Origin of the sequence: Vibrio algarum (assembly GCF_028204155.1) — a bacterium.
Classification (GTDB): domain Bacteria; phylum Pseudomonadota; class Gammaproteobacteria; order Enterobacterales; family Vibrionaceae; genus Vibrio; species Vibrio algarum.
Genome location: NZ_JAQLOI010000001.1, coordinates 2,478,897 through 2,709,582, shown reverse-complemented (window position 1 = coordinate 2,709,582; position 230,686 = coordinate 2,478,897). Strand labels below are relative to the sequence as shown.

Annotated in this window: 203 protein-coding genes, 1 tRNA gene, 17 pseudogenes, 1 riboswitch and 1 other annotated feature (2 of these 223 only partly in view); of the genes and pseudogenes, 133 read left to right on the top strand and 88 right to left on the bottom strand. The window is 41.1% G+C overall.

Translation table 11 applies throughout. The features are described 5' to 3' along the window. Nucleotides 1–189 carry the 3' portion of a DUF2999 family protein gene (locus tag PGX00_RS12610; protein WP_272136937.1) on the top strand. Its footprint begins 63 nt before the window's first position, so the window shows 189 of its 252 coding nt (coding positions 64–252); the start codon falls outside the window, past its left edge; it ends in the stop codon at nt 187–189. A gap of 108 nt (nt 190–297) precedes the next feature. Here the strand turns inward: PGX00_RS12610 and PGX00_RS12605 are convergent. From PGX00_RS12605 to PGX00_RS12585, 5 genes and pseudogenes are all read right to left on the bottom strand, one after another. Then, nucleotides 298–668: pseudogene (locus PGX00_RS12605) on the bottom strand (hypothetical protein). 249 nt (nt 669–917) lie between these two features. After that, nucleotides 918–3,326, bottom strand: coding sequence for a putative bifunctional diguanylate cyclase/phosphodiesterase (locus tag PGX00_RS12600; RefSeq protein ID WP_272136935.1), 2,409 nt, complete (start codon nt 3,324–3,326; stop codon nt 918–920). Between the two features lie 14 nt (nt 3,327–3,340). Then, on the bottom strand, nt 3,341–4,378 hold the full coding sequence (locus tag PGX00_RS12595) for an ABC transporter substrate-binding protein (RefSeq protein ID WP_272136933.1): 1,038 nt from the start codon (nt 4,376–4,378) through the stop codon (nt 3,341–3,343). 235 nt (nt 4,379–4,613) lie between these two features. Further along, entirely contained in the window at nt 4,614–5,702 is a 1,089-nt protein-coding gene (locus PGX00_RS12590; RefSeq protein ID WP_272136931.1) for a diguanylate cyclase domain-containing protein, read from the bottom strand. Between the two features lie 95 nt (nt 5,703–5,797). Further along, nucleotides 5,798–6,307 carry a hypothetical protein gene (locus tag PGX00_RS12585; RefSeq protein WP_272136929.1) on the bottom strand — a complete coding sequence of 170 codons (510 nt, stop codon included), beginning with the start codon at nt 6,305–6,307 and terminating at the stop codon, nt 5,798–5,800. 376 nt (nt 6,308–6,683) lie between these two features. Here PGX00_RS12585 and PGX00_RS12580 point away from each other — a divergent pair, with 376 nt between their 5' ends. From PGX00_RS12580 to PGX00_RS12565, 4 genes are all read left to right on the top strand, one after another. Beyond that, complete coding sequence (locus PGX00_RS12580; protein ID WP_272136927.1) at nt 6,684–7,460, top strand: EAL domain-containing protein; 777 nt, start codon at nt 6,684–6,686, stop codon at nt 7,458–7,460. Between the two features lie 116 nt (nt 7,461–7,576). After that, nucleotides 7,577–9,217: a methyl-accepting chemotaxis protein gene (locus tag PGX00_RS12575; protein ID WP_322107864.1), complete on the top strand. Its 1,641-nt coding sequence runs from the start codon at nt 7,577–7,579 to the stop codon at nt 9,215–9,217. 103 nt (nt 9,218–9,320) lie between these two features. Next, complete coding sequence (locus PGX00_RS12570; protein ID WP_272136925.1) at nt 9,321–9,830, top strand: AAA family ATPase; 510 nt, start codon at nt 9,321–9,323, stop codon at nt 9,828–9,830. A gap of 215 nt (nt 9,831–10,045) precedes the next feature. Beyond that, a complete protein-coding gene (locus PGX00_RS12565; RefSeq protein ID WP_272136922.1) occupies nt 10,046–10,924 on the top strand; it encodes an NAD(P)-dependent oxidoreductase in 879 nt (292 codons plus the stop codon). Nucleotides 10,925–11,214: 290 nt separating this feature from the next. Here the strand turns inward: PGX00_RS12565 and PGX00_RS12560 are convergent, their stop codons facing one another. Together PGX00_RS12560 and PGX00_RS12555 are read right to left on the bottom strand one after the other, a co-directional pair. Next, nucleotides 11,215–12,024 carry a hypothetical protein gene (locus PGX00_RS12560; protein WP_272136920.1) on the bottom strand — a complete coding sequence of 270 codons (810 nt, stop codon included), beginning with the start codon at nt 12,022–12,024 and terminating at the stop codon, nt 11,215–11,217. Between the two features lie 282 nt (nt 12,025–12,306). Beyond that, entirely contained in the window at nt 12,307–12,792 is a 486-nt protein-coding gene (locus PGX00_RS12555; RefSeq protein WP_272136919.1) for a VOC family protein, read from the bottom strand. A 308-nt stretch (nt 12,793–13,100) separates the two neighbouring features. Between PGX00_RS12555 and PGX00_RS12550 the strand changes: the two genes are divergently transcribed. Further along, nucleotides 13,101–13,496 (top strand): DUF2391 family protein, encoded by a 396-nt coding sequence (locus tag PGX00_RS12550; protein ID WP_272136917.1) that lies wholly within the window; start codon nt 13,101–13,103, stop codon nt 13,494–13,496. 141 nt (nt 13,497–13,637) lie between these two features. Here the strand turns inward: PGX00_RS12550 and PGX00_RS12545 are convergent. Together PGX00_RS12545 and PGX00_RS12540 are read right to left on the bottom strand one after the other, a co-directional pair. After that, a pseudogene (locus PGX00_RS12545) lies at nt 13,638–15,025 on the bottom strand (fructose-specific PTS transporter subunit EIIC). Between the two features lie 12 nt (nt 15,026–15,037). After that, nucleotides 15,038–15,478 (bottom strand): PTS sugar transporter subunit IIA, encoded by a 441-nt coding sequence (locus PGX00_RS12540; protein WP_272136915.1) that lies wholly within the window; start codon nt 15,476–15,478, stop codon nt 15,038–15,040. 401 nt (nt 15,479–15,879) lie between these two features. Between PGX00_RS12540 and PGX00_RS12535 the strand changes: the two genes are divergently transcribed. Beyond that, nucleotides 15,880–16,722 carry a helix-turn-helix transcriptional regulator gene (locus PGX00_RS12535; protein WP_272136913.1) on the top strand — a complete coding sequence of 281 codons (843 nt, stop codon included), beginning with the start codon at nt 15,880–15,882 and terminating at the stop codon, nt 16,720–16,722. Nucleotides 16,723–16,740: 18 nt separating this feature from the next. On the opposite strand, the gene PGX00_RS12530 is transcribed toward PGX00_RS12535, so the two are convergent. Both PGX00_RS12530 and PGX00_RS12525 read right to left on the bottom strand, forming a co-directional pair. Next, nucleotides 16,741–17,529: a PTS sugar transporter subunit IIA gene (locus tag PGX00_RS12530; protein ID WP_272136911.1), complete on the bottom strand. Its 789-nt coding sequence runs from the start codon at nt 17,527–17,529 to the stop codon at nt 16,741–16,743. 8 nt (nt 17,530–17,537) lie between these two features. Beyond that, nucleotides 17,538–17,840 (bottom strand): PTS fructose transporter subunit IIB, encoded by a 303-nt coding sequence (locus tag PGX00_RS12525; protein ID WP_272136909.1) that lies wholly within the window; start codon nt 17,838–17,840, stop codon nt 17,538–17,540. Between the two features lie 211 nt (nt 17,841–18,051). On the opposite strand from PGX00_RS12525, the gene PGX00_RS12520 reads away from it, so the two are divergent. Together PGX00_RS12520 and PGX00_RS22945 are read left to right on the top strand one after the other, a co-directional pair. After that, nucleotides 18,052–19,590, top strand: a complete 1,539-nt coding sequence (locus tag PGX00_RS12520) for a PTS fructose transporter subunit IIABC (RefSeq protein WP_407702358.1) — start codon at nt 18,052–18,054, stop codon at nt 19,588–19,590. Further along, on the top strand, nt 19,587–19,919 hold the full coding sequence (locus PGX00_RS22945) for a PTS fructose transporter subunit IIB (RefSeq protein ID WP_407702357.1): 333 nt from the start codon (nt 19,587–19,589) through the stop codon (nt 19,917–19,919). The genes PGX00_RS12520 and PGX00_RS22945 overlap by 4 nt, the downstream gene beginning before the upstream one ends. A 119-nt stretch (nt 19,920–20,038) precedes the next feature. Here the strand turns inward: PGX00_RS22945 and metG are convergent, their stop codons facing one another. Further along, complete coding sequence (metG, locus tag PGX00_RS12515; protein WP_272136907.1) at nt 20,039–22,084, bottom strand: methionine--tRNA ligase; 2,046 nt, start codon at nt 22,082–22,084, stop codon at nt 20,039–20,041. A gap of 221 nt (nt 22,085–22,305) precedes the next feature. Here metG and apbC point away from each other — a divergent pair, with 221 nt between their 5' ends. The 3 genes from apbC (at nt 22,306) to PGX00_RS12500 (ending at nt 26,504) form a co-directional block, all read left to right on the top strand. Continuing rightward, nucleotides 22,306–23,370: an iron-sulfur cluster carrier protein ApbC gene (apbC, locus tag PGX00_RS12510; RefSeq protein ID WP_272136905.1), complete on the top strand. Its 1,065-nt coding sequence runs from the start codon at nt 22,306–22,308 to the stop codon at nt 23,368–23,370. A gap of 161 nt (nt 23,371–23,531) precedes the next feature. Next, the gene (gene udk, locus PGX00_RS12505; protein WP_272136903.1) at nt 23,532–24,173 is read left to right on the top strand and encodes a uridine kinase; all 642 of its coding nucleotides are present in this window, start codon (nt 23,532–23,534) and stop codon (nt 24,171–24,173) included. Nucleotides 24,174–24,344: 171 nt separating this feature from the next. Next, the gene (locus PGX00_RS12500) at nt 24,345–26,504 is read left to right on the top strand and encodes an AsmA family protein (protein ID WP_272136901.1); all 2,160 of its coding nucleotides are present in this window, start codon (nt 24,345–24,347) and stop codon (nt 26,502–26,504) included. Between the two features lie 110 nt (nt 26,505–26,614). On the opposite strand, the gene cobO is transcribed toward PGX00_RS12500, so the two are convergent. Then, on the bottom strand, nt 26,615–27,220 hold the full coding sequence (gene cobO / locus PGX00_RS12495) for a cob(I)yrinic acid a,c-diamide adenosyltransferase (protein ID WP_272136898.1): 606 nt from the start codon (nt 27,218–27,220) through the stop codon (nt 26,615–26,617). Between the two features lie 83 nt (nt 27,221–27,303). Here cobO and PGX00_RS12490 point away from each other — a divergent pair, with 83 nt between their 5' ends. Then, complete coding sequence (locus PGX00_RS12490; protein ID WP_272136896.1) at nt 27,304–27,753, top strand: low molecular weight protein-tyrosine-phosphatase; 450 nt, start codon at nt 27,304–27,306, stop codon at nt 27,751–27,753. A 75-nt stretch (nt 27,754–27,828) separates the two neighbouring features. On the opposite strand, the gene PGX00_RS12485 is transcribed toward PGX00_RS12490, so the two are convergent. The 7 genes from PGX00_RS12485 to PGX00_RS12455 all read right to left on the bottom strand — a co-directional run bounded on the left by PGX00_RS12485 (nt 27,829) and on the right by PGX00_RS12455 (nt 34,280). Further along, the gene (locus tag PGX00_RS12485) at nt 27,829–29,388 is read right to left on the bottom strand and encodes a SulP family inorganic anion transporter (RefSeq protein ID WP_272136893.1); all 1,560 of its coding nucleotides are present in this window, start codon (nt 29,386–29,388) and stop codon (nt 27,829–27,831) included. A 325-nt stretch (nt 29,389–29,713) separates the two neighbouring features. Beyond that, nucleotides 29,714–30,484 (bottom strand): heme ABC transporter ATP-binding protein, encoded by a 771-nt coding sequence (locus PGX00_RS12480; RefSeq protein WP_272136891.1) that lies wholly within the window; start codon nt 30,482–30,484, stop codon nt 29,714–29,716. 2 nt (nt 30,485–30,486) lie between these two features. Then, the gene (locus PGX00_RS12475; protein ID WP_272136889.1) at nt 30,487–31,542 is read right to left on the bottom strand and encodes a FecCD family ABC transporter permease; all 1,056 of its coding nucleotides are present in this window, start codon (nt 31,540–31,542) and stop codon (nt 30,487–30,489) included. 25 nt (nt 31,543–31,567) lie between these two features. Beyond that, nucleotides 31,568–32,407 carry a heme/hemin ABC transporter substrate-binding protein gene (locus PGX00_RS12470; protein WP_272136887.1) on the bottom strand — a complete coding sequence of 280 codons (840 nt, stop codon included), beginning with the start codon at nt 32,405–32,407 and terminating at the stop codon, nt 31,568–31,570. Continuing rightward, complete coding sequence (locus PGX00_RS12465; RefSeq protein WP_272136885.1) at nt 32,404–32,823, bottom strand: ExbD/TolR family protein; 420 nt, start codon at nt 32,821–32,823, stop codon at nt 32,404–32,406. Before PGX00_RS12465 ends, PGX00_RS12470 begins: the two co-directional genes overlap by 4 nt. Beyond that, a complete protein-coding gene (locus PGX00_RS12460) occupies nt 32,820–33,542 on the bottom strand; it encodes a MotA/TolQ/ExbB proton channel family protein (protein WP_272136883.1) in 723 nt (240 codons plus the stop codon). The genes PGX00_RS12465 and PGX00_RS12460 overlap by 4 nt, the downstream gene beginning before the upstream one ends. Then, entirely contained in the window at nt 33,543–34,280 is a 738-nt protein-coding gene (locus PGX00_RS12455; protein WP_272136881.1) for an energy transducer TonB, read from the bottom strand. A 172-nt stretch (nt 34,281–34,452) separates the two neighbouring features. Between PGX00_RS12455 and hutW the strand changes: the two are divergent. The 5 genes and pseudogenes from hutW to PGX00_RS12430 all read left to right on the top strand — a co-directional run bounded on the left by hutW (nt 34,453) and on the right by PGX00_RS12430 (nt 40,988). Further along, nucleotides 34,453–35,804 (top strand): annotated as a pseudogene (hutW, locus tag PGX00_RS12450) (heme anaerobic degradation radical SAM methyltransferase ChuW/HutW). Nucleotides 35,805–35,821: 17 nt separating this feature from the next. Then, nucleotides 35,822–36,352, top strand: coding sequence for a heme utilization cystosolic carrier protein HutX (gene hutX / locus PGX00_RS12445; protein WP_272136879.1), 531 nt, complete (start codon nt 35,822–35,824; stop codon nt 36,350–36,352). Then, nucleotides 36,342–36,860 (top strand): heme utilization protein HutZ, encoded by a 519-nt coding sequence (gene hutZ, locus PGX00_RS12440; protein ID WP_272136877.1) that lies wholly within the window; start codon nt 36,342–36,344, stop codon nt 36,858–36,860. The genes hutX and hutZ overlap by 11 nt, the downstream gene beginning before the upstream one ends. Nucleotides 36,861–36,980: 120 nt before the next feature. Next, a complete protein-coding gene (locus tag PGX00_RS12435) occupies nt 36,981–39,119 on the top strand; it encodes a TonB-dependent hemoglobin/transferrin/lactoferrin family receptor (protein ID WP_272136875.1) in 2,139 nt (712 codons plus the stop codon). A 78-nt stretch (nt 39,120–39,197) separates the two neighbouring features. Continuing rightward, nucleotides 39,198–40,988 (top strand): ABC transporter ATP-binding protein, encoded by a 1,791-nt coding sequence (locus PGX00_RS12430; protein ID WP_272136873.1) that lies wholly within the window; start codon nt 39,198–39,200, stop codon nt 40,986–40,988. A gap of 132 nt (nt 40,989–41,120) precedes the next feature. Here PGX00_RS12430 and rne read toward each other — a convergent pair whose 3' ends face one another. Then, entirely contained in the window at nt 41,121–44,195 is a 3,075-nt protein-coding gene (gene rne / locus PGX00_RS12425) for a ribonuclease E (RefSeq protein ID WP_272136871.1), read from the bottom strand. 617 nt (nt 44,196–44,812) lie between these two features. On the opposite strand from rne, the gene rluC reads away from it, so the two are divergent. Continuing rightward, nucleotides 44,813–45,754, top strand: a complete 942-nt coding sequence (gene rluC / locus PGX00_RS12420; RefSeq protein ID WP_272138056.1) for a 23S rRNA pseudouridine(955/2504/2580) synthase RluC — start codon at nt 44,813–44,815, stop codon at nt 45,752–45,754. On the opposite strand, the gene PGX00_RS12415 is transcribed toward rluC, so the two are convergent. Continuing rightward, entirely contained in the window at nt 45,743–46,330 is a 588-nt protein-coding gene (locus PGX00_RS12415; RefSeq protein ID WP_272136869.1) for a Maf family protein, read from the bottom strand. The genes rluC and PGX00_RS12415 overlap by 12 nt on opposite strands. Before the next feature lie 115 nt (nt 46,331–46,445). On the opposite strand from PGX00_RS12415, the gene yceD reads away from it, so the two are divergent. The 15 genes from yceD to PGX00_RS12340 all read left to right on the top strand — a co-directional run bounded on the left by yceD (nt 46,446) and on the right by PGX00_RS12340 (nt 59,557). After that, complete coding sequence (gene yceD, locus PGX00_RS12410) at nt 46,446–46,970, top strand: 23S rRNA accumulation protein YceD (RefSeq protein ID WP_272136867.1); 525 nt, start codon at nt 46,446–46,448, stop codon at nt 46,968–46,970. 30 nt (nt 46,971–47,000) lie between these two features. Beyond that, a complete protein-coding gene (rpmF, locus tag PGX00_RS12405) occupies nt 47,001–47,171 on the top strand; it encodes a 50S ribosomal protein L32 (RefSeq protein WP_272136865.1) in 171 nt (56 codons plus the stop codon). A 9-nt stretch (nt 47,172–47,180) separates the two neighbouring features. Continuing rightward, a complete protein-coding gene (plsX, locus tag PGX00_RS12400; protein ID WP_272136863.1) occupies nt 47,181–48,221 on the top strand; it encodes a phosphate acyltransferase PlsX in 1,041 nt (346 codons plus the stop codon). Between the two features lie 5 nt (nt 48,222–48,226). Next, nucleotides 48,227–49,207, top strand: a complete 981-nt coding sequence (locus tag PGX00_RS12395; RefSeq protein WP_272136861.1) for a beta-ketoacyl-ACP synthase III — start codon at nt 48,227–48,229, stop codon at nt 49,205–49,207. Nucleotides 49,208–49,276: 69 nt separating this feature from the next. Beyond that, a complete protein-coding gene (gene fabD / locus PGX00_RS12390; protein WP_272136859.1) occupies nt 49,277–50,200 on the top strand; it encodes an ACP S-malonyltransferase in 924 nt (307 codons plus the stop codon). 15 nt (nt 50,201–50,215) lie between these two features. Further along, nucleotides 50,216–50,953, top strand: a complete 738-nt coding sequence (fabG, locus tag PGX00_RS12385) for a 3-oxoacyl-ACP reductase FabG (protein WP_272136857.1) — start codon at nt 50,216–50,218, stop codon at nt 50,951–50,953. Between the two features lie 167 nt (nt 50,954–51,120). Further along, nucleotides 51,121–51,354, top strand: coding sequence for an acyl carrier protein (gene acpP, locus PGX00_RS12380; RefSeq protein WP_225473360.1), 234 nt, complete (start codon nt 51,121–51,123; stop codon nt 51,352–51,354). Nucleotides 51,355–51,451: 97 nt separating this feature from the next. Then, a complete protein-coding gene (gene fabF / locus PGX00_RS12375) occupies nt 51,452–52,693 on the top strand; it encodes a beta-ketoacyl-ACP synthase II (protein ID WP_272136853.1) in 1,242 nt (413 codons plus the stop codon). An 85-nt stretch (nt 52,694–52,778) separates the two neighbouring features. Beyond that, nucleotides 52,779–53,582 (top strand): aminodeoxychorismate lyase, encoded by an 804-nt coding sequence (pabC, locus tag PGX00_RS12370; protein ID WP_272136851.1) that lies wholly within the window; start codon nt 52,779–52,781, stop codon nt 53,580–53,582. Then, complete coding sequence (gene mltG / locus PGX00_RS12365; RefSeq protein WP_272136849.1) at nt 53,579–54,592, top strand: endolytic transglycosylase MltG; 1,014 nt, start codon at nt 53,579–53,581, stop codon at nt 54,590–54,592. Before pabC ends, mltG begins: the two co-directional genes overlap by 4 nt. Next, the gene (gene tmk, locus PGX00_RS12360) at nt 54,592–55,227 is read left to right on the top strand and encodes a dTMP kinase (protein WP_272136847.1); all 636 of its coding nucleotides are present in this window, start codon (nt 54,592–54,594) and stop codon (nt 55,225–55,227) included. Before mltG ends, tmk begins: the two co-directional genes overlap by 1 nt. Nucleotides 55,228–55,231: 4 nt before the next feature. Further along, nucleotides 55,232–56,197, top strand: a complete 966-nt coding sequence (holB, locus tag PGX00_RS12355; RefSeq protein ID WP_272136845.1) for a DNA polymerase III subunit delta' — start codon at nt 55,232–55,234, stop codon at nt 56,195–56,197. Next, on the top strand, nt 56,188–56,955 hold the full coding sequence (locus PGX00_RS12350) for a TatD family hydrolase (protein ID WP_272136843.1): 768 nt from the start codon (nt 56,188–56,190) through the stop codon (nt 56,953–56,955). The genes holB and PGX00_RS12350 overlap by 10 nt, the downstream gene beginning before the upstream one ends. 557 nt (nt 56,956–57,512) lie before the next feature. Continuing rightward, nucleotides 57,513–58,946 (top strand): PTS glucose transporter subunit IIBC, encoded by a 1,434-nt coding sequence (gene ptsG / locus PGX00_RS12345; protein ID WP_272136841.1) that lies wholly within the window; start codon nt 57,513–57,515, stop codon nt 58,944–58,946. Between the two features lie 182 nt (nt 58,947–59,128). Next, the gene (locus PGX00_RS12340; protein WP_272136839.1) at nt 59,129–59,557 is read left to right on the top strand and encodes a hypothetical protein; all 429 of its coding nucleotides are present in this window, start codon (nt 59,129–59,131) and stop codon (nt 59,555–59,557) included. A gap of 69 nt (nt 59,558–59,626) precedes the next feature. Here the strand turns inward: PGX00_RS12340 and PGX00_RS12335 are convergent, their stop codons facing one another. Both PGX00_RS12335 and PGX00_RS12330 read right to left on the bottom strand, forming a co-directional pair. Next, on the bottom strand, nt 59,627–59,728 hold the full coding sequence (locus PGX00_RS12335) for a MetS family NSS transporter small subunit (protein WP_272136837.1): 102 nt from the start codon (nt 59,726–59,728) through the stop codon (nt 59,627–59,629). Beyond that, a complete protein-coding gene (locus PGX00_RS12330; protein WP_272136835.1) occupies nt 59,729–61,216 on the bottom strand; it encodes a sodium-dependent transporter in 1,488 nt (495 codons plus the stop codon). A 618-nt stretch (nt 61,217–61,834) separates the two neighbouring features. Here PGX00_RS12330 and cydH point away from each other — a divergent pair. Both cydH and PGX00_RS12320 read left to right on the top strand, forming a co-directional pair. Then, nucleotides 61,835–61,924 carry a cytochrome bd-I oxidase subunit CydH gene (gene cydH / locus PGX00_RS12325; RefSeq protein ID WP_272136833.1) on the top strand — a complete coding sequence of 30 codons (90 nt, stop codon included), beginning with the start codon at nt 61,835–61,837 and terminating at the stop codon, nt 61,922–61,924. A gap of 20 nt (nt 61,925–61,944) precedes the next feature. Continuing rightward, nucleotides 61,945–63,104 (top strand): annotated as a pseudogene (locus PGX00_RS12320) (patatin-like phospholipase family protein). An 82-nt stretch (nt 63,105–63,186) separates the two neighbouring features. On the opposite strand, the gene pyk reads toward PGX00_RS12320, so the two are convergent. Continuing rightward, nucleotides 63,187–64,632, bottom strand: coding sequence for a pyruvate kinase (gene pyk, locus PGX00_RS12315; RefSeq protein WP_272136830.1), 1,446 nt, complete (start codon nt 64,630–64,632; stop codon nt 63,187–63,189). A gap of 286 nt (nt 64,633–64,918) precedes the next feature. Here pyk and mlc point away from each other — a divergent pair, with 286 nt between their 5' ends. Next, a complete protein-coding gene (mlc, locus tag PGX00_RS12310) occupies nt 64,919–66,133 on the top strand; it encodes a sugar metabolism global transcriptional regulator Mlc (RefSeq protein WP_272136829.1) in 1,215 nt (404 codons plus the stop codon). A 169-nt stretch (nt 66,134–66,302) separates the two neighbouring features. Then, nucleotides 66,303–67,244, top strand: coding sequence for a chemotaxis protein CheV (locus PGX00_RS12305; RefSeq protein WP_272136827.1), 942 nt, complete (start codon nt 66,303–66,305; stop codon nt 67,242–67,244). Nucleotides 67,245–67,273: 29 nt separating this feature from the next. Here PGX00_RS12305 and PGX00_RS12300 read toward each other — a convergent pair. From PGX00_RS12300 to imuA, 3 genes and pseudogenes are all read right to left on the bottom strand, one after another. Beyond that, a pseudogene (locus tag PGX00_RS12300) lies at nt 67,274–70,369 on the bottom strand (error-prone DNA polymerase). Next, nucleotides 70,370–71,769, bottom strand: a pseudogene (locus PGX00_RS12295) (Y-family DNA polymerase). 2 nt (nt 71,770–71,771) lie between these two features. Then, nucleotides 71,772–72,497: a translesion DNA synthesis-associated protein ImuA gene (gene imuA, locus PGX00_RS12290; RefSeq protein ID WP_272136825.1), complete on the bottom strand. Its 726-nt coding sequence runs from the start codon at nt 72,495–72,497 to the stop codon at nt 71,772–71,774. A 172-nt stretch (nt 72,498–72,669) separates the two neighbouring features. On the opposite strand from imuA, the gene PGX00_RS12285 reads away from it, so the two are divergent. Further along, nucleotides 72,670–73,605, top strand: a complete 936-nt coding sequence (locus PGX00_RS12285; protein WP_272136823.1) for an AEC family transporter — start codon at nt 72,670–72,672, stop codon at nt 73,603–73,605. A gap of 30 nt (nt 73,606–73,635) precedes the next feature. On the opposite strand, the gene PGX00_RS12280 is transcribed toward PGX00_RS12285, so the two are convergent. Then, nucleotides 73,636–74,376, bottom strand: coding sequence for a YciK family oxidoreductase (locus PGX00_RS12280; RefSeq protein WP_272136822.1), 741 nt, complete (start codon nt 74,374–74,376; stop codon nt 73,636–73,638). Nucleotides 74,377–74,463: 87 nt separating this feature from the next. On the opposite strand from PGX00_RS12280, the gene sohB reads away from it, so the two are divergent. The 7 genes from sohB to pyrF all read left to right on the top strand — a co-directional run bounded on the left by sohB (nt 74,464) and on the right by pyrF (nt 81,064). Next, nucleotides 74,464–75,525 (top strand): protease SohB, encoded by a 1,062-nt coding sequence (gene sohB / locus PGX00_RS12275; protein WP_272136821.1) that lies wholly within the window; start codon nt 74,464–74,466, stop codon nt 75,523–75,525. 222 nt (nt 75,526–75,747) lie between these two features. Further along, nucleotides 75,748–76,425 (top strand): (d)CMP kinase, encoded by a 678-nt coding sequence (gene cmk / locus PGX00_RS12270; RefSeq protein ID WP_272136819.1) that lies wholly within the window; start codon nt 75,748–75,750, stop codon nt 76,423–76,425. Nucleotides 76,426–76,528: 103 nt separating this feature from the next. Further along, a complete protein-coding gene (gene rpsA, locus PGX00_RS12265) occupies nt 76,529–78,202 on the top strand; it encodes a 30S ribosomal protein S1 (RefSeq protein ID WP_272136816.1) in 1,674 nt (557 codons plus the stop codon). A gap of 75 nt (nt 78,203–78,277) precedes the next feature. Continuing rightward, nucleotides 78,278–78,559: an integration host factor subunit beta gene (ihfB, locus tag PGX00_RS12260; protein WP_272136814.1), complete on the top strand. Its 282-nt coding sequence runs from the start codon at nt 78,278–78,280 to the stop codon at nt 78,557–78,559. Nucleotides 78,560–78,689: 130 nt separating this feature from the next. After that, nucleotides 78,690–78,965, top strand: a complete 276-nt coding sequence (locus PGX00_RS12255) for a LapA family protein (protein WP_272136812.1) — start codon at nt 78,690–78,692, stop codon at nt 78,963–78,965. A 28-nt stretch (nt 78,966–78,993) separates the two neighbouring features. Then, nucleotides 78,994–80,163, top strand: a complete 1,170-nt coding sequence (gene lapB / locus PGX00_RS12250; RefSeq protein ID WP_272136810.1) for a lipopolysaccharide assembly protein LapB — start codon at nt 78,994–78,996, stop codon at nt 80,161–80,163. Nucleotides 80,164–80,365: 202 nt separating this feature from the next. Further along, complete coding sequence (gene pyrF, locus PGX00_RS12245) at nt 80,366–81,064, top strand: orotidine-5'-phosphate decarboxylase (protein ID WP_272136808.1); 699 nt, start codon at nt 80,366–80,368, stop codon at nt 81,062–81,064. Nucleotides 81,065–81,460: 396 nt separating this feature from the next. Here pyrF and miaE read toward each other — a convergent pair whose 3' ends face one another. Beyond that, entirely contained in the window at nt 81,461–82,243 is a 783-nt protein-coding gene (gene miaE / locus PGX00_RS12240) for a tRNA isopentenyl-2-thiomethyl-A-37 hydroxylase MiaE (RefSeq protein WP_272138054.1), read from the bottom strand. 70 nt (nt 82,244–82,313) lie between these two features. Then, on the bottom strand, nt 82,314–83,075 hold the full coding sequence (locus tag PGX00_RS12235; RefSeq protein ID WP_272136806.1) for a DNA repair protein: 762 nt from the start codon (nt 83,073–83,075) through the stop codon (nt 82,314–82,316). Between the two features lie 306 nt (nt 83,076–83,381). On the opposite strand from PGX00_RS12235, the gene cysB reads away from it, so the two are divergent. Together cysB and PGX00_RS12225 are read left to right on the top strand one after the other, a co-directional pair. Next, the gene (cysB, locus tag PGX00_RS12230; RefSeq protein ID WP_272136804.1) at nt 83,382–84,356 is read left to right on the top strand and encodes an HTH-type transcriptional regulator CysB; all 975 of its coding nucleotides are present in this window, start codon (nt 83,382–83,384) and stop codon (nt 84,354–84,356) included. Between the two features lie 56 nt (nt 84,357–84,412). Further along, a pseudogene (locus PGX00_RS12225) lies at nt 84,413–85,614 on the top strand (methyltransferase). A gap of 239 nt (nt 85,615–85,853) precedes the next feature. Here PGX00_RS12225 and ald read toward each other — a convergent pair. Next, nucleotides 85,854–86,978 (bottom strand): alanine dehydrogenase, encoded by a 1,125-nt coding sequence (ald, locus tag PGX00_RS12220; RefSeq protein WP_272136802.1) that lies wholly within the window; start codon nt 86,976–86,978, stop codon nt 85,854–85,856. A gap of 156 nt (nt 86,979–87,134) precedes the next feature. Here ald and lrp point away from each other — a divergent pair, with 156 nt between their 5' ends. From lrp to serS, 5 genes are all read left to right on the top strand, one after another. Beyond that, complete coding sequence (gene lrp, locus PGX00_RS12215) at nt 87,135–87,629, top strand: leucine-responsive transcriptional regulator Lrp (RefSeq protein WP_195702799.1); 495 nt, start codon at nt 87,135–87,137, stop codon at nt 87,627–87,629. A 164-nt stretch (nt 87,630–87,793) separates the two neighbouring features. After that, nucleotides 87,794–90,628 (top strand): DNA translocase FtsK, encoded by a 2,835-nt coding sequence (locus PGX00_RS12210; RefSeq protein WP_272136796.1) that lies wholly within the window; start codon nt 87,794–87,796, stop codon nt 90,626–90,628. A gap of 57 nt (nt 90,629–90,685) precedes the next feature. Continuing rightward, on the top strand, nt 90,686–91,285 hold the full coding sequence (gene lolA, locus PGX00_RS12205) for an outer membrane lipoprotein chaperone LolA (protein WP_272136794.1): 600 nt from the start codon (nt 90,686–90,688) through the stop codon (nt 91,283–91,285). A 44-nt stretch (nt 91,286–91,329) separates the two neighbouring features. Next, complete coding sequence (locus PGX00_RS12200; RefSeq protein WP_272136792.1) at nt 91,330–92,679, top strand: replication-associated recombination protein A; 1,350 nt, start codon at nt 91,330–91,332, stop codon at nt 92,677–92,679. A gap of 106 nt (nt 92,680–92,785) precedes the next feature. Then, complete coding sequence (serS, locus tag PGX00_RS12195) at nt 92,786–94,078, top strand: serine--tRNA ligase (protein ID WP_272136790.1); 1,293 nt, start codon at nt 92,786–92,788, stop codon at nt 94,076–94,078. A gap of 175 nt (nt 94,079–94,253) precedes the next feature. Here serS and bioA read toward each other — a convergent pair whose 3' ends face one another. Further along, nucleotides 94,254–95,531, bottom strand: a complete 1,278-nt coding sequence (gene bioA, locus PGX00_RS12190) for an adenosylmethionine--8-amino-7-oxononanoate transaminase (protein WP_272136788.1) — start codon at nt 95,529–95,531, stop codon at nt 94,254–94,256. Between the two features lie 142 nt (nt 95,532–95,673). Here bioA and bioB point away from each other — a divergent pair, with 142 nt between their 5' ends. From bioB to bioD, 4 genes are read left to right on the top strand one after another with little or no spacing between them, the layout of a single operon-like run. Beyond that, nucleotides 95,674–96,726 (top strand): biotin synthase BioB, encoded by a 1,053-nt coding sequence (bioB, locus tag PGX00_RS12185; protein WP_272136786.1) that lies wholly within the window; start codon nt 95,674–95,676, stop codon nt 96,724–96,726. A 5-nt stretch (nt 96,727–96,731) separates the two neighbouring features. Continuing rightward, nucleotides 96,732–97,886, top strand: a complete 1,155-nt coding sequence (gene bioF, locus PGX00_RS12180) for an 8-amino-7-oxononanoate synthase (protein ID WP_272136784.1) — start codon at nt 96,732–96,734, stop codon at nt 97,884–97,886. Between the two features lie 6 nt (nt 97,887–97,892). Continuing rightward, nucleotides 97,893–98,687 carry a malonyl-ACP O-methyltransferase BioC gene (gene bioC / locus PGX00_RS12175; protein ID WP_272136783.1) on the top strand — a complete coding sequence of 265 codons (795 nt, stop codon included), beginning with the start codon at nt 97,893–97,895 and terminating at the stop codon, nt 98,685–98,687. After that, entirely contained in the window at nt 98,684–99,367 is a 684-nt protein-coding gene (gene bioD / locus PGX00_RS12170; RefSeq protein ID WP_272136782.1) for a dethiobiotin synthase, read from the top strand. The genes bioC and bioD overlap by 4 nt, the downstream gene beginning before the upstream one ends. 56 nt (nt 99,368–99,423) lie before the next feature. Here the strand turns inward: bioD and PGX00_RS12165 are convergent, their stop codons facing one another. The 3 genes from PGX00_RS12165 to PGX00_RS12155 all read right to left on the bottom strand — a co-directional run bounded on the left by PGX00_RS12165 (nt 99,424) and on the right by PGX00_RS12155 (nt 103,373). Then, entirely contained in the window at nt 99,424–99,582 is a 159-nt protein-coding gene (locus PGX00_RS12165; protein WP_272136781.1) for a hypothetical protein, read from the bottom strand. Nucleotides 99,583–99,799: 217 nt separating this feature from the next. Further along, nucleotides 99,800–102,244 carry a trimethylamine-N-oxide reductase 2 gene (locus PGX00_RS12160; protein WP_272136780.1) on the bottom strand — a complete coding sequence of 815 codons (2,445 nt, stop codon included), beginning with the start codon at nt 102,242–102,244 and terminating at the stop codon, nt 99,800–99,802. A 34-nt stretch (nt 102,245–102,278) separates the two neighbouring features. Next, nucleotides 102,279–103,373 (bottom strand): NapC/NirT family cytochrome c, encoded by a 1,095-nt coding sequence (locus tag PGX00_RS12155; protein WP_272136778.1) that lies wholly within the window; start codon nt 103,371–103,373, stop codon nt 102,279–102,281. Between the two features lie 140 nt (nt 103,374–103,513). Between PGX00_RS12155 and PGX00_RS12150 the strand changes: the two are divergent. Next, a pseudogene (locus tag PGX00_RS12150) lies at nt 103,514–103,747 on the top strand (STAS domain-containing protein); the annotation flags it as partial. A 623-nt stretch (nt 103,748–104,370) separates the two neighbouring features. On the opposite strand, the gene cspE reads toward PGX00_RS12150, so the two are convergent. The 6 genes from cspE to PGX00_RS12115 all read right to left on the bottom strand — a co-directional run bounded on the left by cspE (nt 104,371) and on the right by PGX00_RS12115 (nt 109,488). Next, the gene (cspE, locus tag PGX00_RS12140) at nt 104,371–104,583 is read right to left on the bottom strand and encodes a transcription antiterminator/RNA stability regulator CspE (RefSeq protein WP_272136773.1); all 213 of its coding nucleotides are present in this window, start codon (nt 104,581–104,583) and stop codon (nt 104,371–104,373) included. Between the two features lie 362 nt (nt 104,584–104,945). Further along, nucleotides 104,946–105,452, bottom strand: coding sequence for an ankyrin repeat domain-containing protein (locus PGX00_RS12135; RefSeq protein ID WP_272136770.1), 507 nt, complete (start codon nt 105,450–105,452; stop codon nt 104,946–104,948). Between the two features lie 84 nt (nt 105,453–105,536). Next, nucleotides 105,537–106,997 (bottom strand): catalase, encoded by a 1,461-nt coding sequence (locus PGX00_RS12130; protein WP_272136768.1) that lies wholly within the window; start codon nt 106,995–106,997, stop codon nt 105,537–105,539. Nucleotides 106,998–107,524: 527 nt separating this feature from the next. Further along, nucleotides 107,525–107,998 (bottom strand): type 2 periplasmic-binding domain-containing protein, encoded by a 474-nt coding sequence (locus tag PGX00_RS12125; protein ID WP_272136766.1) that lies wholly within the window; start codon nt 107,996–107,998, stop codon nt 107,525–107,527. A gap of 59 nt (nt 107,999–108,057) precedes the next feature. Beyond that, nucleotides 108,058–108,408 carry a hypothetical protein gene (locus PGX00_RS12120; RefSeq protein WP_272136764.1) on the bottom strand — a complete coding sequence of 117 codons (351 nt, stop codon included), beginning with the start codon at nt 108,406–108,408 and terminating at the stop codon, nt 108,058–108,060. A 108-nt stretch (nt 108,409–108,516) separates the two neighbouring features. Continuing rightward, a complete protein-coding gene (locus PGX00_RS12115; RefSeq protein WP_272136762.1) occupies nt 108,517–109,488 on the bottom strand; it encodes a fimbrial protein in 972 nt (323 codons plus the stop codon). 280 nt (nt 109,489–109,768) lie between these two features. On the opposite strand from PGX00_RS12115, the gene PGX00_RS12110 reads away from it, so the two are divergent. Beyond that, entirely contained in the window at nt 109,769–110,389 is a 621-nt protein-coding gene (locus tag PGX00_RS12110; RefSeq protein WP_272136760.1) for a hypothetical protein, read from the top strand. A gap of 44 nt (nt 110,390–110,433) precedes the next feature. Here the strand turns inward: PGX00_RS12110 and PGX00_RS12105 are convergent, their stop codons facing one another. The 7 genes from PGX00_RS12105 to PGX00_RS12080 all read right to left on the bottom strand — a co-directional run bounded on the left by PGX00_RS12105 (nt 110,434) and on the right by PGX00_RS12080 (nt 117,721). Then, entirely contained in the window at nt 110,434–111,441 is a 1,008-nt protein-coding gene (locus tag PGX00_RS12105) for a fimbrial protein (RefSeq protein ID WP_272136758.1), read from the bottom strand. 39 nt (nt 111,442–111,480) lie between these two features. Further along, a complete protein-coding gene (locus PGX00_RS12100; protein ID WP_272136755.1) occupies nt 111,481–112,452 on the bottom strand; it encodes a fimbrial protein in 972 nt (323 codons plus the stop codon). A gap of 193 nt (nt 112,453–112,645) precedes the next feature. After that, nucleotides 112,646–112,990: an OmpA family protein gene (locus PGX00_RS22940; RefSeq protein WP_407702356.1), complete on the bottom strand. Its 345-nt coding sequence runs from the start codon at nt 112,988–112,990 to the stop codon at nt 112,646–112,648. Beyond that, on the bottom strand, nt 112,921–113,697 hold the full coding sequence (locus PGX00_RS12095; protein WP_272136753.1) for an outer membrane beta-barrel protein: 777 nt from the start codon (nt 113,695–113,697) through the stop codon (nt 112,921–112,923). The genes PGX00_RS22940 and PGX00_RS12095 overlap by 70 nt, the downstream gene beginning before the upstream one ends. A gap of 56 nt (nt 113,698–113,753) precedes the next feature. Beyond that, nucleotides 113,754–116,282 carry a fimbria/pilus outer membrane usher protein gene (locus PGX00_RS12090; protein ID WP_272136750.1) on the bottom strand — a complete coding sequence of 843 codons (2,529 nt, stop codon included), beginning with the start codon at nt 116,280–116,282 and terminating at the stop codon, nt 113,754–113,756. Nucleotides 116,283–116,371: 89 nt separating this feature from the next. Beyond that, complete coding sequence (locus PGX00_RS12085) at nt 116,372–117,091, bottom strand: fimbrial biogenesis chaperone (protein ID WP_272136748.1); 720 nt, start codon at nt 117,089–117,091, stop codon at nt 116,372–116,374. A gap of 72 nt (nt 117,092–117,163) precedes the next feature. Further along, complete coding sequence (locus tag PGX00_RS12080; protein WP_272136746.1) at nt 117,164–117,721, bottom strand: fimbrial protein; 558 nt, start codon at nt 117,719–117,721, stop codon at nt 117,164–117,166. A 543-nt stretch (nt 117,722–118,264) separates the two neighbouring features. On the opposite strand from PGX00_RS12080, the gene htpX reads away from it, so the two are divergent. Next, on the top strand, nt 118,265–119,128 hold the full coding sequence (gene htpX, locus PGX00_RS12075; protein ID WP_272136743.1) for a protease HtpX: 864 nt from the start codon (nt 118,265–118,267) through the stop codon (nt 119,126–119,128). Nucleotides 119,129–119,232: 104 nt separating this feature from the next. On the opposite strand, the gene PGX00_RS12070 is transcribed toward htpX, so the two are convergent. The 5 genes and pseudogenes from PGX00_RS12070 to PGX00_RS12055 all read right to left on the bottom strand — a co-directional run bounded on the left by PGX00_RS12070 (nt 119,233) and on the right by PGX00_RS12055 (nt 122,296). After that, nucleotides 119,233–119,361 carry a hypothetical protein gene (locus PGX00_RS12070; protein ID WP_272136741.1) on the bottom strand — a complete coding sequence of 43 codons (129 nt, stop codon included), beginning with the start codon at nt 119,359–119,361 and terminating at the stop codon, nt 119,233–119,235. A 291-nt stretch (nt 119,362–119,652) separates the two neighbouring features. After that, nucleotides 119,653–119,790 (bottom strand): annotated as a pseudogene (locus PGX00_RS12065) (MATE family efflux transporter); the annotation flags it as partial. Between the two features lie 155 nt (nt 119,791–119,945). Further along, the gene (locus PGX00_RS22935) at nt 119,946–121,592 is read right to left on the bottom strand and encodes a putative bifunctional diguanylate cyclase/phosphodiesterase (protein ID WP_407702390.1); all 1,647 of its coding nucleotides are present in this window, start codon (nt 121,590–121,592) and stop codon (nt 119,946–119,948) included. A 21-nt stretch (nt 121,593–121,613) separates the two neighbouring features. After that, nucleotides 121,614–121,919: pseudogene (locus tag PGX00_RS22930) on the bottom strand (cache domain-containing protein); the annotation flags it as partial. Between the two features lie 17 nt (nt 121,920–121,936). Beyond that, complete coding sequence (locus PGX00_RS12055; RefSeq protein WP_272136737.1) at nt 121,937–122,296, bottom strand: hypothetical protein; 360 nt, start codon at nt 122,294–122,296, stop codon at nt 121,937–121,939. A gap of 397 nt (nt 122,297–122,693) precedes the next feature. On the opposite strand from PGX00_RS12055, the gene cowN reads away from it, so the two are divergent. The 3 genes from cowN (at nt 122,694) to PGX00_RS12045 (ending at nt 125,624) form a co-directional block, all read left to right on the top strand. Continuing rightward, nucleotides 122,694–122,978 carry a N(2)-fixation sustaining protein CowN gene (gene cowN, locus PGX00_RS22925; protein WP_407702355.1) on the top strand — a complete coding sequence of 95 codons (285 nt, stop codon included), beginning with the start codon at nt 122,694–122,696 and terminating at the stop codon, nt 122,976–122,978. Nucleotides 122,979–123,328: 350 nt separating this feature from the next. After that, nucleotides 123,329–124,690 (top strand): patatin-like phospholipase family protein, encoded by a 1,362-nt coding sequence (locus tag PGX00_RS12050; protein ID WP_272136735.1) that lies wholly within the window; start codon nt 123,329–123,331, stop codon nt 124,688–124,690. Between the two features lie 388 nt (nt 124,691–125,078). Further along, nucleotides 125,079–125,624: a chalcone isomerase family protein gene (locus PGX00_RS12045; protein WP_272136733.1), complete on the top strand. Its 546-nt coding sequence runs from the start codon at nt 125,079–125,081 to the stop codon at nt 125,622–125,624. Nucleotides 125,625–125,643: 19 nt separating this feature from the next. Here PGX00_RS12045 and rsmS read toward each other — a convergent pair whose 3' ends face one another. The 4 genes and pseudogenes from rsmS to dinG all read right to left on the bottom strand — a co-directional run bounded on the left by rsmS (nt 125,644) and on the right by dinG (nt 129,230). Beyond that, nucleotides 125,644–125,817, bottom strand: a complete 174-nt coding sequence (gene rsmS, locus PGX00_RS12040; protein WP_272136731.1) for a pleiotropic regulatory protein RsmS — start codon at nt 125,815–125,817, stop codon at nt 125,644–125,646. Continuing rightward, nucleotides 125,818–126,342, bottom strand: coding sequence for a primosomal replication protein PriC (gene priC / locus PGX00_RS12035; protein WP_272136729.1), 525 nt, complete (start codon nt 126,340–126,342; stop codon nt 125,818–125,820). After that, complete coding sequence (locus PGX00_RS12030) at nt 126,342–127,112, bottom strand: TSUP family transporter (RefSeq protein WP_272136727.1); 771 nt, start codon at nt 127,110–127,112, stop codon at nt 126,342–126,344. Before PGX00_RS12030 ends, priC begins: the two co-directional genes overlap by 1 nt. 46 nt (nt 127,113–127,158) lie before the next feature. After that, nucleotides 127,159–129,230: pseudogene (dinG, locus tag PGX00_RS12025) on the bottom strand (ATP-dependent DNA helicase DinG). 641 nt (nt 129,231–129,871) lie between these two features. On the opposite strand from dinG, the gene PGX00_RS12020 reads away from it, so the two are divergent. Both PGX00_RS12020 and PGX00_RS12015 read left to right on the top strand, forming a co-directional pair. Then, nucleotides 129,872–130,837, top strand: coding sequence for a porin (locus PGX00_RS12020; RefSeq protein WP_272136725.1), 966 nt, complete (start codon nt 129,872–129,874; stop codon nt 130,835–130,837). An 87-nt stretch (nt 130,838–130,924) separates the two neighbouring features. Beyond that, the gene (locus PGX00_RS12015) at nt 130,925–131,620 is read left to right on the top strand and encodes a YccT family protein (protein ID WP_272136724.1); all 696 of its coding nucleotides are present in this window, start codon (nt 130,925–130,927) and stop codon (nt 131,618–131,620) included. Between the two features lie 5 nt (nt 131,621–131,625). On the opposite strand, the gene PGX00_RS12010 is transcribed toward PGX00_RS12015, so the two are convergent. Continuing rightward, entirely contained in the window at nt 131,626–131,784 is a 159-nt protein-coding gene (locus tag PGX00_RS12010; RefSeq protein WP_272136722.1) for a hypothetical protein, read from the bottom strand. Between PGX00_RS12010 and PGX00_RS12005 the strand changes: the two genes are divergently transcribed. Beyond that, nucleotides 131,783–133,087 (top strand): inosine/guanosine kinase, encoded by a 1,305-nt coding sequence (locus PGX00_RS12005; RefSeq protein ID WP_272136721.1) that lies wholly within the window; start codon nt 131,783–131,785, stop codon nt 133,085–133,087. The two genes, PGX00_RS12010 and PGX00_RS12005, sit on opposite strands and share 2 nt — an antisense overlap. Nucleotides 133,088–133,164: 77 nt before the next feature. Here the strand turns inward: PGX00_RS12005 and PGX00_RS12000 are convergent, their stop codons facing one another. Beyond that, nucleotides 133,165–133,575 carry an H-NS family histone-like protein gene (locus tag PGX00_RS12000; protein ID WP_272136719.1) on the bottom strand — a complete coding sequence of 137 codons (411 nt, stop codon included), beginning with the start codon at nt 133,573–133,575 and terminating at the stop codon, nt 133,165–133,167. Between the two features lie 365 nt (nt 133,576–133,940). Next, nucleotides 133,941–134,121, top strand: a riboswitch (Lysine riboswitch). 89 nt (nt 134,122–134,210) lie between these two features. On the opposite strand from PGX00_RS12000, the gene PGX00_RS11995 reads away from it, so the two are divergent. From PGX00_RS11995 to hisIE, 9 genes and pseudogenes are all read left to right on the top strand, one after another. Then, nucleotides 134,211–135,806 (top strand): Na+/H+ antiporter NhaC family protein, encoded by a 1,596-nt coding sequence (locus PGX00_RS11995; RefSeq protein WP_272136717.1) that lies wholly within the window; start codon nt 134,211–134,213, stop codon nt 135,804–135,806. A 97-nt stretch (nt 135,807–135,903) separates the two neighbouring features. Further along, nucleotides 135,904–136,024 (top strand) — a sequence feature (His leader region). A gap of 262 nt (nt 136,025–136,286) precedes the next feature. Beyond that, a pseudogene (hisG, locus tag PGX00_RS11990) lies at nt 136,287–137,182 on the top strand (ATP phosphoribosyltransferase). A gap of 3 nt (nt 137,183–137,185) precedes the next feature. Beyond that, nucleotides 137,186–138,481 carry a histidinol dehydrogenase gene (hisD, locus tag PGX00_RS11985; protein ID WP_272136715.1) on the top strand — a complete coding sequence of 432 codons (1,296 nt, stop codon included), beginning with the start codon at nt 137,186–137,188 and terminating at the stop codon, nt 138,479–138,481. A 3-nt stretch (nt 138,482–138,484) separates the two neighbouring features. Beyond that, a complete protein-coding gene (hisC, locus tag PGX00_RS11980) occupies nt 138,485–139,537 on the top strand; it encodes a histidinol-phosphate transaminase (RefSeq protein ID WP_272136713.1) in 1,053 nt (350 codons plus the stop codon). Nucleotides 139,538–139,547: 10 nt separating this feature from the next. Next, entirely contained in the window at nt 139,548–140,621 is a 1,074-nt protein-coding gene (hisB, locus tag PGX00_RS11975) for a bifunctional histidinol-phosphatase/imidazoleglycerol-phosphate dehydratase HisB (RefSeq protein ID WP_272136711.1), read from the top strand. 14 nt (nt 140,622–140,635) lie between these two features. After that, entirely contained in the window at nt 140,636–141,256 is a 621-nt protein-coding gene (gene hisH / locus PGX00_RS11970; protein WP_272136709.1) for an imidazole glycerol phosphate synthase subunit HisH, read from the top strand. A gap of 99 nt (nt 141,257–141,355) precedes the next feature. Further along, nucleotides 141,356–142,093: a 1-(5-phosphoribosyl)-5-[(5-phosphoribosylamino)methylideneamino]imidazole-4-carboxamide isomerase gene (hisA, locus tag PGX00_RS11965; RefSeq protein WP_272136707.1), complete on the top strand. Its 738-nt coding sequence runs from the start codon at nt 141,356–141,358 to the stop codon at nt 142,091–142,093. Next, complete coding sequence (gene hisF / locus PGX00_RS11960) at nt 142,075–142,848, top strand: imidazole glycerol phosphate synthase subunit HisF (protein WP_272136705.1); 774 nt, start codon at nt 142,075–142,077, stop codon at nt 142,846–142,848. Before hisA ends, hisF begins: the two co-directional genes overlap by 19 nt. Next, complete coding sequence (gene hisIE, locus PGX00_RS11955; RefSeq protein ID WP_272136703.1) at nt 142,845–143,483, top strand: bifunctional phosphoribosyl-AMP cyclohydrolase/phosphoribosyl-ATP diphosphatase HisIE; 639 nt, start codon at nt 142,845–142,847, stop codon at nt 143,481–143,483. The genes hisF and hisIE overlap by 4 nt, the downstream gene beginning before the upstream one ends. Before the next feature lie 77 nt (nt 143,484–143,560). Here hisIE and PGX00_RS11950 read toward each other — a convergent pair whose 3' ends face one another. The 4 genes and pseudogenes from PGX00_RS11950 to PGX00_RS11935 all read right to left on the bottom strand — a co-directional run bounded on the left by PGX00_RS11950 (nt 143,561) and on the right by PGX00_RS11935 (nt 146,685). After that, on the bottom strand, nt 143,561–144,022 hold the full coding sequence (locus PGX00_RS11950; RefSeq protein ID WP_272136701.1) for a YchJ family protein: 462 nt from the start codon (nt 144,020–144,022) through the stop codon (nt 143,561–143,563). A gap of 82 nt (nt 144,023–144,104) precedes the next feature. Continuing rightward, nucleotides 144,105–145,318: pseudogene (locus tag PGX00_RS11945) on the bottom strand (EAL and HDOD domain-containing protein). 113 nt (nt 145,319–145,431) lie between these two features. Continuing rightward, nucleotides 145,432–146,159, bottom strand: a pseudogene (gene lpxH / locus PGX00_RS11940) (UDP-2,3-diacylglucosamine diphosphatase). Nucleotides 146,160–146,190: 31 nt separating this feature from the next. Beyond that, nucleotides 146,191–146,685, bottom strand: coding sequence for a peptidylprolyl isomerase (locus PGX00_RS11935; RefSeq protein ID WP_272136699.1), 495 nt, complete (start codon nt 146,683–146,685; stop codon nt 146,191–146,193). Nucleotides 146,686–146,926: 241 nt separating this feature from the next. On the opposite strand from PGX00_RS11935, the gene cysS reads away from it, so the two are divergent. Together cysS and PGX00_RS11925 are read left to right on the top strand one after the other, a co-directional pair. Beyond that, nucleotides 146,927–148,309 carry a cysteine--tRNA ligase gene (cysS, locus tag PGX00_RS11930; protein WP_272136697.1) on the top strand — a complete coding sequence of 461 codons (1,383 nt, stop codon included), beginning with the start codon at nt 146,927–146,929 and terminating at the stop codon, nt 148,307–148,309. Between the two features lie 119 nt (nt 148,310–148,428). After that, the gene (locus tag PGX00_RS11925) at nt 148,429–149,007 is read left to right on the top strand and encodes a thymidine kinase (RefSeq protein ID WP_272136695.1); all 579 of its coding nucleotides are present in this window, start codon (nt 148,429–148,431) and stop codon (nt 149,005–149,007) included. A 178-nt stretch (nt 149,008–149,185) separates the two neighbouring features. Here the strand turns inward: PGX00_RS11925 and PGX00_RS11920 are convergent, their stop codons facing one another. The 5 genes from PGX00_RS11920 to cmoA all read right to left on the bottom strand — a co-directional run bounded on the left by PGX00_RS11920 (nt 149,186) and on the right by cmoA (nt 154,328). After that, nucleotides 149,186–150,145 carry an alpha-L-glutamate ligase-like protein gene (locus PGX00_RS11920; RefSeq protein ID WP_272136692.1) on the bottom strand — a complete coding sequence of 320 codons (960 nt, stop codon included), beginning with the start codon at nt 150,143–150,145 and terminating at the stop codon, nt 149,186–149,188. A 3-nt stretch (nt 150,146–150,148) separates the two neighbouring features. Then, nucleotides 150,149–151,657 carry an inactive transglutaminase family protein gene (locus tag PGX00_RS11915; RefSeq protein ID WP_272136690.1) on the bottom strand — a complete coding sequence of 503 codons (1,509 nt, stop codon included), beginning with the start codon at nt 151,655–151,657 and terminating at the stop codon, nt 150,149–150,151. Between the two features lie 15 nt (nt 151,658–151,672). Then, nucleotides 151,673–152,434, bottom strand: coding sequence for an ATP-dependent zinc protease family protein (locus tag PGX00_RS11910; RefSeq protein ID WP_272136688.1), 762 nt, complete (start codon nt 152,432–152,434; stop codon nt 151,673–151,675). 132 nt (nt 152,435–152,566) lie between these two features. After that, nucleotides 152,567–153,547, bottom strand: a complete 981-nt coding sequence (gene cmoB / locus PGX00_RS11905; RefSeq protein ID WP_272136686.1) for a tRNA 5-methoxyuridine(34)/uridine 5-oxyacetic acid(34) synthase CmoB — start codon at nt 153,545–153,547, stop codon at nt 152,567–152,569. 52 nt (nt 153,548–153,599) lie between these two features. Continuing rightward, nucleotides 153,600–154,328, bottom strand: coding sequence for a carboxy-S-adenosyl-L-methionine synthase CmoA (gene cmoA / locus PGX00_RS11900; protein WP_272136684.1), 729 nt, complete (start codon nt 154,326–154,328; stop codon nt 153,600–153,602). A 271-nt stretch (nt 154,329–154,599) separates the two neighbouring features. Here cmoA and aspS point away from each other — a divergent pair, with 271 nt between their 5' ends. From aspS to nadA, 17 genes and pseudogenes are all read left to right on the top strand, one after another. Beyond that, entirely contained in the window at nt 154,600–156,375 is a 1,776-nt protein-coding gene (gene aspS, locus PGX00_RS11895; RefSeq protein WP_272136682.1) for an aspartate--tRNA ligase, read from the top strand. Between the two features lie 167 nt (nt 156,376–156,542). Further along, nucleotides 156,543–157,229 carry a hypothetical protein gene (locus PGX00_RS11890; RefSeq protein ID WP_272136680.1) on the top strand — a complete coding sequence of 229 codons (687 nt, stop codon included), beginning with the start codon at nt 156,543–156,545 and terminating at the stop codon, nt 157,227–157,229. Nucleotides 157,230–157,292: 63 nt separating this feature from the next. Next, entirely contained in the window at nt 157,293–157,811 is a 519-nt protein-coding gene (gene ruvC / locus PGX00_RS11885) for a crossover junction endodeoxyribonuclease RuvC (RefSeq protein ID WP_272136678.1), read from the top strand. A gap of 228 nt (nt 157,812–158,039) precedes the next feature. Then, the gene (gene ruvA, locus PGX00_RS11880; protein WP_272136676.1) at nt 158,040–158,660 is read left to right on the top strand and encodes a Holliday junction branch migration protein RuvA; all 621 of its coding nucleotides are present in this window, start codon (nt 158,040–158,042) and stop codon (nt 158,658–158,660) included. A 78-nt stretch (nt 158,661–158,738) separates the two neighbouring features. After that, nucleotides 158,739–159,749: a Holliday junction branch migration DNA helicase RuvB gene (gene ruvB / locus PGX00_RS11875; protein ID WP_272136674.1), complete on the top strand. Its 1,011-nt coding sequence runs from the start codon at nt 158,739–158,741 to the stop codon at nt 159,747–159,749. A 465-nt stretch (nt 159,750–160,214) separates the two neighbouring features. Further along, the gene (gene cydA / locus PGX00_RS11870) at nt 160,215–161,801 is read left to right on the top strand and encodes a cytochrome ubiquinol oxidase subunit I (RefSeq protein WP_272136672.1); all 1,587 of its coding nucleotides are present in this window, start codon (nt 160,215–160,217) and stop codon (nt 161,799–161,801) included. Between the two features lie 14 nt (nt 161,802–161,815). Further along, entirely contained in the window at nt 161,816–162,952 is a 1,137-nt protein-coding gene (gene cydB / locus PGX00_RS11865) for a cytochrome d ubiquinol oxidase subunit II (protein WP_272136669.1), read from the top strand. A 12-nt stretch (nt 162,953–162,964) separates the two neighbouring features. After that, entirely contained in the window at nt 162,965–163,072 is a 108-nt protein-coding gene (gene cydX / locus PGX00_RS11860) for a cytochrome bd-I oxidase subunit CydX (protein WP_000270284.1), read from the top strand. Then, nucleotides 163,065–163,370: a cyd operon protein YbgE gene (gene ybgE, locus PGX00_RS11855; protein WP_272136508.1), complete on the top strand. Its 306-nt coding sequence runs from the start codon at nt 163,065–163,067 to the stop codon at nt 163,368–163,370. The genes cydX and ybgE overlap by 8 nt, the downstream gene beginning before the upstream one ends. A gap of 149 nt (nt 163,371–163,519) precedes the next feature. Next, the gene (ybgC, locus tag PGX00_RS11850) at nt 163,520–163,921 is read left to right on the top strand and encodes a tol-pal system-associated acyl-CoA thioesterase (RefSeq protein ID WP_407702354.1); all 402 of its coding nucleotides are present in this window, start codon (nt 163,520–163,522) and stop codon (nt 163,919–163,921) included. 1 nt (nt 163,922) lies between these two features. Then, a complete protein-coding gene (gene tolQ, locus PGX00_RS11845; protein WP_272136504.1) occupies nt 163,923–164,606 on the top strand; it encodes a protein TolQ in 684 nt (227 codons plus the stop codon). Between the two features lie 2 nt (nt 164,607–164,608). Next, a pseudogene (tolR, locus tag PGX00_RS11840) lies at nt 164,609–165,051 on the top strand (protein TolR). 12 nt (nt 165,052–165,063) lie between these two features. Then, a pseudogene (tolA, locus tag PGX00_RS11835) lies at nt 165,064–166,160 on the top strand (cell envelope integrity protein TolA). Between the two features lie 18 nt (nt 166,161–166,178). Beyond that, complete coding sequence (tolB, locus tag PGX00_RS11830) at nt 166,179–167,531, top strand: Tol-Pal system beta propeller repeat protein TolB (protein ID WP_272136502.1); 1,353 nt, start codon at nt 166,179–166,181, stop codon at nt 167,529–167,531. A 34-nt stretch (nt 167,532–167,565) separates the two neighbouring features. Then, on the top strand, nt 167,566–168,087 hold the full coding sequence (gene pal, locus PGX00_RS11825) for a peptidoglycan-associated lipoprotein Pal (RefSeq protein WP_272136499.1): 522 nt from the start codon (nt 167,566–167,568) through the stop codon (nt 168,085–168,087). Nucleotides 168,088–168,102: 15 nt separating this feature from the next. Continuing rightward, nucleotides 168,103–168,870: a tol-pal system protein YbgF gene (ybgF, locus tag PGX00_RS11820; RefSeq protein ID WP_272136497.1), complete on the top strand. Its 768-nt coding sequence runs from the start codon at nt 168,103–168,105 to the stop codon at nt 168,868–168,870. Nucleotides 168,871–169,086: 216 nt separating this feature from the next. After that, entirely contained in the window at nt 169,087–170,133 is a 1,047-nt protein-coding gene (gene nadA / locus PGX00_RS11815; protein ID WP_272136495.1) for a quinolinate synthase NadA, read from the top strand. A gap of 202 nt (nt 170,134–170,335) precedes the next feature. Here the strand turns inward: nadA and PGX00_RS11810 are convergent. Next, a pseudogene (locus tag PGX00_RS11810) lies at nt 170,336–170,943 on the bottom strand (UPF0149 family protein). A 281-nt stretch (nt 170,944–171,224) separates the two neighbouring features. On the opposite strand from PGX00_RS11810, the gene PGX00_RS11805 reads away from it, so the two are divergent. Beyond that, complete coding sequence (locus PGX00_RS11805) at nt 171,225–171,674, top strand: L-alanine exporter AlaE (RefSeq protein WP_272136493.1); 450 nt, start codon at nt 171,225–171,227, stop codon at nt 171,672–171,674. Between the two features lie 88 nt (nt 171,675–171,762). Further along, nucleotides 171,763–172,530, top strand: a complete 768-nt coding sequence (locus tag PGX00_RS11800) for a DeoR/GlpR family transcriptional regulator (RefSeq protein ID WP_272136491.1) — start codon at nt 171,763–171,765, stop codon at nt 172,528–172,530. A gap of 149 nt (nt 172,531–172,679) precedes the next feature. On the opposite strand, the gene glpT is transcribed toward PGX00_RS11800, so the two are convergent. Beyond that, nucleotides 172,680–174,059 (bottom strand): glycerol-3-phosphate transporter, encoded by a 1,380-nt coding sequence (gene glpT / locus PGX00_RS11795; RefSeq protein WP_272136489.1) that lies wholly within the window; start codon nt 174,057–174,059, stop codon nt 172,680–172,682. Between the two features lie 316 nt (nt 174,060–174,375). Between glpT and glpA the strand changes: the two genes are divergently transcribed. From glpA to PGX00_RS11735, 12 genes are all read left to right on the top strand, one after another. Next, nucleotides 174,376–176,025: an anaerobic glycerol-3-phosphate dehydrogenase subunit A gene (gene glpA, locus PGX00_RS11790; RefSeq protein ID WP_272136487.1), complete on the top strand. Its 1,650-nt coding sequence runs from the start codon at nt 174,376–174,378 to the stop codon at nt 176,023–176,025. Next, entirely contained in the window at nt 176,022–177,182 is a 1,161-nt protein-coding gene (gene glpB, locus PGX00_RS11785) for a glycerol-3-phosphate dehydrogenase subunit GlpB (protein WP_272136485.1), read from the top strand. Before glpA ends, glpB begins: the two co-directional genes overlap by 4 nt. Continuing rightward, nucleotides 177,182–177,349: a hypothetical protein gene (locus tag PGX00_RS11780; RefSeq protein WP_323131694.1), complete on the top strand. Its 168-nt coding sequence runs from the start codon at nt 177,182–177,184 to the stop codon at nt 177,347–177,349. The genes glpB and PGX00_RS11780 overlap by 1 nt, the downstream gene beginning before the upstream one ends. Next, nucleotides 177,343–178,560, top strand: a complete 1,218-nt coding sequence (glpC, locus tag PGX00_RS11775; RefSeq protein ID WP_272136481.1) for an anaerobic glycerol-3-phosphate dehydrogenase subunit GlpC — start codon at nt 177,343–177,345, stop codon at nt 178,558–178,560. The genes PGX00_RS11780 and glpC overlap by 7 nt, the downstream gene beginning before the upstream one ends. A gap of 540 nt (nt 178,561–179,100) precedes the next feature. After that, nucleotides 179,101–185,430 carry a hypothetical protein gene (locus tag PGX00_RS11770; RefSeq protein WP_272136479.1) on the top strand — a complete coding sequence of 2,110 codons (6,330 nt, stop codon included), beginning with the start codon at nt 179,101–179,103 and terminating at the stop codon, nt 185,428–185,430. A 374-nt stretch (nt 185,431–185,804) separates the two neighbouring features. Further along, nucleotides 185,805–186,824 (top strand): RHS repeat domain-containing protein, encoded by a 1,020-nt coding sequence (locus tag PGX00_RS11765; protein ID WP_272136477.1) that lies wholly within the window; start codon nt 185,805–185,807, stop codon nt 186,822–186,824. Further along, the gene (locus PGX00_RS11760) at nt 186,812–187,192 is read left to right on the top strand and encodes a hypothetical protein (protein WP_272136475.1); all 381 of its coding nucleotides are present in this window, start codon (nt 186,812–186,814) and stop codon (nt 187,190–187,192) included. Before PGX00_RS11765 ends, PGX00_RS11760 begins: the two co-directional genes overlap by 13 nt. A gap of 405 nt (nt 187,193–187,597) precedes the next feature. After that, the gene (locus PGX00_RS11755; protein WP_272136473.1) at nt 187,598–188,407 is read left to right on the top strand and encodes an RHS repeat-associated core domain-containing protein; all 810 of its coding nucleotides are present in this window, start codon (nt 187,598–187,600) and stop codon (nt 188,405–188,407) included. Further along, nucleotides 188,407–188,748 (top strand): hypothetical protein, encoded by a 342-nt coding sequence (locus PGX00_RS11750; RefSeq protein WP_272136471.1) that lies wholly within the window; start codon nt 188,407–188,409, stop codon nt 188,746–188,748. The genes PGX00_RS11755 and PGX00_RS11750 overlap by 1 nt, the downstream gene beginning before the upstream one ends. Before the next feature lie 56 nt (nt 188,749–188,804). Further along, on the top strand, nt 188,805–189,074 hold the full coding sequence (locus PGX00_RS11745) for a hypothetical protein (protein ID WP_272136469.1): 270 nt from the start codon (nt 188,805–188,807) through the stop codon (nt 189,072–189,074). Then, on the top strand, nt 189,064–189,405 hold the full coding sequence (locus PGX00_RS11740; protein WP_272136467.1) for a hypothetical protein: 342 nt from the start codon (nt 189,064–189,066) through the stop codon (nt 189,403–189,405). The genes PGX00_RS11745 and PGX00_RS11740 overlap by 11 nt, the downstream gene beginning before the upstream one ends. Before the next feature lie 10 nt (nt 189,406–189,415). Continuing rightward, nucleotides 189,416–189,811: an RHS repeat-associated core domain-containing protein gene (locus PGX00_RS11735; RefSeq protein ID WP_272136465.1), complete on the top strand. Its 396-nt coding sequence runs from the start codon at nt 189,416–189,418 to the stop codon at nt 189,809–189,811. 203 nt (nt 189,812–190,014) lie between these two features. Here the strand turns inward: PGX00_RS11735 and PGX00_RS11730 are convergent, their stop codons facing one another. The 9 genes from PGX00_RS11730 to PGX00_RS11690 all read right to left on the bottom strand — a co-directional run bounded on the left by PGX00_RS11730 (nt 190,015) and on the right by PGX00_RS11690 (nt 200,760). After that, a complete protein-coding gene (locus PGX00_RS11730; RefSeq protein WP_272136463.1) occupies nt 190,015–190,872 on the bottom strand; it encodes a hypothetical protein in 858 nt (285 codons plus the stop codon). Then, nucleotides 190,872–191,744: an ABC transporter ATP-binding protein gene (locus tag PGX00_RS11725; RefSeq protein ID WP_272136460.1), complete on the bottom strand. Its 873-nt coding sequence runs from the start codon at nt 191,742–191,744 to the stop codon at nt 190,872–190,874. The genes PGX00_RS11730 and PGX00_RS11725 overlap by 1 nt, the downstream gene beginning before the upstream one ends. Next, nucleotides 191,741–192,130 (bottom strand): GntR family transcriptional regulator, encoded by a 390-nt coding sequence (locus PGX00_RS11720; protein WP_272136459.1) that lies wholly within the window; start codon nt 192,128–192,130, stop codon nt 191,741–191,743. Before PGX00_RS11720 ends, PGX00_RS11725 begins: the two co-directional genes overlap by 4 nt. Before the next feature lie 335 nt (nt 192,131–192,465). Further along, entirely contained in the window at nt 192,466–193,521 is a 1,056-nt protein-coding gene (gene fbpC / locus PGX00_RS11715) for a ferric ABC transporter ATP-binding protein (protein ID WP_272136457.1), read from the bottom strand. An 18-nt stretch (nt 193,522–193,539) separates the two neighbouring features. Beyond that, nucleotides 193,540–195,639: an ABC transporter permease gene (locus tag PGX00_RS11710; RefSeq protein WP_272136455.1), complete on the bottom strand. Its 2,100-nt coding sequence runs from the start codon at nt 195,637–195,639 to the stop codon at nt 193,540–193,542. Between the two features lie 116 nt (nt 195,640–195,755). Next, nucleotides 195,756–196,793: an ABC transporter substrate-binding protein gene (locus tag PGX00_RS11705; RefSeq protein ID WP_272136453.1), complete on the bottom strand. Its 1,038-nt coding sequence runs from the start codon at nt 196,791–196,793 to the stop codon at nt 195,756–195,758. 377 nt (nt 196,794–197,170) lie between these two features. Continuing rightward, nucleotides 197,171–198,502 (bottom strand): MFS transporter family glucose-6-phosphate receptor UhpC, encoded by a 1,332-nt coding sequence (gene uhpC / locus PGX00_RS11700; protein ID WP_272136451.1) that lies wholly within the window; start codon nt 198,500–198,502, stop codon nt 197,171–197,173. A gap of 36 nt (nt 198,503–198,538) precedes the next feature. Continuing rightward, entirely contained in the window at nt 198,539–200,134 is a 1,596-nt protein-coding gene (gene uhpB / locus PGX00_RS11695) for a signal transduction histidine-protein kinase/phosphatase UhpB (RefSeq protein ID WP_272136449.1), read from the bottom strand. Then, entirely contained in the window at nt 200,131–200,760 is a 630-nt protein-coding gene (locus PGX00_RS11690) for a response regulator transcription factor (RefSeq protein ID WP_272136447.1), read from the bottom strand. The genes uhpB and PGX00_RS11690 overlap by 4 nt, the downstream gene beginning before the upstream one ends. 271 nt (nt 200,761–201,031) lie before the next feature. Between PGX00_RS11690 and PGX00_RS11685 the strand changes: the two genes are divergently transcribed. The 6 genes from PGX00_RS11685 to PGX00_RS11660 all read left to right on the top strand — a co-directional run bounded on the left by PGX00_RS11685 (nt 201,032) and on the right by PGX00_RS11660 (nt 205,889). Then, a tRNA-Ser gene (locus PGX00_RS11685) sits at nt 201,032–201,119 on the top strand. Nucleotides 201,120–201,443: 324 nt separating this feature from the next. Continuing rightward, nucleotides 201,444–202,658, top strand: coding sequence for a tyrosine-type recombinase/integrase (locus PGX00_RS11680; protein ID WP_272136444.1), 1,215 nt, complete (start codon nt 201,444–201,446; stop codon nt 202,656–202,658). 270 nt (nt 202,659–202,928) lie between these two features. After that, entirely contained in the window at nt 202,929–203,213 is a 285-nt protein-coding gene (locus PGX00_RS11675) for a hypothetical protein (RefSeq protein WP_272136442.1), read from the top strand. 6 nt (nt 203,214–203,219) lie between these two features. Further along, nucleotides 203,220–203,495 carry a hypothetical protein gene (locus PGX00_RS11670; protein ID WP_272136440.1) on the top strand — a complete coding sequence of 92 codons (276 nt, stop codon included), beginning with the start codon at nt 203,220–203,222 and terminating at the stop codon, nt 203,493–203,495. A gap of 99 nt (nt 203,496–203,594) precedes the next feature. Continuing rightward, entirely contained in the window at nt 203,595–203,819 is a 225-nt protein-coding gene (locus PGX00_RS11665) for a helix-turn-helix transcriptional regulator (RefSeq protein ID WP_272136438.1), read from the top strand. 294 nt (nt 203,820–204,113) lie between these two features. Then, entirely contained in the window at nt 204,114–205,889 is a 1,776-nt protein-coding gene (locus PGX00_RS11660) for a DUF5906 domain-containing protein (protein ID WP_272136436.1), read from the top strand. 669 nt (nt 205,890–206,558) lie between these two features. Here the strand turns inward: PGX00_RS11660 and PGX00_RS11655 are convergent. The 3 genes from PGX00_RS11655 to PGX00_RS11645 form a co-directional block, all read right to left on the bottom strand. Beyond that, nucleotides 206,559–206,939: a DUF4405 domain-containing protein gene (locus PGX00_RS11655; protein WP_272136434.1), complete on the bottom strand. Its 381-nt coding sequence runs from the start codon at nt 206,937–206,939 to the stop codon at nt 206,559–206,561. Nucleotides 206,940–207,076: 137 nt separating this feature from the next. Continuing rightward, nucleotides 207,077–207,634, bottom strand: coding sequence for a hypothetical protein (locus PGX00_RS11650; protein ID WP_272136432.1), 558 nt, complete (start codon nt 207,632–207,634; stop codon nt 207,077–207,079). After that, nucleotides 207,618–208,127: a hypothetical protein gene (locus PGX00_RS11645; RefSeq protein WP_272136430.1), complete on the bottom strand. Its 510-nt coding sequence runs from the start codon at nt 208,125–208,127 to the stop codon at nt 207,618–207,620. Before PGX00_RS11645 ends, PGX00_RS11650 begins: the two co-directional genes overlap by 17 nt. A gap of 229 nt (nt 208,128–208,356) precedes the next feature. Between PGX00_RS11645 and PGX00_RS11640 the strand changes: the two genes are divergently transcribed. Further along, nucleotides 208,357–209,133, top strand: coding sequence for a C-type lectin-like domain-containing protein (locus PGX00_RS11640; protein ID WP_272136428.1), 777 nt, complete (start codon nt 208,357–208,359; stop codon nt 209,131–209,133). 113 nt (nt 209,134–209,246) lie between these two features. Beyond that, nucleotides 209,247–209,696: a DoxX family protein gene (locus tag PGX00_RS11635; protein WP_272136427.1), complete on the top strand. Its 450-nt coding sequence runs from the start codon at nt 209,247–209,249 to the stop codon at nt 209,694–209,696. A gap of 204 nt (nt 209,697–209,900) precedes the next feature. Here PGX00_RS11635 and PGX00_RS11630 read toward each other — a convergent pair whose 3' ends face one another. From PGX00_RS11630 to PGX00_RS11615, 4 genes are all read right to left on the bottom strand, one after another. Then, on the bottom strand, nt 209,901–210,674 hold the full coding sequence (locus tag PGX00_RS11630; protein ID WP_272136424.1) for a C-type lectin-like domain-containing protein: 774 nt from the start codon (nt 210,672–210,674) through the stop codon (nt 209,901–209,903). A 72-nt stretch (nt 210,675–210,746) separates the two neighbouring features. After that, on the bottom strand, nt 210,747–211,514 hold the full coding sequence (locus PGX00_RS11625) for a C-type lectin-like domain-containing protein (RefSeq protein ID WP_272136422.1): 768 nt from the start codon (nt 211,512–211,514) through the stop codon (nt 210,747–210,749). Nucleotides 211,515–211,945: 431 nt separating this feature from the next. After that, nucleotides 211,946–213,157, bottom strand: coding sequence for an anaerobic sulfatase maturase (locus tag PGX00_RS11620; protein ID WP_272136421.1), 1,212 nt, complete (start codon nt 213,155–213,157; stop codon nt 211,946–211,948). 69 nt (nt 213,158–213,226) lie between these two features. Then, complete coding sequence (locus tag PGX00_RS11615; RefSeq protein ID WP_272136418.1) at nt 213,227–214,531, bottom strand: sulfatase-like hydrolase/transferase; 1,305 nt, start codon at nt 214,529–214,531, stop codon at nt 213,227–213,229. A 377-nt stretch (nt 214,532–214,908) separates the two neighbouring features. Here PGX00_RS11615 and PGX00_RS11610 point away from each other — a divergent pair, with 377 nt between their 5' ends. The 12 genes from PGX00_RS11610 (at nt 214,909) to PGX00_RS11550 (ending at nt 225,529) form a co-directional block, all read left to right on the top strand. Beyond that, nucleotides 214,909–215,925, top strand: coding sequence for an IS110 family RNA-guided transposase (locus PGX00_RS11610; protein ID WP_272136416.1), 1,017 nt, complete (start codon nt 214,909–214,911; stop codon nt 215,923–215,925). Nucleotides 215,926–216,451: 526 nt separating this feature from the next. Further along, a complete protein-coding gene (locus PGX00_RS11605) occupies nt 216,452–217,354 on the top strand; it encodes a hypothetical protein (RefSeq protein WP_272136413.1) in 903 nt (300 codons plus the stop codon). 76 nt (nt 217,355–217,430) lie between these two features. Then, nucleotides 217,431–218,936 carry an IS21 family transposase gene (istA, locus tag PGX00_RS11600; RefSeq protein ID WP_272136411.1) on the top strand — a complete coding sequence of 502 codons (1,506 nt, stop codon included), beginning with the start codon at nt 217,431–217,433 and terminating at the stop codon, nt 218,934–218,936. Beyond that, nucleotides 218,926–219,681 (top strand): IS21-like element helper ATPase IstB, encoded by a 756-nt coding sequence (istB, locus tag PGX00_RS11595; RefSeq protein ID WP_272136409.1) that lies wholly within the window; start codon nt 218,926–218,928, stop codon nt 219,679–219,681. Before istA ends, istB begins: the two co-directional genes overlap by 11 nt. A 186-nt stretch (nt 219,682–219,867) precedes the next feature. Then, nucleotides 219,868–220,731 (top strand): hypothetical protein, encoded by an 864-nt coding sequence (locus PGX00_RS11590; protein ID WP_272136407.1) that lies wholly within the window; start codon nt 219,868–219,870, stop codon nt 220,729–220,731. 142 nt (nt 220,732–220,873) lie between these two features. Then, the gene (locus tag PGX00_RS11585) at nt 220,874–221,617 is read left to right on the top strand and encodes a hypothetical protein (RefSeq protein WP_272136404.1); all 744 of its coding nucleotides are present in this window, start codon (nt 220,874–220,876) and stop codon (nt 221,615–221,617) included. A gap of 134 nt (nt 221,618–221,751) precedes the next feature. Next, entirely contained in the window at nt 221,752–222,207 is a 456-nt protein-coding gene (locus PGX00_RS11575; protein WP_272136401.1) for a hypothetical protein, read from the top strand. Nucleotides 222,208–222,266: 59 nt separating this feature from the next. Beyond that, the gene (locus tag PGX00_RS11570; RefSeq protein ID WP_272136399.1) at nt 222,267–222,992 is read left to right on the top strand and encodes a hypothetical protein; all 726 of its coding nucleotides are present in this window, start codon (nt 222,267–222,269) and stop codon (nt 222,990–222,992) included. A gap of 133 nt (nt 222,993–223,125) precedes the next feature. After that, nucleotides 223,126–223,323: a hypothetical protein gene (locus PGX00_RS11565; protein WP_272136398.1), complete on the top strand. Its 198-nt coding sequence runs from the start codon at nt 223,126–223,128 to the stop codon at nt 223,321–223,323. Between the two features lie 179 nt (nt 223,324–223,502). Then, entirely contained in the window at nt 223,503–224,201 is a 699-nt protein-coding gene (locus PGX00_RS11560) for a restriction endonuclease (protein ID WP_272136395.1), read from the top strand. A 252-nt stretch (nt 224,202–224,453) separates the two neighbouring features. After that, a complete protein-coding gene (locus tag PGX00_RS11555) occupies nt 224,454–224,876 on the top strand; it encodes a hypothetical protein (RefSeq protein WP_272136393.1) in 423 nt (140 codons plus the stop codon). 125 nt (nt 224,877–225,001) lie between these two features. Further along, complete coding sequence (locus PGX00_RS11550; protein WP_322107878.1) at nt 225,002–225,529, top strand: FRG domain-containing protein; 528 nt, start codon at nt 225,002–225,004, stop codon at nt 225,527–225,529. A gap of 197 nt (nt 225,530–225,726) precedes the next feature. Here the strand turns inward: PGX00_RS11550 and PGX00_RS11545 are convergent, their stop codons facing one another. Next, nucleotides 225,727–225,855 carry a hypothetical protein gene (locus tag PGX00_RS11545; protein ID WP_272136391.1) on the bottom strand — a complete coding sequence of 43 codons (129 nt, stop codon included), beginning with the start codon at nt 225,853–225,855 and terminating at the stop codon, nt 225,727–225,729. A gap of 1,461 nt (nt 225,856–227,316) precedes the next feature. Here PGX00_RS11545 and PGX00_RS11540 point away from each other — a divergent pair. The 5 genes from PGX00_RS11540 to PGX00_RS11520 all read left to right on the top strand — a co-directional run. After that, on the top strand, nt 227,317–228,669 hold the full coding sequence (locus PGX00_RS11540) for a TolC family protein (RefSeq protein WP_272136389.1): 1,353 nt from the start codon (nt 227,317–227,319) through the stop codon (nt 228,667–228,669). A 79-nt stretch (nt 228,670–228,748) separates the two neighbouring features. Beyond that, nucleotides 228,749–229,225, top strand: a complete 477-nt coding sequence (locus PGX00_RS11535) for an efflux RND transporter periplasmic adaptor subunit (protein WP_272136387.1) — start codon at nt 228,749–228,751, stop codon at nt 229,223–229,225. A 158-nt stretch (nt 229,226–229,383) separates the two neighbouring features. Next, nucleotides 229,384–229,620 carry an HlyD family secretion protein gene (locus tag PGX00_RS11530; protein WP_272136385.1) on the top strand — a complete coding sequence of 79 codons (237 nt, stop codon included), beginning with the start codon at nt 229,384–229,386 and terminating at the stop codon, nt 229,618–229,620. 317 nt (nt 229,621–229,937) lie between these two features. After that, nucleotides 229,938–230,471 carry a hypothetical protein gene (locus tag PGX00_RS11525; protein ID WP_272136383.1) on the top strand — a complete coding sequence of 178 codons (534 nt, stop codon included), beginning with the start codon at nt 229,938–229,940 and terminating at the stop codon, nt 230,469–230,471. Beyond that, a protein-coding gene (locus PGX00_RS11520) for a hypothetical protein (protein ID WP_272136381.1) crosses the window boundary here: on the top strand, nt 230,464–230,686 show its 5' portion. It continues 221 nt past the right edge of the window; the window shows 223 of its 444 coding nt (coding positions 1–223); the start codon lies at nt 230,464–230,466; the stop codon falls past the right edge of the window. The genes PGX00_RS11525 and PGX00_RS11520 overlap by 8 nt, the downstream gene beginning before the upstream one ends.

Genomic DNA, 230,686 nt, shown 5'->3' with positions numbered 1-230,686 from the left:
TTTGAAGTGCTAACAGAAAATCCTCTCGCCGCCATGGGTACTATCGGGCAGCTTGGTTTACCTCAAGATAAACTTCAGTTATTGATGGGGCAGGTGATGCAAAACCCTGCTTTAATTAAAGAAGCCGTTGAAGAATTAGGTTTAGATTTTTCAAAAGTGGAGTTAGCCAAGGAGCAACTCCAGAAGTAACCCTACCTACAATACTTTTTCAAAAGGGCGCCTAGCGTATAAAATGAAATATACACTAACGCCCTTTTTGGATCTCAGAAAGCTTATTCAACTAAAGCAATATTAGCGTTAGCTTTCTTTCATAGCTGAAACGACGGAAGGGTCATTTAGTAGATTAAACAAAAGGCTTTTTGCAGATGCTCTCTGAGAGTCTGATAACACTTTTGGGGATTCTCTCTGCACTGTGTAAGTATGTTTTTAACGAACTTGCTATTAGTACCAGATAGCTCATAAACAAATCGTAACGTGTCTAGCAATTCATCTTGAGGCAAACTATAAACAGCCATCTCACAGCTAAGATTATCCATGGAAAGCAAATTGTCGACTACCAACTTACACTCAGCGTTGAACTTTTCTTTAGCTTCATAGGCATCTATTAACGCCTGCACTCTATCGACTATGGCGACAGGGACTTCCATTGCTTTTGTTTCATGAGTCATTACTGATTCTCCTGTTCTAGCGGGGGCTTGCTCACGGATTCAAGTTTACGCTCTAGTTTATTTTCAGGCATTTATTTTAACACTATTTTGAAGTGATTGGTTGACCATCATGGTGTTAGCGGCAGTTATGCATGACAACATGGCGTATTATTAAATAAATATGGTGCTCAATTAGAGGATCAAGGCAAGTCTAAGTTGTAATAGAGTTAAAAAGGTAGAAGTAGAATAAGTCACTACACTTAAATGAGCTCATCCAAGATTGAATGGAACAATCCGGTTACGTTCGATGCTTTTTTTCCAACTGTCTAGAAAATCTTTTTCTTTTAATGGCTTAGATAAGAGAAAACCTTGTGCTTTTTGGCAGCCTTTAGATTGTATATAGTCAAGTTGGCTTAGGGTCTCAACACCTTCTGCAACCACATCAAGATTGTATATTTTTGCCATCTCGACGATAACATCGAATAATTGCTTGTCCGTAAACTCGGTATCAATGGCGTTGATAAATATTCTGTCTATTTTTAGTGTATTGATTGGGTAGTTAATCAGTTGACTAAATGCAGTAAAGCCAGTGCCAAAATCATCAAGTGATATTTTTACACCTAATTTATGCAAAGACTTTAGTATTCCAATATTTTTGTCATTGCCAGGTATAAAACATGTTTCTGTAATTTCCATTTCAACCTGTTGCGGCGGGATCTGGTACTTGTCAATTAACAAGGATAGGTGATTGACGAAATCAGTATTGGTAAGTTGCCATGAAGAAAAATTGATAGCTAGAGTTCCATCGAAATCAAACTGCTTGATCCAGATGGACAATTGGCGCAGTGCATTTTCAAACACCCAATAATCTATCTCTTTGATTAGACCGGATGATTCTGATACTGGTATGAATTCAGCCGGTCCATACGATGATAATTCTTCATGAGTTGTTCTAAGGAGGACCTCTGCACCTACTATCTTGCTATTTTGTGTGTCGTAAATTGGCATATAGGCTAAATAGAAATTATTGGATCTAATCGACTCCTTAATACATTCATTTATCTTTTCATGACGCTTTATTTCACGGTTTAAATCTTCAGAATAAAATTTGTAGCTATTCCTTCCGATTTCTTTTTTTGAAGAATACATTGCGGAATCAGCGTGATTGACCAATTCAGTGGCCGACAGCGCATCATGCGGATAGACGGATAATCCAATACTCACACCAATATCATAAACAGTGTCATCGATAGTAAACCCACCATCAAACAGAGAGATAATTCGATGAGTAAACAGAGTGAGGATATCTAAATTGTCGAGACCTCCAACAATGACGGCAAATTCATCACCTGACAATCGTGCAAACTCGAACTCGGAAATAGTTAATCTATCCCACTCAAAATCAACAAAACCTTCTACAAAACGTTCAGAAAAAACCTGCAGTAGTTTATCACCTACTTGATGCCCGTATTTATCATTAACGTGTTTGAAATTATCAAGATCAAGATAAATGACGGCACATTTCGTTTGTGTTTTAGCGCTTCGCTCTGTAATTCGGTCAATATCCTGATTGAACCTTTTTCGGTTTGGCAGGCCGGTTAAACTATCTCGTTTAGCCAGATCATCGAGTTCGGTGATTAAATCTATGTATTTATTTGTAAGAATAGAAACCTCATCACTGTTTCTAGACCGTTCTATATAGAGCAGGTTATTAGAATCAACTTGTTCAACTTGTTTAGTCAGCCTTTCTACTGGGTTGATTATCTGCTTTACAATAAGCCATTTAAGTAAAACAAAAGTAACGAAAGTGACCGACAAAACGATAGCGGTAAACAGAGCTTGGAATGGGCGGAATAACTTTGATAATGCCTCTTCGGTGAGCGCTAATCTTATGGTCCACAAGGTATGGTTAAGTTCGTAGCCCAATGTGTCATCAGATATCGATATATTATTAATATCAATATCACTTTGGATTGAATGAGACGCAGTGTTGGGAGTAATAGTGAGGATTGTCTCTGGACTCACTTTTGTTTTGATATTCTCGTCATACTGTGAATTATTTGAAATGCTATAACGGATAACTGCTGTGAATAACGTCTGCCCTCTAGAAAATGTTGGAGCAGTCAAACTTTGTTCAGGAGTAAATGTTCTTAATGCTAAAAGTTCGAGCTCGTCCCCTTTCTTATTGAGTTCATAGCTAGTGGCATTAAGGTGTGCGACTCCTTGGACTTGAAGTGTGTCATTTATTTGGCTTATGTGGCTGTTAATTATTGAGTTCGTTTTAAATTTTGCAAATGGGTTAGATACATTAAAGTAGATAATTTCTTGGCCGGTATTATCTAATAGTGCGAAGCTTTCAACTATTCCGTAGTTAGTTTCGAGTTGATTAATGTAATCGACAAGTTCTTTTTCTAGGTAATACCTGTCGGTGTCATTTTGTAGTTTTTCAAAGTGTTTTTGGATGTAATGACTTTCTAAACTCATTCTGGCAATAGAATCAACCTCTCGAAGAGATTCATCAAGATTATGGGAGATGTGTTCTAATTCATTATGCAGCTTATCGGACAATGACGACATAAGCTGCAGCTTTTGACTGTTATATGAAAAAAGCCCAGCAATCGAAAAAATGACGATCATTACGGGCAGCAGTATATAGTTAATTTTCGAAGATAATTTCATACGTCAATCGTCTTCTATTTATTATTTCGTAGTACGGTTAAAATCCGGCTTCTGTACTGCTCTGCTTCGATGCTAAGTTTTTTGTAAGAAAACCAAGTGTCGCTGTTTAGGGTTTTAGGAAACAATTCTTCATCGTCTAGGTAGTCTTCACTAGCAGAATCTAATACATACTTATTGGAACTAGCAAACCACATCTCTTCTGCGTTGATTATTGCGTTGTTAGGTTCGTTAATAAAGTTGAGAAAATCTATAGAAGCTTGACTGATCGGCTTTTCAATGTGAGTACTAAGGCATTCGTGCCATACTAACGTGCCTTCACTAGGTATTGTGTACGTCCAATCGTCTTGGCTCGTTTCTGATGCGATTTGCTCTGTTTCACCAGAGTAAAATACGGCCATTTCCATTTTAGAATTCGTCTTTTTGTCTAAGGCGTAACCGATACTCGTTCTTAAAACAAGAAGCTCCTTACGAACTTCCAAAAGTAATTTGTAGGCCTGTTCCAATTCGTCCTTGTTTTCGGTCATTGGGTCAAACCCCAATGCAAGTAACGCAATAGCCGTTGTATCTAGATCATCATTTGGGAGCACGACAGTTTGAGGGTTTTCCATCGCGTAAGTGAATATATCCATCCATGAATTGACTTCGCTGTCGACTTTCGATGTTCTGTATCCAATTCCCATTGTTCCATGAGAGTAGGGGATTCCGTAAGGGCTACAGGTTTGGTTCGAACTATCAGTAAAATGGGCGTTTTTTTGTTCTAGCACACTCTGCAATTTGGCAAGAAGCCCAGACTCACCCAGTTCAGTGAGAGTTTGGCCGTCTATTATGAATAAGTCATAGGCCATGGCCTTGCCAGAATACACCACCACATCACGTAACATCTCGTTTTCAAAATATATTTGAGATACGGTGTGGCCAAACTCATTTTCAAACTCTTCAATGAGGGTTTCAGAAATATAGTCTTCCCAAGTGAAAATTTTGAGTTCGTCAGCAAAGCAATGAGCACTAAAAGAAAGGAGAGCTATAGATGTGAGGGAAATTACTGGGTGCATCGAAACCTCAATGTAGTTCGCTGTATCCAGAAGTGTGTATTTACTACTCTGAATATTTTAGGTGGCGGTAATTATTATAATGTATTTGCTATATTTTGCCTCTAGGGTAGAGATAGTTATGAGGTGTATATTAGAATTTGGTCAACTAGCTTGTGAAAATTGTTTTTCTTAATAGCATTAAATGTTGAATCTTTGTTGCTTTTAGTACATGCGAATGAAAAGGGGGGATTTAAAGCTAGTTTGACTTAACCGTGGTCTTATTTCGGCCACTGTTTTTACTTTTGTATAGTGCTTCATCAGCTAACCCGATGATATTTTCGATTGTCGTGGTTTTTGTTGCATTCATAACCGCTACGCCGATACTTATCGAAACAAAATCACCCAAGTCGGAAGACTGATGCGGCAATGCTTTATCTGCAATACTTAGCCGTATAGCCTCTGCTCTTTCCTTTGCTTCATTGTGAGAAGTTTTAGGCATTATTAAGGCAAATTCTTCGCCTCCATATCGAGCGACTATCTCGGTATTTTTTTTACAGTGAGCTTTAAGGATACTAGCGACCATCTTGATGCAATCGTCACCTGCTAAATGTCCATATGTATCATTGTATCGCTTGAAATAGTCAATATCACATATCATTAAAACGAGGGTTTCCTTACTTTTCTGATGGTTCAGCAATTCTTGACTTAATACGGTATCAAAATAACGACGGTTAAATATTTGAGTAAGACCGTCTATATTTGATAGCCACTCTAGTTTTTGATTAGCCTCTTTTAATTTGATGGTTCTTTCTTTAACCTTACTCTCTAAACGTTGAGTATAATTTGCCCTCATTGAACTTTCTTTTTGTTTAGCTTTGTATAGAATGGCAAGGACTAGAATAAACAAAGAAACAAAAATATTAAGAAGAACGGATTGATACTTCTCTAGGAATTTTTCGGGGCGGTTTATTATGATACTGTCTTTTGGAAGCTCATTAATATTGACATTGTTTCTTGTCAAAAAATGATAATCAAACATGTACTCACTTGCGCCGTCTAATATTATATCAATGTTATCTATAGGCTCCCCTTTTAAAAATTGCAGAGCTTGCTTGGCTGCGGTTGCTCCTTGTAAGAAGCCTGCCGTGATCTTTCCACCTACAATACCTTTGTTGAGATAAAAATCCCAAGATCCATAAATCGGAACGTTTGTATATTTAACGATCATTTCAATTCCTTCAGTATAAGAAATGAAATTGTTATCACTATCTCTATTAAATGTGAGTATATATATCAAATCGTTTTCATTAAGTTCGCTGACCAATTTTGGAATATCTTTCAGCAAAAAATCACTCATGAAGTTGAATTGAAATATATATTTGTAATGCTTAATAACGGCATCGAATTCTTCTCGTATGATTCGACCTGTGGGGGTTCTATCTAAAATGACGGTGATGTTTTTTTGTCAGGGTGTAGTTTGTGCATTATATCTAATGTGGAAAAATGATCGGTGGTTTCTACGATACCTGTCACCTGATCTAGTTCACTGATTAAAGAATCGTCATAATTATTGATCCCGCAAAATACAATTGGTGGGCTTCCTAAAAATGTTATCTGCCTGCTGTTAAGGAGCTTAAGTGCGTTGTTGTCTACAGCAATGACTATTTCATACTTTTCCTGTGAATTTTTTGTACTAATGAACGAAGCACTTTGTTGAAGATAGGCATTTCCTGCATTTCGCTTACTATCAAGATATTCGTAATAGACTTCGTATTGAGAGCGTAATGGAGAAAAAATATCTTCTATGCCACGGCTAACATTGTCGGTCCATTCTAACCCTTGATGGTAAGAGTGTAAGACCAGTATCTTCTTTTTTCGTTCGGCTTGGCTTTTTTGTATAGAGAACAATGTAATCAGCAGTATCAATAATAGATATTTAAAGTACTTCATTTAGCAGTCCTGATAGTCTTTATTTATTAGAACAGACTCGATCTACAATTGGTCTAATTGGTTGTTTGAGATACTTAATCTTAGGACAGCATCGCTACTGTCTGTTTGATCTAGCTTGCAATAACCTAAGAAACTGAATGGAGAATTGAAGGAATGTTAGTAAAAGGATGGAGAGAGAGGACACCTCTTAGCTGAAGAGATTAAATTGAAATGCAAAATTGAGGTACATGTCCAGTGTTGCCGTGTAGCACAGATTAAGCTTGCTATTAGCTATTCGAGCTAAGACATTGATTAGGTTTCTTCACAATTCCCCCACAATAAATGCGTACACTTCTGCTCCATTTATGAGTTTTATCGTCTATTTGAAGGTGTTGTAATGAATTTGTTTGACCCGAAGGATGTACAACATCATTTGGAAATAATCGATGGTGAGTGGGTTGGGCATTACGGTGATTACATACTAAAAAGTGTGTTTCAGCCGATTTGGAATAAATCGCTGTCAGAAATTTATGGTTACGAAGGTTTAACGAGAGTATCAAAAGGTACTAAAAGCATCGATCCGACTCATTTTTTTACTTTATTTGCAGATGCTACTGAGATAACTAATGTGGGTATTATTTGCGCGAGCATACATGTAAGGAATTACAGTAATGCGTATTTAAAGAAGAAGTTGTTCATTAACGTCCATCCTACGATGTTTGCCCAAATTTCGGGTGACCAGTACTCTATATCTAAGGTGTTTGAAAGGCTCGCGTCAGTGGGAATAGATTGTAACCAAATGGTGTGGGAAATTACTGAATTCGAAGAGAACGATACTAAAAAGTTGCTCTCTGGTCTGTCTGATTTTAAAGAGTTTGGTAATCAAATTGCGGTTGATGATTTCGGTAATAAAGAATCAAATCATAAGAGAGTCAATCTACTTAATCCTGATATCGTGAAAATCGACAGAGCGTTAGTGAGAGAATATTGCCAAGGCGTCAACAGCACGTATTTACCACAGTTATTGAATAAGCTTCATCAAAACGGACGACAAACAGTATTAGAAGGAATTGAAACCGAACTTGAATATTCAATGTTGGAGTCTTTGTCATTTGATTTTATTCAAGGATATTATTCGGGTAGGCCTTATCGGTTACGTAGAGAAACCAAGTAGTGGGAAATTAAGATATAACCTTTGGAATAGGAACCATATGGTTTCTAATTAATGAATTTTTTACTGTATTTAGTGTAAATGTAATTTGGCTAAATTTTATAGGGAGCTATATAAGCATGATGCGTACTTTCAACAACCTTACAATAAGATCTAAAATGATCGTCCTGATTACCCTCCTTTTAACATTAGTTGTTGCCGTTGGTGGTTTTGGCTATAAGCAAATGCAGCAGATCAGTAACGAACTACAAAGTATCATTGATGAAGATATTCCCCTTACGGAGATCACGACAGATATTGCAAATAAACAGCTTCAGGGGGCTTTATTGCTTGAAAAATCCTTTCGCGGTGCTGGTCTCACTGGGAATCAAAGTCGTAGTGAAGTGGTCGAACTATTTTCTCAATTTAAAGCACTTAGTTTCGATATTGATAGTCAACTTATTGAGGCTGAAAAAATATTACGCGATGTGTCTTCGACAGCGAATGCCGATAACCTTGAGAATCAAACAGCTGAATTAAATCAATCCATAGTTTTGTTAAAGCGCGAACATCTAGAGTATGAAAACTTAGCACAATTATTAATCGATAATATAGAGAAAGGAGATATTAATAGCGCAGAACAAAGGTTACCCACTTTAGAGCAGCAACAAGATAGGCTTAATGGTCAGTTAAAAACCTTTTTGATGAAAATTGAAAGCTTAACGGAGCACGCATTACTCAAAACAGAGGAACATGAGGTAACGGCTATTCGTGGGATTGTGGTCATTGGTGTGATAGGTATTATTATTGGAATTTTATTAGGCGGATTTTTTACTCGAACATTAACTACTTCGTTGCGCATAGCCGTTGAAGCATCGAATCAAATGGCGGACGGAGATCTCAATATTAATTTGCATAGTAATGTAAAGGATGAAACCGGCATTTTACTTAATGCAATGAACCGCATGGCCCAAAAGCTTCAACATACGATTAATCAGGTGCTTCTTTCTTCTAATCACCTTGCGTCTGTTGCTGAAGAATTGGCAGTGGCTACTGAGCAAACTAATCAGGCCATTAATGCTCAGCAACTAGAGACCGAACATGTTGCTTCAGCAATGACAGAAATGGCGACGACAGTAGAACAAATCGCTGGAAGCGCTATCCACGCAGTATCCGTTACCAGTAACGCAAATGATCAAGTTGCCATTGGCAACCAAGTTGTAACATCGAATCAAAATGAGATCAGTACACTAGTTGAACAAATACAGACAGCGGCAACTCAAATTCAATCCGTGAGTGAAGAAAGTAACGCCATTGGTTCGTTTGTTACTAATATTACTGAAATTGCCGATCAGACGAATTTATTAGCATTGAATGCCGCAATAGAGGCTGCGCGAGCGGGTGAGCAAGGGCGAGGTTTCGCGGTGGTAGCGGATGAAGTAAGAAATCTGGCTCAACGCACTCAAGGAGCGACGTCGGAAATTCATCGATTAATAGATAAGTTACAAGCGAAAGCGTCTTACGCTGTGGATGCTATAGAACAGAGCCAAAATATGGTTATTAGCAGTGCATCGAATGCTGAAACAGCAAGTCTGTCACTTTCTGAAATTCATAATTCGGTCGAAGTGATCAGCGGTATGAATATAGAAATCGCAACAGTCTGTGAACAGCAATCAGTCGCAGCGGAAGAGATAAACCAAAGTATGAGTAATATTAGTCATGCTGGTCAGGAAGTTCTGGGGGGTCTTCGAATACGGCACGTTCTAGCGAAGAACTGGTGACTTTGGCTTCGGAGCTACGTAGACTGATGCAGCAGTTTAAGATTGCAGTGCAAGTTTAACGGCAAGCACTAATAAGTAATACTATGAGACGGGGGGTGGTATTATGAAGTCGCTAGGGAAATTATTCTTCTTTTGTGGAAAAATGGGGGCTGGGAAGTCGACGAAATCGTTAGTTACTGCGGCTGAAAATAACGCTGTATGTATTTCGGAAGATGAATGGTTGGAGGCTCACTACCCAAATCAAATAGAGACTTTCGAAGACTATTTGAGGCTATCTCGTCAAATAAAACCCTTTGTTAAGACGCATGTTCAAAACATTTTGAATTCTGGTACTAATGTTGTTATGGATTTTCCAGCTAATACAATAGGTCAAAGAGCATGGTTTATTCTGCTCTGTTCAGAGATAGGTTGTAGACATGAAGTTACTTACCTTGATGTAAATGATGAACTGTGTCTTTTTCAAATAGCTAAGCGTCGTATAGTACAGCCCGAACGTGCTCTATTTGATACCGAGGCGATGTTTACTCAAGTGACCAAGTTTTTCGAACCTCCTACCGCAGAAGAAAACCTTAATATCGTGCATATTGTAAGACATAAATATGATATTGGTTGAGTATTCTAGCTAGCCAGAAATGTGATGCCGATGTTAACTTGAATGTAATTGCGTTATGTAATCGCCCAATCTATTATGCTCCATATCGCATTTTCGAAAAAACACCTCTATAACACCCCTTATCAATCACGGAATACACCATTCAGTGGTTGCAAAATTTTTCTATGGACATATAATCATACAATAACACATTCGAACATTATTGGGAGTTGGATATGACTAAACCAGTCATTGGTTTTATTGGCCTTGGCCTTATGGGTGGCAACATGGTTGAGAACCTACAGAACAGAGGCTACGAGCTGAATGTTATGGACCTTAACAAAGAAGCTGTTGCAGCTTGTGTTGCTCGCGGTGCTAAAGAAGCAACTTCAGCAAAAGAATTGGCTGAAGCTAGCGACATCGTAATGCTTTGTCTTACCACTTCTGCTGTTGTTGAAAAGCTAATGTATTCTGAAGATGGCATCTTAGCTGGCATCAAAGAAGGCGCTGTTTTAGTTGATTTCGGTACTTCGATTCCTGCTTCTACTCGCAAAATTGGTGCAGACCTTGCTGAGAAAGGCGCTGGTATGATCGATGCTCCTCTTGGTCGTACTCCTGCTCACGCTAAAGATGGTTTGCTTAATATCATGGCAGCTGGTGACATCGAGACGTTTAACAAAGTTAAACCAGTACTTGAAGAGCAAGGCGAGAACGTATTCCACTTGGGTACACTTGGTGCAGGACACACAACTAAGCTTGTTAATAACTTCATGGGTATGACAACTGTTTGTGCTATGTCTCAAGCTTTCGCAGTAGCAGACCGTGCTGGTGTTGATCGTCAGCAACTATTCGACATCATGTCGACTGGTCCATCTAACTCGCCATTCATGCAGTTCTGTAAAAACTACACTGTTGACGGCGTGAGCGACTTGGGCTTCTCTATTGCAAACGCAAACAAAGATCTTGGATACTTCCTACAAATGGTTGAAGACCTAGGTACGCAATCTAAGATTGCTGAAGGTTCTTCTGCTAACCTACAAGCGGCACTTGATGCTGGCATGGGTAACGGTAACGTTCCAGAAATCTTCGATTACTTCCTTAAACTAGAGAAGTAATTCGAATATAACCATACTGCGTTGTTGGGCCTAATAGGCTGTTATAACGTAGTATGGTTTTTTTCTTTATAACGATATTTAATTACCTACAACAATCGTAGACAAAAGCTCTCTCACGACTTGTTCCTCTCATATGATCGTCTATCCAAATAATGCCTCCTATGTCTACGTCAATTAGTTTTGCATTTAGTACAGCTAGAGACTCATCACAGCTTAAAATATTACGCTCAATAAAGTCTGGCTCTATTTCAGGATGTTTGGCTATGAATGGTATGACATCTTTAATGGCGCTAAATAGAAAGCGCCAGTTTAGGTAAGGGGACATAGATAGATTCAGCGATATCAGAGAGCAGAAAATCGTATGTGTTGAAGATGACAAGAGAAGCATCTGTCGACATTTTATAAAGTTGTTCTCTGGTGAATTCGAGTTCGTCAGAATTGGATAAGTCTTCTAATTGCTTACAAAGTAGCGAGCAGGCGGGTGAAGCTATCGCCAAAGGACTGATCAGTGAGAGCTGATTAAGTCGAGTGATCATCGATTTAGCATGTGGTTTTAGATTCGTAAGCCCATCTTTTTCATTAACATCTTGAATGGCAATTCTAAATTTAGTCAATGATTCCAAGCTATCATTTATCTGATGCCAACTTAGATTATAGTCATCTCCCAATTCAGTTCGTTGGGATTCAACTAACCATGCTAAAACAACTTCATCAATCAGAAATACGCAATGCCTAATGATCCTACCATGACTCATTTGATTCTGGCTGATGGTCATATGTTCCCATTCGTTAATCAATTTGGATAATTTTGAAAATAGTATTCGATAGATCGGCTTATTATCAAAATGTGCTTTGCCAATAAGTATCTTCATCGTTGTATACATTTTTTCTTCTAGTATAAGAATTTCATGACTTTTAGGGTTGCCATAGTAAAGAAGATAATGGCTTGCACTGCGATGTTGTCGACATAAAGTGACTAGGTTTCTTAAATCAGTAACGAGGTCATATTTTTGCTGGAAACTCGCTTTACGCTTAGAAGACGCGTAAAGCATGATGAAACAGACAGCAAGCGATAATAGAATAGCGATGAATACAAACATATAGACTCCTTACTTTATTCTAGCTATTAAATCGTTAGCAGGGATAATGCCATTTATTAAACCCATTAAATTCAAATGGTTAATTATTGTTTTTTCAGGCATTAAGAATAAAGTGGTGCGAGACGCACCTAGATGGTGAGACAAGGTCTGAGCGTGTACAGATAAGGCTTGTACCGTTTAGCCAGCTAGCTTTTAGCCTTTTTAATGTTCTACGATCTGAATAGCCTCCAACAAGGAGGCTATTTTTATAAACGATAACAAAACGATTTGTTATCTATTTTCTTATTCATACTCAGAAGAATACGTTTCTGAATAGGAATGTGAATAAAGCTCAAAAAGGTTTCCAAATGGGTCTTCTAAATAAACCATTTTGTAAGGTCGGTTAGCATCTTCAGGGTGGTATCTCATGATATCCATTCTGACTTTTCCGCCATATTGTTCAACCTTCTCAATAACCCCTTCGAAGTCATCAGTTTCTAAACAGTAGTGGAAAATGCCAATTTTAGTAAAGTCGACATTGTGTCTGTCTTCTCTGTCTTTCATTTCAAACAGTTCGAAACCGATGCCATCATTTGTTACTAGGTGTGCGATGTTAAATCCTTTAAAGCCTTCTCCAAATACGGCAATACACATTGCTCCGATTGCGGTTTCTTTTTCTTCAATAACTTCAGACTTACCCATTACGATTTCAAGGCCTAATGCTTTAGTATAAAACTCAACAGCTTTATCCATTTCGCCAACCATAATTCCTACATGACTCATCTTCATATTGTTCTCACTTGTTCTATTGTTAGTTGCTTGTCTGTTTCGATGTGGGAAGTATATGACCGGACTGAGATTAGGTAAAATTATCATAAATTATATAAATAATAATATTTTGTAATGATACGTATGAGTTAAAGGTAATAACCTTTTTTAGTTGAATAGTAGGGGAGTAAGCCCAGACATAGAGGGTAAGAGCGAAGAAACGAAGTCTGATTTTTTATACTTAACAAAGAAGATGACAATTCCAATTAACTAGTACAGTAATACTGGCAATCTTTTGCTACGCTTTATCAATATCATAGGGGTTTGATATGAAATTAAGTTTTAATATTGAGGATGCAAGCCAAATATTTGTAGGTGCGTTTGCACTAGCAGTACCTATATCATTTTCAGAAGAAGCATGGCGATTAGGTGAGACGCTTCCAGCCGTCAATTTGCTCATGCTTTTTATTCTTTCGGTCGTTTTTTTAGCGCTGTTTACGTATGAAAGCGTGTTTCAACGAAATGTAAAAACAAGACCATTTATTTTCATATCTCGTATTTTTATCGCTTATTTGATTACCGCCATGGTAGTTGCACTTGTTCTTTTTTGTTTAAATAAGTTACCATTTCTCCTTGAACCAATAGTGGCCATTAAAAGAATTATCGTTATTACCATGCCAGCATCAATGGGAGCAATTGTCGTCGATAGTTTCGACAAAGAATGAAGCCGTTTAAAGCATACAACACTAGGAAACGATAAAAGGTTAGTCTGCGAGTAATAAAAAACGAACCATTTCTAGTTCGTTTTATTATGTTTAGTTGTCAGATAGCTAAAGGCTATTGCTGAATACCTTGCGGTGTTAACTTTATACAATCATGCTAGCGGCATTGCGCATAGCTTCTTTGGTTGAGCATTCCACGACATTTGCATTCGCGAATCTCTGCGAATCTTTGACTTGAATATCGTGGGCAAGAATAACCAGTTTGGCATTCGCCACATCCAGTGGGGTAATACGATTCTGGATGCCATTTTGACCTTGTGTTTCTACTTTGATTTTAATTCCTGCTGCTGCTCCTGCTTTCTCAAGCGCCTTCGCTGCCATGAAAGTATGAGCAACACCTGAAGGGCAACAAGTTACGGCAACTACATCATATTCGCCTTCACCTGCAGCGGGTACTGATATTGGTGCTGCTTGTTGTGATTCATCTTCTTCTGTTTCTGTTGCAACCGGTTTCCATAGACCGACTATAATAGCGGTAGTTAATGAACCTAACGCAATACCTACAACGTACATTGGAATGTTACTTGATACTGGTGCAGTGATTAACCCGCCCCATGGTGCATGTAGTAATACGTCGGTTAGGAAGCCGAAGGTACAGCCAACGATACCACCAATTACAATTGAAGGCAGAACGCGTAATGGATCGTTCGCAGCAAATGGAATCGCACCTTCAGAGATACCGATAGAGCCCATTATCGCAGCTGCTTTCCCTGCTTCTCGTTCTTGTTTTGAGAATTTTTTCTTGAACAAGAATGTTGCTAGTGCCATACCTAATGGTGGTGTACAAATTGCAATACCAACGCCGCCCATTAGCCAAGGTTGTGTGTCTACTTGAGTTTGTGCGAACAAGGTGGCTACTTTATTGATCGGTCCACCCATATCGAACGCTGTCATACCGCCTAGGATAGCACCAAGAACCATTTTAGAAGCGCCAGCCATAGAGGCGAGAAACTCATTCATTGAAGCCATGAAAAACTTAATTGGCTCACCGATGCCCCAAAGAACAATCCCTGCCGATACTAACGTACCGATTAATGGATAAATAAAGTAGGCACCGAGCGCAGTCATGTTTTCTGAAAGGGGAATTTTCTTAAGTTGGAATACAACACCACCTGCTATGAAACCAGCAACAATACAGCCGAGAAACCCCCGCCCATATCAGACATTATACCAGAGGCGATCATCGCTGGCGCAAGAGCGGGTTTATCTGCGATAGAGTATCCGATAAAGCCACCAAGTATGATTGGGAATAGAACAAGGCCTTTTATACCAATGTTAGAAATGTCAGCGAGTAAGCCGTCTGCAGGAACAGCGCCTTTGCCCGATGCCATCACGGCTAGAGCAAGTAAGACCCCACCAGCAACAATGAACGGTAACATGTGAGAGGTACCGAATAGTAAGTGACCCTTTAAGGTCCCCAGTATTTTTTTAAAGTCACTACTGTTAGTAGCTTGAGCTGCTATTGTACTCATAATTATTACACCTTATGAATTGGTTAGAATATTTAGAATGTGTTGTTCATCTTTTGCGTTATGAATTTGTTCAATAAATTCTTCGCCGAACTTTCCGAATAGCTCTTGAAGAACATAAATGTGGTGGTCGGCATTGTTGTCTGGTGATGCGATCATGAAAAACAGAGTTGGTTTGATACCGTCTTCGTCACCGTATTCAATACCTTCGCGTTTAACCCCAATGGCGATTGCCGGTTCTTTTACCGCTTTGCTTTTTGCATGCGGGTAAGCAATACCATCTGTTGAAGTAACGCTTACAAGTTCACGCGCTTCAATGTCTGTTAAAAAGATATCTGTGCTAGTAATTCGGGAGTCTTCGAATAGCATGTTTGCCAACTCTATAAATACATCCTCTTTAGTTGTTGCTTTTAGGTTGTTTGTAATTAGCTTTGTGTTTATTAAATCGATAATCATTTTTTAACTCATTCTGTATTGAGGTCTTAAATTAAATTAGTTCATTCAGGTGGGAACAAAAATAGGAAAAAAAGCCCAGAACTGTATTTTTGTATCGTTGAAACTTAAGTGTGATGAATGTCAATAAAATAGAACTTATGCCTAAATTTCAGATTTCTTAGCCAATGTTCGGTATGTTGAGGGGTGACGCTCCTAATTTTCATATTGATAACAGGTGGTTAATAAAACTTGTCATCGTTTTCTTTAAATAGCGGGGTTGTTCTAATACTAGATAATCCAGTCTTTAACTGGATTTTTGTAACCTTAATGATGGATTGTGATCTGGATGGGTAGAGAAATAATACGGCCTGATGTATACCTGTAATCTCTGCCGTTGTTTATATGGCTTAGGAGTGTGTAACGTGGTTTTTGAGCGTCTTATTTCATCGATTCTTAGTGAACGTGAACCATCGAATAATATTTGGTTTGCGGGTGATTTTCATACCCCGCCAGTATTTAGCTATCAAGTTAACTTTCCTCGATTAGAACTTGTGCTTGATGGCGAATATATTAATGAAATGGAAAATCACGATCGAAAGATAACAAGGGTAACCGCAAGGAAGGGAGATGCGATATTTATTCCAACCAACAGCTGGAATAAACCGGATTGGGATTGCGGGTGTTCGGTATTAAGTATCCTTTTCGGTCGAAGCCAATTAGGCCTTAGTTTTGTAAGTAAGCGTCGAGGTGAAGTCGACTTTGATGATATTCAAAAATACAGTATCCAAACTCGTTCAGGTTTCGCTATAGATAATATCCTTGAAGCGTTGAATTCTCTGGCTCGTGAAAGCAATAAAAAACCGATGGATGAATTATTGCTACAAGCGCTACTCCAATATAGTAAAACTATGTTAGATACACCAGTGGAAGAGCAGATTAACAACCGCGTTAAAGACCTTTATCAAGGGATTTGTATCCATATCCAAGAAAACTTTCACAACCCACTTCATCGTGATTGTATAGCAGAAAAATTTTGTATTTCATCAAATCACCTATCTCGTTTATTTCGACAACAGGGCCACATGACGTTAGCAGAATACATAACGAGAGTGCGTGTTGATAGAGCTAAATTTATACTGAAAAAATACAATTTCAAATTAAGTGAAGTCTCGATGCGTTGTGGTTTCAAAGATGTAAATTATTTTTGTCGCGTATTTAAAAGCCGCACAGGGCGAACGCCAACAGAGTATCGTGGTACTAGTTAACATCCGATATAAGCTAGTCTAGCTTAGATTGTATGGAAGTAGTCTTGAGGATAAGTACATAAGCAGGGCTTGCAAGTCGACACTATTTCGAGTCTGTCGCAGTCGTTCTGTTACCTGTCCATTAAGCAGGTTTCGAGTTAAGTTAGTAGCTGAAACGATTTGGTCTTTAGAAGGCGTTTTGGGGAGTATTAGTGCGATGGCAAGTCTAACACTCCCTATTGTAGAAGACCAATCAATAGGAAGATCTGTAGCGATGACGGCAATAGACATGAGTTCAATATCATTAAACATTACATGTGGTAAAGCGATACCAGGAGATACACATGTGGACGACTGCTCTTCTCGCTTGATTAAGGAGTGTAACAACTCTTCAGAGTTTTGTGGATGAATGAGTTGCGCAAGTCCCTTTAAGCATTCGAGTTTGTTGAGATCAGTTTGTGCCTTCGCATAAAACCACTTGATCTCACAGGGTGGAGAAATCTGCGGCAAGCGACGAACCAAATGAGTTGAAAATTCTTCGTTGATATGTGAACCAATTAAGGCGTAGTGCTCTGCAATAATGTCTTTTATGACGAAACAGGTCAACTCGGCATCAATGCCGATGGCCGTTATTTGGCATAAATCCCCTTTTAATAAACCGACTTGAAGAACCGCTACAGACATTGACAAATCAGCACTGCGGTTTTGCGTAATGTTCACAATTCGAACTGTACTTTTGAACGTTTTGGCTAATCGGCTTAATGGCAGTACAACATGAGCATTACCAGTTGTGTCGTTAACGAAAAAAGTGATTTGGTACTCGTTCATATCGTCGATCAGTTTCGGCAATGGATAATAAAAACTTTTTGTACGTTAAGCAGTACGTCTTCTATAGGGACTTGTATGGTTTCACGTCCTTTGAAGCGAACAGATTGTTCAATCTCAATGTCAGAAACAATAAGAATCTTATCTGCTTGAGCAATATCATGAGGCGTCAGTAGATTCTCAATACCCATAGCGCCTTGGGTCTCTACTTTTATTTTTACGTCGAATTTTGGTGCCTCTTTAATGAGTGCATCAGCTGCCATATAGGTATGTGCGATTCCTGTAGGGCATGCCGTTACCGCTACGATTCTCATCATGATTCCTTGTTGTTGTTTTTACATAGTTTATCACGAGAGTTGATAAAACCTTTGTTCTTGAAGTGTCGTTGGTAGGGTATGCTTCACATACTTTATTTATTGCTACAATAATCCAGTTAATGCACTTTGCGTCCTATATATAGAGTCAATTGGAATGGTTAATCTATGCTGTAGGCGGAGCATTTCAACGTAGATAAGAGCAAAAAATATGGATATTACTGATTTTGTGGAGCCAAGACTCATCTGTTTAAATCTGAAAGGACAGACAAAAGACGCGGTGTTTATAGAACTCGTTGAAATACTAAATTCTGCGGGAAAGCTAGACGATGATCAGCAGTTTTTAGCTGATATTTGGAAACGTGAAAAGATAGGAAATACAGGTTTTGAAGAGGGGATAGCTATTCCTCATGCTAAAAGTACTGCTGTGATACAACCTGCCGTTGTGGTTGGTATAAGTCGCAACGGAGTTGACTACGGTGCAGAAGGTGGCGAATTGTCATCGGTATTCTTTATGTTAGCTTCGCCAAATGGTGATGATTATCAACATATCGAAGTCCTTGCACAAGTGTCTACTAAACTTATTGAAGATGGATTTGTCGCTGAACTAAAAGCGGTTAAAACCGCAGAACAAGCGTACGCCTTACTGACAGACATCCAACCTCACTCCACACAACAACCTATCTCTTCGCTACCTTCGTTTCAGCCTGAACTATTGAGTCCTTGGCAAAAAAAGTTAGCGCGTTTAAAAGAGCATCTTCTGTTTGGAACATCTCACATGATTCCTTTCATCGTTGCGGGTGGGGTATTGCTTTCACTATCTGTTATGTTCTCGGGTCAGGGAGCGGTTCCAAATGATGGTGCGCTGGCCGATATTGCAAAAATGGGTATAGCTGGGTTGACCCTTTTTACGACAGTATTAGGTGGATACATCGCATATTCCATTGCCGACAAGCCGGGTTTAGCCCCTGGGATGATTGGTTCTTGGATAGCCGTGAGTCAATACGGTACGGGTTTTTTAGGTGCCATTGTCGTTGGTTTTTTCTCTGGTTTTGTTATTTATATGCTAAAAAAAATACGTTTACCAGATAGCATGAGTTCATTAGGTAGTATCTTTATCTACCCCTTAGTAGGAACTTTTGTTACTTGTGCTGTTGTCATGTGGGTTGTTGGTGCTCCTATAGCCAATGCAATGATGACAATGAACGAGTGGTTAGCTGGAATTGCAGGTTCAGGTAAGGTATTGCTGGGTGCTGTATTGGGTGCAATGACGGCATTTGATATGGGTGGACCAATTAATAAAGTAGCCACTTTGTTTGCTCAAACGCAGGTAAATACTCAACCTTGGTTGATGGGTGGGGTAGGTATCGCTATATGCACGCCTCCACTTGGAATGGCACTTGCGACCTTTATTTCCCCAAAGAAATTTAAAAGGGATGAGCGCGAAGCGGGGAAAGCTGCGGGAATCATGGGGATGATTGGCATCAGCGAGGGTGCTATTCCTTTCGCTGCTTCGGATCCTGCTAGAGTACTTCCAGCGGTTATCGCAGGTGGTATCGTAGGAAATGTGATCGGTTTTGTGTTTCATACAATTAATCATGCCCCGTGGGGAGGTTTGATTGTACTTCCTGTTGTGGACGGAAAACTTGGCTATATTGTCGGGATAATTGCAGGTGCTATGACAACGGCGCTTGTTGTTTTACTACTAAAAAAAGAGTTACGGAAGATAACGATGAAACACAGTGGTTGACGACTTATCAACCTGTTGAAGGAGAAGGAGAAGCAGATATATTGGCGGTGACATCGTGTCCTTCAGGTGTCGCTCATACCTTTTTGGCTGCCAAGTCATTAGAGAAAGCCGCTCATAGTCTGGGTGTTAAAATTAAGATCGAAACACAGGGAGCCAACGGAATTATCGATAGAATTACGCCAAAAGACATTGAGAAAGCAAAGTTTGTTATCTTTGCCCATGATGTTGCAATTAAAGACCCTGAACGATTTAATAACATTAAGTGCCTTGATGTAGGAACAAAAGATGCGATGTATAATGCTGAGGCACTAATTCAGTGGCAGCCATAGTTATCGATTAACTGAGCAGTTATCTAATAGAGTCATAAAATTCTTTTTGACAAACAATGTGGTCAAAAAAAGAGGCATGCCAGAAAAGGCTGCCTCTTTATTATGAGCTGCTGGTTGCGTTACATTACGCGCATACCCGGTTGAGCACCTTCATGTGGTTCTAATATCCACAGGTCTTTTCCACCAGGTCCTGCTGCTAAAACCATACCCTCGGACATACCAAATTTCATTTTACGAGGTTTTAAGTTCGCCACCATAACGGTGTGCTTCCCGATGAGTTCTTCAGGTTTATAGGCAGACTTGATTCCAGCAAATACCTGACGTGTTTCGCCACCAATATCAAGTACCAGCTTAAGCAATTTGTTTGCTTTAGGTACTTCTTCACACGAAACTATCTTGGCGATTCGTAGGTCAACTTTCGCAAAGTCGTCAAATTCAATTTCATCGGCGACTGGATCTTTGCTGAGTTCGGTTTCAGTTGCCACGGCTTTCTCTTTAGCTGCTTGGTCGGCTGCTGCGTCTTCTTTTGATGCTTCAATCATAGCCTCAACTTTTTTAGGGTCGATACGACTGAACAGAGCTTTAAATTTTGTAATGTCATGGTTAACAAGAGGTTCTGCAATAGCATCCCAAGTCAGTTCTTGGTTTAAGAATGCTTCGGTTCTTGCTGCTAGATCTGGCATCACAGGTTTAAGGTACGTTATAAGTACACGGAATAGGTTGATACCAACAGAGCAAATATCTTGCAGTTCTTGGTCTTGGCCTTCTGTTTTAGCCACAACCCAAGGTGCTTTTTCATCGACGTATTGGTTGGCTTTATCTGCTAGCGCCGTAATTTCACGAATAGCTCGACTAAACTCGCGAGACTCATATAGTTCTGCGATTTTTTCTGCTGCGTTTGCAAATTCCGCATACAATTCAGGTTCTGCGAACTGAGCGGATAGTTTTCCGCCAAAACGTTTGGTGATAAAACCGGCATTTCGTGAAGCTAGGTTGACTATCTTATTGACGACATCAGCGTTTACTCGTTGAGTAAAATCTTCCAAGTTTAGGTCAAGATCATCGATGCGGTTATTTAGTTTGGCAGCGTAGTAGTAACGCAAGCATTCAGGGTCTAAGTGATCAAGGTAGGTTGCTGCTTTTATAAATGTCCCTTTAGATTTAGACATTTTCGCGCCGTTAACCGTCACATAACCGTGGACGAATACATTGTTCGGCTTACGGAAGCCTGCGCCGTCGAGCACTGCTGGCCAGAACAAACTATGGAAATAAACAATGTCTTTGCCAATAAAATGATAAAGTTCGGTTGTGCTATCTTTTGCCCAATACTCATCAAAGTTTAAGTCATCTCGTTTATCACATAGGTTTTTAAATGACCCCATGTAACCGATTGGAGCGTCAAGCCAAACATAGAAAAACTTGTTCTTTTCACCCGGTATCTCAAAACCAAAATAAGGCGCGTCGCGGGAGATATCCCACTGTTTTAGCCCTGACTCAAACCATTCTTGCATCTTGTTTGCCGTTTCAGCTTGAAGGGACCCTGAACGAGTCCAAGCTTTCAGCATGCTTTCAAATTGTGGTAAGTCAAAGAAGAAGTGTTCTGAATCTTTCATCACTGGTGTCGCACCAGAAACCGCTGATTTCGGATCTATTAAATCTGTTGGGCTGTAGGTTTCACCACAGTTATCACAGTTATCACCGTATTGGTCTTCAGATTTGCACTTTGGACATGTCCCTTTTACGAAGCGATCCGGCAGAAACATCTCTTTTTCAGGATCAAACAATTGAGAAATAGTTCGGCTTGAAATGAAACCATTTTCTTTAAGGCGAAGATAAATCAAACTCGCTAATTCGCGGTTCTCATCGCTATGTGTGCTGTGGTAATTGTCAAAGCTAATATCGAAGCCAGCAAAATCTTTTTGATGTTCTTCACTTACAGCAGCGATCATTTCTTCTGGTGATATTCCCATCTGCTGCGCTTTAAGCATTATTGGTGTGCCGTGAGCATCGTCTGCACAGATGAAGTTTACTGTGTTGCCACGTAGCCTTTGGTATCGAACCCAGATATCAGCTTGGATATGCTCAAGCATATGGCCAAGGTGTATTGAACCGTTAGCGTACGGAAGGGCACAAGTTACCAAAAGTTTTCTTGGATCAGTTGCCATACTTAATAATTCACTTTAATTAGGAGGTAAAAATTAGTAGGTAATACTACCTTATGCCGGGCCTGACTCCAACAATGGAAACATTTATTCCATTAAATTTTTAGGGTTTAGCTAGCACGGCTGGAGTGTTAGCATACAAGGCACTAATGAAATTCACTTTACAATCTTATTAAGCAAACAATTTCATTCCCGAGTACATGAGTATCCGTAGGAGCAAATGCATGTCTATTTTCGATTCTAAAGAAGCACTGGTTAGCTGGCTAAATCAGTTTCAACACCCATTACTCATTGAGGGTTGGGCTGGGGCTTCAACTATTGTAAAACGTCTAAATAATGGTTGCGTGAAAATACAGCTACCCTTCTATTCTGCGGACTTACAAAGTTCGTTAGCGCGCTGGATTGAAGGGCAAGATATCGATGCGAATAAAGTGTCAATTTCTGTTAGTGTCGCCGCTTTAGAAACGGTGGTGACGGCAGAATTACCTAATGTAAAAAATATTATTGCGGTCACGTCAGCAAAAGGTGGGGTAGGTAAATCGACTACTGCAGTGAATTTGGCATTGGCATTAAGTACTCAAGGTGCGCAAGTTGGTCTGCTTGATGCGGATATTTACGGTCCATCTGTTCCCATGATGCTTGGGAAAGAAGATGAGTCTCCAGATGTGCGTGATGGGCAATTTATGATACCTATTGAATCATTTGGTATTTATACCAATTCGATAGGCTATTTGGTTGATAAATCTGAAGCGGCAATCTGGCGTGGCCCAATGGCGTCTAAGGCGTTGGGGCAACTTTTAAATGAGACAGATTGGCCATCTTTAGATTATTTAGTTATCGATATGCCTCCAGGTACAGGTGATGTACAACTGACTCTTTCACAAAATATTCCAGTAACGACGGCTGTGATTGTTACCACACCACAAGATCTCGCTTTAGCGGATGTCCGTAAAGGACTAGCTATGTTTGAAAAGGTGGCTGTTCCCGTGGTAGGCGTAGTTGAAAATATGAGCTATCACATCTGTAGCCACTGTGGTGAAAAAGAACACATATTTGGTCACAATGGAGCGATGAAAGTGGCTCAGGAATTTGGTGCTAATTTATTAGCACAGGTACCACTTGATATTACTATGCGTGAAGATATTGATGCAGGTAAACCCACAGTGGTGGCTCGACCAGATAGCGAACATACTCAGATTTACCTGCATCTGGCGGAAAAAATCACAAGTAGCATGTATTGGTTGGGTAAAGCTAAAGCAGAAAGTATCCCCTTTACTAATCTTAGCTAAAGTGGTGGTTGATAATACGATTGACGGTTTTTTAACAGGCAGCTATCCGATTTGGCATGTTTTTTTCAGATAGCTGTATTTCTCTTGATACAAAACCTAGTATCTAGCTTGAGTAAACTCTATAATTATACGGTTTATTCCATTGCCCCCAAGTGTTGATCATGTCTGAAAATAATAATTGCGTCATTGTAGGTATTGCTGGTGCATCTGCCTCCGGAAAGAGTTTAATCGCTAGTACAATTTATAATGAGTTGAAAGCCAAGGTCGGTGATCACCAAATCGGTGTTATAACTGAAGATTGCTACTATAAAGATCAAAGTGATTTGAGTATGGAGGATCGAGTTAAAACAAACTATGACCATCCTAATGCCTTGGATCATGACTTGTTGTGCGATCACTTAGAGCAGTTGATGAAAGGTGACACGGTTGATATTCCAGAGTATAGCTATACCGAGCATACTCGTGTAAAGGAAACGACAGAGTTCACACCGAAAAAGGTCATTATTTTGGAAGGCATTTTACTATTAACCGACCCAAGGTTACGTGGTTTGATGCACGCGTCTATTTTCATGGATACGCCGCTCGACATCTGTTTATTACGAAGAGTTACTCGCGATGTACAAGAGCGCGGTAGAACGATGGAATCCGTACTGAAACAATATCAGAAGACGGTTCGACCAATGTTTATGCAGTTTATCGAACCATCTAAACAGTATGCCGATATTATTGTCCCTCGTGGTGGTAAAAACAGAATCGCTATCGATGTTTTGAAGGCTCATATTGCTAAATTACTGAATTCTTAACTATAAGATTTCCAACTGTTAGCAAAATCATTTCAATTAATTGACAGTATGTAGTTTAAAAGTGGCACTTTATGTGCCATTTTTTGTCTTATGAAAAACACAATTATTCGTGTCTATATTCTATTATTGCTAAGGCAAAGACGTTGCCTTATTTTCGCAAAGGGAAAGTGAATGAAAAAAATTCTATTAATTATCGGCATTCCGGTTGTAGTCATTGTATTGGCGATAGCAGCCTTACTTTTATTTGTGAACCCTAATCAATTTAAGCCACTGATTGTTGAACAGACAAAAAAACAGACAGGTATGGATCTTATTATTGATGGGGATATTAGTTGGCAGTTTTTTCCATCTTTAGGGTTGAGTTTAGGTAAGACTGAACTTAAGAACCCAGCAGGATTCAAAAACGAAAATTTGTTGAAAATTGAAGGCATTGGCGTTGATGTTTCGGTTATGCCTATGTTCAGCAAAGAGCTATATATTGGGAATGTTTCTTTAGATGGTGCAGAAATCTATCTGGAAACTAAAAAAGACGGTTCTAGTAATCTTGATGCGTTAACACAGACAAATAAAGCCGAACCGACGGAATCAACAGACTCATCCAAAACGGCATCGCCTAATCCTCCAACCTCTGAGCCAGCCCCTTCAGAGGCACAAAATTCATGGACAATTAATCTTGCTGGTGTCTCGGTAACAAATGCGTCTCTCGAAATCCAAGATGATTCAACAGGCTCTTATACCAAGCTTTATGATGTTGGTTTAACGGTATCTGAATTCGCTTTTGCTCAGTGGACAACGGTGACATTCGCCGCTAAAGGTAAAAACAATCAACAAAATTTCGCGACAGAAGGTCAAGCTGAACTAAAGCTTATGCAAGATCTTGCGACATATGAATTACGTAACATTGTTCTTGATTCGAGTTTTAGCGACCCTAGTACGAAAATTTCAAGCGCTAAAGTTGAACTCAATACGTTTGCTTTTGATACCGATAACTCTCTGTCGGTAAGCGTGAAAGGTCGATCTGCTGATTTGGATATTGACCTGAAATTAACCTCAGATCTGATGGTAGACAAGGAAATTAGTCAAATACGTCTTAAAAATATGGATTTGAACTCGACTTTTGTCGGCGATAGCTTACCTCAATCACCAATGAAAATTACTGCAAAATCCGATTTCGGTTTCGATATTAAGCAGTCTCTGATCTCTCTTGACCTCGAAAAGTTGAACTTAAATGCGCTTCAGTTCGATGGTAATAGCACCGTCAAACTATCCGATATTCCACAAATTCGTTTTGATCTACATAGCCCCAATATCGATTTAGATGAATTCTTAGGATTAAATAAATCACAACCGGCTGAAGATAAATCAACTAAAGAATCAGAGGCTTCAACAGCATCGACATCGAATGGCGCGAAACCGCAAAAAGAGGTAGAACCAGATTTAAGTGCGCTTAATAATTTGGATGTGAAAGGCAAAATTACTATCGATAATTTTAAAGCAAGTAACGCCAAGATGCAGGCGGTTGTGACAAGCTTTACGGTTAACCGCGGCGTTGCTGATCTTAATTCATTTAGCTCGAAATTATATCAAGGTTCAATAAATGCGTCCGCGCAGTTAGATGCACGAAAAAGCCCAGCAAGCTATTGGGCTAAGAAGCAGATCAAAGGCGTTAAAGTGCAACCACTACTTAAAGATGTTGCTGAAAACGATATGCTAGAAGGCACAGGTAATATTGATGTAAACGTTAAGGGTAAAAGTTTAACGCCAACAGGTATCAAACAAAACCTAGCGGGTACGATAAAGATTAACTTTGCCGATGGTGCAGTGAACGGAATAAACGTTGCTCAACTAATTCGAGTTAACTATGCCAAAATTAAAGGCCAAAAAGTGGATGAGTCAGAGGAGGAAGAAAAGAAAACTGACTTTAGCGCAATGAAAGCGACATTGAACCTAAATAAAGGTGTGATGACGACTAACGATCTAACAATTTCATCGCCATTACTGCGAATTCGTGGTGAAGGGAACGCAAATTATATCAATGAAACAATGGATTTATTACTCGACACTTCCATTGTTGGTTCTTTGAAAGGACAGGGTGGCAAGGATATTAATGACCTGAAAGATATCACTATACCTGTTCGTGTTTACAATAAGTGGGCTGAACCTAAGTATAAAATTGAGTTCGACCAATTATGGAAACAGCTAGAATCTCAGAAAAAGAAAGAGCTTGAGGAAAAAGCCGAGAAGGAACTAAACCGCGTTCTTGGTGATAAAGTCAAAGATGGTAAGACAAAAGAGCTGGCTGACAAGTTACTTAAAGGGTTGTTTAACTAATTTTCGGCCTGCTACTAAGGCTAATTATTGAAAGTAAAAACGTGTCATCCCCACAAAAGTGGGGATGACGGATTTGGTGGATTCATTTATCAATATAGGTTTTTCATTTTTTACCAATCTACACCACGTAAAGCTTTTACACCCGATTCAAAGGCGTGTTTGACATTTTTAACTTCAGAAACTGTATCGGCAATCTCTATCAAGGAACGATGAGCAGCACGGCCAGTGATCACAACTGACTGCATTTTAGGTCTATTTTGAAGAGCTTCTATAACCTCATCCAAATCAATATAGCCATAGGTCACCATATAAGTAAGCTCATCAAATAAAACCACATCGATAGATTCATCTTTAAGCATACGTTTACACTCTTGCCAAACCTTTTGAGCTGCTATTGTGTCGGACTCTTTGTCTTGGGTATTCCACGTGAATCCCGTCGCCATCACTTGAAACTCTACACCGAGTTTTTCTAATAAGTTTTTCTCGCCGTTATCCCAAGTCCCTTTGATGAATTGAGCCACAGAACACGTTAAGTCGTGCCCTACTGCGCGAGCAATAGTACCAAAGCCAGCTGTACTTTTGCCTTTACCGTTTCCGGTAATGACGAGCAATAATCCTTTTTCAATTTGAGCTGATTCTATCTTTTCGTCGATGTTCCTTTTCACCTTTTCTTGGCGTGCTTTGTATCGATCATCTTTTGATTGATTAGAACTCATGGTAATCCTTTTAATAATGCTGAGTTAACGACTATGATAAAGGAATAAGGTTAATGGAAAAACCTTAAATTTTGGAGGGTAGTATGAAGAAGATTCTCGTGGTTTGCATGGGTAATATATGTCGCTCCCCTACAGGCGAAGCCGTTTTGCGCGCTACGGCTAAAAAAATGAATCTACCTATCGAAGTAGATTCTGCTGGAACGCTCGATTTTCATTCTGGAAATGAACCCGATTTTCGAGCAAGAACGGCAGGCGAGTATAGAGGATATTCGTTTGATGGTATTGTTGCTCGCCAAGTTTCACCAAAAGATTTTGAGTATTTTGATATTATTTTGGCGGCAGATAGAGACAACATGAGTGAGTTACTCGGTATGTGTCCAATAGAACATACTCATAAAATCAGCTTGTTTCTTCGCCATTCGAAATCTGGATATAATGAGATTCCCGATCCCTATTACGGTGGTGATAATGGGTTTGAGTTGGTATTAGATTTAATCGAAGAAGCGAGCATCGAGTTACTTAAAAAACTGTAATTTTCCGGCGACAGATACAATGAAGCCCAACGTTTGCTCGTTGGGCTTCATCTGTTTAACCAGTGGGTAATAAAGTTATCCAGCCAGTAAATCCGTTGCTACTTTGTAGCTTGGGTCTTCTTTAACATTTATTTCAACAAGACTACCTGCGTTCTCAAGTAGAGTGCGGCAATCTGGGCTCAAGTGACGTAAGTGAAGCGTCTTACCTACTGCGGTATAGCGCTCTGCAATAGTTTCAATTGCTTCGATAGCAGAATGGTCTGCCACACGTGAATTTGCAAAATCAACAATAACATCAACTGGGTCATTTTTAGCGTCAAACAGTTCTAAGAAGTTTGCTGCTGAACCAAAGAAAATTGGGCCATTAATATGGTATTCCTTTGAACCTTCAGCGTTTAATTTGCTGCTAGCATAAATATGCTTCGCGTGTTGCCATGCAAACATAAGTGCTGAGGCGATAACACCAACGGCAACCGCGACCGCCAAGTCAGTCATTACTGTCACAATGGTTACTAGTACAATAACGAAGAAATCTTGTTTTGGTACGCGACGTGCAAGTTTAAACGTTGCCCATTCAAATGTGCCGATGACCACCATAAACATAACACCAACGAGTGCTGATAATGGAATCATTTCAATTAATGCAGACGCGAACAAAATAAAGAACAACAGAGCTAGAGCTGCTGTGATGCCTGAAAGTCTGCCACGACCACCTGAGTTAACGTTGATCATAGATTGACCAATCATTGCGCAACCACCCATTGCACCAAAGACAGAACAAGTCATATTTGCAATGCCTTGTCCTACACACTCACGGTTAGCTTGACCACGCGTGTTGGTCATTTCGTCGATCACCGTAAGTGTTAATAGAGATTCTATTAAGCCTATTGCAGCAAGAATTATTGCGTAAGGAAGAATGATTTGTAGTGTTTCTAAGTTAAACGGAACCATTGGAACAGAAAATGTCGGCAAGCTACCGGCCAGTGTCGCGGCTTCATCACCTGACATCGTTCTTAGGAAATCAACAACAGTACGAGTATCGAGCCCAAGAAGTTGAACGATTAGCGTCACAGAAACAATCGCCACCAAAGACGAAGGCACTGCCGTGGTAAACTTAGGCAAAAAATGAATAATAGCCATCGTCAGCAAAATCAAACCAATCATGACCGCCATTTGATCGGTTGGAAGCCACGAGATCACGCCATTTATATCAGGAGCTTTGAACTGACCAAGTTGCGCTAGGAAAATAACGATAGCGAGACCGTTGACGAAACCAATCATCACCGGATGTGGCACCATACGAATAAATTTACCTAAACGGAAAATACCAGCCGAGACCTGTAACGCGCCTGCGAGTAAAATTGCAGCGAATAGATATTGCACACCGTGGGTAGCGACAAGGCTAACCATAACGACGGCCATTGCACCAGTGGCACCAGAAATCATACCAGGTCGGCCACCAAAGATAGAGGTGATGATACCAACGATAAATGCTGCGTAAAGGCCAACCATTGGGTCAACACCTGCAACAAAGGCGAACGCAACTGCTTCTGGCACAAGTGCTAAGGCAACAGTAAGCCCGGAGAGCACATCATTTTTAACTGATTGCCCTGAAAACTGTGGAAATTCAAACATTTTAGCTCAGTATATTTATGGATAAATAAATTTGTTCCAATCGATATTACTACTAAAGCTAAACTGAATAGCAAAGAGACTGCTTTAAAGCAATTGTGATCGGATTCTAATTAGACTGGCGAATCGTACAGAATAGTGTGATTGACTTCAAGAATAAATGCTATTTCGAGCCCCGAAATTAATAACTTATTAACAATTTTGGGGCTGATTATATTATAAATACATATCATTTCTAATTTGGTGGGAAACGCAATTATGCCTTTTAGCGCGCTAGAGTATGAAGCGGCATGTTCTCGTTATTCATCGTTAAATGGAGTCCCTCTAATTATGTCAATATGATCGGGTGCCCACGTTCAGGGTGTGGAACAACCTGCACTGGCCAGTGATAAACATCGGCAATATTTTCTTTGGTTAATGTGTCCCACGGAGTTCCGTCTGCGACTAATTTACCTTCATTTAGTATCAATATCCTATCGGCATATTGCGCAGCCAGATTGAGATCGTGAATGACAGTGATGACAGACGCACCTTGCTCGGTCAATGCCTTTGCTAGTTGTAGTGTTTTATGTTGGTGGGATAAATCCAGTGCTGATGTTGGTTCATCCAGAAGTAACACTTTTTTGTCTTCACTCTGTGCTAATTGGGTTAAAACTCTGGCTAAATGAACTCTCTGTTTTTCACCACCGGATAGACTAGGGTAAAGACGTCCAGCCAAATGAATGACATCGGTTTGTCGCATATATTCTTCGGCGATTGAAGCGATCTCTTTTTGTGATGCACGTAGAGTTAACCCTCCTAATTCGATAACTTCTCTAACCGAAAAATTGAAGGAAAGTGTACTGGATTGAGGTAGAACACCCATATGCTTGGCTAACGTTGATGGTTTCCAATTGTCAGAGTCAGTATTGAAATAACGTACCATGCCATTATGGGGCCATTCTTTGGTTATGAGCTTCAAAAGGCTGCTTTTACCTGTTCCGTTAGGACCCAATAGTATGGTTAATTCAGAAGCATGAAAATCAACGGAAATATTATCCAAAATGGTCTTTCCGCCAAGTTTAAGGTGTAAATTTTTAAGAGAGACTGCGCTTGTCATGACTATATACGCCCTTTTTGCTTAACTAATAACCAGATAAAGAAAGGAGAACCGATTAGCGCTGTCACAATGCCAACGGGCATGTCTAATGGAGCGACAACCGTTCTGGCAATCATATCGGCAATAAGCAGTAATAAAGCACCAATTATCATAGATAAAGGGAGTAGAGTGCGGTGGTTGGGCCCCGAGAGCATCCGACCCAAATGAGGCACAATTAATCCGATAAAACCAATCATGCCTGCAAGAGAAACAGTGACACCGACACCCGCCGCAGTCAGCAAAATTAGTCGACGTTTCAATGCTTGAACTTCTATGCCCATATGTTTGGCTTCTGGCTCCCCTAGCAATAAGACATTGAGCTTATTTGCGTCACGATAAAAGAGGAAAAAGAGAATCAGCAAGCTTGTAAACGCCATGCTCAAACCTTGATAGTTAGCACCGGCAAGTGAGCCCATCGTCCATAAAGAAAGATCTCTAAGGGCTTGGTCATCGGCAAAGTAGTTCATCAAACCGAGACCAGCGCCAGCAAGTGCACTGATAGCCACACCCGCAAGAAGCATCATAGTAACCGATGTTCCAGTTGGAGACGTTCCGAGGCGATAGACAAGTAAAGTGGTTATGGTCCCTCCAATAAAAGAGAATAAAGGGACAGTACCAAATAATAAAAGGTGAGGATATTGCTCGGCTAGGCTACCGAAAAGAACAATCGCAATAGCTGCACCTAAAGATGCGCCCGCAGAGACACCAATGATACCGGGGTCGGCAAGAGGGTTTCGAAATAAACCCTGCATAACGGTACCACATAAAGCTAAAATAGCGCCAACCGCAACTGCTAATAAGGTTCTTGGTAATCTGATTTGTTGAACAATCAATTCCATGTATGCGGAATCAGTGTTATTTGAAGATAACTGCCCAGGAAGAATCGCGAGCATGCTGTCGATAAAAGTAATCTTCATTGGTCCAATGGACACTGAGGCAATCACCGCCATAAAGAGAAGTGATATGCCGATAGGCGTTAACAAACGGACGGAAATTCGCCCAGAGATCTTATTGTTCATTTTTTATTCTGTCGTCTCGATACGTTTATGATTCGTCTTGGTTAAACTTATCACGCAGTTTTTGTGAAAGTCGAATACTCTCTATACCAAACCCACCAATTAAAGCATGGCTTGGAATCGATAAAATTTTTCCCGGTTGGCCTGCAGGTGTTGCCGCTAACAAAGGGAAAGAGGCCATTATGCCGTCATGACCTTCAAGGCTTTTCCAAGCGCGTTCGCTCACTAATATATAGTCGGGCTGCAATGCAACAACCGCTTCCATAGAAAGTGGCTTGTAAGAGCTTACGGCTTCGTTTGCTGGGTTAGTTGCACCAGACAATGTAATAATTTTATCGACGGTTGTCTCTTTACCACCCACCGTAGCAGGTCGGCCTTTGCTTAGCATTAAAAAGATGACTTTTGGGCTACGTGTTAATTCGTATTGAGTTAAATTGTCTATATCTTGCTTTACGGTCTGCTTTAGCTCTAAGGCTTTATTTGTTGTTCCAGTGAGTTCCGCAAGGATATCTATCCTTTGATAGAGCGCTTCGGTCGAATTACCTGGTGGAACTATGAGGACATTTACATGACTTGATTTTAGATTTTCCAGAGTGGAATCGGGTCCCATTTCATTAGAGCCAACTAGGTAACTTGGGTGTAGAGCCAATAACCCTTCGGCGGATAATTGTCGGTGGTATCCTACTTGAGGGATATCTTGATTAGCGACAAGGTGTTTGCTTGTCACATCCACTGCAACAAGTTGTTGTTCTGCTCCCAGGGCATAAATAAGTTCGGTGACCACTGAGCCGGCACTAATGATTCGTTCTTTTGCGAAAGCGGATGGTTGAAATAATAGAAGGCTTAAAATAAGGGTAAATGCTCTCATGATTCTTGGTTATCCATAATGATATTGGTTGCGTTGATTTGGTTTTTTTGTAGAAAGGCTAATAGCCTAAGCATGGATTGCACCGAGGCGGATTTGTCCGCGGCAATCACAAGTGATTTATTGGGTTGATTGTTGATTGTGATGACAAGAACTTCCGCGAACTGATTCCAATCGGAATAAGGGATTCCTTCGATAGCCCATAGCGAGTCCTGGGCATGTATATTAACGGTGATAACGTCTTTGTCTGGAGGACTCAACACTTCGTGGTCTTGTGTTTGAGGAATGCTGACTTCCATGCTCTTAATCTGGATATTGGCGGTTAATAATAGAAATACCAGCACAATAAAGATGAGATCCAAGAGTGGCGTTAAGTCTGGGGTTAAGAAGCTGGGTTGTTGAGGGCTAGATGTGATCATACGGTCTTAGCCTCATGCGCTTGAGTGACTTCTATACTGTCGCTAATGTCTGTTGAAGGTTGGCGATGGATAACCTCATTCGTTACTTTCTCTAGGGAAATACCTTCAAGGTAAAGGTTACAGTGATTTAGCGCATGTTCTATTTTAGCAATGGAACGCTCAGCCCATAATTGAAGGATCTGACTACCAAATATAGCAGGGACGGCAATTATCAAACCTGCCGCGGTTGTAGACATAGCAAGACCTAGGCCCTTAGCAAGGTCCGATGGCGCAATGGCCCCTGTTGTTGTTCCTAGGTCTTTAAACATTTCGATTAATCCTAGCACCGTTCCAAGCAAGCCAATTAAAGGGCTAATGGCACCTATGACGGAAAGGAAACGTAACCCAGAAGTGTATTGTTGACGATTTCTTGCTAACCAAATACTAACGGTTTGTTCTCTTAGTGGTTTAGCAAAATTTTTGTGAGCAAGAAGCAGGGCTACTCCCTTGGATAGAGTGTTCTTTTTTGTGGCTTGTTCTTGAATCAGCTCGTTTAAAGCATGGGTACTGTTTACATCGATATTTCTTATTTTTCCAATAAGGTAATGGCTTGATGTTCTGCTATTTATGCTGAGAAAAATAACCCGCTCGAGTAAAAGCGTTAGAGTTAGAAGTGAAAGTAGAGTGAGTGGCAAAGCCATCAAGCCCAATTGGCTATGAATCGTTGTTAACATGTTCATTTATCTATCCAGTGTAAAGTTTACAGGTATCTGTACTCGATGAGCGATGGCATAGCCGTGCTCTGTAGAAACGTCGAACTTCCAGTTTGATATGGCGCTCAATGCGGCGCTATCTAATGTAGAAAACCCAGAAGAATCAACGATGAAGTGCTTAATTTGTTCTCCCTTATCATCAATCCAAACCTCAATAAGCACTTTGCCTTGTTGGCCTCTTCTTTTTGCTAACCTGGGGTAACTAACGGGAGTCGGTCTTGCTTTAAAAGTTGGTTTTTTTATAAGCACAGGAGTAGATGATGTTGACGCGCTCGCGACACTTTCTGTAGGCTTATCAATAGGCTTATCAATAGGTGTCAAGGTTTCTTTTGCTTCTTTAATCGGTTGTTTTTTCTCAGCGGTTACCACTGGTTTGTTTTTTTTATCGACCTTCTTCGTTACTTTTGTTGTGGTCGCTAATTGCTTTTGTATTGGTTTTTTTACTGCCATCGCTTTTTTTGGTTCAGGTACCTCGTTGACCACATCATCTTGCTTTTTTGTAATAAGCGGTTTTTCTTGTGTTTTTTGTTCTTCTTGCAAGGGAGAGGTCGCTTTTTTCGGTGTACTAACAAATTGCAAATGTAAGTTTGCTGTTGTGGAGTCCATCGAAATAATCATCTCTTTTTGTGCTGGTTGAGCTAATAGCATGAGGCTATGTAGCGCAAGAGAAACACTTCCAAATATCACATACCGCTTACTGTTCAATGTCGCCCCTTGAATGATGCCCGTTCACTTGAATAATGATTTCGGATCAAAGTGTAAATGATAATGCGAATGAGATCAATTATCATTTACAAATATAAAATTAGGCGTTAGTATTAGCCGCAATTTCAGAACTCTTTAAAAATAAGACATTTAGTAAGGTTGCTGTTCGTCCATGATTATTGATTTAAACGATGTAAATTTGGTTGGATGCCATTCTCCTGATCCGATAAGTAATGCATTTGTCAGAAAAAAAGGCGCTCATGCGGGTGGACAGGCCGTTCCCATAAGTGCAGTTAGTGTTCAATCTGAACTCACAAGAAAACTTGCGCTTACGGCAGGGAAAGAACATTCTCGCTGCTTATATGTACATATCCCATTTTGTCGAGTTCGTTGTACTTTCTGTAATTTTTTCCAGTATGCCTCTAGCAAAAAACTCATCGAAAGCTACTTTCAGGCGCTTCTGACCGAACTTGAGTGGAAGTCACAATTGAGTTGGACAAAATCAGCGCCGTTTCATGCGGTTTACATTGGAGGGGGCACTCCTACGGATTTAAGTGCAGAACAGCTGGAGTTATTGGGTAAAACCATTCGGCGTCTATTTCCATTAACCCCTGATTGCGAGATTACCCTCGAAGGTCGATTGAACGGGTTCAATGCAGAGAAATTTGAACGTGCGTTGGAAGGGGGTTTAATCGCTTTTCTTTTGGTATCCAATCCTTTAATTCAACAGTTAGACGAGCGGCAAAGCGCTTAGATGATAGAGAATATGTCTTAAATAGGACTCAAGAACTTGTGAGTTATAACGCCGCACCAGTGGTCCTTGATCTGCTTTATGGCTTGCCACATCAAACATTGGATATTTGGGAGCAAGACCTAAACGATTATCTAGAATCAGGGGCTCATGGGGTTGATCTTTATCAGTTAATTGAAATGAAAGGCTTCCCAATGGCTCAACTGGTCGAAAAAGGCAAATTACCTGCACCAGCGGATACCGCATTGAAAGCAAGAATGTATCAACGTGGCGTCCAGTTTATGGAACAGCACCATCAAAAGAGATTGAGCGTGAACCATTGGTCCTCTTCCAACAGGGAGCGAAGTATTTATAACAGCTTAGCCAAGACAACGGCAGAAGTGCTACCTGTCGGTGCAGGTGCTGGTGGAAATGTTGGTGGTATTCAAATGATGCATACACGAAATATGGATACCTACATCGAAGCAGTAGCGAATAGAACATTTCCAATAGGCATGGCGTTTAACGCCCCAGTAACTCGTAATATAAGTGCTGAAATTAAATCTGCCTTTGATAAAGGTGTATTGGCAAAACACCGTCTTGATTCAACCTATGGCAGTGAACTCTTTGAACCGCTATTACCTTTGTTTACGGCATGGCAAAGTAACGGTCTGATTCAGTTAGACAAAGAGTATCTCAGCTTGACGATAGCAGGGCAATTTTGGTCTGTTACGTTAGCTCAAAACCTAATACAAGTTGTTGAACATAATCATAAATTAATGCGTGCTGCATAGTCAGGAGAAATATAACCATGAACGTAACTTACCCAATAGGTCAGCTCAAAAAAACGGTGCAAGAACTTAATGAACAAGAACCTAATATTTCTGTTTCAGAGATGGCAAATCGTTTAGAGCGGTCAGAAGGAGAAGTGACTCTAGCACTGCCGAGCCAATATGTTTCAACTTATTCTGGTGATAAAACGCAAACTATCCTAGAGACGTTGCCTACATGGGGACGAGTCACCACTATTATCCATTCTCATGGTTCAATTTTTGAAGCAAAAGCCCCGTTTCCAAAAGGAAAGGTAGCCCATGGTTATTACAATCTGATGGGTAGAAAAGACGGTGAGTTAAATGGTCATTTAAAGATTGATTTGGTGACGGATGTTGCGTGTGTTTCTAAACCGTTTAAAGGCATGGAAAGCTATTTCATTGGTTTTTATGACCAAGCAGGAAACTGCATTTTTAAAGTTTATTTAGGTCGTGACAAAAAACGCCAGATAATTGCTGGGCAAATAGAGTTATTCAATCGCTTAAAGAAGGACTTAAGCAATGGAAAATAAACAACAGCGAATTCAAAACCGTATTGGAAGTGAAATTGTCGAATTCCGTCAGCAACAAAAAACCTTGCAAATGGCGACTCTTACTTACGATGGTTGCCCACATGTAAGCTACACGCCATTTGTTTACCTACCCGATGGCTACTATATCTTGATTAGTGATATTGCAAAGCATGGGCAGAATATAAAAAGTCATCAGAAAGTGTCAATTATGATGATAGAAGATGAGCAAGATTCGAGAAGTATCTATGCTCGCAAGCGTTTGAGTTTCGATACCACAGCCAATTTAGTTCATAGAGAATCGGATTCTTGGTGGGAAGCTATTCGCGCACTTGAACAGCGATTTGGAGAAATTGTTAGTAATTTGAGCAAACTAGGCGATTTTCATATGTATCAACTTATCCCAGAGAAAGGGCGCTTTGTTAAAGGTTTTGGTAAGGCGTTTGATGTGACGGGAAGTGATCTAGTGGATATCGTTCACCTAGATGAAGGCCATATAAAAAATAAATAAGGCCACATCGTACTTGATTTAAATATCAAATAAATAATGTAGCAAACATAAAGCACCAGATGAGATATCGAGTCTCATCTGCGGGTTTGTTCGCCTAAAAATTGGATAAAGGATAAAAAAATGCTTAGGAAAACAAGATTAGCGGTGGCTATCGGTGGTTTACTTACTTTGTCTGCAACAACCTATGCAGAAACATACTCTTTCGAAGAAGTTGTAGTGTCAGGTACACGTACCGAGCAGAGTAAAAAGGATGTGTCATCTTCAATTGATGTAATATCTTCCGATGACTTAAATAATAACTTAACCAACGAGTTGAAGGATGTCTTCCAATATACGCCCGGTGTCGATGCTCAAGGTTCCGGCCGTTTTGGTGTGTCTGGAGTCAACATTAGAGGGGTTGAAGAGAGTAGGGTTAAAATGATGGTGGACGGGGTGCAGCAACCTTCATCCTATAACCCTGGCTCTACGGAGCAACGAAAGTATCCTAATACGATTGAAGTGGATACATTACAGTCAATCGAAGTAAACAAAGGCCCTTCCTCTACCTTGTATGGCTCCGATGCTTTGGGTGGCGTAGTTTTAATGCGAACCAAAAACCCACAAGATTACTTAACGACATCCGATGACGAGCACCGCTTTGGTATAAAAAGTGGGTACGCTTCAGCAAATGATGAGTTTAAAACGACCCTGAACTGGGCGATGCGTAAAGATAAGCTCGAAACCTTATTAATGGCGACTTATGCCAACGGACACGAAACAGAGACACATGGTTCAGGTGCTGACATTGAAGGGCCAGACCGTGGTGCTGCAAATCCAGCGGATAAAGAGTTGGGTAACCTTTTAGGTAAAGCATTTTATCAAGTGAATGAAGACAATCGAGTTGGTTTGACCGTAGAGTATTATAAGCAGCAGTATGATGAAGATGAACTGAACTATAATGGCTATAGCATTATGCCTGGGTTCACCTATACGGATAACTATAACGAAGATGTTTCTGAGCGTTTGCGTGTTGGCTTTGAGCATCAAATGTTTATGGATACATTGTTAGCGGACTCATTAGATTGGTCAGTAAATTATCAAGATTCGAATTCCTTATCGGAGAATTATGATACGACACCTTTCTCTGGTCGACGCATGCGAGAGCGTGAGGCTTCAGACCGTACAATTCAGGTGGATACGCAGCTCTCTAAAATAGTGATGTTCGGCAATAATGCGCATGAATTCACCTATGGAGCGACGTTCTTAAATAATGATTTTAGTCTAGATAACACCGATCATAAATATGATTTCGGAACGGTAACACCCGGAAGCACAGGGATTCCTGACGCGAATGTTATGCAGTGGGGGTTGTTTATACAAGACCAAGCGTTCTTTATGCAAGAGCGTCTAATTGTTACTGCGGGGCTTCGTTTCGATTCCTACACTGCTGATCCGACAACGGATTCAGGTTACACGACCGACTATCCTAAAAATGAGGATAGCGCAGTGACAGGTAAGTTAGGAACCGTTTACCATTTCAATGATCAGCTCTCTGTTTTTGGGCAGGTGAGTCAAGGTTTTAAAGCACCAACCGTTTACGATTTATACTACTTTTATGACCAAGGTGCGATAATTGAGGCTAACCCAGACTTAAAGGCTGAGAGAAGTACGGCTTATGAAATGGGTCTTCGAGGTGAAAATAGTTCAGCGCGCTTTGAAGTGGCTATGTTCTATAATGATTACACCGACTTCATTACGCAAGAAGTCACTGGCGAACAAGATGGCAAAGATGTGATCACCAAAAAGAATCTTGATGAGGTTGAGATATATGGTGTTGAGTTTAGTTCGACGGTCTATCTAGATGAAATGTTTTCGGCTCCGGAAGGAATGTATAGCCGTATCAGTGTTGCCTATTTAGACGGTGAAGACAAAAAAACAGGCGATGCTTTAGATTCGGTAGCGCCATTAACTAGTGTTATTGGCTTGGGGCTTGATAGAGATTTATATGGTGCAGCGGTTAATGTGAAAATGGTTGCGGCTAAAGATGATTGGCAATCCGATGACAATGAAAATGTAGCGGGTTATACGCTGGTTGATTTCACAACATACTATCAACCAACCCAAAACTTGAGACTATCAGCTGGTCTATTTAACGCTTTAGATAAAAAGTACTGGTTATACGATGACATCGCTGGACGAACAGAAACGAATAGCTTTAATAAAGATATAAAGTCACAACCTGGCCGTAATTGGGGCGTTGCTGTGGATTATCAGTTCTAGATATTTCTTATCTTAAACTCTTTAAACCAAAAGCTGTCTTTGAGTAATAAGACAGCTTTTTTAATTTGGATACCGATAGTGTCAATTCACGCATTAAAAGAAATTAATACAAAATGGCTATACCATCATGCCAAACAACATAAGAAAAAACTGATAATTGCCAATCTCGTTGCGGTCTTGGCTGCAGTGATTAGTGTTCCTATTCCCTTATTGCTGCCATTGTTAGTTGATGAGGTGTTGTTACAACAACCAGGGGCTGGGATTGCAGTTCTTAACCGCATAATGCCAACCTTTCTATATAGTGCCGAAGGCTATATCACGGTGGTTTTGTTACTCATCGTTTTGATGCGCCTAGTGAGTCAGGGGCTAAATATTTTACAAGCTCGCCAGTTTACCCTAGTGTCTAAATCCCTTACTTGTACATTAAGAAAGGGTCTTTTAGAAAAACTCGGCAAGATAAATATGCGTCAATATGAAGAAAGGGGGTCTGGTGCATTAACATCTTATCTTGTCACGGATATCGAAACCGTTGATAAGTTTATTGGTTCAACCATGAGCCGATTCGTGGTCAGCATTTTATCGATTATCGGCATTTCTCTCGTTCTTTTTTGGTTAGACTGGAAGCTGGCTCTTTTCATTATTTTACTCAATCCAGTCATCGTATTCCTGTCCAAAAAAATGGGGCACAAAGTAAAGGAACTGAAGAAAAAAGAGAATCGTTCCTTTGAGAGGTTTCAGCAACGGCTAGTAGAAACCTTAGATGGTTTATACCAATTGAGAGCGTCTAATCGAGAGCGAGTTTATTTAGACAGATTAATGCAAGATGCCGAAGGCATTAGGCAGGATGCGGATAATTATGCTTGGCAATCAGATGCTGCAAATCGTATTTCGTTTTTACTGTTTCTTATCGGCTTTGAGATATTTCGTGCCGCTGCGATGATATTAGTTCTTATGGGCGATCTTACTGTCGGCCAAATATTCGCTATTTTTGGCTACCTCTGGTACATGTTGTCACCAATCCAAGATTTACTCAGCATTCAATACTCATGGTTTAGTGCATCAGCAGCAATGAAACGTTTAAATGGTTTACTGATGCTGGATGAACAAAAGGTGTATCCACCGAAACTCGTTCCTTTTGAGAATAACCAATCATTTGATATCGAGTTCAAAAATATTGAGTTTGCTTACGATGCAGAAAGGCGCGTCATCGATGATCTGAGCTTATGCATCCCCCGAGGCAAACGGGTCGCTTTAGTTGGAGCATCCGGCGGTGGAAAATCCACACTCATCCAATTGTTACTTGGTATCTATCAAAAAACCAAAGGAGACATACTCATTAATGGTCACCCTATTGAGGATGTCGGTTATGAAGGTTTAAGAGAAAAGCTAGCAGTTGTGTTACAGCATCCTATGATCTTCAATGATACCTTGAGAGAAAACCTGACACTGGGTGAAAAATATAGTGATGAATATATCTGGAATGCGCTTAAGGTCGCTCAGTTGTCCGACTTTGTGCTCGCATTGCCTAACCAGTTGAGTTCTGAACTAGGTCGTCAAGGGGTGAAGTTGTCGGGTGGTCAGAGGCAACGGTTAGCGATAGCAAGAATGGTGTTAGTCAATCCTGATTTAGTCATATTAGACGAAGCTACATCAGCACTAGACACTTCTACGGAATCTGCTTTGCACCAAGCATTGAATACGTTTTTAGACGGTAAAACAACACTAATAGTTGCGCATCGTTTATCCGCAGTGAAACAAGCAGATTTAATTTACGTGCTGGAGGATGGAAAGGTTATTCAATCTGGAAATCATCATGATCTAGTGCAAGAAGACGGTTTATATCAGACGCTATATGGTAGTCAGGCGTAATATCATTTTTGTTTTTTGTTCTGGTGAATAATTTTCCTGATTGATAATATAAAAAAAGGTAAGACTTCCAGAGTCTTACCTTTTTATTTATGCCGTTAACTGGGCGCTTACTGCTCAGTTATACAGAGCAAATTACATCGTCTTAGATGTACCAGAAGAGGCTTGACTAGTTGCCGATTGGCTACCAGCACCTTTCGGTGTATAACGCTCTTCTTTTAATGGTGCAGCCTTAACTTCAATCTCTTTGATCTCTTGAGGTCCAGGTGCTTTAGCCATTGCAGAACCAGCGTGAGCTTTTCGCTTCTGAGTGCCTACTTTAGGTTTGGCTACTACAGCGGCTGCTTGCTTCACTTCTACTTCAACTTGTGGAGCTACAACGTCTACAGGTGCTGTTTTCACTTCAACGATAGGCGCTTCAATTACTGGTTCAGCGACAGGTTCGTCAGCTACTTGCGCTTCAACTATTTCTGCTTCAACTATTTCTGCCTCAGCAACAGGTGCTTCCTGAACCGATGTTTCAACGATGTCTGTCTCAACAACCGATTTTTCCGCTACTTCAGCAACAGGTGTCACTTCTTTAGCTGGAGCTTGCTCGTTTTGAACTGGAGCCTCGATAGGCGCTTGCTCAATAACCGGTGCAACTTTGACTTCTGCTGTTTTCGTTTCCACGATGTCACGAAGTATGATGACTTTACCCATGGCCATTTCAGGGCATGCGAAGCCGTTCAATATGACTTGCTCAACTTCAGGCGTAATGCGTGTTCTTTCTTTACGTCTTGGTTTTGCAAGGTCGTACTTCGGTATTACTTTGCCCATTGCCATCTCAGGAGAGGCTACACCACCTTTACGTAGGCGGAATGGGTTAGGTTTACGATCGCGACCACGACGACGGCGTTGTCCACTTGCACGTAAGTGACGAGGAGTACGACGACTACGACGTTTTGGTTCTTCTTTCTGTTCGCCTTGAGCAACAACTGGCTTGTTAGTTTCAACCACTTCTTGAGCAACCTTAACGTCTTGCTCTACTTTCGCTTCAACTTGGGTCGTATTGACTTGTTGAGCGGCGGTATTTTGCTGGTCTTTTGTTCTAACTTGCTTTTTAAGCTGACGACGCTGGCGACGTTGCTTAACGGTTTGAGTTTTCTTTTCTTCTACTACTGGCGCAGAATCAACTTGTGCTTCAGCAGCGATCTGTTGACCTTGCTCAGCGACCTTAGAGTTAGACTTATTGACCTTTTTGTCTTGCTTAGGTCGACGGTTGTCACGGCGTTGATTTGGCTTGATTTCCGTTTGTTCGTCTTGTTGTTGGTCTTGTTGATCATTACGATTTGGCTTACGGCGATTCTTATTTTGATCGCGGTTACCATCTCGCGAATTACGACGACGGTTGTCATTGCGATTGTTGCGATTGTTGCGATTGTTACGATTGTTGCGATTATCCGCCACTTCTTCTTTAGGTTTCTCTTCTTTTACTTCTTCAGCAGGGCTAGAGAAGAAATTAGAGAGTGCTTTGAAAAAGCGCGAAATAACGCCAGGTTCGTTCGTTTCTGGCTTTTCAGAAACCGTTGGTGCTGGAGTCGGGGCAACAGGTTGTGGAGCCGGTGCTGCAAAGCCTTTAAGAGCAGGTTCTTCAATTTTCTTCGGAACGAGTTCTGCTTCAGAAGGTTCAGTTGCTTCAGCTTCTTTCATGGCTTCTAATTTCTTAGGCACCAAGTATGAAAGAATATCGTGTTCTTCACCGCCACGTACACGAACCACTTCAAAATGAGGGGTTTCCATGTCGGAATTTGGAACAATAATAACCTTCACATCTTGTGAAGACTCAATGATATTTACTGAGCGACGCTTTTCGTTAAGAAGATAAGAGGCGATGGCGACAGGAACGACAGCAACAACTTGTGAGCTGTTGTCTTTTAAAGCTTCTTCTTCAATAAGTCTAAGTACAGAGAGTGCAAGAGATTCATTATCACGAACGACACCAGTACCCGTACAACGAGGACAAATATGGTGGCTTGCTTCTGCTAGAGATGGGCTCAAACGTTGACGAGACATTTCTAATAGACCGAAGCGAGAAATACGGCCAATTTGAACACGCGCACGGTCTAGACGAACGGCTTCACGTAAACGATTTTCAACTTCACGCTGGTGACGAACAGGTGTCATATCAATAAAGTCGATAACCACTAAACCACCAAGGTCACGCAAACGTAATTGGCGAGCAATTTCATCTGCAGCTTCTAGGTTAGTATTTAGGGCTGTCTCTTCAATATCACTACCTTTTGTTGCTCTAGCAGAGTTGATATCAATAGAAGTTAACGCTTCAGTAGGGTCAATAACAATTGAACCACCTGACGGTAACCTTACTTCGCGTTGGAAAGCGGATTCAATCTGGCTTTCTATTTGATAGTGACTAAATAGCGGCACTTCACCATCGTATTTCTTAACGCGGTTAAGAAAGTCTGGACGGATAAGTTGAATGTGCTGTCTAGCACGTTCGTAGATTGTGCTGCTATCGATAAGGATTTCACCAATATCACGGCGCAAGTAGTCACGAATCGCTCTTACAATAACGTTACTTTCCTGATGGATTAAGAAAGGCGCTGGTGTTGTACCCGCAGCTTCAGTTATTGCATTCCAATGGTTAAGTAATACATTTAAATCCCACTCTAGCTCTTCAGCACTTTTACCAACACCAGCAGTACGAACGATTAAGCCCATACCTTGAGGAAGGTCTAACGTGCTCAATGCGGCTTTAAGTTGTGTGCGTTCATCCCCTTCGATACGACGAGAAATACCGCCAGCTCGAGGGTTATTCGGCATTAATACTAAATAGCTGCCTGCAAGAGATATAAATGTAGTAAGTGCTGCACCTTTGCTACCGCGTTCTTCTTTTTCAACTTGTACAATGACTTCTTGGCCTTCTTTAAGCACTTCTTTAATGCTTGGACGACCTTGGTATGTGTACCCTTGAGGAAAGTAATCGCGAGCAACTTCTTTAAGAGGGAGGAAACCATGTCTATCAGCACCGTAGTCAACAAATGCGGCTTCTAAACTTGGCTCTATACGTGTGATTTTACCTTTGTAGATATTTGCTTTTTTCGATTCATGGCCAGGGCTTTCGATATCTAAATCGAAAAGTCGCTGTCCATCGACCAAAGCGACACGCAACTCTTCTTTTTGAGTTGCGTTGATTAACATTCTTTTCATTTTTTATTTTCTCGTTGATGTTTCTTTATTTTAATTACACATGCCGCTTGGCTTCGATACCGATGGTGTCAGATCCCATGACTTTATAAGTGCAGCCTCACGGCTGGAAGGGATGCTCTCGGACACTCCAGTCATCAGGAACTAATTAAATAGCTCCTGATCCACAACTTTGGTGGTAAATACTCAACATCAGTGAACGATGAGTAGAGCGACAAGTAAGCTTTATTCTCAACGTCTTACGCCATACGCTGCATCGAATAATAAGGCTCTTCTACTCATTTAGCTTTTTTGCTGTTGGATAATGAGAAAAATGCGAATTGCATCCAAATTACCCATTACAGGTGTGAACTATAGCAGTGCCGTTAAAATACAGCAATCTGCTTTGTTATAAACAGGCAAAAAATTTAAAATAGTTCAAAAACAGCTAAAGCCTATCTTATTGATAAATATGACTTTAGTTTGAGTTGTATTAATTTTGTCCAATTTTAATCCCAATATTTATGCACAGGTAATAATCACAAGACTACCCCCTCGTTTTTCGTTAGATATCAGAGGTTAGATTGTAAGAAATAACTAAAGAGTGATAAAAACGTGATTTGGGTGGTAGAATGCGCGACATGAATGAGATTAAAACTAAAGTCCAATATGTCGATATCGATACCGATATGGCAGGACAACGCATAGATAACTTTATGCGGAACCAACTTAAAAATGTGCCTAAGAGTTTGATTTATCGAATCATCCGAAAGGGCGAAGTGCGCGTAAACAAAAAACGTATCAAGGCTGAGTATAAATTGCAGGCTGGTGATATTGTCCGTGTCCCACCTGTGAAGTTAGAAGAAACGGAACAAAAAGAAGTTCCTAATACTAAGCTTAATAAAGTGGCAGAGTTAGAAAGCTGCATTATTTATGAAGATGATCATATGCTCATCTTAAATAAGCCTTCGGGAACCGCTGTTCACGGGGGTAGTGGATTAAAATTTGGTGCGATAGAAGCACTAAGGGCGTTACGTCCAGAGGCCCGTTTTCTGGAATTAGTTCACAGAATAGATAGGGACACTTCTGGAATATTGCTAGTAGCTAAAAAACGTTCAGCATTGCGCCATTTGCAGGCCCAGTTCCGTGAGAAAACCGTGCAGAAATATTACTTTGCGCTTGTTTTAGGTCAATGGAAGTCAAGCTGCCGCGTAGTAAATGCCCCATTACTTAAGAATGAAGTAAATAGTATTGTGCGTGTTAATCCCAATGGTAAAGCGTCTGAAACACGTTTTAAAATAATAGAAAAATTTGTTGATGCCACTTTAATTCAAGCGAGCCCTATCACTGGGCGAACGCATCAAATACGTGTTCATACTCAATATACTGGTCACCCCATTGCATGGGACGACCGTTATGGTGATAGACGTTTCGACGCCTATACCGGAAAAGTAGGGTTAGATCGGCTATTTCTGCATGCCGCCAATATTAAGTTTGCTCATCCGGCGACAGAAGAAAAAATGGATATTTCTGCGCCGATGGAAGCCAAACTCGAAAAAGTTCTTCAGAAATTACGCACCTAAAACAGAGATGCCTTGCTTTTTAAGCATATCTATCAAGGTAATCAATGGAAGCCCGATCAAACTGTTCGGGTCTTTCCCTTCTAACCTATCAAATAACGCAATACCTAAGCCTTCACTCTTGAAACTACCAGCACAGTTTAGTGGCTGTTCTCGCTGTACATAATCTTTAATCTGACCTTGACTGAGTTTACGGAAGTGAACCTTGAATATATCTAACGCCACATCGCTGGTGTTGGTTTTAGTATTATGTATCGCTAGACCGGTATAAAAAGTGATGCACTGACCACTGGCTGCGGTAAGCTGCTCAATTGCCTTTTCGGTAGTATGGGGTTTACCTATAATTCTACCGTTTATTACACAAACCTGATCAGAGCCAATAATAAGCGCATGCCCGTTGATTTGGCAGCTTTTCGCTTTGTTTGTAGCTAACCTCATTACCAATTTTTCAGGTGTTTCATCTTCTAATGGGGTTTCATCACAATTCGGGTTCGCCTGTGTAAAAGGTAACTGAATTTTTTCTAAAATGGTTTTTCGAAACGGCGAGGTGGAGGCCAAGATCAGGTCAAATTCAGTCATAGAAAAAGTCTTGTAGAACAGAGAATAGCAACAGGATAAACGATAATTAAAAAAAGCGTAACTTTTTCACTTTTCCTTTGACTCAAGGCGATTAGAAATATATTATTCGCGCCCTATGCAAAAGGTAAAAATTCCACGCACGGTAGATCCGGCAAAAGCTGCACAGAAAAGACTAGATTACGATGGTGTCATCCAACCTAGTTTATTCAAGCGCTTAGCTGAGACGACCGCAGGCGTAAAACGCGACGCAGAAGTCTCATTGTCCTTTGAGATAGATGAACAACGATTAACCGTTATCTCTGGTAAAGCTAACGTGGAAGTCGATTTAGAGTGTCAGCGTTGTAACGAGATTTTCGCACATGAGTGCGAAGTGCAATTCACCTACACCCCTGTACGCAGTGATGAAAGTGAAGTGGACGCACCAGAAGAGTACGATTTGGTAGATCGGAACGAGTATGGTGAGGTCGATCTCATACAACTAGTTGAAGACGAGTTCATTCTTGGTTTGCCTCAAGTGGCAATGCACGATGAAGCGGATTGTAGCGTTAATTCAGATAACTTGGTGTTTGGTGAACTTCCGAAAGAAGTTGAAGAAGATAAACCGAATCCATTTGATGTTTTAAAGAGCTTAAAGCGATAAACTTTAAGTATAGACAAAGGAGTAGGGTCCATGGCCGTACAAAAGAGCAAAAAATCACGTTCAATGCGTGGCATGCGTCGTTCACACGATGCGCTAACTACAGCTGCACTTTCTGTAGACGCAACTTCAGGTGAAACTCACCTACGTCACAACGTGACTGTTGACGGTTACTACCGTGGCAAAAAGGTTATCAACAAGTAAGGTTGACCTTTGAAAGCTATTACCGTTGCACTTGATGCAATGGGCGGGGATTTTGGTCCTCGCGTAACAGTGCCTGCCGTCGTGCAGGCACTGTCGCATTTCCCAGAGCTAAAAGTGATTCTAGTCGGTGATCAACCTATGATCACATCTGAGCTATCTCGGCTTGGGTATGCATTAGAAGACCAATCAATTAATAATCGTTTAACTATTTCTCATAGTGAACGAGTTATATCTAATTCTGAAAAACCGTCCCTTGCTTTAAGAAACAGTGCTGGCACCTCGATGCGTATCGCAATCGATGCGGTTGCTGACGGCGACGCTGACGCCTGTTTAAGTGGCGGTAATACCGGTGCTTTAATGGCACTGTCTCGATTTAGACTCAAATTATTACCTGGCATTGAGAGACCGGCTTTAGTGACAGCTCTTCCAACCGCATTAGGTAACAAAACGTGGTTGTTAGACCTTGGGGCAAATGTGTCGGTTGACGCGGACACCTTGTTCCAATTTGCAGTAATGGGTGGGGCACTAGCGGAAGTGCATTTAGATAGACCACCACGAGTGGCTATACTCAATATTGGTGAAGAAGAGATTAAAGGAAATGATTTAGTTAAAAGGTGCGCTGAAATGCTTAGCCAAACTAAATCGGTTAATTTTAGCGGGTACATTGAAGGGAATCAGTTACTTCATGATGCTGCAGATGTTGTCGTGTGCGATGGATTTGTCGGTAATGTCTGTTTAAAGGCGACTGAGGGTGTTGCACATCTTTTTATTGGTAAACTTAAAGAGCACATGACAACATCAAATTTAAAGGGTTGGATTGCCAGAAAGTTATTTTCTGGACTAATAGAAGAAATAAAACAGTTGAACCCCGACCAGTATAACGGCGCAAGTTTGTTAGGATTGCGCGGTATTGTGATAAAGAGTCATGGAAGTGCTGATGTGGCTGCTATTATCAATGCAATTGGTGAAGCAGTACACGAAGTTAAGCAACAAGTACCAAGTCGTATTAGTGACCGCTTAGAAGCGGTTTTACTCGAGAGGCATTATTAGTCTATATGTACAGTAAAATATTAGGTACGGGCAGTTATCTGCCATCTGAGGTGCGCACAAACGCAGACCTAGAAAAAATGGTAAATACCAGCGATGAGTGGATCGTAACAAGAACAGGAATACGCGAACGTCGTATTTCTGCGCCAGATGAAACCGTAGCTGATATGGCAACGATAGCTTCTCAGAACGCAATCGATATGGCGGGTATAGACAAGAATGATATCGATATGATCATCGTCGCGACGACCAGTGGTTCACATGCCTTCCCATCAGCGGCGTGTCAGGTCCAAGCTAAATTAGGTATTAAACACTGCCCTGCTTTTGATATGGCAGCGGCTTGTTCAGGGTTTGTCTATGCACTCTCTGTCGCTGATCAGCATATTAAAACCGGTATGTGTAAAAACGTGTTAGTGGTTGGGGCTGATACTCTATCTAAAACATGTGATCCTTCTGACCGTGGAACCATCATTTTATTTGGTGACGCAGCTGGTGCTGTGGTGGTTGGAGCAAGCGAAGAGCAAGGAATTCTTTCTACGCATATCAATGCGGACGGGCGTTTTGGTGATTTGCTAAGCCTTAAATATCCAGGCCGAAAAAATGCGAGTGAAAGTGATTTTGTTCATACAGACGACATCAATAGCTGGCTCCATATGGCTGGTAATGAAGTGTTTAAAGTTGCGGTTACTCAACTTTCGCGTTTAGTCAAAGAGACGTTAAAGGCGAACGGTATGGATAAATCCGAGCTTGATTGGCTAGTACCTCATCAAGCAAACCTAAGAATCATATCCGCAACGGCTAAAAAACTGTCTTTGCCATTGGAGCAAGTGGTTATTACGCTTGATCGCCATGGCAATACTTCCGCTGCCACGGTACCTACGGCATTAGATGAAGCTGTACGCGATGGTCGAATTCAACGTGGGCAAGTTATCTTGCTAGAAGCGTTTGGTGGTGGTTTTACTTGGGGCTCTGCGCTCATCAAGTTTTAAATAGATTCTGTAGTTGGGAGTTGTCCCATCTATTTCAATTATTAATGCATTGCTTAAGGGAAAATAACTATGAGCAAATTTGCTATCGTATTTCCAGGTCAGGGTTCTCAAGTTGTTGGCATGTTAGCCGAGCTTGGCGAACAATTTGATGTCGTAAAACAGACATTTGCTCAGGCTTCCGAAGCCTTGGGTTATGACTTGTGGGCTTTGGTTCAATCTGGGCCTGCAGAAGACCTAAACCAGACTTTTCGTACACAACCTGCGCTACTCGCAACCTCTGTCGCTATTTGGCACGTATGGCAAGAGCAGGGCATGGAACAACCTGCTAACTTAGCAGGACACAGTTTAGGTGAGTATTCAGCACTTGTCTGCGCAGGTGTAATTGATTTTCAGCAAGCGATTAAGCTGGTTGAGCTCCGTGGTCAATTAATGCAAGAAGCCGTTCCTGCAGGTGTTGGCGCCATGTACGCGATAATTGGTCTAGATGACGAGTCGATCGCAAAAGCGTGTGAAGAAGCGGCACAAGGTGAAGTGGTTTCTCCAGTTAACTTCAACTCTCCAGGTCAGGTTGTGATTGCAGGTAATAAAGCCGCAGTCGAAAGAGCAGGTGTACTTTGTAAAGAAGCGGGCGCAAAGAGAGCATTACCACTGCCTGTTTCCGTTCCGTCTCACTGTGCATTAATGCAACCTGCAGCGGATAAGCTAGAGATAGCGTTAAAAGATATTGAATTTAATACACCAGTTATACCTGTGATTAACAATGTCGATGTTATTGCCGAGTCCGATCCAGAAAAGATCAAACAAGCACTTGTGCGTCAACTTCATAGCCCAGTTCGTTGGACTGAGTGCGTACAAAAGATGAGTGATGACGGTGTTGAAAAATTGTATGAGCTTGGCCCAGGCAAAGTTTTAACGGGCTTAACAAAAAGAATTGTAAAAACACTTACCGCAGCGGCAGTAAATGACTCTGCTTCTTTGGAAGCGGTTAAGTAATAAGAGAGATAGTAAATGAAAAACCTAGAAGGCAAAATAGCACTAGTTACTGGTGCAAGCCGTGGTATTGGACGTGCGATCGCAGAACTTCTTGTGGAGCGCGGTGCTACAGTCATTGGTACAGCAACAAGCGAAAGTGGTGCGGTTGCTATTAGTGAATACCTAGGCGAAAAGGGTAAAGGTCTTGCGCTTAATGTCACTGAACCAGATTCGGTCGTAGATGTTATCAAAACGATCACGACAGAATTTGGCAGTTTAGATATTTTAGTTAACAATGCTGGTATTACTCGTGATAATCTATTGATGCGTATGAAAGATGACGAATGGACGGATATCATGGATACTAACCTTACGTCTATTTTCAGATTGTCTAAAGCAGTATTGCGCGGCATGATGAAAAAACGTAATGGACGTATTATTAATGTTGGTTCTGTTGTCGGAACTATGGGTAACGCAGGTCAAGCTAACTATGCTGCGGCGAAAGCTGGCGTAATTGGTTTTACTAAGTCTATGGCACGTGAAGTTGGCTCACGTGGTGTAACGGTTAATACTGTTGCACCCGGTTTTATAGAAACGGACATGACAAAAGCACTGAATGATGAGCAGCGTGCTGCTACACTATCTCAGGTACCTGCGGGACGCTTAGGTGACCCACGTGAAATTGCAGCAGCGGTAGCATTTTTAGCTTCTCCAGATGCGGCATATATCACTGGTGAAACACTTCATGTGAACGGTGGAATGTACATGGTTTAAATTTTGTACTATGTTTTGTGCATGATTTAAGTCAAAAATGTATGAATTTTCGGTCAAAATCGTAAAAATTGTGGTTTGACCAGCGATCACACTCTTGCAACTTTTAAAAGTTTGAATAAACTACGGAAAACATCGCATAACGCGAAGTCTGTAAAGGAAAAGAAAAAATGAGCAACATCGAAGAACGCGTAAAGAAAATCATTATTGAACAACTAGGTGTGGACGAAGCAGAAGTTAAGAACGAAGCTTCATTTGTTGACGATCTAGGTGCTGATTCTTTGGATACAGTTGAGCTAGTAATGGCTCTAGAAGAAGAATTCGATACTGAGATTCCAGACGAAGAAGCTGAGAAAATTACTACTGTTCAAGCTGCAATCGACTACGTTAACAGCGCTCAGTAATATTCTCTCCCAGGCGGTCAACCTTGACCGCCTGAGTTTTATCTAAAAACTCTCAATTTCTCATCTATTCATTCATTCAATTCCGGAGAAAAGTATCGTGTCCAAGCGTCGTGTAGTTGTCACTGGCATGGGTATGTTGTCACCGGTAGGCAACACCGTAGAATCATCATGGAAAGCTCTGCTAGCAGGTCAAAGTGGTATCGTAGATATCGAACACTTTGATACATCCGAATTTACAACTCGTTTTGCAGGTTTAGTCAAAGACTTTAACTGCGAAGAGTATATGTCAAAAAAAGAAGCTCGTAAGATGGATTTATTCATCCAATACGGCATCGCCGCAGGTATACAAGCGCTAGATGATTCAGGTTTCACTGTTACTGAAGAAAATGCAGCACGTATTGGCGTTGCAATTGGTTCTGGTATTGGTGGGCTTGGTCTAATTGAATCTGGTCATAAGGCGCTTACTGAGCGTGGGCCTAGAAAGATTAGCCCGTTTTTTGTACCTTCGACTATCGTCAATATGATAGCAGGCAACCTCTCTATCATGAGAAGGCTTCGCGGTCCAAATATTGCTATCTCTACAGCCTGTACTACTGGCTTACATAATATTGGTCATGCCGCCCGTATGATTGCATACGGCGATGCAGAAGCAATGGTCGCAGGTGGAGCTGAAAAAGCATCGACTCCCCTCGGAATGGGTGGTTTTGGCGCAGCCAAAGCTCTCTCTACTCGTAATGATGACCCTTCTAAGGCTTCTAGACCTTGGGATAAAGACCGTGACGGTTTTGTTCTTGGTGATGGTGCAGGCATGATGGTATTAGAAGAGTACGAACACGCCAAAGCACGTGGTGCGAAAATATACTGTGAAGTGGTTGGTTTTGGTATGAGTGGCGACGCCTATCATATGACATCACCAAGTGCTGATGGATCAGGTGGTGCCCTTGCAATGGAAGCGGCCATGCGTGATGCAGGTATTACTGGCGAACAGGTCGGTTATATCAATGCTCATGGCACGTCCACACCGGCTGGTGATGTTGCTGAATTACGAGGTGTCAAACGCGCCTTGGGTGAAGCAGGGTCTAAACAAGTGTTGGTTTCATCGACAAAATCGATGACTGGCCACTTGCTTGGCGCCGCGGGTTCTGTAGAAGCGATCATCACTGCGATGGCGTTGGTCGATCAAATCGTACCGCCAACGATTAACTTAGATAATCCAGACGAAGAGTGTGATTTAGATTTAGTACCACATACCGCACGTAAAGTGGACATGGAGTATGCTCTGTGTAACTCATTTGGTTTTGGTGGAACTAACGGCTCGCTCATCTTTAAAAAGATGTAATAGTCGATTAAACTAGCTTAACGGCGGCTTAATGCTCAGCATTAAGCCGTTTTTTTTGCTGATTTTTGAATAGGTACAGTAATCGATGTTTTGGGTTAATGGACAACCAGCGTCAATGGTATCGCTTTCTGATAGGTCCTTTCAGTATGGTGATGGCTGTTTTACCACTATTCTCACTAAAAATGGTGAGATACAGCAATGGCCTTTGCATATTGAAAGAATGCAGTCTTGTTTGGATTTACTGGCGATAAAAATGCCAGACTGGGAGCAGGTTAAAGCCTGGTTGGATCAAGCGGCTCTCTTAGAGACTTTGGCAGGTTTAAAGTTGCACATTAGCAGAGGAGAAGGTGGAAGAGGTTACAGTTCTGTTGGAACCGGATCGAGTACAATAACGATCAGTTCTTTTTCCTATCCCCCTCATTATTTAGATTGGCAGAAAAAAGGTGTTGATTTAGGTGTGTGTCAACACAAGCTAGGTATAATGCCGCTACTTGCAGGGCATAAGCATAATAATCGGTTGGAACAGGTTCTTCTAAAGAGAGAGATGGATCAATCGGAATTTCAAGACGGTGTGGTGATGAATATCTATGACCATGTGGTTGAAACGACGATGGCTAATCTGTTTTGGTCTAAGAATGATGTATTGCATACCCCTAGTTTACATTTGAGTGGTGTAGCAGGCATTATTCGAAGGGTTATCTTAAACAGTGCACAAGATAGTGGTCTAGAGGTATCTATAGGTAATTTTTCACTTGCTCACCTCTTAGATGCAGATGAGATTTTTATAACTAATTCAATACTTGGTGTCGCACCGGTAACCAAAATAGATAAGTTGTTTTTTCCGATTGGAGCGATAACACGACATTTTCAGGAGAATCTACATTCGTGATTAAAAAACTGTTGGTTTTATTATTAGTGGCTATTGGAATGGCAGTTAGCGGCTATTTTTATGTTGAGAAACAGGTAAATATTTATATATATCAACCTCTTTCTATAACAGAACCAGAAATTATCACAATTGAAAGCGGTAGCAGTTTTCAGGCAGTACTGACTAAGTTAGAGTCTTTAGGCTGGGTTAACTCAAGCAGTTATTCCAAATTAGTACGAAGGTTTCATCCAGAGCTAACAAACGTAAAAGCAGGCACTTTTTTAATTCAGCCAGATATGTCTTTGAGCGATGCCGTTGTTTTTATATCCAAAGGTAAAGAGCATCAATTTACGATTACCTTTATTGAAGGAAGTCGCTTTAGTGAATGGAGAACCACACTGGCCGAAGCTAAGTCGCTAAAACATGAAATAACCGAATTGTCAGAATCGGATATTGCGACAAAACTGGGTATAGAACAGACAAAACTGGAAGGTCTTTTTCTAGCAGAAACTTACCATTACACGGCTGGTATGTCTGATCTGGATATTTTGACGCGATCGCATCAAAACCTGAACAGAGTATTAGACAAAGCGTGGGGAAATCGACCAAAAGAGATACCGCTTAAAACACCGTATGAGGCCTTGATTCTCGCCTCGATCATTGAAAAAGAAACAGCAGTAGAGAGTGAACGAACTAAAGTCGCTTCTGTATTTGTAAACCGACTTAATCGCAGAATGCGTTTACAGACCGATCCCACAGTTATTTATGGTATGGGTGACAAATATACCGGAAATATCCGTAAGAAAGATCTACAAACACCAACGCCATACAATACTTATACGATAAATGGTTTACCACCAACGCCTATTGCGATGGCAGGTAAGGCGTCTATTGAGGCCGCACTGAACCCTGATGAAACACGTTATCTCTATTTTGTCGCCAGTGGTAAAGGTGGACATGTGTTTTCTAAGAGTTTGAAAGAACACAATCGAGCAGTACAAAATTATTTAAAACAATTAAGAAAAAAATAATGACTAAAGCCAAATTTATTGTTGTTGAAGGATTAGAAGGTGCTGGTAAAAGTACCGCGATCGCCGCAATCAAAGAAGTATTAGAGCAACAAGGTATCGAACAGGTAGTGAACACCAGAGAACCTGGAGGAACGGTCCTAGCAGAAAAAATGCGAGCATTGGTAAAAGAAGAACACCAGGGCGAAGTATTACAAGATATGACCGAGTTACTTCTTATGTATGCGGCTCGGGTTCAATTAGTTGAAAACATCATTAAACCTGCATTGGAGAGCGGTAAGTGGGTTGTTGGAGACCGACATGATATGTCTTCTCAAGCATATCAAGGCGGTGGTCGTCAGATCCCCTTGGATACGATGCAGAGCCTGAAGCGGGTCACTCTTGGTGAATTTAAGCCAGATCTCACATTGTATCTGGATTTAGATCCACGTTTAGGCCTTGAAAGAGCTCGTGGCCGCGGAGAGTTAGACAGAATAGAGAAAAATGACATTAGTTTTTTTGATCGTTCACGAGAACGTTATTTGGAGCTTTCCAAAGCCGATGACTCAGTAATGATCATTGATGCTAGCCAAAATATCGAACAGGTAGCGGCGAGCATTAAACAGGTGTTGATTGATTGGTTTAAGGTGAACAGGTAGCTTTATGCCAGATATCTATCCGTGGTTACAGCCTTTATGGGGCAAATGGCAGGCGTTGAGTGAGACCCACAGAGTGTCAGGCGCAATGCTATGCAGTGCTCCTCAAGGAAGCGGAATTAAAAAATTAGCGGAGCTGTTTGTTCATACTCTGGTATGTAGTCATTCCACGGCAGAACCGTGCGGATTTTGTCATTCTTGTGAATTAGCGAAATCAGGTAACCACCCAGATATTCATTGGATCTCTCCTGAGAAAGAAGGTAAATCAATTACTGTTGATCAAATCCGTGCTTGCAATCAATGGGCGTTAGAATCATCTCAACTTGCAGGTAAGCGCGTGATTATTATTACTCCAGCCGATGCGATGAATGAATCTGCGTCGAACGCGCTGTTAAAAACACTAGAATCGCCTGCTGATAATTGTGTCTTTTTGTTGCTTGCTCATAATAGCCATAGGCTGTTACCGACAATAATTAGCCGTTGTCAAAAATGGACTATCTCTGAACCAAAACTGGAAGAGAGCTATCAATGGCTATTGTCTCAAACAAATCAGCCATGTAACTACGTTGGAATTCGTCTATGTAATGGTGCTCCATTAAAAGCGTTAGAATTTTTTGAACAGAAAACTTATCTCGATTTTAAAAAAGTAGAACTAGCTTTGCATAACCTGCTGAGTTCGCAAGGAGCAGATTACAATCAAGTCTGGTTGTCGGTTAAAGATAACCCAGTTGAAAGACTGTCGTGGCTAGCCATAATAATGAGTGATATTCAAAAGGTACATTTTGGTAGTAGTGAACTCGGTATGTGTGAAAAAAGTGCAGAGCTGGCAGATTTGGTCCACTATTCGGCGGCTTATAATGCAATGCTATCCATAAATAAAATGAAAAATCAGCTAGAACATTTTACAGGGCTTAATGCTGAATTATTGTTGACTAACTGGTTAATAGAACTTCAAGAGGAAATATGTTCGTAGATTCACATTGTCACTTAGATAAATTAGATTACGAAGAGCTACATGACGGCATCCAAGATGTCATTGATAAAGCGACTCAAGCGAAAGTAAATGAATTATTGTCGGTAGGTGTAACGTTGGACGCCTTTCCAAATATGATTGAGATGATTTCGCCTTACGATAATGTTCACGCTTCTTGTGGTGTGCATCCCCTTGATGTAGAAAGTCCTTTCACTTTAGAAAACTTAAGGCAATATGCTACTCATCCGAAAGTCGTCGCGATTGGTGAAACTGGGTTGGATTATCACTACAAACCAGAAACAGCGACTCTTCAAAGAGAGCGATTTGAGCAACAGGTTGAATTGGCTGTCGAGTTGAATAAACCTCTTATTATTCATACCAGAGATGCGCGAGAAGATACGCTTTCTATTTTAACCAACGGGCACGCTGAAAAATGTGGTGGTGTTATTCATTGCTTTACCGAAGATTTAGAATTTGCCCAGCGAGCGATGGCTCTGGGGTTCTATATTTCTATCTCTGGTATTGTTACTTTTCGACAAGCCATTGCGTTAAAAGAAGTGGTGAAACAACTACCTCTAGATAGGTTACTCATTGAAACGGATTCACCGTATCTCGCACCAGTTCCTCATCGTGGAAAACAAAATCAACCGGCTTACGTTGTGGAAGTGGCTCAATATATTGCACAGCTTAAGGCGACATCACTTACTGAAGTAGCCGAAAAAACAACGCAAAACTTTAGAGATCTTTTCCTAAGGTAACAAATTTTTATCCACTCAATAATGTCATCCGAATACCAAGTTAGATCTGCTTGTTACCGAGAAGTGTTTCCGCAGACTGCTTAATACGCTCATGTCCGCATAGTAAAGACGTTCTTTGAATAAACTAGCCCTTTGATGTCTGAACCTGACGGTTCAGACTTTTTCTGCTTTATACCTCTGTCATGTTTAGAGCCATTGATTTTCGCTTTACACATTGTGATTACAAACGTTTCTATAGGCAATATTCCGTGTATAAATAACGAATTATGTTGTTTATAACTATTTATGTTGAGCTTTTTATGTGTAAATAGCTAAAAAGCCAGGTTTCACAATCGAGAATCAGAGATAAAGGTACATTTGAGCACTCTAAAAATATATTTATTAATGCGAAGGTTGATAAAAGAAAATGATAAAAGGGAGCAAGTAAGAAAAGTGTCTCATGGGTAAGACCTCTGATGAGGTAAGCAATAATTTACCGTGTGACCTTTTCTAAGGGTACTAACATTAAAGCATGATATATCCTTAACAATTTTTACAAACTTATCAGGAGCATAAATATGTTTAAGAACCTTTTTGCCAATCTGCAAAAAGTTGGTAAGGCGCTGATGCTTCCAGTATCAGTTCTTCCGGTTGCAGGTATTTTACTGGGTGTTGGTGCGGCTAACTTTAGCTGGCTACCAGAGATTGTTTCTCATCTTATGGAGCAAGCTGGTGGTTCCGTGTTTGGCCAAATGCCATTGCTTTTTGCTGTTGGTGTTGCTCTAGGCTTTACTAATAATGATGGCGTATCAGGCCTTGCCGCGATAGTCGGTTATGGCATTATGGTTGCTACACTGTCGGTTATGGCAGGTGTTTTAGGTGTTGATAGCATCGATACTGGTGTGCTTGGTGGAATCTTAGCAGGTTCAGTTGCCGCTTGGTCATTTAACCGATTCTATACTATTAGACTGCCTGATTATCTTGGATTTTTCGCGGGTAAGCGTTTTGTACCAATTGTTACAGGTTTCTTAGCTATCGCATTAGGTGTGATACTTGCATTTATCTGGCAGCCAATTGGTTCTGGTATTGATGCGTTTTCTGATTGGGCTGCATACCAAAATCCAGTTACGGCGTTTGGCATCTATGGCGTTATTGAACGTGCTCTGATCCCATTTGGTTTACATCACATCTGGAACGTACCGTTTTTCTATGAGGCAGGTAGCTGTGTTAATGGTGCTGGAGAGCAAGCAAACGGTATTATGACTTGTTTCTTAACGGCTGATGACGCTTCACGTGCGGCAGGTAATGGTTTTGGACAATTAGCTGGTGGTTATTTATTCAAGATGTTTGGTCTACCAGCAGCAGCGCTAGCTATTGCTCATTCAGCGAAACCAGAGAATCGTGCAAAAGTAATGGGCATCATGGTGTCAGCCGCACTGACTTCGTTCTTAACTGGTATTACAGAACCGATTGAATTCTCATTCTTATTTGTTGCTCCTGTACTTTATGCTATCCACGCAGTAATGGCTGGTGCCGCTTATATGATTACAAATGGCTTAGGTGTGGTTCACGGGCATACATTCTCTAATGGGTTTATTGATTTCGTTGTTCAATCGCCTCGTGCAGAGAACATGATGTTACTGGTAGGTTTAGGCCTTGCTTACGCTGCACTTTATTATGTTGTATTCCGAGGTGTAATTAAAGCGTTGGATCTTAAAACACCGGGTAGAGAAGACGAAAGTGACGAAGTTGTTGCCGCTGTTTCAGAAAATGAGATGGCCGGTGAACTTGTTGCTGCCTTTGGTGGGAAAGAGAACATCACGGGTCTAGATGCATGTATTACTCGCCTACGTGTTTCAGTCGCTAACCAAGAAGCCGTTGATCAAGCTAAGCTTAAGCAACTCGGCGCTGCTGGTGTCGTGGTTGTTGCTGGTGGTGTTCAAGCGATATTTGGGACGAAATCAGACAACTTGAAGACCGATATGGATGTGTGGATCCGTAACCACGGTTAAACCACCGTTTCGTCTGATTTAAGGTTAATGAATAAAGGGAGGCGGATGTCTCCCTTTTTTGATCGTCTTGTAAAGCTATAAGTAAAAAAGTCGAATAGTCTGTTTCGTATTATTCTATTTAGTGTGGTTGGTATTTTCACATTCGATGCATATATATCGATGAAAGTGAACGGGTAAAAAGTATGAATAAAAAATTGGCAGTAGTAATGGCAGTTTCTTTATTGGTAGCGTCTAGTGCGCTGGCGAAGGAACCGACACCTTTGGCTGTTGGGTTTGGTTTTGAACAAGGTTTTAGTGTCCTAATTCAAGTCGATGGTAATAAGAACCTGGCTGTAGGTAATGATGGTATCGCGTTCGACTATATCTTCAGAAAAGGTGAATTTGAAGGAAGTGACTTCCCATTTACATGGTACGTAGGTGCTGGTGGCTGGGTGGGCTGGGATCATCATAGCGACGAATTTGGAGCAAGGTTACCTTTAGGCTTAGATTGGGACTTTGCTACAAATTGGGACGCTTATGCCCAGATTCATCCACAGCTAAAGCACAAGTCTAAGTCCAATGGGTTAGACTTAGGTATGGGTGCCGCAGTTGGTGTAAGATATGCTTTTTAAAGCAATAAAAAAGCCAGCAGTCGCTGGCTTTTTTTGTTCTGTCTGTTTGTCTAAACAGTGAGCAGATGGTTACTTATTGTTGTTATCCATCGCTTTTTTAATGCAGATAGCTGCTCCACCCCAGGTGATACCTAGACCGATAACCATCATAATAATTGCACCACTAGTCATTTAAGCCTCCGCTTCAACAGGTTTTTGCGGTTTGCTAACCACGTTAATGATGATACCTACAATCGCTAGTAGAGCGATTAAACCCCAACCTAGTGTCATAAGCTCAAATTGTGCATAACCACCATAACCTTCTGAGATTAGATGAGTGAACTTAGTGTATACGATAAGAGCAAGTGCTAATGGTGTGATAAAACGTAAACAGATTTCAAACCAACCACTAATAGTGAAATCAGAAACTTTGTTTACATACTCACGTACATCAGAAAGTTTAACCAACCAAGCCATAAGAACAATTTCTACTAGACAGCTAGTTAAGATACCTACGTTGTTAACGAAATGATCCACAAGGTCTAGAAGTAATAGGCCACCATCGGTAGCAAAAGCCATAGAGATAATCATGCCGGTACCGCAAACGATAGTTGCTGCTTTTTTACGTGACCAGTTTAATTTGTCAATGATTGCGGATACAACCGCTTCCATGATAGAGATTTGCGAGCTTAAACCAGCAACCACAAGCGCTAGGAAGAACAAAGGACCTAGGATATATGGAGCGGGTAGTAAGTTGATAGCAGCCGGTAGCGTTACAAATGCAAGGCCAACACCAGCACTAACAACTTCTGTTAGTGGTTTACCTTGCTCTGCAGCCATGTAACCAAGAACAGAGAAGATCATGATACCTGCAAGGATTGAGAATCCACAGTTAATCAATACCGTCATAAATGCGTTGTTATTGATGTCTGACTTTTCTGGTAGGTAGCTTGAATACGCAAGCATGATGGCAAAACCGATACTCAGAGTGAAGAAGATTTGGCCATAAGCCGCAGCCCACACCTTCATATCTGTCAACTTACTGAAGTCAGGTTCGAATAGGTAGTTAATACCGTCGATAGCACCAGGTAGGAAAATCATACGAGCAATAAGGCCTAGCACCATGATGAATAAAACAGGCATCATGATTTTTGCTGCTCGTTCGATTCCTGCTTTAACGCCACCAGCAATTGCTGCGTAAGTGATAGCCCAAGCAATCAACATTGAACCAGCAATTCCCCACTGCATTCCACCTAGGTTAGTTGGTGAATTGTCACCTAAACCTAGATATTCGCTAAAGAAGAATGCATTAGTATCTGTACCCCATTCCTGAGTAAATGACATACCTAAGTATGAAATTGCCCAGCCAATTACAGCTACATAATATACGGCAATCGTTGCTGCAACACCGATTTGGAACCAACCTAACCACTCAAATTTAGCATTTATACGTGCTAGAGTGATAGGTGCTGAACCACGGTTTCGTTGACCCATACTGAACTCTAGGATCATGAATGGGATACCTGCGGTGATCATGGCAAAAAGGTAAGGAATTAAAAAGGCGCCACCACCATTTTCATAAGCCATATAAGGAAAACGCCAGATGTTTCCTAGGCCGATAGCCGATCCAACTGCGGCAAGAATAAATCCTGCACGGGATCCCCACTGTTCACGCTTCATAGTTACTCCTTTACTACTAAACTCTAAGTTATGAAGCACTTACATTTCCCCCTGTTATACAAGGTCAACATTGATAACATTATTAACTCTATAACGTAATAATTATTGGAGTTAGTTCTGTGATCTCTGTTAGTTACTAGATTTTATCTCTAGTTTAAAAGGTAAATCTTAGAGTTTTATTCTATATTATATGATGTGTGTTTGCGAAATCTGAAATAATCAGCTGCGCATGACGTGGAGATTACAGAGATAGGTAGAGTAAAGCAATAGAAATGGATTGTTAAAAAATGTAATTTTTTTGGTGTTAAAAGTGTAAAAAATAGTCTTTATTGGGGTAAAAGTTTGTATTTTTACTCTAACCTAGGGTTTGTATCTTACATTGAGCTCAATAATAGATAATGTTACCAATTATCTCTGCAGAGTGTATGACTGAAAAATGTGCAATATGCACGATTTTATGACTACATAATTACTAGAAGCACCTATAACTCATTTAAAAACCGCAAGGTTGATGTGTGATTACAACAACATATTCTAAATTTGCCTCTGATGGCGGCTTGTGAATATTAGTTTTGTCTGTTATTTAATTAATATACTAAATAAAAAGGAGAACGTGCTATGGAATATAATTTAAAAATGGCGTTAACGATTGTTGCTGGGTCTTACGCTGTCATTCTTATTTGCAGTATTGTGGCTATTACTAACTAGCCAACTGATACAAGAAAACTATGTCTAATAAGGGTGTAATTAGCGGTGTATATTCAGATTTAGACCCAATTAAATATGGTAAATACCTAACCGGACGTAATGCTTTGGTTGCTCAAGGGGAGGCCAGAGCGGAATTTTTACGTCTGGGGTTTTAGATGCCTTTATACTTTCAAATTTTGACCCCTTTGATCTGTTTTACGGTACATCCGCAGGTGCGCTAAATATTAGTGCTTTTTTGTGTAGACAGCCAGGTATTGGCAAAGCATTTACACTGGATTTAACAACAGACGATAGATTTTTTCATCTTTTTAGCTATATGCGGCGTAAGCAAGGGATGGATCTCGATTGGGCTTTGGACAAGCTTTGTCATTACCCTTATAAGCTCGACTTGGATCTGGGGCGAAAAATTCTGAAAGATAGGTTCGCTTTTGCGGCTGTCACAGAAGTCAGCCATATAAAAGATGCTTATATTCCTTTATTAGGAGAAAACTGGTTTGATTTAATGCGAGCAACTTGCGCAATACCGGGGCTCTACTCTAGCGAAGTGATGATAGAAGGTGAGAGGTTTGTTGACGGTGGTGTGACTGCGGCTATCCCAGTTCAAGAAGCATGGCGTCAAGGGGCTCGTAACATTGTTGTTATTAGAACAGAAATTCTTGAGTCCGAAGGAAAAGAAGCGGAAGAAGTCAGTGCAAATACTCACTGGATAAAAGAGCCGATAGTTAACGTACAGGAACGCTGGGGGAAAACGGTTGAGCAGTGGAAAGTTGAATGGAGTGGTTTTTGGCAAGATCAGATAGACAAATCGAAACAGAAGAAAAAGCATCACAAGCACTTAGAAATCCTTAATGGAGGTCGATGGTTATATGGTGCAGGTGATGTATATCGTTTAAGCCACTTGCTTGGTGGGAAGTTTGATTCAGGGTTAGCCGACTTTTTTATGGTGCACTATCAGAGCCAGGCTTTAACACGAGAGTTTTTAAATAATCCGCCAGACGATTGTTTTATCGTTCAAATTGTACCCTCTGAGCCTCTTAAGTCTTCACCATTAATGAGCAAAAAAGAAGATCTTATCTATGATTATGAACTTGGTCTAAGTGCTGGTTATGAATTTATAAACCAACACGCTTTGGCACAAAAAAACTCACCTAATATGTCTGCTGCTGGATGTAAATATTAGGTGAGAGTAATAGAGGACTATTTATAAGCGCTCTAGGACGCCTAGAGTGCTTCGCAGAGTCGAATTCATTATGTAATTGGCATCATTTCACCGTCAATATGCGCATGCAGTTTGTCGAGCCGACGATATCCATAACGTCCCCTTGGGTAATAATCACAATATCACCACTGTTTACGTAGCCTTTATCTTTTAGGGTATTGATTGCCTCTTGGGCAGAAGACAATCCGGCATCTGCATAGGAATCAAAGTAGACTGGGGTAACACCGCGATAAAGTGATGACTTGTTTAATGTCGATTCATTGCGTGAAAGGGCAAAGATAGGAAGACCAGAACTCAAGCGAGACATCATGAGAGGGGTTTTTCCTGATTCCGTAAGAGAAATCATAGCTTTAACACCTTCGAGATGATTCGCGGAATACATAGTAGACATGGCAATCGCTTCTTCTGATGCCTGAAACTTCCGGTCAATACGGTAGCTTGATGTACTTAAGGATGGCATTTTTTCTGCACCAACACAGACACTCGCCATCGATTTTACCGTTTCAACTGGATAGGCACCAACGGCTGTTTCTCCGGATAACATAACCGCGTCCGTGCCATCCAATACTGCGTTGGCCACATCCATTACTTCAGCACGCGTTGGCATTGGGTTCGTAATCATTGACTCCATCATTTGAGTCGCGGTTATGACGCTTCTATTTAGACTACGGGTACGTCTGATGAGTTGTTTTTGAACTCCAATCAGTTCTGGATCACCAATTTCTACTCCAAGGTCTCCACGAGCGACCATAATGACATCGGAAGCAAGGATAATGTCATCGATACTTTCGGCATTCGCAACTGTTTCCGCTCGTTCTACTTTAGCAACTAATTTTGCTTCTAATCCGGCGTCTCTAGCCAATCGTCGGGCATATTTCATGTCTTCGCCATTTCGAGGAAAAGAGATCGCGAGGAAATCGACTTTGATTTTGGCTGCGGTCAAAATATCTTGTTTGTCTTTTTCAGTAAGGGCTTCAGCGGATAATCCACCCCCTTTTTTATTTATCCCTTTGTTATTTGAAAGGGGTCCACCAATGACAACGTCAGTAAATACCTTATTGCCCTTTACGGAGATAACTTTGAGCTGGACTCGACCATCATCTAGCAGCAACATATCACCGTTAGAGACATCTTGCGGTAGGCTTTTATAATCGAGTCCTACGGCATCTTGATCTCCCATACCTGCTTCTAATTCACTGTCTAAAGTGAACTTGCTTCCAACAGTAAGATTTACTTTTCCTTCTTTGAAAGTAGACACACGTATTTTCGGACCTTGTAGGTCGCCAAGAATTGCAATATGTTGACCTAATTTAGCGGCAATCTCTCTAACTTGTTTTGCTCGCTTGATATGATCTTCTGCGCTACCGTGTGAAAAATTCATGCGAACAACATTCGCACCAGCTTTGATTATTTCCTCTAATGCATTGTCCTTGTCTGTAGCAGGGCCAAGCGTAGTAACAATTTTTGTTCTTCTAAGCATTTTGCTCATTTTGTATCTCCGTTACTGACATTACTCTTTGAGTATATGATATGAATTTAATGTGAGAAAAATAATTATGATATTAGGTCTAGATGATGAATTGAGTTAAAGTGTTTCTCGCTGTGAAAATGCTGTCTTAGATCAATTAATTCGAAGTTTGAAATATAATTTTCTTCCTATTTATGAGCTAAATACGATTTGTGCGTGATACTGGTCACGGCAATTTACTAAGGTGCTTCACAATTACTTCGCAAAGTAAAAAAATTAGCCTACTAGTGCCATTTTGGAGTTTCAGATGTACATGGCTCAACCAGGCCATATTGATCATATTAAACAGGTCAATGCTGGTCGTGTGTATAAATTAATTGATGAGTTAGGGCCAATATCTCGTATCGACCTATCGAAAACGAGTGCGTTGGCACCTGCTAGTATTACAAAGATTACTCGCGAACTTATCGACGCACACCTTATTCATGAAACTACGGTTCAGGAAGCGACTAGCCGTGGGCGGCCCGCTGTTGGCCTACAAACTGACAATGAAGGTTGGCAGTTTCTCTCTATGAGGCTTGGACGTGGATATTTAACCATCGCACTGCATGAGCTAGGTGGCTCTGTTCTGATAGACACCAAGATAGATATTCATGAAGTTGAACAAGAGGACGTACTTGCTCGCTTATTACATGAAATTGATGAATTTTTTCAAACCTATGCTGATCAGTTAAACAGAGTGACGAGTATTGCCGTCACGTTGCCAGGGTTAGTGAATTCTGAGCAAGGCGTAGTAATACAGATGCCTCATTATAATGTGAAGAATCTTCCGTTAGGTCCTGAAATATATAAGGCGACGGGTCTGCCTGTTTTTATTGCTAATGATACTCATGCATGGGCACTCGCAGAGAAGCTGTTCGGAAATTCTCAGGTGAATGATAGTTCTGTGCTGATATCCATACATCATGGCGTTGGAGCTGGTATTGTACTAAACGGCCGGGTACTTCAAGGTAAGAATGGCAACATAGGTGAGCTTGGGCATATTCAAATTGATCCTAATGGCAAGCTTTGTGATTGTGGTAATTATGGATGTCTGGAAACAGTAGCGAGTTCTAAAGCTATTAGAGATGAAGTGACAAAGCGCTTAGAAGAGGGCGAAGAATCTTCTATTGATGTTGAAAATATTACTATTGAAGCTATCTGCTCAGCTGCAGCAATAGGTGATCCGCTTGCTGTCGAAGTTATCGAAAAGCTTGGCTATTATTTGGGTTCTGCTGTTGCCATTGTTATTAATTTGTTCAACCCTGAAAAAGTGTTGATTGGTGGTGGGATTAACCGCGCCAAATCTATTCTTTATCCAGCGATAGAGTCTTCTGTTAAAAAGCAAAGTTTAGCCGCTTATCATCAGAATGTAGATATCGTTGAGAGCCGTTTCCTGAAACAAGCAACGATGCCTGGAGCTGCCTTAATCAAGCAAGCACTGTATGACGGTGAGCTATTAATGATGGTAGTAGAAGGGTGATTGATAATACTTGATGTCCATCATGGGTTAATATCAGTTACCTGCCTATACTTTATGATAAATCTATTAATAATGGATAGGTTTAGCAGATGTTATATAGTATATATGGCTGTATCTATACTTTCGGTTTTTATGTGTAAACCCAATTTCAATCTCTGTGAGAAGTCGTATGTCTGGAGTGTTAAGTAGTGTTGATCAAAGAACAAATCTAGTTGGTGAGAACCGACTAGAATTACTGTTGTTCAAATTAAGCCATCGTCAACTCTTTGCGATAAATGTCTTTAAAGTTAAAGAAGTGCTAAAAGTTCCGATAATGACTAAAATGCCTGGCGCGAATACGAATGTCATAGGTGTTGCCTCTTTGCGTGGAGAATCTGTACCTGTTATAGACCTTCGTGCGGCCATTGGCTATCGCCCTATGCATGAGGACGAAGAGCAGAATTTGATTATTACCGAGTATAACCGAAGCGTTCAGGGTTTTTTAGTTGGGCATGTTCATAATATTGTGAACACCACCTGGACAGAGATTGCTCCCCCACCGAAAACAGCGGGAAAATCGAATTTTTTAACAGCAATTACTCATATAGAAGATGAGGGTGAGAAGAAAATTGTAGAGATAATCGATGTAGAGAAAGTACTTGCTCAGATTATTGACTATGATATTTCTATCTCAGAAGGTGTCTTAGATGAGAAACTCGCCACTCAAATGGTGGGAATGAATGTACTTGTTGTTGATGATTCCTCAACTGCGCGAGGCCAAATTAAGGGCACTCTTGAACAACTAGGCTTGAATATTATCGAATGCGGTGATGGCTTAGAAGCGTTGAACTTACTTCGAAAATGGAGTGATGAAGGCAAAGATGTCACTAAAGAGCTGATGATGATGATTACTGATGCCGAAATGCCAGAAATGGATGGGTATCGATTAACTTATGAAGTGCGTAATGATCCCAGAATGCGCGATCTCTTCATCACATTGAATACGTCATTAAGTGGTAGTTTTAATGATGCCATGGTTGAAAAAGTGGGCTGTGACCGCTTTATCTCTAAGTTCCAGCCTGACCTTTTAGTCAGTGTGGCGCAAGAAAGAATGCAGCAAATCTTAGATTAGAATTCGCGTTTTCTAATCTAAGAATCAATTTAATGAAAATCTCTCGATTGAGTACGAAACTGCGCAATAGAGTCGGTTAAGTCAATCAGTTTACCTGCGATAACATGGGTGACTTGACCGTCATGTTCTAATATCCCTTTTACTTTTAATATATTAGCGGTTAGATAAGCTTGTTTTTGGGCCTTAGCTGTTCCTGACCATACCACCACATTTACGTTGCCTGTATCATCTTCTAACGTAAAAAATGTCACTCCTGCTGCTGTTCCAGGGGATTGCCGACCTGTAACCACACCTATCACAGTAACAAGGGATTTGTGAGGAAGACTTAAGAGTTCAGTTTGCCGAGTAAACTTACCTAACACTCCTTCTTCCTCTAGCAACGCAATAGGGTGCTTGGACAATGATAGGCCCGTTGCCGCATAGTCTTCCGTTAATGTTTCAAATCTATTCTCTTTATATTGAAAATGGTTATTGTTGGTTGATTGCTGTTGAAAAAGAGGGTAATCCTGCAGAGAGTCCATTACAGCCCATCGTGTGGCGTATCGGTCACCGGAAAGTTCTTTTAAAGCATCTGCCGATGCTAAGGCTTCAATATCTTTTTTATTTAGACCGATACTTTTAAGCTGCCCGCTATGGTTATACCCTACGGTGGGACGATTTTTGATCAGTTGTTCTACGCCCTTTTTTGAAAGTCCTCGAACAAGGCGAAACCCAAGACGAAGGGCATAAGTGTCCGGGCTTGATTGGTCGTTAGCGACCATCATATGGTCGTATTCGGACTGATTTACGGAGATCGGTAACACTAAAATATTATGTCGGCGAGCGTCTTGAATCAGTTGAGAGGGACTATAAAAGCCCATTGGTAAGCTGTTTAAAATAGAAGTATAAAAGGCCTCTGGGTAGTAATATTTTAGCCATGCAGAGCAGTATGCCAATATAGCGAAAGAGGCAGAATGACTTTCAGGAAATCCGTATTCACCAAAACCACATATTTGGTCAAAAATGCGCTGTGCAAATTTAGCGTCATAACCTCTTTTTAACATGCCATTTATTAGTTTGTCTTTGAATTTAAACACGTGACCATTTTTTTCCATGCGGCCATGGCTCGTCGCAACTGATCGGCTTCTCCTCCGGTAAACCCTGCAGCGACCATGGCTAACTTAATCACCTGTTCTTGAAAAATAGGAACTCCCATTGTGCGATGTAATATGTCACGTACTTCTTCAGAAGGGTAGGTGATAGGTTCTTTGCCATCTCGCCGCTTTAGAAATGGATGAACCATATCGCCCTGAATTGGCCCGGGGCGTACAATGGCAATTTGAATAACAAGGTCATAATAGCAGTTCGGTTTTAAACGAGGCAGCATGCTCATTTGAGCTCGAGACTCGATCTGGAATACTCCGACAGTGTCCGCTTTTTGTAACATCGCGTAGACGTTTTTATCATCTTGCATACGGCTGATGTCAGCAATGGTTAATCTACGTTGTTGAACCTTTTCTACTAGGTCAAAACACTTTTTAATAGCGCTGAGCATACCGAGAGCGAGCACATCAACTTTCAATAGTTTGAGGGTTTCTAAGTCATCTTTATCCCATTGAATAACCGTTCTATCTGGCATAGAGGCATTTTCGACCGGAACCAATTCATATAGAGGGCCAGAAGAGATAACGAAACCACCAACATGTTGAGATAGATGCCGGGGAAAGCCCATTATTTCATTCACTAACTGGATAAACTGTTGGCCCTTTAAGGAATCAGGTTTAAGACCTAGCTCGGTGAGTTGGGCTTGCCAACCGAGAGAACGATCCCGTCGGTTAGTATTTTTGATAAAAAAATCTAATTGGGTTTCTGAGATCCCGAGAGCTTTGCCTACATCGCGCACTGCACTTTTGTATCGATAGCTGATCACCGTTGCAGCTAAAGCTGCCCTTTCACGGCCATATTTTTTATAGATATATTGAATAACTTCTTCGCGTCTCTCGTGCTCAAAATCCACATCGATATCTGGTGGCTCATCTCTTTCTTTGCTAATGAAACGTTCAAATAAGACAGAAATTTGCCTTGGGTCTACGGAGGTAATTTCTAAGCAGTAACAAACAACGGAGTTCGCGGCAGAGCCCCGACCTTGATATAAGATATTTTGACTTTTAGCAAACATGACGATGTCATGGATAGTTAAAAAATAGTAAGGGTATTTCAGTTCTTCAATAAGATTGAGTTCTTTGTCTATTATCTCTTGTACCGAGGTTGGAACCCCGTTGGGAAAACGTATTTTTTTACCTTTTTCGACTAAAACACGTAAATGGCTCATAGGTGTATGCCCAGTGGGAACAAGCTCTGCTGGGTATTGATAACAGAGTTCGTTCATTGTAAACGTACACTGCTGTGCCAATTTGTGTGAGGCTGCAACCATTGTGATTCAAAAATAGTGTGTAGCTTATCTATGGGGCGTAAGCTCTGCTCGGTATTACTAATTAGGTGGTGTTTAATGTCAGTAATAGCACGGCTTTCTCGTATTGCCGCTAAGGTGTGTTGAAGTGGTAAACGTGTTGCGCTATGCATTAATACCCCCCACAAGCCGTTATTGGGATATCGAATAGAAAAGATAATTTTTTACAGTGGTCGATATAGCCTTTATCAGTACTTTTTAAGTGACGTTGAAGGCCTAACCAGATTCTTGTTCTATGATGTTTGGTTAACCAATCTCCCCAATATTGGTCGCAGTGTTTGTGACGAGGTAACCAGAGGATATAGCAGTGCTTAAGGGACATAATATCCCACTCTGACAGGTTATAGGCTCCTTTCTCTGCTCGTCGTCGTGCATTGGTAATGACCCGGCATAACTCGGCATACGCTTCGCGAGTCGGGGTAAGCAAGACTATTTGGCATTCAGAATTGAGCCAAAACATACTGCCGACAATAAGCTTAATTTTAAGTCGTTTTTCTCTAATCGTTCTGAAAGCTCGAACGACACCAGCAACAGAACATTCATCCGTAATAGCAATGGCGGAATAACGAAGAAAGTCTGCTTGTAAAACCAGTTCTTCAGGATGAGAAGCACCAGTTAAAAAAGAAAAATTACTTTGACAAAATAACTCAGCGTAATTGAGCGTGTTCGATACCATTTAACTAAACACCCCATGTATAAACCATCTCTTTTTAGGGGTTTTAAATACCCATAATATCCTCCCTTGATGACTTCTGGCGATAAAATAATCTCTTGTTATCTCTCCGGCATCCCACCATCCTGTTACAAGCCTTTCTGGCCCATGGACAATAGATATTTTTTCTCGTAAAGGAATCGGTGAAGGAAATAGGATGCTGGGCCTTATCTGCCTAGTTTTGTGTTCAGTAGAATGATTGTCGAAGGGTTGACAAAGCTGCGTCGTTTTTTCTGGTCTTGGATCTGAGGTGAGTGTTATACCTCTTATGGCTTCTTTACCCAACTTAGCTTGCAAGCGAGAGATGAGCTCAAGATCAGGTATATCTCCTTTTGGGCCATCAAAGAGATCGAGTTTATCACTCTGCTGTTGGCTGACCCTCTTGGCTGAAAGTGTTATTGCTGTAACCGGCGCGTTAAGTTTAGTCGATTCTAAGGTTAGCTGGCTAAGTTCACGCCATTTATCAGCAAGGTAGTCGCCTCGTGCAGAAGTGAACATAATGGATTGCGGTTCATGGCTTTCTTCACGTTGAGAGAGTGTCAATATGAGCTCATAAGCCACTTGATCTCTTAGTTTCAGAAAACGTTCTAATTGATTAAATAACGCTTGGAGTGGTTTTTCTAACCACTGAAAATTATCGACTTCATAAAGTAATTCTAAGTATTGAGTGAATGACTCTGGTGGATAATAAAATTCGATAAGGTGTTTAAAGCGTCCCGTTAATTGACCAATATAATTAACTAGCTCGATATCAAATCGGCGAGCTATCTCTGAAATATCTAGCATGAGAAGATTACCTAAGTCGCGAACGCCTACGCGGTTAAGCTTTTCGATGGTTTTTCTTGTTAATTCTGTCGCTTCTAAAGGGTACTTTTTTAGTTGCTCTTCTATTTTTTCTTTATTTTCTGAAATGCGATTAAATTGAGCTTGAGCCAATAAACGAGCTGAGTAAGGGGAGTAACCAGTCGAAAAGTAATACTCAAGATTAAGTTTGTTTAATGGTGTTTTAACCGCTTGCCAATAGCTTTCTAGTCCATCATAAAGGGTTAACATATTTGTGACTTTAAGCAGTAAACCAGAGGGCGGTGAAATGGAGATGTCTGCTGTTATCAGATAAAGCCATTGTGCGATCTCTAATAATTTTTGTTTTTCAATATCCGGTTTATATGGGTGCACTTGTAAATTGTTACAAAGAGAGGCGGCATTACCTAACCCCATTCCTTGTTTTAGTCCAGATGTCTTCGCCATATTGTTGAGCTGTACAATATGATTTTTATGGATAACAGCAATAGGTTGCTGACTTGATTCCGAAAAAGGGTATCAAGTTGCAACTTGGGGAAATGAAGATAGAGCCAAAGGGTCACGTCTAACCTTGCTTTAATGGCGGAAAATGGGCGACATTATCGTGGTTATTAATAGGGTCTTGATGATTGAAATCGTTTGTTGTAAACGTGCTCCTTTGTTTTTGGACAAGATAAGGCCAACGATGACCCATATCGACAGAGAAGCTTGATTTTAACCATCCTCCTTTACGTTTGTGCAGAGCAACCTTAATGCCATTCTCTTCAGGTTGAAGCTGTATACTCAATGAAATAGGCAAACTAACTTGATGTTTTTGCTCTGTTTTGAATAGAAACATTAAGCATTGCCCTGTTTCACTCGCGACCTGTAATCTTCTTGCTTGATGAACTTCTAATGATGGGTGCCATAATGTAACGCTCCCGCAGCAACCGCTTTTCAAGCACTGTTCTGCTGACCAAAGAGCCTCTTTTTCTGTTTTAGGAAAGATCATGATCACTCGATGAATATCGATGTCCTGTTGAGTTAAATATTCGGAGCATAGATGCCCAGGGGAATTGATAAAGACACTAAGCCTTTGTTTGCTGTTTGTTTTTATATACGGAGTGAGTAATCGTAACTCCCCAATACCAAGATCAGATGATATCTCCACCACGCCGTGACAAGGAAGCCCACCGTCTAATTGTGTATCGAGTTCTTTATATCCTGTTGAGAGAGTCTCTACAGAATGTTGTGGTTTAGAACCTTGCCAAATCAAATGTTTACTATGTAATAAATCAATAACGGTTTGCATAATAGGCGCCAAATATACTGTGTATATATACAGTATATTTGATCGTGAGAAAGGATCAAGAAAGAAAAAGAGGACTCATCCAGGTAAATTTATTTCTATTTAAAATACAGAACCTTGTATAGTATCTAAATCAATCATTCTCACCGAGTGAGTCGTACTTAGGGGTTATTTTATGCACCAGCAACTCATTACGCTGCTCGCACTTATTATCATCAGCTTTTCTATCGGTTTATGGTTTCAGAAAAGATATTCAGAGATTAGCCAACCTTTCAGTGTGGCATTAGGAAAGTTCACCTTAACGGTGATCATACCTTACTCAATACTGACCTCTATTTGGCAACTTCCCAAAATAGAAGCACAACTTTTCTATCTCCCTCTTGTTGGGGTTGGTGTGATCTTTTTAGGCGCTTTAGTCGGTTTTGTTACCGTTAAACTAAAGAGACTTCAGCCTAAGCAAGCAGGTGCATTGGTTTCTGTCACATCATTTTATAATTTAGGTGCACTAGGTAATTTGTGTGCATTCTTTATCTTTGGTGAAAGTGGCGTCGCGATAGTTGCTCTGTATAAATTGTGTGAAGAGTTGATCTATTTTGGTGGTATCTATCCTTATGCCCGAAAATGTGGAGACCAACACTTTAAGCAGGGTAAAAGCGCTTTTTGGCGAGATCCTATATTCTTAGCTGCAATCAGTGCGATTTCTATTGGTTTACTGCTTAATATTAGTGGTTTTAACCGGCCTATGATCATTGGTGATATAAACCAATATGTGATTCCACTTGGTAGCTTAATGATGGTTTTCTCGGTGGGGCTTACTTTTAATCTAAGGGGAGGAGAGCGGTGGAAAAAATTAGCGATACAGGTTTCAGTTTTTAGAGCTTTCTTGTCTCCGGCAATTGCGATGCTTCTTATTACCGTTTTTGACTTATGGGCGGTATATGACGGGCTGGCTGCCAAAGTGTGTATTCTGTTATCGGTTATGCCAACGGGGTTTACTTCGACGATACCAACAGTGCTGTATCGTCTAGATAGCGACCTGGCTAATACCGCATGGTTTTATAGCTATCTGGCTTTCTTTATCGCTTTTCCGATAACAGTAGCGTTACTCTAAACGCTACTGTTATTTTAATTTAACCGTCGATTATTTAGGTTGAGCGTCGATACACTCGCCATTTACAGCTTTACCTTCAGGCGCCATTAAATAGAGGTATAACGGCATAATATCGAGTGGCGTTTTCAATAAATGTGAATCTTCAGCAGGATAAGCGGTTGCGCGCATACCTGTTCGTGTTGCTCCGGGATTAATAGCATTAACTTTAATTGCAGTATCTGTTAGTTCATCAGCAAGGATCTGCATCATACCTTCGGTTGCAAATTTAGAAATAGAATAACTTCCCCAAAAAGCACGACCTTTATGCCCTACAGAAGACGAAGTATAGACGATACGAGCATCATCAGATTTGTGCAAGATAGGTAACAAGGCTTGAGTCATTAAAAATTGTGCTTTTACATTGACCTGCATAACATCATCAAAGGTATCTTCACCGATTTGATCGAATGGACTGATGACTCCAAGTAAGCTCGCATTATGTAAAACACCATCTAGACGACCGAATTGTTGTTCAATCGTTTCAGCCATATCAATATAGTTTTGTTTGCTTGCACCTTTCATATCCAACGGAATGATAGCCGGTTGAACGTAACCTGCCGCTTCAATTTCGTCATAAGTTTGTTCAAGCTTTTTAACCGTACGACCTAATAGAATAACAGTCGCACCATGTTCGGCATAGCTAAGAGCCGCTTGTTTTCCTATTCCTGCGCCCGCGCCGGTGATCAAAATGATTTTATCTTTGAGTGCATCTTTTGAGACTGAATAATCCACTTCCATATCCCTATTTTTATTATTTAATGTTGGTTATCATGACAAAGTGATTACAATACACGAATTGAAATAATTGGGGATACTAGATTGGAATTTTTGTTGGACTATGGTCTATTTTTGGCCAAGATTGCGACTTTTGTGGTAGCAGTTATTGCTATTTTAGTGGTTGCAAAAGCGGTCGGTGGGAAACAAGGTGGTCCGAAAGGTGAGTTAGAGATTACCAACCTAACCGAGAGACACAAAGATAACATCGAAGTGATGGAGCATCATTTGCATGATGGGACCTTTATAAAAGAGCGTGATAAAGCGGAAAAGAAAGCGGAAAAAGAGAAAGCAAAATCACGAAATAAAGAAGTTAAAAAAGCAGTGAAAGAGGGGGCGTTGGAGACAACGCGTGAAGCCCACCTGTTTGTAGTGGACTTTAATGGCAGCATCGATGCGAAAGAAGTAGCGTCATTGCGTGAAGAAGTCACAGCGATTTTGTCTGTAGCCAGAGAAGGGGATGAAGTTTTATTACGCCTTGAATCTGGTGGTGGTATGGTGCACGGATATGGGCTTGCGTCGTCACAGCTTGATCGCATTAAAGCGGCAAATATTCCATTGACTATCTCGGTTGATAAAGTGGCTGCGAGTGGTGGTTATATGATGGCGTGCATTGGTGACAAGATTGTATCGGCTCCCTTTGCAATTGTAGGCTCAATTGGGGTTATTGCTCAATTACCAAATTTTAATAAGCTACTTAAAAAGCACGATATAGAATTTGAACAGCTTACCGCTGGTGAATACAAGCGCACATTGACAATGTTTGGCGAAAATACCGACAAAGCACGCGATAAATTTAAAGTAGAACTTGAAGAGACGCATGGACTATTCAAAGATTTCATTCATGAACGTCGTCCTGCACTCGATTTAGAAAAAGTAGCAACAGGTGAGCATTGGTTTGGTACACAGGCCCAAGCATTGGGTTTAGTGGATGAAATCAGTACATCTGATGATATTGTCGTTGCTGCATGTAAAGAGAAAACGGTACTTTCTGTTCGCTATGTACAAAAGAAAAAAATGGCAGACAAACTTGCGGGAATTGGTGGTGAAGCAGCAGACCATTTATTGATGAAATGGTTGTCTCGTGGACAAAGACCGATAGTTTAACGTTTTATAGTTTACATCGGTAAATTATAGATAAGCGTCATAGTTGATAGTGCTTATTATGTGGGTTAACAAGGCATTCGCTTGACCCACTTTTAATGAGCAAATTTTAATTTTTCTTCTTTCTTTCCTCGCTACAAGCTCCATTTCAACCTATAATATGTCGCCGATAAAAGTGGTTCTATATTGATAGAATTACGACTAACTAAAAAATTGGAGTAATGAATGTCTTCGAAGACACCGGTTGTAACTGTGGATGGACCTAGTGGTGCAGGTAAAGGCACACTATGTATGTTGCTAGCTGAAAAACTTGGATTTCATTTATTAGATTCTGGCGCAATATATCGGGTGTTAGCTCTAGCGGCTATTCACCATGGCGTTAATACGGAATCAGAAGAAGCATTAGTGCCTTTAGCAACGCATTTAGACGTACAGTTTATTGCTGAAGGTGATTTAGTTAAGGTTATTTTAGAAGGAGAGGACGTTTCCTCTGAACTTCGTAAAGAAGAGACCGGTACAGCGGCCTCAAAAGTTGCTGCATTACCACGAGTGCGTGAGGCTTTACTACGCCGACAACGCTCATTTAGCACAGAACAAGGTTTGGTGGCTGATGGACGTGATATGGGCACTGTTGTATTCCCGAATGCTGAAGTGAAAATCTTCCTTGATGCAACGGCTGAAGAAAGGGCAGACAGACGCCTTAAGCAGTTGCAAGCTAAGGGGTTAAGTGTTAAATTTGACCACCTTTTACGCGAGATTCAGGAACGTGATGACAGAGACCGCAACCGTGCGGTGGCTCCGTTACGACCTGCTGATGGCGCATTAGTGCTTGATTCTACAACACTTTCTATAGGTGAAGTGGTTAATCAGGCGCTTGAATATATCGAATCTAAATTGTCTTAATTAAGAGGCAATAGGAGGTCGGTCGCAAGGATGATGACTGACTATTTTATCAACCCCACGCGGTAGGATGCCCGTGGAAGTTTAATAATTGAAGATCAAATTAATGACTGAATCTTTCGCTCAACTCTTTGAAGAGTCTCTAAACGAACTAGAATTTCGCCCAGGTACTATTGTTAAAGGTACTGTAGTTGCTATCGAGAACGGTTTCGTTCTTGTTGATGCTGGCCTAAAATCAGAATCTGCTATCCCAGCAGAGCAATTCAAGAACGCTGCTGGCGAACTTGAAGTTGAAATTGGTACAGAAATCGACGTAGCACTTGATGCTGTTGAAGATGGCTTTGGTGAAACTCAACTTTCTCGTGAGAAAGCTAAGCGTCACGAAGCGTGGATCGTTCTTGAGAAAGCATACGAAGAAGCTGAAACTGTTATTGGTATCATTAACGGTAAAGTTAAAGGTGGTTTCACTGTAGAACTAAACGGTATCCGTGCGTTCTTACCTGGTTCACTAGTAGATGTTCGCCCAATCCGCGACACTGCTCACCTAGAGAACAAAGAGCTAGAGTTCAAAGTAATTAAGCTAGATCAAAAACGTAACAACGTTGTTGTTTCTCGCCGTGCTGTTATCGAATCTGAAAACAGTGTTGAGCGTGACGAGCTTCTTGAAACACTTCAAGAAGGTAGCGAAGTTAAAGGTATCGTTAAGAACCTTACTGACTACGGTGCATTCGTTGACCTTGGCGGCGTAGATGGCCTACTTCACATCACTGATATGGCTTGGAAGCGTGTTAAGCACCCATCTGAGATCGTAAACGTTGGTGATGAAATCCTAGTTAAAGTTCTTAAGTTCGACCGTGAGCGTACTCGCGTATCACTAGGTCTTAAGCAACTAGGCGAAGATCCATGGGTAGCAATCGCTAAGCGTTACCCTGAAGGTCACAAACTAACAGGTCGTGTTACTAATCTAACTGACTACGGTTGCTTCGTTGAAATCGAAGAAGGCGTAGAAGGTCTAGTACACGTTTCAGAAATGGATTGGACTAACAAGAACATCCACCCATCTAAAGTGGTTAACGTAGGCGATGAAGCTGAAGTTATGGTTCTTGAGATTGACGAAGAACGTCGTCGTATCTCTCTAGGTCTTAAGCAATGTAAAGCAAACCCTTGGCAGTCATTCGCTGAAGCGCAAGCTAAAGGCGATAAAGTAACTGGTAAGATCAAGTCTATCACTGACTTTGGTATCTTTATCGGTCTTGACGGCGGCATCGACGGTCTTGTTCACCTATCTGATATCTCTTGGAATGTTGCAGGAGAAGATGCGGTACGTGATTATAAGAAAGGCGATGAAATCTCTGCTGTTGTTCTTGCAGTTGATGCAGAGCGTGAACGTATTTCTCTTGGCGTTAAGCAAATGGAAAATGACCCGTTCAACGCATTCGTTGCTGATAACAAGAAAGGCATCCTAGTTAATGCTACAGTTACTGCAGTTGACGCAAAAGGTGCTACACTTGAAATTGCAGAGGGCGTTGAAGGCTACATCCGTGTTTCTGAAGTATCACGTGACCGTGTTGAAGATGCATCTCTAATCCTAAGCGTAGGCGATAGTGTTGAAGCGAAGTTCACGGGCGTTGACCGTAAGAACCGCGTAGTTAACCTTTCTGTTAAAGCGAAGGACGAAGCTGATGAGCAAGAAGCAATGGCATCAGTGAACAAGCAAGAAGATAATAGCGGGTTCACAAATGCTATGGCAGATGCTTTCAAGGCTGCTAAAGGCGAGTAATATAATCGCAATTAGGGAGCCTTTTGGCTCCCTTTTTTATGATTTGACGTTTTTGAAAATGTGATGAGGGTAAATATGACTAAGTCTGAACTAATAGAAAGACTCTGTGCTGAACAAACTCACCTTTCTGCGAAAGAGATAGAAGACGCTGTAAAGGATATCTTAGAGCATATGGCTTCTACCTTGGAAAGTGGAGATAGAATTGAGATTCGCGGCTTTGGTAGTTTCTCATTGCATTATCGTGAACCTCGTGTAGGTCGTAACCCTAAAACAGGTGATAAAGTTGAACTTGAAGGCAAATATGTCCCTCATTTCAAACCAGGTAAAGAACTGCGTGAACGCGTAGATATTAACTAGTTTTACCAGTTTAGAGTTATAAAAAAGCGGCATATTTTCATATGCCGCTTTTTTATACCTGTTTCTGATGGTTTGTGGTCTCAAATTACTGCATAATCAGAAGTTAGCGAAATATCTGGAGTAGTGAGTCATGAAAATTATAAAAACGATTCTAGTCATTGCACTTTTTCTTGTAGCATTAGCATTAGGTGCGCAAAACCAAGAAGTCGTCTCTTTTAACTATCTTTTAGCACAAGGTGAATTTCATCTATCTACATTGTTAGGTGTTGTTTTTGTTGCAGGTTTTGCACTAGCTTGGCTAATTGTAGGAAGCATGCAGTTAAAGTCCCAGTTAACTATTCGCCGCTTAAACCGAAAATTGAAAAAGTCTACAGCGAATCAGCTTCCAGTAGAGTCGAAAGCTTAGTGGCGATATAGCGTAGCGGTAAGCACCGATGCTTGAACTACTCTTCTTATTATTGCCAATTGCTGCTGCCTATGGCTGGTACATGGGTAATAGAAGTGCACGGCATGATAAGCAAGATCAATCTCATCAAATATCCCGTCAATACGTAACGGGGTTAAACTTGTTATTGTCTGATCAATCAGACAAAGCCGTAGATCACTTTATTGAACTACTTCAAGTTGATGCTGAAACGATTGATACCCACTTAGCGCTCGGTAATTTGTTCCGATCACGAGGGGAAGTAGATCGAGCAATTCGAATCCACCAAAATCTTATTTCCAGAAAAAACCTCACAATAGATCAAAAAAATCTCGCACTGCAACAGTTAGCGAAAGATTATATGGTGTCAGGTTTTTTAGACCGTGCAGAAAAAATATTTGAACAATTGGTTGAAGAGCCCTCCCATAGAGAAGCCGCATTAACTCAATTAGTGAGTATTTATCAACAGACGCGCGAGTGGGATAATGCGATCAAGTATGCAACAGCGTTAGTGAAGCTTGGACGTAAGCGTATGACGGCGAATATTGCTCATTTCTGGTGCGAACTAGCATTGCTTGAACAAGCGGAAGAAGATACATCTAAAGCCGTTCTCTATTTTAAAAGAGCGTTATCCGAAGACCCTAAGTGTGTACGAGCAAGTATTTCTTTGGGCAAACTTTATCTAGAAAATGAAGACTATAAAAGTACCATCAAGTATATGGAGATGGTGCTGGACCAAGATACGGATTTTGTCAGTGAAGTCCTTGAAACCTTAGCCGAATGCTATCACCACATTGGGCAAGAAGATAAATTGGTAGAGTTTCTTCGAAAATGCATAGAGAAGAAAGCGGGTGTTTCTGCTGAATTAATGTTGGCCCAATTGGTTGCGCATCATGAAGGTTTTGCCTCTGCACAGACCTTATTAACGCGTCAGTTAGTACGAAACCCAACCATGAAAGGCTTTCACCGTTTAATGGATTATCATCTCGCTGAGGCCGAAGAAGGACGAGCTAAAGATAGCTTAACGACGTTACGCTCACTTGTCGGTGAGCAGCTTAAAACAAAGCCGCACTATCGTTGTAGAAAATGTGGCTTTTCTACCCACGCACTTTATTGGCACTGTCCATCTTGTAAAGGGTGGGGAACCATTAAGCCAATCCGTGGGCTTGATGGAGAGTAATGAAACCGATGATTCTGATGCAGTTTTCATCATTCCTGTGAAAACGGGAATTAGTGTGAGATTAGAACCCCAGTTTCGTGAGGAAGACGAAGCATGATCCCTTAAGCGGTTTACGGAATCGAGTTCATTTTGCTCACACCATTAATGTAATTAGTATTACCTCCAAACTTGGAGGTTTTTTTGAATAATAGTAGGAGAGAAAATGCTGGATCAAAAAGTTATTGTGGCTCTGGATTATGACAATCAAGTTGATGCATTAGCCTTTATCGATAAAATCGATCCCAATTCCTGTCGTCTTAAAGTAGGCAAAGAGATGTTTACTTTATATGGACCACAGTTTGTAAAAGAATTACATAAACGTGGTTTCTCTGTGTTTCTTGATCTCAAATTTCACGATATTCCAAATACTTGTTCAAAAGCAGTAAGAGCTGCCGCAGAACTGGGTGTTTGGATGGTGAATGTGCATGCCAGTGGCGGAGAGAAAATGATGTCGGCTTCTCGTGAGATATTAGAACCTTATGGGAAAGAAAGGCCTTTATTGATAGGGGTGACTGTATTAACGAGTATGGAACGTTCTGATCTTGTTGGTATTGGTTTGGATATAGAGCCTCAGCAGCAAGTAATGCGCCTTGCTCAATTATCTCAAAATAGTGGTTTAGATGGTGTTGTATGTTCGGCACAAGAATCTTCAATGCTTAAATCTACTTTAGGCAATGAGTTTAAGTTGGTTACACCAGGTATTCGCCCAGCGGGTAGCGCTGTTGGAGATCAAAAGCGAATTATGACGCCAGCAGAGGCGGTTAAAGCTGGCTCTGACTATTTAGTTATAGGTCGACCTATTACACAAGCGAAAGACCCAGCCGCAATGCTTACAGAGATAAATAAAACGTTGATTGTTTAAGATTGATCAAAGTTCTTGAATCTTGAGCGCTTCGCTTTTTGAAAGAAATTGAATCTTGAGCGCTTCGCTTCTCGAATCTTGAAAAAACATTTGCATTGGTGTTTTTAAAAGCTATTTTTTTACTCAAGACTCAAGACTCAAGACTCAAGACTCAAGACTCAAGACTCAAGACTCAAGACTCAAGACTCAAGACTCAAGACTCAAGACTCAAGACTCAAGACTCAAGACTCAAGACTCAAGACTCAAGACTCAAGACTCAAGACTCAAGACTCAAGACTCAAGACTCAAGACTCAAGACTCAAGACTCAAGACTCAAGACTCAAGACTCAAGACTCAAGACTCAAGACTCAAGACTCAAGACTCAAGACTCAAGACTCAAGACTCAAGACTCAAGACTCAAGACTCAAGACTCACAGGCTTTCCACTATGGAACTTAAAGTCCTTGTCAGGTGAAGAGATAAGGTTCGCTTCGATAACCCCTAACGCTTTCACTCGTTCGGAAATATCTTCCTCTGCGATTTGCTCAGCTAAAGTAAGGTAATCTTGGTAATGGCGTGCTTCAGAACGTAACAAGGAGACATAAAATTGCTCTAAGTCTTTATCAAGATGAGGTGCTAGTTTAGCAAATCGTTCGCAAGAACGTGCTTCGATATAAGCGCCTATAATCAGTTTGTCGACAAGAGCATAAGGTTCGTATGTTCTTACTGCAGATAATAAGCCTTTAGCATATCGGCTAGCGCCAATCGTCTCATATTTGATGCCCCTTTTTTCCATGATTTCTAATACTTGATAAAAATGATGTAATTCTTCTTTGATCAACAAAACCATCTTATCGATGAGGTCTTGGCTATAGGGAGAGTCTGATTTGGCCATAATAGCCTTAGTGATATTACTTTGACCTTTTAGTGTGGTTGAATTACCCACCTTGCGATAGGCAAAATCTTCATAAGGTTTAAACCATTCCAGTAAAACAGACGCGCTCTGATTATCTACGGCATACTTCCTTATTAAAAACATAGCCGACTGTCCCGCTTTTAGCTCACATAGTAAGTGATCAAGTAAGATAGTTTTAAGGTTCTCAGGCTTTCTGGCAGCATCGATCCATTCTTGTGGTGTTCCGCACTGCAAAAACAGATGAATAGGGTCAAGTAGTCGCTGTATTGTCGTGTTACTATTCATGTCTTGCCATATATTTTGTATAAAAAAGGCCGCGAATGCGACCTTATAAACAGAGTCTAAAGTGACATTATTACCACTTTTTCTTCTCACCAAATAACGCTTCCATATCATTATCGCGTTCTTTTTCTTCCTGCGCGAGATTATTTGCGTTTGTGTCTTTCTTATTTTTATCTAACTTATCTAACATGCCTTGTAATTTTTCACGGGCTTGATTGGAGTATGCGTCATTTTTAGACATTAACACATCGATTGCTTTTTTTAGCAGTTGACGCGCTGTGCCTAATTGCCCACGGACAATCGCTTCGTTGGCTCGTTTGACGACATTTTCAATATTTATGCGGATTTGAATGGTTTCCAATCGAGCATTTTCAGCAACGTAGCTTTGGGTATTGAAACGGCCCTTATTATGTTCACTACGGATAGTATCTTTCAGACGCTTAACAAGTTTCAACATTATGATTGCTTGTTTATCACTTGTAGGAACCTTGAATGTCGTACTTTCTCCACCAGCGTAATTATCTCGCAGGGTTTGAATCTGATTTTTCATGTTTTCAATACGCTGAGCAAGTTGCTTGTTTTTTTGGTCAAGCATAAACATGCTTTCTAACGCATCTAAAATACGGCTATTTAAACAGATGAGTAAATCCTGACTGTAGGGTAAATGATGAGCATTACCAATAAGATCTTCGGTGGCATCTATAATGGCGAGATAGCGCGCCGATTCGACCCTTCTGGAGGATTCGATTTTTGCATTATATTGCAACATAACGTTATAACCGATCACCAGAACCAGTAATATTGCAACAAGAACAACAATTAAACCAATATTCATAAAGTTATATCTATTCGATGGAGAAATAAGCTGCAGATAGCATACACTATTCTACAGGGCGGCTATAGCCGTATTGACGGATTCCATAATTATTAACGCTATCTTACTTATTCGTAATGAAAATCGGCAACTGTCGACTAAAAGTGTGTGTTCGATTACAAAAAAGAACCAATAAGCTTTTAATCCTACGAAAGATTCTGCTTCTTGGTATGCTTTTTCGCTATCAATTTTTATGATTAAACGTTATAACTATTATTTATAACCTTTGATTATAACGTTAGATGGTAAAGGAATACAGGTAGCAAAATGAAGTTACAACAGCTGAGGTATATCGTTGAAGTAGTGAATCATAATCTGAATGTATCCGCTACAGCTGAGAGTCTCTATACTTCTCAACCAGGTATCAGCAAACAAGTACGCTTATTGGAAGACGAGTTAGGTATTCAAATATTTGAGCGTAGTGGCAAGCACTTAACTCAGGTAACAACGGCAGGTCTAGATATTGTAAGAATTTCTCGGGAAATTCTCTCACGTGTCGAAGGCATCAAATCGGTCGCAGGTGAACATACTAACCCAGAAATGGGGACGTTAAATATCTCAACGACTCATACACAAGCCCGTTATGCTTTACCTGACGTTATCAAGGGTTTTACCGCCCGGTACCCTAAAGTCTCCTTGCATATGCATCAAGGAACTCCTTCTCAGATGTCAGAAGCGGTTGCGAAAGGAACGGCGAATTTTGCTATTGCTACCGAGGCGTTACATCTATATCAAGATGCAATCATGCTGCCTTGTTATCATTGGAATCGTTCTATTGTAGTGACAAGAGACCATCCTTTAGCACAAAAAACATCGGTGTCGATTGAAGACCTCGCAGCCTATTCTTTGGTTACCTATGTGTTTGGCTTTACAGGCCGATCAGAACTGGATACCGCCTTTGATACAGCAGGTTTAACACCAAAAATTGTCTTTACAGCTACAGATGCCGACGTCATAAAAACCTATGTTCGAATGGGTATTGGTGTTGGTGTTATTGCAAGTATGGCTATCGATCAAGTTCAGGATACCGATTTAGTTGTCATAGATGCTAGTCATATATTTGGTTCTAGTACGACGAGTATAGGTTTTAGGCGTGGAACTTTTTTACGAGCCTATATGTTTGATTTTATGGAGCGTTTTGCCCCTCATCTAACACGGCCAGTTGTAGAGCAAGCCATTTCCTTAAGAAATAACGTAGAAATTGAAGAGATGTTTAGGGATATCGATCTGCCAATGCGTTAAGCATTTCTTTTTGCATGATTCACCCTACAATTCGTTTTGCAGCGATAGGGGGAATCATGCAGGCTATATTTAACCAGCTAGAGAAGACACTTCAACAAAATGAATCTCTTTGGCGATTTGAACCATTTCATCAAAGCCTACAACCTAAACTACCATGGTTTAACGACTACCCTGAATTATGCCAATGGCTTATGGAATTATCTCCTGAGCGAATTCAGCGATATAAATCTTCATTTTCAGAATTACTAAATGATATTGCACCACTATTCACTCAAGCAGAAGAGTTGCAAAGGCTTGTTTCACTACCGACGATTAATCAAGATTTGGTTTCGTTGGAAAGAGGGCTCGACTCTGGGATCCCTGGCCGAAAACTAAAACAGATCGTCTCTATGGGAAGCTTTGCGTTAGCGCATCATCAAGGCACGCAGTGGTTAGAGTGGTGCTCAGGTAAAGGATACCTGGGGCGCATATTAGCATCAAACTCTCTTCACCCGGTGGTAAGTTTTGAGTGGCAAAAATCGCTTTGTGATATAGGGCAAAAAGAAGCATTGAACAAATCACTTCCCATGACATTTATTCAAGGGGATGCTTTATCAGAAAGCGCTAAAAATGTTGTGACGTCAAAACAACATGTTGTTGCATTGCATGCATGCGGTGATCTTCACGTTAGATTGATTCAACACGCTAGTGATGTAGGTAGCCAAGCTATTTCTGTTTCTCCTTGCTGTTATCACCTGATTGAAAATGAGAGATATCAGCCACTTTCAGAGCAAGGGTTGCTATCTACACTTAATTTGAGTAAAGCAGAATTACGCATTCCTTTGCAAGAGACAGTGACGGGGGAAAAAGAGTCTCAAGGCACAGAGAGCAAGAGATGCGTTATCGATTAGGTCTGGATCTGATATTAAAGGATGTGCTTGGTATAGAAGGGTATGTTTCTATACCCAGTATTAAAAAATCGATGCTTTCAGAAGGGTTTGAGCATTTTTGCTGTTGGGCGGCTAAAGCGAAGGGCATTACCTTACCAGAGGTGAATGGTCTTTTTTGGGAAAAATGGGAAAAAGAAGCAGAAAAGAGATTTTGGCAAATGGAGCGCTTAAGTTTACTTCAACAGATATTTAGGCGTGGTATAGAACTGTGGCTTGTTTATGACAGAGCATTATATCTACAACAGAAAGGCTATCTGGTTAGCGTCGCTGAGTTTTGCGAAAGGTCTGTAACACCAAGGAATATTATTATCCACGCTGTAAAGCGGTAAGCGTACCTAGAAGGCTAGGTTTACCTCCAATTAATATTAGAATCTGGCTTTGTTGTGCAATGGTGGTGAGTCCCTTAACGCCTACTAATTCTGTCACTCGCGCCATTCCCACCAGCTGCGCCATTCCCGTGAAAGTGCGAATCTTAATTAATAGATTCCCACTTTCGTAGGTTACAGCTGACTTTCAACAGGATAGGTCATATTGAAAGCCGATGCTGAAATAAACCGAGGTTTTCAGCCTAATTAAACATTTCTATTGCAGATTTTGCATCTACATATTCTAGGTCAAAACTCTCTGCTACTTCCTTACATGTCACTTTACCATGGATAACATTAAGTCCATCCAAGAATCCTTCATCACTGAGTAGTGCTTCTCTATAACCTTTGTCTGCTAGTTTCAGGATGTAGGGTAAGGTGGCATTGTTAAGTGCGAAAGTAGACGTTCTTGCGACAGCACCGGGCATATTAGCAACACAATAGTGCACAACGTCGTCGATTATATAAGTAGGGTCTGCATGAGTGGTTGCATGAGAGGTTTCAAAGCACCCTCCTTGATCAATTGCTACGTCAACAACCGCTGCACCTGGTTTCATTTTAGAAATATGTTCTTGTGTGACGAGTTTAGGAGCCGCAGCACCAGGGATAAGGACGGCACCGATGACAAGGTCAGCTTCTAGAATATGCTTCTCTAAGGCATCAACTGTAGAATAAACAACTTTTGCACGTCCTTGGAACTCTTCATCTAATCGACGCAAAGTATCAATGTTTCTGTCTAGAATAGTTACGTCTGCACGCATACCTACAGCCATTCTAGCCGCATTCGAACCAACTACTCCGCCACCTAATATCACGACTTTTGCAGGCTCAACACCTGGAACCCCACCAAGTAAAAGGCCACGACCACCATGAGATTTTTCTAAAGTTTGTGCTCCAGCTTGAATAGACATTCGTCCTGCAACTTCAGACATTGGTGCTAATAGTGGCAGACGACCCATATAATCTGTTACAGTCTCATAGGCTATACAGACGGCTTTGCTCTTGATAAGCTCTTCTGTCTGTGGAAAATCTGGTGCAAGGTGTAAATAAGTGAACAATATTTGCCCTTCACGGAGCATTGCACGCTCCACAGATTGAGGTTCTTTTACCTTTACAATCATTTCTGCTTTAGCGAATACGTCAGAAGCAGTAGGAAGAATGGATGCGCCTACAGCGATGTAATCATCGTCTGAAAAGCCGATACCTGAACCAGCATTGGTCTCAACGTAAACTTGGTGACCATGTGAAATTAGTTCTCTCACATTTGCTGGGATCATACCCACACGATACTCGTGGTTTTTGATTTCCTTAGGTACTCCGATAATCATGCTAACTCCTTTTTGATTTGTGGTTGTAATGACTGGGTTTTTAGTAAAAGTCCAAAATATACCTCTAGTATAAAGTGTATAATATAAAATTTGATTCTGAATATTACCAAGTTGTAGTATATTTTTTTGCAGGGAAGTTAAAAGGTGGAATAAAAAATGGCAGACAACTACAAAAAGCCGTCCAAGGAACTAGATCGCATCGATCGCAATATCTTAAATGAATTGCAGAAGGATGGTCGTATTTCAAATGTAGAACTGTCTAAGCGAGTAGGTCTTTCTCCTACCCCGTGCTTGGAGCGTGTTCGTCGATTGGAACGACAAGGGTATATCATCGGTTATACCGCATTATTAAACCCACAATATTTGGATGCGTCTTTACTTGTGTTTGTAGAGATTACATTGAATCGTGGAGCACCAGATGTATTTGAACAGTTTAATACCGCCGTTCAAAAACTGGATGACATCCAAGAATGTCATCTTGTATCGGGTGATTTTGATTACCTTCTTAAAACGCGAGTATCCGATATGAGTGCATATCGTAAACTGCTCGGGGATACTCTATTACGATTACCAGGTGTCAACGACACTCGTACTTACGTTGTAATGGAAGAAGTTAAGCAATCAAATCAGTTAGTAATTCAAACTCGATAATCGTGATTTTAGAAAGCCTTAAGTCTGGATTAGTGTCAAATTAAGGCTTTCTATAGATTGGGTTTTTACTGGTGATATGATTAAATTGAGTTAATGATATCTAATCACTTATTATTCGAGCGGCTATGGCCGCTCGGGCTGTTTTATAAAGTCAGTAAAATTCTATGTTCAAAGAGCAAAAAAACAAAGTTCAAACTATCATCAAAACCGGAGATGAAAGTAATCAACGTCGTCTAAGTGGATTTCAACGTCTTAGAGAGTGTTGCTTTATTTTTGGTACTCTTACCGCTATTTTTTTAGCTATATCTCTGTATAGCTTTAACCCTGCAGATCCTTCTTGGTCCCAAACTTCATGGGGTAATGAGGTGAATAATGCTGCAGGTATGTTAGGGGCATGGTTCGCAGATACCTTGTTTTTTGCTTTTGGATCATTAGCTTATTCTTTGCCAGTTGTTATTGGTGCCTCTACATGGGGATTTTTTAGAAAACGAGATGAGAATGACCCTATCGATCTAATGCTTTGGGGGACGCGAATTCTCGGTCTAAGTTTGGTTATTCTTACCAGTTGCGGATTAGCTGATATCAACTTTGATGATATTTGGTATTTCTCATCCGGTGGGATTATTGGAGATGTTCTCACCAGCCTTTCTCTACCAACGCTCAACCTTTTAGGCACTACGATTGTCTTTCTATTTTTGTGGGGGGCAGGTCTTACACTTTTGACTGGAATCTCTTGGCTATCGGTTGTTGAAGGGTTAGGTTCTGGCTTTATAAGTGTTTTGACATGGGGTATTAATAAGCTTCGTGGCTCACCAAAAGAAACTCTGCAATCTATCAGTGAAGCTCAGGTTGAAGAATTGTCCGTTGACGAGGGGCATGAGGTCGACACTCCATTCGAGCACCGATTTATATCCGACGAGGAAAAAGAGAGTCAGCAACGCCGGTATAATATACATATTCCTAAAGAGAGCGAAGAAGTGTCACCGACGAACGAAGAGACTCAAGAGTCAAATCGTTCTCAGCTACTAAATTTGACTATTGAAGAGCTAGAACAAGAAGCGCAAGATCACAATGATCTGCCTATATTGAATCAAACTGCTCAGCCAATATCTAATGATGTTACGTTAGATACACCGAGCTCGTTTAACTCTATCGTTAATAACGTAGTTGCTGAAGAAAAAATTGAGCCCTCGATATCAAAAGAAGCACTTGATCATCTAATGGATGATGAAATAGCAGAACCGAGCTATACCCCTACAGTGACTACCACTGAACTAAGTCTATCGCAAGACGTAACAGAACCGGTTGAAGTTCAAGAAAACACACTAGCTCAAGAAAATACAGCAGAAGAAGTTGTCATTGATGAGAGCGACGATGTAGCCGCAGATGAGCTAGGAGATGTTGATGTTAAAGCGTTTCAAGACCTGGTTGCTGAAGCTCAACAAAATATGGCGGGGGAACAAAATCCATTTCTCGTTCAAAAACAGACAAATCTCCCCGTGCCTACGACACCGCTACCAACGTTAGAGCTTCTCTATCATCCAGAAAAGCGTGAGAACCACATAGACAGAGCAGCGCTGGAAGAAATAGCTCGTTTAGTTGAATCAAAACTTGAAGATTACAAAATTAAAGCCAGAGTGGTTGATATCTTCCCTGGCCCTGTTATTACTCGTTTTGAGTTAGATCTAGCCCCTGGTGTAAAAGTAAGTCGAATTTCTAGCTTATCCATGGATTTAGCGCGATCTCTTTCTGCAATGGCAGTTAGGGTTGTAGAGGTTATTCCGGGTAAGCCTTATGTAGGGCTTGAGTTACCAAATGTTACCCGCCAAACCGTTTATTTTTCTGATGTGGTAAACAGCAAAATTTTCCAAGAGTCTACTTCTCCAACTACCGTTGTAATGGGGCAGGATATAGCGGGTGAAGCGGTTATCGCTGATATCGCTAAAATGCCTCACGTACTGGTCGCCGGTACAACCGGTTCTGGTAAATCGGTAGGTGTGAATGTCATGATTTTGAGTATGCTGTATAAAGCAAAACCAGAAGATCTGCGCTTCATCATGATTGACCCTAAAATGCTGGAACTTTCAATTTACGAAGGCATTCCACATCTTCTGTCGGAAGTGGTTACCGACATGAAAGACGCTTCTAATGCACTGCGTTGGTGTGTTGGTGAAATGGAGCGTCGATATAAACTGATGTCTGCGCTAGGTGTACGTAATGTAAAAGGCTTCAACGAAAAATTAAAAATGGCAGCAGATGCAGGCCACCCGATCCATGACCCGCTGTGGCAAGCCGGAGATAGTATGGATCAAGTTCCACCACTGCTTGAGAAGCTGCCATATATAGTCGTTGTAGTAGACGAATTTGCCGACCTAATCATGGTGGTCGGTAAAAAAGTAGAAGAGTTAATCGCCCGCTTAGCTCAGAAAGCTCGAGCTGCCGGTATTCACTTAATTCTCGCCACTCAACGCCCTTCTGTGGACGTTATTACTGGCCTTATTAAAGCTAATATACCTACCCGAGTAGCGTTCACGGTTTCTACAAAAACAGATTCAAGAACCATCCTTGATCAAGGAGGGGCTGAATCTCTACTTGGTATGGGTGATATGCTCTATTTACCTCCAGGCTCCAGCCATACTACTCGTGTACATGGTGCTTTCGCTTCAGATGATGATGTGCATGCTGTCGTTAACGATTGGAAAGCAAGAGGTCAGCCTAACTATATCGAAGAAATTATAAATGGCGAGCAAACGCCAGATACCTTGCTACCCGGTGAGAGTTTGGAAAGCGATGAAGATGTAGATCCTTTGTTTGATCAGGTGGTCGAGCATGTGGTACACAGTCGTCGCGGCTCTGTTTCTGGTGTTCAACGTCGTTTCAAAATTGGATACAACCGAGCAGCACGAATTATAGAGCAGCTAGAGGCACAAGGTATAGTCAGTGCTCCAGGTCATAATGGTAACCGAGAAGTTTTGGCTCCTGCGCCACCTAAAGAATAGGAACTAAGCTCACTTAGGTGAGTCTTAAGTGGAAGATAAACAACACTAGGTTTATAAATGAATAAAATTTTAGCGATAATCTGTCTTATTAGCTTTACGGCTGTCGCCTCACCTAAAGATGAACTCAGTGAGCGCCTTTCTAAAACCAATGGTTTTAGCGCCTCATTTTCTCAAACAGTCATCAGTCCTGATAATGAAGTATTGATGGAAGGAGAAGGAACGGTAGAGATTGCTCGCCCAAGCTTGTTCCGTTGGACAACAATCATGCCTGATGAGAACGTATTGGTTTCTAATGGGGAAACGCTTTGGTACTACAGCCCATTTGTAGAGCAGGTTAGTATCTACTGGCAAGAGCAAGCGACTGCCCAAACGCCATTTGTACTTCTTACCCGAAATAGAGCAAGTGACTGGGACAACTATTTAGTATCTCAACAGGGTAATGTTTTTACATTAACACCAACAGCCATCGATTCGAATCAAGGCCAGTTTGAGGTTGATGTAGATGGTTCTGGTGTCATTAACGGCTTTAATGTTATTGAACAGGACGGACAAAAAGGTCAGTTTATTTTCAACAATTACAGTAACACGGTTCCAAATAAGGACCGATTTGTCTTTACTATTCCAGACGGTGTAGAAGTCGATGACCAAAGGAATTAATAACGTCATCATAACGAAGCTTATTGAGCGAATAGGGCGTTAACTTGAGTAATTATAGCCTAGATTTTACGGCCGATGAAGACTTTCGCCCATTAGCTGCGAGAATGCGACCAATGACCGTCGAGCAGTATATTGGTCAGCAACACATTCTTGGACAAGGCAAACCTTTACGAAGGGCTTTGGAAGCGGGGCATATACACTCAATGATTCTTTGGGGGCCTCCCGGTACCGGAAAGACAACCCTTGCAGAAGTAGCTGCAAACTATGCAAATGCTGAGGTTGAACGAGTTTCTGCCGTGACTTCCGGTGTTAAAGATATACGCATTGCTATCGAAAAGGCACGAGAAAATAAGCTAGTAGGGCACAGAACCATACTATTCGTTGATGAAGTCCATCGATTTAATAAAAGTCAGCAAGACGCGTTTTTACCGCATATCGAAGATGGGACGATCACTTTTATTGGTGCAACGACTGAAAATCCATCTTTTGAGCTAAATAACGCTTTGTTATCAAGGGCAAGAGTTTATAAATTAACCTCTTTAATTCATGAAGATATCCTTTCTGTCATTGATCAAGCTGCGCAAGATAAAGAGCGTGGCTTAGGAAAAATAGAAGCCCATTTTGCAGATAACGTGTTAGACCGATTAGCAGAGTTAGTTAATGGTGATGCACGAATGTCTCTCAATTATCTTGAATTGCTCTATGACATGGCAGAAGAAAACGAAGCGGGTATTAAACAAATCACATTGTCATTGCTAGCGGAAGTTGCTGGTGAGAAAATATCTCGTTTTGATAATAAAGGTGATATTTGGTATGACTTAATATCCGCGGTTCATAAGTCGATTCGTGGTTCAAACCCAGACGCGGCACTATATTGGTCTGCTCGAATGATGGCTGCGGGGTGCGACCCTCTTTATATCGTAAGACGGCTTCTTGCCATTGCGTCAGAAGATATTGGTAATGCTGATCCTCGGGCAATGCAAATAGCGGTATCTGCGTGGGACTGCTTTACTAGAATAGGTCCAGCTGAAGGGGAAAGAGCCATCGCCCAAGCAATTGTTTACTTGGCTTGTGCGCCTAAAAGCAACGCGGTTTATTCAGCATGGAAACAAGCGTTAAATGATGCTCATAACCAGCCTGAATATGAAGTGCCTCATCATTTACGAAATGCCCCCACCAGCTTAATGAAAGATCTGGGTTATGGGGCAGAGTATCGATATGCGCATGATGAACCCAATGCTTATGCTGCCGGAGAGAACTATTTCCCAGAAGAAATGGAAGATACTCGCTACTACTATCCGACAAATCGAGGCTTGGAAACAAAAATTGGTGAAAAGTTAGATTATCTTGCCTCTTTAGATGAAAAAAGCACACAAAAGCGCTATGAAAAGTAGTACTTTTTGGATATCTTACCCGATTAATTATTCTATAACGTGTTGATACTGATTTTGATGTCAATAATCAGCGCGTTTTTTCACAACTAAAAGCATAGGATTAGCAATGCTGGATTCTAAAATACTTCGAACTGAGCTGGATGAAACAGCTGAAAAACTAGCCCGTCGAGGCTTCACCCTCGATGTAGAGAAAATTCGTGAGCTTGAAGAACAACGTAAGTCCCTTCAAGTTAAAACTGAAGAGCTACAAGCGCTACGTAATTCCCGTTCGAAGTCCATTGGTCAAGCGAAAGCAAAAGGCGACCATGATGAAGCTGCTCGAATTCTTGCCGAAGTCGGTAACCTTGGTAGTGAGCTAGAAGAAGGGAAAAAAGCCCTTGCTGAGTTACAGGTTCAGCTTGAAAATATTACGCTTTCTATTCCAAACTTACCCGATGATTCAGTACCTAATGGTAAAGATGAATCTGAAAACGTCGAAGTTGCGCGTTGGGGTGAACCCAAAGCTTATGATTTTGAACTAAAAGATCATGTTGATTTAGGTGAAATGGCTGACGGTCTTGATTTTCAAAGTGCTGTTAAAATCTCAGGTTCTCGTTTTATCGTAATGAAAGGCCAATTTGCACGACTGCATCGTTCGATTGCTCAGTTCATGCTTGATCTTCACACTGAGCAACACGGCTATACAGAAATGTATGTACCGTATTTAGTGAATCACGATAGTCTGTATGGTACAGGTCAACTACCAAAGTTTGGTGAGGACTTATTCCACACTAAACCTGCGACTGAAGAAGGTCAGGGTATGTGTTTGATTCCAACGGCAGAAGTACCGGTTACAAATATGGTACGTGATACTATTTCTGACGAAGCCGATTTGCCACTCAAAATGACGGCACATACGCCTTGTTTCCGTTCAGAAGCCGGTTCTTATGGCCGTGATACACGTGGCCTTATTCGTATGCACCAATTTGATAAAGTAGAGCTTGTACAGATCACTAAGCCTGAAGATTCAATGAATGCATTAGAAGAACTCACTGGCCATGCAGAAAAAGTATTGCAACTGTTAGGACTTCCTTACCGCAAAGTCGTACTTTGTACTGGCGATATGGGTTTTGGTGCACGTAAAACCTACGATTTAGAAGTGTGGGTACCTGCTCAAGAAACCTACCGTGAAATATCTTCATGTTCTAACATGTGGGACTTCCAAGCACGTCGTATGCAAGCTCGTTTCCGTCGTAAAGGTGAAAAGAAACCTGAACTTGTACATACACTGAATGGTTCTGGTTTGGCTGTTGGCCGCACTATGGTGGCAATACTAGAGAACAATCAGCAGGCAGATGGACGTATTGAGATCCCTGAAGTACTACGTAAGTACATGAATGGATTAACTTATATCGGATAAGGTAAACTCCTTCGATATGTAAATGAAAGCCGACAGGATATGTCGGCTTTTTTGATCGTTTCTTCCTTCAGGTGTTTGACCACCCAAATTGGTGTCTGTCCGCCCAAATTTTAATCACAATATCATTTTCACGAAAGTAGGGATTTAATATCAGCAAAACTCCCATTTTCACATGTTATATAAAGCACGCTTCGTTCTGTAGCGCTTTTTCAATTACTTCAATGAGCTTACTTACCTGTTCGGGTTCACTAATAAATGGAGGCATAATGTAAATAAGTTTGCCGAAAGGTCGTATCCAAACACCATTATCAACAAAAAACTTTTGTATCACTTCCATATTGACCGCTTTTTTTGTTTCTATGACACCTATTGCTCCCAACCAACGTGTATCTTGAACTAATTCATATATATTTAATTCTGGCAATTTCTTAGCGAAAAGAGATTCGATCATTGCCGTTTGCTTTTGCCAGTCGCCGGTTTCAATGAGTTCCATACTAGCGTTAGCAACTGCACAGGCTAGAGGGTTCCCCATAAAGGTTGGGCCATGCATAAAGCATCCTGCATCTCCTCCGCAGACAGTATCCGCGACAACTTTCGTCGTTAAAGTAGCAGATAAAGTCATATAACCGCCAGTAATGGCTTTGCCTAAGCATAAAATATCCGGCTGAATATCGGCATGTTCGCACGCAAATAGTTTACCTGTTCGACCAAAGCCCGTTGCTATCTCATCGAGAATGAGCAAAACGTTGAATTCATCGCATAGTGCCCGGACTTGTCTAAGGAATTCTGGGTGATAGATCCGCATACCCCCTGCACCTTGAACTATAGGTTCTAATATTACCGCTGCAATCTGATTGTGGTTTTTAGTTATTTTTTTCTTAAAGTCGACAATATCTGCGTCGTCCCAGTCTTGCCAGTATCCTGTTTTTGGCGAGTCAGCAAATATATGCTCTGGAAGGAACCCTTTGTAAAGGCTATGCATAGAATTATCTGGGTCAGTGACAGACATTGCAGCAAAAGTATCACCATGATAGCCATCGCGTAAGGTAAGAAATTTAGACCTAGGCTCTCCTTTAGCGTGCCAGTATTGCAATGCCATTTTCAGGCTGACTTCAACCGCAACCGAACCTGAATCAGCAAGAAAGACATGTTGCAGACGAGTGGGTGTTAATTGAATCAATTTTTTACACAGGTCTATAGCAGGTTGATGAGTAATCCCACCAAACATGATGTGAGAAACCTTATCGATTTGAGTATGCGCGGCTTGGTTGAGGTGCGGGTGATTATAGCCGTGAATGGTAGACCACCAAGAGGACATGCCGTCAACTAAAACCTCTCCAGTTTCCAATTGTATTTCCACCCCATTTGCACTCATAACTGGGTAGCAAGTTAATGGATTAATAGTTGACGTATAAGGGTGCCAAATGTGTTTTTGATCAAATTTTAAGTCCATGCGTACTCTTGTTGTGTATTTTTTATTCGAATGTAAACTTTAGCGTATTTAGTTTTGTTGACAGTCTAAAGCTTATCAGTAGACTAGCCAAGTATTAAGAAAAATTACCAGCGACTGATAAAATTACTAAAGGAAGCATCACGTGGAAGTTCGTCATAATTGGGAAGTTGAAGAAGTTCGTACATTACTAGAAATGCCTTTTATGGACTTGTTGTTTGAAGCACAAAAGATCCATCGGCAACATCAGCAACATAACTATGTGCAAGTTAGTACTCTTCTCTCAATCAAGACAGGTGCTTGTCCTGAAGATTGTAAATATTGCCCTCAAAGTGCGCATTACCGTACCGATGTAGATCGTGAGAGGCTGATGGAAGTACAAAGTGTCCTAGATGCCGCTGAAAAAGCTAAGAATTCAGGCTCTACTCGATTCTGCATGGGAGCGGCATGGAAAAACCCAAAAGAACGCGATATGCCATATCTAAAAGATATGATTAAAGGTGTTAAAGATATGGGGTTAGAAACCTGTATGACTCTGGGTATGCTCACACCAGAACAAGCGGTTGATTTGGCAGATGCTGGACTAGATTATTACAATCATAACCTAGACACCTCGCCAGAATATTATGGAAAAATCATCACAACTCGTACCTATCAAGACCGTTTAGATACCTTATCTCATGTGCGCGATTCAGGTATGAAGATCTGTTCCGGCGGAATAATTGGGATGGGCGAGAGCGTGAATGATCGTGCCAGTCTGTTTGTTGAATTAGCGAACCTCCCTGTTCATCCTGAAAGTGTACCAATAAATATGTTGGTGAAGGTACAAGGCACACCGTTAGAAGAAGCTGAAGATGTTGAGCCGTTCGACTTTATTCGTCTTATCGCAGTTGCACGCATTATGATGCCAGAATCAGCAGTTAGGCTTTCTGCAGGCCGCGAAAGCATGAATGAACAGATGCAAGCACTCTGCTTCATGGCTGGTGCGAATTCGGTGTTTTATGGTTGTAAGTTATTAACGACGCCGAATCCAGACGAGGATAGCGATATGCAACTGTTCAAAAAATTGGGGATTAACAGTGTTGAGGTTAGCCAAAAACCGGATCAAGTTCAGGAAAGTGAGCTACTTGACCAAGTGATAGAGCGCGTTGCCGCTCGACCAACAAAAGATGACCTGTTTTATGATGCTAGTGTTTAAATCTTGTGTTTAGTCATCGAATTGATGCCGCTTTAGAAGCTAGAAAATCTGCCGCTTTAGATCGTAAATTAACGGTAATTGACGCTGGAAACCAGCCTGTTTTTAGCTTCGAAGATACGTGTTACACGAATTTTTCGAGTAATGACTATATGGGGTTGGCGAGCTCAAAAGAGCTGTCAAAAGCATGGCAAGAAGGTATTGATAAATATGGGGCAGGCAGCGGGGCATCTCCGTTAGTTACTGGTTTCTCTGCGGCTCATCGCAGGCTTGAAGATACCCTTTGCGACTGGCTTGGTTTCGATAGAGCGATTCTATTTAGTTCGGGTTTTAGTGCAAACCAAGCGGTGCTATTTTCATTATTAGAAAAACATGACGTATTGGTTCAAGATAAACTGAATCATGCGTCGTTAATGGAGGCGGGGATACTAAGCCCTGCTTCGATGAAGCGATTTAAGCACAATGATACACAGCACTTGAATGAGATATTAACCAAAGAACAGCAAAGCCTGGTAGTAACAGAAGGTGTATTTAGCATGGATGGCGATCTTGCACCTTTAAGTGGTATAGCTAAAGTGACGAGTCAAAGCGGTAATTGGTTAATGGTTGACGACGCTCATGGCGTAGGTGTGCTCGGTGAAAATGGTGCAGGGTCTTGCGATGAAGCGAATGTTAAACCTCAAATATTGGTTGTGACATTTGGTAAAGCCTTTGGGCTTTCAGGCGCAGCAGTTCTCTGCAGTGCAAGGCTAGGAGACTATTTATCGCAGTTCGCAAGACATCATGTCTATTCGACCGCGATGCCTCCAAGCCAAGCTCATGCTTTGACACATGCTTCGTTGATGCTTCAAAATCAACAATGGCGCAGAGACCAATTGATGAGTTTATATGAAACCTATAATTCGGCTTTGTCTACTGTTCCTGGATTTGTAGAGACACAAACCCCAATAAAACCATTTATCTGTGGTGATGTTAATCGAACACTTGCATTAACCAACTCGCTTAAAAAAGCTGGTCATTGGGTAACGGCGATACGGCCCCCAACGGTACCGAAACAGAGCTGCAGAATTCGCATTACCCTCACCGCTAACCATACAACTGAACAAATCAATAATTTAGTGAATAGTATCATTCATTTTTCAGAAAAAAATCATACAGGTTAGAACCCAGTGGATTGTATTGTAAGTAGAAATTCAACGCGTAAATTGGCTATTGCAGAAGCATTTAGCAAAGCCGCACGCGTTTACGATCAACATGCCCAATTTCAAAGAGATGTTGGGCTCGAGTTAATTGGTCAGCTGCCTTCAGATTTATCAGGCATGAAGGTATTAGATATTGGTTGTGGAACCGGATTCTGTTCAGAACTATTAGCCCAAAAAGGAGCAGAAATCGTGGCGGCGGATTTGTCGTCTCAAATGTTGCAACAAGCCGAAAAACGATGCAAAGAGAAGGTATCACTTTATTGCCAAGCGGATGCAGAAGCGCTTCCATTCGAGAGGGGAGAATTCGACATTGTATTTTCTAGCCTTGCGCTGCAGTGGTGTGATGATCTCGCCGACCCTCTTAGAGAGCTACAAAGAGTAACCAAAAAAGGTGGACTGATAAAGTTTTCTACTTTGATGAGTGGTTCTTTAATTGAGCTAAAGCGTTCATGGGCTGAAATTGATTCACATCAACACGTCAATAACTTTCTTAGTGATAAACAGATAAAAATTGCGTTAGCGCAAGCTGGATCACAAAATCATCATCTAGAATTACTCAAAGTTCAGCTTTGGTATACATCTGCATTTGAATTAATGCGAGATTTAAAAGGTATTGGCGCGACCCATGTTGGAGAACGTTCTCCTGGTTTGACCAAAAAAAGTACCTTAACTCGTGTTGAGACAGAGTACCAAAGATTTAAAAATGATAATGATTTGCTACCCGCAACTTATCAGGTGTGCCTAGGAACCATTTTTTTATGATTAATGCATTTTTTATTGCCGGAACAGATACCGAAGTCGGTAAGACTGTTGTGTCAAAAGCTATATTACAAGCACTAGCAGCTAAAGGTCTTTCTACTATTGGCTATAAGCCAGTCGCCGCAGGGTGTAAAGAGACGGAATTAGGTCTTAGAAATTCTGATGCGCTCCACTTGCAAGAAGCCGCTACGTTGGATATCGCCTATGATGATGTCAATCCGTATGCGCTGGAACGTCCTACATCACCACATATTGCCGCTAAATTTGATGACGTTCAGATAGAATTACCGTTGTTGAGTGATAAGTTAGCCACACATAAGCATGTTGCTGATATTGTTTTGGTTGAAGGCGCTGGTGGCTGGCGTGTTCCTATTTCAGACTCAGATTGCTTATCAACGTGGGTACAACAAGAAAAACTGCCAGTGGTACTGGTTGTGGGAATTAAACTTGGTTGCTTGAGTCATGCGATGCTTTCTGTCGAAGCGATTCAAAATGATGGTTTAGAAATTATTGGCTGGGCTGCGAATCGAATTAATCCAGGAACAGAAAACTACGCGGAGATTATCCGTATGTTGGAAGACAAAATCCCCGCGCCTAAATTAGGTGAAATTCCTTATGTGCCTAGCGTTAAAAGGAAAAACATTGGTAAATATATGAATGTAGACCCAATTATTAACGCATAAAATTTAATAAAAAAGGGTTACCAATTACTGGTAACCCTTTTTATGATTCTTTGAAATTACATGCCTTCAGAAATAGAGCGTTGGGTATCCATTATCTGTTGGTGGATTAATTCGCTTTCACCAATACCCAACTGTTCTTTGGCTTCTTCTTCGCTGATTCCTAGGTGACAACACAGTAAGTCGATTGCCATTTGAAAATTGGTATTCTCAACCATTGTCCTATTCCTTATTAAGCGAACTGCGGCTGCAATCCTATGTAGCTCCAATCTACGCTTAATTTTCTGTTTACTCAATACGACAAAAGTCTAACGATTAATAATAAACTCAGTAAGTTTTTGAACACATAATTAATGTAAATGGTATAAATTATTATGTTTTCTGCAAGTTAGAGAAAGTAGCCCCTTTTACAAGGGGCCACATTATATGGGGGAACTATCCATTTGTTACTGGTGTAAATGCCGTTAAATTAGGTACATCTCCTGTGTATTTTTCAATTTTCACTAGTGCTGAGTTACCGGCGCATCCGTTTGCCAACCGAGATGTTGGGATATCACTCGTTAATACATTGGCTCCGCCGTTTTTACATAACCCTGTTTTACGATCCAAATCAGGCCAACCACCTTCATGGATACAGACAGAACCTTGTTTTATTCCATCCGTTACCAATGCGCCAACAAGTACCTGACCACGCGCATTAAATGCACGAACGAGATCACCGTTTTTGATACCGCGGCTTTTCGCATCTTCGGTATTAATAGTAATCGGTTCACGGTTCTGCACCGCATACTCTTCACGGAGTTTGGCATAGTTAAATTGACTGTGTAAACGATGAGCTGCGTGTGCTGTCATTAACTGGAGTTCATCGTCTTTAGCGCTTCCCCGCCATTCAGTAGGCTCCAACCAAGTTGGGTGGGCGGGACAATCATCCAAGCCATATTTTTCAATCGTTTTAGAGTAGATCTCAATCTTACCTGATGGGGTTCCAAGAGGGTTCATCACAGGATCTTTACGGAAATCAGCATGGCGAACAAACTGTGCTGCTTTTTTATTGAACTTCATTTCTATTAGCTCATTGGCATCCCAAAACTGACCAAAATTAGGCATACGAACACGTGCTGAACGACCACCTTTTTGTGCTGTTTCGTAAAAGCCTTTCAGCCAGTCCATTTCGGTTTTTCCTTCGGTATAAACATCACGACCGCCCGGTTTGATCAATTCAGCCAAGTCTGCAAATACATCGAAGTCATTACGTGCTTCACCTTGCGGTGGTACAGCTTGTTTCATAGGTATGAGGTGTTGATTACTATAGTCACCTGTCATTGTCATATCGTTTCGTTCGAATGAGGTAGTGATAGGCAGAACGATATCCGCATGTTTAGCGGCCGCTGTCCAATAAATTTCAGAGATAACCACCAGCTCTGGTTTTTGCCATGCTTTGATTAAGCGGTTAGTATCTTGGTGATGGGTAAAGTTGCCACCCCCTGCCCACCAAATCATTTTGACATCTGGGAAAGTGAGTTCCTTACCGTTGTGTTGATAGGTTTGATTTGGATTTTCAAGCGCTTCAACAATACGAGCAACAGGGAAAGCATTAACCGCACCAGATACTGCCCAATCATTACCAGCAGAAGAACTGCCACCAGGCGTCGATGAAATGGCTGGTAGTACACCTGCATCACGTGTTGGATTTCCACCATTAGAATAATGATAAGAAAGCCCAAAGCCGCCGCCAGCTTGACCAATCTGGCCTAACATTGAAGCAAGCGTCGCCAACATCCAATGACGTTGCTCCCCATATTGTTGACGTTGTACACCCCAACCGCTCATTAGCATAGTCGTATTTTTGCTGAAGATATCAGCAAGGACTTCCATCTGTTTTGCAGGTACTCCGGTGATTTTTTCAGCCCATTCTGGTGTTTTCTCGATACCGTCTTCTTTACCTAAGAGGTAGGCTTCAAACTTATCGTAACCGGTGGTGTATTTTTCTAAGAAGGCTTTGTCATGTTTGTTGTTGCTGACTAATGAATGAGCGACCCCCATCATCATTGCAACATCAGTCATTGGATTGGGTGCTATCCACTGTGCTTTATCACCAAAGAACTCGATGGTTTCAGAGCGAATCGGATCAATACAGATAATGGTCTTGCCGGATTTCTTGAGTTGGTGGAAGAACTCAATACCAGATTCATCAGTAGATGACCATGCAATTTTCAATGTGTTCATTGGGTTCAATCCCCAAAGAACAACGACATTACTGTGCTCAAGAACTACTGGGTGAGTAGTTTGTTGCTCGTACACTTCAATAGACCCCATAACATGAGGCATAATTACTTGAGAGGCTCCAGTAGAGTAGTCACCCAGATGCCCTGAGTAGCCTCCAGCCATACTCATATAACGCTGAAGTAAGGTTTGCGCTTTATGGAGAACACCACTTGACCGCCAACCATAAGAGCCTGCGAAAACAGATTCAGGTCCGTTGCTTTCACGAATCCGCATATGTTGCTCATGTATTAACTTATAAGCTTCGTCCCAAGAAACACGAACATAGTCGTCATCTCCGCGCATACCTTTCGGATCTGTTGGGTTATCCAGATAGCTTTTTCGAACCATTGGGTACTTAATACGAGCGTTAGTATGTACTTGATCTGGTCCGGTAGTTTGTAGGCTATTGGGGACAGTCTTAGCTAAGGCACCTTTTGTTGAAATTAGTTTTCCATCTTTAACTTCCGCTATCATTGCGCCCATACGACCGGCGGTAAGTATTCCTGAACCTTTAGGCTTTGCCATTGCTTGCATTGGTACAATACTAGTAAATACTAGAGTACCCGCTGCCATGCTTGATCCCTTTAAGAAACCTCGACGTGATATGTTATTCATAGCCGTTATCCTTTGTTTCGTTCGTTATTGGTCGTTAGTGTCCAACCACATCTTTTGCGTGGTTTTGGAAGAATTTGGTTAAAATTTCTAAGTTTAATTCTGTAATGTCTGTTCGGTCACCCATGCTTTTAGCGACAGGGCCCCAAGCGTTCACGGTAAAGTGATTAGCGGGTATGATGGAATGACAAGCAGCACAATAAACATTGTCTAGCTCTTCAGCATAGCGCCACAAAGGTTCAATGTTTCCTAGGACGGCGGCGTCTGTTTTAGCGATAAGTTCAGCTGTTCGCCAAGCATTACCATATTCATCCTCTGCAAATTTCCCAACGTTGAGCGCTGCCTGACCTTCATCTGTTAACGTGGCAATAATGGCTCGCTGTCCTTTGCCCATATAAAGTACTTGTTCTGCGCCTTTCATCTGATAACCAGATATTTGTACTGTTCTGAAATCAGTATCGTGAGAAATTACCTTTAACTCTACGGTAGGATTTACACGACCGAAGTCGCCAATGGAAATAGTATCAATTGGATAGACTATCTCAGCGTCTGGCTTCGTTTCTTCAGTGAGTGCTAATAAGTTGTCATATGCTTCACTACTCATCTCGATTTCTGGTGGGAAGTGCGCAACACCTTTGTGGCAATCAATACAGGTTTGATTATTTTCGATGCCATATTCATGCATTTTGGTAGCATTTTCAGACTGTTCATAAGTATCCATAGCATCGAAGCTATGACAGGAACGGCAGGTTACTGAATCGTTGGCTCGCATTTGAGCCCACACGGTTTCGGCCATAGCCAAGCGATGCTCTTCGTACTTATCTTCAGTATCTATTTTCCCAGTTATAAACTCATGATAGATATCTTTAGATGCTCGAATCTTAGTAATAACATAGTCGATAGGATCAGAAGGTATATGGCAATCTGCACATTCTGCTCGGATCCCTTTCGCATTACTAAAGTGTTTAGAGCCTTGATACTCTTCATATGGGATTTGCATCGTATGGCAAGAAAGACAAAACTCAGTACTTGAGGTCATGTGCATCACAGCCGCTGACCCTCCTAAGGTTACCCACCCAATGACGATGCCAATAATGGTTAGTAAACCGATAGTGTATTTGTTTAATTTCATAGATAGTCGCGACGTTGATTAAAAAATAAGCGTATACCTATAAATGGGTATAGGTATCTAACTGAATCACACTTTTCAAAATGAATATTTAATATGGTCTTTTTGGTGGCTCAACTACTTTCATTTCAGAACCAACAGGCCCAATGATCGATGTGACGGTAGGGTTGGCTTTGGAAAACGCAATAAAGGTTGCGAAAGAAGCCAATTGTGAAGTGCTGCTGATATGCCCCAATATGCAAACTCGTCAGAAATTAGAAAAATTTCATGTCTTAGATTTGATCGCGGAGGGCAATTGTTATTTATATAGAGAGCAAGCACTACAAGCTGCGCTCACTCATGTGGAAATAGATAAACCGACGTTAGCTAAGCTTTAAATGATTCGGATTAAGCATTTATAGAAGTGGCTAATAGGGATGGAAAACGCAGTGAATGAAATCCAGAACTTGTTTGCATGTTCTGCAACATGACTGTTTTCGAGAATCTATTGGTTGAGATAGAAGTGTGATTAAGAAATGAAAAATGTGCCAATGAGTTGATTGGTACTACTTAAAATATTACCTTCACATTTTGTTTCACAGTATGAAAAATCAATATTGAAATCATCCACATTGCTATTCATTCGGATGTGTCGCAATAAAATATCACTATTTAATTGATGTATTGAAGACTCCCAAAAAACGTCACCTTTAAATATATTAAAGTTTATCCGCATTTAATTCCCTCTGGTTTGGTTTTATTATTTTCATTTCGGTATTGTTGGAACCAAAATCGTTTACGACCTATAGAACGAGCCATAGTTACCCCTTGTTTTTTTGTTTTTATTTATGAGAGTGTAACGAAGTGAATAAGAAACGTAATGACAGATGAAAAGCAAATGTTTTGAATGTTTATATTTTCGATGACACAGTATAAATTAATTTGTATTGATTGTTTTAAGTGCCGTAAAAGGTTATTAAACTATTTACGGCAACTTATAATTTTCGCTAACTTTTAAAAGTTATAGCGCTGTAACGTTCGCAGCTTGAAGACCTTTTTGGCCTTGTTCAACTTCGAAAGATACTTTTTGACCTTCAGCCAATGTTTTGAAACCGTCAGAAACGATAGCGTTAAAATGAACGAATACATCCGCTCCGCCATTGTCTTGAGTAAGAAAGCCAAAACCTTTAGATTCGTTAAACCATTTTACTAGACCAGTTGTTTTAGTAGACATATTTTGTCCCTTATTTTATTTAAATTCATATAGTTATCGCGATATTGCGATGGCGCTGAAAGCTTGAATTATTGAATGTGACGATGAAGCTAAGGGAAAAACTGAGGATAACAACAATAACGAAGAAATTCTGAGGCTTTACTTTTACTTTATGTTTCACTAATAACCCTGAACAACAGAGCGTGGTAGATAATACCTTGTTACTGGGCATTGTCAATTTATATTTTTAAATAGCTTAAATTATAAATTGATAATTAATATTTTCAGAGAGATTTACTATAGAGACAAAGGGCTGCCATAGAGTGTGAACTATTTTTTGAAATATTATTGTGATTTTATAGCTATAAAAAGGCTGTGTTTTTCTAGCCTCTGTTTTTTGTTTTTTTCTTAATCATTATAAAACTAAGTCTGATAAACCTTAGGATATTTTTTATTTTTGATGAAGCAACGACATTAGGGGTTGTATTATCTAGATATTGAACAGCTTCTGTCCGTCCAAACATTACCGCCCAGTCTCGTACATTCATATTGGCTTGGTTTTTATGGGTCGTTATTGCCCCAAATTGCAATAAAAGCTCTATGATGTCCACATTGCCTTTAAAAGCGGAGGCCATTAGTACAGTATTCCCCATTAAATCTGTGGAGTTAACGTCAGCCCCACTTCTAAGCAGCGCTTCACAAAAATCTCTATGCCCATTATAAACCGCGAGCATCAACGGAGAATAACCTCTATGGTTTTTAGCATCTAAATTGAGGTTAGAGTTCAAAGATAGTGTATCAGCAAGCCCTCTAAAATCACCAAGCCGAGCAAAATCATAGATATCCGGTTCATTCCGATACGTTTTTTTATAGTTCTTCCATTTACTCATAAAGTATCTCTGACAACGTTAATGGTTCTACTCAGTGGTGGTTATATGCAGGCCAATATATGCACCTGCATAAACTACCTTATTTTATCGTTGTATATCTTCCAATGCTATTCCTAATGCTTTTGCAACCCCCTCACCGTAGGCAGGGTCGGCCTTGTAGCAGTTAGAAATATGACGATGTTGGATTTCAATAGATGCACCACCAACACTGCGCGCCGTGTTTTCAAACAGAACGTTCTGTTGCTCTGGTGTCATCAAATTGAACAGATCTCTCGGCTGAGTAAAGTAATCACTGTCATTTTCACGGAAATCCCAGCTATAAGCATCGCCACTGAGTTGCATAGAAGGCTCTTTAGTTTCTGGCTGTTCTTGCCATAGACCTAGACTATTTGGCTCATATGCTTTAGTGCTTCCATAGTTACCGTCTACGCGCATAGCGCCATCTCGGTGGTAAGAATTAACAGGACAGCGAGCCTGGTTTACTGGGATGTGTGAATGATTCACACCCAAACGATAACGTTGTGTATCGCCATATGAGAATAATCGCCCTTGCAACATCTTATCGGGAGAGAATCCAATTCCAGGTACTAGGCTAGCCGGGTTGAATGCCGCTTGCTCTACCTCAGCAAAATAGTTATCTGGATTTCGATTCAGCTCCATAACACCAACATCAATCAGTGGGTAATCTTCGTGTGGCCAAACTTTACTTAGATCAAACGGATGGAACCGATAATCCGCCGCGTCTTTTTCAGGCATGATTTGAACTTTTAAATCCCAGCGAGGAAAATCACCATTTTCAATGGATTCGTACAGATCTTGCTGGTGGCTTTCACGATTCTTACCAACCAGTTCTTCTGCTTCTTGATCGGTAAGGTTCTCTATACCTTGTTGAGTTTCTAAATGGAACTTAACCCAAAATCGTTCGTTATCAGCGTTGATAAAGCTAAACGTGTGGCTACCAAACCCATGCATATGGCGATAAGTACGGGGAATACCACGTTCACTCATCAAAATCGTTATTTGGTGTAGCGCTTCAGGCAGCAATGTCCAGAAATCCCAGTTCGCATTTGCGCAACGCATGTTTGTGCGAGGGTCTCGTTTAACCGCATGATTAAGATCTGGAAATTTCAATGGATCGCGAAGGAAGAAGACGGGCGTATTGTTGCCGACAAGATCCCAGTTACCTTCCTCGGTGTAAAATTTGATAGCAAACCCACGAATATCACGTTCAGCATCTGCAGCACCACGCTCACCGGCAACGGTAGAAAACCGAACAAAAAGGTCGGTTTTCTTGCCTATTTCAGAGAATATGTTGGCTTTCGTATACTTAGATATATCGTGCGTAACGGTGAAAGTACCATAAGCACCAGAACCTTTGGCATGCATACGTCTTTCTGGGATAACTTCTCTATCGAAGTGGGCGAGTTTTTCAAGAAACCATGCGTCCTGTAAAAGCATTGGCCCACGAGGACCTGCAGTTTGTACATTTTGATTGTCTGCAACAGGGCAGCCATTGGACGTGGTTAGTTTTGTTTGTTTTTTCATTGTTATTTCCATATTGTCAAGAGGGTTATTTGACTGTCACTACTTTAGGTTAGCAGAGTCAGGAGATCCTTTGGTTTAGATTAAGTTTATATTTCTAAGTATGATAACTGTTTTTTTTAATGCCAATATCGAATAGATCAAATTTATACGTTAATTATCAATAACTTAAACGAATGTCTTGATTCGTTATATTTGTATGACAAATATCACTGGCAATAGTTAAATTCGTTTTTTCCTCAGATATACCCATCTTGTAATCGTCATACAACGTGGCTTTATTTAGTGTTAGCTTTTTTACAGCCAATCTTTCAGGTTGAGGGATAGCTTCAATAATGGGATATTCAAATAGTTTTTTATCAACCTTGTCGATATCTCGTCAAACCGATACCCACATAATAACTAGGCTTATTTGGTCGGTATAATCGTTTGGCTCTATTAAATTAATAGCCAAAATTTATCAACTTAATTGTTAGGAAAGCGCAGTTAATTATGTGAAGTGGATTAGATGTAGTTGATGCTTCAGATGGTCAAGGTGACCACCACAAGTCAGAGCGTTCTAAAGGCGTTAATTCTGGCAGTAACGGGTTACCTACCACAATAATACGTCTATTTTTTATATCTGCTCGCTCGATATGATGAGTGAAATATTTATCAAATATGACCTTCAGTGTTCCATTCGCTACCATTAATTCAAGTCCATCTTCAAATCGTTGAGCAAGGCGAGGGTATTTCGGTGATACGAATAGATACGTAGGTGACGGAATATATAGAACGAGTTCAGGTTCTATAACAACATTGTTTAGTTTTGATTTACGACTATCCAATTCGTTATAAATTTCATTGATGCCGCGAGGGATATAATGAAACCGTTGGCTATTTAGCATAGCGAATAGACCTTCATAGCTTTTTGACGGGACAATATCAAAGCCACGTAAAGACAGTATCTTGGTTATTGACCAGTTGTGGCGCAATCCGACCTGTAATGACATTAAATCTGACACGTCGTTAACGTTTTTTAGAAGCGGTAAGTACCGTTTATGGGTAAGCAAAAGCCGATAACTTAATAGCCCCCGGCGAAGGGGATTCGAATTGGAATAGTTTTACTTTCCCAATCTTTATTTGTTAGTGCGATAAATACATTCAGCAACTCCCCGTTTTGCAATTGTCTCATTGCTTGTAGTGAGTTCATTAGAGGCGCACTCGTTGAAATTAAATAGGGTCCATATGTGTCTTTTGTATGCTCTAAAGCTGACTGTATAACTTCAATTTTATAAGCCATACGGGCATCATTTTGGGATTGACCTGCTTCAAATTTTACGATGTCGACAGCCCACAATAATGAGCTGAAAAAGATAGAGATTATTCCAGTAAGAAGGCATGTCGCTTGAACAAAGCTAGTTATAGTATTCATCCTTACGTTAGTATTCCTACCTATTATTGGTCTTTTTAATTGTAGAACAAAATAGTGCTATTTGTTTTCAATACGCTGCCCATTGTGCCGTATTGGCATCATGTTTTTTTATTCATAAAAGAAAGATATCACAGCCTGAGCGTTCACGCTGCCTGGTGTTATTGTTGGTTCGGTTTGCACATATTTGGCCAAAAATGGAATAGTATAATTCATTGCCTCTGCGCTTTCAGAGCCAGCAATATACCATTTGTTGACGCCATATATGACGGGGTTTTCATTGTTGTTGGCAAGCACCTGAATACCTACTCCTGCTGCCGTTGAACTATCGTTCAGCGTTAGGGCGTTGCTTACATTGGCAGGTGAATTTGCATCTGTCATGTAAGCAGAAAGGGAGACTTTAGCACCACAATTCATCTTTATAAAAAATTCGCTTATAGCTATGGTTGAACCTATGCCACTAAAGTCACTAAGGGCAGCGGTTGGAAGTGCAACAACTTGATGAACACTATTACTATTAAGTGTACAAGTAGGACGAGTAATAGGAACATCAGCAAAGCCTACTTGCGCTTGTACATTTACCCCATAAGAGCTGTTTGTTCTAAAAACATCATATTGCAGATTGTGGTCAATGTGAGAGGTGCCCAAAAAGTATGAACTACCAGACACGGACACGTTGTCTACCTTTTTTACGTGAAACAACGGCCCTGATACAACACCGGACGTACTACTATTTAAAGTGGCAAATTTTACGGAATTCGTATGTGGCCCTGATGTACCTACTGAATATGGTGTCACTAGTTGTATGCCATCCAAATTTGACGCATATGTATTGCTTGATAGGTAAGATTTTTGCCCCCATGTAGCAAATAAGATAATTGTGTGGGCATCTGAGAACGTACAATCATAATTAAAAGAAACATTAATTGTCCCTAAGGTTTCACCAGTTTTGTCACTTCCAATAGGGATCGGTTCACCTACATATTGAGAGCTATAGTTTGTAATTGTGCACTGGTTTGCATGAGATTCGTCTGAGTGTAAAAAAATTAATAAGAATAATGTAAAACTTGCTAAGTATTTCATGCACTTCTCTTTCCGATTTATAGTTATTTAGGTCGGTAATTTACAAATGAGTGGTAACAGAAGCCTCAAGTAAAAGATTGCTCGTACTCAAATTTAATGTCTGGAAGCCGATCCTAATGCGATTGTTTATCTTGCTAGCGAAAATACGATATTTCTTACAGTTATGGCTCTAACGTAATAGTGTTAGCAGATTGCATGGTATTAAGATTTAGCATGCTAATGTGAGTGCTCTCTTTTAAGGCGATAATACGGGCTATTTATACTGTCTTCGGAGAAGTGAGTGTTGAAGATTTCATATTCGGTTGCGTTAATAGTGGCCTTCTTTATATTTTCTGAACCTGTACTAGCAAAAAACACTCAGGTTACCTTTGAGAAAATTTTGACCGTTTGGAATGCAGATGGGGGCCGTGAAGTCGATACCAAAGGTTGCAATGTGCACTCGTTTCAGAAGCAAGGTTTAACCCACCTGATCGTAAATAAAGAATGCAACTTACTGCATTTTTCGATGTTTGCCTTTTATAACGAATGTAAACAAAATCCTGGTCGACAAATTCGCATCGAAGGAGAGGGTGTATTCATTGATTTTGAAGCGAACAAAGTCAACTGCATCAAAGTAAATAATGAAGTATTTGAGAACAACACTCAGCAAACGGTTTCAAATGATGATACCAAAAGTAAAATGTCACAAAATAAATACGTGATACAGTTTTACTCTGGCAAATCATCACCCTCTGTCGATGATGTTCGATGTAAAACAGACAAGGTATTAATCACAAAGTTAGGTAGTATCTATTATTTGTTATCACCCGACTTTACGAAAGAAGAAGCGTTGGCTGAGTTAGAAAGGCTTAAAGCGAAATGCTCTAGTTCAGGTTGGGTTCGCTTGCACCCCATGCAGTAGCCAATGTTGCTTGTACCGTAAGGCAAAGAATAGAGCGCAATTCGTTATTGATATGAAAATGTGATAATAGATTGTGCGTTGACGGAACCTGCGCTTTTGGTCGCTGACGTTTGTACGTATCGAGTTACAAATGGAATGGTATAATTGGTCGCCGGCGAACTTGCACCGCCGCCGACTTTCCATTGGTTAGTATTGCCTTTTACCGCAGATTCTGGTCCATAGGATACTGCCGTAGAGCTATTATTAGCGAAAATCTTCAACCCGAAACCCGACGCGGTTGAGCTTTGAGAAAGAGTAAGAGTACTGCTGGTATTTGTTGGTAAATTAGCGTCTGTCATAGTGGCGTACAGCGCTATACCTGAAGGGCAATTAACTCTGATATTAAAAGATTGAGAACCGCTCATAGAACCCACACCGTTAAAATCACCTATTTTGCTACTAGGCAAGATAACGGTTTGGTTCTTATCGCCAACATTTACGGTGCATGTAGACGCAGTAACAGTAAGAGTGAAGCCTCGATAATAAAATTTTTGTTTTGTTACAGAAGACAAAGTGGCAGAACTATTGGATAACACGGCGACTCCGGCTTGCTTTCCGGTAAGGGTGTAAACACCTGCTTGTAACTTACCGAGGTTAACGAACCTTATGGTTGTCATTATATTAGTGTAAAACGATGTACCGTCGGTAAACCATGTACGGAAAGGTGTAGTCAATAGAGGGCTTCGATAGTCCTTTCTAGTTAGCACGACATAACCAATGTTGTCGTGTTCAGTTGGATATACAGGATAATCGTCAATTACTCCCACTGCTGGTTGATGACTATATACCCAGGTTGAGTAGCCATTACCAGTGCACGTACCTCGCTGAAAATACTGCGCAACCGTACTAGACCAACTCGTCAGATACGAGATACCTGCCTTACCATGGAGTGGTCCTAATTCTACAGCTGTAGAATAGGGGGACATATCTTCATTTTCACTTATAGCGCATGAATGCGCTTCTAAACTCATTAAAATAGTGATGGAAAGAAACAAGTATGAAGCAAAGCTCATGAGATAACATCCTATGTATTCAGTCTCCGAATTAGTGGTTTACTCATAAAAAAACGAGATGATTGCTTGGGCGTAGACACTTCCAGGACCAATGGTCGATTTAGTCTGCACGTATTTAGCGAGAAATGGAATGGTATAAGTAGTGGCTGCTGCACTAGCAGAACCATCTATATACCACTTGTTGACACCATAGGTGACTGGCGTCGATTTGTTGTCCAAGAATACTTGTATACCCACCCCAGACGCTGTCGAATTACTGTTTAATGTTAAAGCATCACTTACATTAGCGGTAAAGTTAGCATCGGTCATGTTTGCTGACAGGGTCACTTTTGCATCGCAATTAAGTTTAATGGAAAAATGGCTAGGACCAGTGGTTGAGCCTACGCCAGTGAAGTCTCTTGGGGCAACAGTTGGCAGTGTAACTGTTTGAGTGACATCGTTAGTATCGAATCGGCAGGTAGGACGACTTATGGAAATATCCGCAAAGCCCAAATGATCTTCTAGTACGGTCCCATAAGATGCGCCTGGTTTAAAGACGTCATATTGAAGATAGTGAGTGTCATGAGAGGTGCCTAAGTAAACGCTATCGCCAGAATAGGTCACTTTACTCACTTTATTGACATAAAATAGGGGGCCCGAGACAGTGCCAGAGGTATTACCAGAAAGACTAGCAAATATAACAGAGTTGTAATGTGGCCCTGATGTTCCTATCAGATGTGGTGTTACTAGCTGTATACCATCTAAGTTTGATTTGTAAGTTTTGCCGGATATGTAAGATTGTTGTCCCCAAGTACCAAACAATTTAATGGTATGGGCATTTGTAAACGTACACGAATAATTGAAAGAAACATTAATTTGACCTAAAGTTTCTCCTGTCTTTTCGTCCCCTACCGGAATTGAGTCACCCACATATTCGGTATTATAATTTGAAACGCTGCACTGGTTCGCTGTCGCGGTTTCTGGGTATATTAACACCCCAATTAGCAGTGTAAAATTGATCAAATATTTCATTTTTAGGCATCGATATTATCATGATTCATTTAAAATTAGCCTGTCGAAAAAACAAAAAAATGCAATTCAATTAACGTGTTAAAACGAAAATTCAGGCTCGTTAATATTAATCAACAAGTAAAAAATGAGCAGGCAACGTAACTGCTCAAAGCAATATTATTTATTTTATATATCTGAAAACTCAAAACCAATATTACTCATCTACAGTATATTGGAAAGACAGTATAATAAGTTCTACCCTACGATTTTTCGCTCGTCCGGGAGCGTACATATTGGTAGCAATGGGTTGTGATTCACCTTTTGCAATAACACTTAAACGGTTTGTATCAACGCCCTTTTTCTTCAGAATCTCTAAGACTGAAAGTGCACGTTTTTCAGACAGTTTTTTGTTGTAGTGCTTAGTGCCAATAGAGTCAGTGTGACCAACAATTTGGGCGTGGGCGTAGGGGTACTGATTTAGTAATTTTATTAGTTGGTCAAGTTTAGTCGTCGTCTCTGGCGTTTCAATAAATTTATCGCTATTAAATTCAAACGCCACATCAGATTGAATGGTGGTTTCGAATAATTTTGTAACTTTCTTTGGTTCCACTGGGGTCGGGGTAGGGGAGGCTTAACAAAGCTTTTGGCTGTTATTGGGGTAGGCTTTGCGGGTGCTTGTTTTTTACCCTTAAAGTGATAACTAATACCTGCCATCAATGTTCTAGCATCATATTGACCAGACTTTTCATTACCAACTTCATCCATATATTGATAACCAGCATTTAAATATACATTTGGAGTAACACGATAGTTGACACCAACTTCAGCTAATGGAGAAAATCCATTTTCTTTTATTGATTTTTGATATTTCTCATTTGTGTTTATGTTCCAATAGGCGATACCTAATTTACCATATACGCTAATATCGTTAGTGAAATACCAATCATGGCGTATAGCGGTATCAAAGAAGCTGATATCGGTATATTCGTTTTTTGAACTTAAATTACCATGATATTGATAACCTAAATCCCAGCTCCAGTGCTCAGTAAACTGAGTTCCGATATACGCTCCGGATACTGGCTCTTTAGGGGCGTCATTGAGCGAGGACAACTGCACTCCGCCTTCGACACCAACAAATAGGTGAGGGTAAACAATAGGTGCCGTGGTTTTCTTTTGGTTTCTTGCTTGTTGTACGATCTCATCTTGAGCGATGGTATTGGTCGAACACAATAAGCAAAGTGCAGTCATTTTTGTCCGTTTTTTCATGGTTAACATCTTCATCATTGTGGGTTTATTTCAGCTTTGTCATCGTTGTTATGGCCTTACCCTTTACAGTTTGTATTTATGGACTGTAATCGTGTTGATTTAGCCTGGTCAGGCGTAAGTGAATAAACGATATTACATTGCTCAGTGTTCGTTTCGCCCCAAGATATAAGCAACGAACCTTGTGGCTCTGCAACTCGGGCGTATATTTTTCCACCCTGACCGACATGTCCTACGGTATTACCTTGTGCGTCGTAAACTGAAGCGCCAAAAGGCACTGGTTTATCGTTGAGCGCACTATTAAAGAGCAGTGGAATACCCATTTTCGTATTGTATTTAACCAGGACTACAGCATTAGAATAAGGTGCGGTTCGTTGTGATGTGTTTGTAAACTCAACGTTCTGAGATGCGCCTTTAGGGTTGATATAGACCTCATTCATTTGATAAGGGTTTAAATTTGGTGTAAGGGCATAGCCATTGCTGTCAATTTTTATACCTTTATAGCCAGAAACAGAGGCACCTTCAGCACCTTTTGCCTCAATTAAAGCATAAGTATTGCCATTGTATGGCGACGCAGTAATACCTCCGGCATGTGCTACGAGAGAGCCAGATAAACCAACGCTTTGGCTTTTGTAGTGCTTGCCAAAACTAGCATTAGCGCTTAGTGAGCTAATAGGGCTAATATACCCAAGGTTAACGTCGGTGGTGGTGCCCGCTCCTTTATTAGCATGGGTGCTTGAAATGTTGTAATTGAATAAGTTGTCTTTACCAACACTGTCGGAAACACTTAACTGCTGACGTTCGTTACCATCATCGTCGTTGTTTAGGCGTAGACTAACGCGCGGGTTGGCACCGGTGGTCCTATCCGTTCTCCCCAATGGAAAGGAGAGATTGACCGCTAAATTGGTTTGTGTTTTTCCTTTTGCGTCCTCGTTACGACTAACACTCATACCCCACGTATAACCGTTATAATGATTGCTATATCCACCCTGATATTGGTTTAAATAACCGTCTTGATCCCAATAGTTTTCAAAAGAACCACTAAGATAGAATTGTCCCCAATTTTCGGGTAATTGTTGACTTGCAGTTACAATAAATCGGTTTTTTGAGCGATAAATGTTATTCGTGCTTCTTCCTTTTTGGATCGCGTCTCTCGTCGTCATTGCCGTTTGATAGTCCATGTAACCTTCGGTCGAAAAACGATAGGCAGCTAAGGAAAAATCACTCCCAGTAGACGTGATGTTTTTACTATATCTAACTTCGTAACTTTGCCCTTGTTGATCACTACGACCATTTAACATACGAGTAAAGGACTGCGATATATCTGCAGAAAATGAACCGATATAGGTCCCGACAGCAGCTCCAACTTGAGCTGAAAAATAGTCTTGGTTTGCTTGAATACCTGCATATCCAGTTAATGAATTGGACAAGCCTCTTTGGTAGGTGCCTTCAAATAAAGCTGGGTTAGACAGTAAGGTATCATTACGATATTGCCCAATAGCGGCGGAGAAATGCTGAGCCCCTGGTCGTATCAGCTGAACCATTGCTGCATAAGGTACCAAAAAATTTTGCTCTGAACCGTCGGCTTCAGTCACCGTCACAGCAAGGTTGCCACCAAAACCTGTTGGATATAAATCGTTAATTAAGAATTCACCAGGGCTTACGGTAGTTTCATATATAATGTCATTGTCTTGCTTAACGGTGACTCTAGCTGTTGTTCTTGCTACACCGCGAATTTCAGGTGCGTAACCACGCTGAGAAGCAGGAAGCATTTGGTTGTCCGTATTAAATTGAATACCAGTAAAAGGCACAGAATCAAAAAATTGCCCCTGTGTGTTGGTTTGCCCAACTAAGACACGGCCTTGCCAGTCTGGGATTGCTTTTTCCAGATAGGTGTTTTGAATGGTGTAATCACTACCTTCGTTTTCAGACCAGCTCAAAACGCTATTTTGACGGAAATACCATCCGCCTATATTAACGCCAGTATTGAAATAGGCAGCTAACGATTGTCCCGTTTGGTCACTGTTATAACCATTGATATTGTAAGTTAATAAAGCAGCGGGAATACCTTCATCCCATAATTCAGGGCTAACTGAATCGCGCGCGACTCGCTTCATATGAACTTGTGGAATTTGGATGTTAAGGCGTGACTCACTGCTATCAAAAACGATGCTAGAATTCGGTATGAGAGCCTCCAGATCAATACATGAGCCGCCTTTATCAAGGTTTTCTATAAACATTGCTGGGAGTCTAGAAGGCTCAAAGGCAATATGAGCGAGGATAGCTCGGGTTATACAAGGTCTAGTAGAGTTGTCTTGTTCTTCTTTTATGACGAGATTTTTACTAGTGATGTATTTATCGTTTACATATATAAAAGCTTGATAATTTCCTGGGAGTGCATTTGACCCTTTAGAAAAATAATCAAGATTGACGGCACTTTTGTCATCAACCTTTAAAAATGACGAGTTAAACTCATATTCTTCAGATGCTACAGATGAAGAGTAAGAAAGAATAGGCAATAGAAAAAAACTTAATGATGTAAGCGTTATCAATCGATGAGTTTTATTTAAATCACATTGGTTTTTCAAAATATAACCTCACCAGAAAAGAAAGTAAAAAAATATAAAAAGTTAGAATTTAAAATGGTTAATAATATATGACTGTTAGTTAAGGCTTATTATTGGGTGATACTTTCGAAACTTTTCGTTGCGCCATAGTCATCTAAATAGTTGATAATTATTTTGCTTCCAGATGGAATAGCGGGTAAGTCCGAAAAATTAAAAATCTGTGACTTGTTGGGGTAAACCATAACCGCCTCGCTATCATAAGATTTGTCGTTAATCTCGATACTCACGCGGGTCAGCGATACATGATAAGGTGTTGGATTTGTTGCTTTAAGTCCTGAGCCTATTACATCCCAAACGAGATTTTTACCGGCATCATTCGCATCACCTTGTAAATCAGATGGACGGAAAAACAGTTTTAATCGTGTTCTAAATGCCAGCTGTAATGTGTTCTTGTCTTTTAAATCACTATTTTTAGCGGGTATTTCTAATACATTTAACCAAAAAATCGATTCTTCTGTCGTCGATAGTTCCTCACCTGTATAAAAAATACGTAGTGTTTGACCTTGTTTCGAGTCTATTCGATTAATTGGTGGTGTTAAGATAAAAGGAACTTGAATAGTTGAAGGGTTTTGGTCTGGGTCCCCACTATCTATCCAACTTTGAACTAAAACAGGTTTATTGCCATTATTGTTAAGTTTGACCGATACTTCTTTACTATTATCTAGGTAAACAACACGAGTATTATTAATAACAACGCTCGCCTGAGTAGAGAAAACACTCAAAATTGAAAACGAAATAAATAACAATTGAAGAAATCGGGAAATTAACATTACACACCTATATTCAAAGATCTATGGAAATATGGCAGGCACAACCCCGCCATATTTAATTAAAAAATAAAATTACTTATACATAATGTTGTAAGTGACAGAACTTGCTACCGTACCAGCAGTAGATGCTCCACTTGCAATGTATTCAACAGCGTAAGGTAAAGACGCAGTAGCAGCGCCACTGGCACCAGCTGCTGTTGCGAAAGTATTGTTTGAAGTTTGACTTTCGCTACCAGCTTTGATTGCTGCATTCGTTGTGCCATCAGTAAGGCGTAAAGCGACTTTTGTTGCACTTCCGCTGTTAATTAAAAAGCCTGTACTTACGTCAACGGTAGAGCCCGCTTCAAAATAGGTAGAAACCTTCGTGTCTGCCGGAGTTCCCCCCAACGTACACTTGCTCATTACGATATTAAAATGTGTTTTACCTGCGGTATCACCGTCAGCTTTTAATAAATCTTTTGATACTGTAGGCAGTGTGATTGTTGCATCAGCTCCCTGACCATCAACAACGACTGTACAAGTAGAAGCGGTAATTTTGCCAGCAAATGTGATGGTACCTGAATTTGCTTGTGCCGTTAGCGCAACCATTGGTAAAGCAATGATACTGACTAAAGGGATTATTTTTTTCATTGGGTATGCCTTAATGTTATATGGAAGAAAAGTAGTTGTTTTGTTCAAATAACCAGCCAAAACAAACTCAATGTGCAGTACATTTTGTTATTAATACGGCTGAACTTTTGCAATCATACCTCTGCGATACATGTACTGGCATAGCAGAACAAAATACAAAAGTGCTCAGACATGCCAATATTAGTTAACTTATTGTAATGTAGGCTTTTAATGTGGTATTTCTTGTTTTGTATTTGAGTTTAAGATCGAGGTTTTGATGTTTGGCGCATCAGGAATAGGCGAAAACTTTTTATTAGAGTGTTCGCAGTCCAAAATGGCCAAAATTTGTGCCTATTATTTTTGGCCTTTGCTTGTTCAATAACGGATAAAAGCTAACTCAGATTTAATCAAAGTCCATTAATGACATTTTGTTTCAATTTATGTCTTAACCTTGAAATCAAAATCGGAGACTATATATAAATTAAAATATGGCGTTCTCTAATATATGAGTGCCACTATAATAAAAGGTCAACTGACCAATAAGTGTTTTACTGGAGAAAGTAAATGAAACGAATTATGTTATTTTTGGCAACCAACTTAGCCGTTGTAATGGTATTAAGCATTGTCTTAAATATTGTTTATGCAACCACGGGTATGCAACCGGGTAGCCTAAGTGGTTTGTTAGTCATGGCGGCGGTATTTGGTTTTGGTGGTTCATTAATTTCATTGCTAATGTCTAAGCGGATGGCGTTGCGTTCGGTTGGCGGTCAAATTATAGAGAGCCCAAGAAACGAAACAGAACATTGGTTGCTTAGTACGGTTGAAAGACAAGCAAAACAAGTTGGTATCGGGATGCCTACTGTGGCAATTTACGATGCGCCAGATATTAACGCCTTTGCAACGGGTGCAAAACGCAATGATTCCTTGGTTGCGGTATCAAGTGGTTTATTGCAAAACATGACACGTGATGAAGCAGAAGCAGTGTTGGCTCATGAGATTAGTCATATCTCAAATGGCGATATGGTTACCATGACTTTGATGCAAGGTGTTGTAAATACGTTTGTTATCTTCCTTTCTAGATTTGTGGCAAACATTGTTTCTTCAGGCAATAGAGACGAAGGACAAGGGAGCAACATGATGCTCTATTTTGCTGTTTCATTCTTCTTAGAGATGGTTTTAGGTTTTCTCGCTAGCTTCCTTACCATGTGGTATAGCCGTCATCGTGAATTTCATGCCGATGCAGGAGCGGCAAATTTGGTCGGTAAGCATAAGATGATTGCCGCTTTAGAACGGCTAAAAGTAAGCCACGAACCTCAGTTAGAAGGTTCAATGATGGCCTTTGGTATCAATGGTAAACAGACAATGATGCAGCTTTTGATGAGCCATCCACCGCTTGATAAACGCATAGATGCTTTGAGAAATAGTTAACAGCCTGTCTAATAAGTTTGTGATTTGTATGGCTAACCTTAGCCATACAAATCAACCTATTACTACATTAAAACAACTCAGCCCCACAAAAACCAACGTTATTCTTACGAGATAAGCGTCAGCTCCATGATCCACGCGTCAGCTCCGTGATAGTCGTCTTCGTTATCATCTATTGCCGTAGCTTTGTCTAGAGCCGGAACATCTAGCAAATTTACTTTTGGTACAGTTGTCAAATACAGCACAATACAAGGACACTCCCCTCAATAAAACGGATACGGTAGTTTTTGAGGTAAGCGCCTTGGTTACATCAGGTGCTCTGGAAATACTTTATTATGAAACAACGTTCCATTGGATTAGGCTCTTTTGAGTTTCATCACACTGTGCTAATTGTAGTGCTCTTTTTACCCATGGCCCGGCTTCTTGGGTTTCCGATACCATAGATGACATTGTAGTCGTGCTATAGCACAGAGGCCGCAACGCGATTTTGTTTTAGCTTATTGGTACGGCATTCATTGGTAGTGATGTGCGGTTCTTACTTGATCGGCCATTGTGGTATCGATAAACCCCATTGCTTGAGTCGCTATTTGAGTCAAAATAATAGGAATGGATAGGCGCATTAATGTACTCGATTCACGAGTAATAGGACGGAGTCTCGTTAGCATGGGAGTTCTAAACACCAATATATATACACCAATGATGGCAGGATAGCGGTGTGTATCTTAGGTTGTGCCCGTTAGGCCGCGGGTGTATAAACACCTTATTTTGTAGGGTCAAGTATTGGTCTTATAGAGCGGGTTTTACTGAGGTAGCAGTATGGTTACGTATTCCAATAAGAATCCAGTAGCCAGGCTTCTAAGGCCTCTTCATTTAAAGGACGGGCATATAAATAACCTTGAGCGTATTTACAACCTTTTTGCTTCAAAAGCTCGGCTTGCTCGATAACTTCGATACCCTCTGCCACCACATCAATACCTAGGCTGTTGGCCATAGCCAGAGTTGCTTCAACGAGCCTCATACTTTTCGGATCGGTAACGAGATCGTCGATAAACTCTTTATCAATCTTAATAATATCAAAAGAATAATTCCGAATATAACTTAGAGAGGAATAGCCAGTACCAAAGTCATCCATTGCTATTTTAATGCCACTAGCACAAAGTTCCTGAATAACAGCTTCACTTTTTTCTTTATTATCAATTAATACGCCTTCGGTTATCTCCAAAGTCAGACAATTTGCTGGTAACTGCAAGTCAATCAGAATCTGTATTACATGAGAAGCAAAGTGTGGGTCGTAAAACTGCTTTGGTGAGACGTTTACTGCAATCATATAGTCCTGGTTGTGGCGGTCACGCATACGGGAACAAGCCGAAAGAGACTGTTTCAATATATACGTACCTAGCTCTAAAATCGTACCATTGCGTTCAGCCAACTCAATGAACTCCCATGGAGGAACAACGCCAAGGGTTGGATTAGTCCAGCGGGCAAGGGCTTCAAATTTTCGAGGTTGTCCAGTGGCTAAATCAACAATAGGTTGATAAGCAATACTTATCTCACCGCGCTCAATGGCACCTTTAAGATTTTCTTCAAGCGTCATTTTACGCAAGGTTCTTTTATTCATATCCGTTGAAGAGAAGCTGAAGCTATTTCTGGCCGTATTTTTTGCTTCGCGTTTCGCAATAGAAGCATTTCTTAACAATTCGGTAACCTGACTGCCATCTTTGTTATAGCAGGCAACACCTATACTGGTGGTGATGTTAACTTCTTTGCCATCGAGAAGGAACGGTGCTTTTATAGTGTTCAGTAAATGTGAGCAAACCGCTTCTGCATCGTGCTTTTCACTAGAAATTTTAGTAATAACAACAAACTCATCGCCACCAAAGCGACATATAAAATCTGAAGTTCTCATTGCTGATTTCAGTCTTGAAGCGACGAGTCTTAGTAACTGATCTCCTTTGGCGAGTCCAAATCTATCGTTTTGCTTTTTAAAATCGTCGATATCAATAAATAGAATGGCAAAGCTGGATTCAGAAGACGCTTCGGCAACACGAATTTTCTGATCGAGCTCGGTAAACATCCCAGACTGATTTGGCAAGCCAGTTAAACTGTCTTTAAAAGACTCTTCAACGAGTTGATCAGTTTTAGTTTTTACTGTCTTACTGAGTGTTACATTCCAGAAGCCAATAATAAAAGTAATGATGATGACGGCTGCAAAAATAATACTAAGAAAAACGATAAAAAGGTAAAAGTAGTTGTTTAGAAGATTAATTTGTTTTTTTGCAATGGAGTCTGGAAATATAACACCTATATGCCAGTTCTGATCGATGAGTTCGTTAACGACTAGGATAGCGCGTTCTGAGCCAAGAAAGCTGGAATCGAGTTGAACAAAGGAGCTATCTGAATGGTGAACAGCTGCAACCAAAGAGGTCAGTGATGAATCTGAGTTGGCGACCTTTTCTATATTTTTCATCAGAAGGTCATAATTTCGCGGCAGTGAGGTAGCAACAAACTGTTCGTTACTATCCAGAATAAAGCTGACGATACCCGACTGTGCTTTGATCTCCATCAGAAGCTGATTCACTCCGCTAAGCTCAATATCTATTGTTGCTACGCCCCAAAAACGGCCTTCACGTTCGATTTTGACAGAGCAGGTCACCATAGGAACATTGGAATGCGGGTCAATATAGGCTTGTGACCAGATACACTGGTTAGGTGGCGAGTTTTTAGCGCTCTGATACCAGAGCTCATTCTGGTAAGGGGCGCTTTTTGGCGAATTATAACCTTCATCAAGTCGGTATTGACCGTCCTTTGTTTTTACCCAAAATAATGAGGCTTTTTTTGGTTATCAATTAACTGGTAGGGTTCGGGCCAGATACCGCCCCCAGCAATATTGGTACTGTTTTTTATTAGAATACCAATATTATCGATAAAACGATGTCGGATGAGTGGGACGCTAGAGGCAATTACTGCAAGATTTTTCGTCAGCGCTGCCTGCTCAGAGAATTTTATAGTCAGTTCTTTTTCAATCAGCTTAGCTTGAAGATTAGCTTTAGCAACACTCTCTTTTACGACAGCAGGCGCAACGATATAATGAGCAACATAGAGTTGTGCACTCATCAAGGCGATAAGTACAAAGATAGCCCCCCAAAAAAGTTTCCTTTTTTCTTTAAACACATTCCACCTAAACAAATAACGTTCTATGTTATTAGGGTTGATATCATACCGCTATATTTGATAATAACAAACCAGTCACTATAGGCAACGGTGGTCTCTGATATTTCTGGACACGAATAGTTATTTGAATGGAGGGGTAAGAGTGAACTATTCACGCTCGTTTTTGCTCAAAAAAGAACGACGATCAAATAACATGTTCATAAACAATTATTTCAAATGCTTTTTCTATGTTGCATTGCTGGTCGAAGTAAAAATTGTGAGTTTGTATTATTTACGACATTTTACTTACAATAGGTAAAATGCCGCATTAAAAATGGCTTAATAACAATGAGTTACCTTTGGCTTTCTTTTTGCTTATGAGTAAAGTTTTACTTGAATTAATTGAGCAGGGGTAACTATGTTTAAGCATGAATCTGACCGATACGTGTCATTTTGTAATATTGACTGCGATGAAAATGCTAACAAGTTGATAGAGATGCTGGTTAAGCACATAAAAGAAAGCAATGGGAATGAAAAGTGGCGACAATACTTTTCTCTTAAACGCGAAGAACAATTGCTTATGTCACATGATAATCTTCACTTCATAGGTAATCAAATTAATACGTTATATGCGTATTTCAAAGATTGTGAAGATACTATAGCTTTAAATTTATTGTATCAGCTAGAGCAAGAATGTTGTTAATAAACGAAAATGATGAATAGAACCCACACAAATATAGGTTGTTAAACGATATTTACCGGCTTGCGCATGATAAAAACAAAAGCCCTGTATGAAGAAAACAATCACCAATAAAATAAGGGGCAAAGTGGCACCCATGGTAATGTTTGTTTTTTGTATACAGCAATTCTAGAGATGGATCTCAATCTAATAACCGTAAAAAAGCGTAAATGGGCTGTTAACACATAGACGGCTTTGAGACGATGACAGTTGACCGCTAGTATCGGGTTGAATATTGCGCGATTATCTATTTTGACTTAATTATCAATCTAGGTGATACAATGAGTTTGCATTAGATGAGATAAGGAAGATAAATGAAGCGATGGATTTTAGTGATTTGGATCGCTGTAGCAACAGTTGGTTCTACTTACGCAGCAACAGTTGGTTCTACTTACGCAGCAACAATGAATAACTCTTACTCTAAAAAGAACTTAGCATCGGCGTATTCTATAAAGAACTTTGCAGAGCAAACGCCTGGTGGCGATTATACTATCGTTCTTGCACTTTCGGGTGGTGGAACTCGAGCCGCAGCGATAGCTTATGGGGTGCTAAAGGCATTGCGTGCAGAAACGTTGCCAGAAAATGACCACCAAAGCCTTCTTGATGAGGTCGATGTGATTAGCTCTGTTTCTGGTGGTAGTTTTGTTGCGGCTTACTATGGCTTGTTTGGTGAAAAGATTTTTAGTCAATTTGAGGAAGACTTTCTTTATTACGATGTCGATGGTGATCTTGTTGGGGCATTGCTTGATCCAACGAAATGGTTTTCTGATCAAAACAGGACAGATAAGGCCATAGAGTATTACCAAAATCGGTTGTTTAAAGGAGCGACGTTCGCAGACTTACAACAAGCTGGTGGTCCATTAGTCATTATCAACGCCTCTGATCTAGGGAATGGAGTGCGGTTTTCATTTTTGCAAGAGTACTTTGATCCACTCTGTTCAGAGCTTTCTAGCTACCCAGTCGCAAATGCCGTCGCCGCTTCTTCCGCAGTACCCGTAGTGTTCAATCCTGTGGTTCTTAAAAATCACGATACCTGTGATACGTCTAAGAACCGATTCCTCGAAGGTGATGTTGGAAACGTTCCGGCTATTACTCGATCCACGGTTTATGGCTTGCTAGGGTATAAAGACAAAGAAAAAAGGAAATTTGTTCATCTAATTGATGGTGGTATCACGGATAATTTAGGGCTACTTTCTCTGTATGATACCGCTAAAATTGCGGGAAGAGATTTAGAGTTTTATGAAAGCAGGCGTAAAAAACCTTCCTCCCATTACGTTATTATTTCTGTTGATGCCTCTGCAGTCCCTGAAAACTCGTTTAACCTGTCTGCAGAAGAGCCCAGTATTACAGATACAGTCAGCGCGATGTCAAACATTCAGTTTCTCCGCTATAACGCGAGTACGCGAAATACAGTAGAGGAATGGATGCAGGAGTATGTCGAAACATCGGCTGAGTATGGCAATTCAGTAAAAACCTATTTCGTTAACATAAATTTGTCACCGTCCGCTGTATTGGATGACAAAACGAGGAAGTTCTTAAACGATATTCCGACCGCGTTATCGCTTGAAAAAGAACAAGTCGACGCCGCTATCCTAGAAGGCTATAGCCAGTTGCAAAACAACCCAGACTTTGTTCGTTTCCGCCAAGATATCCGTAAAGATATGAAGAAGGACTGAAACAAAAGGCTTCCATAACTATCTTTGATAAAGGCATCCGTTTAATCATACTGGATGCCTAATGGAGCAGAAAGTCAACAAAAAACAGGTTGAGTTGCATGGGTAAACGCCGCGCCTTGAGTCGCTGAAAGACTTAGGTAAATACCGTTGTGCGCTAGATGTTATGTCTATTTTGAGCGTTAACGCAGGTGCAAATCGATCTTGTCTTGCTAATTGCATTTCTATATATAAAAATTATATTTTATCGATTCTCCCAAGCAAGAAGTCATTGTGGGGGCGGTTCATCCACGTGGGAATGAGCGTAAATCAAATTCGCTGCATTTTTCGTTCCGGAATAGTTCTTGCTTTATTTTTGTACAAAAAATAGACAGGGAAAAAAGGTGCGAAAATGAAATGGTTGCGTGTTTTATGGCTATTGCCGCTCATACAAAGTGTGGCAATGGCGAGTTCTCCTAACTGGCAAGACAATACCAAGTGGGAAAATTGGCCTACAGTAGGCAAAGCCGATCTCAGTTGGTTGTTTTTCAACATTTATAAGTCAGAGCTTAAATCACCAACGGGTCAGTATTTAGAGAGTAACGATGTCACCCCGCATCCGATGGCACTGTCTATTATCTATCAGCAAGACATTACTAAGGAACAATTGATCAATGCGACTCAAGAGCAATGGATTAACTTAGGTTATAGCCAAGAGTTGCAAGATCAGTGGTTATTGGAATTGGATTCGATCTACAAAAGTGTAAAAAAAGGTGAGCGGTTGGTTTACGTTACCGACGGCACGGCAGGGGAGTTTCGTTTCTTTGGCGAAAATAGCAAAGAGATCAAGTTGGGAGAAATAGACAGTGAACAGCTCAATGACGCTTTCCTCTCTATCTGGCTATCGCCAAGTACAGAATATCCAAAACATAGAGCTGGTCTGATAGGTATGAAATAACGACTTTTTCGTTGTGTTCTTATTTAGGTACCGTGTTGTTGACCTTTTTTTCCATATCTTGTTTGACGATATCAAGGGCATTGAGCGCGGTGACTGGATCAACATCGTTACTTTCTAACAAATAGATAAGGTCGACAGCAAGTTTAATTTCATCAGGTGCGCTATCTAGTGGACTAGGTGTTTTGTTTGTCATTTATTTCTTCCTTTCGAGCATCTGTAGTTCGATAGAAGCCTTAGACTGCTGGCATCGGCTTAAACGCTCTTTTGACGCATTGAGTATCAGTTCTGCCGCGTGTTTATCTTCTGCAATAGAGTAAGAATGTTGCTTCTCGTTGACTAATTTAATCAATCGATTTTCCCAATCTTTATGCTGGGCTAGTTGGCTTGTGAGAGATTCAATGCTTTCTTGTTTGTTCGTTATTAAATCAAAGGGGTTTAGCGCGACGAGTTCAAGAGAAATGGCGCTAATTTGATTCATCAGCTTTTCGGTTAGGTGTTCTGCAAGTGCAAGTGACAGCGTATCAGATTGTTTTTCGCGAACTATCGTCTCATACGTGGCTTTAGCTTCAAGTACGCAGGGGGTCAGTAACCGAGAACGACAACTGAATAGCTTTTCATCAAAGAGCGCCTTTCGGAGCGCACCTCTGTGCTTGTCGAGCTTTTTGGCTTTAGCAATGAGCTGATTTAAGTGGGTTTCTAATTGATTAAACTGTTTCATCAAAACCAAGCGTCGTACCCTAATTTGATGGCAAGTATGCTCACTACAGTCACAAAGACAGGGCGGATGAATTTTGAGCCAAATCGAATAGCGGAATGAGCCCCAACAAAAGCACCAACCATTAAACAGACACCCATTGTTAAGCCAAGTACCCAATTGATATGCCCCAAGAGGGCAAAAGTGACTAGAGAAGTAAGGTTACTGGTGAAGTTCATCGCTTTTGAAAGACCAGAAGAAAGCAGTATGTTCATGCGATAGATAGCCATGCTGCTTACTGTCCAAAAAGCACCAGTCCCAGGCCCAGCAACACCATCATAAAACCCAAGTGTTAACCCTTGAGCCCATTGAATTTTATTTAATTTTTTACAGGGCTTTGGTAAAACGTTTTCGTTTGCTTCGGGGGTTTTATGCCAAATAGTATAGATAGCGGTTGCCAGAATGATCACCGGCAACGCTTTTTCTAACCACTCGGTACTTAACGCATCGACCACAAGCGTGCCTATGGTTGCCCCAATTAAGGTTGCGAAAAAAGCGTGGGTCCAAAGCTCTGGAGTGAACAGTCGCTTTCGATAAAAAGTGATGGCGGCAGTGGATGAGGCAAAGGTTGCCGCTAGTTTATTCGTCCCTAACGCCACATGAGGTGGAAGCCCAATAGAGAGTAATGCAGGCACGGTTAACATTCCACCGCCTCCGGCAACCGCATCAATAAAGCCAGCAGCAAACGCGACTAAAGCCAAAATAACCAACATGGTTGGTTCTAACATTTCCATAAATTTTCCGGTACCTAGGTTTTAGTCAGATCGGTCTAAATAATCTTTATTCAATCATTCGTTTAAATGGGGGTAAAGCGTCAAGTAGCAACTTTCCGTACCGTTTACTGATGACTCTTCGATCAAGAATGACGACTCTACCAGAATCTTGTTCTTTTCGCAGTAGACGACCAACAGATTGGATCAGTTTTTTACTCGCCTCTGGCACCGAAATCTGCATAAAAGGATTGCCGCCGCGACTCTCTATATATTCGGAATGCGCCTGTTCTACCGGTGAAGTAGGGACTGCAAAAGGAATCTTAGTGATAACAAGGTTTTCAAGCAGTGCTCCGGGTAAATCAAGTCCTTCCGAAAAACTACCAGTACCAAACAAGACACTTGTTTTACCGCATTGTGTCAGCGTTTTATGTTTATTTAGAATAGCTGTGCGTGACGATTCTCCTTGAACTTGGAGAGCCCACCCATTTTTATTAAATAGAGGTCCAACGATCTCCGCTACCTGCTTCATTTGCCAATATGAAGCGAAAAGAATCAGATTCGCCTTATCTTGCATAATCAAGGGGGGAGAATCTCAGCTAGGTATTCAGTAAATTGTGGTGCCTGTGGTTCGTATTTCATTGCTGGAACCAATAACTGGGCATTATCCTGATAATTAAAAGGTGAAGCTAAAGCCAAAAATTGAACGCCATCCTCCTCTTTATGACTGACCCCCGCTTGATTGCAGAAGAATTGAAAAGAGTTTAGTGCTCGTATGGTTGCCGATGTTAATACGGCACCGACGCACCGGCTCCACAGTTTTTGGTCTAGTTCCCAGCCAACTTCCAATGGTGACACGTTGACAATCAAATCGCCCTCGCGGTCTGGGTTCAGCTCTAACCATTTAACTAGTGGTGCACCTTTTTCTTTTTTCGGTTCGGCCATTAAATGCCAAACCTTGGCGAGGTTTTCTAACCTCTGGCTATAAAAACCCATCTCGGCCAAGGCAGGTTCTGCTATTTTATTAGAAAGCTCACCATCCTTTAGCCTTTCGGCTATAAGGTCGGCTATTTTCCCTAGGGCTAGACTCGCTTTACTGGATATCAGTTTCAATTCTTGGGACTGTTTTTCAAGCCATTCAGGCAGATCACCGTGCTCGAACCGATAAGCCTTATCTTCAAATTGGGTCGCATCAAACTGCTTACTGAGTTGATTTAAAGCGGGAACCAGCTCTTGGATTGAATCTTGTAATTCATTTCGGAAACGATTGACCCGTTTCTCATCCGCAAGGCTGGCAAACTTACTTGAGCTTTGATTCAGTTTTTCTAGCCAAAGTGTTGCACCTTTAAGGCTGGCAGCGGCGGATGAATGGTCTCTTGCTACCTTGGGTAAGTGATGCGCTTCGTCGAAGATATAAATCGTATTGTCTGGCTCAGACAATATTACGCCACCACCGAGATCGATATCGGCCATAACCAAACTATGGTTTGCAATGATGACATCATTTTTATCCAGTTCAGAACGCGCTTTCTGAAATGGACAGCCTCGGTGAACGGGCAGGCTGTTATTGCAGCTGTGCTTATCACTAACGATGGTCTGCCAAAGCGCATCTGGAATTGGCTTTGGCCAGGCGTCTCTGTCGCCATCCCATTTTCCTTGAACCAGAGATCGATACATGGTTTCCAGCAGTTCGATATCTTTTTTCTTTGGTTTGGTCTCAAACATGGCGAGTTGACCGCCATCCACGCCAGAAGCGGCCGCTAGTTTTTCCGCGCAGCAATATCGCTGTCTGCCTTTAGCAAGGATAAAAGAGAAGTCTAAATCGGTAATGCGTCGAAACAGTGGTAAATCTTTATCTAAAAGCTGTTCTTGTAAAGCGACAGTGGCGGTAGAGATAACCACCTTTCGATTGTTCAACACAGCACAAGGAATGGCCCCCATTAAATAAGCCAGTGATTTACCTATCCCGGTGCCTGCTTCTGCCACAATGATTCGGTTTTTTTTGTGATAGTCACCCGATAACGTTTTAGCAATTTCAGCCACCAGATAATTTTGTGCGCGTCTAGGAACAAAATTATCTAACTGGTGCTGCAGATTCTGATAGCTATTACGAATCGATTTTTGGACTTTAGGATTAAGCATAACGGAGCCAACTTTTGATAATGGCGCAGTCTAGCACAGCAAAGACCTCCGCTCTATGGCTCAAGAATATGTGAGTGCAATCACGAAGCATATTTATATGACGGTCTGATTACGGAATTAATTTAGATAAGAATTTATTTTCGTTAGTAATTTATCGTCTTGATCTCGCGATTTGAGTCACAAATTCAGTTCTTTTCTAACTAAAATAGGATCAAGATCACAAAAAAAACTGAACCTTCCAAAATGTTACGTTAGAGGAAGTTGATATAGAATTATATTTTTAAAAAGTGTCTTTTAGTAGCTGTATTGTGCTGTTTTATTGTCTTTGTAATCGTACTTGCAGTGTTATAAGCTGTTATGTGCCGCTGCATCTATGTTTAATTTGGAGCTGTTTGATTGGTATTATGATAAGCGTGATGAATGTTTCCTGTGTTAAGTCTCTGTTTTTTATTGTTTTATGTATTTTTATTTTTATTTTTTTATGTGTTTGACATGAGGCGATTTCTTTTGCAATCTAGGTTTCGAAATTTAGTGGTGGTGACGGGTAGCCAAATTGGTAAAACGTTATCATCAATAAAATAAAAAAAGGGAACCGAAAAGGATTTCCTAAATTTTCTTAAGAAAAGGCAGTGGATATTATTATGAAAAAGACTCTATTAGCACTATCAGTACTAGTTGCATCTACAGCAGCTAACGCAGGTATTGAACTATACAACCAAGACGGCGTGTCAGTTGATCTAGGCGGTGACTTAGAAGTTGTTTATCTAAAAGATACAACTAAAGATTCAAACCCTGGTCAAGACCTTCAAGATGCTGACTTCTCTTTTGACGTTCGCTATGCAGCAACTGAAGATATCTCTGTCGGTGCGTTCTGGGAATTCTCTGGTGACGGCGGTACAGCGGACACTGGCGACGCATACTTCGGTATCTACTCTGGCATGCACACAGCTAAAGTAGGTAAAACAGCGACTATCCTAGATGACGCGGGTATCGGTTCTGACTACCAGTTCGGTGTTAGTTCAGCTTTTGATGACTTAGATTTTGGTGGTAGTGAAACTATTAAATATCAACTTGACACAGGTATGGTTTACGCTGGTATCGCATACCAAGGTAATCAAGGTGACAACGCTTATAGTGAAGAATCCGTTCTAGATACGGATAGTGAAAGCGACACTTATGGAGACATTATTACTTCAGTAACAAATTCAGGTACTGAGCTAGTTGATATGAACATCGGTGTTCGTGTTGCTGATTTTGATTTTACAGCATTCTACGGTCACTATGGTAGTGCTGAGAATGATGTGTGGGCGCTTGAAGCTCGCTTTGGCGGCATCGAAGCACTTAACCTAGAACTAGGTTATTATGAACTTGAAAAAACAGCTAACACAATTGCTTTCGCGGCTGACTATACTGTTGAAGCATGGAAATTCGCTGCAGGTGTGAGTGGTACAGACTTTGATGCTGCTGGTGAAAGTGATGTGACTACTTACTTCGTAAACGCAGGTTACGCTGTTGCACCTTCAACTACTATCTACGCTGAAATTGGTGGAACTGACGAAAGTAATACAGATACTGGTTACGCTGTAGGTATCAAATCTGAATTCTAAAATTAGTTTTTTAGATGCTTGATTTAAAACCACCCTTTCGGGTGGTTTTTTGTTATATTCGCTAAAATTCAAATAATTGAGGTGTACATGAAAAAAGTCGTATCAGTGTGTATGTTTAGTCTGTTGTTTTCAGGCGCGTCTTTAGCCGCAGAAATCATACCAACTCAAAACGTGAGGTTACTGGTTGTAAATCAAGTTGAGACTGAATCCACAGTGGAAGTAACATCGGTCAAACCAGGGTTCACGCAGATAGTGGTTCGAATGACCGCGAGACTAGGGAAAGGCTCTTCCAAACAGACGTTCGATTCCGCGCCTTATCTTCTCCAGTTTGATGCGAAAGAAGCTGATATAGAGATCGTTGCCCCTACCGTTTACAGTCATGAACAGGCGAAGAACCACTTTAAGAAAACGCCAGATTGGAAATTGATTTCTAACGGTAAAGATGTCGACTTCACAATGAATAAACTGCCACCGAAACCTGGTTTTATGCCCTATAAAGGCATAGAAAATATGGTGGTGGAATACAACCAAAGTAATGGTATTATGTTTGGCGATAACGCCACGCTTATCACCACGGCCACGGTGACCGATACTGCGGGTGTCGCAGCAGCAACGACTGCAACAGCTGCCACCGTTTCGACTGTAAATGAAGTGAAAAGCAATGGGTCAATGAGCAGTCAACCAGGAACTATTTCAAATACCGATCAACTCAAAGCTTGGTACCTAAAAGCTTCTAAAGCAGAGCGTAAAGAGTTCCGTAAATGGATGATTGACCAAGAATAATCTCTTTATTTTGTGAAAGCCGCCTTTGATTTATATTGGCGGCTTTTTGTTATCTGAATAATATTCCCGCCACGAAAACGTTTGCTTTTTACCGTCTTATTGCTGTTATAAATTACACAGGCTAGAATTACCTTTTCGCCTCTACTATCAGCAGAATCACTCATGAAATTTCCTGGTCAACGTAAATCTAAACATTACTTTCCTGTTCACGCACGTGATCCTTTGGTTACTCAAGCTCAAACCAATAAAAAGATGACGCGTACGCATATTGTTGGGATCGATCAAACGTTAGTGGATATTGAAGCGCGTGTACCTGATCATTTTATTGATAAGTATGGTCTAAGCAAAGGCCATTCATTGGTCATTGATGACGAAACGGCAGAGTCTCTCTATAAGCAACTAAAGAAAGAGGATTTGATTAGCAATGAATTTGCTGGTGGAACCATTGGTAATACGTTGCACAATTACTCTGTGCTTGCCGATGATAAGTCAACACTGCTTGGTGTAATGAGTAAAGATATTGAGATAGGCAGCTATGGCTATCGCTATTTATGTAATACCTCTAGCCGAATGGATTTAAACTACCTTCAAGCTGTTACCGGTGCGATAGGGCGTTGTTTCGCTTTGATATCCGATGATGGTGAGAGAACGTTCGCTATTAGTGAAGGTCAGATGAACCAACTTAGACCAGAGAGCATCCCAGAGTCTATTTTTAAAAATGCTTCCGCGTTGGTATTAACCGCTTATTTGGTTCGTTGTAAAAATGGTGACCCTATGCCTGACGCAACGAGGCAAGCGATAGAATACGCCAAAAAATATCAGGTACCTGTTGTTCTTACACTGGGTACAAAGTTTGTTATTCAAGACGACCCACTATTTTGGCAAGAATTTTTGAACGATCATGTGTCTGTTGTTGCAATGAACGAAGATGAAGCTGAAGCGCTTACAGGGCATCATGATCCTTTGTTAGCAGCAGACAAGACATTAGATTGGGTTGACTTAGTGTTATGCACTGCAGGGCCTGTAGGTCTATTTATGGCAGGTTATACAGAGGATGATGCTAAGAGAGCAACGTCGTTGCCACTTTTACCGGGGGCGATTGCTGAGTTTAATCAGTATGAATTCAGCCGACCTACGATTAAAGCAGCATGTGAATCGCCTATTAAGGTTTACTCCCATATTGCACCTTATATGGGCGGGCCAGAGAAAATTAAAAATACCAACGGTGCTGGTGATGCGGCTTTGTCTGCACTACTTCATGATATGGCGGCAAATAGGTACCATAAAGAAAATGTACCTAATTCAAGTAAGCACCAATACCCTTATTTAACTTATTCGTCATTTTCGCAAGTGTGTAAATATGCAAATAGAGCGAGTTACGAAGTATTAGTACAGCATTCTCCTCGGTTATCTAGGGGATTACCAGAACGCGAAGATAGCTTAGAAGAAGCGTATTGGGAAAGATAATTCAGCCTGAATTAATATAATTTAAAGATAAAAAAAGAGCGCTAAGTAGGCGCTCTTACTATTTTTTTCTTTGTAAACTAGATTAGGAAATCGTCTAAAGATTTACCTGCATCAAGTTGTGATTGGATAGAAGAAGGTGTTCTACCTTGACCTGTCCATGTTTTTTCGTCACCACTAACTGCATCAATATATTTGTATTTTGCAGGGCGAGGTTCGCGTTTTTTGCGAGTTTTCGTTTTAGTCTCACCTGATAGTGCTGAAATTAAATCTTCAACGTCAATTCCATCTTTTGCAATCATTTGTGCATATTCAGCAAGTTTAGCTTCTCTTTCTGCTAATGCTGCTTTCTCTTCTTCTGCTGCTGAACGACGTTCTTCAACAACTAGGGTAAGTTTTTCTAAGGCTTCTTCTAACTGCTCAAAAGTTAATTCGCGTGCAAAAGCACGTAAGCTGCGAATATTGAGCAAAGTTTTTGTAAGTTCTGACATGTGGCGTCCCATCTGATTATTATTCAACACGATAATAGTAACAGCCAAATTAAATATCACCAAATTATTTTAGATTAAACTAAATATATCTAATAATAGTTTTTATAGGGATATATAAGGTTTAATAATTTTAACTCATATTGTTAATTCAGTGAGTAATTACTTTAAATGACTTGTGATTAACCTGTTTTCCATTCATTTTAGTGACATATTTCATATGTGAATGCTTTTGTGGCTAAATCTATTGATTATTATGCTTTAAAATGCGCTTTTATGTTGCAAAAAGGGGATAGATCCGTACAATCATGCACGCCTTATTCAGTTTTAAGATGTGAATAATATTTTTTTCTTATATTTTAACTGTTTACAGAGGTAGAGGCGCAATAACTATTAGTACATTCTATTGGGGTGATGCCAATGGGTAGTCTGGAAAGGAGTTATTGCCGAAGCAAGCGAGATTATCAAGCCCGCTTGCTGGGGTTGTATTTAATAAGTACAACACTGCCATAGTATATTTAATTTTAACTATGGAGCGCTACTGTGGGTCGAGGACTATGGATTTCCTTTTACTTACCATTAACATATTTAAGTGTTGATTCTGCAGTAGATCTCTAACCAATCGGTTTTTGTAGATCATGAATTTAGTAGATTTTGCTTCTTCACCCTTATCTTTATTACCACCATTAATGGCTTTAGGCCTTGCTGTTGTCACTCGTCGAGTACTGCTTTCGTTAGGAATTGGTATTCTATTGGGTGCTTTTCTTTTAGCTGATTATTCTTTTTCGAATTCGCTTGGCTATATAGGTACCACAGTCAAAAGTGTATTTATCGAAGATGGTGGTATCAATACTTGGAATATGAGTATTGTTGCTTTTCTTGTTATCTTAGGAATGATGACTGCTTTATTAACGCTGTCAGGGGGCACAAGAGCATTTGCTCTATGGGCGCAAACTAAGGTAAAGAATAAACGTGGTTCGCAATTGCTTGCTGCTTTTTTAGGTGTGTTCATTTTTGTTGATGATTATTTTAACAGCCTAGCGGTTGGTGCAATATCGCGCCCTGTGACAGATCGTTACAATGTGTCCCGTGCAAAACTAGCCTATATATTGGATTCAACGGCGGCGCCTATGTGTGTATTAATGCCCGCGTCTAGTTGGGGTGCTTATATAATGACGATTATAAGTGGAATTTTAGTAAGCCATGGTTTAACTGAATATTCAGCTTTGGGTGCTTATTTGCGCTTAATCCCAATGAATTTTTATGCCGTTTTTGCTTTATTGATGGTTTTTGCTGTCGCATGGTTCCAAATAGATATTGGTGCAATGAGTAAGCATGAACACCTCGCTTCATTAACGGGTAAAATTCGTCCTGAAGAAGACCATTCTAATGCGAAAGAATTAAATGAAGAGCTAGATATTGTCGAGAGTGAATATGGAAAAGTGTCTGATTTGATCCTTCCTATTTTATTTCTGATATTCGCGACGGTTACGGCAATGTTATATACCGGGAACTCAGCACTGGTATCTGATGGGAAAACATTTTCATTATTAGGTGCATTCGAAAATACAGATGTAGGTTCTTCTTTAGTATATGGAGGCCTCGTAGGACTATTTACTGCGTTGTTCACTGTATTTAAACAAAAATTACCTACCAGCGATATTACCAAAACAGTCTGGATTGGTGCTAAGTCTATGTTTAGCGCCATATTAATATTGATTTTCGCTTGGTCTATTGGTTCTGTTATCGGTGACATGAAGACAGGGGCTTATTTATCCTCTTTAATTCAAGGTAATATTGGCGTTCATTGGCTTCCGGTTATTTTATTCTTATTGTCTGGATTGATGGCTTTCTCTACAGGGACCTCATGGGGAACATTTGGAATAATGTTACCTATCGCGGGTGATATGGCAGGCGCGACTGACTTAGCAATGATGTTACCTATGTTAAGTGCTGTTTTGGCTGGTTCAGTATTTGGTGATCACTGTTCACCTATTTCAGATACCACCATTTTGTCCTCTACAGGGGCCGGTTGTAATCATATCGACCACGTCGCGACTCAGTTACCTTATGCTATTACCGTTGCGATAATCTCTAGTATCGGTTTTGTTATTCTTGGTATGACCAATTCTGTAGCGATTTCTTTCGCTGCTACGTTCATTGCTTTCATCATTGCTTGCTTTATTTTGTCTGTATTATCTAAATCAAAAGGTTTACAGATGCAAAATGCCTAAAAAAAGCAATTTTTAGGTTGAAAATTGAATCGAGCTTAGTTAGTGTGGTTGTAAGCGAAAGGAACTAAGAAATTATGCGTATATTTGTAATGAACATTCATCACCATCATCACCCTGAGTAGTCTTTCGGGCGATGTGCGCATACCCGGGAGATAATAACTCCCGGAGGTCAAATCTAAGATTCGAACCCTCGGGAAATAAAACCCCGAGGGTTTTTTGGTTTCAGACCACTTAACTCAATATGCACCAAGTAGTGTCAATAATTAGTTATACAAATGTTGTTAATTTGCGACTTAGACAAAAAGTGTTCGATTTAGTGAACATAAATAGGCATGGAGTGCTATTTCTTAGCGAACAGGGAGGTCTTCAGTGGTTAGCGGAATCGAATTCATTTTGAACACATAATTATTGCTATTGGTATAGCATAAATCGAATTTAGAAATTAAAAAAATAACGAATATTTAGACAGGGAATAGAGTAATGCAAACACAACGACTAAGAATCGCAATCCAGAAAAAGGCCGCTTAAGTAAAGAGTGCCAAGAACTCCTAAAAAAATGTGGTGCTAAGTTTAATTTAATGGGTGAGCGTCTTGTTGTTCACGCGGAAAATATGCCAATCGACCTATTACTCGTGCGCGATGACGATATCCCAGGCTTGGTTATGGATGGCGTCGTTGACCTCGGTTTTATTGGTGAGAACGAACTAGAAGAGGTTCGTTTAGACAGAGTTGCTTTAGGAGAAGCAAGTGAATTTGTTGCTCTGCGTCGATTAGACTTTGGTGGTTGTCGTTTATCTATTGCTATTAATCAGGATGATGAATATAACGGCCCACAAGACCTCAACGGTAAGCGCATCGCAACAACCTACCCACATCTTTTAAAAGCGTATATGGATGAGCAAGGCGTAGAGTTTAGCACTTGTAACCTTCAAGGTTCTGTAGAAGTTGCTCCTCGCGCAGGCCTTGCCGACGCTATTGCCGATCTTGTGTCAACGGGTGCAACATTAGAAGCAAATGGTTTAAAAGAAGCTGAGGTTATCTTCCGTTCTAAAGCAACCTTGATTCAGCGTGCTGGTGAGTTTGATGAAGATAAGCTAGCTCTTATCAATAAGTTACTTACCCGTATGCAAGGTGTAATCCAAGCTAAAGAGTCTAAATACATCATGCTGCACGCTCCAACTGAGCAACTTGAAGCTATTAAAGCACTTTTACCTGGCGCGGAAGATCCAACGGTATTACCTCTGGCAGCCGAGAAAAATCGTGTAGCAGTACATTTGGTCAGTACTGAAAACCTTTTCTGGGAAACAATGGAGCAGCTTAAAGAGCTTGGTGCTAGCTCTATTTTGGTACTACCAATTGAAAAAATGATGGAGTAAGTGATGAAAACTGTTGTTTGGCAATCTTTAAGTGAATCGCAGCAAGACTCAGTTTTAGAGCGTCCGGCAATTGCCGAAGGCGCAAATATTACAGCGGCGGTGCAGGATGTCATCGGAAAAGTCCGTTTTGAAGGCGATAAAGCACTGACAGAGTTGACTCAAAAATTTGATGGTGTGACGCCAAAATCCATTCGAGTATCTAATGAAGAAATAGATGCCGCTTCGGCTAGGCTGTCTGAAAAAATGAAAAATGCGCTAGAACAAGCGTACAAAAATATTTCTGTTTTTCATGAAGCGCAGAAGCCGCAACCACTCAAGGTAGAAACGCAACCCGGTGTGGTTTGTGAACAGGTAACAAGGCCGATTAACACGGTCGGTTTATATATACCAGGGGGTAGTGCGCCGCTACCATCCACTGTATTGATGTTGGGTGTTCCTTCACAAATTGCAGGTTGTCGTAAAGTGGTTCTTTGTTCACCACCACCGATTGCGGATGAAATTTTATACGTTGCCAAACTTTGTAAAATCGATGAAGTTTACAATGTCGGTGGTGGTCAAGCGATTGCAGCTATGGCTTACGGAACAGAGACCGTTTCAAAAGTAGAAAAGATATTTGGCCCCGGTAATGCGTATGTTACAGAGGCGAAACGACAAGTAAGTAATGATTTTCGTGGCGCGGCAATAGATATGCCTGCCGGCCCTTCAGAAGTCTTGGTCATCGCCGACGAGACGGCAAACCCAGAGTTTGTTGCAGCTGATTTGCTAAGCCAAGCAGAGCACGGACCTGATTCGCAAGTTGTACTTCTTACGCCTTCGCCAATTATTGCCGATAAAGTCGCCGATGCCGTTCAAGCTCAGTTGAAAAAACTGTCTCGAGCAGATATCGCCGAACAGGCATTAGGTTCAAGTATCATTGTTATCGCAGAATCTATTTCGCAATGTGTTTCGATTTCAAATTTTTATGGCCCAGAACACCTTATCGTTCAAACACAAAACCCAAGAGCACTTTTGCCGTTATTAGATAATGCTGGTTCAATTTTCTTAGGTGATTGGTCTCCTGAATCTGCGGGTGATTATGCGTCTGGCACCAACCATGTACTTCCAACCTACGGATATACTCGAACCTATTCGAGCTTAGGTCTTGCCGACTTTTCTAAGCGAATGACGGTTCAAGAGCTCTCTGCAGACGGATTGAGAGGCCTAGCGTCTACGGTTGTGACAATGGCTGAAGCCGAAGGGTTAGATGCACATAAGCGTGCAGTGACCATTCGTGTAGAAGCGCTAGAAAAAGGGGAGTAGCGAATGGAAAAGCTCGCTCGAAAACAAGTTCAAAAGCTTACGCCGTACCTCTCCGCTAGGAGAATCGGGGGAAGTGGGGACGTTTGGCTAAACGCGAATGAATCACCGTTCAATAACCAGTATCAGACCTCATTCGAAAGACTGAATCGCTATAGCAGTTGCCAGCCTAAAGAGTTGATAGAGGCTTACGCGTCGTATGCGGATGTTGAGCCTGAACAGGTACTTACCTCTCGCGGTGCGGATGAAGGAATTGAGTTATTGGTGAGAGCATTTTGTGAACCGGGTGAAGACGCAATTTTATATTGCCCACCGACGTATGGAATGTATTCGATTAGCGCTGAAACCATTGGCATTGAAACAAAAATTGTCCCTTCTACATCGGATTGGCAACTGGATTTAGACGGTATAGAGGCAAACTTAGAGAACGTGAAGCTTGTCTTTGTATGTAGTCCAAATAACCCAACAGGTAATTTGATAAAGCGTGAAGATATCGTCGCTTTGTTAGAAATAACGAAAGATAGAGCAATCGTCGTGATGGACGAAGCGTACATCGATTTTTGCCCTGAGGCATCTACCAAAGATCTGCTTGCCGAGTACGAAAACTTGGCCATTTTAAGAACCTTATCTAAAGCGTTTGCTCTAGCGGGGCTAAGATGTGGATTTACGCTGGCAAATAAACCTCTGATTGACGTTTTACTTAAAGTTATCGCACCGTATCCAGTTCCGATTCCTGTTACTGACATCGCTTGTCAGGCACTATCTGAGGCGGGATTGTCTAGGGCCAAAGAACAAGTGAGCGAACTAAACAGAAATCGTGACTATCTAGAACAAGTATTGTCCTCGATAGAAGGGATGACGGTTTACCAAGGTTGGGGCAATTACTTGTTAATTCAGTGTTCAGAAGGTGATGCTCTTTTTAAGAGTGCATGGGACAATGGTATTATTCTACGCAATTCACCAATCAAAGACTGTATTCGAATTAGCGTTGGCAATAGAGAAGAGTGCGAAGTGACCGCCAACTTCATTAAAAAACAACTGGATGAACGCACTGCATAAGGATAGTTAAGTGAGCAACCAACAAAAAATTCTATTTATTGACCGAGATGGCACCTTAATTGTTGAGCCACCAATCGATTTTCAGGTCGATCGTTTAGATAAACTCAAGTTAGAACCATTTGTTATACCAAGTCTTTTGGCTTTGCAAAACGCAGGTTACCGTCTTGTGATGGTTACAAATCAAGATGGACTCGGAACGGATAGTTATCCTCAAGACGAATTTGATGCACCGCATAATATGATGATGGAGATTTTTGAGTCTCAAGGTGTGATATTTGATGATGTTTTACTGTGCCCGCATTTTGAAGAAGACAACTGTACTTGCCGAAAACCTAAATTAGGTATGGTAAAAGAGTATCTTCAGAACGGAAAGGTTGATTTCAAAACCTCAGCGGTTATTGGTGATCGTGAAACAGACCTTCAGTTAGCGGAAAATATGGCGATACGTGGTATTCAGTACAACCCAAAGACCATGGGCTGGCCTGCAATTTTACGTGATTTAACCGTCAATGAACGTGTTGCGAAAGTAGTAAGAACGACAAAAGAGACCGATATTTCTGTCGCTGTGAATTTAGATGTCCAAGGTGGAAATAAAATTTCCACGGGGTTAGGTTTCTTTGATCATATGCTTGATCAAATTGCCACTCATGGTGCATTTCAAATGCAGGTGAACGTCGACGGTGATCTACACATCGATGACCATCACTCTGTTGAAGATACAGCATTGGCTTTAGGGCAAGCTTTAAAAGAAGCCCTCGGTGATAAGCGTGGTATTGGTCGTTTCGGCTTTAGTCTGCCTATGGATGAATGTTTAGCTCAGTGTGCGCTCGATCTGTCAGGTCGTCCGTATCTAAAATTTGAAGCCGAGTTTGGCCGTGAGTTGGTGGGTGATCTTTCAACGGAAATGGTCGAGCATTTCTTCCGCTCGCTAACCGATACGCTTGCTTGCACACTGCACCTTTCGTCATCTGGTGACAATGACCATCATATTATTGAAAGTCTGTTCAAAGCGTTTGGACGTACGCTTCGCCAAGCTATTAAGGTTGAAGGTAATGAGCTTCCAAGTAGTAAGGGCGTACTCTAATGGAGAAGGAGAGCGTGATGAGTCAGAATGTCGTCATCATCGATACTGGTTGTGCCAACGTGTCATCTGTCAAATTTGCCATTGAACGTCTTGGTTACCCAGTCACAATATCAAAAGAACCGAGTGTCGTTTTAGCCGCAGATAAGCTGTTTTTACCAGGAGTAGGAACCGCGAGTGAAGCGATGAAAAACCTCGCAGAACGTGATCTTATCGAACTCGTTAAAAAGGTAGAGAAACCACTGCTGGGTATCTGCTTGGGTATGCAACTACTTGGAAAACTGTCTTATGAGAAAGGGTCGGTTGGCAATGATATTGTCGAATGTCTCGCTCTCTGTGACGGCGAAGTTAAATTAATGGATACAGGTGAATTACCTTTGCCACATATGGGCTGGAATACGGTCTCTGCTGAAAAAGGCAACCCATTATTTGCCGGAATAGAAGAAGGTGAGTATTTCTACTTTGTGCATAGTTACGCTATGCCTATTGGCGATGACACCATTGCTTCTTGTGATTACGGTAAACCGTTTACTGCGGCGGTTCAAAGCGGTAACTATTATGGTGTTCAATTTCACCCAGAACGCTCTAGTAAGGCTGGCTCTCGATTAATTAAGAACTTTTTAGAGCTAGTTATATAGAAACGCGTTGAAATTGTTATTTTTAGAATGCTTAGAATTTGTTTTTAGAACCGTTTAAAGCTTGTTGTAAAAATGAATGATAGGAAAAAGGATTTTGTTGTGATTATTCCCGCACTAGATTTAATTGAAGGCCAAGTCGTTCGCTTATTCCAAGGAGACTATGGTCAGGTTACTGAATATAAAGTGGACCCTGCAGAACAGTTCAATCTTTACCATCAAGCCGGTGCAAACTGGTTGCACCTTGTAGACCTTACTGGGGCTAAAGATATTCATGCTCGTCAGCTCGATTTAATTGCGACTTTAATTGCTAGCACGCCTGCTAACGTGCAAATTGGCGGTGGTGTTAGAACTGAAGAAGATGTGGTTGGGCTACTAGATGCCGGTGCGCAGCGTGTTGTTGTCGGCTCTACGGCCGTTAAACAACCAGAAATGGTGAAAGGATGGATGGAAAAATACGGTGCTGAGAAAATTGTTCTCGCATTAGATATTAATATCGATCAAGCCGGCACGCGCAAAGTGGCTATTTCTGGATGGCAAGAAGATTCAGGTGTCACCATTGAAGCTTTGATAGACGATTATCTGACGGTAGGCTTACAACATGTACTTTGTACGGATATCTCGCGCGACGGTACGCTAGCGGGGTCTAACGTTGAGTTGTATGTTGACCTTTGTAAGTTATATCCACAGGTTCAATTCCAGTCCTCGGGGGGCATTGGCAGCCTAGCTGATATCGAAGCCCTTAAGGGGACTGGTGTTGCCGGTGTTATTGTTGGTCGTGCACTGTTAGATGGTAAATTTACCGCAGAGGAGGCTTTCCAATGCTGGCTAAGCGAATAATTCCTTGTTTGGATGTCCGTGATGGACAAGTGGTTAAAGGTGTTCAATTTCGCAATCATGAGATAATTGGCGATATCGTTCCTCTCGCTCAGCGATACGCTGAAGAGGGCGCTGACGAACTGGTTTTTTACGATATTACCGCATCATCTGATGGTCGCGTTGTCGATAAAAGCTGGGTAGCCCGCGTTGCCGAAGTTATTGATATACCTTTTTGCGTTGCAGGTGGCATTAAGTCTGCCGAAGACGCTTCTCGTATCCTTGAGTTCGGAGCAGATAAAGTGTCGATCAATTCACCAGCACTTGCTAACCCAGAGCTGATTACTGATCTTGCCGATAAATTTGGTGTTCAGTGTATTGTTGTGGGTATTGACTCTTATTTTGACGCGGAAACCGGTAAGTACCAAGTGTACCAATTTACCGGTGATGAAGAGCGTACCAAAGCCACTAAATGGGAAACGCGAGACTGGGTTAAAGAGGTTCAAAAGCGTGGTGCTGGCGAAATAGTATTGAACATGATGAACCAAGATGGGGTTCGCAACGGTTACGATATCGAACAGCTTAATATGGTTCGAGAAGTGTGCCATGTTCCACTGATTGCTTCTGGTGGTGCTGGTGCAATGGAACATTTTGCTGAGGCTTACAAGAAGACCAACGTAGATGGAGCGCTTGCTGCTTCCGTTTTCCACAAACAAGTCATCAATATTGGTGAACTAAAAACATATTTGAAAAAAGAAGGCGTGGAGATACGTTTATGAGTAGCTCAGTAGAGACTAAAATCGGTAGTTTGGTTGATAGAATTGATTGGGACAAGGTAGATGGACTAGTACCAGCGATCGTACAAGACTTTCAGTCTAGCCAAGTGCTCATGATGGGATATATGAACCCAGAAGCGTTAGAAAAAACACTAGAAACTGAACAAGTGACTTTTTTCTCTCGTACAAAGTCTCGTCTTTGGACGAAAGGTGAAACATCGGGTAACGTGCTACAACTTAAAAATATTTCTTTAGATTGTGATAACGATACTTTGCTTGTTTTGGTCAATCCTATTGGGCCGACTTGCCATACTGGAACCACAACTTGTTTTGATGCAGATAATGCAGAAGCTTCGCAAATGGTGTGGCTTCATCAACTTGAATCTTTATTGGCTGCTCGCAAAGATGCCGATCCTGATTCCTCTTATACTGCCAGCCTATACGCCCGTGGTACCAAGCGTATATCGCAGAAAGTCGGTGAAGAAGGCGTTGAAGTCGCGCTTGCGGCAACGTCGGGTGACAAGGCGGAGTTAGTATGTGAATCCGCTGATCTTATTTATCACTTGTTGGTGCTTTTACAAGACCAAGGGTTATCTATGAATGATGTTGTGAATAAGCTTAAAGAGCGACATAAATAGTTTATAGAACGTCTAACTCTAATGGCCATTGCTAAGCGTATCGGTGCGTAGATTTATTTCTACGCACCTTTTTTGTTTTATCCACAGCACTTTTTGAATTTTTTGCCACTCCCACAACCACAAGGGTCATTTCGTCCGGTTTTTTTCGCCTGTTCTGCTGGAAATTCACCATCAATATAGTACCAAAAATCGTGTTCTTTGATAAAGCGTGAGCGTTCGTGCATGCACTGTTCTGTACCTTGTTCGACGAGATAAGCTTTAAATTCGACAAAACCGGTATCACCTATTGGTAGCGGAGCATCAACCACTTCTAGTCTTTGCCAACCCATATTTACCGACTCCGTTATGCCGTCTCTTTGGCTTTCTGCATCGCAACTTGGGTGATAAGTTTTTATGACAAAGTCGATAAGTTTAAGGACGTGGGCGCAATATCTGGCGCGCATTAGCTGTTCGGGTAAAATAGCTAGTGCGTGGTTTTGGTGTATTGGTTGGCAGCATTCGGTATAGGCCTTAGCGCTTCCGCAAGGGCAGTGAGACATGTTTACTCCTTTAACACAGCCATCATTTTAAGAATGGTGGGGTTTAATATGATCTGCCAATCTAGTGGCAAAAATTTCATGTTTACGTTGGCCCACTAAAGAGCTCTTCTGTCCATTCAACGGATTTTTCATAACAATCGCCTAAGCACTGTTTATCGATTTTCAGTTGTTGGCTTAATTCGTTTACTGCATCCCAATCGGCACGTTCGTATGCAACGGCAAGCTTAAGAATATCCCCTAGATCACCTTCTTGTGCTAACAGTGCTTTTTTAATAGCATCGTCGATAGGTATTGAATCAACGATAGCCTCAAGAGACTGATCTAATAAGGAATCGAGTAAAGAAAATATACCGGTTAAAAAGGCCTGACTGGATAGGTTTTTTTAGCGGCACAGCCAGTTAAAAGTTCACAGTATCTTGCCCGTTGAATTGACAAGTTATAAAGTGACTCGGGCTTAGCTAATTCAGTTGAAGCGATAGCAACAAGAGAAACAAACTTCCTTAGTTTATCTTCACCTAAGTAAGCAAGTGCTTGATGAAAGGATTGAATTTTCGAAGAGAGAAGTGCGGAAGAATTGACATATCGTAGCAGTTTGTATGAGAGAGTGACATCCGCTGCGACTATGCGTTCTACTTCAGAGTAGTCGACTTCTTTTGTAGCTATGGCTTTACAAAGTTGAACAACAGTAAGGAAAGAAGGTTCTATCGATTTTTGTTGGATCATTTCTGGTTTACTAAAGAAGTAACCTTGAAAATAAACAAAACCCGCAGCAATAGCATCTTGATATTCGTCGTATGTCTCGACCTTTTCGGCAAGAAATTCTATTTTTGAGCCTTTTAAACGCTCGATAAACCTTTTCGCTTTACTGATAGGAACAATTTGAATGTCAAACTTAATAATCTGAACATAAGGAAGGAATCGCTTCCAAGCTGGACTAGGGACAAAGTCATCTAGTGCAATCTTATATCCTTTATTTTTAAGGGTAATAATTGCCTTGAGCAGTTCGTCGCTAGGTTCACAGTCTTCTAATATTTCGATGACGATTTTTTCTTTGGGAAAAAGTGTCGGTATTTGATTAATTAAGCTTTGGTAAGGAAAATTAACGAACCCTAGCTTGTCACCAATGGCACGGTATTCACTACCTAAAAATTGATCGGATAATAGCCTATTGGTTGCTTTTTCTGGTTCGATTTCAGGAAAGGTATTTTTAGGACCGTCCCTAAAAAGAAGCTCATAGGCGACGGTATTTTTTTCAGTATCAAGTATTGGTTGACGGGCCACGTATGAGTATTTCATTTATCGGGTTTATTTGCTCGTATTATTGTTATGTCATTAAATATTATGATGCTTTATGAAAAAAAGCATCATTGTCACCTAAATTAGCGGATCTTTTATGACCAAACTGTTAATTAGTTATCATACGCGCGATTTTCTAGCGAATATGAACCTTTACTGTAGCTTAAGATGGAGCACTGTTCGTACCAATCACCTAGCACTATTCGAGTACATTCCGTCCCTTTAACAGAGAATTTATGTACATTTGGTCGATGTGTATGGCCGTGAATCATGAGACTTGTATTATGTTTTGCGAGAACCCTTTCAACGGTTTCTTGATTTACATCCATGATGTCTAGCGACTTCTCTTTTTTTCTTCGCCAATATCGGATTGAACCTTAGAGACTATTTTCTTTTTAAGCGAGAACGGTAGACGATTATAAATCCATTGCAGCCAAGGTTGGTGTACTTTTTCTCGGTAGGCTTGATACTTGATATCATCGGTACATAGAGTGTCGCCATGAAGAATCACCGCCTGCTCTCCATAAAGGTCTATGACACATACTTCATCGAGTAGAGTCATACCTGTCTCTTTTTCAAAGCGTTTACCGACCAAAAAGTCGCGATTACCCTGTATAAAAAAGCAAGGGACGCCGGATTCAACCAATGCCTTAAATTGATTTTTTATGGCAATACTAAAGTCGCTATCATCGTCATCGCCAATCCAAAACTCAAAAAGATCCCCCAAAACATACAGGGCGTCAGCTTTTACTGCTTGCGTATCCATGAATTTTGTAAAGCTTTCTGTAATATCGGGTCGAGAAGGGGTGAGGTGTAAATCTGATATAAATAAAGTGGGCATAATAATAGGGGAGTCGTAACTCCCCATCTTTTTACTCTTCGATTGTTGTTCCAGTAATCAGTACTTCTTCTAGTGGTACATCTTGATGCATACCCATAGAACCTGTGCTTACTGCTTTAATTTTGTTAACAATGTCCATGCCTTCAACAACTTCTGCAAATACACAGTAACCCCAACCGTCCATGCTTTCAGATTTAAAATCTAAAAACGTGTTGTTGTTTACGTTGATGAAAAACTGAGAGCTTGCTGAGTGCGGTTCCATTGTACGTGCCATCGCTAATGTACCAACGCTATTGCTTAGCCCATTGTTCGCTTCGTTTTTAATTGACGCACGGGTTGTTTTCTCTTTCAAGCCAGACGTCATACCGCCGCCTTGGATCATGAAGCCATCGATAACACGGTGGAAAAGAGTGTTGTCGTAAAAACCGTCACGACAATATTGAAGGAAATTCGCGCTAGTTTCTGGTGCTTTTTCTTCGTTAAGCTGAACTTTGATATCACCAAAATTAGTGTGAAGGATGATCATGATTTTTACCTTTTCATTGTTTTGTTCTGAAGTATGGATTCTAGCTTAACACAGCAAACAAGCAAATATGCTTCATTTTGTTCTACTTGATGGCTTCTTGAGCAGAGCTTTGGGGGTGACTCTAGTATTTATAAAGCGTCATGGTTCGATGCTAAACAACTGAGACAAAAACGGTTACCTATTCAAACTGGAATTGATATACTCACCGCCTATTTAATTTCAATAAGACCAGATAGAGATCATGTTAAAAATATATAACACACTCACACGTACAAAAGAGGAATTTAAACCAATCACTGCCGGTAAAATTGGCATGTATGTGTGTGGGGTAACCATTTATGATCTCTGTCATATCGGTCACGGTCGTACATTTGTCTCTTTTGATGTCATTTCGCGTTATCTGCGTTTTCTTGGCTATGATCTTAATTTTGTGCGTAATATTACCGATATTGACGATAAAATTATTAAACGAGCAGCCGAAAATGGTGAGAGTTGCGAATCTCTGACAGAGCGTCTGATCCAAGACATGTATCAAGATTTCGACGCATTAAATATGAAACGTCCAGATGTGGAGCCAAGAGCGACACATTATATCCAAGAGATTATCGATCTTGTCGAGAAGTTAATTGAACGTGGTTTCGCGTACGTTGCCGATAACGGTGATGTTATGTTTGAAGTTAAAAAATTCAATGAATATGGCAAGTTATCCAAGCAAGATCTAGATCAATTACAAGCGGGTGCGCGAGTAGATATTGAAAGTGCGAAACGTAGCCCTTTGGATTTTGTGTTGTGGAAGATGTCTAAACCCGGTGAACCTATTTGGGAGTCACCTTGGGGTAACGGTCGACCTGGTTGGCATATCGAATGTTCAGCCATGAACTCGGCTATTTTAGGTAATCATTTCGATATTCATGGCGGCGGTTCTGATCTGCAATTCCCACATCATGAGAATGAGATTGCTCAATCTTGCTGTGCTCACGATACCCAGTACGTAAATACGTGGATGCATAGTGGTATGGTGATGATAGACAAAGAAAAAATGTCTAAATCATTGGGTAACTTTTTTACCATTCGCGATGTACTAAGTCATTATGATGCTGAAACGGTCCGTTACTTCCTGATGTCTGGACATTATCGTAGCCAATTGAACTACAGTGAAGAGAACCTTAATCAAGCCCGTTCCGCCTTAGAGCGTCTATATACGGCCTTGCGAGGGCTCGATATTGATGCAGAACCAGCATCCAATGATGAGTATGTAAGTCGTTTTTCTAATGCAATGAATGATGATTTTAATACGCCTGAAGCTTACTCGGTGCTTTTTGATATGGCACGAGAAGTAAACAGAGTTAAGGCAGAAGATATTCAACTGGCTTCTAAACTTGGTGCACTGATGCGTGAGTTAGCGGATGTTATCGGTATCCTCCATCAAGATCCTGAGGCCTTTTTGAAAGGCACTTCAGGAGATGATGATGAAGTTGCTGAAATAGAAGCGCTTATTAAGCTACGTAACGATTCTCGAGCGTCTAAAGATTGGGCGAACGCCGATCTTGCACGGGACAAATTGGCGGAATTAGGCATTGTTTTAGAAGATGGTCCTGAAGGTACAACGTGGCGAAAAGGTTAGGCCTAACTTAAAGATTAATATAGGCGGTTACTCGTAACGCGTTTTCTCGGTTCGCGTGTTAGTAGAGTAACGGCCAATATTCAGTTTGATGAACCGAGAACCAGAACCGAGAATCAATCATGGCTCAGATGTATTTTTATTACTCGTCAATGAATGCGGGTAAGTCGACGACACTTCTACAATCTTCCTTCAACTATCAAGAACGTGGCATGAATCCCGTGATTTTTACGGCGGCTCTGGACGATCGTTATGGTGTAGGTAAGGTTAGCTCAAGGATTGGTTTACAATCTGATGCTCATTTATTTCGCAACGATTCAAACATGTATGCAGAAATTGAAAAGCTAAACAGTGAAAAAAAGCTGCATTGCATTCTAGTGGATGAATGTCAGTTTCTGACGAAAGAACAGGTATATCAACTAACGGAAGTGGTTGATAAGCTTAATATCCCTGCGCTTTGTTATGGTTTGCGTACCGATTTCCAAGGCGAACTTTTCGAAGGGAGCAAGTATCTGCTTTCATGGGCAGATAAGTTGGTCGAGCTGAAAACGATCTGTCATTGCGGTCGAAAAGCTAATATGGTTATTCGTACCGACGAAAGTGGAAACCCTATTGCAGAAGGTGATCAGGTTGCGATTGGTGGCAATGACAAATACGTATCAATGTGTCGATTGCACTATAAAGAAGCGTTAGGTAAATAATTTAAGTTAAACGTTGAGCAAAATAATAAAGGGTTAACCAACGAAAGTCGGGTTAACCCTTTATTACTATATACGCTTAACAAAGGGCATTCTTACCCTTTGATGTTCGCTCCATCGAACACATTTCATCTGGCCCGTTAGTCACTATTGGTATGGTTAGAGTAAGAAAAATAAAGAACTAACTCACACCAAATTGTTTCGCAGCATAAGCGACTCTTTCTAGAGGTTTAGGGTATTCTGCTGGCATACCTAGACTCTCTATGTGTCTGAGCCGTGGTAATAAACCTGCACCGTTGGCTATCTGAATCGCTAATCCAGGGCGAGCATTGAGCTCGAGCACCATTGGACCTTCTTCTCTATCAAGCACCATGTCGGTACCCATATAACCTAAGCCCGTCATCTCCCAAGCACTTGATGCTAAAACGAGCAGTTTTTCCCAATGAGGAACTTGTAGTGTGTGGAGTTCTTTATCGGTATCAGGGTGAAGTTTAATAGGTTGGTCATATTGTACTGCTCGAACAGCTTTGCCTGTCGCGATATCAATACCAACGCCTACGGCACCTTGGTGTAAATTAGCTTTACCATCAGAAGCTGATGTTGATAAGCGCATCATAGCCATTACCGGGTAGCCCTTGAAAACGATGATGCGCACATCTGGCACACCTTCATAACTAAAGCCCTCAAAGCAATCATCGAACTTAATTAAGTTTTCTACAACCGCTACATCATTTTTGCCACCTAATGAAAAGAGGCCAGCCAACGTATTACTTATGTGTCTTTCTACGTCTTGTTCGTTACAGGTTGCCCCTGAAGGCTTAGTGTAAACCCCATCTTTGTGAGAAATAACAACGAGTATGCCTTTACCACCACTGCCTTGCGCCGGCTTAATCACGAATCCTGGCCACTCTTTTACCATAGCGTGAACGCGTTTTACTTCGGCTTGTTGTCGTATGACCCCGATTAATGCTGGTGTCGTTGCACCAGCCTGCTCGGCAATGATTTTGGTTTTTAATTTATCATCAACTAAAGGGTATTTAGAACGGTCGTTATATCTTCCAATATAACTGTGGTTCCTGGTGTTCATTCCCATGATGCCTTTATCTTTTAGCTTAAAAGGGGAGGTGAAGCTTCCAAACATAGGCTAGTCCTCCGTCAATGGCTTAAAGCGACGCAATTCCGTTAGGCGATAACCGGTATAATTACCAAGTGCTAAAATAGCGGCAAGGATAAGTAGTTGTACGCCAATAAAATTAAAAGTCATGTGCTGTATGTAGCTATTCGTCATCGCCAGATAAACGATAATCGACGTGAGCAATGAGCCTCCACCTTGAAAGAATACCTCTTTAGGGCCTTCTTCTTCCCAAAGAATCGACATGCGTTCGATAGTCCAAGAAAGGATGATCATAGGGAAGAAAGTAATGCTCAGTCCTTCGGTAAGACCGATTCGGAAAGCCACAACGGTAAAGACAGAAATAATTAATATTACGGTGATAATTACCGCAGATATCCGTGCTACCAGTAGCAGGTTGAGTTTGGATAAGTAACTGCGAATAATTAGACCTGTACCCACAATGAGCAAGAATCCGACGATACCGGTTACCAGTTGTGTCTGGACAAATGCTACCGCAATCAAAACAGGCATAAACGTGCCCGATGTCTTAAGACCAATAATGACCCTTAAAAATACGACAATTAACGCACCAATTGGGATAAGCATGATGGTTTTAAACATAGCCTGTTCTTCTAATGGGAGGCTATGAATTGAGAAGTTGAGCAGGTTGTCGGCGTTCACTTTACTTTCTGTTGCTGCTTTTGGTGAGATATCTTGCGCAATCATCGAGAAGTGTACTTGGCTGTTTTTACCACCAACAACATCAAGCAGCGAAACATTGGATTCGTCCCAAATAAGGACATCTTCAGCTCTGCCTTGCGTGCCGGACTCTGGGTCAAATAAAACCCAATTTTGACCGTCCCACACCTGAACCATTTTATTGATATTTTGACGGCGACGCCCATCTTCTAGATAAACAACCCCCACCGTTTTGTTGTGAACGTCAGCGTAAGAAAGTAGTTTCGAAACCACCTTTGCTTTACTTGACTGGTCTAATAGTAGCGCAGCACTTTGGCTATCGCTGTCATTGAGGCCTTTGAGTACTTCTCTCGTAAAGGTAATGTTGTCGGCGCTACGTTGAGTCGCTTGTCCAATAATGGATTTGACGGCCGCTTCTTGTGGTCCATCAAAAGTAGGCTTCAATATTGGGTCTTTAGAGGGCGGTATTGGGTCTATTTTAGCTTGGTCATCGGCAAGAAATTGAGTTTTATAGTAAATGGTCTGTGGTCCGTCAGCGTGACGAATAGACCATTCTGCTCGTCTACCCGAATCTGAATGAACGTATGCGATGCCGTAACCAGGTGATGAGGCTGACTCATCGATGAGCGTATAGCCAGGTTGCGTGTTGGGTGCAGCTAGAGAAACTTTAGATGGCTCACCGATACCACTGAATTCGATGCGAGCTTCAATATCCCATACTTGGCGTTTTTCTCCCGGAGTCCACGGTACGCCGTAATTTTCATGGCGCATAACATTTAGCCAAATACCAGCAATAACGAGCAATCCAATAAGGAAATAAAAAGGTATTCTTGACGTCATAATTGTCCCTAAATTTTAGATGTTTTTTCTTGGTTTTGAGAGAAGAAACGTTTTACTAACATCAACTAACGCAATATCTTGAATAAACTCTCTTCCCAGTAAAACAGGGTGGCTCATTTGCGAACGATTCGCCAGCGTAAATTGAGATTTTTCATGAATTTCCCCTATTTTTACCCATAATTCGATCACTGCGCGCTTTTCTAAGGTGTCTGAATTTGACTGGCGAATATTGGCAAATCTAACAACAGGAGCTTCTATCCATATTTTGCCAGCATTCTCAGCATCTGGTTCATTTAGGTTAAATCTAACCCACTTCTTACCATCACGCTCAAATTCTTCAATATCAACGGCATTAATTGATGAGGTAGTCGACCCCGTATCAATACGAGCGCTGTAGGGTTGTTCGATATTTTCTAGTTGAACATTCTCAATAGCACCAAGAATGACGAGGTGATCATAAGGTGGGTTTTCTTGATTGCTGGCCTGAGTCTCGTGATATTTTTCCTCTGATGAAACTTCCGTTACGCTTGTACTTATCTGTTTCTGTGGGGCAAGCTTAGTAATTTTATTCTGTAAACCAAGCACTTCCGATTCTAAGCTGGCAATATAATCAGACTGATTGCTGAGGCCGAGTTTGATTGTTTCGATTTCATTGGCAATTTTTGATTCCGATTCTTTTATTGCATTAAGCGTTTCTTGGTTCTGCTTTTCGCTGCTTGTAGACGCACATCCTGCGAGTAAGCTTATTGCGATGAGAGAAAAAGCCAATTTCAACATTTTTTACCTTTATTTCAGTAGGATAATATATAGAGACGCGGCGGATTTTAGCCCACATAAAAGGGTGCGAGAAGCACCCTTATGTCAGTATTTGGTTAGCATTTATTGTCACGCAGGATTAATAGATGGTCGTTATGACTGTGTGGCGTTTTTGGCGATTAAAATGGCTCGTCTAGGCGCAGGATAACCTTCAACCGTTTTCGTTGGGTCTTTTGGGTCCAAATAATCCGGTAAAGAGTTGTGCTTCATCCAATCTGTTGTTCTTTGTTCACCTGTTGTAGTGACATTCTCATCTACGATGCGAACATCTTCGAAACCACATTTTTCTAACCACTTTTTGAGTGCCTTCGCAGACGGGAAGAAATAGACATTACGCATTTGAGCATAACGGTCTGTTGGTACTAAAACGGCATTCTCGTCACCATCAATAACCAACGTTTCTAGAACTAGCTCACCACCAGCGACAAGTTGATTTTTTAATTGAAGAATATGATCAAGAGGTGATCGGCGGTGGTACAACACGCCCATGCTAAATACCGTGTCGAATGCTTTAAGTTCCGGTAACTGTTCGATGCCCAGTGGAAGTAAATGAACACGTTGGTCGTTGCCCATTAATTTTCTTATCGCTTCAAATTGGACTAGAAATAGATGAGAGGGGTCAACACCAACACATAAGCGCGCTCCTTCACCTAGCATGCGCCACATATGATACCCATTACCACATCCGACATCTAACACTGAGCGATGTTTAAGAGGAGAAATATGTGGCAACACGCGATCCCATTTCCAATCTGAACGCCACTCGGTATCTATATGAATATTATGAGCCGTGTAAGGGCCTTTTCGCCAAGGGTGAAAAGTGCGCAATAAGTTGTCTAGCTTCTTTCTTTCACCATCGGAAATTGGCTGTTCATTAGATAAAGAAACAGAGGTCTTTAGGTCGATATTGTCAGGTGTTCCTTCAGGGATTTTCTTTAGAGCCTTAAGCCAGCGCTCAAAATCGCCATGTTCCGCATTTTGCCAGTCAGTTAACTGCTGTGGAAGAATATTTAGCCAAGGTTGTAAATCCGCATCTTGGGCAATAAGTTTGTAAAAATTAGCAAAATTGAACATGGTTTGAGTGATCTTATAATGGATGAATTAAGTTTAGGCTGACGTCTTCAAATTACTTGATGGCAAACATAGACCCAAAATTGAAGCATTGGAACCAGACTTCCACAGTTGAAAATCCGATTTGCTGTAGTCTTTCTTTATGCTTTGGTATTGAGTCTGGAATCAACACATTCTCAATGGCACTGCGTTTTTGACTGACCTCTAGCTCGCTGTAGCCATTCGCTCTCTTAAAGTCGTGATGTAAATCTATGAGCAAATCGTTGGCATTTTGGTCTTCAAACACATACTTTTCGGAGAGTATCAAGATTCCACCAGGACGCAAGCCAGCATAGATTTTCTCTAGAAGGTTTTGGCGATCATCCGGAGATAGAAATTGCAAAGTAAAGTTTAAAACAACCATGCTAGCGTCTTTTATCGCTATATCTCGTATATCGGCTTCAAGCACTTCAACAGGTGTATCAGAACGATAGGCATTCACGTGTAATTTGCATCGCTCAACCATTGCTTTTGAATTGTCTACCGAGATAATCTTACAGCCTTCTTGCTGAATATTTCTTCGAATAGATAGCGTAGAAGCGCCAAGTGAACAGCCTAGGTCGTATATAACGCTATTTGGCTTTACGAAGCGCTCTGCAAGCATACCAATGGCAGACACTATATTGCTGTAGCCTGGTACCGATCGTTGAATCATATCAGGAAAAACTTCAACGACATTTTCATCAAAACTAAAGTTACCGATATTATCGATAGGAGATGAGAAGATATTATCTTTATTGCTCATATCTGCCTGCTAATAGACCTACAAAACTGGGGGGCGTATTTTAAGAGAAAAAAGCAGTGGTGTCACCATTCATTATTATTGGTCTCAAAAGGCTTTAGCTCTCCAAAATTGCTGTTTTTATCGTCTGTTGGTTCTAACTAAGTGTCAATTGCAAGAAAAAGTCCCTACAAAGGTCGATTTTCAAGCGCTTTGCAGGTATAAATGTGGGTTTGAACTGACAGCATGAGCTGTCAAAAATTTAATAACTAATTAAGAGTTTGGGAATTTCATTATGCGTACCCAGTATTGTGGTCAACTGAACAAGTCCCTAGTGGGACAAACTGTAGAACTTTGCGGATGGGTTAACCGTCGCCGCGATTTAGGCGGTCTTATCTTTGTTGATATGCGAGATCGTGAAGGGATTGTTCAGGTAGTAGTCGACCCAGATATGAAAGACGTATTTGAAGTTGCTAACCAACTAAGAAACGAGTTTTGTATCAAGTTTACAGGCGAGGTTCGTGCTCGTCCAGATAGCCAAATTAACAAAGATATGGCGACAGGCGAGGTAGAAGTACTTGCCACAGCACTAGAGATAATCAACCGCTCTGATGCGCTACCACTTGATTCTAAACAGAATAACTCCGAAGAGCAGCGCCTTAAATACCGCTATCTTGATTTGCGCCGTTCAGAAATGAGTAACAATATTAAATTACGTGCAAAGGCATCAAGCTTTGTTCGTCGTTTCTTAGACAGCAATGACTTCCTTGATATCGAAACACCTGTTCTTACGAAAGCAACACCAGAGGGTGCGAGAGACTATTTGGTTCCAAGCCGTGTGCATAAAGGCAGTTTTTACGCGTTACCGCAGTCACCTCAGCTATTCAAACAGCTTTTGATGATGTCTGGTTTTGACCGCTATTATCAGATCGTAAAATGTTTCCGTGATGAAGACTTACGTGCTGATCGTCAACCAGAGTTTACTCAAATAGATATCGAAACATCTTTCATGACAGCGGACCAAGTACGTGAAGTGACAGAAAAGATGATTCGAGAAATGTGGCTTGAGTTGCTTAACGTTGATCTTGGTGAGTTTCCTGTAATGAGCTTTGCAGAAGCGATTCGTCGCTTTGGTTCAGATAAACCGGATCTACGTAACCCGTTAGAGTTGGTTGATGTCGCAGACTTAGTGAAAGATGTTGAATTTAAAGTATTCTCTGGCCCTGCCAATGATGAGAAAGGTAGAGTCGCTGTTCTTTGTGTTCCGGGTGGAGCAAAACTTAGTCGTAAGCAAATTGACGAATACGGTAAGTTTGTCAGTATCTACGGTGCAAAAGGTTTGGCATGGATGAAAGTGAATGATAAAGCCGCTGGGCTTGAAGGTATTCAGTCTCCAGTTGCGAAATTCCTTTCGGAAGACGTTATCAGCGGTATTCTTGAGCGCACAGGTGCTGATTCTGGCGATATCATCCTATTCGGTGCAGACAAAGCAAATGTGGTATCAGAAGCTCTTGGTGCTCTGCGTTTAAAAGTGGGCAACGATTTAGAGTTAAGCGATACGAAAGCTTGGACACCGTTATGGGTTGTTGATTTCCCAATGTTTGAAGAAGATGGTGAAGGTAACTTGCATGCAATGCACCACCCATTCACTTCGCCATTAGGTGTTACAGCAAAAGAGCTTAAAGAGAACCCAGCAGCCGCAAATTCTAATGCGTACGATATGGTTATCAACGGCTATGAAGTTGGTGGTGGTTCTGTTCGTATCCATAACGCTGAAATGCAAGAGACGGTATTTGAGATTTTAGGTATCGAAGAAAAAGAGCAACAATTGAAGTTTGGTTTCTTACTTGAAGCGTTGAAATATGGTACGCCGCCACATGCAGGCTTGGCATTCGGTTTAGACCGTCTGGCAATGCTTTTATGTGGTACAGAAAATATTCGTGATGTTATTGCATTCCCGAAAACAACGGCAGCGGCCTGTTTGTTAACGGACGCGCCAAGTCTCGCTAACCCTGCCTCTCTTGAAGAATTAGCGATTGCAGTGAAAAAAGCGGAAGACAAAGAAGCATAATCCTTAACTACCTGTCATAAGTTGTTTTGGTTTACGCTAATTGATTGAAAAGCTAGGGTCTTCCCTAGCTTTTTTAATCCAAACTAACAGAAACGATTTTAATTTCTTTCGTTTTATAAAATGCCTGAATAGAATGTAATTTCATCATCTAAAGGAATAGTGAGTGAATGCGTTTTATATTGTTAGCGTTTTTAATCTTTACACTTTCAGCATGCGCGGGAAAGGATGGTCGCCCCTTTGATATCAAAAACCTCGCTAAATCGGATATCGACCTCGTTACCGATATTCATATAGAACAGATACGAAAGCTCACCCGACGACTCATTGTTAAACTTTATAAAAGAAACCCTAGAGAATTGAAGAAAAACTCTGGAATGACAATAGACGCCCGTCTTTCTCAATTGATGACCGTAGATCGCCCGATAAACGGTTTTTTGGAATTAGGCCATTTAGATGGTGTAGAAGCCCTTCCCCTTGCTTTTTCGAAAGAGTTTAAAGGAGATAGAGTGTTTGCCTTGATGGCAGGTATTACCGGCATGCTAAGTGCGTCATATAATAACCAACTAGAGTACTACTTACTGGATGAAATCAGTCAGCAAAAACTATATGACAGTGCGAGAAATCTAGAAACCATAACGTGGCAGCTTAACAACCGTACCTACGATAACGGGGAGCCGTTGCTATTCACTAATGGTATAGACGAAAACGGTATCCCTAACTATAGCTATGAAAGAGTATTAGGTCAGATGATTATTGTCCAGGATATGATGGCTATACTTGTTTCGGATAGTACGAATAGAACAATCAACAAAGTGGTTCAAAGCTTTGCCTCAATGACCTTTATACCAATATAGTTACTGGCTTTTACTAACGTAAATCGGTTAGCATCTCTCAAAATTAAACGACTTAGGCAATAAATGATAATTCTTGGTATTGATCCCGGTTCTAGGGTGACAGGATATGGCGTGATACGACAAGAAGGCCGCCACCTATATTATTTAGGAAGTGGTTGTATCCGTATGTCAGAGTCTGAACTACCGGGAAGACTGAAGCAGATATACGCAGGGGTTACTGAAATAATTACCCAATTTCAACCCGATGTTTTCGCCATTGAACAAGTTTTCATGTCAAAAAATGCCGATTCGGCACTAAAACTCGGGCAAGCGAGAGGGGCAGCTATTGTTGCGGCTGTTAACGCCGATTTACCTGTTTTTGAATATTCAGCACGATCAATTAAACAAGCGGTTGTCGGGACGGGTGGGGCAGACAAAACACAGGTTCAACATATGGTCAAAAGTATGCTCAAGTTACCTGCAAAGCCTCAAGCCGATGCAGCAGATGCACTTGGTGTTGCAATCTGCCACGCGAATACAAATAAAACCCTAGTCGCATTGGCGGGTCAGGCCAAAAGCGCTAAAAAAGGCCGTTATCGATAAATAATGCTGATCGTTTTAGCGCTCTGTCGTTCCCACTTTCCAGCGTGGGATTGAAACAATTCACCCAGATCCCCGTTTACACATGAATGACGTGAGGTTTGGGTACTAGCCGAGCTGCACGGGCTATAGAGAGTGGCTTGTGGCGGTGAACTATAAATGAAGCACTGGTTATTCATCCAGTAATATATTATTATCCCGACATATTAACTGTTTCAAAGGATATACTCTGTGATTGGACGCCTTCGTGGAATTTTGATTGAAAAACAACCACCTGAATTACTTATCGAAGTAAGCGGTATTGGCTATGAAGTCCAAATGCCGATGAGCTGTTTTTATGAGTTACCTGAAATTGGTACAGAAGCTATTGTATATACCCACTTCATCGTTAGAGAAGACGCTCAACTTTTATATGGTTTTAATTCGGTAAAAGAGAGAGCGCTTTTCCGAGAAGTCATTAAAGCCAATGGGGTTGGGCCTAAACTTGGCTTGGCGATATTATCCGGTATGACTGCGGCTCAATTTGTTTCTTGTGTAGAACGTGAAGATATATCTACACTTGTCAAACTACCAGGCGTAGGTAAGAAAACAGCAGAGCGTTTAGTGGTTGAGATGAAAGATCGCCTTAAAGGGTGGGGGGCTGGTGATCTGTTTACTCCAGCAACGGATGCCGCGCCAATGGATAGTCAACCATACGAAAACACGAAACAAAGTGCTGAAGATGAAGCTATTAGTGCACTAATCGCCCTTGGTTATAAACCGCAACAAGCATCAAAAGTGGTCTCTCAAGTAGTAAAAGCCGACATGACAAGTGAAGCTGTAATTAGAGAAGCCTTGAAATCCATGGTGTGATTGAGATACTTAGAACCTACGTTCACTATAGTCCTCGTTGTGGTGGCGACCACAGCCGAATGAATAAGAGAATAATCGATGATCGAAGCTGATCGCTTGATAGCACCGGATAGTCCGGTTTTTAAAGATGAAGAAGTCATTGACCGTGCGATACGGCCTAAAAAACTTGCCGATTATCGTGGGCAAGATCACGTACGTGATCAGATGGAAATCTTCATTACAGCAGCACAACAGCGTAATGAGCCTTTGGATCATCTATTAATCTTCGGCCCTCCGGGTTTAGGTAAAACGACATTAGCAAATATTGTCGCGAATGAAATGGAAGTAAATATTCGTACTACTTCGGGTCCGGTACTTGAAAAAGCCGGTGATCTGGCTGCACTTCTAACCAATTTAGAAGAAAACGATGTTCTTTTTATTGATGAAATCCATCGTCTTAGCCCAATGGTGGAAGAAATACTCTACCCAGCAATGGAAGATTACCAACTCGACATCATGATAGGAGAAGGCCCTGCGGCGCGATCGATTAAAATAGACCTTCCTCCTTTCACGCTTATCGGTGCGACGACAAGAGCAGGCTCATTGACTTCTCCTCTGAGAGACCGATTTGGTATCGTTCAAAGGTTGGAGTATTACAATATCCCTGACTTACAGTTCATTGTTCAACGTAGTGCTAGTTGCCTTAATCTTTCTATGGAAGAAGAGGGCGCTTTGGAGGTCGCTAGAAGAGCGCGCGGAACCCCTCGTATTGCTAACAGGCTTCTTCGACGGGTAAGAGATTATGCAGAAGTGAAAGCCAATGGCCATATCTGCTCTGATGTAGCGGATAAAGCATTAAATATGCTTGATGTAGACCACAAAGGTTTTGACTACATGGACAGAAAGCTTTTGCTCGCCATCATGGAGAAGTTTTCAGGAGGCCCTGTAGGCTTAGATAACTTAGCGGCCGCTATTGGTGAAGAAAAAGAAACCATAGAAGATGTTCTGGAGCCTTTTCTTATCCAACAAGGTTATTTACAAAGAACCCCAAGAGGTCGAATCGCGACAGAAAGGGCTTATTTACACTTTGGCATCGAAACAAGTAATTAACAATTCAATCAGTATACTGGCAGTTTACAACACTTTATAAGTTCGACTGCCATAATAGGCTTTTTCTACTCATAAAGGGGTATATGTCACATAAATTAAAATCTAATGCCTATTTGTATTATTCCTATTTTTTATATCAATCTTCCCTCTTCTTCACATAAGAGCATTAAAACACAACCATTAATTGATCTAAGTCAATTAATGGTTCGTATATTGATATTCAGTAGATCTTTTTGATTCAAATCAAAGCCAAGACAATTCAGAAATATTTTGTATCGTAAGCCATTACCCGTTAATATTAGCCCTAGCTATATTAGAGCTTACTTAACAAAATTCTAACTTAAAATGCACAATATATTAACAACTTGGCTCGTTTTTTAATCGAGCTATGCTAATTAATAGAAAAGTGCATGTGCATGATGCAAAAAGTATCAGTGTCACTCAGCCGACACAAAAGGAGCTAACATGATTGACATAGTTGATCTATCGCGGTTGCAGTTTGCCTTCACAGCGATGTATCACTTCCTCTTTGTTCCATTGACTTTAGGTATGGCTTTCTTACTCGCCATAATGGAGTCTCTATATGTAATGACCGATAAACAAATCTATAAGGACATGACAAAGTTCTGGGGTAAGTTATTCGGTATAAACTTCGCTCTTGGTGTGGCTACTGGCCTTACCATGGAATTCCAATTTGGTACCAACTGGTCCTACTATTCTCATTATGTAGGCGACATATTTGGTGCGCCACTCGCCATTGAAGCCTTAGTTGCATTTTTCTTAGAATCCACCTTCGTCGGGCTATTTTTCTTTGGTTGGGAGCGTTTATCTAAACGCCAACACTTAACGGTAACTTGGTTAGTTGCTTTAGGTTCTAACTTCTCTGCGCTTTGGATCTTAGTTGCTAACGGTTGGATGCAAAATCCAGTTGGTTCTGAGTTCAACTTTGAATCGATGCGTATGGAAATGGTGAGCTTTGCTGAATTGGTTCTCAACCCAGTTGCACAAGTTAAGTTTGTTCACACCGTCGCATCAGGCTATACCACAGGTGCTATGTTCGTACTTGGTATTAGTTCATATTACTTGTTGAAAGGTCGAGATGTTGCTTTCGCTCGCCGTTCATTTGCCATTGCCGCTTCGTTCGGTATGGCCTCAATTTTGTCTGTGATTATTTTAGGTGATGAGTCAGGCTATGAACTTGGGGACGTACAGAGAGTGAAACTGGCCGCTATTGAAGCCGAATGGCATACCGAAGAAGCGCCCGCAGCATTCACTTTGTTTGGATTGCCAAATCAAGAGACTCAGCAAACTGATTTTGCGATTAAGATCCCTTATGTCATGGGGATTATCGCTACGCGTTCCTTTGATACTGAAGTGACCGGAATATCGGATCTGAAAATTGAGCACGAAGAACGAATTCGTAGTGGTATGCAAGCCTATGATCTGCTCGAAAAGTTACGCGCTGGTGATAAGTCTCAAGAAAACTTGGATGCCTTTGACGAACTTAAAGACGACCTTGGTTACGGATTGTTGCTGAAACGGTATACCGACAATGTCACCGACGCTACTGAAGAGCAAATCAAAGCAGCGACAGATGATTCCATTCCTACGGTTTGGCCGCTGTTCTGGTCTTTCCGAATCATGGTTGCTTGTGGGTTTATAATGCTGTTCATTTTTGGTGCTGCATTTGTTCAAACCTGCCGCCAGAAAATTAATCAAAAACAGTGGGTTTTAAAAGCGGCTCTGTTTGGTATACCACTACCGTGGATAGCGATAGAAATGGGTTGGTTTGTTGCGGAGTATGGCCGTCAACCATGGGCAGTAGGTGAAATTTTACCTGTCGACGTGGCTGTGTCTGCTCTGACAATGGGACAATTATGGGCATCGCTATTTGCAATACTCGCGCTCTATACAGTATTCCTTATTGTAGAAGTCTATCTCATGGTGACGTTCGCACGTAAAGGCCCAAGTAGCTTGAAAACAGGTCGTTACCACTTTGAACAAAACGGCGACTCTGCTCAAGACAAAGTCAACCGCCAAGTAGAAGCGTAAAGGGAGAGTAAATAATGTTTGATTATGAAGCATTACGATTGATTTGGTGGGTACTAGTAGGCGTACTGCTAATTGGTTTTGCTATTGCCGATGGGTTCGATTTAGGTGTTTGTGCTCTAGTACCTGTTATCGGAAAAACGGATAACGAACGTAGAGTGATGATTAACTCTATCGCCCCGCATTGGGATGGAAACCAAGTTTGGTTAATTACTGCTGGTGGTGCACTATTTGCGGCATGGCCAACGGTATATGCGGTTTCGTTTTCAGGTTTCTATTTTGCCATGATATTAACATTGGCAGGTTTATGGTTGCGTCCAATTGGTCTTGACTATCGTTCCAAGATTGACTCTCCAAAATGGAAGAAAAATTGGGACATTGCAATCAGTATCAGTGGCTTTGTGCCTTCGCTAATTTTTGGTGTAGCGTTTGGTAACTTGTTACAAGGTGTGCCATTTACGTTAAGCGATTTCATGATGCCAACGTATCACGGTTCATTTTTTGGGTTGCTTAATCCATTTGCTCTGCTGTGTGGCTTAATTAGCGTTGCCATGTTTGTGGTGATGGGGACGACTTGGTTACAAATGAAAACCACTGCCGGAGTGAGAGAACGGGCCCGTAATCTTACTCAAATTGGTGCGCTTGTTATTACAATTCTATTTGTAGTCGCTGGTTTGTGGATACAATCGATTGATGGTTACGTGATAAAAGGTCAGCTTGATACGCTTGCTGCGTCAAACCCACTGAACAAAGAAGTGGTTCGTGAAGCGGGTGCTTGGATGGCAAACTATGCTGAATATCCATTAATGTGGGCTGCGCCTATACTTGGTACGGTTATGCCACTTGTGGTTATTTTAGCTACACGCATCAACAGTGGAGGCCTTGCTTTCTTGGCTTCTAGCTTAACCTCTGCTGGGATTATTCTGACCGCCGGGTTTAGCATGTTCCCGATTGTTATGCCTTCTAGCTTAGAGCCCAATCATAGCCTTACGATGTGGGATTCAACATCAAGTGAGTTAACACTTCAGATAATGACGGTCGTAGCCGCTATTTTTGTACCTATTATTTTGAGTTATACCGCTTGGTCTTACTACAAAATGTATGGTCGTCTTGATGACAAGTTCATCGAAGAAAACAAAAATTCACTTTATTAAGGAGCCGTTATTATGTGGTATTTCGCTTGGATTTTAGGTGTTCTACTTGCCTGTGCTTTTGGCATTATTAATGCGCTTTGGTTAGAACATTCAGAAATGATGGATAAAGATAGTGAGTAAATTGGCTGTTCAGATAGCCAATTTACATCGCCCGATAGATAAGGCCCTATTCAGGGCTTTATCTTTCATTTTGGCAATCGGCCACGCTGGATTGTTAATGTGGGAACCAACGCTATATAGCAATGCGATTGGTGGTTTTAATTCAATTATTGGCCCCTTGTTTCTATGGGCTATCTGCTCAGGTGTGATATTTGGCGTAGGTTTTACCCCTATGTTTGTAGTATGGAGAGTCCTATTCTCTCCTTATATTTCATTAACCATTCTTTTATACCTAACCGTTGCCTATCTATTCGTTTGATTTATATCCAAAATGACGCTGTTCTTTGCGGATAGCGTCATTTTTTCCGCAATTATGTAAAAAAATACGAGAGACCAATACTATTGCGATAATGATAGGGTATAGTTAGTAATTAATTTAATTATTACTAGCAATAGGTTGTGCAAAACGTGACAACTTCTCCATTCAAGTGGCCCGTTACTATTTATTACGAAGATACTGATGCCGGTGGTGTGGTTTACCATTCCAACTATCTGAAGTTTTTCGAAAGAGCAAGAACGGAACTCCTCCGGCATATTGGTGTCTCTCAACAGGTGCTGTTAGAGGAAAATATCGGCTTTGTTGTTCGCCATATTGATATCGATTTTTTACAAGGTGCTCGGTTGGATGACCAATTAACGGTTGTTACAACGGTGTCTGAATTGAAAAAAGCGTCAATAGTGTTTTGTCAGGAAATCGTCAATCTTGAAGGGCGCGCATTGTGTAAAGCCTTGGTTAAGGTAGCATGCGTTAACAGTCAAAAAATGAAACCTCAAGCTATTCCAAGCTCATTAATTGCGGAGTTGAATTAGAGTGAACGCTGAACTTTCAATCTTAGATCTATTTTTACAGGCAAGCTTACTCGTTAAGGTTGTGATGTTGATTTTATTAGGTATGTCTATTGCTTCTTGGGCAATGATTATTCAACGCAGCAAGGCATTGAGAGCTGCAGCAAAAGACGCGACTGAATTTGAAGATAAATTTTGGTCTACCCAAGATTTATCTAAGCTTTACCAAGAAGTGAAGGTAAAGAAGGATGACTTATCCGGTAGCCGAGAGATTTTTTATTCAGGTTTTACCGAATTTGCTCGTTTAAGAAGAACTTATGGTTCTTCAAGTGAATCAGTGATGGATGGCACCGGTCGAGCGATGCGTGTGACGGTTTCTCGTGAAGTTGAATCACTTGAAACAAGCTTGCCATTTTTGGCGACAGTGGGTTCTATCAGCCCATATATTGGTTTGTTTGGTACGGTATGGGGCATCATGCATGCCTTTATTGCTTTGGGTCAGGTAAAGCAAGCAACACTTGCGATGGTAGCGCCGGGTATCGCTGAAGCTTTGGTTGCAACAGCGATGGGTCTATTCGCTGCGATTCCTGCGGTAATGGCCTACAACAGCTTAAGCAATAAGGTGTCTAAATTAGAACATTCATATGCTACTTTTTCAGAAGAGTTCCACAGTATTCTCCACCGCCAAGCAATGAGTGACAAGGAATAATCATGGCAGGTTATCAACCTAAAAAAGGAAGCTAACCGCAGAGATCAATGTTGTTCCTTACATTGACGTTATGTTGGTACTTTTGATCATTTTTATGGTGACCTCTCCCTTTATTACTCAGGGCGTTGATGTGGAGCTACCGCAAGCTTCTACTGCGAAACCTGCTTCTGATATTGCCGGTGACTCCGACGCAAGTTTCATCATTGTAGAGATAGATGCTGACGGTAACCTTGGCCTAAGTGTTAACAATGAAGACGTACAGCGCGGTTTGTCGTTACAAGATGTTATCGTACGGGTAAAAGCAGAGTTATCTATATCGCCTACATCACCCGTAGCAGTGGGTGGCGATGCCGCAACACCGTATGCGGAAATTGTTTTAGTATTGGATGAGTTAAGTCAGGCAGGTGTCCCAAAGGTAGGGCTCTTGACTGACATAAAGGAATAGTATTAGCTGTAGATGAAAAATAACAAGAATTTAACATCAGCAATCGTCATCTCCGTTACCCTTCATTTGTTGTTGGTTGCAGCATTGCTTTGGGGGACGGATTTTAATATGTCTAAACCAAAGCCGACAGGGAATATGGTTCAGGCTGTCGTGATTGATCCTGCGCTTGTGCAGAAACAGGCCAGAGAGATAAGAGAACAACGTAAATCCGCTGCGAAAACAGAGCAAGAGCGTTTAGATAAACTGCGTAAGCAGAGTGAGCAGTTGGAAAAAAACCGTAAAACTGAAGAAGCCCGAATTCGTAAGTTAAAAGAAGACAGAGCTAAAGCGGATAAAGCGGCACGCGATGCAGAAAAAAGAAAAAAATAGAGCAAGAAAATGTACGTAAAGAACAAGAAAACGTACGTAAAGAACAAGAAAAGGTTCGTGTCGAACAAGAAAAAGTACGCGAACAAAAAGAGCTCGCAGCTAACGCAGAAGCAGAACGTGTTAAGAAACAAGAGCAAGTAAAAAAAGCAGAACAAGAACGAGTAGCAAAAGAGGCCGCGATTGCCGCTGCTGAAGCTGAACGTTTGAGCCGTGAAAAGGCAGCGGATGAAGCGAAAGAAAAAGCGCGATTAGAAAATGAGCGAGCTGAAAAAGCGGAGCAAGAACGCGTTGCAAATGAGAAAGCAGCAGCAGAAGCGAAATTAAAAGCAGAAAAAGAACAGGAAAAACTAAAGCAGTTGGAAAGAGAGCGTAAAGAACGTGAAGCTGCTCTAGGCGATATATTTGCAGGCCTAGAAGAAGAAGCTGCACAAAATAGCTCGGCAAAACAACAGTTCGTAACGACTGAAACTAATAGGTACGCTGCGATATATAAGCAACTTATTCAAAATAAATTGTTAATGGAGGACTCTTACAGGGGAAAGTCTTGTAGGGTCAACTTAAAGCTCATTCCAACGGGCAATAGTGCTATTTTGAGTAGTGTGAATGTTCTGAATGGTGATACTCGTTTATGCGCCGCAACCAAAAGTGCTGTCACGCAAGTAGGTACGTTTCCACTGCCGACAGATAAAGATGTGGCGAGTCAACTCCGTAATATTAACTTAACCGTAGCTCCAGAGTAGTAAGAAAAGGGATGTATTTTGATTAAAAAACTTATTACAGGATTACTGATATTAACCGCAAGCTTGGGCAACATAGCCAACGCGGCATTAGAATTGGTAATTACAGAAGGTATTGATTCGGCCCGACCAATTGGCATCGTACCTTTTAAGTGGGAAGGTACATCGGAACTTCCTCATGATGTATCGAAAGTGATTGCGTCAGATTTACAGCGAAGCGGAAAATTTAGCCCAGTGCCTGTAAACAAAATGCCGCAGACCCCTTACGAAGATAACGATATAAAATTTGAAGAATGGACGAATTTGGGGGTTGATTCACTACTTACGGGTACCATTACTCAAGACGCTAACGGCAGCTATGTAGTTCGGTATCAACTTGTTGATGTTATTCGTGGTCAGTTGACGAAAGGGCAGAGCAAAACCCTTAACACTCAAGGAGAGCTCGTTCTTTCCAAGGATCATATTTTATTTAATAAGCGAGCGACAGTACCAGGCGAACGTTTAAGAGAATATGCTCATCGTATTTCTGATCTCGTTTACGAACAATTAACCGGTGAGAAAGGTGCGTTTGTTACCCGCATTGCATACGTAGTTATAAATGAGAAAGATCAGTATCAGTATCAATTAAGAATCGCAGATTATGACGGTTTCAACGAACGCTTAGTTTTACGGTCTAAACAGCCACTAATGTCGCCAACTTGGTCACCGGATGGTCGACAACTTGCATACGTTAGTTTCCAAAATAACCAAGCAGAAATCTTCTTGATGGATATCTATACGGGTAAAAGGGAAAAACTCACATCATTTCCTCGCCATAATGGTGCTCCACGTTTTTCTCCTGATGGAAAAACCTTATCAATTGTTCTGTCCAAAACCGGTAGTCTTCAGGTATATACGCTTGATCTCGCGACGCGTAAGTTAAGACAAATAACGCGGGGTAGATCAAATAATACAGAACCGTACTGGTATCCTGATGGACAATCGTTGATATTTACGTCAGATCGGGGTGGTAAACCTCAGATATATCGAGTAAATTTGGTAGACGGTTCGACCAACCGTTTAACCTGGCAGGGTAGCCAGAATTTGAGTGGACAAATTACTCCTGATGGACGATTCCTGATTATGGTGAATCGATCTAACTCAGGTTTCAATTTGGCAAAACAAGATCTGGAGACAGGAGCCGTTCAAGTGTTAACTAATACACTCTTGGACGAATCTCCAAGCATTGCCCCAAATGGTAGTATGGTCATTTATAGCTCTATTTATAGAAAGAAAAATGTGCTCTCTATGGTTTCTATAGATGGTCGATTTAAGGCTAGATTACCGGCAACAAATGGGCGTGTTAGAGCTCCCGCCTGGTCACCGTTTTTGTAGCAACTAAGTTTTGACAAAGAAAGGAAAATATAAGATGCAACTTAATAAGGTTTTTAAAGGGCTTCTAATTGCGCTACCTATCCTAGCAGTAACAGCTTGTAGCTCAAGCGACGAAGCTGCTGATGCCGCTTCACAACAAACGAACAACCAAGAGCAAACTACTACGGTAGCTACTCCGGTTGATCAAAATGCTCAACTATCTGAGCAAGAAATGAAAGAACAAGCTCTTCGCGAAACTAGCACAGTTTATTTTGCGTTTGATAATGCAACCGTTTCTGGTGACTACGAAGAAATGCTTGCTGCTCATGCTGCATTCCTAAGCAAAGACCCAGCAATCAAAGTAACTGTTGAAGGTCACGCTGACGAACGAGGTACTCCAGAGTACAACATTGCTCTTGGTGAGTATCGTGCAGAAGCCGTTTCAAAATATCTTCAAGCTCTAGGTGTTCAGTCTGACCAAATCTCTATCATGAGCTACGGTGAAGAAAAACCACTAGTTCTAGGTCAATCTGAAGATGCATATGCGAAAAACCGTCGTGCGGTTATCGTATACTAATCGAGGATAGACCTCATGTTCAGTAACTTTAAGCGAGCTGTTTCGCTTGCGTTACTGGCCAGTGCAGCGAACCTAGCGTTCGCTGCACCAGCTCCAGTATCTGATCTAAACAGCACATCCTCTTCTGCTACATCTAAGCCTGAAACTGATGTTCAACGACTTGAACGTCTGTTAAATAATCGATCTCGTGTGCAACTGCAAATGCAGCAGCAAATAGACGGAATGGAGTCAGAGCTTAGTGAGCTAAGAGGAATGGTCGAACGAAATAGCTATGACATGAAGCAGATGTTAGAACGTCAGCGCGAGTTGTTTATTGAGTTGGACCGTCTAAGAAACGAAAAGCAGCAACCTATTGATAATGTAGCGCCGGCAACGAATGGCAATACAGAGATTAAAGGTGGTGTATACGCAGCCGATGCGAATGAAGAGGCCGCATATAAAAAAGCCGTTTATCTCGTTCAGGTAGATAAAGACTATACCGGTGCGCTTGCCGCATTTGCTAAGTTTCAGAAAGATTTCCCTAATTCGTCTTATTCTGCCAATTCTCATTATTGGGTGGGGCAATTGAATTACGCACTGAAAAAAGATGTTGATGCAGCAAAAAGTTTTGCTTCTGTCGTCTCTTACGAAAAATCAAACAAGCGCGCAGATTCTCTTGTTAAACTTGGCGATATTGCAGCACGTAACGGTAAACCCGCTGTTGCAAACAAGTATTATCAACAGGCGATTGACGAATATCCCGGTTCCGCCTCCGCTAAGATGGCTAAATCGAAACTTAAATAAGAAAAATAGACCACTATGTGGTCTTTTTTTTCATTTTTACTTCATCCGTTCCCACACTTATCCACTACTTCCCCCTCCTGCGCAGGAATGATGATAGATTTGCGTTTCTAGTAATTTAGTCGCATTGACAATAGCATTTGTTCAACAGGGCTAGAAAACGAATACCTATAAGGTGTACAATGTTCGGATTCACGGAAGTTGCGTAGAGCACGAGCAATGAGCCACATTTTAGATTTAATAGAAACCACCGTTTACCCTTTCCCTCCAAAACCAATGCCACTGACTGATGAGCAAAAAGCGGCTCATGTAGAATGCATTAAGCGCCTACTTATTGAGAAAGATGCTGTATTGATCGCTCACTACTACACCGATCCAGAAATTCAGGCCCTCGCTGAAGAGACTGGTGGTTTTGTGGGTGACTCTTTAGAGATGGCGAAATTTGGTAATCGTCACCCAGCCAGTACATTGATCATTGCTGGTGTCCGGTTTATGGGTGAATCTGCCAAAATTTTAACGCCAGAAAAAACGATCTTAATGCCAAATTTAGAGGCAGAATGTTCGTTAGATTTAGGCTGTCCAGCAGACAAATTCACAGAGTTCTGCGATGCACATCCAGATCATACGGTTGTGGTATATGCCAACACTTCCGCAGCAGTAAAAGCACGTGCTGATTGGGTCGTAACCTCAAGTATCGCTTTAGAGATAGTAGAGTATCTGGACGACGAAGACGCAAAAATTATTTGGGGTCCTGATCGCCATCTTGGCTCGTATATAGCGAACAAAACAGGAGCAGAAATGCTGTTGTGGCAGGGCGAGTGCGTCGTTCATGATGAATTTTCCGCTAAAGCCTTAAAAGACATGAAAGCGGTTTACCCTGACGCTGCGGTTTTAGTACACCCAGAATCACCAGCGTCGGTAGTTGAGTTAGCGGATGCAGTGGGCTCTACGAGCCAATTGATCAAATCAGCAAAAGAGCTACCCAATAAAAAACTTATCGTTGCCACCGATAAAGGTATTTTCTTTAAGATGCAGCAGCTGGTTCCAGAGAAAGAACTAATGGAAGCACCAACGGCAGGTGCCGGTGCGACGTGTCGTAGTTGTGCACATTGTCCTTGGATGGCAATGAATGGTTTAGCTGCGATAGAAAGTGCATTGACAGGCGAATCGAACGAACATGAGATCTTCGTCGATGAAGATATCAGAGTAAAATCGCTCATTCCGCTGAATCGCATGCTAGATTTCGCCGAGAAACTGCAAAAATAGTCAAGCAAGCGCTTTAGCTTTGGGTGTTATATGGAAATATCGCCCAAGATTAAAGCGCCATCCGCAGAATTAAACTGGCGTATAAAGACAACAGCGTCATCCCCACGAGAGATGACGAAAATGTTAGCGCTAACTGAATAGAACCGAAAACCTTATTATAAAGGCGACGTTATTGCCGCCCTTGATTAACGCATAGAGGTAATTATTGTGCCTCGGCCAATTCTGCACCGCGCTGAGTAAGGCCTGATAACATCACGGGAATAGCATTATAAATTTCTTCAAATTGCTCTAGACCTTCGACGCCATGCTCTTTTAAAGTCTCTATGGCGGTTTCCGGATCATAAAGTAAACTCAAAGAAAGCAGTACACCACCGAGTAATGCGTTATCGGCACTGTCCTCTGGCATTAGTGTTTCCCAGTCGTCTCTAGCAAGTTGCCAACCTTGAAGTGCCCCTTCGGTAAACGCTCGAGCATTTTGAGAAATGATCTCTTCTTCGTCTAGAGTATAACCTTCAGGCCATTGCCAAGTTCCATCAAGAAGTGCTGGTCGAGTCTTATTCCAAAGTGCGATGACCAAATCGGCGTATTGTTCAAACTGAACGCCGTCAGTAAACGGAGCGACTTCTTCACCCCCCAAAGAAATGGAATCCATTCGGTTGGATCAAGTACATTGGGAGCTGCAGCCATAGCGGTGACGAAACCACAGGTTTGAGCTTCACCTAATAATTTACCTTCAAGTTCAGGTTGTTGAAGTAATTCTTTTAGTGTCACGGTAATTTCCAAGAAAAAATTGATGCTATATCTTAGCATAGCTCTCATTGTCCCCTTAGCTTAGTCAACGGAACGAGTGTTTATTTTGCGCCACAATGCACTGATTGGTTAAAAAAAACGCGAAGCTCATCACACAAGAACTTACCACCACAGAGAGTTAAAAAAGTAGCTAAAAATTTAAAATAAAATTAAAAATATAGTGTTTAATTTCACTAAAGATCTGTTTTAATAGCGCAGAAAACTGGGTGAATAGATTAATCCAGTTTATTGGTGGTGTTTTTTGTTTTATTTGTAGTTATATATATTGTTGAGTGGAATAAATGCGAGTGCGTGGGCCTTTTTGCGTTAGAAATGTTGCAGCTGACACCTTTGCCATGGTGGTTTTTTGCTTTGTTTCAGGAATGATAATTGAAGTTTTTGTATCCGGAATGTCTCTCGAAAAATCACTCGAGTCTCGATTAGTGTCTATACCTGTCAATATTGCGATAGCATTACCTTATGGCTTATTTCGCGATTGGGTGTTAAGGAAAGGTGCAAAATTTTCATCTACCTCTTTTATGAAAAATGTATCAGACCTATTCGCATACGTAGCATTTCAATCACCTGTCTATGCTGGTATTTTACTTTTCGTTGGTGCATCCACCGACCAGATTATTACCGCGGTTTCGACCAATGCAGCTATATCTTGTGGGATGGGTGTGCTTTACGGATGTTTTCTAGATTCCTGCCGCAAGTTGTTCCGTGTGCCTGGATACGTTCGTCAGGTTTAGCCGTTCCATATATAACATTTGTAATAGGGTTATTGGCAAAATTTGCTTATACTAGATAACGTTATATACAATTAAAAAAGGAATTGGCGTGAAAGCAGAACAGCGACACAATGAGATTGTTCGACTCGTAGAATTAAACGGAGAAGTCAACACAGATGAGTTGGTTGAACTGTTTAGTGTTAGCCCTCAAACGATCCGTCGAGATTTAAATGAGCTTGCTGAACTCAACAAACTTCGCCGAACTCATGGTGGCGCTACCAACCTTTCTAGTTCCGAGAATTCCAGTTACAACAACCGCAAGGTAATGCACCCTAGGCAAAAAGAACTGATTGCTGCAACGATGGCAAAACATATACCTAATGGTTCAACCTTATTTATTGATATTGGCACCACCCCTGAGGCTTTTGCAAGGGCTCTAACAGTTAGCCACAGTGATCTGCGTATAGTGACGAACAATATAAATGTCGCCATGATTTTGATGGAACGCTCGGATTTTAAGGTTATTCTCGCTGGTGGTGAAGTCCGCAATATCGATGGTGGTGTAACGGGTGAGGCAACCTTAGACTTTATTTCCCAGTTCCGGTTAGATTTTGGTGTGCTAGGCATAAGTGGTATTGATAATGATGGTTCGTTGCTTGATTTTGATTATCATGAAGTCCGAGTAAAGAAAGCCATTATTGAAAATAGCCGAGAAACCATCCTTGGTGTTGACCATTCTAAGTTCGGTCGTAACGCGATGGTTAAACTCGGTAACCTGAGTGAGATAGATTTAATCATTACCGATCAACTACCACCAGAACCATTGGCCTCTATCCTTGAAGAGTCTGAAACAAAAATAGAGATCATCAGTTTGTAATAATTTCGTACCTTACAATAATGAAAATGCCACAATAGCAATCTATTGTGGCATTTTTTATCTTACCCTCATTCCCACACTCTAGCGTAGGAATGGGTATCAAGGCTAAATTAGCAGTACCTTAACGTCTGTCGGATTACGTCTAAAACTTAAGCTGACGCTTCAGCCGCTTGTAATCTTTCTTTTTCGTCTTTTTCTTTATGGAACTTCTTCTCACCAAAGTAGGCGTAGGCAAGGCAAAGAATAGATATACCACAAGACGCCGTCAGCAAGGTGAACCCGCCATCCCAGCCGAAGTGGTCAACGGTGTAACCAAGAACCGCATTTGCCGCGACAGCACCACCAAGGTAACCGAACAATCCAGTTAGACCTGCTGCTGTACCTGCCGCTTTTTTAGGAGCAAGTTCTAGAGCGTAAAGGCCTATCAACATAACCGGACCATAGATTAGGAATCCAATCGCAACAAGCGCTGCCATATCAATACCAGGGTTGCCTGCTGGGTTGAACCAGTAAACAAATACCGCGATGGTAACGAGTACCATGAATAGAATACCCGCTGGAGCTCTGCGTCCTTTAAACCATTTGTCTGAGATCCAACCACATAGTAGAGTCCCTGGAATACCAGCCCACTCATATAGGAAGTAAGCCCATGAAGATTTATCAACACTAAATGCTTTTGCTTCTGAAAGGTATGTTGGCGCCCAATCGAGTACTCCGTAGCGAATCATGTAAACAAAGGCGTTAGCTATTGCGATTGACCAAAGTAATTTGTTATTGAAGACATACTTAAAGAAAATTTCTTTTGCCGTCATCTCTTGTTCATTGGATTCATCGTAGTTATCTGGGTAGTCATTTTTAAACTCTTCAATCGCAGGCAGACCACAAGATTGAGGGGTATCTCGTAATGTAAACCAAATAAAGACAGCAACTAATGAGGCAAAGAAAGCAGGAACATAAAAAGCGGTGTGCCAATCATCGTTAAACAGCCATAAGCCTAAGATGAACATAGGACCAATTAAACCACCCCCGATATTGTGCGCTACATTCCATACGGAAACTAAGCCACCACGTTCTTTACGAGACCACCAGTGCACCATGGTTCTGCCGCAAGCTGGCCACCCCATACCTTGGAACCAACCATTCAAGAATAGAAGTACAAACATTGCAGTAACACTGCCTGTGGCCCAAGGCATGAAACCAAAGCAGAACATGACCGCTGCGGACATGAGCAGGCCGAAGCTTAGAAAATATCTGGGGTTGGAACGGTCTGAAACACTGCCCATTAAGAATTTGGACAGTCCGTAAGCAATGGATACAGCAGATAGTGCCACACCTAATTGCCCACGAGTGAAACCTTGTTCAATAAGAAACGGCATTGCTAAGCTAAAGTTTTTACGTACAAGGTAGTACCCAGCGTAACCGAAGAAAATACCCATAAACAGCTGCCATCTATAGCGTTTATAAGCGGAATCAATCTGACCGTCAGGTAGTCGCTCTATATGAGCTTTGGGCTTAAATATACCAAACATTATTATTTACCTATGTTTTAGAGTTATTGGATTGAAACGAGCGTAAAATGTTCGAACGAGCAAATTATGACTAAGTAAAAAATAAAAATTGAGAGGTAGATTCAGTTTATTTAATTCGCGCATTAAAATAATTAATGACTGCTTTGTGGCTATAAGGGTGGTGTTAATGACTAAAGTATAAATATAAAATAATATAAAAATCGTTACAAAAATATGACAGAAAATTTAGTTGCAATGTTCGTTCTTCTTTTACTAGAATATAAACGAAAGGCAAAATGTTCGTTTTGAACTATTGTTAACCAAAATTGAGCGCGTTATGAATTCATATACTCGGTTTGAAACCGAAGTCGTTATTATTGGTGGTGGTGCTACCGGTACGGGCATCATGCGAGATTGCGCATTACGCGGAATAAACTGCATTTTATTAGAAAAGGGTGACATCGCTTCAGGTACAACAGGCAGAAATCACGGTCTCCTGCATTCTGGTGCACGCTATGCAGTGACTGATCCTCACTCTGCTCAGGAGTGTATTCAGGAAAACAAAATTCTTAAGTCAATTGCTCGCCATTGTGTGGAAGACACAAGTGGACTTTTTATTACGCTTCCCGAAGATGATTTTGATTTTCAGCAAACATTTATGAGCGCTTGCAGCGAAGCTGGGATAGAGACGGAACAGCTGAGCACTAAAAAAGCACTGCAACTAGAGCCAAATGCAAACCCAAAGATGTTGGGGGCAGTGAAAGTTCCTGATGGCACTTTAGATCCTTTCAGGTTGTGCGCTTCAAATGTATTGGACGCCAAAGAACATGGGGCTCGTCTATTTACTCATACAACGGTCACTTCTTTGATTATTCATCGTGATAAAGTTGTTGGTGTGCGATGTTACAACATGCAAAAGCAGATAGCTTATGAGGTGTACGCAAAAGAAGTCATTAACGCGGCGGGTATATGGGGGCAAAATATCTGCGAGTATGCCGATTTAGGCATCAAAATGTTCCCAGCTAAAGGCTCGTTACTTATCCTAGATTATCGAATTAATAATTTAGTCATTAATCGTTGCCGAAAACCTTCAGATGCCGACATTTTAGTACCAGGAGACACTATCTCTCTTATCGGTACAACATCGGAACGTATTGATTATGATCAGATAGATAACCTCACGATTAGACCAGATGAAATAGACACACTATTAGTAGAAGGTACTAAGCTCGCGCCTATAATGAAAAACACGCGGGTACTGAGAGCTTATGCTGGTGTTCGGCCTCTCGTTTCACTTGATGGTGATGAGTCTGGACGAAATATTAGCCGTGGTATTGTGTTGTTAGACCATGCAGAAAAAGATGGGCTTAATGGTTTTACCACCATCACGGGTGGCAAGCTAATGACCTACCGATTGATGGCAGAACAAGCCACTGATGTCGTGGCTAAAAAGCTCGGTAACACTAAGCCATGCATGACAAGCAGTCGGCCTCTTCCCGGTTCTAATATTGACCCAAAACCTAAAAAGCGCAGTGCAAGTATTGCGAAACCAGTCTATGAATCAGCCATTTATCGTCATGGTGAAAGAGCGCACGACTTCTTAAGGCCAGACACGAAGAGCCAAGCGGTGATCTGCGAGTGTGAAATGGTAACGGCAGGTGAAGTCGAATACGCGATTAAACAATTGGACTGTAAAAATATAGAGGATTTACGTCGCCGTACTCGATTAGGGATGGGGCCATGTCAGGGCGAACTATGCACTTACCGAGCCGCTGGGCTGTTCAATGAATTTGGCGGAGTGAGCGGTGTAGAAAGCAGCCATCTGTTGGTCGACTTTATGGAGGAGCGCTGGAAGGGGACAAAACCAATATTGTGGGGAGATGCGTTAAGAGAAGCTGAATTCAGCTATTGGATCTACGAAGGGTTATTAGGTGCTTCAGACTTAAATCCGGCCAATCATTCAGTCGAATCAGGAGAGCCTCAATGAATTATGATGTCATCGTTATTGGTGGAGGAATGGCCGGATACACTTCGGCCATTCATTGCTTAGAAAAAGGTTTAAAAACGGCGTTAGTTAATAACGGTAGAAGTGCTCTACACTTTTCATCTGGTTCGGTAGATTTGCTCTCTTCCACGCCTTCAGGTACCCCTGTACGATTCCCTTACCCTGCAATAGCTAATTTTTCCACAGAGTACCCAGAACATCCTTATGCGAAATTAGGCCAAGAAAAGATTTCCAAAGCGGTTGATTGGTTCACAGAGATGATGAATCGAGCAGGAGTATTACTTAAGCAAAAAGAAAACAACGAGAACCACCAACGAGTTACAACCTTAGGCACGCTGAAAAGTACTTTTTTATCTCAGCAATTTGTTGAGCAAATTGGTTTCAACTACGCTCAAAATCGATTTGATCGTGTTGTATTGCTTGCCATAGAACAGTATCGAGATTTTCAAACTAAAATGGTGGCGGATAACCTTGTAGCAACGCCGTTATTCAAGAATACTCCTATTGTTAGTTTACCTATCTCAATGTTAGAGAATAGTGGTTCAACCTCTTCGATTAACAATTTTAGATCCACAGACTTTGCCAAAATTCTAAGTAGCGAGGCAGCATTCAACCATTTCGCCAACCAAATTATGGCGGGTGCATCATCGCGAGATTTGGTTATTGTGCCATCCATATTTGGTACTACTGACGGCGTGGTATTTTTGCAGAAACTAAAAGAATACACTGGCTTACGATTTCATGAAGTACCTACTATGCCCCCATCTTTAATGGGGATTCGTATTGAAGAAGCACTAGAGAGTGAATTTATAAGGTTGGGTGGGGTGCAGTTGAAGGGTGACAAGGTGACTAGTGGTCAATTTTCTTCTTCAGAGAAAGGCGTCATTCTTGAAAAAATATGGACTAAAAATTTACGAGATTACACCCTAACTGCCAATGCTTTTATTTTGGCTAGTGGTAGTTTTTTCAGCAATGGCTTACGAGCAGAACACAACCGAATAATAGAGCCTGTATTTGGACTAGACGTATGTACCACTGGCGCAAGATCTGACTGGCACAGTGAGGCTTTTTCTCACCAAACTCTCATCCATTCCTCTCTTTTGGCGTTGAAACAAATGATCGTTTTCAATCTCTACTGATGGGTGAGACAGTGACAAATCTGTATAGCTGTGGATCCATTCTGGCGCATTACAACCCTATCTTAGAAGGTTCTGGTGGAGGGGTGGCCATATCGACGGCGCACGCTGTCTCCAATCAAATAATTCAAGAAATAACGAAAGCGAAGTTGGAGACAACAGAATGTTAAATGTAGCCAGTGATACCAGCTTTGACCAATGTATTAAGTGCACAGTATGTACCGTGTATTGCCCTGTAGCAAAGGCAAATCCCGATTTTCCAGGGCCCAAGCAAGCGGGGCCAGACGGAGAAAGATTGCGCATTAAAGATCCTCAATACTTTGATGACGTTTTAAAATACTGTACCAACTGTAAGCGCTGCGAAACCGCTTGTCCGTCGAATGTTCGAATTGGCGACATTATTGCCGTAGCAAGAGGAAAATATGGCAAGCTTTCGGCAAGTCCGAAAACAGTTAGGGATTTTGTTTTAAGCCATACGGATTTATTTGGCTCTATTGCAACACCGGTTGCACCCATTGTTAACGCCGCGACAAGCAACGTTTTAGTTAAAAAAGTGATGCGCAAAACAGTTGGCGTACACGATCATAAATCGCTACCTAAATACTCTCACGGTACCTTCCGTCGTTGGTATAAAAAACAGTGCCCTGATCAATCATCATTTGAACGCGGTGTTAGTTTTTTTCATGGTTGTTACGTTAACTATAATCATCCGCAACTAGGTAAAGATTTGATCACAGTTTTAAATGCGATGGGAATAGGAGTGCACTTACTTGATAACGAAAAGTGTTGCGGTGTTCCCTTAATTGCCAATGGATTTCATAAAAAAGCGCAGAAAAACGCGCAGTTTAACGTTAAACAGCTAGAGAATTCGGTAGAAACCTTTCAAAGAGACATTGTTTCTACCTCATCAACTTGCGCATTTACATTGCAAAACGAGTACCCTCATGTTCTTGGGGTTAACAATGATAGGGTGGTAGACCGTATACAATTTATTACCCGTTTTCTTCTAAAAGAGTTCATGAACGGCAATGCGCCAAAAATGAAACCTGTAAATAAGAAGATTGTTTACCACACTCCGTGTCATCTTGAACGCAGTGGTAATACGATGTTCACCATCGAATTGTTAAAGGCAATTCCCGGTTTAGAGCTGACGGTTCTTAATAGTGAGTGTTGTGGCTCTGCCGGCACCTATGGATTTAAAGAAGAAAATTACGAAGCATCAATGACGATAGGTAGCGGGCTTTTTAAGCAAATTGCATCAAGCAATGCCGACTTAGCGATAACAGATTGTGAAACATGTAAGTGGCAAATAGAGGAAAATACTGACTTAGAATGCATTCATCCGGTTTCTTTGATAGCCGAAGCTATCATCGATTTTTGACCTCTTTTTAATGATTTGACATTGACCAAAAGCCGGCACTTGCTGCCTCATGATGTCCGGCTAAGGTGAATAGACCTGTCGTGCTCACGAAAACTGACACCCCCATGAACCCAGCGTCATCTCCACGAACGCTGCGTCATCTCCATGAACCCAGCGTCATCTCCACGAAACTAACGTCATCTCCACGAAAGTGGAGATCTAGTCCACCCAAGCTCCCGTTGTCACGAGAAAGGCGAAAGGTTTGGCTACTAACCAAACAGCATTGGCACGTGTTGCTGGTTCATTAGATCAGGAGATAATAAAAACGTCATCTCAGTACAAGTGATGACCAAAGCGTTATATGCGCTTCTATTGTATAAAAGACACCAAAACTCCCTTCATTAAGCTAAGTCTAAGATCATTGCTTCAAGAAAACATGTAAACAGAATATTGTACGATATTAATAACTTAGCATGAATCTCGATATTCAATCTGGCTAATACTTAACCATTTATTTCACTGATATGTTGGCGCTCTGTCCCTTCCTATATTGGTGTCATTATGTCCTGTCGAATTTGGTTGATCATTGTATCGACATTGGCGGTAGCGTTAAGTTTTTCAGCACCCATTGTCGCGCAAGAAGACGCGATTTCCTCGCCAGAAAGTAAAGCGTTAACCTCTGGCGAATCGCGCTATACCCCATGTCGAACAGCTCGCTGCGGAGGTGGTGGCGGTGGAAGCCCAGATCCCGGCGATAATAATGGTGGCGATAATAATGGTGGTGATGGGGGCAATACCGGACCCTCTCCCTCAGAACTGGATGGCGACAACATCGCTGCCGAATCGAAAAGTTTTTTTGAAAGGGCGTTCGAGAGTATAAAAAGCGCGGTAAATCGAGCAATTGGAAAAGAAACCACCGCTGAGCAAGCCACCAAAGAGGCCCTCGCCAAGAATATAAAAATCCAAGAAACGGATGCGGCTAATGCCAAGCCTGGTGACGAAACTTGCAAGCCTGTTGAACTCTATTCTGGCTGCAAGGTCACCAAAGTGACCGATTGGACAAACTCCGTACTGCCCATTAATCGGGTTCATCGTATTAGCCAAGGGTCTTCATGGTCTTTAGGGGCAGGTTGGCATGCGTCCATTGATAGCCGCATTATTTGGGGCACCGACATTGATATTGGCAAACAGATTTCCCAACACCAAACCGTGGTTGCAGATTATCATGCCATCGTTGAAGAACTCGATATTGCCATTGATCATTTAGAAAACGGCTTTAGTGACCGAATTGGCTATAACCAATCGAACGCACAAGCGGCGCTAAAAGACGGTATTGCAAAACTCACGGCGTATAAAGCACAGCTCCTTCCTAAGGTGCAAAAAGCGCAATCTACATTGACCACTTTAGCCAGCACCAAGCAACAGTCCGACGCTCGTCGGGCATTAAATCGTTACACCGTCGACGCGAGCTTTTCCAAAGAGTTCGAAATTGGGGCCAATTTGGTGAAGTGGATCGCTCCTAATGGCGGACGTTATCTGTTTATTCAGGATAACAAAGGCAGTATCACGGCAGCGGCGGGACACAGTAATCATTTTACCCATTTATCGTCTGGTGAGGTGGAAATTCGCACCCTCAATGGTGAAACGCATCGCTACAACAACAAAGGGTTACTCACTGAATCAAGAAACCATCAGGGGCAATCCATTTCCCTTCGTTACAACAGCCAAAACAAACCAGTGTCGATGACCACAGAGTTAGGGCACGTATTAACCTTAAATTATTCCGAAAACCGTCTTGTTAGCGTCAAGGATGGGGCAGGGCGAACCACTAGATACCATTATCAAGCCAATCTACTGCAGTCCGTGGTGCAATTTGATGGCAAAAAGCAGTCTTATCTTTATGGGTACGACAGTGAGCCGCTCGCGATTACATCAAAAACAGATGGGCAAAAAAACAGTTGGTCGTATGACTACCAACAGCAAGATGGAAAAGCGGTGGTGGTCACGCAAACCGATGCGGCAGGTCAGCAATTTAGTTATCAGTATGATTTTTTAAACGATGCAACGGTCATAACCCACCGCAATGGCTCAAAAACACGCTACCAGTATGACGAAAACAATAAGATTATCTCGGTCGTTTACGGCAGTGATGGTAGTGAAATTAACTACATTTACGACACAAAAGGCAATCAGCTTAGTGCGCAGAACGAGGTGGGTGATATCACCCGTTATAGCTATAACGCAAAAGGTGAAAAACTTTCGATAACCGATGGCGAGGGCATCAGCACGCAGTTCATGCGAGACGGCCTTGGTCGAGTGGTCACCGTTATAGATGGAGCAGGGGCAAGCACTGAGTATCGCTATAACGGGTTGGGAAAAGTCGAGGCCATTGAACAAGCTGACGGTTCTGTGATCACTCAAACGTGGCAAGGCCAGTTAATGACGTCTCGAATTGACGAGTCGGGCAACACCACAGATTATGAATATGACGCCAACGGCTACCCGACGCAAATTACACAATATAACAACGACACACCAAGTGGTGATGAAACCATCCAGCGCTTAAGTCACGACGCCGTAGGGAGAGTTAATTGGGTAAAAATTGGCTCAGAAAACACGCCAGATTCCAAATGGCGTCTTACCCAATATTTCTATACCGCTAAAGACGGTCGCCAACTCGACAAACCCACCAAGATAATCGATCCTCTTAATCGCGTTGCCCTATATGAGTATAACCTGAACGGTTTACTCTCCTATCAGCAAGACTTTTCCGGTGTAGAAACGTTTTATACCTACACCGCAATGAACAAAGTGGCGAGCAAGAACGTTGTCATGCCTTCGCCAGATTTGGCTGAAGGGCCCATTGAGTACCATTATCGCTATCAATATGATGCAGAGAATAACCTTATTGAGGTGAGCCATCCCGGAGATATCCTATGGCAATATCAATACGATGAGCGAAACCGATTAACCCACTCTTCCATAAAAGGGACCGAGGTGGTTAAGCAATTTAGTTACGATGAAGCCGGGCGTAAACTCTCGGAGATCAACAGCCATGGCGATAGCAGCCAGTTTGACTATTACAATAACAGCCAGTTAAAGCAGCACATCGACCTATTGGGCAATACAAAAACGTATTTTTACGACAACGTTGGCCGTTTGTCTCAGGTATCCGATAATACCCGTAACAGTGACATCTCGTTTGAGCGCAATGTACTGGGTCACCTCACCGAGCGAACCGACGGCAATGGCAACCTAGTTTACATAACGCCCAATGCCTCCGGTCAGGTTATTGCGGTATCGGTGCCTAACAATACCGAGTATCGACAAAGCCACCAACTAGACTGGCGCGGGAAACCGCTCTCCACCGCCAATGCCCTAGGTGGAAAAGTAACCTATCAATACAACGCGTTTGGTGAGCTAATAAAACAGACCACCTCAGCTGGAGCCACGCTCACTCAAGACTTTGACGCCATAGGCCGAATAATCAGCCGTACAGAAACCAGTGGTTTAGAAACGACATGGCAATACACACAGTATGCCAATCGACTAGAAGTGGTTGAAACGCAAATAGACACCTTAAATATCGGCCTTCGAGGCAGTAAAAGATTAAGTACAAAAACCTACGACCTAATGGGCCGTTTAGTCGGTTATCAAGATAGCGCTGCGCAGGCGTGGCACTTTAGCTATAACTTGCAAGGGATGCTCAGCAAAACAACCAACCCCGATGGCAGCACAATCGCTCGCCATTACAACAAAGCGGGCCTGTTAACACAGTTAACTCAATCGCCCAGCGAGGATTCACCTTCAACGCGACATACCTATTATCAGTACGATGGCGAAGGTCGCTTAATTTACGAGCGCTTGCCTCAGCATGAAGAAGGCTACGGCAAGCAATATCAGCGCGACGCGGCCGGTAATATCACCACTATTACCTATGCTGACGACAGCGAAGTACATTATCGGTATGACGAGGCAGGTCGCAAGGTAGAAGCAACATACCCTAATCAGTTAAGTGAACGTTGGGAATATGACGCCAACGATAACCTCGTCAGTTTTATAGACCGAGCCGATGCCGAATGGCGTTACCGCTATAACGCCGACAATCAATTGGTTGAATTTTGCGACCCGGTAGCAGGAGATGCAGGGTGCCATGCTGCAACCCGTTACCAGTACGATGTTATGGGCAATCGCACCGCGCACATTACTTCCCTTGGGCACACCACCCAGTGGCAACACAATGCATTGGGCTGGGTGAGCACGCAAACCGACCCAAGTAAGAGCGTGACTCGCTATAGCTATGACAGCGTTGGCCGAGTCACTGAAATAACCGATCCTTTAGGTAATAAAACCGAGCAGGGTTACACCGCGTTTGGCGAGTTAAGCCACGTGACCGACCCACTAAATCACAAAACGCAGTTCTATTACGATGAGGCGGGTCGGTTAATTGAGCGCAAAAATAGCCAGTCAGCTTCTGATCTGTGGGCCTACAATTACAGAAACCAGGTAAGCCAATACACGGATGCTTTAGGAAACCAAACCGGATATCAATACAACGCTTTTGGTAACCTTACTCAAGTCAATCAACCGCTAGATGCCACCATACAGTACCAATGGAATAATGCTGATCAGTTAACCCAGGTGACCGAGCCCATGGGTGGCGTACAAACTTTCGATTATGATGAACGAGCTCGTCTCACTCAATACACCAATCAAAATGGTCATCAATGGCAATATAAATATGATGAGTTGGGTCAACTTACCACTCAATATCAACCCGAATCGGGTACGGACATTACCTACGGTTATGACAACCTAGGCCGCAAAATTTCCGAGCAATTTGCGCACCAAGGTGAAACGCAAACCAACCGTTGGGGTTATGACGCCGTGGGTCGTTTGGCGCAGATAGAAAACCCGTACTTAAAAGAAAGCTACACCTACGATGCCGACAGCCAGCTAATTCAAAGCCACAATAAAACACTTGATGAGCGCTTTACCTATGCCTTTGATGACAATGGGCGTCGAACACAAAGCCAACTGGGTAACAACCAGACGGTGCAATATCAACACGACAGCAAGGGCCGTATCACCAAGATTATACGCAAGGGAAAAACCCGTTCAGGTGAAGATGAAAAAGACCTTATCTTTACCCTCAGTTACGACAAAAAAGACCAACTGGTTCGTATCGACTACCCCAATAACAGTCGTCGTTGGATAGGCTATGACAGCGAAGGCAGGGTTAAATCGATAAAAATAGAGCAGCAGTGGTACACCTACCGCTGGGAAAATATCTGGAATACCGTTGAACTGTTTGAATACCGCTATGATGCGGCGGGTAATCTGACGGCTGAGAATCGAAAAACCAAAGAAGCCTATTACGACCAGTGGGCCTACTTTGAATACGACCAGTTAAATCGGGTTATCGAAGCTGACTACCCATTGCACTATGACAACTACTATCGTTGGGATAAAAACGGCAACCTTGTCTATAAAAAGGCCAAGGGTCTGGAATATAAATACGAGTACGACAAAGCCAATCAACTTACTGGATATCGAGGTAACTACTACCTGTGGTACGAGGTTGAGCACGACGCCAATGGCAACCAAACCAACGAACATTTTTACGGTTACACCTTCGATTATCAGTTTAACGCGTTAGGCCAGTTAACGGGTTTTGATAAATGGGACAATACCAAAGTGCGCTATGGTTATGACAGCCGTGGCAGGCGAGTGTCGACCAAACGTAGTATGACACACAGTAAAAACTGGGGAGCCTTTGAACAACACACTGCTTATGACGGTCGTCAGGAATTCGCGCAGTGGATAAAAGGCCAAAACAAGGAAAAAGACGAGGCGTTTATCCCGTTTCGTACCTTAACCTTGTTGCCAAAAACAGATGAACCTTATAGCTCGGTACTGCATCAAAGGCTATACGATAAGCACCACCGGTTAACCTTTGCGGTTGGTACGCTCGCTGCGGATATTGACAACCTGTACATTCACAGCGACCGCTTAGACAGCAGCGTGCATGTGTTGGATAAGACGGGCCGCAGCGCCATGCGGTTGGCGTACAGCGCACTGGGTCGTAGCTATCGCAAATACGACGATGTGATGAGCTACTATTTCGACCTGGAGCCATTAGCGAATTACGAGTTTGCCCAGTTAATGCCGTATCGCTACACCGGCAAGTTCACCGACTACAGCACAGGCTTTGTACAAATGGACAGCCGCTGGTACAACGGCCACAACGGTCGATTTGTTCATCCAGACAACTGGAACCTGCGCAACACTCATTTACCCAAAGCAGTGCAACATGAGTTAATGCAGTTTACGGGTGTTAATACGCAAATGTTACTCAATGACCCAAGCCAACAGATGGCCTATGGTTATGTGCGAGGCAATCCGCTGAAGTATGTGGATCCGTATGGGTTGTATCTCAACCCATTCAACAGAGATACAACACAAGATATAACGTTATCGAGCATCTCAAATGATCTAAGTACCATCTCCAATATAGCGGTAACAGGTGGCTTGGCGGCTGGCGGTCCAACGAATCCCGTTGGTGCAGGGTTGTTGGGTTTTGGGGGAGTAGCTGGTGGGGCTTCTGTGGTAGCCGGTGGACTTGATGTAGTTAATGATTTGTTTGATGGAGGAGCATTTAATAAGAGTTTTATGGCTGGGACTACGCATGCAGTAACACTGAATTATATTGAGGAAAAATTAGTGGATGCTTTACCAAATAAATATGAAGTACCTGTCAGAGGAATAAAAACTGGTGTTGGAGTGGTGTCAGGAGCGTTATTTAGTGAAGCTTCTCAGAATGAATTGAGGTCAGATGCTAAACGATGGGCAGGACAGGAAGTAAACGGACAATGTGGTAACAACAAATGAAAATAAAAGGTAGAGATCTTAAATTTAAGTTAGCTGGTATGGGTTTATTAATAGCTCCAATACTTGGGGGCTTGGTTCAAAAACATGAAATTTTATCGTATGGAGAAATTGCAGGGGCTCTGTTCGCTTGTTGTCTTATTTTTATAGCTAATCTTACTCCGAAATTTATTAGAATATTATGGGTGAATCATAGTAGGTTTAAGAAACACTACGTCGTTTCTCAATTAATAGTGTTGGTGTTTTCTATTATTATACCCATTCAATATATATTTATAATCGTAATGCCTTTATATATCTACATTGGGGACCTTGCGATAAAAAGTCTTGAAGAACTATAAATAAAAATTGATGAAAGTTTGGGCAATGCACTGCTTATGACACATCAAAGGCTATACGACAAGCACCACCGGTTAACCTCTGCGGTTGGTACGCTCGCTGCGGACATTGGCAACCTGTACATTCACAGCGACCGCTTAGACAGCAGCGTGCATGTGTTGGATAAGACGGGGCGCAGCGCCATGCGGTTAGCGTACAGCGCACTGGGTCGTAGCTATCGCAAATACGACGATGTGATGAGCTATTATTTCGACCTAGAGCCATTAGCGAATTACGAGTTTGCCCAGTTAATGCCGTATCGCTACACCGGCAAGTTCACCGACTACAGCACAGGCTTTGTACAAATGGACAGCCGCTGGTACAACGGTCACAACGGTCGATTTGTCCATCCGGACAACTGGAACCTGCGCAACACCCATTTACCAAAAGCGGTGCAACATGAGTTAATGCAGTTTACGGGGTTGAATACTCAAATGTTACTCAATGACCCAAGCCAACAGATGGCCTATGGTTATGTGCGCGGTAATCCGCTGAAGTATGTGGATCCGTATGGGTTGTATCTTGATCCGTTTAGCAACAGTGTTCCGCAATATGACCCTTCAAAAAAAATAGACAATAACAGTGATGCTTGGGAACACTATGCTCATGGAGATGGCACTGAAAAAGAACTCAGTGAAAGAGCTATCAATGAATTAAAGAATCACCCTAATGTAAAAGAACAAATTGAAAAATTAAAGAATGCAACTGATTCAGGTGATAAACGGATCGATTTGAACTTTGAAAAAGAAACTGGTCCAGACTGGCATCTCGGCCAAACCAAGGTCTATTATTCTGAAGCTGAATGCTCTGGTAGTAGGTGCAAGACTACTTTTTCTGGACCATATAATGACAAAATTGGAACGCCAGATTCGTTTTCAGACCCGTTCGATTTAAAAGAGACGAGTAGTCAGCATTTTAATACCCCGTTATCATTGGAAGTTGGTGAACCTTACAGTTATAAGGTGGAATCTTGGAGCGTAGAATATAACAAACAGAAGGCTAAACCATGCGAAAAATAGGAACGGTAGTCATATTTATGGTTATTCTCGTCATAATATTTCGTTGGGCTAATGAAGATAAGCGATATTACTGTGGGCTGTTAGATGGTAAGCCTAAACTTTATATGGGGTTAGAGCCAACGTGGTTTGATTCTACTTTACAATTTAATATTAGATATACACCCTATTTGATTACAGGTACGTGGAAAAATGATTTTAGAGGAGACCCATATGTATCAGGGAGTGAACAGTTTTCACTCATAGTAGCTTATGCTGATTACAGTGATGGCGGCCTGATTTTTAAAGGGATAAATAGAAAAGGTAGTATTAGTACTTATAGATACCAATATAAGATAGATGAATATAATAAAAAAATTCAGGAAAAGTAGAGATATATGGTAACCCATTAGCTGAGAACATTGTTTGGCATGACATAACATATACAAATTGTAAGTCGTGGTTTATTCCGGACTTCCTGATACCAGGAAGAATTAAGTGGCATGAGTTAGAAAATAATAAATAATAGATTTAAATTTAATGCATAAGCAGTTGATTTTTCTTATGTAACTAAAGACTAAAGACTAAAGACTAAAGACTAAAAACTAAAAACTAAAAATTAGCATTCTATTAAATGTTATTTCAGTGGTCATAAAAATAAGATGTTGTTATCAAAAACTAGATATGAATGGATATAAAACGACAAACACCACCGGTTAACCTTTGCGGTTGGTACGGCGGCAGCGGATATTGACAACCTGTACATTCACAGCGACCGCTTAGATAGCAGCGTGCATGTGTTGGATAAGACGGGGCGCAGCGCCATGCGGTTAGCGTACAGCGCACTAGGTCGTAGCTATCGCAAATACGACGATGTGATGAGCTATTATTTCGACCTAGAGCCATTAGCGAATTACGAGTTTGCCCAGTTAATGCCGTATCGCTACACCGGCAAATTCACCGACTACAGCACAGGCTTTGTACAAATGGACAGCCGCTGGTACAACGGTCACAACGGTCGATTTGTTCATCCAGACAACTGGAACCTGCGCAATACCCACTTACCAAAAGCGGTGCAACATGAGTTAATGCAGTTTACGGGTGTTAATACGCAAATGTTACTCAATGACCCAAGCCAACAGATGGCCTATGGTTATGTGCGAGGCAATCCGCTGAAGTATGTGGATCCGTATGGGTTGTATCTCAACCCATTCAACAGAGATACAACACCAGATATAACGTTATCGAGCATCTCAAATGATCTAGGTACCATCTCCAATATAGCCGTAACAGGTGGCTTGGCGGCTGGCGGTCCAACGAATCCCGTTGGTGCAGGGTTGTTGGGTTTTGGGGGCGCTGCGAGTATAGGGAGCGTACTAACTGGAACATTAAGTGTCACTAAAGGGTATTTAGAAAGCGGGGATCTTAATGAAACTGAGGCTGCTGCCGTATTAAACACAGGACTTATTAATGAAGCACAAGATAAAATCGTAGATGCGTTGCCAGATAAATATGAAGTACCAGTAAGAACAGTGATAACTGGATATGGAGTAGTGACAGGGTTTATGTTTAACGAAGCATCTATGAATTCAAGTTGTCCAAAATAATGGAAGTACGTGGGAAAGACCTGAAATTTAGAATTGCAGGGATGAGCTTGTTAGCTAGTCCCTTTATTGGCGGAATGGCACAAAAACATGAAAATTTAACTAGCGAGGGAATGATGGTAGGAGTAATTGTCACTTGCATTCTGCTTGCTATAAATTTATCTAATAGATTTTTAATTCTTCTGTGGAAGAAACATAAGAAATTTAAAAAACATTTTTTGGTGTCGCATGGCGTTGTTTTGATATCTTCTTTTATTATACCTCCACCTTATGCATATATTATTGCGGGCCCATTAATTTTTTATATTGGCGACCTCTTTATCAGAAGCCTTGAAGAGTTATAAACAAAAACTGGGGAGCCTTTGAGCAACACAGCGACCGCTTAGATAGCAGCGTGCATGTGTTGGATAAGACGGGGCGCAGCGCCATGCGGTTAGCTTACAGCGCACTAGGTCGTAGCTATCGCAAGTATGACGACGTGATGAGCTATTATTTCAACCTAGAGCCGTTAGCAAATTACGAGTTTGCCCAGTTAATGCCGTATCGCTACACCGGCAAGTTCGCCGACTACAGCACAGGCTCTGTGCAAATGGATAGCCGCTGGTACAACGGCCACAATGGGCAGGACAGGAAGTCAACGGGCAATGCGGTAATCAAAAATGAAAATTAAAGGTAGGGATCTTAAATTTAAGTTAGCTGGTATGGGGTTATTAATAGCTCCAATACTTGGCGGGTTGGTTCAAAAATATGAAGTTTTATCGTATGGAGAAATTGCAGGGGCTCTGTTCGCTTGTTGTCTTATTTTTATAGCTAATCTTACTCCAAAATTTATTAGAATATTATGGGTGAATCATAGTAAGTTTAAGAAACACTACGTCGTTTCTCAATTAATAGTGTTGGTGTTTTCTATTATTATCCCCATTCAATATATATTTATAATCGTAATGCCTTTATATATCTACATTGGGGACCTTGCGATAAAAAGCCTTGAAGAACTATAAATAAAAATTGATGGGAGTATTGGGCAATACACCGCTTATGACACATCAAAGGCTATACGACAAACATCATCGGTTAACTTTTGCGGTTGGTACGCTCGCTACGGACATTGACAACCTGTACATTCACAGCGACCGCTTAGACAGCAGCGTGCATGTGTTGGATAAAACCGGCCGCAGCGCCATGCGGTTAGCGTACAGCGCACTAGGTCGTAGCTATCGCAAGTATGACGATGTGATGAGCTATTATTTCGACCTAGAGCCATTAGCGAATTACGAGTTTGCCCAGTTAATGCCGTATCGCTACACCGGCAAGTTCACCGACTACAGCACAGGCTTTGTACAAATGGATAGCCGTTGGTACAACGGCCACAACGGTCGATTTGTTCATCCAGACAACTGGAATTAAGGCTCGACCATACGGAAGTTTGTCGTAATATTATCGTTGATAGGTTCATCGATTAGTCTTTCGTGTGAAACTAGGAGTCTGGGTAGATTTAGATCTCCACTTTCGTGGAGATGACGGTGGTTTCGGTTGGGCTATAGGTATATAAATAATTATAACCGAACAGCCCTTTAATAAAAGGTCAATTCTTGCAAACCTATTCCGCTTCACCCCCTGCTAAACATCCCTCTAAATGACACCTCATTGGTTTGACTTAAAGACAAACTCGCCGTTAATGCTGCAATGCCAAGGACGTAATAAATCACCAGGTTCACAATTCCGGCTCGTGCAAAACCTATCAGAGGTTCTGGGCTGAATATCATGGCAGGGATAGAAAATATCGCATTAAAAAACTCACCAACACCATCAAAGCCAAACAGATAAGCCGATAACCATTTAACGGCGTAACTGGTGATAACCATAACCAGAATAGGCGAGCTAACAAGTTGAGAAACCATCATTGCAATAATAGCCAAAGGTAACAATGCGAAGGCAACCAAAGTCATTCTGGCTAAAAAGCTGAACCAATTGATGACTACATCGAATAGCGACGATTGGCTTAATAGCATGGCAACCTGAGTATCTGTCGCTAAATTGAGTACCCACAACATTAAAGTTGCGCCTAGAACCAATACCGAGCAGATAAGTGGAATAACCAATAAGCCAAAAGCGAGTTTCACTGCATGAGTCATACCGTGAGAAACAGGCATGCTCCGCCAAAACATAGAACTGCCTTCTAGGCGCTCTTTTCGTAAGGTTTTTGGCAAATAGAGCGAGCTTAAAATAAGAGAAACCAGAGAAACTGCATAAATAATTTTAGAATTTATTGTCGATGATAACCCGCTAATTATATCGGTTGAATAACCGTTAAACTCCATCTGGAAAGAATAACTTTGTTGAAAGCCAGAGTTGGTTAATGCGCCTACAAACATAAGGACAATCACCACCAATAAAAACAGAGGAACACGGGTTACAACCTTGTGTTCAATAAGTTCTTTTTCTAGCATATAAATACTTGGGTGCATTATGCTTCCTCTCTTTGTAGTGCAATAAACAGTTCAGCTAAGCTAGCGCGATGTATCTCGCCAAGGCCTTCTACTGCCGACAAGTGTTCACGTTTTAATAACCATTTCACAGACCCCAGACCTACGTGGCTATCCAATGGTTCCAAAGGAGTGATTTTTTCGTTGTGAGTATTGGCAGCATCAAGAATAAAATACGCTTCGCTAATGTTTTCCATACTCGATTGTAATACGGCTTTACCTTTTTTGAGTATCAGTACATCGGTAAGAAGGTGTTCTATTTCAGATACCTCGTGGCTGGCAATAATGAGAGTGCGTTCTCCATCGTGGAACCACTCTAATAAATAACGATAGAAGGTATCTCGATAGAGAAGGTCCAAGCCCAATGTAGGTTCGTCTAAAATTAACACATTCGTATTAGTGGCGATAACCACAGCCAGATGCAACTGAACCTTCATGCCTTTTGAAAGATCTTTGATTTTACTGGACAACAGAATATTGGTATTTGAAAGGGTGACTTTCGCTTTTTCAATATCAAAACTAGGATGCACTCCAGACGTATATTTGAGTAACTGAGCCACACTCATCCAGCCCGGTAGCACGTTCACATCTGAAATATAAGACAAGTGTTCCATCAACTTAGCGTGTTGCTTAATTGGATGACAGTCGTTAATGGTTATATCGCCTTGGTAGCGGTGTGCGCCGAGTAATGCATTGATTAAGGTCGACTTACCTGCGCCATTGTGCCCAAGCAGACCTAATACTTGGCCTGCTTGCAATTCGAAACTGATGTTATGTAACGCGTCTTGTTGATCATTTCTTTCTGTTTGATGGTAGCGTTTAGAAACGTGTTTAACACTGACTAAAGGTTTCATTTTTCACCTGTTGTGTCTTGTTGTAATTTTTGAAAATGTTTTAACTGGTCGATAAATTCGTCTATCGGCAATTCTATTCGGCTAAGGGTTTGTGCTATGAGCGGAATTTGCCGCTGCATAAAATCGGTTTTTTGTTTTTCTTGAAGCATCTTCAATGCGCCTTTGGTGACAAACATGCCCTGGCCGCGTCTTTTTTCTACTAGGCCGTCGTCAACCAAAAGCTGGTAGCCTTTCATTACGGTTAAGTGGTTAATCTTAAGCTCTGCTGCCACCGTCCTTACTGAAGGGAGCGGCTGCTCTTCTTGCCAGACACCTTGCAAAATCTGCTCGGTGATCTGTTCACTTAGCTGACGAAATATCGGCTGATTGTCTTGCCAGTCGGTCATTTCATTCCCTTTACATGATTTTGGTTGGTGTTATATATGTGTATAACACTATACTTTAACGGAGTAATTGCAAGGAGTTTATGATTTATATTTTTGGAATCTTATTGAATTAAAGAAACAACGGGCACTTATATGGTTTCTCGGTCACATCGACTATTCCTGTAAAACCGTAATGCTGTTCGGTGAGCACCCAACCCTGGTCTTTCCCGTGAAAACGGGAATCTGGGGGGATTAGATCTCCACTTTCGTGGAGATGACGATATTTTTAGTGAAGATGACGGTATAATTCGTAAATGGTTGGTATCGAACTATGCACGTCATCATCGCTAGGTAACTTAAGCGTCAGCGGGTAACAAGAAGATTCCTGTTGGGTTAATGGTCAAATAAGCATGATCAGAAATTTCAGGATCAAACTGCGAAGAGTTCAATTGCAACAGCAGTTCTTGACTATGCCAGTTCACGGCAACTTCATACATAGAACCCATATAAACGATGCCTTTAACCTGACACTGTTGGCATACCTCACCTTCTCCCGCTAGCAATATTGCTTCAGGTCTAACGCCGATCTGATAATCTCCCTCCGGAAAACCATCGATAACATCTTTGTCTGCACCAATGTTATAGCCATTAATCGTGAGCTGATTGCCATTGTAACTGCCATCAAAAATATTCGCGTCACCCATAAAGTTCGCCATGAACATAGACGCGGGTGAACGATATAACTGATCGGGCGATCCTTCCTGCATGATATCACCGTCTTTCATAACAATAACCGTGTCTGAAACAGCAAAAGCTTCCGACTGATCATGGGTAACATACAAAGAAGTGATGTTAAAACGCTGCTGAAGCTCGCGAATGGTTTCACGCATGCTACGACGTAAGTTCGCGTCCAAGTTACTTAAAGGCTCATCAAAAAGAAGCACTTTCGGCTTTAATACCAGAGCACGGGCTAAAGCAACACGCTGCTGCTGACCTCCGGATATCTGGTCGACAAAACGGTCGCCCATTTCACCCAACCCAACCAATTGCAAGGCTTCATCAACACGTTGCTTGATTTCAGGGGCAGGCAGTCTAATCATTTTTAAGCCATAAGCGACATTCTCATGCAAAGACATATGCGGGAACAGGGCATAAGACTGAAACACCATGCAAATATCGCGATGCTGAATAGAAGTATTAGTGACGTCTTCACCGTCGATAAATATCTGGCCGCTGGTCGGCTTTTCTAAACCAGCCACAAGACGCAATACGGTTGTTTTACCGCAACCAGAAGGACCAAGCAGAGTAACCAGAGTGCCTTTTTCGATTTCTAGATCAAGGTCGCCAATTACCGTATTGTCTCCAAAGCGCTTACATACATTTTTTAGCACTACAAAGCTGTTTTCTTTCATTTTTATTTTCTCCAAAACTTATTCTTGGTTCTTGGCTTTTGAACGGGAAATACGGGCTTCGCCCACGAAATAATCAAAGGTCAATATGATGGATAGCATGACAAAGATAAGTAACGAGCCATACGCTATAGCGATACCGTACTCACCGTCTTCTACACGGTTTAAGATGTAAGATGTTGCGACTCGTGTTTCCGGTGTAACAAGGAATATGATGGCACTCACCGTTGTCATGGCTCTTACAAAACTGTAAATCAATGAAGATAAAATCGCAGGGCGAAGCAGTGGTATCAAAATATAGATAATAGTTTTAAACGAGTTTGCTCGTAGGCTAAGAGATGCCTCATCTAAAGACTTATCTAATTGACCCAAACCAGCGACACCAGCACGAATACCAACAGGCACGTTTCTCATTACCATCGAGATAACCACAATGGCGGCGGTTCCCGTTAGGTAAATAGGGGCATCGTTGAAAGCAAGAATATAAGAGACACCTGCAACGGTTCCCGGCACGGCAAAACAGAGCATAGTGGCAAACTCAATCACTTTTTTACCATGGAAGTCCTGACGCACCACGATATAAGCAATAAGCAAACCGAAGGTAGCGGTAATAGGCGCCGCAATACCTGCGTAAGTCATAGTACTGATAAGCGACGGCCAAGCACCTTCGCCAAAGCCCATACCGAATAGATTGATATAGTTATCAAGGGTTAATGAATAGTCCACGCCCCAGTTCACAGTAAAGCTACCAAAGACAATACTTCCGTACAGCAGCACATTAAATAGCATCCAACCGTACAGGGTTACCGATACAAAGGCGCGTAAACTGTCCGGCAATGGCTGAACGTCACCACGGTAAGATTTACCAGAAATAGTCACGTAAGAACGCTTTCCTATCCACATATACTGAATAACGAAAATCGCCAGTGAGAAGATAAGTAAAACAGCACCTAAGGTACTTGCCGACGCGTAATCGAGCTGAGCGCCTGCAATGTAGAAGTAGATTTGCGTTGCCAGTACATCAAAACTGCCACCCAGCACTAACGGGTTACTAAAGTCCGCCAGTGATTGTACAAAGATGATCAAGAATGAGTTCGCAAGTGCAGGCTTAAGCAAAGGTAAAACAATGCCAAAAAAGGTCTGATAGCGATTCGCGCGCAGCGTATAAGAAGCCTCTTCCAATGAAGGATGAAGCGATTTCATTGCACCATCTAAAATCATGAAGGACATTGGCGCAAACGCGAGCACCTGAGCCATCCAGATACCAGTAAAACCGTATAGCCAATTGGTATTTTCAAAACCAAACCAGTCCACCATTAGCTCGGTCACATAACCAGAGCGACCAAGCATCAAGGTGACCCCTAAGCCGACAACAAAGGGCGGAGTCACAATAGGCAAAATAGAGAATATACGAGTAATAAATGCCGATTTTTCGGCGATACGAGTGGAATAAATAGCAAAAATCAAACCAAAAAAGGTGGCTGTAATACCAACCGAACTGCCTAAGAAAATAGAGTTCAGTATGATTTGAACAATCTGTGCTTGCGATAAGATTTCAATAAATTGCCATGCGACAAAGTTACCCATCTCGTCTTGGAACATAGGTACGAAGATAGCGATACTCGGAAAAAGAATAAACGCCGAGATCAAACCAATGATAGAGACTAAAGAACCGATAACAAATGAATCGCCACCCATAAACTCTAATCGGGCCATTGCCAAGGTCATCACGATGCCAAGTGCCGCAAAAAGGAAGAGCGTGGAATAACCCAAACCGTGTCCGGTTACCGCTGAAGAAGTGATAATAAACAGGATACAAAATAGCGAATAACCAATATCGAACTTGTGACGGGTGACATGGTACTTGTTTAAAGCGTGTTTAGGACGAATAAGAAGAGCAAGAGGTAGGCTAAACCAAAGCCATGAAATGTTTCTGCTGCTCCATCCCATTGCTTCAAAAAATTCATCGGAAGTAGAATCGAGTACCCCATAATCAAGGGAAAACGTAGGTAGAAGCACGAAAGCGGCGACGATAGACAATATCCAGTAGAAGATGTAGTCACGATGCGGCTTCTCTTCAAAGTGATTTTTCAAGTCTGACTCTGCTGCTAATTGAGACATGATATTTCCAACCAAAAATGAGTGAATAAGAGACCTAAGGGAAGAGGCAATCAACCCTTATAAATAAAACGGTAGAGAATTGAACAGCGCGGATGCGCTGCTCAAATTAGGAAGGCTTATTCGCCCATTTTAACAACGTTAACCCACTTTTTGATTAGGCGTTTACGTGTATCAGAAGCACCGTAAGTGTTCATGTCGTAATTGATAAGGTCTAGCTTCTTAGGGTCAAGCGCATATGGCGATTGCTCTGCGTCGACATTGGTTAAGATTTGGAAAGACTTTCCTTTTTGCCACGCAAGTTGTTGACCTTCTTTGGACAATACCCAGTCGATAAATAACTTCGCATTTTCTTCGTTGCGAGCACCTTTAATCATACTCACACCACCAATTTCATAACCCGTACCCTCACAAGGAGAGATAAGCTCTAATGGTGCACCCTGAGACTGCTCTAAAGAGTAATCGTGAAGGAAACCGATACCAATAGCGATTTCGCCACGAGCAGAGTTACGAGAAGGTGTCACACCAGACTTAGTATACTGAGAGATGTTCTTATCTAAGCTCTTGAAGTATTCAAAGGCCTTATCTTCACCCCAAAGCTGGATAAAAGTGGCTAGTGCAGTATAAGCAGTACCAGAACTTTGCGGGTCAGCAATTTGAATTTCGTCTTTGTATTCAGGTTTGGTTAAATCTTCCCAACAACGTGGAATAGGCAATCCTTTTTCTGCTAAACGTTCAGTGTTAACACCGTAACCTAAAATACCCATATAAACGGCGGAAGAGTAATTACCTTTACGTTTCGCCGGGTCTCTAAATTCTGGAATGATATTGTCTAGTTCTGCTGACTTATATGGAGAAAGAAGGTCCATTTCACCAGCTTGAGATTGAGGATCCAACGTACCGCCATACCATACGTCCGCTCTTGGGTTTTTACGTTCCGCTTGGATTTTAGCAAGCGTACTACCTGAACCATTTCGAACAAACGACGTCTTCACATCATACTTATCAGAGAACGCTTTCGTTTCTGCTTCACACATTGCGTTTGTGGCACTGCAGTATATAACCAAGCGACCTTCAGCCATGACTTGTGGCGCTGCAAGTGCAGTAGAACCTAAGATACATGCGGCTAAGAGATGGCGTTTAATATTACCTTTCATCGATGTTTCCTCTTTAGTTTTATCCGTTCAAAAAAGAAAAGCACTCGCTTTACTGTTATGAACGGTAGTCACTTCTTTGTGACCACTTTTATTTTTTAAAAGCCCAGCCTAGGCGTGGGACAATCTATTTTGTAGGTGTACGGCTTGTGCCTTAGCAATATTGTGCTGATAAGGGCATAAACCTTGTTCGGGTACACTTCAATAATAAAAAAACAAACAAGGAATAGAGTGAGACAGGTTTTTAGCCAACTAGGAAATTTTCCTAGTTTTAGGCTAGTTAGGTTAGTTTTGAGAGTGAGTTCACAATAAAAACCAACCTTCTATTTTTTCCTCAGTATGAAGATGAGCAGTTGGTTTTCTGGATTGATGTTATGCAATTAGGCTTGATGGCTCTGAACTGATCTCTGTTGCGCTCTCAAGAATGGAATGAGCAACATGCCGACAGCGGCTGCGGCAAAAGTGATCACGGTAAAGAAGCCTTCCCATTGAAACTGCTCAATTACAATAGAAAGCGGGTACCCGGCTAGTGCGGCACCTAGATAGCCGAATAAGCCGACAAATCCTGTGGCTGTTCCTGCTAGGTTTTTGTGTGAGCATTCTGCGGCGGCCATGCCAATCATCATTTGTGGGCCAAAGATAAAGAACCCAATAGAGAACAAACATCCAGAGAGCACATAAATATTGTTGATAGGGGTGAGCCATAAGGCAGCAACAGAGACAAAAATGCCTAAAGCAAAAATTAGATTCATGGGGGCCCGGTTACCGTGGAAAAATTTATCCGATCCCCAACCACCTAGTAGTGAGCCTAAAAATCCGCCCACCTCGAACATAGAAACGGCGGTATTGGCCGTTAGTAAGTCAACCTGATGCCGTTCGACTAGATACAAACTTCCCCAGTCATTAACGGCTATTCGGACAATATAAACAAGCAGATAAGAGCTGCACAGCAGCCAAATGTATTTATTACCCAACACGTATGTTTTTAAAATTTGCTTAAAAGGTAGGCCTTTGCCTTCTTTTTCTTGTTGTTTTTCTAATGGATCATCTCGCCAGTCTCCAACAGTGGGCAAGCCTAACGTGGTGGGCTTATCTTGCATGCGAAAGGAAAGAAACAGACCAACAATAATGGCAATAATACCGGGTACAATAAATCCATATCGCCAGCCCCAGGTGATGGCAATAAAACCAATTAAAATAGGCAGCAAGGCACCACTTACATTGATGCACGTATTCCACAACGACCACCAAAAACCCCTTTCAGAGCGTGAATACCAAGTGGTAAGCAATTTAGCGCAAGCGGGCCAACCCCAGCTTTGAAAAAACGCGTTAAGCGTCCACAAAATTACCATAACAGTGAGAGAAGAACTTAAGCCAAATAAAATATTGATGATGCCAGAGGCAATCAAGCCAAAACCCATAAAATAACGAGGGTTTGACTGATCGCTGATCATCCCCGACAAAAATTTAGACGTACCGTAAGTGATGTAATAAATCGTCGCGATGATGCCGATATCCGAAGGTTCCCAGCCTAAATCGGTAAGCATAACCGGCATGCTGAAATTCAGGCTTTTACGGGTAAAATAAAAAATACCATAACCCACGTACATAGAAAGCATCAGGTGCAGTCGCCAATACTTGTAGGTTGAATCTATCGTCTGTTTATCTGTGATCAACGCAGCGGGTGACTGTTGAGACAACATTCCAAACATGAAGTGAATCCTTGAATACGAAAAGTTATGATAAATTTAAGTGGTTGGTTCAGTGTGTTTTTTTCCATTGCCTATGGTTGGCAGATTAACCATGACCCGAGTACCGAACTCTCCGTCGATAGTTAAGCTACCGCCAAGGGCGGTGACTCGTTCCTGTAGCCCTTTTAATCCCGTACCTTTGGTGCGCCAATCGTCTGGTAAACCAATGCCGTTATCCCGATATTCCATACTAAATAATGTGCCGGGTAAAAAGGTGAGGTTTACTTCCGTGGCTTGCGAGTGTTTGGTCGCATTGTTAATAAGTTCTTGAACAATGCGATACACCGTCACCGACGTCACCTCATCTAATTGCTCCGTATCAAACCCAAAATTTAGGCTAAAATCGACACTGCGCTCAGAAAACTTCATTTCATTCGCCAGTTGTTGCAAAGCGCTTTCCAAACCAAGTTCATCGAGAATGTGTGGTCTCAGTTGAGACAACAACTGGCGCGTCGCACTATGAACCTTAAAAGCAAGGTCGTTTATTGCGGTCGCAATCAGTTTTGTGTTGTCTTCTTTAGCGGTTCTGTTCGCAAGGGTAGCCTGTATTTGAATAGCAGTGATGTTTTGGCCTATTTCGTCGTGCAGTTCACGGGCGACCGACTTACGGATATCTTCTTCTACATGTACTAACTCGCGAGCAAGTTCTTGCTTAACGGACAGTTCATGGGCAAGTTCGTGAATAGCCTGTTTGAGTTTTACAGACAGCAGATACTGACGACTAATCGCGATACCTAACCCTAAACCGACCAACGCCTGAGTGGTTAAAAACAGCTGCATCTCTTCGTAGGTGGCAAACGAGCCCATTACCTTTTTTGCCATGGTAAGCAAGATGCTGTTCATCACCGCCGCCAGTACGCCACCTTGCCAACCGTATCGATAAGCCATAAAAATATTAGGTAAAAGAACAATGATTAAAAGCAGTGACGCCATCTGTTGTTTAAAGCTTAACTCTGCAATCAACCCAATTAAGAAAAACAGAAACATCCACAAAAAAGCCGATGGTCGCAGCGTAACTTCTTTATGCACCAGAGTAGGGGAAAGCGGTACCCACACCTTTTGATTTAAATAATCGTGCAGAAGATAAAAAAATGGCGCAAGAATTATGCCCCCGGTGAGTGAGGCAATGGTTGAGCTATAAATCAGGTTAAGTGGCAGTGCTAGCGGTTTACTTAACAACAGAATGGTACAGGCCTGCAAAAATGCATTAAGAACCACAATACCCAACAGAGCAAGAAGCTGCTGCCAGTACGTTTCTAGCCTTTTCCACCAAGCCTGAATAGGGCGTATTAATGCGCAACTAACAAAGGGGGCAATGAGCAATAAAAAGTTAGACTGATCTACATCCAGTATTTGAACGATGCCCGTAGTAATGAACAGTTCACTGAGTAAAACTATCCACCAATGCTTGACCGGCATAATGAGTAACACCGCAAGCCTTAAGCCAATAGGCAATAAAAGCCCCGCACTGTGGATATTCGTAACTAGGTAACCACTAATGCTCCACAAGCAAAACCAGGTAATACTGTAGATAACAAAGGTAAAAATACTGGTAAACGCTCGGCTACCAATGTGGTTGGTAGGGGGATTCATTCTGGTAATAGTTTGTTTTTTATCGCAAAGCGAATAAGATCAACGTTATTGGATAGCGATAACTTACTTAAAATGTTTGCCCGGTGAACATGCACGGTTTTATGACTGAGTGACAAATCGTAGGCCACTTCTTTCACATCTTTGCCCTGTATTAGGTGCTCAAATATCTCTTTTTCTCGCTTGGTTAGTTCATTAAGTGCTGAAGAAGGTGCGCTGGCATTGCTGAGGTTAAAAAGCGCGTCAGCACAGAGATAGCGATCGCCATTTGAGACGGTACGTATGGCCGTTACCAGTTCACCCGGTCCACAACGCTTAGACAAATAACCAAACGCCCCAGCATCAATGGCTTTACTAACAAAAGAGGCCGAATCGTAAATACTTAACACAATAGCTTTGAGTTCGGGTTTAATCTGTTTTAAACGACCCAACAAGGAAAGACCACTTTCATTGGGCATAGATATATCAATGACCGCGACATCTAAGTTTGCAATAGTGGATAGAGCATCAAACGCATCTTTCGCCGAACTGTATTCACCCACTACAGTAATATCAGATTCGACACTTAACAGTTGGGCAAAGCCAGAGCGCACCATGACATGATCATCAACGAGGGCTACAGATATCATAATTATTATCCTTTTATTACAGCGGATATTCGCAAAATGAATCGGTATGATCAAAATTGATGGCGTGAGGTGTGATGGAGTCGATAGTTAATTTTCAAACGAGTAAAGAGGGCTAATCAACTAAGTAGTAGAAGTTTAAGGTCGTTTTATAGCCGATTGATGCAATAAGCCCTATTTTTAATGCTTTTCTACTTGACCAAACCCTACAGAATCATTAAATTAGCGCCTCGTTGCTTTAGCGGGTAGATAAAAAGCTAGCAACCCAAAATACGGTGAGTTGTCCGAGTGGCTGAAGGAGCACGCCTGGAAAGTGTGTGTACGGCAACGTACCGAGAGTTCGAATCTCTCACTCACCGCCACATTCATGTCTAAAGACGCCTAATGGCGTCTTTTTTCTTGCCTTAAATTTATTTAAATCAATAGTTTAGTGTCAATTCCTGCACACTCTTGTCCATTTCTATCTAACTTTTAAAGTAATGCTATTAGTAATGCTTTTGTACTATATTAAAAATAGGCATTACATTTGTAACTAATTTTGGCATTACTTTTTTCCAAATTAGATCAAACTTATTTCATTTTAATTTGATATAACAAATTGATTTTATTATCTTAAAATTAATGGTGTTACTCATATTTAGAGGAACAGGACTGGGCTTTTAGAAGTATTACTTTAGGGAGTGAGCATGGCTAAGCTAACAGCGAAAGAGGTAGCAAACGCAAAACCCAAAGATAAAGCATATCGCCTCAGCGATGGTGGTGGGCTTTATCTACATATACGGAAAAGTGGTTCGAAATCTTGGGAATGTCGGTATATCAAGCCGACCACTAGAAAACCAACCTATACAGGAGTGGGTGCATACCCTGATGTATCGCTCGCCAATGCAAGAGCTAGAGCGACCGACGTTAGGAAATTAGTTTCAGAAGGTATAGATCCCCAGCTTGTTAAAGCTGAACAGAAAGCAAAAATATCCAGTGAACAAAGTAATACATTCAAGGCAGTTGCTGAACTTTGGAGGGACACTAAAGTTAACCTTAATGGGTCAAATACCATCGCAGGGAATTGGAGAAAGCTTGAGCTACACGCATTTCCTAGCATTGGCTCGATTCCTGTTACTATGCTTACCGCTCCTATGGCGATTGCCGCATTAAAACCTCTTGAAAAGAAAGAGCGGTTAGAAACAGTTAAGCGCACTGCTCAGCTTTTGAATGAGATCATGACCTTTGCGGTAAATTTTGGTCTTGTTCATGCTAATCCTTTAACTGGTATTAAAGAAGTATTTCGCAAGCCCAAAGTTCAACATATGCTGGCATTAAAGCCAGAGGAATTGCCAGAGCTAATCAGAATAGTCGCTAAAGCAAATATGGCAATAACAACTAAATGTTTAATTGAGTGGCAACTTCATACTATGACCCGTTCAAGTGAGGCAGCAGGGGCGAGATGGGAGGAAATAGATGAAGAAAAGCGTTTGTGGATAATACCCAAAGAACGCATGAAGATGAAAAAAGAACATCAAATCCCACTCACTGAACAAGCATTAGCTATTCTCGATGTAGTGAGACCTATTAGCGGTCACCGAAACTATGTCTTCCCATCAATAAGAGATCCCAAAAAACCAACGGACGCAGAAAGTATCAATAAAGCCTTAAGCCGGATTGGGTTTAAAGGTAGAACGACAGCGCATGGTTTACGATCGCTAGCATCAACAACGTTGAATGAACAAGAATTTAATCCAGATGTAATTGAAGCTGCGCTTGCCCACACCGGCAAAGATGCGATTCGCAATGCATACAACCGATCTAACTACCTAGAGCAGCGTAAGCCATTAATGAAATGGTGGAGTGACCATATCGAAAAGGCTAGTTATGGTTCTATGTCTATCACAAATTCACATAGGTAAGTAGATATGGATAAAATTCAGAATATTGAACATATTATTGACAGCTGTGACCATTTTTCTTTAGGTAGAGTTATATAACTGCTGCCGTGTAGTGAAGAAGAAATCTGTTATTGGTTACATAACAAGGATTTAGTCACGTACCTTATTCCGCATAAATGGTTTGAGTTAACAGCCCGGTTTTCTTTCATTCCCAGTGATGATATTTCTTTGCAGAAGTGGAGGAATATAGTCAAATCTTATTGTGATTCCGACACTGAGCAATTATCGAAATTGTTTGATTCAGATTCCTATTCAATATGTGTTGATTCACCTGAAGATGAAAATATAGATGAGAAAAGCATAAAAGAGATAGATAGTTTCAAACTTAATTTAACGTTTATGGGGTTGATTGAGATTGATTTATTTGACCATTTCCGTACTAAATCAGGACTTGATCGACCACTTTACTTTTCATTTTTGAAGCTGAATTGTTCACAGAATTTTATAGGTTTGAAAGTTCAACTGTCAAAACCTCAAGAAGTAAACCCCCTTGAGCATTTGTTAATTTTAAACTAAGACTTGATGGAAGTTTTTAAATTGATCACACAAGGTAATGTTGCGCCTGTGGAAGAACTCCCTAAGAGAAAGCCTCGTGAACCGTCTATGCAACTCAAAGATTTGTTAAAGGCATTAATTGCATCTCATCCTGATTTGGGAGCAGAGACATTAAAAGATCCTTATGCTTTGTACGATAAAATTAATGCAATGATGGCAACTAAATCTTTGCCAATGCCAGAAGTTAGTGATCGTTCAATTGGCGATTGGATTAAAAACTCAAAATGGGGAGATGAAAAATAACTTCTTTCAATGAAACATAATTAAGTTTCAGCAATCTCGTACTATTAATAGTTACATTCTCCTTGTCCAATCAAATCAATTAGTGGCAAGGGGAAACACATGAAACAACATCAAGTAAATAGCAACCCATCATTCGGCTTCGACCCAATTTTGCGCTTTCCAGAAGTGCTACGTTTTACAGGTGCTCGTTCTCGCCAAACCATATATAACTGGATTTCCGCTGGAAACTTTCCAAAGCCAATTTCATTAGGAGCGAACTCTATAGGGTGGTTGCAATCGGATTGTGAAGAGTGGCGTCAAAAAAAATTAAGTCACCGTCAATAAGAAAATTAGTGCTGATTGTAGTAAAAACTTAGGACACTCAGGACAGTTGTATTAAATTATAATAAATACAATAAGTTAAATAATACTGTTTAAACTTGTTTAATCAGGACACTTAGGACACTTAGGACACTTAGGACACTTAGGACTTGATTATGTCGACTGTTATGGGAGTTGGAGTTTGAAAAATCAGAGAAAATAAAAGGCTTTGAAGATCTCAAAGCCTTATAACCTGAGTAAGAAAGATATCTTTGCCGGACCTCTAAGCTTACTCGATAGATTCAGGTTAATAATAGTATGAAAAATAATAAAGTTAAAGAGGCTGATACTTATCGTTACGTAAAAGCTTTAGTTGACGCAGTACTGCATGAAATGCCTATAGGGCTAGCGGACGTGGATAAGTTACATATTGAATCGATAGAAGATAACAATAGTAAACTTATATTAAGCGTATTTAAAGAGCTGTATGTTGAACCCAATAGGCAACCTAATAATAAACAAATTGCTGATGCTGTGCATGATGAATTAGTAAATACAGGCTTCTCAAAATGGGACGCAGAAAAGTTTTGTGACGGGCTTGAAGACTTAAGAGGAAGAAAACAGCAACCGAATATTATTCTTGTTGTTGAAGCCATTAAACAGTTTAGCGTTGATCTCACAAAAGATAATTATTTGCACTTGGTATCAGAGAATAGCAATGCTTTGACCTATGACGTGTTACTTAAGCTCTGCACATCTTCTGGTGAGGAGCCATTTGATTATTATCAACGAGAAATTGTCAGACAGTTTAATTCAAGCCATTCAGTTGTATTGCATAGTGGTAAAACTTTTGTTTGTGAGAAAAAATCAGACCATAAACAGAATGTTTATTTTGAACTTTCTGCACCAAATCAAAAACGCAATTTTTATAACAATCTTTTGTTTTCCTATTCAAATGGAAATAAGTTAGAGACAAAGAACTGCTTTGATGTATGGATGAAATCTCATGAGCGTCTTACTTTTCATGGTGTGATCTTCGACCCATCAAATCCAATTAGTTCTAAATATTTGAATTTGTGGGAAGGTTTTTCGGTGTCACCTATTGATAATGATAATTTACTTGAACCGATTATGTGGCACCTAAAACATATTATATGCCAGGGTAATGATGAGTATTTTCATTATCTTCTTGCATGGATGGCACATATATTTCAAAAACCAGCCGAAAAAACCGGTGTTTGCGTAGTTTTAAAATCTGAGTCTAAAGGTACTGGGAAAAGTACAGTAGCGGTATTACTAGAGCATCTACTTAAAGAGTATTCAGTCAGAATTCAAGATAGCCAACATTTTTTAGGTAAATTCAATAGCTTATTAGCAAACAAGTTGTTTGTAATGGTTGAGGAATCCTTTTGGAGCGGAGCGTCTAGAGATGCCGCAAAGTTAAAGACCTTAATAACTGAAAAAACTATTATCGTTGAAGGAAAAGGAAAAGATGCAGTTCAGTTTGATAGCTATCACCGTTTCATAATGTGTACAAACAACGATTGGGCAGTGCCTCAAACGAGAGATGAAAGACGATTTTTTGTTCTTGAGGTTTCTGAGCAGAAAAAACAAGATCAAGAGTATTTTGATGAACTTTATAAATTAGTTGATTCACCAGAAGTCCATGGCCAACTTTTCAATTTTTTGATGAACTATGATCTTAGTCCGTATAATTTGTACAAAGCTCCTAAAACAGAGGCAACTCAACAGCAATTATTAGAGTCTTTACCTAGTGAAGCGACTTGGTTGATGGGAGTTCTGGATGATGGTTGTTTTGATGGAACAAGGCAGTTTTTCGATCTTGAGAATGAGCGAAAAATTCCAAAAAGTGAATTTTTCGACAATTACATTAGCTACTGTGAAAAAATGGGGGTTAAAAGTTACGACCGTTGCAACAAACAAAAGTTAGGGTTGTTTCTTAAAAAAGTCGTTAATGTTGTGGACGGAGGGAAGGTAACTGTTGCAGGTGTTGGACCACGATTAAACAGTTACCAAACTCCACCTTTAAAAGAAATGACTACTCTGTTTAACCAATACTATAGTTGTTCGTGACCGAAGTGTCCTAAGTTAAAAATAGAAATTTCTAACTTAGGACATAAATAATAATAATTATTTCATTATGTTAGGCTTCATGCCCTAACTGTCCTAAGTTTTCAGTTCTTTTTGCTGCTGAAGTTGAGTACATTGCTCTGCCTTCATTATGTGCTCAATTTCTACACCGTCATAGCCTGCTTAATAACTTTTAATTAAAATTTTGTATTTATAAAGTTTAACTTAGGACATTCTTTCTCTCATATAATTAGTGTGATAACTAGTGAGGTCTGCTGTCGGCGGACAATATAGTTTGGTCATTTATTGGCTAGTTCAGTAATAGCGATGCAGGTAGGCTAAAGCACTTTTGCCCCTTTATAATTCGGTGAGATTTTTGACCGATAAATTTCGTCACTAACTTTTTTGACTTTTCCCGCATCGCAGAGAGCAAACGAGCAATGCACGAAAACTCCCAAAAACTGGCACTTTTAAACATTTCTAGCCCAGAGCCATGCTCGCATAATCATGCAAGGTTACGTGAAGCTATAAAGCCAAATTGTTACGTGTATATTAAGTGAAATCTACCCTTCAGAGAGCTTCTGCTACTGCAAAACGAAGAACGGCGCCGCTTGATAAGATGCCGTCTGTGAACAGAAATGGCCAGATATGAGCATAGCAGTCAAATTTAGTTCACTCTAAATTTGCATAACTACTGACGTCTGCTTTCACACTGGCATGAACACGTTCATGGTGATCGCGGTGTCTGTGACCATCTTTTCCCGATCCCATTGATACGAGCAGGACAGCTACTAACGCTGTGGCAACACCGGCTCCCCAAATGGCCTTTTGTCTTTCTATGCTTCTGGTAAAATATGATGTGAATTTTCTCCAGTTGACGATTGAGTGCAGTACACCGGCAATAACAAACGCGAGTCCACCCCAATCATGAATAGGTCGAATTCCATAAAAGTCGATATGAAATAGCAGGCAAACACCAGTGACAGAGACAGCAAGATAGGTAACCGCCAAAAAAGGACTGAGCCAGGATTTATCCGTGAGTTTATTAAGCATCATTGCCCCCTAAAACCATGCAATATGTGAGGTTATATTATCTATGTGGGAAGTGTATTTTTAGCAGTTTTACTTTGATTTACATTTTGTACTTATTTTCTGCACATTTGCTCAACCGGTGAAGCTTGTTTATAAGGTTAATATTGAACCAGCCCACTTACCCATTCTGTTAAAGAGGTCAGCAAACCAATCAGAAGCCCTTCACCGATAGCTACGGACGCAATAAGCTGCTTCTTTGTTAATCCTGACAGGCGAGCGAGATAGACAATAATCTCCGTAAATACCAGCGGGAAAAATGCCCAACCAGCTACAGCGGCCACGCCCATCGAATTAACCCAGTTTTGAGCTCGTTTTACTGATGTGTCAGGAAGAACATTCAGTTTATTTTGCATATCCAGATAGTCTACCGCCAGGCATACAACGTAAGCAGAGCAGCAGGAAGCGGTTAAAGTCACGCTAAAGAATAGCCAGGATTCAACGACACTCGCCATAACCATAATTAAAGGCATAGTTGGGATAAATAATACACCTCTGACTGAAATCAGAGCGGCATATCCGGTTAGTACATACAACTGATTATTCGTGATGGCTTCCTGCATTTCAGATAGGGTGTAGGTGTTATTGAGCCACCGAATACCGACAATGGCGATTACCACGATGACGACCCACACGACAACTTTAATGATGGCGTTCATGTTGCGGCTCCTTCTTATCTCTACATATCTGAAGTTCGAGTGCTTCTTTGCAGCTCTTTCTGCTACCACAACGTAAGCCGGTTACTTGCCATGCAACATCAAGCGTTCTGTGCATTCCAACCAATGTATATTGGCAACGCAGGGGATAATCCTGCATTACAAACATACGGGCGAAAAATACGCTGTCATCCCGGCTATTAGGCAGTTCTTTTCTCAGTTGCTTAAAGTTCGACTCATCACTTTCATGGACTTCTGTAAGTTGATATTCCGTGAGTAATTCACTTTTTGTAAGAATGTTGTACTCAAGGAACTGATTTTTTGGTAGAAGCACCAAGGTGGTTTCAAGCGAGGAGGTAAAAACTTTAGGAGTAAATACAATACAGACAATTGCGAGCATGAATGAGATTGTCAGTGCAATGCACACGCGGAAAATGGTTTTTAATACCATGGACCTTTCCCTTATTGTTGCACCTACCGAAGCTTTGAGTTTCATATGTGGCCTCCTGACGCATATAACAAAACGCACAGTAAGGTTACCGCGAGTAAAAGTTCAAATGGTTTAGTTTTGGTTTACCCAATGTTGAACTGTGTAAATTTAAGTAAAAATGGGCTTTCTACACCGAATATAAACTAGTGGCGAAGTGAAGATGGGTAAGATTCTAATTGTTGTCTCACGGTGAACATTATTCGCCGGTACGTTTTACTCAATTAGGATATTGACGATGAAAAAATCAAAAACTTATCTTGCCTTAGCTGCTATTGGCATAGCATTGACCGCTGGTTGCTCACACAATGATATAGCACCACCAGAGGAAGAGGGTATGAGTACTGCCACGAAGGAAGTCGTCATAAATGGCGTAACCTTTAGCGTGTCAGACAGTTACCAGTTCTTTGGCTGGCGTGATGCCCCGACTGAGTTTAATTACAACAAACTGCCTATCCAGACCTTTACCAATACCAATGGTGATACGCATTATTATCAGGTTGTACAGCTTCCGGATGGCAACCTGAACTGGTTCCAGGCAGCATACCTGGCTGATGACGCGGGTGGCTACCTGGCGTCGATTTCATCAGCAGAAGAGAATGCCTTTCTCTTCGAGTTGGTGAATGATGAAAAATACTTCTGGAGATTCCCTAAGTATGTTGAAGGTCAGAGCAGACACAACCACTATGAAATCACTATCGGTCCTTTTCTTGGCGGTTACCAGCCTGAAGGGGCGGAAGAGCCTACGGGTGGATGGAACTGGCTTAGTGGAGAGGCGTGGAACTACAGAAACTGGGCTCAGAACCTTGATGATGGTGTAATCGATAAAGATCCGCGTCCTAATGACCAGCCTAACGACTCTGGTAACGGGCAGCGGGTGATGGGCTTTGGCGAAATGAACCTGCCAGTACCGACCTGGGGTGACTATATGGACGATGTTGGCACCTATGGTCGTGACAGACTACCAGGCCGCTCTTATGCATTCATCATGGAATTCGAGTCCATGCCTAAATAATAATGTCGTGCATGGGTGCTCTTAGAGCGCCCATTTTTGTGTCGACAAGAGTACACTTTTTCATGCCTATGTCTATAAATTCGATAATTATTCATTCAGTTAAGGAGAAAATCATGAAAATCGATCAGTTGTTAAATCACGTTCTTAAACCAAGCAATCTAGGGCTGACAGAGTTGGTTATCAGGGTTGTTGTTAGTTTTGCCATGATGTATCACGGCTACGGGAAACTAACCGGGATAGAACAGTATACGGCGATGTTTACCAAAATAGGTATTGAGCCTGCCGGCTTTATGGTCGTTCTCGCCGGTTTAAGTGAGATGCTGGGGGGCCTTGCCTTGTTCTTGGGATGCTTTACCCGCTTTGGCGCCATCTCGTTATCAATATGCATGATTTACGCATTTATCTATCTCGGTCTTCCTAAAGGCTACAATATCGTTAAAGGTGGGTATGAATATCAACTGGCCATGATGTCTGTGTTCCTGTTTTTTATCGTCAATGGAGCTGGGAAGTATTCGCTCGACAACCTTTTTTATAAGAAAAGAACCGCTATTTCTGAACAATAGTAACGCATTAGAGTTAATAGGTAAGCCGGTCATCGTCTGGTGTATGTTGATTGTGGGAGCCGCCAGTTTCGTATTATGGCTTATCGATGTTCAAGCAAGTACAGTTCGAAAAGAGAATGGGCTGTCAAAATGACAACCCATTCTCATATATTTAAATCTCGTTAGTTTTGATATGAATGAAAAACAAGTTGAGACAGAGTTCAGCTACGATTTCTCAGGGTTATTGTTGTATTCAATAATAAAACCGTAGGATTTCCCAGGCGATTTATCAACACCATAGTTACCCACACCATCCATATAGTCGCCCCAGGTTGGTACTGGTTTGTTCATCTCGCCAAAGCCCATGACCCGTTGTCCCCAGCCAGAATCATTAGGTTGAGTACCATCACGAGGGTCTTGGTCAATAACACCATCGTTAAGGTCTTGTGCCCAGTTTGAGTATTCCCACTTTTCACCACACAGCCAGCTCCAATCTCCGAGGGGCTCTTCTGAACCTTCAGGTTGATAACCTCCAAGGAATGGGCCAATTTTGATTTCGTAGTGATCCGGTTCTCGCGAACCTTCAATATGCTTTGGAAACTTCCAGAAGTATTTTTCATCGTTTACCAACTCAAAGAGAAAGGCGTTCTCTTCGGCCGAGGTGATGCTAGCTAGATAACCGCCAGCCTCTTCAGCGAGCTTAGCTGACTGAAACCAGTTTAGGTTGCCAGAAGGCAGATAAACCACTTCGTAATAGTGAGTATTCCCTTGAGGGTTAGTAAAGCTGACGATAGGCTGTCGTTCATACTTCACATCTTCAGGTAGTGTCTGCCAGGTGAAAAACTGGTAATTGCCTTCCACAACGAAAGAGATAGAGTTAATTACGACCGTTTGATCCGGGCCATCGTATTTAAAAGGGTTAACTCGCTCATCAGCTTGAGCGGTGCTAAACAGAGCTAAACCAATAGCTCCTGCAATCAGGGGAGTTTGTAGTTTCATAACACTTTAATTCTCCGGGATTAAAATTATTGATACTTGATAGTGACAACCCGCTGTGGTTATATTCCGTGTTTATTCAGGTTTGCTGTTGTATTCGATGATAAATCCATATCGGCCAGGGCCTCTTCGGCCGTAGGTACCAGCATCATCAGAGTAATCGCCCCATGTTGGTACAGGTTGGTTTAACTCGCCGAAACCAAGGATTCGCTGGCTTTTCTCTTTGCCGGAGTCATTTGGTTGGGTATTATTGCGAGGATCTTTATCGATTACACCATCATCAAGGTTTTGGGCCCAGTTGGTATAGCTCCACTCTTCACCACTAAGCCAGTGCCAGTCTGCATCTGGGATGGTAGCATCTTCGGGTTGATAACCACCCAGCATAGGTCCAATCATGATCTCATAGTGGTTAGCCCGGCCCGAGCCTTCGACATGTTTAGGGAACTGGAAGAAGTATTTAGGATCGTCGATTAGGCTAAATAGAAAACTATTTTCAGCTTCAGATGTAATGGAGGCTAGGTAACCACCGGCTTCTTCGGCTAATTTGGCTGCCTGAAACCAGTTCAGGTTTCCGTTAGGAAGGTAAACAACGTGGTAATAATGTTTATCTCCATTAGTATTTATAAAGGTTTGGAGTGGTTCTTTTTCATAAAGAACGTCACTTGGCAGTGTTTCCCAGGTAAAGAATTCATAGTAATCGGCAACCTTGAAGTCAACCGAGTTTATCGTAACAGTCTGAGTTGTTTTTTGTTGGCTTGTTGTGCTCTCAGAAGATGCTTGTGCTCCTACCGAACACAGCGCAAATAGCCCTACAGCGGCTAAACAGTTTCTTGCATCAATCATGGTCCACCCATCTTATCTACTTAGTAAATTCAGCTTCAATTCTATGACGGGAAGGAGTGTTACGAGTTTAGTTTTAGTTTAGAAGGGATAGCTTTACATAAATTTACGCTCATCGGTATAATCGATCTTACATGCTGTACAACTAGCACTGGATATGGCATAACCAGACTATTATGCAGCATATAGTATATCTATCAGCAACGTTTTGAGATGTTCACTATTGTCCATTTTCGTGCACGAGCGGCATCACCCGAAGTGGTGCCGTTCTTCTGTTTGGGAGATGAAAGACTCTCTGGTGGGTAGATTTCGTCCGAAGCTTCAAACTTACATCGGTCCAGAGCTGTGCCAGAGCCGAACACGGCAAACTCACTTCTTCAAAATGTTAGTTGCCCACATAATAATTCGCCGGAAGCTTTTAGTTTTTATCCAATTTATCGAATCAAATGGGCGACATTCATGATATTGGCTGCGGTTCGGCCTTGCGAAATTTCTCTGGCCATATACTGCATATAGGGATCGATATGGGCAAAGATCTTTTTATATCCCGGACAAAGCATATTGTGAGGAATACCTCTTTCATCTGTCGTCAACCTGTGTTTCGGACAGCCACCGTTACATGCTACTTTATATTGGCATTCGGTACAGGTGCCACTCTGAGTCGCTTTATCTTTGCCAAATTTTATCTGATTCTTGCTGCCATGTATCTTACTCAGCTTATCTTTTAGTACATTACCAATCACGTGATCGTTGTAGACATAGTGATCGCAAGAATAAATATCGCCATTCTGCTCAATCACCATAGCGTCACCGCAGGTTTTTTGGAAAATACATAAGCTCGGTTCATAACCTGCCCAAGCAGCTAATGCACTCTCAAACATCTGAATATAAACCTTAGACACATCGTTGCGAACCCACTCGTTAAAAATGGTATTCATGAAATCGCCATAAGCTTCGGCATCTACACTGAACGGCAACAAGTTTTCCGTCGAATGACCGATATTTATGGTGCGGATCTCCCCCACACCCTGATATGACTGACTCTCGATGACGGGAATATATTGATGGAACGTAGACCCAATAATCTTTAAAAACTCATAGACTTCAACTGGATGATGAACATTAGTATTATTAACCACAGTTAGCGTATTAAACTTCACCTTGTGCTTTTTCAACAGCTCTACCGCTCTCATCACCATCTTAAAACTTGGCTGTCCAGTGTTTGTAACCCGGTAGGTGTTATGCAGTTCTTCTGGCCCATCAATCGATAAACCAATCAGGAAATCATTATCTTTTAGAAACTTGCACCATTTATCATCCAGTAGCACACCATTAGTTTGTAAGCTATTCTGGATGATTTTTCCGTTAGAAAACTTTTCTTGATAAGCGAGCGCCTTTTCAAAAAAAGCTAGGCCTGCCATTGTCGGTTCACCACCTTGCCAAGCAAACTCAACCTCTTGAGTCGGCTGGCTGGCAATATAGCTCTTTATATAGATCCGGAGTACATCATCACTCATTGCATAGGAAGGTTTCCTCTGAGTGGATGCTTGCATTATGTTTTCTTTTTCCAAATAAAAGCAGTAATCACAACCCAGATTACAATGAAAGCTGGTTGGTTTTGCCATCAGGTGGAATGTCTTAGACATTGAATACTCCAAAAACTGAAATTAAAGGCTCCCAAGCGAGGGAGCCAAGGTTAGGATCACTTATCGAATTTATGAGCCGTGAATTTGCTCATAACGAGCCTGGAGACGATTGACGATTCTTTTTTCTGATTTAGAAATACCGTCAGCCAGCAGGTCATTTTGCTCAAGTGGATCTTTTGAAAGGTCGTAAAGCTCAGGTTGAGTTACATCTTTCACCTGAACAACCTTATAGTCGCCTTCACGCACTGCCCAGCCAAACGTACCACCTTTACTTTTTACTACTTCTTCAAAGTGTTCGACGTAAATATAATCACGTCCATTCGATTTTCCGGAGAGTAGCGGACTGAAGTCATAAGAATCGACTAAATCAACTTCAACACCGGCAATGCTTGCAACCGTAGTATATATATCAGTTGTGTTAACAAAGCCTTCTGTGCGTCCTTTCTTAACACCTGGTCCCACTGCAATAAGAGGAACGTGCGTGCCACCTTCATAGATGGTGCCCTTTGCGTCATGCACACCATATAAGTCACTCGCTACCTGATTAGGAGAGCCATTATCACCCACAAACATAACGATTGTGTTATCTCGCTCTTCCAGCTCCATACTATCTAACAATCGGCCAATTTCAGTATCCATCGCTTCAAGCATGGCGTGGTAGTATGGGAGTGGGTTCTCCTTGATAGCGTTAGTATCATCGGACAGTTCATCGCTGCTGTGCAAGTCAACTGGGGGTAGATGGAACGGAGTATGCGGCGCATTATAGGCAAGCCACAGGAACCAAGGATTGTCTTGCTTATCTATCCAGTCAACAGCCTGGTTAGTGAAATCTGTTGTGGTATAAACGCTAGAGTCAAATCGCTTGCCTTGTGTTGCCCCATCCCAGTTAAAATAACTACGAGTACCACCTTTAAGCAGTCCCCAATAATCAGGGACACCCATTTCAGTCGGGTGATTATAGTCATTGCCGGAATCAGCCAGATGCCACTTGCCGATAACATTGGTGCTATAGTTACTCTTTTCCAACACATCGAACAAACTGGTTGTATTTGCTGACAAACCTCGGCCTTCTCCACCTATACGGGGAATAGCCGCTCCGACACCGGTACGGAATCCATACTGGCCTGACATGATAGTGGCTCGTGTCGGTGAACAGACTGGCGCTGAGTAACCATTTTCAAACACCATTCCCTGCTTGCACATGGCTTCAATATTAGGCATTTTCGCTTGTTGATTACCCAGTGAATAACAATTGGAGGCCTCAATTCCCATATCGTCTGCAATTATAAGCAGAACGTTAGGTGAGTCATTGGCCATTGAAATACAAGGTAATGCCGTTAAACATGCTGCACTGACAGCGGATGAAAGTTTCATATTGTATCCTCTCGATACAGTTTGGATAAACAGATACAGTTTATTTTATACCGCTGGAAATTATGTTTAGGTTTGGTTTAGAAGAGAGTAAAGATACGTAAAGGTTGTAAGCGAGCGATGCTGTAATCACATGCATATATTTGGCATTTATATTCGAGTGTATGGTCAGAAACTTCTACTTTAATGTGACAGATTTTGTCCATTTTAGTGCACGAGCGGCATCACCTGAAGCGGTGCCGCATTCTGCTGTTTGGGAGATGGAAAACTCTCTGATGGGTAGATTTCGTCCGAAGCTTCAAACTCACTAATAAGATGGTACGCCCCACCCACACGCTAAACTTAACATTGTTAGGTTCAGTTAAATAAAGGTGACCATCATGACTACTATTCGCGTTATCGGCATCGATTTAGGAAAAAATACATTTCACCTTATCGGCCATGATTATTCAGGCAGAGAAGTCTTCAGGAAGAAGCTTAACAGACAAAAATTACTTCAATTATTATCCGTTCATGAGCCCGTTATTGTTGCGATGGAAGCTTGTGGTGGTGCTCATTGGTTGGCGAGACGGTGCGAGTCTTATGGGCATCAAGTTAAGTTGGTTCCTGCTCAGTATGTTAAACCTTACGTAAAAACAAACAAAAATGATTTCATTGATGCTGACGCAATTGCAGAAGCGTCAATGCGTCCAAATATGCGTTTTGTTTCTCCAAAAAGCGAATTAGCACAAGTGTGTACTGTTGTTCGTAAAATCAGAGCAGGTTATATCAAGGAAAGAACAGCATGCATGAATAGGATAGGTTCAATTCTTCTGGAGTTTGGAATAAGTTTTCCGAGAGGGCATCACAACATGAAGAACCTATTTCAGTATCTAGCCGACAATAAAGAACCCGTTCCACCAATGTTAGTTTTGGAGCTTAGAGATCAGTTAGATCATTACAATCAGTTGAATACATGGATTAAAGAGCAGGAAAAGAAATTAGAAAACTTGCTGAAAGATGATGAATTGTTATCTCTTTTACAAAGTGTTCTAGGAGTTGGGCCAATGACCGCATCTTGTTGTTTGTCAGCGGTTGTGAACCCTCACGATTTTGCTAATGGTCGTAATTTTGCCGCTTGGATTGGTTTAACCCCGCATCAATATTCTACTGGTGGTAAATCAAGAATGCTTGGGATATCCAAACGAGGAAACAAAGAGCTCAGAGAATTATTTGTCCATGCAGCTAGAGCTGTTATCTGGAGGGATGGGACGGCGGAACGTAACTTTGGCTCTTGGCTCATTGATCTGAAGCAACGCAAGCCATTCAATGTTGCACTTGTAGCTTTAGCAAACAAATTAGCTCGGATAGCATGGTCAGTAATGGTTACCCATAAAGCTTTTGAAGTAAGAGTTTAAATCAGATTTGCAGATGATATATAAAGATGACAAAACGGTTAGACCACCAGATTGAAGACCTGATGGACAGAACAGCAACATAGAATGCTTTCACGCTTTTGAGGACAATCTGGCGCGGATCTCATCGTGGAGCTGGGGCTAAAGAAAAAGTCTCAATTAGACTCCGAATACATTAGCGCAAACCAGCTCCGTTATTTTTGATTTATCATTTGCAAAAACGGGGCGTACCATACATTCTGTCCAGACCCGTGCTAGCGGGGTAGTCCAACGTAACTCGGATCTGCCCCTTTTCTTGTTAGTGCTAATACTCATTCATATCTTGTTAACGTGCGTTTGCCCTGCCAAAAGTTATCTGAATTCAGGACATCAAAAAATAAACGTCACTGAGCAGTCTAAGCTCGAAGTATAGTCACTAACCTATTGATTATAAATTGAAGTGATAAATAAAAAACGGCATTATGTAAGGATTAAAATCGGTTTTTAGACGTCTAAGTAGCGTTATGAAGATTGGTAAATATGGAGTCCTATGGAAACTGTCAAAATAGAATTAAATCAACAGAATTTACAGTCTCTCATGGAGGTAGCTCTAAGGGATAATGTTGGGGTTAATCTTATTGATATTCTTGAAAACGCTATAGAAACCACGCTTCTACAAGAATTTACAGAGCACTTTCGAGATTGTCTAAAAAAACCAGTATCATTGACGATCTATCGAAGTCATACCGAAACTAGAAGTAAAAGCATGTCTTGCCTTCAGCAAGAAGGCTATTCCACTTGGTACGTTACCATCAAGTTACCGTGTTATTCGGGAACTTGTATTGAAGCGGTTCACCTTGAAAGCAAAACGATGCAAATAGCTCAATCTCCATTTTCGGCTGTGTCAAACTTGCGTTTGAAGAAGAAAGAGCTAAAAACACAAACAAATTTTGAATTACAAATCTTTACTTTAGAGCTATCTCCATCATTCTTCAAAGATATATCCATTAATAATGATGTTCTTTTATGTGATTTGCACCAAGAGCCTCAAGTTTTAGGTTGTGCTTCAGTGACTTTCAAAACAGCAAATACAGGTGATATATATTTCTGTAGTTGCTCCAAAAGTTACATTGACAATGCTTATAAAAATGCTGAAGAAGTAAAGTCTTCATATGTTTCAGGTAGTTGGCCATACAAACTTATCAGTTTATATAAGCAAGCATCATATGCTGATAATATTTGCCATTTGTGTGTTGCTGAAAAATTTGGTGTGGAGAAAGCATTGTCAAAATATGGAGATGATATTTATAAATACCATTACCCATATGCTCAACAATATATGTACCAACAGGAAATGGATGAAGCTACTGCCTCTCATTATGTTAAATCTAGATTGAAGTTATCAAGATGGAATGTTAAATTGCAGCCAAAATTGATCCACTTTATCCCCTGATTTGCACCGAAAACTGATCCACATAATCTAATCTAGATCCTGCTGACTTAGAGCAGGAGTATGTGGAGTGATAGACATGTCATTATTAAGCGTTATTCGTCGCTGGCATTTTCGAGAAGGGATGTCGCAAAGGGAAATTGCTAGACGTACTGGGCTTTCCAGAAATACAGTTAAAAAGTATTTAAAAGATCAAACTATCGAGCCTGTTTACTCTAAACGCAGTACATTAAGTAAACTTGATGAGTTTGAGGAGCTGCTGATTTCTTGGTTGAAACGCGAAGCAAGGCGACCGAGAAAACAGCGAAAAACGGTCAAAAACTTGTTCCAAGACCTCGTTTCTATTGGTTATAGCGGCTCATACGATAGGGTCGCTTCCTTTGTCCGTAAATGGCGAGAAGAGCAAAAACTCACTTCTTCAAAACAGATGTATATGCCACTTGAGTTTGCACCAGGTGAAGCCTTTCAATTTGATTGGGGCGAAAACTGGGCTTACATCAATGGCTGTAAAACCAAGTTACAAGTAGCGCACTTTAAACTTAGTAACAGTCGAGCCTTCTTACTTCGTGCCTATTATGCCCAGAGCCATGAGATGTTGTTCGATGCTCACAACCATGCCTTTCGAGTGTTTCAAGGCGTACCTGAGCGTGGCATTTACGACAACATGAAAACCGCTGTTGATGCGGTAAAGAAGGGAAAAGAGCGCATAGTAAACCGTCGCTTTTTAGCCATGGTCAGCCATTATCTGTTTGAAGCCGACTTCTGTAATCCCGCCGCAGGTTGGGAGAAAGGGCAAATTGAGAAGAACGTACGTGATGCTCGCTCCATTATCTGGCAACGTGCTCCGAAAGTACGAGCCTTAGCTGAACTCAATGAGTGGCTAGAAGCGCAGTGCGTGCAAGATTGGCAGTCACGTAAACATCCTCAATACAGCAATGAAACTATCGAACAAGTATGGCTTAATGAGCGACCTCATCTGATGAAGGTTACCGCACCATTCGATGGCTTTATCGAACAAGGTAAGCGCGTATCTTCCACTTGCTTAGTGAACTTCGACAGAAACAAATACTCTGTTCCTGCGAGCTACGCTAATCGTAGAGTTAGCCTGCATGTTTATCCCGATAAAATTGCATTGCTTGCAGAAGGACAGCAAGTCGCTGAGCATTTACGAGTATTTAATCCTAGACATGAGCCGCCACGTATCATTTACAACTGGCGACATTACTTATTGGTCGCGCAACGTAAACCAGGCTCGATACGCAATGGCGCGCCATTTAACCTATTACCTGATAGCTTTAAGCACTTGCAATCCATCTTACTGCAACGCCAAGGTGGCGATAAGGAAATGGTAGAAGTGCTGTCGTTGGTGCTGCATCACGATGAAAAGCATGTAGAGCAAGCGATAGAAATGGCACTTGAAGCAGGAACACCGTCAAAACAACATGTAATAAACTGCCTAAGTCGATTACTTAGCCCTGAACCAGTCGAGCCAGCTCCCGTATCGAAAGGGTTACGACTGATTACTGAGCCAACCAGCGATACATCTCGTTACGATGAATTAAGAGGTCAGCGTCATGCACAATGAAGCCCTATTAAGTACGTTAAAAACACTCAAACTTCACGGTATGGTCAGCAGTATTACAGAACTTGCTTCTCAAAATTCACCCGCCTATCAACAAGCCCAGCCAATACTGGAAACCTTACTTAAAGCGGAAGTTGCAGACCGAGAAGTACGCAGTATCGCTTACCAAATGAAAGCCGCTAAGTTCCCAGTATATCGCGATTTATATGGCTTTGATTTTGGCGAAAGTGCGGTCGATGAGTATTTAATACGAGGTCTGCATCGCTGTGAATTTATTAAAGATAGCCAAAACATCGTGCTTGTTGGCGGGCCAGGAACAGGGAAAACTCATTTAGCCACAGCATTAGGCGTTCAAGCGATACAACATCATCAGATGCGAGTACGGTTTTTATCAACCATAGAGCTGGTTAATACACTTGAAAAGGAAAAACAAGCGGGTCATGTTGGTCGCATGGCTAATCGTCTAGTGAACTGCGACTTGGTGTTACTGGACGAGCTTGGTTATGTGCCTTTCAGTCAAGCTGGAGGCACTTTGCTGTTCCACCTACTGAGCAAGCTCTATGAGCGCACAAGTGTTGTTATCACAACTAATCTTAACTTTACTGAATGGTCAAAGGTGTTTGGTGATGCAAAGATGACAACGGCACTACTCGATCGACTCACTCATCACTGTCACATCATTGAAACAGGCAATGACAGTTATCGATTTAAAGAGTCAAAGAAGAAGTCTAAGGAGAAAACCAAGTAGAAATTAACCTGAAAATATGGTCTAAATAGACCTACTTAGGTGGATCACTTTTAGATGCAAATCGTGGATCAGATTTAAGTGCAAATTAACAGTTTCGTGTTTATGGCGTAATAGTTTAGTTCGGGTGGTAGCGTTGCTTACTACTTAACGCGGCGTTATATTATTTTTTAGATTGGGTGGTTATCGGTGTTAAAACATAAACGTTTATGGTGTTATCTGAATATTGATAACCCAATAGTCGCTTGGGAAGTGGCAGTCGGCAGAATTTCTTCTATCGATAGCTCAGTAGATATCGAGGATAAATATCGTCGCTCATTTTTATCATTTTGGCAATATTCAAAGCTAAAACATGCGCAAAATTACGACAATTGGGATCTCTTTGAGCAAGAGATGAAAATAGAACTTGTTCGACATGTGAAGTTTCCAGAAAAAGTATCTCGATTACGAGGTTGTTATTTTTTTGAAAGTGAAGAAATGGCACTGAATGTCGTTAAATATTTTAATTGGAGAGGTTTTAAAAAAGAACACTTATCTGAAATCAGTTTTCTTTACTCTTCGGACTCTGATATTTCTGAACATGACTCTGCTTGGATAACTAATGATATGTCTGATGATGACATCCATTCTTATTTATCAGGGCAAACTAAATACGAATCTCCAGCAACTGAACTATTGTGCTATGGTCGTGGTTTAATTTTGAATCAAGATTTAATTAATAAAGCAGATGAAATCGCCAGAAAAACTTTTCCTAAATCAACTGTTCTATTGGATACTGTAAAATTAATCTTTAATGATCGTTTCCTCGGTCGGAATTATGCTACAGGGGAGTTTGATTGGGATGCATACCATGCGGCTCAAATATCTCCTTATTTATTAATTGATGGAGATGATAATTTAAAAGTAACAATTTTAGGTAGTCAGAAGGCCTATGAAAAGTACGGAGTGATCCCAACGAAAGAGGAAGTTTTTCTACCGGACCTAAGAAGTCACATGATCAACATTAAAAGTGTTGATATAGTAACTGCATATGCTCGTGCACAAATAATATAACAAATGCATCAACACGATTTGCTACACTCGGCATTCTAGGTTTCTTTGAGTTTACCGTATTAAGTGGTAAATTTAGCTTAATCTGCATGGTAGCAAATGTGTTATGCAGGCGTTATGTGCTTTTATGAGTTGGGAATGAGAAATGAATTTTAGACGTTTTGACCCGAAGTATTTATTGAGATTAGAAGTCTGTCTCAAATTACTTCCTAACGTAAAGCCTAAAAAAGCCAGAGCGCTACTTAAACTCTGGCAAGAAACTATTAATGATCAAATCTGTCAAGATGCAATGGAGGGCGTTGAAAGAGACGATTACTCAATTGATCTTGGCAATTCAATAATTCTAAGTTCTGAAGACTTCGAACACATTTTCTTTGGAGAAGAATTTTCGGCTAAATCAATTACTCCGCATGGAGCAAGTTTACTTCTTGATATATATAAGCAAGGTTTGTTTGAAGTAAAAGGAAATCTAGATGTTCAAGGTATACCGTGTGAATTGATAGGTTATTGTAGTAGCACCGATGAAATAGTGGCCAAACAGGAAGCCATTAAGAACATCCAATTACAGAAAAATTCAGAATACAAAGAATCATTGACAGATCTTAATAAATATAAAGAGTCTCAGTTTAGCTATCAGCTATTGAATGATATTTTTGTTTCAAAGTTTGGTTATAAAGGTGGGCACCATAGCTTGTGCATTGACGGAGTTAGTGTCTCTAAATTAGTCTCACATCATACCTCTAATTCAGGGAAAAGTTCGGATTGGCAAGTAAGCTTTAGTTGGGTTAGCAAAGATGGTCAGCACAAAATAATCAAAAAGAGAGTATATATGCTGATAATCGCCGAAATGATGCTGATCGTAATTATGGTTTGCACGAATAGCAAATAACAAACAATTTAAGAGTGATTCCCCACGCTTGGCATTTTTGGTTTGGGTTTAGTTTAGTGTTTATTGTGCCCAAATTGAGTGTCGTGGTAGCCTGGCTCACACCTTAATTGGGCGTTAGGCATCAGGAGTAGAGTTTGGAGAAATTAGTATCACTACATAAACATTGGATAAATACTGATGCTGTAAAGCAGGTAGTCACGGTAAAGATCGTTGAAGACTCGAAGCTTCCTAATGAGATTCGTCAGTTGGCTGAAATGCACTCATCATTTGCACGCCTATCAGTCTTATATGGTCTTACATACGTTGTAATAGAGGGCTATAAAGAACTCAACTTTACTAACCAGAAAGTTGACTCGCTGTTAGCTAAAGAAGACTTTGTAGACGCATTGCGATTGTTTCGAAACGCGACTTTTCACTATCAAAAACAAGCAATACCAGAAAAAGCCATGAAATTCTTGGAGCTAAAAGAAAGTGAGAGCTGGATTAGAGAGCTACATTTAGCTTTTAAACTGTTTTTCGAAAAAGCTTTGCCTATCAAAGAGTTGATGGATCAACTGAATGCCCAACAAGTTGCTCAAACGGACGTGTAACAGTTGGCTCACGCCGCTTAGCAAGGCGTTAGGTAAAATGATTAGATTTCGAGGTATTAATGTCAAATGATTTTTCTGAAGCTTTAGATGCTGAAGTTTCATCTAAAGTAAGTGATGGTAAGGTAACTGAAAGTTCTCGTTCAAAGCGTTTCATGTCAAACGTAGGAATGGTTATTTTCGGGTTACTCTTTTATGGTGGACTTGCATGGAAATTTTGGCTGTATGACGATAGCTTACATATTGAGAAAGCAGAAGTAAAAGCCAGTATTGTCGAAATGGTTAATAATGGCTCGGACTTAGAGTCAATTAAGCATTTTTATTCGCAAACTCCAGAGGAAGAGTGGGGATTTAAATATCGTTGGGATAAAGATAAAAGCCAATATTATCCGGCACCAACACCACTGCTAACTGTACTAAAAGACCTAAAAAGTGACAGCTACTTGAATCCAGAAGGCGGCTCTAAGAATAGAGAGTCTATCCAAAAACTGCTGACAGAATATCAAGAAAGAAACCCTTTTGATGGTTTAGAGCAGTCACAGAAAGATAGCTTTGAAAGCATTCGTATCAAGTTAGGTAGTGAGTTTGCTAATGTTAGCTCTGATTTCTATAAAATATCAGAGAATCTGAAGCAGAAAAATTTGCTAGTTGATCAATATTTATCAGATTCGAGAACGAGCCTTTACTTATCAATTGCGTCATTGTTGTTCGCATTTTTGACAACTCTTGGTTCGCAGTATTTTTACTGGAAAAAGAAGAAAAAGGTAATGGCACTTAATTTTACCTAACAAGCAATTCAAGCTGAAAGCCAACGCGCGGGATTTCCAGATACAAACAGTTTGGGTGTAATCGGTGCATTGCTTTGAGCTCCGGTTTGCGTTGCTCTGCAACTTAATTGGGCGTTATGTTTAAGGTGAAAATATGACCATTATCGCAATGCTCTTAGCAAAATTCCTAGATCCAATAAGCTTTATAGTTGCCTTGGGTATTTCATTTATCGCAAGAGAAAAGTGGATCATTCCTGTCGCTGCAATAGCTGGTGCTCTTGTTACAGAGACGGTGCTCACATCTACTCAGGTAACGCTGGGGGTAAGGACTTCCAATTGGTATTATCGCTAGTGGTTTGCATGCTGTTTTATGATACTGGCTCATCGGTAAATTCAAGAAACAAGAGACCGCTAAAACAGATGAAGATAGCAATAAACATAATAAGCAAAGGCAGCAACGCCCTGCGGGCTGGACGCGCTAACGCGCGCCGCTGCTTTGGGCGTTAGGCTTTTAATCGCAAGAGATTAAACATGAAACCTTGGAAGAAGTATCAAGAAGATACGGCAGCTTATTTTCGTTCAATAGGCTTGGAAGCAGAAACAGACGTTACAGTTAAAGGAGTGCGAACCTCCCATGATGTGGACGTACTAGTAACGTCTCACTTTCATGGTTTTGATGTGAGATGGGTTGTTGAATGCAAATTGTGGCAAAAGCCAGTAAATAAATTACATGTTCTTGGCTTGAGGGAAATTGTGGCAGATATTGGTGCTGATCGAGGCATATTACTATCTGAATCGGGCTTTCAAAGTGGTGCAATAGAAGCGGCTAACATGACAAATATTCAAGTTACTTCACTAGATGAAGTCAAAGAATCATCTAGTGGTAGCGTTTATTCACTGAGGTTACGAGAGTTATTCGATCGTATAGTTAGTTGTAAAGACCGCTATTGGGAACTGTCAAAAGAGAGACGAATTGAGTATGGGCTAAGACCTGCATATGGTGAACACAATTATTTCGGTGACGCCTTGATAAAAATGTGCACGGATATTTTATCAAGGGCATTTCGAAACGAATATCCTTTTGAGTCTGAAGAACACTATGTACACATCCTTTTTGGTAGCGCAAAAATATTCTCTTCGCCTAGAGAAGTAATAGAGTTAATGGGCGATCTAATATCTGAATTAGAGCTCAAACTGGAGAAGTGTGAGCAACACGTAGAACAAGCCTAACAAACGCTTCAAGACGGATTTGTAAACGCGTGCCATTTTCGCTTCGCTACATTTTGGCACACGTTCACTCACCACTTAAGCGGGCGTTACACCTCCATACGTGAACTAATCCGCTACGTCCTAAATTAGTAATGTAACTGACTCAGTTCTATCCTGTTTCTTGATATACTGAGTAATGACTCTGAGTAATGACACTGAGTAATAACGTAAACACGAAAGCAATTTGTCGGTTTAAAAAGGGTCGGGGGTTAAATGTGGGGTCAATGGTTTGGCAATATCTCTGGAAGTAATAGTGCATTTGTAACACTCAATATTGATAAAGACTCTCCTTTTAGTGGAGTGCTTTTAGTCCATGATTTTGACGAATCGAAGCCTTGCTTTTACGCAGATATTAGATTTAATGTCGACGGCAGTACCCTAAATGCACAAGTATCAAACTTTAGATTGCCTTCTTACTATATCACTCCTAATGAACTCAAAGCATCACTACCACAAATAGCAAATTTTGTAGGATCTATAAGTACTACAAACGAGATTACAGGGAACTGGCAATCTAATGTAGAAACTAGCGGCAATCTCAATCTAGTTAGAAAGGACGATATTGTACTGAACAAGGCTGATGCGTCGATGACTTGGTCTGAGTTCCAATCATGGTCATTACAACAAAAAAACTAAACCCTAATCTTGTATTTAGAGGACAACCTGACTTCAACTTAGCTCTTAAGACTGCTTTTCATAGGCAAGACCGAAGAAATTTGGTTAGATATTTTTTACATGACATACCTGAATTATAACGATACATTGCATCGAGAATCGGAAAACGATTTAACTTAAACAACGCACCCGAAATGACAGAGTTTTTGTATGTCGCTCAGCACCATGGATTCCAAACTCCATTTCTCGATTGGACTGAGTCACCCTATGTTGCCTCATATTTCGCTTTTCATCAGTTAGGAAATGATGCTAATTCTGGTTTTGTCAGAATTTTCTGTTTTGATAAAGGAGCATGGTTCCAAAATCATCATGCAACATTGCAAAGCTATGATTCACCATATCCATCAATTCACCCTTTGATTGTCACTTCTCCTAGTAATGAGAGAGCTTTACCACAACAGTCTCTTGTTACTTTTAGTAATATCTACAATATTGAGGAGCATATACGTTTTTATGGCACTCAAGATGAAAGAAGTTATTTGACGGTTATTGATATAGCAAAAGCTGAACGAAATTCGGTAATGAAAGATCTGGAGATTATGGGCATCACAGCGGCAAGTCTTTTTCCTGGTTTAGATGGCATTTGCCAAGCACACAAAGAAAAATGTTTTTAAGGTTTACGGAACAACCTTTACATGACGAAGGAGTCCTGAATTGTAAAACTCTCGTATAAACCGGTTTTATTCACCATCTAACAGTAAAGATAAAGCTTTGTAGGGAAGGGTAAATTTAACCACCTAATTAGAGTTTGCGATACTGCAAATTATCCGAAGGGTAGGTCATTAAGTACGAACCTATTTAACAATCCCCTTTAGCCTGTCGTGTCATCTTTGCTAGCTAATTTCATTCTATGTTCGCACCAAACCATAACCATTCTGCTGTACAACGTGAGATAGCCAAAACCAATAGCTAAAAGTGCAATAAATAATATCCCATTCATTTTAAAGTCCTCTCTAGCGGTGTTTTATTACGAAACCATCTTACGATATAAGCTAGGAAGATTAACTGGACAGTAAACAAACTGATAGGTAACCAAACTAGCCAATGCCCATCACCGAAAATTTGTCTATATGAAATCAGTATTATGAATGCAAAACCTGCAATGAGAGGTGTATATCCTTCATATTTCTTATTTTTCATATTACCTCCACTTTTATCTATGATCTCGGGTAATGGTTTTTTCGACGCGAAGCTTGCCAGTTGAGTTAAAACTATCCGTTACTAGAGAATAATTATACAATAAAGCACAGAAATAGTTGTGAATAAAGACTATGATTAGCGCAAAGTAATGCTTAATGTAATGCCAATTAAGATAAATTAATATTTTATCTATATATAACAATTTCTTGTGAGTTAAATCGTAAGCCCTCACTCACATTGATGAATTAAGACGTCCTAGGGCGTCTTTTTTTATGCCTGTAATTTAGTTAAATCAAACAGTTCTGGTCCGTAGTTGACCGTTGATGTCCACCAGTATCCACCGAAATTTGTATACCTAACTGTATAGAAAGGTTATCTGTTATTTTCGACTATACATTTTTTGACTATTTCTTGATTATTCTTTTGAGCTAATGTAGCTATGAAAATAGCATTATATATTATTAAACAATAGGTTAAGTTATTTAGTGTATGCGGGTTATTTTCCCATTATTTAGCTGTATAAAAATATACATCATGCTTGGACTAGCGTGTTTAGACCTATTTGTAGCCTTTAGCCCTTGTGGTACAACTTCTGATGCTTCCACTTAAGAAATAATCCCACCTTTCGTTCTGTTCTCTTTATATATCGGTGTCATTACCGCTAACCGAAATCTCTAATATCCTATTGTGAAGACAAAAATAATAACAAATTCAATCTATTACTATAGGTGGTAAAGAATTAAATGCATTAGCAAAGATATTTCAATATATGCGAAACGATTAATGAAGTGCATGACACAGATTTTAAAACTATTAGATGGAAAGGAACATTCAATGAAATTACTGAAAATTGATGAGGTACGGCGAGCTACAGGTTTAGGTCGTTCAACTATACACCTCAATGGAATACAAAAAACTCGTTTCACCATCAGTGTGGTTAGTCATACCTAGGCGATTGAATCGGTGTGCTCTATGTGTCTACCATGTTTATTTTATAATGAGATTCAGGCACGAAGCTATGGCGGCTACTGGGTATTGTAGTTGAGATTATGATTTCTTGATTTGGCTCCATCGATTTAAGTGAAAAAGCCATTTGAAAGTGAGTTATATCGCTATATTTAATCACATTTATAATAATTATGAATTCTTAGCAAAATCCCTTGTTGAGTAATTGCTTTAGTAAGGGCGCTACTCTAGTATAGCATACGGCTCACTAGCCTTTATGGTTGGCTAAAACAGTGGATGTTAGGAAATTTAACACATGAATATCTTTAGAGGGTCAATGCGCATCAATTTTTCGATTGTATGTTGTGTTGCTGCCATATGCATAGGGTTTAATGCGTTGGCAGAAGAAGCGCACAATACCTCGTTGTCTAAGAAATCTACATATTTGATCAACTTTGAAGAAGTTTTTAATTTGGCTCTCAGCTCTTCTAAAGAGTACCTTGCGTTAAATAAAGAAGTCGAATCGAAAATTATCTTAAAAGATAAAGAAGATAAGTATTACTACCCAGAAGCAAGTATCAACTCCGAAACGACAGAATACTGGGGAAGTCCTACCCCTGACTCGGGTGAAACACACGAATTAATACTGTACGCAAACTCTAAACTCTACGGTAGTGGTGTTGCCGATAGAATAGCAGCCAGTCAAATGGCTCTTGATGCAGGCAATATCAGCCTAGAGGCCCAAGAAATCTTGGTCTATTACACGGTACTGACTTATCTGACCAAGATAGAGCTTACCCGAGAGTATGAAAAATCTTCAAATGAGCTTCGGGACGAAATTGAGACCTATTACCTAAAGCAAGTTAATTCAACCAATGAAGGTGTCTCAACCAAGAGTGATGCTATGGAAGCAAAGCTCTCGGTTGCTGAATTCGATGAATCAGTATATTCGGTGGTTTCAAATATCGAGCAGTATTTTAAAAAATTAGCGGAAGAAACCGGTCTCGATCTAGGATTAAACGAAGAGCATGCAGAAGATAAAATAGGTATTGATTATAAGAGGATTAAACCATTACTAATGAGGGATGTGAGGGATATTACCGCCGAGGAACTAATTGCTAATAATGCTGAGCTTCAAAAAACACAGAAAACTCTTAAATCGTCACTCCACACCGCGCGTTCAACTCGTGAACGTTTCGTCGTAGAGATCGTTACCGAGAGCCATCTAATGACAAATGGGGATAGCGGTGAACATTACTATGGCGATACTGATGAATCTTATGTTCAATTAAATCTGGAGCTTGATCTATTTAATCACGGCTTACAGTCCGATCAGAACTCCTCATTTAAGATCTATGAAGCAGAGAAATTACGCTTTGATAAACAGTTCAAGTTGTCGATGGACCAATTTAAAACGAATGTAACCAATTATAACCAACAAATTATTAAGCGCCAAAAAACGGCGGAACAGATAGAAATACTCGCTGGGTTAATAGAAAATCAAAAAGAAGAAATCTATACTGATAAAGTGACATATAAAGATATTGTTGAGAGTATTGGGAAACTAAATAGTGCAAAACAAACACTGTTAAATATTGACCTAGAGTTATTTGATACTTTGTATGAGCTCGAAACGTTAAAATCTGCGAAGGTCCTTCCAGCATTATGAGTTGTTTTTGTTCCCACGCTACTATGGAAATATGCACCCGTTGAAGATTAACAAAAGGTTAGTACTGATAGGACTAACGATGGTTTGCGTAATCTATATACTGCTTCTTAAAGAGGTAGAGGTTGTTGCACCTGGTACAGGCCTGACGGGGATTAAGCAGAGTAATGTGTCGGTTAAAGCTCCCATCAGCAGTTATATTGTGGAGTTAATGGTTGCCCAAGGTAACGCGGTGCAAAAAGGTCAACCGCTCTTAAAGTATCGAAACCTAGATGATGAGTATCGCTTACAACAGACGACTGAAGAGCTTGAGCAGAATAAAAAACTATTAGAGATCTATTATAACGAGCGCTGCTTTTTAATGGGGTCTAACTTTGCATCTGTTACCAAAGAGCATCTAAATGAAGAGTGTTCTGGTGATGAACCTTTAGCTAATGCTGGTGGACTTTATATCCTTAGTTTCTATGAAGATTATCTACAAGAGCAGCAATATATTCTTAAGGTAGAGCAAGAGAGACAAAAAAAGCGAAAGAGCTTCTTAATAAAGAAAAAATCTTAACGAAAAAGAAAAATGCTCTGCATCGAGGTAATGGCGCAACGGTTAGTTTCTACGATGTAGAATCTGAACTGTCTAATGTAAAAACCGATGTAGTAGACTTTCAGATCTCAGCGATTGATGCTAAGAAAAAATTAAATGATAAATTGATGGTCTTCCAGATGCGCCGTTCAGAGCGCCTGTTAACGTTGGAAGAACAGATTGATAAAATCAAACCCCTTATTATTCAGGCCAAATACAGTAAACAACTGCTAGAAGAGAAGAAAGTGAAATCGGTCATTCGCTCTCCTATAGATGGCAATATTTTGGAATTGTCGGAAGGTTTATCCCCCGGTACATTTATCCAAGAAGCGACACCACTGTTTGTTTTGAAAAAAGAGGGGCTTCTCAACAGGTAGAAGCGAAGTTCGATTCGCGTTACCGCCATTTCTTAAGTCTTGATAGAAAGGTTCGCCTTAAGATCAACTCTCCAGGGTTCAATGAAATTTTCGACGGAACGATTATCGACCTAAGCTCAGACTCTATTACCTATGAAGAGCAAGGGCATGAAGGCGAACGTTACTATAGGGTTACGATTCAACCTGATGAGGAGTTCTTAGCCTTATCGCTTGATCTTGGTATGGATGTTCAAGTTTTTGTTGTAGATGATAAGGTCAGTGTTCTGGAATTTATATTAAGTGTATTGCCTAGCGACATTAAGTTTGAGGTGTGGTAAATGATTGGATTTGTCGCCGCAATTACTGCTTCACTCGCTGTGATTATATTGGTTGTCATTGCCAGTTTAATCGGTTTCGTACAATCCATTATGCCGACCACCGGTGTGGTAAAAATAGATGAATTCACCTATCGCTATAACCTAAAAACACCTTATGTTGATCAAGAAATCTTGCAGGAACTAGTGCTGACTGTGAGCGATATGAGTTTTAGCGACCGTATTCAATCTTATCAGAATGGTTGTAATTTCGGTTTTAATGCCAATGAAAAAGAAATGAAACGTATCGCCACTTACAACTACATCATGACGCATCAGTTTTTTGCTGGTTCATATCCTGTAGACCATATCAACATTATTTCTCAGAACAAAAAAATGAATAGCTGTTTTATCGATATTCATGTGCTCAGAGATCTCGATGCCAAGAGAGCTAGTGAAGAAAAATTAGAAACAAAGGCGCTAGATCAAGATACACAGAATGAACAGGGGATTGAGGCTAGTAAAGGGATAGATAATAGAGGAGAGGAAAATGGATGATGATACGCTAGCCCCGTTTGTGGATGCGTTGTCTTCTGCTTTGATTGTTATGGTACTGGTTAGTATTTTCTTTATGTTGCAAACGGCCACATCCTTGAATTCGGCCGCTAAACAGCAATCACTAAATGATATACAAGACCATACTCGTAGCCCTATCGTATATCGAGATGTAATGCGGTCAAACCTAGATGAACACCAGTTTGAGTACTTAATTA

What these genes read in the sequence shown, in the direction of transcription:
- PGX00_RS12050 (WP_272136735.1), top strand. Translation starts at nt 123,329, where the DNA reads ATGAAGCGATGGATTTTAGTGATTTGGATCGCTGTAGCAACAGTTGGT.
- PGX00_RS11625 (WP_272136422.1), bottom strand. Translation starts at nt 211,514, where the DNA reads ATGATTGATGCAAGAAACTGTTTAGCCGCTGTAGGGCTATTTGCGCTG.
- lapB (WP_272136810.1), top strand. Translation starts at nt 78,994, where the DNA reads ATGCTTGAACTACTCTTCTTATTATTGCCAATTGCTGCTGCCTATGGC.
- PGX00_RS12490 (WP_272136896.1), top strand. Translation starts at nt 27,304, where the DNA reads ATGAAGAAGATTCTCGTGGTTTGCATGGGTAATATATGTCGCTCCCCT.
- PGX00_RS11655 (WP_272136434.1), bottom strand. Translation starts at nt 206,939, where the DNA reads ATGCTTAATAAACTCACGGATAAATCCTGGCTCAGTCCTTTTTTGGCG.
- hisD (WP_272136715.1), top strand. Translation starts at nt 137,186, where the DNA reads ATGAAAACTGTTGTTTGGCAATCTTTAAGTGAATCGCAGCAAGACTCA.
- PGX00_RS12475 (WP_272136889.1), bottom strand. Translation starts at nt 31,542, where the DNA reads ATGAACAATAAGATCTCTGGGCGAATTTCCGTCCGTTTGTTAACGCCT.
- PGX00_RS11780 (WP_323131694.1), top strand. Translation starts at nt 177,182, where the DNA reads ATGGGTGAGACAGTGACAAATCTGTATAGCTGTGGATCCATTCTGGCG.
- miaE (WP_272138054.1), bottom strand. Translation starts at nt 82,243, where the DNA reads ATGAATAGTAACACGACAATACAGCGACTACTTGACCCTATTCATCTG.
- PGX00_RS12210 (WP_272136796.1), top strand. Translation starts at nt 87,794, where the DNA reads ATGTTCAAAGAGCAAAAAAACAAAGTTCAAACTATCATCAAAACCGGA.
- PGX00_RS11545 (WP_272136391.1), bottom strand. Translation starts at nt 225,855, where the DNA reads ATGAATGGGATATTATTTATTGCACTTTTAGCTATTGGTTTTGGCTAT.
- PGX00_RS12135 (WP_272136770.1), bottom strand. Translation starts at nt 105,452, where the DNA reads ATGAGTAAATGGAAGAACTATAAAAAAACGTATCGGAATGAACCGGAT.
- PGX00_RS12100 (WP_272136755.1), bottom strand. Translation starts at nt 112,452, where the DNA reads ATGAAATATTTGATCAATTTTACACTGCTAATTGGGGTGTTAATATAC.
- PGX00_RS11995 (WP_272136717.1), top strand. Translation starts at nt 134,211, where the DNA reads ATGAATTTAGTAGATTTTGCTTCTTCACCCTTATCTTTATTACCACCA.
- mlc (WP_272136829.1), top strand. Translation starts at nt 64,919, where the DNA reads ATGTACATGGCTCAACCAGGCCATATTGATCATATTAAACAGGTCAAT.
- PGX00_RS12335 (WP_272136837.1), bottom strand. Translation starts at nt 59,728, where the DNA reads ATGACTAGTGGTGCAATTATTATGATGGTTATCGGTCTAGGTATCACC.
- PGX00_RS12340 (WP_272136839.1), top strand. Translation starts at nt 59,129, where the DNA reads ATGAATAAAAAATTGGCAGTAGTAATGGCAGTTTCTTTATTGGTAGCG.
- cowN (WP_407702355.1), top strand. Translation starts at nt 122,694, where the DNA reads ATGTTTAAGCATGAATCTGACCGATACGTGTCATTTTGTAATATTGAC.
- ruvB (WP_272136674.1), top strand. Translation starts at nt 158,739, where the DNA reads ATGATCGAAGCTGATCGCTTGATAGCACCGGATAGTCCGGTTTTTAAA.
- ihfB (WP_272136814.1), top strand. Translation starts at nt 78,278, where the DNA reads ATGACTAAGTCTGAACTAATAGAAAGACTCTGTGCTGAACAAACTCAC.
- udk (WP_272136903.1), top strand. Translation starts at nt 23,532, where the DNA reads ATGTCTGAAAATAATAATTGCGTCATTGTAGGTATTGCTGGTGCATCT.
- fabD (WP_272136859.1), top strand. Translation starts at nt 49,277, where the DNA reads ATGAGCAAATTTGCTATCGTATTTCCAGGTCAGGGTTCTCAAGTTGTT.
- lrp (WP_195702799.1), top strand. Translation starts at nt 87,135, where the DNA reads ATGGCAGACAACTACAAAAAGCCGTCCAAGGAACTAGATCGCATCGAT.
- PGX00_RS12020 (WP_272136725.1), top strand. Translation starts at nt 129,872, where the DNA reads ATGAAAAAGACTCTATTAGCACTATCAGTACTAGTTGCATCTACAGCA.
- PGX00_RS11630 (WP_272136424.1), bottom strand. Translation starts at nt 210,674, where the DNA reads ATGAAACTACAAACTCCCCTGATTGCAGGAGCTATTGGTTTAGCTCTG.
- PGX00_RS11610 (WP_272136416.1), top strand. Translation starts at nt 214,909, where the DNA reads ATGACTACTATTCGCGTTATCGGCATCGATTTAGGAAAAAATACATTT.
- PGX00_RS11805 (WP_272136493.1), top strand. Translation starts at nt 171,225, where the DNA reads ATGCGAGTGCGTGGGCCTTTTTGCGTTAGAAATGTTGCAGCTGACACC.
- PGX00_RS11725 (WP_272136460.1), bottom strand. Translation starts at nt 191,744, where the DNA reads ATGAAACCTTTAGTCAGTGTTAAACACGTTTCTAAACGCTACCATCAA.
- PGX00_RS12000 (WP_272136719.1), bottom strand. Translation starts at nt 133,575, where the DNA reads ATGTCAGAACTTACAAAAACTTTGCTCAATATTCGCAGCTTACGTGCT.
- PGX00_RS11525 (WP_272136383.1), top strand. Translation starts at nt 229,938, where the DNA reads ATGATTGGATTTGTCGCCGCAATTACTGCTTCACTCGCTGTGATTATA.
- aspS (WP_272136682.1), top strand. Translation starts at nt 154,600, where the DNA reads ATGCGTACCCAGTATTGTGGTCAACTGAACAAGTCCCTAGTGGGACAA.
- PGX00_RS11705 (WP_272136453.1), bottom strand. Translation starts at nt 196,793, where the DNA reads ATGAAAGGTAATATTAAACGCCATCTCTTAGCCGCATGTATCTTAGGT.
- imuA (WP_272136825.1), bottom strand. Translation starts at nt 72,497, where the DNA reads ATGCAAACCGTTATTGATTTATTACATAGTAAACATTTGATTTGGCAA.
- glpB (WP_272136485.1), top strand. Translation starts at nt 176,022, where the DNA reads ATGAATTATGATGTCATCGTTATTGGTGGAGGAATGGCCGGATACACT.
- yceD (WP_272136867.1), top strand. Translation starts at nt 46,446, where the DNA reads ATGCAAAAGGTAAAAATTCCACGCACGGTAGATCCGGCAAAAGCTGCA.
- ruvC (WP_272136678.1), top strand. Translation starts at nt 157,293, where the DNA reads ATGATAATTCTTGGTATTGATCCCGGTTCTAGGGTGACAGGATATGGC.
- PGX00_RS11615 (WP_272136418.1), bottom strand. Translation starts at nt 214,531, where the DNA reads ATGAAACTTTCATCCGCTGTCAGTGCAGCATGTTTAACGGCATTACCT.
- PGX00_RS11670 (WP_272136440.1), top strand. Translation starts at nt 203,220, where the DNA reads ATGGAAGTTTTTAAATTGATCACACAAGGTAATGTTGCGCCTGTGGAA.
- PGX00_RS12045 (WP_272136733.1), top strand. Translation starts at nt 125,079, where the DNA reads ATGAAATGGTTGCGTGTTTTATGGCTATTGCCGCTCATACAAAGTGTG.
- PGX00_RS11540 (WP_272136389.1), top strand. Translation starts at nt 227,317, where the DNA reads ATGAATATCTTTAGAGGGTCAATGCGCATCAATTTTTCGATTGTATGT.
- glpT (WP_272136489.1), bottom strand. Translation starts at nt 174,059, where the DNA reads ATGTTTGGTATATTTAAGCCCAAAGCTCATATAGAGCGACTACCTGAC.
- PGX00_RS12395 (WP_272136861.1), top strand. Translation starts at nt 48,227, where the DNA reads ATGTACAGTAAAATATTAGGTACGGGCAGTTATCTGCCATCTGAGGTG.
- PGX00_RS11535 (WP_272136387.1), top strand. Translation starts at nt 228,749, where the DNA reads ATGGTTTGCGTAATCTATATACTGCTTCTTAAAGAGGTAGAGGTTGTT.
- PGX00_RS12500 (WP_272136901.1), top strand. Translation starts at nt 24,345, where the DNA reads ATGAAAAAAATTCTATTAATTATCGGCATTCCGGTTGTAGTCATTGTA.
- PGX00_RS12460 (WP_272136883.1), bottom strand. Translation starts at nt 33,542, where the DNA reads ATGAACATGTTAACAACGATTCATAGCCAATTGGGCTTGATGGCTTTG.
- cydX (WP_000270284.1), top strand. Translation starts at nt 162,965, where the DNA reads ATGTGGTATTTCGCTTGGATTTTAGGTGTTCTACTTGCCTGTGCTTTT.
- cspE (WP_272136773.1), bottom strand. Translation starts at nt 104,583, where the DNA reads ATGTCTACTAAAACAACTGGTCTAGTAAAATGGTTTAACGAATCTAAA.
- bioD (WP_272136782.1), top strand. Translation starts at nt 98,684, where the DNA reads ATGATTAATGCATTTTTTATTGCCGGAACAGATACCGAAGTCGGTAAG.
- glpA (WP_272136487.1), top strand. Translation starts at nt 174,376, where the DNA reads ATGAATTCATATACTCGGTTTGAAACCGAAGTCGTTATTATTGGTGGT.
- PGX00_RS12470 (WP_272136887.1), bottom strand. Translation starts at nt 32,407, where the DNA reads ATGAGAGCATTTACCCTTATTTTAAGCCTTCTATTATTTCAACCATCC.
- acpP (WP_225473360.1), top strand. Translation starts at nt 51,121, where the DNA reads ATGAGCAACATCGAAGAACGCGTAAAGAAAATCATTATTGAACAACTA.
- rpmF (WP_272136865.1), top strand. Translation starts at nt 47,001, where the DNA reads ATGGCCGTACAAAAGAGCAAAAAATCACGTTCAATGCGTGGCATGCGT.
- PGX00_RS12550 (WP_272136917.1), top strand. Translation starts at nt 13,101, where the DNA reads ATGAAATTAAGTTTTAATATTGAGGATGCAAGCCAAATATTTGTAGGT.
- apbC (WP_272136905.1), top strand. Translation starts at nt 22,306, where the DNA reads ATGTCTATTTTCGATTCTAAAGAAGCACTGGTTAGCTGGCTAAATCAG.
- PGX00_RS12595 (WP_272136933.1), bottom strand. Translation starts at nt 4,378, where the DNA reads ATGCACCCAGTAATTTCCCTCACATCTATAGCTCTCCTTTCTTTTAGT.
- PGX00_RS12570 (WP_272136925.1), top strand. Translation starts at nt 9,321, where the DNA reads ATGAAGTCGCTAGGGAAATTATTCTTCTTTTGTGGAAAAATGGGGGCT.
- hisF (WP_272136705.1), top strand. Translation starts at nt 142,075, where the DNA reads ATGCTGGCTAAGCGAATAATTCCTTGTTTGGATGTCCGTGATGGACAA.
- fbpC (WP_272136457.1), bottom strand. Translation starts at nt 193,521, where the DNA reads ATGAAAGAAAACAGCTTTGTAGTGCTAAAAAATGTATGTAAGCGCTTT.
- PGX00_RS12115 (WP_272136762.1), bottom strand. Translation starts at nt 109,488, where the DNA reads ATGAAATACTTAGCAAGTTTTACATTATTCTTATTAATTTTTTTACAC.
- serS (WP_272136790.1), top strand. Translation starts at nt 92,786, where the DNA reads ATGCTGGATTCTAAAATACTTCGAACTGAGCTGGATGAAACAGCTGAA.
- PGX00_RS11605 (WP_272136413.1), top strand. Translation starts at nt 216,452, where the DNA reads ATGGAAACTGTCAAAATAGAATTAAATCAACAGAATTTACAGTCTCTC.
- PGX00_RS12155 (WP_272136778.1), bottom strand. Translation starts at nt 103,373, where the DNA reads ATGAAATTAAACAAATACACTATCGGTTTACTAACCATTATTGGCATC.
- cysS (WP_272136697.1), top strand. Translation starts at nt 146,927, where the DNA reads ATGTTAAAAATATATAACACACTCACACGTACAAAAGAGGAATTTAAA.
- glpC (WP_272136481.1), top strand. Translation starts at nt 177,343, where the DNA reads ATGTTAAATGTAGCCAGTGATACCAGCTTTGACCAATGTATTAAGTGC.
- PGX00_RS12105 (WP_272136758.1), bottom strand. Translation starts at nt 111,441, where the DNA reads ATGAGCTTTGCTTCATACTTGTTTCTTTCCATCACTATTTTAATGAGT.
- PGX00_RS11910 (WP_272136688.1), bottom strand. Translation starts at nt 152,434, where the DNA reads ATGTTGAAATTGGCTTTTTCTCTCATCGCAATAAGCTTACTCGCAGGA.
- PGX00_RS11660 (WP_272136436.1), top strand. Translation starts at nt 204,114, where the DNA reads ATGAAAAATAATAAAGTTAAAGAGGCTGATACTTATCGTTACGTAAAA.
- PGX00_RS12560 (WP_272136920.1), bottom strand. Translation starts at nt 12,024, where the DNA reads ATGTTTGTATTCATCGCTATTCTATTATCGCTTGCTGTCTGTTTCATC.
- uhpB (WP_272136449.1), bottom strand. Translation starts at nt 200,134, where the DNA reads ATGAATCCCCCTACCAACCACATTGGTAGCCGAGCGTTTACCAGTATT.
- hutZ (WP_272136877.1), top strand. Translation starts at nt 36,342, where the DNA reads ATGGAAAATAAACAACAGCGAATTCAAAACCGTATTGGAAGTGAAATT.
- PGX00_RS12575 (WP_322107864.1), top strand. Translation starts at nt 7,577, where the DNA reads ATGATGCGTACTTTCAACAACCTTACAATAAGATCTAAAATGATCGTC.
- PGX00_RS12130 (WP_272136768.1), bottom strand. Translation starts at nt 106,997, where the DNA reads ATGAAAAAACAAACAAAACTAACCACGTCCAATGGCTGCCCTGTTGCA.
- PGX00_RS22935 (WP_407702390.1), bottom strand. Translation starts at nt 121,592, where the DNA reads ATGAAAAATATAGAAAAGGTCGCCAACTCAGATTCATCACTGACCTCT.
- PGX00_RS11570 (WP_272136399.1), top strand. Translation starts at nt 222,267, where the DNA reads ATGTCAAATGATTTTTCTGAAGCTTTAGATGCTGAAGTTTCATCTAAA.
- rluC (WP_272138056.1), top strand. Translation starts at nt 44,813, where the DNA reads ATGAATGAGATTAAAACTAAAGTCCAATATGTCGATATCGATACCGAT.
- cydB (WP_272136669.1), top strand. Translation starts at nt 161,816, where the DNA reads ATGTTTGATTATGAAGCATTACGATTGATTTGGTGGGTACTAGTAGGC.
- PGX00_RS12085 (WP_272136748.1), bottom strand. Translation starts at nt 117,091, where the DNA reads ATGTTAATTTCCCGATTTCTTCAATTGTTATTTATTTCGTTTTCAATT.
- PGX00_RS11730 (WP_272136463.1), bottom strand. Translation starts at nt 190,872, where the DNA reads ATGCACCCAAGTATTTATATGCTAGAAAAAGAACTTATTGAACACAAG.
- PGX00_RS11760 (WP_272136475.1), top strand. Translation starts at nt 186,812, where the DNA reads ATGCGAAAAATAGGAACGGTAGTCATATTTATGGTTATTCTCGTCATA.
- PGX00_RS11720 (WP_272136459.1), bottom strand. Translation starts at nt 192,130, where the DNA reads ATGACCGACTGGCAAGACAATCAGCCGATATTTCGTCAGCTAAGTGAA.
- PGX00_RS11925 (WP_272136695.1), top strand. Translation starts at nt 148,429, where the DNA reads ATGGCTCAGATGTATTTTTATTACTCGTCAATGAATGCGGGTAAGTCG.
- priC (WP_272136729.1), bottom strand. Translation starts at nt 126,342, where the DNA reads ATGAAACAGTTTAATCAATTAGAAACCCACTTAAATCAGCTCATTGCT.
- PGX00_RS12285 (WP_272136823.1), top strand. Translation starts at nt 72,670, where the DNA reads ATGCACCAGCAACTCATTACGCTGCTCGCACTTATTATCATCAGCTTT.
- PGX00_RS12485 (WP_272136893.1), bottom strand. Translation starts at nt 29,388, where the DNA reads ATGTTTGAATTTCCACAGTTTTCAGGGCAATCAGTTAAAAATGATGTG.
- cobO (WP_272136898.1), bottom strand. Translation starts at nt 27,220, where the DNA reads ATGAGTTCTAATCAATCAAAAGATGATCGATACAAAGCACGCCAAGAA.
- pyrF (WP_272136808.1), top strand. Translation starts at nt 80,366, where the DNA reads ATGCTGGATCAAAAAGTTATTGTGGCTCTGGATTATGACAATCAAGTT.
- uhpC (WP_272136451.1), bottom strand. Translation starts at nt 198,502, where the DNA reads ATGTTTGGAATGTTGTCTCAACAGTCACCCGCTGCGTTGATCACAGAT.
- nadA (WP_272136495.1), top strand. Translation starts at nt 169,087, where the DNA reads ATGAGCCACATTTTAGATTTAATAGAAACCACCGTTTACCCTTTCCCT.
- PGX00_RS11635 (WP_272136427.1), top strand. Translation starts at nt 209,247, where the DNA reads ATGAAAATCGATCAGTTGTTAAATCACGTTCTTAAACCAAGCAATCTA.
- PGX00_RS12030 (WP_272136727.1), bottom strand. Translation starts at nt 127,112, where the DNA reads ATGGAAATGTTAGAACCAACCATGTTGGTTATTTTGGCTTTAGTCGCG.
- pal (WP_272136499.1), top strand. Translation starts at nt 167,566, where the DNA reads ATGCAACTTAATAAGGTTTTTAAAGGGCTTCTAATTGCGCTACCTATC.
- PGX00_RS12530 (WP_272136911.1), bottom strand. Translation starts at nt 17,529, where the DNA reads ATGAACGAGTACCAAATCACTTTTTTCGTTAACGACACAACTGGTAAT.
- PGX00_RS12580 (WP_272136927.1), top strand. Translation starts at nt 6,684, where the DNA reads ATGAATTTGTTTGACCCGAAGGATGTACAACATCATTTGGAAATAATC.
- PGX00_RS12010 (WP_272136722.1), bottom strand. Translation starts at nt 131,784, where the DNA reads ATGAGTGATTCTGCTGATAGTAGAGGCGAAAAGGTAATTCTAGCCTGT.
- PGX00_RS11735 (WP_272136465.1), top strand. Translation starts at nt 189,416, where the DNA reads ATGGGAGTATTGGGCAATACACCGCTTATGACACATCAAAGGCTATAC.
- ald (WP_272136802.1), bottom strand. Translation starts at nt 86,978, where the DNA reads ATGATTATCGGAGTACCTAAGGAAATCAAAAACCACGAGTATCGTGTG.
- PGX00_RS11920 (WP_272136692.1), bottom strand. Translation starts at nt 150,145, where the DNA reads ATGTTTGGAAGCTTCACCTCCCCTTTTAAGCTAAAAGATAAAGGCATC.
- cmk (WP_272136819.1), top strand. Translation starts at nt 75,748, where the DNA reads ATGTCTTCGAAGACACCGGTTGTAACTGTGGATGGACCTAGTGGTGCA.
- bioA (WP_272136788.1), bottom strand. Translation starts at nt 95,531, where the DNA reads ATGGACTTAAAATTTGATCAAAAACACATTTGGCACCCTTATACGTCA.
- PGX00_RS12305 (WP_272136827.1), top strand. Translation starts at nt 66,303, where the DNA reads ATGTCTGGAGTGTTAAGTAGTGTTGATCAAAGAACAAATCTAGTTGGT.
- PGX00_RS11645 (WP_272136430.1), bottom strand. Translation starts at nt 208,127, where the DNA reads ATGAAACTCAAAGCTTCGGTAGGTGCAACAATAAGGGAAAGGTCCATG.
- cmoB (WP_272136686.1), bottom strand. Translation starts at nt 153,547, where the DNA reads ATGTTCAATTTTGCTAATTTTTACAAACTTATTGCCCAAGATGCGGAT.
- holB (WP_272136845.1), top strand. Translation starts at nt 55,232, where the DNA reads ATGCCAGATATCTATCCGTGGTTACAGCCTTTATGGGGCAAATGGCAG.
- ptsG (WP_272136841.1), top strand. Translation starts at nt 57,513, where the DNA reads ATGTTTAAGAACCTTTTTGCCAATCTGCAAAAAGTTGGTAAGGCGCTG.
- PGX00_RS11765 (WP_272136477.1), top strand. Translation starts at nt 185,805, where the DNA reads ATGACACATCAAAGGCTATACGACAAGCACCACCGGTTAACCTCTGCG.
- PGX00_RS11640 (WP_272136428.1), top strand. Translation starts at nt 208,357, where the DNA reads ATGAAAAAATCAAAAACTTATCTTGCCTTAGCTGCTATTGGCATAGCA.
- PGX00_RS11560 (WP_272136395.1), top strand. Translation starts at nt 223,503, where the DNA reads ATGAAACCTTGGAAGAAGTATCAAGAAGATACGGCAGCTTATTTTCGT.
- PGX00_RS12120 (WP_272136764.1), bottom strand. Translation starts at nt 108,408, where the DNA reads ATGAATACTATAACTAGCTTTGTTCAAGCGACATGCCTTCTTACTGGA.
- istB (WP_272136409.1), top strand. Translation starts at nt 218,926, where the DNA reads ATGCACAATGAAGCCCTATTAAGTACGTTAAAAACACTCAAACTTCAC.
- PGX00_RS11770 (WP_272136479.1), top strand. Translation starts at nt 179,101, where the DNA reads ATGTCCTGTCGAATTTGGTTGATCATTGTATCGACATTGGCGGTAGCG.
- PGX00_RS11665 (WP_272136438.1), top strand. Translation starts at nt 203,595, where the DNA reads ATGAAACAACATCAAGTAAATAGCAACCCATCATTCGGCTTCGACCCA.
- PGX00_RS12415 (WP_272136869.1), bottom strand. Translation starts at nt 46,330, where the DNA reads ATGACTGAATTTGACCTGATCTTGGCCTCCACCTCGCCGTTTCGAAAA.
- PGX00_RS12165 (WP_272136781.1), bottom strand. Translation starts at nt 99,582, where the DNA reads ATGGTTGAGAATACCAATTTTCAAATGGCAATCGACTTACTGTGTTGT.
- PGX00_RS12465 (WP_272136885.1), bottom strand. Translation starts at nt 32,823, where the DNA reads ATGATCACATCTAGCCCTCAACAACCCAGCTTCTTAACCCCAGACTTA.
- PGX00_RS11680 (WP_272136444.1), top strand. Translation starts at nt 201,444, where the DNA reads ATGGCTAAGCTAACAGCGAAAGAGGTAGCAAACGCAAAACCCAAAGAT.
- PGX00_RS12005 (WP_272136721.1), top strand. Translation starts at nt 131,783, where the DNA reads ATGAAATTTCCTGGTCAACGTAAATCTAAACATTACTTTCCTGTTCAC.
- tmk (WP_272136847.1), top strand. Translation starts at nt 54,592, where the DNA reads ATGACTAAAGCCAAATTTATTGTTGTTGAAGGATTAGAAGGTGCTGGT.
- lolA (WP_272136794.1), top strand. Translation starts at nt 90,686, where the DNA reads ATGAATAAAATTTTAGCGATAATCTGTCTTATTAGCTTTACGGCTGTC.
- hisC (WP_272136713.1), top strand. Translation starts at nt 138,485, where the DNA reads ATGGAAAAGCTCGCTCGAAAACAAGTTCAAAAGCTTACGCCGTACCTC.
- PGX00_RS12480 (WP_272136891.1), bottom strand. Translation starts at nt 30,484, where the DNA reads ATGACAAGCGCAGTCTCTCTTAAAAATTTACACCTTAAACTTGGCGGA.
- PGX00_RS11750 (WP_272136471.1), top strand. Translation starts at nt 188,407, where the DNA reads ATGGAAGTACGTGGGAAAGACCTGAAATTTAGAATTGCAGGGATGAGC.
- PGX00_RS12585 (WP_272136929.1), bottom strand. Translation starts at nt 6,307, where the DNA reads ATGAAGTACTTTAAATATCTATTATTGATACTGCTGATTACATTGTTC.
- PGX00_RS11710 (WP_272136455.1), bottom strand. Translation starts at nt 195,639, where the DNA reads ATGTCTCAATTAGCAGCAGAGTCAGACTTGAAAAATCACTTTGAAGAG.
- PGX00_RS12330 (WP_272136835.1), bottom strand. Translation starts at nt 61,216, where the DNA reads ATGAAGCGTGAACAGTGGGGATCCCGTGCAGGATTTATTCTTGCCGCA.
- PGX00_RS11650 (WP_272136432.1), bottom strand. Translation starts at nt 207,634, where the DNA reads ATGAACGCCATCATTAAAGTTGTCGTGTGGGTCGTCATCGTGGTAATC.
- PGX00_RS12015 (WP_272136724.1), top strand. Translation starts at nt 130,925, where the DNA reads ATGAAAAAAGTCGTATCAGTGTGTATGTTTAGTCTGTTGTTTTCAGGC.
- ybgF (WP_272136497.1), top strand. Translation starts at nt 168,103, where the DNA reads ATGTTCAGTAACTTTAAGCGAGCTGTTTCGCTTGCGTTACTGGCCAGT.
- PGX00_RS12565 (WP_272136922.1), top strand. Translation starts at nt 10,046, where the DNA reads ATGACTAAACCAGTCATTGGTTTTATTGGCCTTGGCCTTATGGGTGGC.
- PGX00_RS12350 (WP_272136843.1), top strand. Translation starts at nt 56,188, where the DNA reads ATGTTCGTAGATTCACATTGTCACTTAGATAAATTAGATTACGAAGAG.
- hisIE (WP_272136703.1), top strand. Translation starts at nt 142,845, where the DNA reads ATGAGTAGCTCAGTAGAGACTAAAATCGGTAGTTTGGTTGATAGAATT.
- PGX00_RS11620 (WP_272136421.1), bottom strand. Translation starts at nt 213,157, where the DNA reads ATGTCTAAGACATTCCACCTGATGGCAAAACCAACCAGCTTTCATTGT.
- cysB (WP_272136804.1), top strand. Translation starts at nt 83,382, where the DNA reads ATGAAGTTACAACAGCTGAGGTATATCGTTGAAGTAGTGAATCATAAT.
- pyk (WP_272136830.1), bottom strand. Translation starts at nt 64,632, where the DNA reads ATGAGCAAAATGCTTAGAAGAACAAAAATTGTTACTACGCTTGGCCCT.
- PGX00_RS12520 (WP_407702358.1), top strand. Translation starts at nt 18,052, where the DNA reads ATGGATATTACTGATTTTGTGGAGCCAAGACTCATCTGTTTAAATCTG.
- PGX00_RS11935 (WP_272136699.1), bottom strand. Translation starts at nt 146,685, where the DNA reads ATGATCATCCTTCACACTAATTTTGGTGATATCAAAGTTCAGCTTAAC.
- PGX00_RS12555 (WP_272136919.1), bottom strand. Translation starts at nt 12,792, where the DNA reads ATGAAGATGAGTCATGTAGGAATTATGGTTGGCGAAATGGATAAAGCT.
- PGX00_RS11565 (WP_272136398.1), top strand. Translation starts at nt 223,126, where the DNA reads ATGACCATTATCGCAATGCTCTTAGCAAAATTCCTAGATCCAATAAGC.
- fabG (WP_272136857.1), top strand. Translation starts at nt 50,216, where the DNA reads ATGAAAAACCTAGAAGGCAAAATAGCACTAGTTACTGGTGCAAGCCGT.
- pabC (WP_272136851.1), top strand. Translation starts at nt 52,779, where the DNA reads ATGTTTTGGGTTAATGGACAACCAGCGTCAATGGTATCGCTTTCTGAT.
- rne (WP_272136871.1), bottom strand. Translation starts at nt 44,195, where the DNA reads ATGAAAAGAATGTTAATCAACGCAACTCAAAAAGAAGAGTTGCGTGTC.
- PGX00_RS12525 (WP_272136909.1), bottom strand. Translation starts at nt 17,840, where the DNA reads ATGAGAATCGTAGCGGTAACGGCATGCCCTACAGGAATCGCACATACC.
- metG (WP_272136907.1), bottom strand. Translation starts at nt 22,084, where the DNA reads ATGGCAACTGATCCAAGAAAACTTTTGGTAACTTGTGCCCTTCCGTAC.
- PGX00_RS12540 (WP_272136915.1), bottom strand. Translation starts at nt 15,478, where the DNA reads ATGATTATCGATTTAATAAACACAAAGCTAATTACAAACAACCTAAAA.
- PGX00_RS11890 (WP_272136680.1), top strand. Translation starts at nt 156,543, where the DNA reads ATGCGTTTTATATTGTTAGCGTTTTTAATCTTTACACTTTCAGCATGC.
- PGX00_RS11530 (WP_272136385.1), top strand. Translation starts at nt 229,384, where the DNA reads ATGCGCCGTTCAGAGCGCCTGTTAACGTTGGAAGAACAGATTGATAAA.
- PGX00_RS11740 (WP_272136467.1), top strand. Translation starts at nt 189,064, where the DNA reads ATGAAAATTAAAGGTAGGGATCTTAAATTTAAGTTAGCTGGTATGGGG.
- PGX00_RS12435 (WP_272136875.1), top strand. Translation starts at nt 36,981, where the DNA reads ATGCTTAGGAAAACAAGATTAGCGGTGGCTATCGGTGGTTTACTTACT.
- rpsA (WP_272136816.1), top strand. Translation starts at nt 76,529, where the DNA reads ATGACTGAATCTTTCGCTCAACTCTTTGAAGAGTCTCTAAACGAACTA.
- cydA (WP_272136672.1), top strand. Translation starts at nt 160,215, where the DNA reads ATGATTGACATAGTTGATCTATCGCGGTTGCAGTTTGCCTTCACAGCG.
- cmoA (WP_272136684.1), bottom strand. Translation starts at nt 154,328, where the DNA reads ATGAGCAATAAAGATAATATCTTCTCATCTCCTATCGATAATATCGGT.
- istA (WP_272136411.1), top strand. Translation starts at nt 217,431, where the DNA reads ATGTCATTATTAAGCGTTATTCGTCGCTGGCATTTTCGAGAAGGGATG.
- htpX (WP_272136743.1), top strand. Translation starts at nt 118,265, where the DNA reads ATGAAACGAATTATGTTATTTTTGGCAACCAACTTAGCCGTTGTAATG.
- PGX00_RS12160 (WP_272136780.1), bottom strand. Translation starts at nt 102,244, where the DNA reads ATGAATAACATATCACGTCGAGGTTTCTTAAAGGGATCAAGCATGGCA.
- hutX (WP_272136879.1), top strand. Translation starts at nt 35,822, where the DNA reads ATGAACGTAACTTACCCAATAGGTCAGCTCAAAAAAACGGTGCAAGAA.
- PGX00_RS12095 (WP_272136753.1), bottom strand. Translation starts at nt 113,697, where the DNA reads ATGAAAAAACGGACAAAAATGACTGCACTTTGCTTATTGTGTTCGACC.
- PGX00_RS12600 (WP_272136935.1), bottom strand. Translation starts at nt 3,326, where the DNA reads ATGAAATTATCTTCGAAAATTAACTATATACTGCTGCCCGTAATGATC.
- PGX00_RS11585 (WP_272136404.1), top strand. Translation starts at nt 220,874, where the DNA reads ATGAATTTTAGACGTTTTGACCCGAAGTATTTATTGAGATTAGAAGTC.
- cydH (WP_272136833.1), top strand. Translation starts at nt 61,835, where the DNA reads ATGGAATATAATTTAAAAATGGCGTTAACGATTGTTGCTGGGTCTTAC.
- PGX00_RS12080 (WP_272136746.1), bottom strand. Translation starts at nt 117,721, where the DNA reads ATGAAAAAAATAATCCCTTTAGTCAGTATCATTGCTTTACCAATGGTT.
- PGX00_RS12235 (WP_272136806.1), bottom strand. Translation starts at nt 83,075, where the DNA reads ATGAATATTGGTTTAATTGTTGTTCTTGTTGCAATATTACTGGTTCTG.
- PGX00_RS11690 (WP_272136447.1), bottom strand. Translation starts at nt 200,760, where the DNA reads ATGATATCTGTAGCCCTCGTTGATGATCATGTCATGGTGCGCTCTGGC.
- PGX00_RS11555 (WP_272136393.1), top strand. Translation starts at nt 224,454, where the DNA reads ATGTGGGGTCAATGGTTTGGCAATATCTCTGGAAGTAATAGTGCATTT.
- rsmS (WP_272136731.1), bottom strand. Translation starts at nt 125,817, where the DNA reads ATGACAAACAAAACACCTAGTCCACTAGATAGCGCACCTGATGAAATT.
- PGX00_RS11950 (WP_272136701.1), bottom strand. Translation starts at nt 144,022, where the DNA reads ATGTCTCACTGCCCTTGCGGAAGCGCTAAGGCCTATACCGAATGCTGC.
- PGX00_RS12255 (WP_272136812.1), top strand. Translation starts at nt 78,690, where the DNA reads ATGAAAATTATAAAAACGATTCTAGTCATTGCACTTTTTCTTGTAGCA.
- PGX00_RS11915 (WP_272136690.1), bottom strand. Translation starts at nt 151,657, where the DNA reads ATGACGTCAAGAATACCTTTTTATTTCCTTATTGGATTGCTCGTTATT.